Raw genomic sequence first — 230,686 nt, forward strand, 5'->3', positions numbered from 1 at the left:
TTTTAATAATTTTCCATAGCGGTCAAAAATAAAAAGAGTTGATTGGGGTAAACTATCCAGATTTTTAATTTGCCAAAAATCATTATAGCCATCATTGTTAGGTGTGAAATAACGTGGATAATCTATAACATATGCCACATACGGAATTGATAAGCCACATCCATTTTTATCTCTTACATAAACTAAATATTCACCGGGTGCAACTCCGTTAAACATTGGGCTATCTTGAAAATAAGATCCATCTATAGAAAATTCATAATCGCCAATTCCAGTATATTCAATTGATATTGAATTTTTATTACCTTCAAAATCATTCACTTTTACTTTGGTAATGGTTCCAATTCCAGAAACTTCAACACGGTATTTTTTTGTTTTTTTGCAACCATCAATACTCGTAACAGTTACAAAATAATCGCCTGGAGTAGTAACTGTTATAGTGTTTGAACTTGCTCCAGTACTCCATAGATAGCTTGAAAATCCTGAATTTACGGTTAAGTTAATCGAGCTTGCCTCGCACAAAACAAAAGTTTCATCTTGAAAATTGGGAGGGTCAAAGGTGTTCACTACAAGTGTAATTGGAGTAATTGCATAACAATCTGTACCATTTACGATTCGGGCATAAATGATTTGTTGGGTTGCCACACTGTTTTTGAAAATATTTGATAACTGATTTTGCTGGGCTATGGCATCTGTTGGGTTTAAATAATACTCTACGATTAAGCCAGCTGGTAAACCTGCAACTACTTGTGGCGTTACTTGAGTGTTTAAATCAAATTGTGACAAACCATCATTTGTACCATCAGTATCACAAGTTGAAATTGGATTTTGAACAGCAATAGCATTATTGGAGATAATTAGTTTTACTTCAGCATAATTGGCACAGTTAAATGAATTGCTCACTCTAGCAAATACTGACTGATTAACGAATTTGTTGCTATATTTTGTGGGATTTGTAATTGGGTTAGTTTTTGCCTCAGCATCAACCAAAGTTTCATAATAAACAACAGCACTTAAATTACTCGCATAGTTTTTTACAATGGCATCGACTTTAGTTAAGTTAAAAATAGATATTCCGTCGTTATCGATATCACATTGCGAAAGCGAGGTGTCATTCAAAATAATTTCTGGTGTATATTCGATTTTTATTTCTTCACTAGCGATACAGCTGGTTGTCAATTGCACTTCAACTTTATAAGTACCTGGACTTGTAGCTGTAAAAGTAGAAGAGTTATTCGTAAACGCTACATTATCCTTAAACCATTTGTAAGTATAGCCTAAGCTTGATGGTAGTTTTGTGTCAATAGTATAGCTTTCGCCAAAACAAATAGGATTGTTTGTTGTTAATAATCGATCTGAGCCCAAATCAATTTTTGGTAAAAAACTGCCTGCTTCAAGAAAAACTGCGGAGTCATAAGATTCATTTCTTTGATCAGCTATTACTAATTTTATGTGGTACGTTTTTCCTGGTTGAACATTTGTTTGAGCGGTTAAAACCTTAGTTTGCCCAGCATAATTTATAGGACTGCTAGCAGTGTTGTATCCGTTAAAGTAAGTTTCGTTTTCTGGTCCACAGCTTTTTATTGGTTCGAACGAATTAGGAATAGGATTAATTAATGGGTGAATATTTTTTGATGAAACCGGAGTTGAAGAGTTGGGGAGTACTGCTAAATTAATGTAGGAGGCTGTGTTTATTTCTTTGATTAAAAAGGCAAAACCATCAGAATAATTACAAGGATAGTCACCTTGGTATTCATTAGAAGCAAAGATGTAATTAAAACTTATGAAATCTGTCAAAGCAATAAAATCGAATTCTAAAATAGTTGCATTTACGGTATTTGTTATTCCTATTGCTTGCTCTAAATCAGAATCACCTAGCCAAGAAGAATTTCCTCCTCCTCGAGTTGAAACATAAGGTCCTTCAGAATTCTTGCTACTCCAAGTACTCAAAAGAACGCCTTGCGTAAAAGGAAAACTACTTGCTCCAGAATTAAAATAACCGTAGCTGTTTCTAGTTCCAGAAAAAGAATCTCCTTTTACTATGAAATTAGAGACATTGGCACAAGAACTGTTTACTAAAATATTTTCAACAAGTTGTTGCGCCGTATAAGAGTCATTTACTGAAATAGATTGTGCGGTTGCATCAAACACAACGCAATTAATAAAAATATAAAATAATATTACTTTCACACATTTCATCATGTGTAAAGATACTACAAATCTCTATTTTTTAATAATCGATAGGAAAGGAAAATAAATATCACGGTCCAGCATAAAACAATACCTACGGAAGAAAAATGAACACCATAATCTTTAATGTTATCTAACCCAATTTGAGTCCCCAGATTTTTCACGACAGATAATCTACTAAAAGGTTCTACGATTAAATTCGACATGGATTGTAACGGTAAAAACTGAGTAATAGATGCTGCGGTAGTACTGTTTGGGAATACTTTAAAAGTTAAAACCCCATTGATAACTCCTTCGATGATATTCCAAACTAAAAGAAATCCCAATGCAAAAGCAGAGCGTTTTACTAATATTCCTAAAAATAAACAGAAAGAGAAAAAACCTACCAGTTTTACAAAATAAGCCAAGAGATATTCTAAATCAGAGAACACGATACTAAATTCAGTATAGGAAGAATAGCTAAGTCCTAAAATGAGTGACATTATAAAAACAAAAATAGTTGAAACTGTAGCAAACAGAACGACTGTTAGAAATTTAGACTGAATAAATTCCTTTTTACTCATTCCATCAATTAAATTTTGTTTTAGTGTTCCGTAACTATACTCATTAGCCATCATGGAGACAATAACAATCGCTAAAAACAGTTTTAATATTGCTGCGATATAGGTGTTGAAATGCCATATAAAAGGGAAATTAAAAATTCCCATCTCAGCAAGATGAAATTTAAAAATGCCAAGATCAAATTTTATGGAGGCTATTAATGCTATAAAAGTTAAGAGAATAAAATAAGCCAATGTTAAAACACGACTGGCTTTGTTTTTCCAAATTTTTTGTAATTCTATCGAGAGTAATCTTTTCATGATTTAGTTTTTGAAAGTTGGGTTAGAATTAGTCAGTTCTAAAAATTGTTCTTCTAAGCTGTTTTTACGTTTTACCAAATGATTTAGTACGATGTTTTTTTCAAAAAGAAATCGATTCAATTCCTTTGCATCTAAATCATTTTTTAAATAAACTAAAACTTTCCCATCCTCATTTACTAAATTTTTAACTGCAGGATGAGTTTTAATCGCTAAGATTAAATTTTCAGTGTCATCAGCTTGCAATTCAAAAAATCCTTCATTAGCTGACATACCATCAACTAAACCAGTGTATAAAATCTCTCCTTTTCTTAAAACCAAAACATGAGTACATACTTTTTCTACTTCGTCTAATAAATGAGAAGCTAGTAAAATAGTAGTTCCTTTTGAGGCAATTTGTTTGATGATATCTCTAATTTGATGAATCCCTTGAGGATCTAAACCGTTTGTGGGTTCATCAAGAATTAAAATTTCGGGGTCATTCAGTAGGGCAGAAGCAATGGCTAATCGCTGTTTCATTCCTAAAGAAAAAGTACTGAATTTACTATTTTGTCGATCTACTAAACCTACTAGCTCAAGTTTTTCATTAACTTTTACATAGTTGATTCCTTTAATTTTACAAACCAGCTCTAAATTTTCCTTAGCAGTCATGTAAGGATAGAAATTAGGTCTTTCTATAATGGCACCTACTTTTTTTAGGGCTTCATGCGTTTCCATTGTACCGCCAAACCAGCTATATTCTCCAGAAGTTTTATTGACCACATTCAGAGCGATTCCTAAAGTTGTTGATTTACCGCTCCCGTTAGGACCAAGAATTCCGTATACATTGCCTTTATGTATGTCGAAAGAAACGTTTTTCAGAGCTTGAAGTGAGCCATAACGTTTGTTGAGATTTTTGATAGAAAGTATCGTTTCCAATGGGTTCATCTTTTACATTTTTATATAGGACGAACAAGAAAGGAATTTGTTACTATTTAATTGGAATTAGTTTATTTCTCCAATCAAGAGGCAGAGCGTATGTAATTTTTCGGCTGTTATGGGTTTCATAATATAATGTTTAACGACACTATATTTTTTTGCCATCTCAATATCTGCAGGGTCTATGGAAGAAGTCATTATGAATATAGAGATTTCTTTTTTTAGGCCTAATAAAATGAATTCATCTAAAAACTGCCATCCGTCCATGACGGGCATATTTAGGTCTAGCAAAATGGCATCGGGCAGAATCCCATCATCAAGAGTACTTGCTTTTAATTTCTCTATCGCATGTTGAGCGTTGTAAAAGGATTGGGTTTCCTCACAAAATTTATTTTTAGAAATGAGAATGCTCATTAGTTTCACCGTTAATTTATCGTCATCAATGATGTATGTCAATTTGTTTTTCATTTAAATAAATTTTAAAATTAGAACCCTCTCCAACAACACTCTCTACTTCAATTTTGCCATCCATGGCTTCGAGTTGGTTTTTGGTTATAAATAATCCAATTCCTTTTGCATCTTCGTTACCGTGAAAGGTTTTGTACATTCCAAAAAGTTTATGCCCGTTTTTTTTTAAATCTAAACCTAACCCATTGTCTCTAAAATTAATAACTGTATAGTCATCTATGATTTCGTAACTAATTTCTAAAGTAGCTTTTCGTTCGGGTGATTTATATTTAATGGCATTCGTGAATAAATTTAGCAAAATACTATCTAAGTAAGCGGGAATAGCAGTAACAAACAAATTATCGGGAATTGTGTCGGTGATTATTATTTTACTTTCTTTTATCGATAAACTTAAGGCAATTCTTGTTTTTTCAATTTCACTCTTTAAATGAATTTTAGTTTTTTCAATATTTGTTTTTTGTTGAATCGTAATAATTTCATTCAAATATTCAATTGATTCGGATAGTTTTTCAGTTCCTTCTTTGAATAAATCAAAATAGGAAAGCTTCTCATCAATATCATCTGCATTTTCAATCAAATCCACCACCATTGATAAATTACTGGAATGCGAACGTATATTGTGAGAAACAATGTGGGTAAAATTAAATAATTTATTGTTTTGGCTATTGGTTACATCCAATAAGCTTTTAAGTGCAAACTCTTTTTCAATTCTTTGGGTTACGTTTCGACCCACACCTACAAAATTAATTAAATTATTATTACTGTCAAATACAGTAGTTATATTGAGTTCAAACCAATATTTCTCTTTCTTTTTATTATAATTTAGTATCGTGATTTTGATACTTTCTTTATTTTTAATTGCTTTTCTCATTACTAATGAAGCGTTTGAATCAGTTTCAGGACCTTTGGATAAATAACCCGGTTTTTGTCCTATAATTTCCTCCATATTCAAACCGGTAAGATCTAAATAGGCTTGATTTGCCCAAACGGCCTCTCCTTTTTCATTTGCAATTACAATAGTGTCAGTAGTTTCAGAGGCAGCTAGTGATAATAAACTTAATTTAGCCTCAACATTTTTTCTTTCACTGATATCTCTAATAAAGCAAACCAAATAGGTAATGTTATCTACTTGAAATTTTTTCCCAGAAGCTATTTCAACAGGTATAGTTTCTCCATATTTTGTTTTTATGTGCGTTTCATTAACGGTATATTCATTTCGGTTAAGATTATATTTCAAGAATAACCTGAGTTCTTTTCTAAGTTCAACGGGGAATAATTTTGAATTGTGTAAACCAATCAATTCATAATTATCGTATCCTGTAAGTTCTGATGATCGAGGATTACAGTCACTGATTATGCCGTTTGAGGTGTCAATGATAAAAATTGCATCATTGGCACTAGAAAAAATCGAAGAAAATTTTTCTACATTTAATTGAAGTTCAATAATTAAATTTTGCTCTTTTGTAATATCCTGTAAAGTACCAATTAGTTTATAAGGCTTTTCGTTTTTGTAAACTATTTGCCCTATATTTTCTATATGTTTCAGATTACCCTTAGCGGTAATGATTTGAAATTTATCGTTAAATGGAATTCCATCACTAATGGTTTTTTCAGTTAAGCGTTTAATTCTCATTCTATTTTTGCCTTCAAGATAAAAAGAGAATCCTTTTTCTAAGCTTGGAATAAAATAATGTGGAACTTCATGTATATCTCTAGTAATGGCATTCCAATAAACTTGACTGGATTCTAAATTAATTTCCCAAATGCCAATCTTTGCTGATTTTGCAGTTTCTAAATAAAAGTCAAGCTTATCGTTCATAATAGGTTATGTATTTAATTGTCTTGGGGACAATCAAATATAAAGTTTAAATCTTGGTGCCAAACATTTTTAACATAAAAAACAACCTACTTATATTTTAGTTTCTATTGAATTGCATGTATTGTGTTCTTTTTTAGTATTTTATGTTTAATTTTAAAGAAATAAAAAAGTCGTTTTTTATCTAATAATTAAGTAGTTACAGTTTTCTCGAATTATACTCTTTTTGAATAAAAATAATTTGGACTTAAAATAGAAAGTTCAAAATTATATTTAAGGCACTTTATTTCTAATTACTCTGTAGTTTGAAAAACATTTATTTAAAAAGGAATACCCTTCAGCGGCTTAATTTATTGTAATTTTGCATTAAATTATTTTTCAAATGAGTAGTGAGCCAGTAATGCTTTTTAAAAAACCATCGTATCCAATAAACAAATCACTATTGGAATACTTGGAGCGTTTTGACCGTTTGTCAAAAGTTTCTATTTTTTACGATGATTTATTGCGTTTTTCAGGATCTGTGAACGTTTATGATAAAAATGACGAGGATACTTTATGGATTCGAGTGTATTATAATGAATTTGAAAGGCAAGAAATTGATTTGAATCTAAAAAAAATCTATTCGCTGTTGCATTCTGATGGTAATTTGGGGATTCTTAAATTTTTGAATGTGGATTCCATTGATTACTGCACTTTTGGAAACTCGAAACCTTTTCGAATAAAAGTCAGAAACATTCTGAATGATAATTACACTCATTTTTATATCAAGAAAGCAGATGCTTCTCGTGTTTACGGACTAGAATTAGAGCATATTTTATCTCCGGATAAGATAAATTTTTTAGTTTACAATGACACTTTGATAGAGGAACATATCATGGGAATTCCTGGGGATGTTTTCATAAAAACACTTTTGGCAGATTGTACTGAAACTGAAAAATCACAAATTGCTAAGGAGTTTGTAAAATTCAATGAGCGTTGTATGATACGATTGTTGGGAGATATGCGTTCCTATAATTATGTGATAGTTCCTACACATGATTTTGACCATGTTGTTTATAAAATACGCGCTATAGATTTTGACCAACAATGTTATGAAGGGAATTTTAAAGTCTACCGACCTCAATTTTTTAAAGAAAATTATCCAATGGTAAAATTGGTTAAGGATAAACTTCAAAACAGTTCAATCGAGCAATATAAAGATGAGGAAAGAGCGGTTCTTGCCAAAAGAATCCATTCTGCCGAGAATCGTATCAAAAGATTATTACAAATTATGGGCGATGATGTAATCGCTCCGGAGGAACATTTGAAGCAATTGCAATTAGAATTATACCGTTACACCAATGATTTGAATTTTAAAAAAGCAAAATCTATGGGTAATATTATGAGTGCTGCTTTTGAATTTATTACGAGAAACTTTAAAAACACAAATTTATTTAAAACGGAGTTTTAGTCTTTTATAAATTTATTATTTACATTAAATCAACTATGAGAAACTATATTTTCATCTTATCTGTTTTTACTTTTTTGTCATGTCAACAAGATTCAGGTGCTTTAAAAACGGTTTATTCGTTGCCTAAAAAGCTAAAAGAAGTTTCAGGAATCACCTATTCATCTACAAATAATTTGCTTTGGACACTGGAAGACAGCGGTAATGCAAATGAAATTTACGGACTGAACTTTGAAAATGGCAAAATCGAAAAAACGATTATCATTGAAAATACGGAGAATATCGATTGGGAAGATATTACAAAAGACAAAGAAGGAAATCTTTATATTGGAGATTTTGGCAACAATGATAATGAAAGAAAAGATTTAAGTATTTATAAAATCGATAAAAAATCCTTAGTTGCTGAAAGTGCAAATCCTGCTTATAAAGTTTCATTTGCGTATCCGGAACAAAAAGATTTTCCTCCAAAAAAAACAGAAATGTTCTATGATGTCGAAGGTTTTTTCGAATTCAAAAATAATTTCTATCTCTTCACTAAAAACCGAAGCAAAGGTTTTGACGGAACCGCTTTTTTATACAAAATCCCCAATACTGCAGGTTTTCATCAAGCTGTTTTAATAGGAGAATTTAAAACCTGTGACAATTATAATCATTGTGCAATTACGGCCGCAACAATAAGTCCAGATGAGTCCAAAGTAGCTGTTTTAACCCACGATAAGATTTTCTTATTCGAAAGCTTCGAAGGTGATAATTTCCTGAATGGAACAAAAACCACCCTAGAATTAGATCATTTTTCCCAAAAAGAAGCAGCTTCTTTTATTGATAATGACAGACTTTTTATTGCCGATGAAAGATCTAAAAGCATAGGAGGGAATGTTTATGATGTTAGTATCAAAAAACTAAAACCCAAACCCTAAACCAAAAGCAATTCGGGCTTCCTCATTGGCAGTTTTAAAATAGGTAATTCTGGCTGTAACTACATTTAGTCCGTTGAGCCATAATCCGCCTCCAAAAGATTGATGCCATTTATCTGAATTCTCGCCTTTTTGCCAAACTCTTCCATAATCAAAACCACCGAGAATTCCGTAAGTCATAGGCAAAACGCTCCTTCTGATTTTTCCTAAATTCCAACGTACATCACTACTTTGATAAAACGATTGATTGCCTAAAAAGCGTTCGTTTCTAAAACCTCTTAAATCATAATCACCTCCCAAAGTTGCTCCTTGGTAAAACTCAAAATTGTTATTCAACAGCATTTTTCCTTTTAAAATTGTAGCCAAAACTACTTTACCATTTGCATCAATTTTATGGTTAAAATTAAGCTTACTTTCTAATGAAGGAAAGTTTCTTTTAGCATCATTCAAATTCATTTTCCATGTTCCAGCTATAGAAAATCCCATTCCCATAGAAGGAAATGAAGGGATATCATAATTTTCAAAACTGTATTTAAGTGTTGCTCCAGCAAATTGCTGGCTGTCAAAAATAGCAGGATTTACAATTCCTAGAATGTTTATAAATCGATTATTGGTTTCCTCCACAGTGATTTGCTCAAATGAAGTTTGGAAATGGATTGTACTTCCATATTTCCCCACTTTTTTTATAGATGGCAGCACTTTCAACATTCGGATGCGCACACGATTGTAATCCATTCCGAAAATATCGTCATTATTTACGGTTTCATTTCCAGTGCCAAAATAATTGATTGTAAAATTTGGGCTTGTGAATTGGCTTTCTAAATCTAAATCCCATTTGCCAATGGACTTCGGAAAATGTGCATTGTAAACCAGTTCATATCCATTTGTCGCAAAAAAGTAATTTGCTTTCAAAATGTGTTTTTGCGTGTACGGATTTTGATTGAATTTATTGATAGTGTAGTTTGCAATAAAACCTATTTTGACACCATCATCAGGATTAAAACCAATATTTGGTAATCCTGAAAAGACATTGTATTTAGGTTTTTCATAATCATAATGACTTGCTTCATAATCATCAGACAAAAGAACTCTTGTTTTTGAATCTAAAGTGTAGGTATTCGTTTTTGATTTAAAATCATGAATTTTTACCTTTTTCCCGTTTTCTACAGTATATAAATCTTTGTCTTGTCCTCCAATTAATCGAATATTTATATCTGATTTTGCGTTTCCTTTGACTTCAAAAATATCGTCCTCATCCAATCCGTAAATCCAAATATTTTTTGTTTTTCCAGAGATAAAATCTTTTGCGTACAGTAATTCATCTCCTTCATTTTTGGAACGATATACTTCGACCTCAATCTTGTTTTTTGTTGCCTGACGAATTATAAATTTGTCTTTTTTGTCGGTACCAACAATCAGAACTGTTTTTTGTAATACGGTATAATAGTCTGAAGCGTAGCGCTGCAATTGCGTTTTTCGTATTTTTAATTTGCGTTTTATAGTTTCAATAGTTTCATCCTGAACTGCTGCAGGCAGATTATTAAAGGCACTGTCAATAGCACTATCCGAAAGGTTTTCTTGAATGAATTTGGCTTGTTTAAGCCACTCATTTTCATCAGCAGTTTTTAGAAAAGCAAGGTCCAAAGGATAAGGTTCACGATTCAGCCATTTTACATTTTTAATTTTCTCATTAAAGGTTTGCATGTGTCGCAATGAAGGCATATTCATCAAGATGGTAAGTAATGCGCCATCATATTTTGTAAATGCTTGATCACGATCTCTTGGGATGGGTTTGTAAATTACTTTTTTACCTACTTTATATTCTCCCCAGCGCCATTGATCTTCATGTCTGTCCCAATCTCCAATGAGCATATCAAATAAACGTGCTTTTATATATTCACTTTCATCAATAGTGTATTTTTCATCTTTATGCAGATTCTTCATTAGATCTTCCGTACTGATTATTACTGTAGGATTACCAAAGCTTTTTACGCCAATTTGGCTGTCAGTAGGGCGCTCTTCCACCATATACAATTCATCACCAAAATTAGCATTAAAATCTTTTAACGCTTTGTGTCTGGGAATATAATACAATACTGGATTTGAATGTGCGACACCAATTTTTTCGGCTAAGTTCCCAACAGCAAAAGGAGTGTAAGGATGTGAAGTGGTATAAAAATCAAGTAAAAAATTCTCAGCATATGTATCTTCAAATTCGTTTTCGATAAATTGGTCTTTAAACGCTACCGATTGCAGAAAACGAGGAGCACTTTTTTTCAAGGCGCGCATTACATATTCTTTTCCGTTTTTGTCAACAATTTGCAATGATTTTGATTGATGTCCGCCACCGGCACGTTTTGGTTTTAAACCGCCAAAAAGAGTATCAATAGTTGTCGTTTGTACTTCTATTGGTAAGCTGTAATACTTTCTATAATGCTTCCCAAAAAGGAATCTATAAAATGCATTTTTATCGGTTTGTTTTGCTGAATAGATAGTTGCAGTGGTCGTTTTAGCAAATGAAGTTTGAAAATTTTTGGTGCTGAAGTCGTCTTTTTCAGCTACTATAAATTGTTCGAAAATCAGTTTTTCTTTACTGTTTTCTTTTCCGTAGAAGGACACTTTTGCGGCTCCATTTTCATAAACTGTTAATGCGGCATACCCATTTCCACCATAAGAAAAATCATTTGAAAAAACGGCTTTTGCAGCCTCTGATTTTGATCCGGCACCACTTACAATTTGTTTGATGTTGTCTTTTTCAATGTATTGTAAATTATGGTCATGGCCAGAAACTACAATAACATTATCTTGGCTCTGTAATAGTGTTTTTATGCGTTTTATAAAAATAGTATACTGTTTGTTTTGAATGTCTTGCGGGCTAATTCCCGATGTTTTTCTGATGAGGTTAATAACGGAACCCAAGACAGGAAGTGGAATTTTTTGCTCTAATGGAAATAGTTGTTTTTCCAATGAAAACTGTCCGCCGTGTGTTCCATTGCTCATTAATGGATGATGCAATGCCAGAATTATTGTTTTCTCTTGATTTTTATTTAGAATGTCTTCTAATTCATTAAAAAAAGCTTCTCTTGATTTTATCGTGCAATCATCGTTTATAGTTGGGCTATTATCCCAGTCTTCCAGAAACCATTGACTGTCGATAGTAATCAAAGTTAGATTTTTATTGATTTCTAAGTCATCAATCCCACAGCCTTTTCGGGGTAAAAATGATTTTTTATCATTTAAATATTCGGTTACAAATTTTGACTGGCGTTCTAAACCTTTTATTCCGCTGTACCAATCGTGGTTTCCAGGAATAAAAATAGTTTGACCTTTGAAGTTTTTAGATAATTTTAGTTGATTTGTAAGCTTACTTTCGGCAATAATTCGCTCATTTGTGCGGTCAGTATTCGGCAATCCTTTTGGATAAATATTGTCGCCAAGAAATAAAAGCGTCGTATTCTTATTTGCTTTTTCTAATCGATCTTCCAGTAAACCAATTGTTTGTTGTGCTTTTTCTTCATTGGCGTTTCCTGCATCGCCTATTAAATAAAAAGTATGTGCAATTTTTGAGCTATCTATTCCGTTTTGTGATATCGGAGTTTTGATGTTTTTACCAAATTGTGCGTGATGTGTTGCACAAGATTGAAAAATGAATCCTGAAGCAAATAATATAAAAACTGCTTTATTTGAAGTTATAAAACGATTATCCGAAAACAATTTCATATTTTAGTAGTGTAAAAATTTCTTTATGAATCTTATAGAACAAGCCGAAAATTTTGTTAGTAAATTACTCAAAGATAAACTTTCTAATTCATATACCTACCATAATTTTAATCACACTTTTGACGTAGTTGCTGCCGTTAACACACTTGCCGAAAGCGAAAATATAAGTGCTTCTGATAAAGAAATTTTACTTATTTCCGGTTGGTTTCATGACACAGGATATATAAAAGGTTGCACAAATCATGAGGATTCAAGCATTGTGATAGCTTCTGATTTTTTAATGGAAAACGGGAAGTCTACGGATTATATTGAGAAAGTAGCAGAATTAATCAAAGCAACTAAAAAGGAATATGTTCCCCAAACACTTTCTGAAAAAATAATAAAAGATGCTGATTATTACCATATTTTGAATGATGATTATATTTTTAGCTGTGAAGGTTTAAGAAACGAATGGGAAAATATTGAAGGAAAATCTTTTACAGATAAAGATTGGGCTGTTGAGAATTTGAATTTCTTAGCTAATATTCATCGGTTTTACACGGATTATGCTTTAGAAAATTGGCAACCTTTAAAGGAGAAAAACATAAAACGTCTTCAGAAAAAACTAAAAAAAATGAACTTGAAAACGAACAACGAATTCGATAAAGAATATAAAAAAAGAGAAAAAGAAGATAAACCAGAGCGAGCAGTTGATACTTTATTTAGGGTAACATTAAATAATCATACCAGTTTAAGTGGTATTGCAGATAGTAAAGCCAATATTTTACTGTCCGTAAATGCAATTATTATTTCGATAGCGCTTTCTACGTTGATTCCAAAATTAGACAGCCCAAAAAATGTTCATCTCATGATTCCTACTTTTATTATGCTAATGTCCAGTGTAATTACTATTATTTTTGCGATACTTTCCACACGACCAAAAGTGACCAAAGGAGTTTTTACCCGAGAAGATATTGAAAATAAAAAAGTGAATTTACTCTTCTTCGGAAATTTCTACAAAATGCCTTTGGATGAATACCAATGGGCTATGAACGAAATGATGAAAGACAGGGAATACCTTTATAACTCTATGATTAAGGATTTATATTTTCTGGGATTGGTTCTTGAGAAAAAATACCGTTTATTAAGAGTTGCCTATAATTTTTTCATGATAGGAATTATAATCTCGGTAATTGCTTTTGTAATTGCTTTTAAAATGGTTGGTTCTTAATTCAATTCATCCAGTAAATCCTGGTAAGAAAAGTTTTTTGGAGTTTGTTCTTTAATATCATTAATCACTTTTACCCTGATTGCTCTTAGGCCTGAAACTCCTTGTAATTCTTCTACTTCAAATTGTTCGATGGTTGGTTCCAATACTTTTTTAAATTGTAGAAATTTGATGTAATTCAGATATTCTGTTTCCTCATTATTGTGGGAATAGACGATTGTGATTTTTTCTTTTTCGGTAATTCTATCTTTTGTTCCTTTGATATTGGCTTTGTCGATACGCTTTTTCACTACTTCATAACGTGCATTGTAGGTACCGTCAACATCAAAACGTTTTTCATCCATTCTAAATCGAATAGAAATGGCGGAACTAAACACTAAAATCAACGAAGTTACATCGAGTTCATAAGGCAAAGTAGATTTGAGCTGATGGTGTTCCAGTTCCATTTCGCACAACGTTTGCAATTGCCATAATCTTAAATTATGAAGATACATACTATCAAAATCTTTGTTTGGTGTAATTGACGCGCCTATATAAAGATTGTGTTCCACACCATCGGTTTTGAAACGTTCATAATAATGTGGAAAAATATTTTGTGCTTCAACTTGTTTTTTGTCAAGAATAGAAGCTAGTTTTTTATTAACAATAGACATGGCATTATCAAATTTCTTTCTCGAATGATAAAATAGTCCTGTTTTTTCGTCCAAACTTTCAAAGTAATTATGCTCCAGTGTTTCGCCTAGCTCGTTTGTTTTTGTATTCCTTAAAATAGGATGAATTTCTTTTTCTATATAAAGTTGAATCTGCTGTTCTGTATCCGCTTTCAAAGGCGATTTCAGTTGTTCGTAAAATGATTGCAATTCAAATTTCCGTTGTTCCAATAAAACCAGATTGGTATTTGATTTTTGATTTTCAAATATTTGAATAAGTGATTCAAGTTGATTTTTTAAATCTTCTTTTACGGTTTCATTTCTATGATTGGAAGAACCTTTAATATCTATTTGCCCATATAAAGGGTACACTTCCTTAAATACAATTTCCTTAAAAATATAGTCTTTATTTGGATTATTGGTCTGAAAATATTTAAGCGCTTCTCTTCTAAATTTCCAATAAACACTTGGGTGAATGGCAGTATATTCTCTCTGAATGATAGCTTCTACTTGGTATCGCATATCATTTTTATAGCGCTCTAATGTGTCTACCACATAAGGTAAAATCAAATCCAGATTGTTTACATTAATGCTGTTTAGTTCTCTAGGTTTCCCCGAAACTAATTCTATAATACCTAAAAGTTTATCGTTTTTTATTACCGGAGCAAGAATACAGCTTTTAATATTGAGTTTTAAAAAATGCTCTCCTAGCTTTTCATTCCCTTCAGTTTTGGCAAATTTTTCAACATTTGAAATTACAAAAGGCTTATTCTGTTCTAAAATATTTTCCAATGAGCAACCAAAAAGCGCATTTTTACAATCTACTTCTTGCATGTCATGTAGAATAAAACTGTCTATTTTGTTGTCTTCATAAGGAGGTTTTACAAATTTTTCGTCTTCTTCATTGTAAATGATAAAACCAACTTTTAAATCAGATATTTTAAAAATGGAACGGAAAATGGTTTCAAAATTACTATCGCTATCTGTATGTTCAGTCTTTGATTTCAAAAGGTTGCTTTTCAAGTTTGAAACGGCACTTTCAGTGGAGGCATCAAATAATGATACGATACCAAAGCCTTTTAAAATCCAGCTTTCAGAAGGAAATTTCTCTTTCCATAAATCGATATTATCATAATTATCCATCAATAAATCAATATCTTCAGCAGATAATTGTATCGATTTATCAGTAGGTACGATTTCCATAAAATCAGCATTATATAGAATTCTGTAATGCTTCATTACGCCATTTGCATCGGGAATATCGTAAAATAAAGGTCTGTTGAAATCAAAATGTTGATTATAAAAGGTATTCAAAATCAAAATGCAATTCATAATATAGAATTGATTTTGATCAAAATCCCTGATTGTCATGTCAAATGTTCTTCCTGCATTTTGAAGTATTTTTTTGAATCTTTCAGAGTAATTGAACGTAAAATTCTGAAAAGGAATAGTAACCGCTTTGATTTCGTTTTGAGTCAGCGCAGTAGGAAAAAGATCAGCTAGTAAATGTTGTATAAGAGTTTCGTTTTTTAGAATTACATTCAAATCCTCTATTCCTGTTCTAAACTCAGGAAAAGGTTCAGTTTCTTTCAATAAAGCTTTGGCATAATTTGAGCGATAATCGACATTAGTTACTGCGATTTTCTCTAAAGCTTCAATGAGTTTATGGAATGATATTAGAGTTTTGAACGGGCTTTCTTTAAACAAATGATAATCCATCTGATAGTTTATTTAGAATACAAAATTACTAATAAACGAAATTGGATAGCTATATTTCAGGTCTTTTTTTAAGAAATAGTTTGATTCAAATTTATAAAACCAATTTTTTTTTGATGTTTAATTGGAGTTTGTTTTTGAATCCTTCATGGGAATTATCTAATAAAAATGCTATTGTATCTTAGCAGTTTTTTTTGATTATTTTTCTGTCTCAATATCAGGATTGATTTTATTAATAGAAGGAATAGCATGTTTTACGTTTTTATAAGGTTAGGTATGAAAAATAACAATTTGTTATTCAGTAATCTAATGCGTTGTAATGAATCCAAAAATAATTTTATACGGAATGAATTCTTTTGTTGTAGAAACCAATGAGCGTTTCATTTATTTCTTTTAGTTCTGACGTAAGAAATGTTTTCCTGCCTTTTTAATCGTTAGTTAATTCAAGTTGACAAACTGTGCATTTAAACTCCTTGAAATGATTTGTTACATTTCAGGTTGTAATTATTTTATGACCAAATAGAGTGCACAGAATTTTTTTACTTAGAAATTTTTCTTTGATTTCGATTGTATTCATACTATTTGGTTATTTAGATTTGAAGATTAAAGGAAATTAAACTTAATTGATAATCGTTTAAATAACAAATAAAATCGACAAAATACATATTTAGTTAGTAAAAGAAATAAAATTCTGATAAAATTAATATATTTTCTATGAGTCTTTGGAATAAAGCGTTGTAAGGACAAAAAAAATCCTCAACTACTTAAGTAATTGAGGATTGAAAATTTAGAAGTATAAAAACTATAAACTAACTTTTCTCTTCTTTATTGAAATAAACTAAGTAGTAATACATTTGTTTCTCCTCGTCCCATCCTTTTTCTACAAACTTCTCAGCACTTTCTGGATTGATAAAATCCATTTTAATTTGAATGTGTGTATCCAAATTGATTACGTTTTTGATTGATTTTCTAGCATCAGAAACGGCTGCATTTGCAATAGGAAAAGATGTGACATCTTCAATACTGTATTTCTCTCCTTTATCAACTTTATAGTTTTTAAACTCAGGAATTAAGTCTGGATTGTCTAAAACTTCATTTAGAAAGTTAGTTTCTTCGAACTGATCGTTTTTGGCAAAATAGTTAACGGAACGGTTCATGAACATTACTTCTTCTTTCTTATCCTCAGCAGGAAAAACAACATCTTTAGCAAAGTTCTGACAGAATTTCAAATACTTTTTAGTGATAAAGTTCTCGTCCTCAAATGCATCCACAGATAAGAAATGTTCTAGCCAATATCTCGCATCATAACGGTTGCTGTCAACAGTCAGGATTTTGTATCCTTCTTCTTTTTTGTAATTAAAGATTAAACACCCTTTGTCCAGTTTATTCAGACTGACACCTTGTTGCAAAATCATTTCTAAGTGCGTTGCTTTTTCTTCAAACTGCAAAAAATCTGCTTGAATCTCACTCTTGAAAATCCCTATAGCATCCACCACATTATTGTCAATGCTCACGTTCGTTAAATACGTTACGTAAACTTCACCATTCTTGATGTGCGGATGATTGGATTGCTCAAATAAGTGTGAGGTAATTTTTTTTGAAACGTCATGAATTGAACTTGGATTGTCAAAAATTTCTGTTGCAAATTTGAACATATCATTGTAGTCCAAATCAATTTCATGAGCAAACTGAAAATAGTTTTCTTCTTTCTCTCTAAAAGGTTTAAAGAAAAACTCTTTCATCAAAGGAACAATCTCATCATTCAGATTAAAAGGTTGCTCCGATAAAAAAATCGCTTCGTTTCGACTTTTATTACCAACTCTGTGAATTGATAAGTTTTCGATGTGTGTATTATATAAGTTGATCATGTTTTTATTTTTTTAGATAAAAGAACCAAGATGAAAGACAGTAAAAAGGTCTTTTATCTTGGCTCTTGATTCTTAATTGTGTAATGTTTAATTCCAGTTCTCCTCAAATCCATAGTCTTCAAAACTATCATCGCCTTCAAACATATCCAAATCGTCTTCGTCTAATCCGTCTTCAAATTCGTCATTGTAGTCATCAGCATTATCTGATTCAAAGTTTTTTTCCATCGCTTCATCCGGCATTTCACCGTGTGAAAAAATGGTTTCCGGATATGTATTTCCAGCAAGTTGATCTTCAACAGCAGCCAGTTCTACAAGGAAAGTCCACATGTTGATAAAATCATAAACATAGAGGATTTTAGTATTTTCCTTATCTAAAATATCAGATAATTGGTAATCGCTCATGATTTTTTGCTCGCCTGGAACATCACCGGTATCAAAAAGTGAAATTTCCTCTTCTTGATTCCAAGTTTCATCACAAGTATAAAACGAAGCCACTTCCATTCCATCAAATCCAAAAGAATTGAAAATAGCATTGTGCAAATCTTCTAAAGTATCGTCTTCAAGTATTGCAATGTCTCTAAAAACATCTTCTTCCGCGTCTAGAATCACTCTAAATTTATAAACCATAATCTTTGTTTTTATTGAAAGCTCAAAGGTAAAATTTAATTTTTAGATTTAGATTTCAGATTTTGGATTTGTTGATAAGATTTTTGTGTATGCGTAAACAAGGAATACATCAATATCTAAATATTTTCGAAGAAAAGTAACAAAGCGAATCTTGTTTTAGAACTGAATATGTACCACCTAAGTTAGTGTTTTTGGTCGTTTGGTTTATTTTTAAAAATACTTGCGACTCTTTTTCGGAACTGATGGTATTTTTTATGAGTTGGATATTGTCGGTTTGATGTCATGTTATTTATAACTAATGCTACGGCCAGTAAAATAAACACACCTGTAAATACAGGAGAAAATACATACCAGTAGCCTAGATTTTTAATTTCGTTTGATCCAGTTACCGCTATCAGTGCGGTTGCGCCGCCGGGCGGGTGCAACGTTTTAGTCATTTGCATAAAAACAATTGAAAGGGAAACAGCAAGTGGAGCGGTTAACCAAACTATATCTGGAACGAATTTATATACTGTAACTCCTATAATTGCAGAAATTAAGTGACCTCCAATAAGATTTCTAGGCTGTGCCAATGGACTTTGGATAACACCGTAAACCAAGACGCTCGATGCTCCAAAGGACCCTATTAAATAAACCACATCAGATTCTGGCAGCGTTTGAGATTGTAAATAAGCGATTAATCCGATACCTATAAAAGAACCGAGAAAAGCCCAGAAATGTTCTTTTAAATCAACCAAAGTTTCTTTGTACAGAATGTACTTGGTTTTGCGGTAACTCCTTTTTGTTTTGGAAGATGGATACATTTTCAAAAATTGATAAACTATAAGAGTTGTTTTATCTTCGTCGAGGTATTTATTATTTTTCATAAAACTCTATCGGTAAATCATCTGGATCTGCAATAAAGAAAAAACGTTTTTTAGTGTGCTCATCAACACGAATTTCCTCTGAACTGATATTTTTGTTGACTAAAAAATCACGGGTTTCTTGAATGTCATCAACTTCAAAAGCTAAATGACGTAATCCTGCCGCCTCAGGTTTTGAAGGTCGTTGTGGAGGATTTGGAAATGAAAAAATCTCAACGATATAATTTCCGTTTAAGGCTAAATCCAGTTTATAGGATTGTCTTTCTTCCCGGTAAATTTCTTGAATTATTGTGAGTCCTAAAATGTTTGTGTAGAACGTTTTAGATTTTTGATAATCAGAACAAATAATGGCAATGTGGTGAATTTTATTAAGTTGTAGCATTTCTATTATAATGAATAAAGCCTAATCTGATGATTAGGCTTTGGGTTTTTACTTTTTTGCATCGGAACAAAGTCCCACAATTTCATGAAAAGTGTCGTGTAAGTCTGTAATTGATTTCACAATTGCTGCATCACCTCCGTTTGAAGTTACTAATTTATGAAGCGCTTTACTTTTTAGTTGCAGTCGTTCCGCCGAAGCTAATATTGCGTTTGTTCTAAATTCTGTTGGAATATCCGATTTTAAAACCAGCGCCGCTTTGTTCATCATTTCTTCTGAACGTGCTTTGATTGGTACAAGATTTCCTTCTTCAGCAGGATGAAATGTTTGTGACATTACTTCGTGAAATTCTTTTATGGCTGGCCATTTTTCGAAAGTGGATTGTGCCGAAACGGAGTTTGTAAGAACAATAAATGCCAAGACTAGAAATACTTTGAGATGTTTCATGATGATTTTATAAAGTTTAAATGTTTATAACAAAGATAAGAAATTTTAGTTTTTAGGTGTTGTAATTCGGCTTAGGATATTTATTTAACATTTAATTTCCGAATTACTTTTGCCGGATTTCCTACTGCCAAAGAATTGTCAGGAATGTCTTTTGTTACTACTGAACCTGCACCAATTACACAGCCATTTCCAATGGTTATACCCGGACAAATTACTGAATTTCCGCCAATCCAGCAATCATCACCAATGGTTATTGGCAATGCATTTTCCAAGGTTTTTCTCAGTTCAGCATCCAGCGGATGTGTGGCGGTGTACAATTGAACGCCCGGAGCAAAAAACACATTGGAACCGATAGTGACTTTGGCACAATCCAAAACGACACAATTTACATTGAAATAGACATTTTCTCCACAACTGATATTATATCCGTAATCGCAAAAAAATGGAGGTTCAATATAAAGATTTGCTCCTGCATTAGGAATGAGTTCTTTTAGAATTTCCCGTGCTTTTTTGGTTATTCTGTATTCGATAACGTTTAATCGGTGGAGTAAATTTTTAGATTTTCGCCTGTCTTTTACTAAAACAGGATCGCCTGCCAAATAATATTCTCCGGCAATCATTTTTTCTTTTTCGGTTATCATAGTTTATAAATTTGAGCAAAACATATAGTTGTTTTTGCTGTTATATTTTAGTTTTTGCTATTTTATCATGAATTTTCAGTGTTTCTTGCAAAGCGGCACTTCCATACCAAAGCGTTAATTCTGCTTCTAGAAGTTTCGATTGTACCGCAGGATCTGTCGCCACAAATGTTTTGGCTTCTTCAATACTGCTGGCATTAAAAATATAAATACCTCGATAATTTTTATCATTTTTCATGAAAGGACCTGCCACAACCAACTTTCCTTCTTTTGCTAATTGATTAATATTAGCCATGTGTCCTTCAAATAATTTTTTGGTTTCTTCTTTAGTTGCAGTTGTATTGCTTCCTGTTTTTAATAAACAAAAAACATATTGCTTCATTCCGTAATCATCTGCATTCAGCGATTTTGCCAGTTTTTCATCAAATGCTGATTCCGTTTCTTGAGAAAATAATATAGTGCTAAAAGAGAATAATAAAAGGAATACGATTGATTTTTTCATTTTTTCAGAATTTGATTGTACACAAATTTAAGGTTTTCATTAATAATATAGAAAATACGTGATTTTAAATTCGAAATGTATTAGATAAAACAACTCATCCTGTAATTTCCACAGTTCAGTAATAACTTTTTCTAGTTATGATTTTTGCGATAGATATTTGCTCCATCAAAATCAAACATCATGAAACCATCATTTACTCAGCAATCAAATCATTCGAAAAGAAGCCTTACATCAATTTTCACTTTTGCTATTTTATTTTTCAGTCTGACTATTTTTTCACAAAATACAATTTCGGGGAAAGTGGTGGATGAGAAAGGAAAACCGGTTTCTGGCGCTAATGTTTTTATCGAAGGCACTTATGATGGCGCATCGACTACTGAAATGGGTGATTTTAGTTTTACGACTACTGTAAAAGGAAATCAAACTTTGGTGGTGAGTTTCCTGATTTATGAAACTTCTAAAACAGTGATTGATGTGGCTAATTTCCAAAATAAAACCATCAAATTACGAGAAAGTGTGACATCGCTTGATGCAGTCGTTATTACGGCCGGAACATTAGAAGCCGGTGACAAAGCCAGAGTTTCTGTTTTGAAACCATTAGATATTGTAACTACAGCTGGTTCTGCGGGGAATATTATTGCGGCTTTGCAAACGTTGCCGGGAACACAAACGGTAGGTGAGGACGGAAGATTGTTTGTTCGTGGTGGCGAGGCCAATGAAACACAAACTTTTGTAGATGGAATTCGGGTGGCGCAACCGTATGGCGCAACCACAAATAATTTGCCAACACGAGGTAGGTTTTCTCCTTTTCTGTTCAGCGGAATTTCTTTTTCTACAGGTGGATATTCAGCTGAATACGGCGAAGCGTTATCCAGTGTTTTATTGTTGAATACACAAGATGATCCTGACCAAAACAAAACGGAAATCTCTTTGATGACTGTTGGTTTAGGAATTGGAAATACCCAAAAATGGAAAAAAAGTTCATTGAGCGTGAATGCGAATTACATCAATTTAGCGCCCTATCAAGCGGTCATTCCTCAAAACGTGGATTGGAATAGTCCTTTTCAATCATTGTCGGGAGAAACGGTGTATCGCTATAACTTCAATAATGGGATTTTGAAAGTATATGCTGCTTTTGATTCGTCTAAATTTGATATTAATCAGGAAAGCATCAATTCAGCGGAGAAAATCAGAGTTGATTTGAATAACAATAATTTCTATTTAAATTCTTCCTACAAAGGCGTTTTTGGGAATAACTGGCAAATTACTTCTGGATTAAGTTATGGTTACAGTAAAAACAAAATAAATTTAGATTCAGATAAAGTGGCGAATGATGAAAATGCTGCTCATTTGAAATTAAAATTAAGAAAAAGCTTTTCAGAAAGAGTGAAAATATCCTTTGGAGCGGATTATTTTGTGACCCAATTCAATGAAGATTTCAACGAAAATTCAGGTTCGGTTTTTACCAATGGGTATGATTCGAACATAGCAGCTATTTATACAGAAGCTGATATTTTCTTCTCTAAAAAATGGGCTGCAAAAGTAGGATTAAGGGCTTCAAATAATGATTTGCTGAATGAAACGGCTATTTCTCCCCGAATTTCATTTGCGTATAAAATGGCTAGAAATAGTCAGTTTTCATTTGCTTATGGCGATTTTACCCAAACTCCAAACTCGGAATACATCAAATATTCTAGCAACAATCAGTTTGAAAGCGAAAAGGCATCACATTACATTTTGAATTTTCAATACAATAAAAACGGAAAAACATTTCGTGCTGAAACCTATTACAAAGACTATCGCGATTTAGTAAAATTCGACACCCAAATGGCAGCTTATAATTCGGTTTATGATAATTCCGGTTCTGGTTATGCGAAAGGTTTGGATTTGTTTTGGAGAGACGGAAAATCAATCAAAAACTTAGAATATTGGGTTTCCTATTCGTACATCGACACAGAGCGAAATTATAAAAATTTTAGTTCGCAAGTGACGCCAAGTTTTGTTGCAGATCACAGCTTATCAATCGTTACTAAGTACTGGATAAATGATTGGAAATCACAGATAGGCTTCACGAATTCATACAGTTCTGGGCGTCCTTACAACAATCCAAATGAAACGAAATTCATGAATGGAAAAACAAAATCATACAACAGTTTGAGTTTCAATTGGGCGTATTTATTGAGTCAACAAAAGATTTTATATTTCTCAGTCTCCAATGTTTTAGGTTCTCAGAATGTATTTGGATACGAATACGCAAACAATCAAGACAACACAGGCTTTTACAACAGAAAAGAAATTGTTCCTACTGCAGATCGTTTTTTCTTTGTAGGATTCTTTTGGACGATTAGCAATGATAAAAAAGACAATCAGTTGAGAAATCTTTAAAAGAAGTCATAATGTCTTAAAGTCAAAGGTCTAAAGTCCTTGTAAACGAAAACTCTTTAAACTTTATGACTTTCGACTTTATAACTTTCGACTTAATAACAATTCATCCATCAAATTCTACAGTTCAGTATCAATAAATTTTAAACCAATAAAAACCGAGATACTTTTGAAGTATAAATTATTACAACGTTTCAATCATCAAAAAAATAACCATTTTAAAACAAGAAATCATGACAAAAATTATCACCACAATCGTATTATTTGTATGTAGTTTAGTATCGGCTCAAGGGCAATTCGAGCAAGGAATGGGAAAAGCGTTCCAATTATGGGGCGAAGGAAAAAATACCGAAGCTTCAGATTTATTCGAAAGAATTGCTGCTGCTGAAAAAACAAGTTGGTTGCCTAATTATTACGTTGCATTGGTAAATACGACGACTGCTTTTAGAACGAAAGATAAAGATCAAATGAATTTATTACTTTCGAAAGCACAAAAATCATTGGATATAGAAATGGATAAAAATCCAAATAATGCTGAATTATTGGTGATGCAAGCGATGATTCATACTGCTTGGATTGCTTTTGACCCAATGACAAACGGACAAAAATTATCTGGAACAGTGATGGAATTATACGGGAAAGCCCAGGCAATCGCTCCGGAAAATCCAAGAGTTGTTTTTGGTAAGGCCGAATTTGAAATTGGTGGAGTGCAATTTTGGGGAACTGACACAAAACCAATGTGCGCACAAATTGAAAAAGCTATTGGACTTTTTGCTACTTTTAAACCTGAAACACCTTTTTCTCCAAAGTGGGGATTGGACAGAGCTTTAGCAGCACAGAAAAATTGTAAATAGGGAATAGAAATAAGAGAAAGTGAATCAATCTTAAAATCTTTTTCTTAATTGTTGCACCGGAATAAATGTCAAAATAAAATGAGTAGAATATATAAAGAACTTCAAAGAGCGATAAAATTGACAATCCTAATTTTTGCAGTGATTCAATTAGTCAATGTGGTAATGGGAAGTGAGATTTATTTCGGTAAAAGGTTGCTAGTCAATTTTTTATTTACAATGATGTATACTTTTTCTTTATACGCTGCAAACATGTTTCTTTTTTGGAAATTAGACTCTTATTTTGAAGATAAATTTTCGGTAAAAAGACTATCACTGGGTTTTATAGGTTCATTTTTAGTTTCATTAGTAGTGATTTTTTTAATGCACGTATTTGAAGTAGTGGTGTATAATAAAAATTCTTTTGACTATTTCTTGGCTAATGAAAAACCTTCAAGCTATTTAGGGTCGATAATCATCACTTTTTTTGTCACATTATCCATTTACACCATTTCATTTTACAAAGCGTATAATGAAAACAAAGTCAAAGAACAGAAAATTATTGCAGGAACAGCTAACGCGAAATTCGAGAGTTTAAAAAATCAAATTGACCCTCATTTCCTTTTTAATAGTTTGAATGTCTTAAGCTCTTTGATTGAAGAAAATCCAGATAATGCACAACGGTTTACGATTTCATTATCAAAGATTTATCGCTATGTATTGGAACAAAAAGATAAAGAGCTTGTTTCGCTTGAAGAAGAATTGGTTTTCGCCAAAACCTATATGAACTTATTGAAAATGCGTTTCGAAAATAGCTTGTTTTATGAATTACCAACGACAGCTATAAATTCAGAAGCCAAAGTAGTGCCGCTCTCTTTACAGCTTTTATTAGAGAACACGGTAAAGCATAATGTGGTTAGTGAACAAAGGCCATTGCACATCAGAATTTATGTTGAGGGCGATTATCTGGCTGTTCAAAATGATTATCAAAAGAAAGAAGTATTACAGGAACGTCAAGGCGTTGGTTTACAGAATATCGTCAACAGATATGGAATTATAACCAACAGGAAAGTCCTGATTGCTCAAAATGAGAAAGCATTTACTGTCAAAATACCCATTTTAACTAAACAAATTACAGTTATGGAAACGACTACAGATTACAATGAAAACAACGCTTATTATAGAGCCAAAAAGAGAGTGGATGAGCTTAAAGGTTTTTACGGAAACTTGATTTCTTACTGTTGTGTTATTCCGTTTTTAATCTATATCAATTTAACTTTTTCACCACATTTTCAATGGTTTTGGTTTTCTGCAGCCGGATGGGGATTTGGATTGACGATGCATGCTTTAAAGGTTTTTGGTTACAGTTCTAATTGGGAACAAAGAAAAATTCAAGAAATTTTGCGCAAAGAAGAGCAGAAACAAACATGGAAATAAGAATCAGAGCTGTTATAAACGTAAAAAAAATTAAATAAGAAATTATGGAAAATACATATCAAAATGAAGAGCGCTATTTTAAAGCGAAAAAACAAGTGGAAGAAATTAAAGGATTCTATGGGAATTTAACAGCCTATATTGTCTTTAATATTGCTCTGTTGATTATAAATTTAGTGACATCTCCTGAGCATTTATGGTTTTTTTGGCCTATGTTAGGGTGGGGAATTGGAGTAATTTTTCATGGCATGAAAGTATTTAATTATATGCCATTTTTTGGTAAAGATTGGGAAGAACAAAAAATCAAAGAGTTTATGGATAAAGAAAATGAGAGAAAAGATACCTGGACGTAAAGTCACAATTCTTCCATTACAATTGAATTGCTTTTTTAAATAATAAATGACACTTAATATCATCAAAATGAAAAGAAATTTTAATTCTGGGTTTGAAGGATTTCAGCCAGAAGACAAATACGCTGCAGCCCAACGGGAAGTCAAGAGATTGAAAGGGTTTTATACGCATTTAATAGTATATATAGCCATAAATATAATGATTGTATTCCTCAATGTTAGAGATTTGGATCCAGGAGAAAGCTATTTCAAAATAGAGAATTTCTTTACTGCATTCTTTTGGGGAATAGGAATAGTGGTACACGGATTTTCTGTTTTCTTGCCCAATTGGATTTTTGGAAGAAACTGGGAAGAGAAAAAAATCAAGGAGTTGATGGAGAAAGAGAAAAGTGAAAAATGGGAGTGAAAATGAGTATTCAGAATTCATCCCTACGCTTCTGGAGCAGTTATCAGTTAAATAACCAGATAAATGATTTTACATAAATGACCACAATAATTATAGAAGACGAAAAACCAGCTGCAAGATTACTACAGCGAAAATTAGAAAAACTAAACATTCAAGTAGGAGTGATGTTGCATTCTGTAGAAGAAGCAATTGATTGGTTTTCTAAAAATGAACATCCGGAATTAATTTTTCTTGACATTCAGTTATCAGATGGTTTGTCCTTTGAGATTTTTGAAAAAGTTGAAATTAAGAGCGCCATAATTTTCACGACTGCTTATGATGAATATGCGCTTCGGGCTTTTAAATTGAATAGTATCGATTATCTTTTGAAACCTATTGACGAAGATGATTTAGAGGTTGCTGTTTCTAAATTTAAAGCGCGTTTACCAAAACAAGAAACGGTACAGTTAGATTTTGAGCAGATTAAAAAAATGCTTTCTAATCCATTTGAAAAAAATCATAAAAAACGATTTACGGTAAAAATAGGGCAACATTTAAAGGTGATTGCTACCGATGAAATCGAATGTTTTTTTAGTGAAAATAAAGGAACATATTTGCATACTTTTGACAATAGGAATTATTTAATGGAATGCACGCTGGAACTTTTGGAACAGGAATTAGATCCCGCAGATTTCTTTCGAATCAGCAGAAAATTCATAATTCCGCTGAAAGCAATTAAGGAAATAGTAGTCTATAGCAATTCCCGATTAAAGGTTATTTTGCCTTCTTATAAAGAAGACGAAGTGATTGTGAGCAGAGAAAAAGTTTCTGATTTTAAAAATTGGATTGGGTAGTTTTAGTATAAAAAAAAACTGTTTCAAATGCAGGTTCAAAAAATCCTAAAAGGAAATTTTGTACGCTAACAATTGAAACAGTTTTAAGTAAGTTTAGGATTTAGAAATTAATCAAATAATGATTTAATTTCTTTTTCTGTCTTGCCTAATTTTTGTTGTAATTTACCCCACATTTCATCTTCTTTTCCTTCCTCGTACAATAAATCATCATCCGTTAAATCGGCAAATTTCTGTTTAAGTTTTCCTTTCAACTCATTCCAGTTTCCTTCAATCTCTTTTGAATTTGGCATAATATCTAAGTTTTAAATTACTATTTGTTCTTTACAAATTTGGGAATTTTAAACTGTAAATATGTTATACAATTCTAGGAAACTATTGTATAATTCCAATGAATTGCACGTCTCTATTTTGATTTAAGTTGGTAAATGGAATTCAGATTAAAGTTAAATTAAAACTAAAGGTATTGGTTTTTAAAAAATTGATAATCTGTTTTTTGTGTTATGTATATAGATTATGTCTATGATGGTTTTAAACCTTGAAAAACACTTTTCGGATGCCAATTATCACAAAAATTAATACAGTGTAAATTATAAAAAATGGAATGATATATTCTATTAAATTCATAGGTAACATTACCGCAATTATCAATAGTTGAAAACCCAAACCGTAAATTGAAAGTACGGTCATAAACCAGTTTGGAAACGTTTTTACTTTGTATGCTTCTTTGTCAAGTATGTGAATTATTTTGTCAAAAGTACCATAGACAATCGTATATATCCGGAATAAAACATCCACTGATTTTTGGGTTTCTCCAGGTAAAGCTCTGGGTGATTTGTACTCAAAAATTTTACTTGTGGTATCTCCGCCAACTGATTTTGTACGCAAAATAACATAGTAATAATTGTATAATGTGCCTTGTAATTGAATGCCAATAAAGGCCAAAATAGTAAGCCAAAATGATGTTTTTGAGACATAACAAATGGTCATTAAAAATAGAAAATTCAAGATGATATCGAATACGCTGTCCAAGTATCTTCCGGTGTAGGAAGGGGTGTTTTTTAAGCGAGCCAGTTCGCCATCGGCAGCGTCGATTCCGGATTTTAGCAAGATGAAAAAACCAGCTAAAAAGTACGATCTATCAAGAATATAATAGATGGCTATCAGACCGGAAACACCAAAAAGTAGCGTGACATGTATGGGAGTAAAACGGGTATTTTTTAATTGATTGGCGAGAAATTTTCCGAAAGTTCTTCCATAATCTGATAAATCTAAAAATTTATCTTGAGCGGCAAGTTTAGACATTTACGTTAATAAGCAAAGAAATGTGACAATATAGTCAGGCAATATTGGTTTTGAATTATGATTTTATTTTGATAATCTGTGCAAAGAAAATGTCATTGCTGTCAGTAAAATGAAAGCCATTACTTGGTGTATTAATCCTAACCAAAGCGGAACACCATATAGTAAAGTAAAGACACCTAATGTAAATTGTAAAAATACAATAATCACCAAAGTCTTGATTCCTCTTTTCTGTAGCACGTTAAGCAAGTGTTTACGGCTTGTAAAATACAACGCCAAAATGATTCCTACTACAACATAAGCCATAGTACGATGAACAAACTGAACGCCACTTTTTCCTTCAATTAGATTTAAAAATAAGGTGCTTTTCTCTATAAAAACACTGTCGTGAATGAATTGTCCGTCACTCATCAAAGGCCAGTGATTGTGAATTAAACCTGCATTTAGTCCCGCAACAAAACCACCATAAATGATTTGGATAACTAAAAATACTAATGCAACACGTGCAAGATTTCGCAATGGAACTATTACTTTCGATCTGTTTGGGTAAATTAAATCCAAAGCAACCCAAAGTGTATAGGCAAATGTTATGAAAGCAAATGTGAGGTGTAAGGCCAATCTAAAATGACTTACATCTGGATTGTCAATTAATCCGCTACGTACCATAAACCAGCCCAAGAATCCTTGAAAACCGCCCATGAAAAGCAAAACAACACATTTTTTAATGGTAGCAGTCGAAAGACGTTTCTTGAACAAGAAATAAACAAATGGGACTATAAATGCCAGGCCAATTATTCTACCAATAAAACGGTGGAACCATTCCCAGAAATAGATTATTTTGTAATCGCTTAGCGTAAAATCATTGTGGATATTGATTTTTTGATATTCTGGAAATTTTTTATATTCTTCAAAAGCGTGTGACCATTTTTCTTCTGTTAAAGGCGGAAAAGTATCAGTTACTAAATGCCAGTCGGTCATTGATAAACCAGAATTTGTCAATCGGGTAATTCCTCCCACTATAACCATTATAAACAATAATAAGCATCCTGATAACAACCAAATGATAACGTAATTATTCTCTTTTTTCATTGTTTAAAATTAATTTTTACAAAGGTATTTGAAATGTAATTAAATGTTAATTCAACAAGCGTTAATCTTTAATCCGATTTTTGTGGCTCTTTTTAACATGTAATCATATGCTGCCTGATATTCATTAGGAATTTCTCCTTCTAAAATTGCTTCTTTTATCGCTTCTTTTAGCATTCCGATTTCTTTCGAAGGTTTTAGGTCAAAAATCTTCATGATTTCCTCTCCAGAAATTGGTGGTTGAAAATTACGTACTTGATCGCGCTCTTCTACTTCAACAATTTTCTTTCGAACAATTACAAAATTATTGTGGTATTTCTTGAATTTATTTGGATTTTTGGTAGTGATATCTGCTTCGCACAACGTCATTAAATTCTCAACATCTTCACCAGCGTCAAATACTAAACGGCGCACAGCAGAATCTGTAACTGTGTCTTGTGACAAAACAATCGGACGCGAACTCATCATGACCATTTTTTGCACAAATTTCATTTTGTGATTCAGCGGCATGTGCAAGCGTTCAAATATTTTTTTAGCCATTTTTCCTCCCAGGAATTCATGTCCGTGAAAAGTCCAGCCTTGTTTTTTATTAAAACGTTTTGTTGGAGCTTTTCCTATGTCATGCAACAATGCAGACCAGCGGAGCCAAACGTCATCAGTATTTGGGCAAATATTGTCAACAACCTCAAGCGTATGATAGAAATTGTTTTTATGCGTGTGACCTTCTATTTCTTCAACTTGATTCAAAGCCGTTAACTCGGGAAGAATAATATCTAAAAGTCCTGTTTTGAACAAATGTAAAAATCCTATTGAAGGTTGATCTGTCGAAAGTATTTTATTCAATTCATCCACAATGCGTTCTCCAGAAATGATTTTTATTCGCTCTGCATTCTTTGTGATGGATTGAAACGAATTTTCTTCTATATCAAAGCCCAATTGGTTCGCAAAACGAATGCCTCTCAACATACGCAACGGATCATCAGAAAAAGTAATATCTGGATCCAAGGGTGTTCTAATTATTTTGTTTTTTAAATCTTCGAGACCATTAAAAGGGTCTGATAATTCTCCAAAATTCTTTTCGTTTAAGGATAAAGCCAACGCATTTATAGTGAAGTCACGACGATTTTGATCGTCTTCAAGGGTTCCGTTTTCTACAACAGGATTCCGACTTTCAAAATGATAGGATTCTTTTCTGGCGCCTACAAACTCAATTTCGGTGTCCTCAAAGCGCAACATCGCTGTTCCGTAAGTTTTGAAAACCTGAACTTTTGGTTTATTAGGAAGTAATTGAGATACTTTTAAAGCCAATTCGATTCCGCTGCCAACGGCAACAATATCAATGTCTTTTTTAAAGTCTCTGTTTAAAAGTAAATCTCTAACAAAACCACCAATTACATAACTATCTACGTTAAGTTCTTGAGAAGCTTGAGAGATGACTTTGAAAATTTTATTATTTAAGGCTTCTTTATATGAAGTTTTAATGCTCATTTTAAAAATGTTTAAAGTCTAAAGTCTAAAGTTGCTAAACTGAAAACTGGAAACTGAATACTGCAAACTATTTTCGAATCACTTTCACCTGAGAATCATTCGTTAATTTTATTATTGTCGAAGGCTTTCCGCCAATTTTTTCACGATGCAAATTTACAACATAGTCTACACCTTTTATAATTTCTGGACTAATATCTTTGAAGGCAATAGGAGTGGGTTGGCCTGATATATTTGCAGATGTCGAAACCAATGGTTTCTTCATCTTTTCCATTAATTTAAAGCAAAAAGGTTCTTTCACAACGCGAATTCCCAGTGAGTTATCTGAAGAAATTATATTGGGAGCTACATTTCTGGGTTTGTCTAGTATTAGAGTAGTTGGTTTTTCGGATAAGTCAATGATTTGCCAAGCTACTTCGGGAATGTCTTTGAAAACATTGTACATCATTTTTTCGCCATTCATCAAAACAATCATGCTTTGTGTTTCGGCTCTTTGTTTGAGTTTGTATATTTTAGTAACAGCTTCAGGATTTGTGGCGTCGCAACCTATGCCCCAAACGGTGTCAGTAGGATATAGGATGATTCCGCCTTCTTTTATGACTTCGTAGGCTTTGTGAACTTCTTCGTTGATATTTTCCATATTTTTATTTTTTGCTTATGCAAAGATATTTATTTAAAGCTGAGTAAGAAGTATGTAAACATTAGACTTTGCAAACCGAAGATGATTCAAGTTGTCTCCCACAAATGAACAAAAGTTGACATCTTTTGTGTTACTAAATTATTTTCTTGTTGTGGAAAATTTGCAAGTGACTAATTTTATTTATCGAAAAACTGCATCCACCCAATTGCTCAAAGTATATTTTTTCAAGATTAATTCGGGGATTGCTTGATATTCATTATTGAAAAAATCTAAGGGAATTACAGGGCATTCTTCGTTAATAATTAAAATGTTATTTGGGTTGTAAAAATCATAGTTTTTTATATCACTATTTGTTGTGATTAACTTTTTTTCCAATCCTAAACTTTCAAACACTCTAAAAGTTAATCCTTTTTGTTCTTTTCGGCTGATATCAAGCAACAATTTAGCACTGTGAATATAATTATTTACATCAGCAATTTGGATGTGTTTAGAAATGAACTCGATGTTTGGGTCTATTGTTTTCATTTTCTTATCAAAGACCATGATTTTATAGATAATCCCTTTTGCTTTTAAATCTGCGGCTATTTTACTAATAACTGGAAATCGTTTGTCTTTAGAACTGATGTTAAAAACTTGGTATTCAAAAGGTTTGTTAGTTTCTGATTTTGTAGTGTATATCCAATTCGTAATAAATTTTAAATTGTATTTTTCACAATCTTCTTTTTCAAAAGAAAAAACTTCATCAAAATTAGGGATGACACGAACTATTTTAGGGCAACGATATATGTTGTCGTTAAAATAAGCTATGGATTTGTTTGTGAATTTTTTAAATTCAAGAACGCATTGTGGATCAATAAAATCTCCTTTAATGGTTAGTATGACATCTTGTTTTTCTTTATTTTTTTCAAGAATCTGGATGATTTGTTTACCAAAATGTATGTTTTTTAGGTTTTTTTTAAAAAATGCTTTTAAGAAAAAGTTGTATATTCTATAAAAAAAATTAGGGTACTTGTATTTCAAAGTACTAAAATTAATATTTGTAACAACATGCCCTTTTCTTTCTAGTTCATCAGCTATTTGTCTATTGAATCCCCAATCATCATGACTTATTAATGTTATTTTCATAGTAAAAAGCTAAAATTTAAACTTATTGCAAATATAGTTTATAGAATGATTATTAAATATTTATTTTTGTGGGAAATTAAATTATTATGATGGTATCAAAAGTTTCACAACCTTTTATTTCTTTTGAAGATAAGCTAAATAAAATAATCGTGAATTATGACTATGAAGGGTTAGTTTTAATAGACGGGGATAGAAACAAAATAAAACTATTTGAATTAGACAGCATTACCATTAATATAAAATCGTTCAAAATTCCAAATTTCATTAATAAAATTATTTACAGGTATTTTAGGGAATCTAAGGCAGCTCGTTCATTTTTAAATGCAAAAATCTTGATTCATAATTATATAGGTACTCCAGAACCTATTGCATATTTTGAAGAGGTTTCCTTTTTTGGGCTTAAAAGAAGTTATTACTTATGTAAACATCTTGATGCTGATTTTATGTTTAGAGATTTAGTTGAAAATGAAAATTTTCCTGATTGTGAAAATATTTTGCGACAGTTTATTAGATTTTCATTTAATATGCATGAAAAAGGAATTGAATTTTTAGATCATTCACCAGGCAATACTTTGGTAAAAAAAAGGGCGCATGGTAATTATGATTTTTTCTTAATTGATTTAAATCGAATGAATTTTCATGAAAAAATGGATTTTGATTCTCGAATGAAAAATTTGAGCAGGCTTGTTACAAAAAAAGAGATGATCTCTATTATGAGTGAGGAATATGCAGTTTTATATCATAAATCATATAGTGAGGTTTTTGAAAAGCTGTGGCATTACACTACTGATTTCCAAGAAAAATTTTGGCGAAAAAGAAAAATGAAAAAGAAGCTTATTTTTTGGAAATAAAATATTTTTTTTTCCAGAGATGTCTAAGTTCTTGATGTCTAATAAATACAGAGTAGGCTCTTAAATAACAAATGATTATTCCTTTTTTGCTATCAAGAAAACCTAAACGAATACAGTAATTATATAGAAAGTCGTAGGCAGGGTGCAGTATTTGATGTAAAGTTGAGCTTTTTTGCTTATTAATAAATTTCTCTTGAGCTTTAAGCTTACCGTAATGAACCATTTTTGCTTTATAAGATTCATAATTAGAATAGGAAAAATGTATTAGTTTATTTTTTAACGTTGCAATCTCTCCATCAGTAATTAATTTTTCATGTATTAATTTTTCATTTGAATATTTAGCAAATTTTTTATTAAATAATTTGAATATTTTGTCAGTTTGACATCCACTAAAATGTAAAACACTATTTTGAAACATAAATGTTCTGCGAAACATGAAAGCAATTTCATTTTCATTTTTTTTCAGAGTTTCTAATATTTCATGTGTTAGTTCGGGAGTTAGTCTTTCGTCAGCATCTAGAAAAAGAATCCAATCGTAAGTTGATTGTGATATTGCAAAGTTTCTTTGGGAACTAAAATTTTCAAATTTTTTCTGTAAAAAAATAACATTTTTAAAAGAATTTGCAATTTCCTTTGTTCTGTCTGTACTGAAAGAATCTACAACAATTATTTCATCTGCAAAACTTAAATCAGTTAAAAGCTGACGTATATGGTCCTCTTCATTTAATGTAATTATTAAGGCTGTTAGCTTTACATTGCAAATCATATAATTATGTTTTTTTATAAAATAAAATATTCAAAATGTTTACTATTTGACTTTAAAGGTAGATTTAAGTTTGTTTTAATTGTAGTAGATGATGTTTTATATTCTTTGCAAATTTATTGATTTTTTGATTACTATTTTTAAATTAGTTTTGTCTAATCTTATCGCATTGTCTATAATGTTATACATTTGCACCATATAATTTGTAGAGTTTTTTATTATGGCAATTAGTGGTTTGGTTATAACATTTAATGAAGAGAAAATGATTGGCGCGTGTATTGATGCGCTTTTAAAAGTTTGTGACGAGGTTATAATTGTAGATTCATATAGTACAGATGGAACGGTTGAAATAGCTAAAAATAGAGGTGCTGTAGTTATTCAACAAAAATTTTTAGGAGATGGTCCTCAACGTTCATTTGGTCTGCCATATTGCAAAAATGACTGGATATTGAATCTTGATGCTGATGAATTTTTAGATTACGATTCAGTTGGTTTCATTCAAGAAAAAAAGTATTTGAACACAGCGCATGATGCTTTTAGTTTTAGAGTTAAGAATTTTCTCCAAGATAAAATAATTGATTTTGCAGGATGGTATCCTGATCATAAAATACGTTTCTTTAATAAAGAATCAGCACATCCATCTAGTGATAAAGTGCATCAGAAAATTATTGCTACTAACCCTAAAAAATTAAAGACTCACATACTGCATTATGGTAGTCATTCTTTTTTTCAAATTATTGCAAAAAAAAATCAATATGCAGATTGGAATGCACAGCAATTATTTGATCAAGGTAAAAAAGTAAGTTGGATTAAACCAATATTAAATGGAGTAGTTTCGTTTATTAGATGTTATTTTTTCAAAAAAGGTATTTTTAATGGAATCGATGGGTTGACCATTTCTCTAACTCAGGGATATTTTTCCTATATTAAATATGCGAACCTTATACAATTACATAAAATTAGTAAGAAAAAATCATAATTTCAAAAGATTATTGTAAGAAGTAATCAACTGCTTTACTACAACTTCATCGTCAAATTTTTGAACAAATTCCCAGCCTTTTTGCGTGATTTCATCGCGCAAATCATCATTTTGAAGTAATTTCAGAATAGCGTTTTCCATTTCAGTAACACTTGTCGGATTCACGTAAATAGAATTTGGTCCTCCAGCTTCCGGGAAAACGCCATCACGAGTTGTTATTACAGGGGTTTTAGAATACAATGCTTCAATAATAGGAATTCCAAATCCTTCATATAAGGATGGATAAACAAATACTTTAGCTAATTTGTATACTATTGCCAATTCCTCAAGGCTTAATTCTTTTAAGAATAGGACTTTATCTTCTAAATGATGCTCTGAAATGTAGTTTTTAATTTCGTTTGTGTAAGCGGTTTCTTTGCCAACTATGACTAAATAAGTGTCTATGTTTTTTATTGCTTTTACGGCTAAAAGAATGTTTTTTCTAGTCTCAATTGTCCCTACGTTAAGTATGAATTTTTTGGGTAAATTAAATTTAGTAATAACTTCTTTATATTCCTTGTCTGAAAAGTCCTTTTTAAAAACAGCATGACAACCTTGGTAAATAACTTTTATTTTTGAAGCGTCAATTTTTAAAAACTCAACGATATCTTTTTTGGTCTGTTCACTAATTGCTATAACCAAATCTGCTTGTTGAGCGGATTTTTTGAATTTATAAAAATGAATTTTTCTGTCAAAGAAAGAATAAAGATGTGGGTATCTCACAAATATTAAATCGTGAATGGTAACCACACTTTTTATTTTATTTGCACGCAATCCGAGGGGTATTTCTCCTGATAAACCATGAAAAATATTGATTTGATCTTTTACTAAATCTTCTGTAACTCCTTTTTGTCTCCATAAATTATAAAATGTAATGAAAAAAAAAGATGATGGTTTTTTTTCAAAAACATTAGTATTATTGGCTTGAAATAGTTTTGTATCTGAAGGCTTAGGATTGTATAAGAAATAATTATTTTTATGAGAATATTGGCTGAGTAAGCGTATTAAATCCCGGCTATAATTGCCAAGTCCTGTTTTATTATGAAAAACTCTTTTTGCTTCAAAGCCAATATTCATTCTTTTTGTTTTTAGTATTTGTTACACAGCTACGTTATATTCGCGTAAAGCATCATTTAAAGATGTTTTCAAGTCAGTGGAGGCTTTTCTTTGTCCGATAATTAGTGCACAAGGTACTTGAAAATCTCCTGCAGGAAATGATTTTGTATAACTTCCCGGAATTACAACGGAACGAGCAGGAACAAAACCTTTCATTTCAACTGGAGTTTCACCTGTAACATCAATGATTTTTGTAGAGGCAGTCAGACACACATTGGCACCAAGAACGGCTTCTTTTCCAACATGAACGCCTTCAACTACAATACATCGCGAACCTATAAAGGCACCATCTTCAATGATTACCGGAGCCGCTTGCAAAGGTTCTAAAACTCCACCAATACCAACACCACCGCTTAAGTGTACGTTTTTACCAATTTGAGCACAGCTTCCTACGGTTGCCCATGTGTCTACCATAGTCCCTTCGTCAACATAAGCACCAATATTTACATAACTTGGCATTAAAATAACACCGCTTGAAATGTATGCTCCATAACGAGCCACGGCATTAGGAACGACACGGATTCCTTTTTCAGCATAACCTCTTTTCAATAACATTTTGTCATGGTATTCGAAAATCCCAGATTCCCATGTTTCCATTTTTTGAATAGGGAAGTACATAACGACCGCTTTCTTAACCCATTCGTTTACTTGCCAGGAATCTCCTTTTGGTTCTGCAACACGCAATTTTCCAGTGTCTAATAATTCGATAACGGATCTAATAGCGTCAGTAGTTGTAGTTTCTTGTAACAAAGCGCGGTTTTCCCAAGCTTGTTCTATAATCGGTTGTAATAGATTCATTTTTTGATAATTTTTGACAAAGATAGGATTTTTAGCCAAAAGCAAAAAAGCAAAATGATTCGAAAATGTTACAGATTTAACTTCTTGTTTAATTGTCTTTTTACAAGTGGTAAGATTTGATTTTTACTTTTCAAAAAGTATATCTTTGCATAACTTTAATAGAAAGTGTTTTCATGATAAAACAATGGAAAGGTTTTTTCATCGCAGTGGGTTAATTAATGGAATGAATTATTGATATCTAAACGGAGAACCATAAATTATAATAATGAATAAAGTAAAAAAAATTGCTGTCTATACTGCATTTTTTGGAGAAGGACACGGGCTGATAAATCAACCTAAATATGATAATGTTGATTATATTTGTTTTACGGATGCTGAAATAAAAAGTAAAACATGGAGGATTGAAAAAGTAGAGCCACCGTGTGCAAATGATAATACCAGAAATAATAGGTATTATAAAATTTTGCCACACTTACATTTAAAAAATTATGACTTAAGTATATACATGGATGCAAATTTCTTACTGTTGAAGGATCCTAATAGTTTTGTTTTCAGCGTATTAATGGATAAAAGTTTTGCCAGTTTTAATCATCAAGAAAATTTTAGAGATCCTATTAATTGTATTTATAAAGAATATGATCATATAATGGAATATGGCGCTAAAATTGGAAGTTATAAGGATGATCCTAAAGTAATGGAACAGCAAATGGATAGATTCAAGAATGAGGGGTATCCCGCAGATAATGGATTAATGACTGCAGGAGTGATGATAAGAAAACATAATGAACGAGATGTTATCGAAGTGATGGAATCATGGTGGGATATCGTAAAAAATGAAAGCAAACGCGATCAATTAAGTTTTAATTACGTAATCTGGAAAAAGAATTTCACTAATTATATTTATCTGAAAGGAGATATTAGAAAAGGAAATCCATGGTTTTATTTTGTAGGTAGCCATCGTAAAAATTATAAGACTAAAATGTTTAAATTAAAATTTAAGAGATTATTTTTAAAGTTTTAACAATTATGAAAAAGGAAGTGGTCAAAACAAGGCAGGTGATTTTGAATTATTAATCAAGTGTGAGGGGTAATATTTATCTTCTTTTTATATTTACAAAAAAAAAATGCCAAGAATTCTCTCTATAGATTACGGTCAAAAACGAACCGGTATAGCCGTTACTGATGAAATGCAAATCATAGCTTCAGGACTGACTACCATTCCATCTGCAACTGCAATTGATTTTTTGAAAGACTATTTTTCCAAAGAGAAGGTAGAAGCTGTTCTTATTGGTGAACCCAAACAAATGAATGGTGAACCTTCAGAAAGTGCTTCTATAATAAAAGGTTTTGTAACGCATTTCACGAATCATTTTCCGGATATTAAAGTCATTCGGGTAGATGAACGTTTTACTTCAAAAATGGCTTTTCAAACAATGATTGACAGCGGACTTAGCAAGAAACAGCGCCAAAATAAAGGACTTATCGATGAAATTTCTGCAACGATAATGCTTCAGGATTATTTGACTCGAAAGATGTTTTGAAAATCCAACTGCAATGCCTGTCAAGTGACTAAAATAGATTTGTAATTCTTTACTTTTTAACAATAATTTGTTATATTTTTTTTACATATATAAAGTATCTTTGCATTTTAAAATTTTGTTATGCCCGATACAACCATTCGTTCGCAAAGTGATGTAGTTCTTATAGGAGCTGGAATAATGAGCGCCACTCTTGGCTTAATCCTAAAAGAGTTACGACCAGATATAAAGATTGAAATTTACGAAAGATTAGATATGGCTGCTGCAGAAAGTTCTGATGCATGGAATAATGCCGGAACTGGACATTCTGCTTTTTGTGAGCTTAATTATACTCCAGAAAGTGAAGATGGAAGCATCAATCCAAAAAAAGCAATCAGTATTGCAGAATCTTTCGAGGTTTCTAGACAGTTTTGGGCCTATTTAGTGCAACAAAATAAAGTTTCATCACCTGAAAATTTCATTAAAAGTATTCCTCACCTGAGTTTTGTTTGGGGAGAAAAAAATGTAGAATACCTTAAAACAAGGTTTGAGGCTTTACATTCGAATCCTCTTTTTAAGCAAATGGTTTTCAGTACTGATTTTGCTCAATTAAAAGAATGGATGCCTCTGGTTATGGAAGGTAGAAATGAATCTGAGAAAGTTGCGGCAACGTCAATGGCTATTGGTACCGATGTGAATTTTGGAGAATTAACCCGAAATATTTTTAGTTATTTAACTAAATTGGAAGGAGTTACGATGTATTTCAATCATGAGGTCCAAAAATTAAGACAACGTGAAGATAAATCTTGGAGGATAAGAATTACTGATTTGGCTACTGGCCAAAAAAGAAAAGCATATACTAAATTCGTATTTATAGGTGCTGGTGGCGGCTCATTACCGTTACTAGAAAAAGCAAATGTTCCAGAAGGAAAAGGCTATGGCGGTTTCCCTGTGAGCGGACAGTGGTTAAAATGTACCAATCCTGAGGTAATTGCTAAACATCAGGCAAAAGTATATGGAAAAGCGAGTGTGGGTGCGCCCCCAATGTCAGTTCCACATATTGATTCCCGAATGATAAATGGAGAAAGACAACTGCTTTTTGGTCCTTTTGCAGGTTTTTCTACTCGATTTTTAAAAAATGGTTCCTATTCAGATTTGCCTTTATCTATAAAACCAGATAATATCATTCCTATGATTGCTGCCGGTATTAAAAATATACCACTTACAAAATATTTGATTGAGCAAGTGCGTCAGTCTCCTAAAGACCGAATCAATGCGTTGAGAGAATATGTTCCAGGTGCAAGATCTAAAGATTGGAAATTAGAGCGTGCTGGACAACGTGTGCAAGTGATAAAAAAAGATGAAAAAGAAGGTGGAATACTAGAGTTTGGTACTGAAGTCATCACAACTGCTGATGGAACTCTAGCTGTTTTACTTGGTGCTTCTCCTGGTGCTTCAACCGCAGTTTCTATTATGGTGGATTTAATTGGAAGATGTTTCAAAGATGAAATTGGAACTCCGGAATGGCAGGAAAAATTAAAAGTTATGATTCCTTCTTATGGTCAGACTTTAAATGATAATCCAGATTTATTAACCGAAATAAGAAAAGATACTGCTTCTGTTTTAAAACTGAATAATTAGAAAAGTTAGCAATAAAATACAAAGCGCTGGAATTAGAGAATATCTAATTCCAGCGCTTTTTTCTTTAAGATTCCATTAATTCTTTTGTAGTTTTTAAAATATTTTCAGAAAGATTAGTCAACCAGATTAATTGCTCTATAACTAATTGAGCCTCTTGCATTTTCAATTGAAATGCCTCTTCATCAATAGGGATTCCTTCTTTTAATTCCTTCGCTCGTATATTTTTTAATTCCGTAAATCGCATTGCTAAATCTTCTTTCGGGAGATTTTCTTTTAGAAATAAATCATTTTCTTTCAAAAGAACAATTGCATTATCCAGATTTCTAATCACAGTATCGACAACAACATTAAACGCTTCAGAAGCAGACGTAGTTTTGTGCGATTGGATGTACGTTCCCAACGAAGCTGATGACGATAGCAACGAATGATTAAGTACCGCTAATTTATAGACTTGTGGTAATTGCTTTTGTTTTGACTTTGGTTCTTGGACCATCCTTTGGAAAGAAGCCATCAAATTACCTATTTCGATAAAAGCATTTTTTCGAGCTAAACGATACGAAGTAGAAATAGTCCCTTTTTTATTATAAAAAATCGAAATTTCTTTTAAGTAATTCTGATTTGCAATAATCGATTTTTCTACGTGGGACGGAATATTTAAGAACTCCCACGAAGGCCATAAAAAGTGATTGGCAAGGAAAGCCAAAGTACAACCTACAATGGTGTCAAGTATTCTATATTGAACTACATCGCCAATATTAGGAGTTAATATCCCGTAAATAAAAACAACATACATAGTCACGAATATGGCGCTAACCTTATAATTTATTTGGGTAAATGAAAATCCTAAAAGCATGCTTAAAATAGAAAGTATACTAATTGTGATGTTGTCATGTACTAATGAAAGAATCCCAAAAGCGATTAATCCTCCTATGATAGTACCAAAAATTCGGTGAAAAGAACGCTGTTTTGTCAAACCATATCCAGGTCGCATAATAACTATAATAGTCAACAAAATCCAATAGACGTTGTGAAAAGGCAGTATGTTTCCGATGATAAAACCAATTAACAATGTTATGGTTAATCGTAGCGAATGTCTAAAAATAGTAGAAGAGAAACTGAGATTTTCAATTAAAGTGCTCAAAGGATAATACTGTGGCGTCAGGAATTTTTCTAAATCTTTGTCTTTTTCTTTAAAGTCCTGTGAATTGAAGGCTAGCGTAAAAGCACGCTCTACAATTTTTATTTTCTCTACTTGTTTTTCAGCATACTGCAGCATGGTGGTTAGCATAAAAACACCTTCGGAAGCAGCAATTTTTCCTAAATCATTTTCATAATCGGTAATGGCAAGTTGTAAAGCATTCAAATCACCTAGTAACGTATGTTTAGAAATATATTTAGTTCGGTTTTGTACGCTTTTGGATAATTTTTTTAAACTTGCGGCAAGATTGTATGCTAATTTTTGATATGTCAACAAAACCTTTGGATGGTCGTCAAATTTTTGATGCAATTTATCATGGTCGAATGAAGTAGCTAATGCAAGTTCCAAAATTTCCATCAATGAAATAAAAACGATTAACATTTTTCGGTTTTGATTAGAAGATCCAGAAGTCGTATGGTTGCTAATCAATACTTCTCTTATGTTTTGACGAATGGTGTTCAGTTCTACCTGAAGGTGTAGTTGCTTTTCGATAATTGCTTTTTTATCAGCATTAATCGTCCATAAATCGCCTCGAAGCTTTAAATATTTAGCCGTAAGCTTAATGCATTCTGCAATTTGTAATTCGACATAGCGATGAGGTCTTACATAATGAAAAACAAGCGAAATCATTAGGTAAAACAATCCTCCAGATAATATTAAAAGAGAATGTTGAACCATCGCCCAACCGGTATTGATGCTTGCAAATGCTAATGAAATTGAAATCAGAGCAGAGAAAGAAACCATAGTAGATCGTTGTCCATAGACAGAAAGCATAGACATCAGAAAAATTAATACCGCTAAAAAAGGATAGAAAATAAAAGAATAGGGATAGACAATATTTACTAACAAATTGACACCTGCAACAAGTAAAGCTGTAACCAGAATACCGTTTATTTTATGTTTTAGATTACTTGGAATGTCACTTGGATAAGTAAAAAAAGCACCTAAAGCAATGGTAAAACCTATTTCGAATTTGCCTAAAAAAGAAAGCACTACAACTGGAATAACTGCTGCTATAGTTACTTTTAGAGCATTAGTAAAATAAGTACTGTCAGTAAATTTTCGGATTTTGTAAATCATACACTTGGGTTACAAGCAAAGGTAAGAATTGAGTGACTCAATCAAAGCATAATTTGCCCTGTTTTTGCCTAAATGGTAAAAAAATACTAATTATCGATACAGGATTATTCATTGTCTATTTTTTTACTATTTTTGCGGACTGAATTAAAGGGAAACTTATTCTCATTTTTAGTATACAATGCTTAATACAAAAACAATGATTTTACCAATTATAGGTTACGGTGATCCAGTTTTAAGAAAAGTAGGCGAAGTTCTTTCACCAGAGCATCCTAATTTAAAAGAAACGATTGCTAATATGTACGAAACGATGTATAATGCCTATGGTGTAGGGCTTGCCGCACCTCAAGTAGGATTGGCACTTCGTTTATTTGTAATCGATACGACTCCTTTTAGTGACGATGAAGAATTAGATGATACAGAACAAAAGGAATTAAAAGGATTCAAAAGAACTTTTATCAATGCAAAAATGATAAAAGAAGAAGGTGATGAATGGAGTTTTAATGAAGGTTGCTTGAGTATTCCGGATGTTAGAGAAGATGTATATAGAAATCCAACTATAACAATTGAATATTGTGAAGAGGATTTTGTAATGAAAACGGAAGTTTTTGACGGATTGATTGCCAGAGTAATCCAGCATGAATATGATCATATTGAAGGAGTATTATTCACAGATAAAATTTCGACATTAAAAAAACGATTGATTCAAAAGAAACTTAAAAATATTTTGGAAGGAAAAACATTCCAAGACTACCGAATGAAATTTTTTGCTAAAAAAGGAAGATAAAACAGTTTTTATAGCTTTATCTTGGTATCATTTTTGGTTCTAAATGAAAAAATAAATAAGTCAAATTCTTAATAATAATTACACAAAACATGAATTTAGAAAAAATATTAGCCATTTCTGGGAAACCAGGTTTATATGTATTAAGAGTACAAACACGTACTGGGTTTGTTGCTGAATCATTATTAGATGGAAAAAAAATCACAGTAAACTTAAAAAGCAATGTGAGTTTATTGTCGGAAATTTCAATTTACACGTATGAAGGCGAAAAACCATTAGCTGAAATCATGCAGAAAATTGCTGATAAAGAAAATAAAGGTCAAGCGATTTCACATAAAGAAGATAATGCTACATTGACGGCTTATTTCAAAGAAATTTTACCTGATTATGATGAAGAAAGAGTCTATCCTTCTGATATCAAAAAAGTTTTAAACTGGTATAATATGCTTCAGGCAAAAGGATTGGTTACTGATGAAGCTCCATCAGCTGATGTGACAGAAGAGGTTGCAGCCGTTGCAGAAGAAACTCTTGTTGCAGAAGTTGAAGCTCCTGCTAAAAAAGCAAAAGCTAAAAAAGAGTAATTTTACACTACAATAATATTTAATCCTGTTCAGCTATTTTCTGAACAGGATTTTTTTATTTTTACCAAAAACATTTTCTGATGAATTCAAGACAAAACCAACTGCAAGCTTTCGAGAGATTATTAGATATTATGGATGATTTGCGCGAAAAATGCCCTTGGGACAAAAAGCAAACAATGCAAACCTTACGTCATTTGACTATTGAAGAAACCTATGAATTAGGTGATGCAATTCTGGATAATGATTTGAACGAAGTCAAAAAAGAATTGGGTGATTTGTTATTACATATTGTTTTTTATGCCAAAATAGGAAGCGAAACCAACGATTTTGACATGGCCGATGTATGTAATGAAATTTGTGAAAAGTTAATTCATCGTCATCCACATATCTACAGTAATGTCGTGGTTAAAGATGAAGAGGAAGTGAAACAAAATTGGGAAAAACTAAAATTGAAAGAAGGAAAAAAATCTGTTCTCGAAGGTGTTCCAAGAAGTTTACCCGCATTAGTCAAAGCGAGCCGAATTCAAGATAAAGTAAAAGGAGTGGGTTTTGATTGGGAAGAATCGCATCAGGTTTGGGATAAAGTTCAAGAGGAATTGGAAGAATTGCAAGTTGAGGTTGAAGCAGGTGACCAAGATAAAATTGAAGCCGAATTTGGAGATGTTTTATTTTCGATGATTAACTATGCCCGATTTTTGAATGTAAATCCCGAAGATGCTTTGGAACGAACCAATAAAAAATTCATCAAGCGATTTCAATATCTAGAAAGTAAAGCAGGAGAATTGGGAAAACCCTTAATGGATATGACTTTAGCTGAAATGGATGTTTTTTGGGAAGAAGCGAAGAAGTTATAGTATTCAGTATTCAGTGTTCAGTATTTAGTTATCAGTGCTCATATTTCAGTCCCGATATTTCGGGATTAGTGTTCAGTTTTTAAATAATTAATTTACCAATGTCAGAAAATAAAACCGAGTTAAAACGTTCTCTAGGATTAATAGATGCCACGAGTTTAGTTGCTGGTTCCATGATAGGATCCGGGATTTTCATAGTTACATCAGCTATGGCAAGAGATATTGGATCTGCTGCCTGGTTATTGGTAATTTGGTTGGTAACGGGATTGATCACTGTTGCTGCGGCATTGAGTTACGGAGAATTGGCAGGAATGATGCCCAATGCGGGCGGACAATTCGTTTACATTCAACGCGCTTACGGAAGATTAGTTTCTTTCTTGTATGGCTGGACCGTTTTTACAGTAATTCAAACGGGTGTTATCGCTGCTATTGCGGTTACTTTCGCTAATTATGCTGCTATCTTCTTTCCTATTTTAGATCAAACTCTTTTTACAGTTGGTACTGGTTTTGTTTTTTCGTACCAAAAAGTGTTGGCTATTTTTAGTATAATTCTGCTAACTTACATCAATACCAAAGGAGTTGAAAGCGGGAAAACGGTTCAATTGATTTTTACTTCGGCTAAATTGATTGCGCTTTTTGCATTGATTGTTTTAGGTTTGTATGTTGGTTTACAAACGGATGTTTTGTCGAATAATTTTGCAAATATGTGGGAAGCTAGTAAAACGGTTGTAAATCCTGACGGAACAATTACGGTTACAAAATTAGCAGGAATGGCAATTTTGGGCGCTGCAGGAGCAACAATTATCAACTCGTTATTTTCTAGTGATGCATGGAATAACGTGACTTTTATTGCGGGAGAAATTAAAGAACCGAAAAAGAATATTCCTCGAAGTTTGTTTCTTGGAACCCTGATTGTGACTGTTATTTATGTTTTGGCAAATTTAGCTTACTTGGCTTTGTTGCCAATGCAAGGAACTCCAAACGCTGCTGATATTTCCGGTAACGGAATCATGTTTGCTAGTAATGACAGGGTAGGCGCGGCGGCTGCAAGTATGATTATGGGAAATGTTGGTGTATTTGTGATGGCTGCGTTAATCATGGTTTCCACTTTTGGATGTAATAGTGGTTTGATTCTTTCGGGAGGAAGATTATTTTTTGCCATGGCAAAAGATGGATTGTTCTTCAAACAAGCAACAGAACTGAATAAAAATCAGGTTCCTGCAAAAGCACTTTGGGTACAATGTATTTGGGCGTGTGTGCTTTGTATTTCGGGAAAATTCGGGGATTTATTGACGTACGCAACTTTTGCATCGTTGTTATTTTATATCCTGACTATTTTGGGTGTTTTCATTCTTAGAAAAAAAGAACCCAATGCGGATAGGCCTTATAAAGCTTTTGGATATCCTATTGTACCAGCCATTTATATTACAGTGACATCGGCAATTTGCTTCACTTTATTGATTTATGATACGTTTAATACGGGATTAGGATTGTGTATTGTCGCCTTGGGTATTCCGGTGTATTATTTTGTGATGAATAAGAAAGAGCAAAATTAATGGAGCTATTCTGCTAATTTTTTTAGCGAATTGATATCTTTTAAAACAATTTTTTTGCCTGTTAATTCAATCAGACCTAATTTTTTAAAATCAGATAGCAAACGGATGCAACTTTCAGTGGCAGTGCCAATAATACTGGCTATTTCATCTCTTGAAAGTTGTACTTTTAAAGAGTTATCTTCGTTTTTTCCAAAAGTATCATTCAGATAAAGGAGCGTTTCGGCTAATCTTTCTTTGACTGTTTTTTGCGCCAAATTTACCATGTTATCATCGGCTTCTTTTAGATCACCGCAAATACTTTTCATCACATTCATTGAAAACTGGTTGTTCTTATCGAAATATCCCATCACTTCCGACTTTGGAATAAAACAAACCTGCATATCTTCAAGAGCTACCGCGCTCAAGTTTACCGGTTCATCACTAATCATCGAGCGTTGCCCTAGTAATTCTCCTTTAGTAACTAATTTTACAATGTGATCTTTACCATTTGCACTGAGTTTAGTCAGTTTACATACACCATCTTTGATACAATATATACCATTCACATTCTCACCTTCTTCAAAGATAACTTCTCCCTTTTTGATAATATGGGATGTTTTGCAGTCAGAAAGCTTGATTAATTCGTCTTTAGTTAAGGCTTTTAAAGAGCTAAATTCTCTGACGATACATTGTTCGCATTTGCTCATAATATATGTGATTTATATGTATTACAAAACTAACTCTTTAATATGACAAATATCATATTTTTAACTCATTCGATTAATGACCTTTGTTTCAGGTAAAATGAGCAAAGTTATGGACACACAAAACTGTTTCCATTGTGGGTTAGACATTATTAAAGAAGACGAAATTATTTTTGATGCTAAAAATTTCTGTTGTAACGGTTGTAAAACGGTCTACGAAATTTTCAGTATGAATGATTTGACGTGTTATTATGATTTTGAAAAATCCCCTGGAGCAACCCCGCAAGACATTAATGGTAAATATGATTTTTTAGACAATGAGAGTATTGTATCCAAATTATTGGAATTTCAAGAAAATTCAACCACAATTATTTCACTTAACATTCCACATATTCATTGTAGCTCGTGTATTTGGATTCTGGAAAATCTACAGCGTCTTCAAAAAGGAATAAGCACTTCGCAGGTTAATTTTCCTGAAAAAAGAGTCAGAATCACCTTTAATCCAGAAGTTGTTTCTATCAAAACGATTGTTTATTTATTGAGTTCCATTGGTTATGAACCCTACATTAGTTTAGAAAACTATGAAACGGGAAGTAATGATGTAGATAGAAGTTTGACTTATAAACTAGGCGTTGCTTTCTTCTGTTTTGGGAATATTATGTTGCTTTCCTTTCCGGAATATTTTGAAGTAAAAGAATTTTGGTTAGACCAATACCGTGGCTTTTTCCGATGGTTGATTTTCGCTTTAGCGTTACCGAGTTTCTTTTACTCGGCAAGTGGTTATTATGTATCTGCCTATAAAAGTATCAAAACTAAAATGCTTAATATCGATATTCCTATTGCTTTAGGAATTGTGGTGATGTTTGTGCGAAGTACGTTTGATATTGTTATGGATTACGGTTCCGGTTTTTTTGACAGCTTAACCGGATTAATATTCTTTATGCTTTTGGGAAAAATGTTCCAAATCAAAACCTATAGTTTTTTGAGCTTCGAAAGGGATTTTAAATCCTATTTTCCAATAGCGATTACCAAAATCAATTCGGATTTATCAGAGGAAAGTGTAGCTATTTACGAAGTAGAAAAAGGCGATCGATTACTCATCAGAAACCAAGAACTCATTCCCGTTGATGGGATTCTAATTTCGGAAAAGGCAGAAATCGATTATAGTTTTGTTACCGGAGAAGCAATTCCTATTGCGAAACAATCCGGAGACAAAGTTTTTGCAGGAGGAAAACAAATAGGAAAAGTAATTGAAATGGAAGTTTTGCATTCTGTTTCCCAAAGTTATCTGACGCAATTATGGAGTAATGATGTGTTCCAAAAAAATGTAGAGCAAAAACACAAAACGATTACCGATAGCATTAGCCGTTATTTTACACCTATTTTATTATTGATTGCTTTTGCAGGATTTGGCTATTGGATTTTTATTGATGCCAATACCGCTTTCAATGTGTTTACGGCAGTGCTTATTGTTGCTTGTCCTTGTGCTTTGGCATTGACGGCACCATTCACTTTTGGAAATGTATTACGAATATTAGGAAAACAGAAATTCTATCTCAAAAATGCTTTGGTTATCGAACAATTGGCGAAAGTAGATACCATAGTTTTTGATAAAACAGGAACGATTACCACTAATAAAAAATCGAATATTTCTTATGAAGGAACCGTTCTTTCCGATGAGAATTTATTGCTGGTAAAAAATGTGCTTCGCGCCTCGAATCATCCGTTAAGCCGCATGCTATATGATTATTTGCCTATTCCAATTTTGCAAAGTAAATCAGGAAATGATGCCAAAAAGTTAAAAGTGGATCATTTTGAAGAAATCACCGGAAAAGGAATTCAAGCACAAATTTTTGGTTACCAAATTCAAATAGGTTCTGCAGCTTTTGTAGATAAAATAGAAGAAAATAACATTCAGCAAACGTCGGTTCACATAAAGATAAATGATGTTTATTATGGAAAATTTATTTTCAATAATCAATATAGAGAAGGACTTGAAGAGCTTTTCAAGAATTTAAGCAGTAACTATCAAATCAAGGTTTTATCTGGTGATAATGAAGGCGAACGCGCTACTCTTGAACAACTTTTGCCGAAAGGCACGGAATTAATTTTCAATCAGAAACCGGAACAAAAATTAGAATTCATTAAAAATTTACAAAATAAAGGTAAAAATGTAATGATGGTAGGAGATGGATTGAATGATGCCGGAGCTTTGGCGCAAAGCAATGTAGGAATCTCCATTTCTGAGAATGTCAATGTTTTTTCACCGGCTTGTGATGCTATTTTGGATGCCAGCGAGTTTCAAAAATTGAATTATTTCTTAAAATTATCCAAGAATTCCATAACGACCATCAAAATGAGTTTTGCACTTTCTTTATTGTACAATGTAGTGGGATTATCGTTTGCTATAACAGGTAATTTATTGCCCTTGGTAGCAGCTATTATCATGCCGTTGAGTACAATAACCATTGTGAGTTTTGTAACGGTGATGAGCAGTTATTATGCAAATAAAAAATAGAATTGTATAAGTTTTTGAATTGCGCTTTCACATAAATTTAACATATATGAATAAGTATGACAAATGTCATATTTTACTCCAAAACGTCAAAGTAACTTTGTTAACACAAATTAAGGTATGAGTGTCATTTATTTATTAATCTCCATCAGTATAATTGTCGCCATTGGTTTTTTTATTGCTTTTATTCGAGCTGTAAAAACCGGTCAATACGACGACGATTATACGCCATCTGTTAGAATGCTTTTTGACGATGAGCTAATTCAGTCGAAAGCTAAAAAACCGAAAACCGAAAGTGCAACGACTTTATAACTTTCAACAAATCAATCAAATAATAAACAACTTTAATAATAATTATAAATATGGAAATGCAGCAGTTTTATTATGACAACAAAATTGTAAAAAAATTCATTTACGCAACCATTGTCTTTGGAGTGGTAGGAATGTTAGTGGGGCTTACATTGGCCTTTATGTTCCTTTTTCCAAATATTACTGATGGTATTTCGTGGTTGAGTTATGGTCGATTAAGACCTTTACATACTAATGCAGTTATTTTTGCCTTTGTAGGAAATGCAATGTTTGCGGGTATTTATTACTCGTTGCAGCGATTGTTAAAAGCTAGAATGTTCAGTGATTTTTTGAGTAATCTAAATTTCTGGGGTTGGCAATTAATCATTGTCGCAGCAGCCATATCATTACCGTTAGGCTATAGTTCTTCTAAAGAATATGCTGAATTGGAATGGCCAATAGATATAGCAATTGCATTGATTTGGGTTGTTTTTGGTATCAATATGATTGGAACAATCTTAAAACGTAGAGAGCGCCATTTGTATGTTGCAATCTGGTTTTACTTGGCAACATTCGTAACGGTTGCGGTTTTGCATATTTTCAATAGTTTGGCATTACCAGTTTCTGGAATGAAAAGTTATTCCGTTTACGCAGGGGTTCAAGATGCTTTGGTACAATGGTGGTACGGTCATAATGCGGTTGCATTTTTCTTGACTACACCTTTCTTAGGATTGATGTATTATTTTGTTCCAAAAGCGGCAAATCGTCCGGTATACTCTTATAGATTGTCAATTGTTCACTTTTGGTCGTTGATTTTTATTTACATCTGGGCAGGACCACACCATTTATTATATTCTGCTTTGCCTAACTGGGCGCAAAATTTAGGGGTTGCTTTCTCTATTATGTTGATTGCTCCATCTTGGGGTGGAATGATAAACGGATTATTAACCTTGAGAGGGGTTTGGGATAAAGTACGTGTAGAACCTGTTTTAAAATTCTTTGTAGTAGCAATTACTGGTTACGGAATGGCAACTTTTGAAGGTCCGATGTTATCCTTGAAAAACGTAAATGCTATCGCGCATTATACAGATTGGATTATTGCTCACGTTCACGTAGGTGCATTAGCTTGGAATGGATTTATGGCTTTTGGTATGATTTATTGGTTGGTTCCTAGAATGACTAAAAGCAATTTGTACTCTCTTAAATTAGCTAATTTTCACTTTTGGATTGGTACTTTAGGGATTATATTATACACGATTCCAATGTATGTTGCTGGTTTTTTACAAGCATCTATGTGGAAACAATTTAACCCTGACGGAACTTTAACATACGGTAATTTCCTTGAAACAGTAACTCAAATTATGCCAATGTATTGGATGAGAGCTATTGGTGGAACCCTTTATTTAATTGGAATGTTTACTTTGGTGTATAACATTATTCAAACGGTTCGATTGGGTTCTAAAATTGAAGATGAATTAGCGGAAGCTCCTGAATTATTGAAAATTAGTGCAGGAAGAGTAAAAGGAGAGAAATTCCACCCTTGGTTAGAAAGAAAACCTATCCAGTTAACTATTTTGGCAACGGTTGCCATTTTAATTGGTGGTGTTATTCAAATCGTACCTACGATTATGGTAAAATCCAATATTCCGACCATTGCCAGTGTAAAACCTTATTCTCCATTAGAATTAGAAGGACGTGATTTATACATCCGTGAAGGTTGTGTAGGGTGTCACTCGCAGTCAGTTCGTCCTTTCCGAAGTGAAGTGGAACGTTATGGACCACAATCTAAAGCAGGGGAATTTGTATACGATCATCCATTCCTTTGGGGATCAAAACGTACAGGTCCGGATTTATTAAGAGTGGGTGCAAAATACAATGATAATTGGCATTTTAACCACTTCTGGAATCCGCAAAGTATATCTGCCGGCTCTATTATGCCAGGCTACAAATGGCTTTTTGATAATAAACCGATGGATGTTTCTTTGACTCAAAAGAAAATGCAGGTTATGGTGACGCTGGGTGTTCCTTACACAGAAGCTCAAATTGCTAGTGGTTTAGATGATTTAAGAAAACAAGCTGTTGCAATTGAAGAAAGCTTGAAAAATGATCCTGACTTTGTGAAAAGTTATGACGAAAGCAAGAAAAAAGCCGAAGCCAGAGGAGAGAAATTTGTTCCAATGAACGAAAGGGAAATCGTAGCCTTGATTGCTTATATGCAAAGACTGGGAACGGATATTAAAGTAAAAGATGTCGCTAAAAAATAAAAGTTATGTTCGAACAAATAAAACACAATATGGAAACGATAGAAGGTGTGGCGATATATCCCATCTTATCATTATTAATTTTTTTCGTCTTTTTCGTGGGTCTAGGCCTATGGGTGTTTTCCTATAAGAAAGAAACGATAAATGAATTGAGTCAAATTCCATTGAGAGACAATTAAATAGTATAATTTTTTAAAATTTAGAAAATGAAAAAATTAATTCCAGTATACGTTAGAGTACCTGTTATTTTCTTTGCTGTAATGATGGCAATGGAATATTTCATAGACTCAGGAGATCGCCCTGCTTTTATAAAATTTCCAATGGTTTCTGTATTCTTATTCGTGTTTCTTTTCCTTTTAATAGCAATAGAAATCACGATGAAGGCAGTTGATAATATTACCTATCAATTATTGACCGAGGAACAAAAAATCCAATTAAATGAAGCAAATAATCTAAGTTTCAAGGATAGTGAATGGTACAAGAAATTGATGGCGAAATTGACTAAAACAGAGTCATTGGATAATGAAGATCAGTTGTTATTGGACCACGATTACGATGGTATTAAAGAATTAGACAACAATTTACCGCCTTGGTGGGTGTATTTATTCTATGCATGTATCGTTTTTGGGGTTGTTTACATGGTCCGATACGAAGTTTTAGGAGCTGATAATCAAGAAATGGAGCTTAAGAAAGAAGTGGCTCAAGCCAAAATTGATATTGCAGAATACATGAAAACTGCACCGGATATGATGGATGAAAAAACGGTGACCTTACTGACAGATCCTGCCGATTTAGCAGCTGGAAAAGAAATTTTCACAACCAATTGTGCGGCCTGTCACAGAGCCGATGCAGGAGGACAAATTGGTCCAAATCTAACGGATGATAAATGGATTTTAGGTGGCGGAATTAAAAATGTATTTCACACGCTGGTAAATGGAGGACGTGACGGAAAAGGAATGATTTCTTGGAAAGGCACATTGAAACCTAAAGAAATGCAGAAAGTTGCCAGCTATATTCTATCTCTAAAAGGAAGTAATCCGCCAGATGCAAAAGCTCCGGAAGGCGAAGTCTGGGTAGAAGAAAATGTTACTGTTGCAGTTAAATAACAATTAGAAACACACGTTTTTATTTAGCTTAAGAATTTTAATAATTATTTTGAACTTGTGTTTTAAATAAAAAAAAATGTCAAAATTACCAGACGAAGCTTTTAGAGATACTATCGGAACGATTGATGAAGAAGGAAACAGAAAATTTATTTTCCCTAAAAAGCCTTCAGGAAAGTTTTATGATTACAGGAAATGGGTTAGTTATTTTTTACTGATTGTACTTGTTGCGAATCCTTTTATAAAGATAAATGGGAACCAGTTCATGATGTTCAATATACTGGAGCGCCGATTTAATATTTTCGGTTTTCCTTTTTGGCCTCAGGATATTTATCTGTTTGTTCTTTTTATGATTATTGGCGTCGTTTTCGTCATCCTTTTTACGGTAATTTTTGGGCGGATATTTTGCGGATGGATTTGTCCGCAGACCATCTTTTTAGAAATGGTTTTCCGCAGAATCGAATACTGGATAGAAGGCGATCGTGGTGCTCAAATTCGTTTGGAAAAACAGGAATGGAATGCAGAGAAAATCAGAAAAAAAGCCTTCAAATGGACAATTTTCTTAATCATTTCTTTTTTTATAGCCAATGTCTTTCTGGCGTATCTCATCAGTAGTGACAAGTTATTTTTAATGATTGAGGAAGGGCCTGAAAACCATGTGAGCACTTTGATTTCATTATTGATTTTTACAGGAGTTTTCTATTTTATTTTCGCATGGTTTAGAGAACAGGTTTGTATTATAGCCTGTCCTTACGGAAGATTGCAAGGCGTTTTATTAGACGATAAATCTATAAATGTTGCGTACGATTTTGTTCGTGGCGAAAAAGAAGTAGGCCGTGCTAAATTCAATAAGCAAGAAGACAGGGCGACTACTGGAAAAGGCGATTGCATTGATTGTAAGCAATGTGTAAATGTTTGTCCAACTGGAATTGATATCCGTAATGGGACACAAATGGAATGTATCAACTGTACTGCTTGTATTGATGAATGTGATACGATTATGGATAGCGTTGGTTTGCCCAAAGGACTCATCAGATACGCTTCTGAAGATGAAATTGAGAAAAAAGTAACCTTCAAGTTCACGCCTAGAATGAAAGGGTATTCAGCAGTATTATTCATTCTAACAGGAATTTTGATTGGATTATTGTTTTTACGTTCTGATGTTGAAGCAAGTATTTTAAGATTGCCAGGACAATTGTTTCAGCACAAAGGCGATAATATTAGCAACATTTATACTTTTAAAATCATCAATAAAACAAATAATGACTTTGATGATATTCATTTTAAACTTGTTGGAATAAAAGGAAATTTGAAAGTGGTTGGAAAGCAAGAATTAAAAGTGCCTAGACAAGGGATGAATGGTGGAACCTTATTTGTTGAAATCAACCAAAATTTATTGGATAGCGATAAAACAAAATTGAAAATTGAGGTGTTTAATGGAAACAAAAAAATTGAAACGGCGACCACTAATTTTTTAAGTCCGCGTAGTTTTGATTAAATTGTATCCAATTTGAGGTTCAAAAAATTAAATATAATATCATGAAAATAAGCTGGGGAACAGGAATCGTAATCGCTTTTGGTTTGTTTATAACCTTCATTTTGTATTTTGTTTTTACGGTTCAATCCGATTCAAAATACGATAATGAGTTAGTTGTAGAAGAATATTATAAACATGATGCACATTTTGGAGATGAAATGGCTCGTGTACAAAATGCAGCTGATTTGGCTCAAAAGCCAATAATAAATAATGTGTCAAATGGAATTGAAATAATATTTCCAAAAGTATTTGTTCCAAAAAATATCAAAGGTAAAGTGTCCCTTTACAGACCGTCTAACAAAAAATTAGATTTTGAAATTCCAATTTCACTATCTGATGCTACTACTTTGCTCATACCTAAAAAAAGTTTGGCAGGCGGTCGATGGGACATTAATATGGAATGGCAATACGATGGAAAATCGTATTTGTCTAAAGAAACGATATATATCAATTAGTCTTACAGTAAAAATTTTTGAAGCCCATCTTTTGGCTTTAGGTTCTTTTAACTTTAACATTAGAATAAAAAAATGCTTTACACTGCCTTCATTTTCGGTTTAATAAGTAGTTTTCACTGCATTGGTATGTGTGGTCCTATTGCTATGATGTTGCCTGTAGACAGAACGAATCAGACTAAAAAAGCAACTCAAATCATCACCTATCATTTAGGAAGATTAACGGCATATGCGACAATAGGCTTTGTTTTTGGACTGCTTGGAAAAGGTTTTTTCATGGCCGGTTTACAACAGAATTTATCCATATTTATTGGTTTAGTCATGATTGTTGTAGTGGTAATTCCAGACAAACTTTTTGCGAAATACAATTTTTCAAAACCCGTTTTTAAATTAATCTCCAGAATTAAAACGGCTTTAGGAAGTCAGTTTAGAAACAAAAGTTATAAATCCCTTTTTACTATTGGTTTACTGAATGGCTTTTTGCCTTGCGGAATGGTTTATGTTGCCTTGTTTGGTGCTATTGCCATGCAAAGTGAAAGTTTGGGTGTTCTTTATATGATTCTATTCGGATTAGGAACAGTTCCTATGATGAGCAGCGTTGTGTACATTAATTCATATCTCACAATTCCTATTCGGAACCGAATCCAAAAAGCAATTCCTTATGTAGCGGTATGTATTGGTTGCTTATTTATATTAAGAGGATTGGGATTAGGAATTCCTTATATTTCACCATCTAATATGAGTCTGTTTATTCAAGCCAATCCAAACTGTCACTAGTTTTATAATAGTTTAGCATAGAAAAAGCACGCCATTCAGCGTGCTTTTTTATTTTTTTTATTTATAAAACATTAAATCGTCATTGAAAACAAAGCAGTTTCCGGCGCTTTTCTTTTCAAGCGTAAATCGAATGCCATACAAATATTACGAACATAAGGTTTTCCTTTTTCTGTAACGGTAATCCCATAGTCATTAATTATTAGTAATCCGTCAGTTTCCATTTCTTTCAATTGTATTAATACATCTGGAATTTCATTAAAATAATCCTCTTTATTTTTCCAGGAAGTTTCAAATTGACACATTAAATTCAGAATGTGTTTACGGATGATGAGGTCTTCATTAGTCAATAAATGCCCTCTAAAAACCGGTAATTTGTTCCATTCTAGTATTTGATAATAGTCCTCCAGATTTTTTACATTCTGGGCAAAACTATACCAACTGTCACTGATGGAAGAAACGCCCAATCCAATCATTAATTGTGTTTTGGACGAACTATAGCCCATGAAATTACGGTGCAATGTGCCGTTTTTAAAAGCTTCATATAAACTGTCAGTCTCCAACGCAAAATGATCCATTCCTATTTCATGATAGCCATTTTCATATAATAATTTTTTACCCGTTTCATAAAGCATTCTCTTTTTATCATCTTTTGGAATGTCTTCGTCGTTAAAACCGCGCTGTCCATTGCCTTTAATCCAAGGAACGTGAGCGTAACTATAAAATGCCAATCGGTCGGGTTGTAATGATTTTGTTTTCTCAATCGTATCAATTATATCCTCTATTTCCTGAAAAGGCAATCCAAAAATAATATCGTGACCTATGGAAGTATACCCAATTTCTCGAGCCCAAAACGTAACTTTTGCCACATTATGAAATGGCTGTAAACGATGAATTGCTTTTTGCACTTTCTCGGAATAATCCTGAACACCAAAACTCACTCTTCTAAAACCTAAATCATAAAGCTTTTGCAAATGTTCGTGTGAAGTGTTATTTGGATGACCTTCAAAACTAAACTCATAGTCTTTGGCTTTTTTGGCATGAACAAAGATACCATTTATTAAATCCTCTAAATTTTTAGTAGAAAAAAATGTGGGAGTTCCTCCGCCCAAATGAATCTCTTTTATAGTTGGCTTTTCTCCAAGAATCTTACAATATAAGGTCCATTCTTTCAAAACTGCTTCTATATACGGATTTTCAACGCCGTGATTTTTGGTGATACGCTTGTTACAGCCACAAAAAGTACATAAGCTTTCGCAAAAAGGCAAATGGATATACAAACTAATACCTTCGGAAGAATTACTCGCTTGAAAGGATTTTTTTAATGTTTTAGCCCAGATTTCATCCGTAAAATCCGTTTCATCCCAATACGGAACTGTAGGATAACTGGTGTATCTTGGTCCTGGAACATTGTATTTTTGTATCAAGGAATTTTTCATGGCAATATCATTTATCGTTGTTCAAAAGTAGAACGACTACTCAACTATTAAAATGATAATTATCATATTGAAGAAACCTTTTATAAAAAAAGAGGCTGTCCAATAAAGACAGCCTCGAGATTATTTTTGATGTAAATTTGAAATTTACTCTTGGTTTAGATTTCTCAGTTGTTTTAGTTTTTCTTTCCAAACATCAAGACTTTCTTTATGAATAGCGATGTTTTTACGAACTTCTAATACAATAGAATTTTCTTTTTTTGCATTTCTCGTATTGGTAAAGAATTGAATGTTGTTTTCTAATTGGAAAATTTCATTCTGAACTTCATCAATCTTACGCATTAGGAAAATCTTTTCGTTATCCAGTTTTCGAGTGTCGTTGCTTTCAGATAAATGATCCATTCTATTAGCAAAACGCATCATATCCGTATCTTTCTTACTCAAACTCAATTTTTCAAAAAGGGCGTCCAGGATTTTATTGAATTTCCCTTCAATATGTCTTCTTGGGAAAGGTACTTTTCCGAAGTTTTTCCAAGTTTCGATATGCAATTTGATAGCATCCAAATCTGTTTTGTGATCTCCGGTCAACTGAAATTCTCTCAACGTTTCCAAGTAGGCTTTTTTATTATCAAAAGCGGCTACTTCTTCACCGTTTTCCTCATTCTTTTGCTCTTTTACCTTATCAAAATAATGATTGCAGGCATCTTTAAACTCTTTCCAGATTTTATCCGAATATTTCCTTGGTACATGTCCTATCTGTTTCCACTCATCCTGAATTTGTTTCATGATAGGAGTAGTAGCAGCAAAATCAAGACTCTCTTGCAATTCTTTGGCTTTGGCAACAAGAGCCGTTTTCTTGCTTAAATTGTCGTTTTGATCTTTCTTTATGTCTTTATAAAATGAATTTTTGAAAGAGTTAAAGTTTCTGACAGCAGTTTTAAATCCAGCCCAAGTTTCTTCATTTACATCCGATGGAACTTTTCCTGCAGAGAAGAAAGCAGTACGCAAGGCTTCTACTTTTTCTATTTGGGCCAGCCATTGTGTATGTGCATTTACTTTTTCAGTTGCCAAAACTTCTATTTTGGCAATAATTTCTTTTTTCTTTTCTAAATTCTCAAGTTCCGTTCCTCTTTGATTTTCAAACAAAACCTCACGTTTGTCATGCATTTGTTTGGTCAAATCGCTAAATTTATTCCAAATTGTGTCACGATGTTCTCTGGAAACAGGACCTATGTCTTCTTTCCAGATTCGGTGTAAATCCTGTAGTTCTCTGAATGCTTTGTTGATATCGGCTTCATTCACCAATTCTTCTACACGCGCTACAATTTTTTGTTTTTGCTCTAAATTATGTTTGAAATCTAAATCTCGGGCTTCTCGGTCTAAATGCAGATAATCGTAGAAATTTTCCACATGAAAATGGAAGTTGTTCCAAACGTGGTTGTATTTATCCTTCGGAATCGGCCCGGCAGTTTTCCATCGTTCTCTTAAATCATTAAAATGCTTTAAAGTGTCTTTGATGTTTTCCTGAGGGTTAATCAACTCTTTCAATTCCTCAACAATAGCTAAACGGTTTTCTAAATTTGTTTTTAGATTCGTTTGTAAACTCTTGAAATGGGTATTTTTAGTATCTCTAAAAAGAGAATAATATTTATCAAAACTTGTTTTTAGTGGAGAATGATATTGAAATTCTTCATTTGGATCTTGATTTTCAGCTAGAAACTCTTCTTTTTTCTCTTCAAGAAGGTGATTGTATTTAGCCAAAAATGCTTTTTTGATTTCCTCAATATGTTCCTTAAAAGACATCACTTTCTCATTAGAGACTAAACTTTTAAGTTCGTCTACCAGTGCTTCAAGTGACAAGGTATCATAATCCTGCATTGGAATTTCATGACGCTCCTTCAGCGTTTCATCTTCACTTTCGGCAGCATTTGTTTCGGCAATAGCATCTAGAACAGTCTGGTTTTCAGTCTCTGTAATAGGATCGTTCGCAAGCAACTCTTCATCACTTAGAGATACAGCATTATCTTCTGCAGCAATAGTAGTAACAATGTTACTAGTTTCCGTTTCCAAAACTTCTGGTTCTAATTGCGTAGATTCAACAGAATTGTGTTCTAAATTTCCATCTGCGTCAAGCAGGTTATCATTCTTTTCTTCTAACATTTTTTCAATGTGTAAGGTTTCTATTTTTTTTATCGAACTCGAAAGATAGTAAAGGAGCACGAAATTTCAAAATAAATCCTTTATTTATAGTCGTTTTAGGTTAGCAAATAGTTCTTTTTGAAGCAATTTCCTGCTGATCACTGTATCTTTTTTGCCTTTGAAAAACGAGGCAGAAAAGGATGTCTCTCGATACTTCAGGGCCATCAGGGCTAGGTTTTTTGAATTTCAATGATAATTTTTTTCAAAAAAAAAGTCCCACCGAAGCAGGACTAAAGATTTTCATCTACGGCATATAGCCTTATTGTGATAAGATTAAAGATTAGAAATTTTAATCATTACAAACCTAAACAAAAAATAGTTAAGTTGCAATGAGGAAAACCGTAAAATGGATAACTATTTTCTCCGTAATTTTAAAAAATTCTTACAAAATACAGATTGACATGGCAAAAATATTAGGATTAGATTTAGGGACAAACTCGATTGGGTGGGCGATAGTTGATGATGTTGATAAAAAAATAATTGATTCTGGAGTGCGTATTTTTCCAGAAGGAGTTGTTGCAAAGACTATTGGAACTGGAGATAAAGAAGAAAGTAAAAATGCAAGTCGGCGAAATAGTCGTCAACAGCGACGTGGTTTTTATCGTAAAAGGTTAAGGAAAATAAAGTTATTGAGAACACTTATTAATCTCAATATGTGTCCTCTTAGAAATGAGGAACTTGATATTTGGAGCAAATGGGATAAACAAAAAAAGAAAGAAGGACGAATGGCTCCAGAAATACATTTGCTTGAAAATCATACTTATTGTTTGTGGTTGAAGCAAAATCCCTATTTGTTAAGAGATAAAGCACTAAACGAGAATTTAACTCTTCAAGAATTTGGTAGAGTGTTGTATCATTTAATTCAAAGAAGGGGTTTTTTGAGCAACCGTAAAGGGAAAGATGATGGGAAAATTTATAAAGGTAAAGATGGTGTAAAAGGTATAGAGGATACTCAAAAAGAATTGCAAAATTCAACGTTGGGAAAATATTTATTCGATATTTTGCCAAAAGAGGGAGAACCTTTTAAAATAATTCAAGATGAAAATGGTAATGAATTACGAGTTCGTTCAAGATATACTTTGCGTGATATGTATGTGGCTGAATTCGAAACAATTTGGAATAGGCAAGCTGCGAATTTAGGTCTTGAAACCATTGAATACACAAACGAGAAAAAAGTTTTGTTAAAAGGTGGTTTGAAAAACAAAAGAAATAATAGTAAAATTGAACATCTCAAAAAAACAAAAGGAGAAAGCAATATTGAAGTAGTTGAGTTGAATGATGAATTGTCAATAAATGATAAACAAAAATATTTGCTAAAAATTAAAACCAAACTTCCTTTAAAAGAATTTTTGGCGGGTAGAATAGATAATGATGAGGAAGGAGTCTTAAAATTTAAAAGTAATGAAAGTGTTTTGTTTTGGCAAAGACCTCTACGTTCTCAAAAAGGACTTTTAGCTAAATGCAGATTTGAACCCGATTTGAAAGATGAAAATGGGAAGTTTTTACAAAAGGGCAAAACGCCTTGTCATATATCACATCCTTTATATGAAGAGTATCGTGCTTTGCAATATATCAATAATATTGAATACGGTAAGAAACAGCGATTGGAAGAATCACAGCGTTTGCAAGTATTGGAACTAATTAACTCAAGAGACAAGAAATTTGATTTTATAGAGATAAAAAAGAAATTGAAATTAGAATATGAAACGTTTAATTATGAAGATGATGCTTTAGTTATAGGTAATTATACAACAAAAAATTTAAACGCTTTATTTACAAAATCGATACTTGAAAAAGAATATTTCCAATCTGTTAATGGCGAAAATGTAATAGAATACGGATATGAACGAATTTGGCATTTGTTTCATTATTGTGATGATAATGATATGTTGTTTAATAAACTCAACTATAATTATGGATTGTCTGATAATGAAAAAGAAAAGATATCTAAAGTAAATTTAAAAGAAGATTATTCAAGTGTCTCTCTGAAAGCCATAAAAAACATTTTACCCTATCTAAAAAAAGGATTGCGTTTAAGTGATGCTATTATATTAGCAGGTGTCAGAAATGCTTTTGGTAAGAAATGGGAATTATATAAAAATGACCACATCGACTTGGAAAAGGAATTACTAAAAATAAATCATGAAAAGTCAAACAAAGAAGGAGAAGCAATTGAAAAAATAAAAGCCTATTTGATTGAAAATAAATATGGATTTGTTGAAGATGATGTTCGATTTAAAAGACTATATCATCATAGTCAAGATGTAGTTCAAGTAAAACTAAAAGATAAAATTGATACTGTTCAAAATTTGAGAAATCCAATTGTGCAACAAGGAGTAAATGAAACTAAACGTCTTGTAAATGAATTGATTGCTCAACAAGGAAAGTTTGATCAAATTAGGGTTGAACTTGGGCGAGATTTAAAGAATAGCAAAACTAAACGGGAAGAGTTAGGTTATAAAATTAGAGAAAATGACAAGAAAAACGAAAAGGCAAAAGAATTATTGATTGAATTTGGTTTGAGACAAAGTAGAGAGAATATTCAAAAAGTGTTATTGTATCAAGAAATGCCAATTTCTATTTGTCCTTATACCAATAAAACGATAAATATTTCTGATTTACTCGGAAGGGGAAATAAATTTCAAATCGAACATATCATCCCAAAATCAATTTCATTAGATGATAGTTTTGCTAATAAAACATTGTGTGACTCAAAATTTAATGGCTTAAAAGGAAATAGATCGCCTCACGATTTTTATGAAATTAATAAAGACCCAAATCTTTGGGGAGGTGCAAAATCGTGGGAAGAAATTGAGCGACGTGCTTTTAAAGTTTTACCCTATCCTAAAGCAAAACGATTTGTGTCGAAAACAAAATTTGAAACCAATGATTTTATTCAACGACAATTAAATGACACTCGTTATATAAGTAAAAAAACGAGCGAAATTCTTTCGCAAGTTTGTTCAGATGTTCGTGTGATGCCAGGGAGTTTGACAGCTGAATTGAGGCGACTTTGGGGTTTGAATAATATTTTACATCCCATTATGACGGTGGATATTCCAAATTTGCATATTGAAGAAAATAAACACATACCGCACTATGTTGTATTAGATAATGATAAAAAACCTGTTTTATCACAACGAATTTATTATGACAGACCAACAACAAATAAAAATGAAACACTTTTGTCTGGAAGTATTGAAAAGGGAGTTTTTAAATCGAAAGAGCAGTATGTTAAATTTCAGGTAGATACACCAGATTTAGCAAATGGCGATTATTGGGCAAAATTAGTTTTGTCTAATCCACAAAACATTATACAAGTATTTAAAGACAAACCAAGTACTTTAGAAAATGAAATTGTTTTAAGAGGTAAGATTGAAAAGGAAAAATTCAAAAATGATGGATTGAATGCCATAAATGCTACTGGCAAGGAAAAAGGAACCTATTGGGCTACATTTTCAATAAATAATAAGGACTTTAAAAAACCAGTTAAAGAAGAGCAACCGAAGAAAAACGGAAAGCAAATACTTCTATTTGGAGAAGTAAAAGAAGGTCTTTTCTCCTCGTATATTTATGAATGCGAAGCAGAAATCGAAGACGGAAAGTATTGGCTCGTTTTAGATGTGGATTTTGAAAATGTAACTTTTGAAAGAGCATTAAACGAAAGACCTCTAGTTAAAGAAAATCAAATTTTGATTCAAGGCACTACAAATGATGAAAATATTTTTGTTTCGGATATGGACAATCAACATCATTTTGAAATGGAAGAAGGCAAAGGGAAATATTATGTGTTGTTTGATATCGTTTCTGAAGTAAATGAATTTTCGCCCGTAAAAACCACTAAACCAGTTCCCGAAGCAGGACAAACAATAGTTGAAGGAACAACTTGGGTTGATAAATATACTGGTGAAATAAAATTTGACCCAATCAAAAACCGAGAAGATCATCGCCATCACGCCATTGATGCTTTAGTTATTGCCTTAACAAAAGAATCCTTTTTTCAGCGGTTGAGCAAGCAAAATGCTTCAACTGAAAACAAGAAAAGAGGGAATGAACATGAAAAAGAACATTTAGATTTTCCAGAACCTTGGAATGGATTTCATACCGATGCTAAAAATATAATCAATAGTATTCTCATTTCGTTTAAGCAAAACAAAAGCATCCTAACAAAAATCACAAAGAAGATTACCAAAAACGGGCAAACTTTTAAAAGTGTAGGTATGGCTGTGAGAGGGCAATTGCACAAAGAAAATCTATATGGTTTTAGAACACCGCCAAGTGGGGATCCTGCATATCATATTAGAAAATCTGTTGAAAGTTTAAAAACGGATAAACAATTGGAAAAGATTGTTGATGTAAAAATTAAAGAGATAATAATTAAAGCTAGAAAAGCTGAAGTTAATTTGTGTAAAGAAATTGAAAAGTTAACAAAACTATTAAAATCTCCGAAAAACACCGAGATAGAGGAAGAGGAGATTAAAGAAAAAATTGAATCCTTGCGTACTAAAATTAAATCACTTTATACTTTGCCTAATAAAAACGGAGAACCAGTTCCTATTAAAAAAGTAAGGGTTGCAGAAGAAATGGGTAATGCACAGCAATTAAAATCAAAAATAAAACAATATGTAAACCCCAGAAACAATCATCACGCATTGGTTTTTGTTGATGAAAATGGTAGCTACAATTTTAACATTGAATCATTTTGGAATGTTACAAAAAGATGCAATAAAAGAGAAGATGTTTATCAAATTCCAAAAAAATATAATAGTGCAACATTGGTTGAAACTTTAGAACGAAATGATATGTTTTTAATGGGGCTTTCTGATAAGGTTTTTAGTGAAAATATATATAATGTTAAATTTTTAAGCCAGTACATATACAAAACTGAAGTTATTACAAGTACAAATAATGGCAAATCTCCTTTGTTTGAATTTAGGCATCATTTAGAGTCTTCACAGAACAGAGAATATTTTCCTCATTATGTTAGAATTACAAGTTTAGGTGAAGGGAAAAATGGATGGAGGACACAAAATCCTATAAAAGTAAAACTTTCAGCTACTGGTAAAATTGAAAAGTTGTAAATTTGGATGTTCTTTGACATTTCGTTCTAACTCTTAAACATCTCAAACCACAACTGAAAGGTATGGCATCCGCCCTGCAGGGATGCAGTAGCTTTCAGTTGTGGTTTGATTAAAGATTAGAAAACACGATATTTAATCGAAACAATAAAATGGGCGGGGTCCTGTTGTGGTTTGATTAAAGATTAGAAAACACGATATTATTGATGTGTGATAAAAAATACACACTTTTGTTGTGGTTTGATTAAAGATTAGAAAACACGATATTAAACATTCCTCTAGGTCGATATATTCTAGTGTTGTGGTTTGATTAAAGATTAGAAAACACGATATTACAATTGGGTCAAAACTAAAAGCTCTCATTGTTGTGGTTTGATTAAAGATTAGAAAACACGATATTCGTGTTTAAATTATAAGTCATGTTTACTCCGTTGTGGTTTGATTAAAGATTAGAAAACACGATATTCATCAGTTGAGGTTCCAGGATTGATTTCTAGTTGTGGTTTGATTAAAGATTAGAAAACACGATATTGGTACCGTAAAATTGGTTGCTGGTGTTCCTGTTGTGGTTTGATTAAAGATTAGAAAACACGATATTAAGAACATTTCAATTATTGATGATGTTACCGTTGTGGTTTGATTAAAGATTAGAAAACACGATATTTTGAGTATAGCAACATTGTTTTTGTTTTGCGTTGTGGTTTGATTAAAGATTAGAAAACACGATATTTATTTTACATTTTGGATAACTTGAACAACCGTTGTGGTTTGATTAAAGATTAGAAAACACGATATTGCATGATTAAAGACTGTAACCCGTATTGCGGTTGTGGTTTGATTAAAGATTAGAAAACACGATATTTAACCTACCGCAATTAAGGCGACTGCTATCGTTGTGGTTTGATTAAAGATTAGAAAACACGATATTGAATGCCGAAGCTCTTACTGCTTCTCAATTGTTGTGGTTTGATTAAAGATTAGAAAACACGATATTTTATTTTTTCAGTTCTTCCTGTACTGGAGAGTTGTGGTTTGATTAAAGATTAGAAAACACGATATTCTAATCTATCCGGTATTGTTGAAGCAATACGTTGTGGTTTGATTAAAGATTAGAAAACACGATATTTGGGTTTAATTTATTTCACATGGTACTACTGTTGTGGTTTGATTAAAGATTAGAAAACACGATATTTCATAGACTTACTTGTGTAACCATGTAATGGTTGTGGTTTGATTAAAGATTAGAAAACACGATATTGAAGGTAAGATTGTAATGTTCAAAGACCTCGTTGTGGTTTGATTAAAGATTAGAAAACACGATATTTATAATTAATATTTATGCGAATGCATATTTGTTGTGGTTTGATTAAAGATTAGAAAACACGATATTCATTCAAAGAAACCATCAAGGCTTACCTTGTTGTGGTTTGATTAAAGATTAGAAAACACGATATTTTTCATCTACGCATACATCGAGAGTGCTTAGTTGTGGTTTGATTAAAGATTAGAAAACACGATATTAGCAGTTGAGGGAATTATTAATAAAACATTGTTGTGGTTTGATTAAAGATTAGAAAACACGATATTTCAGATTTATCGAGATAAAAATTGCAGGTTGTTGTGGTTTGATTAAAGATTAGAAAACACGATATTATGCAGCTAACTAAAGAGGAACAAGAAAATGTTGTGGTTTGATTAAAGATTAGAAAACACGATATTCGTGGCAACTCAAAACATTTGAAGCAATGGGTTGTGGTTTGATTAAAGATTAGAAAACACGATATTAAAAAAGGGAAAGTTTTAAAACATACCAGCGTTGTGGTTTGATTAAAGATTAGAAAACACGATATTAGTTGGCTTGTTACCTTCTAATTATCAATAGAATAAGGAAGAATATCGTATAAAAAAATGCCTCTTTTTTGGATTGATACCCCAATATTGAGGCATTTTTTTATTTCTGGGCAGGGACAGTTCGAGATCTGTCCGTACATTATGCATATTATGATGTAATATCCACAGATTTTCAAAAAAAAGATATAAATTAATAAGATGTAATTTCCGTACACGGAAATTTATACTGTTTTTTAAATGATAATTTAATGAAAAATAGAAAGCGAAATAGAATGTTGGGATATGATTATTCGCAAAATAATTTATATTTCGTTACGATTTGTGTTCAAGATAGGAAATGTTATTTTGGGAATGTGAATACGGTAGGGACAGGTCGCGACCTGTCCGTACACGAGTCAATGAATAAATATATGGAATTGAATGAATGTGGTTCTATTGCACAAAAACAGTGGAATTGGTTGGGTAATCAATATGGGTATGTTGTTTTACATTCTTTTATAATAATGCCGAATCATGTCCATGCTATTTTGGAAATTGATAGCAATTTGATTTCTGATTGTGAAATTAAAATAAAATCATTATCTGAACTAATTGGTGCCTATAAAACCACCTCTTCAAAGCAAATTCATTTAGCCGGTTTCACTGGTTTTACTTGGCAACGTTCGTTCCATGATCACATTATTAGAAACGGTGGGTCTTATGAAAGAATTTCTAATTATATCGAAACAAATCCTGAGAAGTGGAACACAGATGTATTTTTTGAAAAATAAAAGTATTGTTTAAAATAACTCTAACTGTGTTGGTGCATCTATATTTTCTTGTTTGGACTTGCCTAAATAATTGATAATCATGCCAAATTGTTTATCTGTAATCCTTAAAACACTTACTTTTCCTAAGGCAGGAACAAGTCTGTTAATGCGTTTTTCATGAACATCAGCACTTTCGCCACTCGCACAATGCCTAATATAAACCGAATATTGCATCATACTGAAACCATCTTTCAATAAATTTCCTCGAAACTGAGAGGCATTTCTTCTGTCTTTTTTGGTTTCTGTAGGTAAATCGAAAAATACAAACAACCACATTATTCGGTATCCGTTAAGTTCCATAATTTTGGATATTTAATTTTTTTACGGTCTCCTGTAAAACATTGCTGGAGTGAACTTGCCGTTTTTTGTAACCCTACCATTAAGGGACTTTTCTCGTCCTTAAAATAAACAGTTTGGGTAAGCATTTGTAATAGTTCCGCTTTTATTGCCGTGTTGAGGTCTTGTTCTTGATATCGTTTCATAATATCAAAAACTTTTTCGTCAACAATGGGACGAAAAGGTTCCATAATATCGTCTGCAAGAGCAAAAGCATTGTATTTACTTTTATGATGAATTCCTAACGTATTCAATAATCCACTTCCTGATAGCGCACGGGCAGTAGCGGCTCTTAAAATAGCATAACCATAATTTAAAAAATTGTTGGGGTAATCGCCATAACGTTCTCTTTTGATGCCGTCTTTTTCATGATTGGGTAACGGGAAATTTTTCCAATATTGTTGTGCCGCAACGCCTTCCATATTTGTAGTATCACCGCTTAATACTTTACTGGCAAGAAATTCAAAGGTGTTCTTATTTTTGGTGATTTTTTCTAATAATTCTCCTTGATTTTTAATTTTTTCAATAATGGTTTGTTGCCATAATTGTTTTTTTAGTGGTATCGAAGCTTCTATTTGATTTTTAAATATTTCTTGTTGAATGTGGTGGCTGTTGAGGTTAAGAAACATTCCGTTGGGCAGATGATTGCTACCGCAAATAATAATAGCAGTATTGTTTTCTACAATCAAGTTGATGGCAGGAATACTGAGATAAATTTCAGCATGATCGAGAACTAGGAAACCAATGTCTTCTATTGGTATGGCATTTTCCCTAACTTCGGATTTGAGTACTAATTGTTGATTTTTCGTCGTGATTGAGGATTTGTTTTCGACGAGGATTGTTCTTTTTATCATAATTTAAAGTGTTAAATTAAATTCAAGAATTTGATTGTTAGTCAAATTAACACAATAAATAACCAACTGTTTTACGGGAAACCTCAATTTGTCTTTTAAATTACTGACATAAAAAAACGTCTTGTTTTAAAATAGCATGACCCAAAACGAGTAATGCTAATTTTAAAACAAGACGATTAAAATATTCTTAAATTATTTTTCTACTTACTTATTCCAAATCTTCCAAGCTTTCTCTGCTTGAAAAATAAGCATGTCTAAGCCGTTTTTGATTTGGGCGCCTTGTTGTTTGGCTTTTTTTAGGAATTGTGTTTCAGCAGGATTATAAATCAAATCATAAGCTATATGCTTCTCTGTGAAAAATTCATAAGGAATTAATGGAAATGCTTCCACATTAGGACTTGTTCCTACCGGAGTAGCATTTATGATTATTTGGTAATTATCAAATGTAGTTGCGTTGATTCGGTCGTAATCAATTCCATTTTCTTTGGCTTCTCTCGAAACAAAAGTATATGGAATATCAAGTTCATCCAAAGCAAAAGCGACTCCTTTAGAAGCACCTCCAGTGCCTAAAATCAAGGCTTTTTTATGGTGCGGTTGCAATAACGGTTCTAATGATTTTTTGAAACCATAATAATCCGTATTGTAACCTTTTAGTTTTCCTTTTTTAGTGATTTTAATGGTATTGACAGCACCAATTAATTCCGCTTTTTTAGATAATTTATCCAGAAATGGAATTATCGTTTCCTTGTACGGAATGGTAACATTCAATCCTTTTAAATCCGAAGTGTTTTTAATTACCTCAGGGAAGGCTGCTATTTCTGGAATATCAAAATTTTCATAAGTACAACCGGCAAAGTTTTCGCTATTGAATTTATCTGTAAAATATCCTTTAGAAAAGGAATAACTAATGTTGCGTCCTAATAATCCAAAGCGTTTTCTAACTGTATCAACCATTATTGTTTTTTATGTTTTGCAATATAATTCTGCACCATTTTTTTTGCCCAAACTACTGGAAATAAATCTTCTAAAAGGATGTAATTGTCAAAATTCAATCGCAAAGCATTGCTTAAATGGAATTTTGCTTTGGTATTGTCCGTTAGCATAAAATACAATCCTGCCAAACGATATTCAATTTCATTTTCTTCCGGAAAATACTCAGATGCTTGCAATAAGGTTTGAATAGCACTTTCAAATTCGCCTAAAAACTGCAAAATATCTACCCAAAATAACCAAGTGTCTAAACCATAATCACCAAATTCCACTGCTTTTCTATATCCAAATTCTGCTTCTTCAAAGAAGTTCATTTGTTTATTGATAGTCGCAAAGCGTTTCCAATACAAGCGGTTTTGGTTGTCAATAGCTAATGCTTTGTTGACATAAAACAACGCTTTTTGGTAATTTTTTTGACGTACGTAAAAGTCAGTAATGGCAATCCAACCTTTATCTAAAAGCGGATCTTCATGAACGGTTTGGTTGAAATATTTTAATGCCAACGCTTTTTTGCCCAGTTTTTCATAACATTTTCCCATTCTAAGTAAAGCGTACGAAGTCGCATCATCTAATTCGATTGTTCTGCTGTAGCTTTCTATGGCTTCATCGTATTTTTTTAATCGCTCAAAAGCTTTTGCTTTTTCCATGAAAGCACCAAGGAATTCATCATCGATTAAAGTAGCATAATCAAAGGCGCGAATCGCATTTTCATATTCTTTAACGCCATAATGCAAACGCCCTAATTGATGCCAGGCAATTTCACTGTATGGGTTTTTGTCAATGTATTTTTTTAAATAACTGATTGCTTCTTGGTTTTGATCTAAAAACTCAAAACAATACACTACGTTGTACAATGCTGACTGGTCTTCTAAATCTTCTTCTAAACACTTGATAAAGCTTTCTTTTGCCATTTCAAGATTGTCCATAAAAAGGTATTCCATGCCTATTAAATTATAAACATCAGCAAAATCATCGGTGTATTTTAAAGCTATTTTTAATAATTCAACTGCCTTTTCGTGTTGGTCTCTTTTAGAGCAGATATTGGCTTTTTGAATGTAAATTTCTTCATTGGTTGGTTCAATGGCATACAACTCATTCAATAGCTTTTCGGCTAATTCGAGTTTGTCATCATAGACCAGCATTTCCACTTGAACTAATTTTAGTCCGGTAGATTTTGGGTGTTGTTCCAATGCTAGTTTGAGTGCTTTTTTTGCCAAAGCGGCCTTACCCATATCGAGATAATGAAGAATAATTTCTTCAAATTCTTCGGAGTCGAAAAAGAGCACTTTGTTGGTTTTCAACATGGACTCAAATTTAGACAGGGATAAGTTATAGTCTTCTTCTTCGTTGCTTAATTGCATACTGTGTTTTTTTAATTTGGCCTAAATAAATTTAGGTAATCGTGCTTGTACTGTGAGGGAAAGTTAGAATTGTTGTGAACAATTTAATTAACAAAAAAACTTTGTTTTAAGCGGATGCTATAGCCCTGATTACTTCACTATACTTTTATTTTAATTGGAGCTCAGTGAACTTCGTTTGAAGTGGGAATCATACACTTTCGCGTGGATTACAACGTATAGCACGATACGAGCGGAGCGAACTGACAAAATAAATAGCTCCAAATTGAGATATTTTTAACTATTAATTCTTGTTCATTATTTCATCCATTACCTCAAGTATGATACTGCAACCTTCTCGTATTTCTTCTTCAGAAATGGTTAGAGGAGGTGTTATTCTAATGGCGCAACCTTCAAACAGTAACCAGAATAAAATGAGTCCTTTGTCTTGACATTTAAGAATCACTTCGTTAGTTATATCGGCACTTTTGGTCATTGCTGCTAGCATCAATCCTTTTCCTCTTATTTCTTGTATCAAAGGATGTACCAAAAGTGATCTGAATAGCTTTTCTTTCTCCATCGCTTCGGCCATGAGATTGGTCTCAGTTATTTCCTGCAAAGTCGCCAAGCAGGCTGACGCAATGACAGGGTGACCTCCAAAAGTGGTGATATGCCCCAGTTTTGGATTATCGCTCAACAAATCCATCATTGCTGATGAAGCTGTAAAAGCGCCTACTGGCATACCGCCGCCCATTCCTTTTCCCATGACTACGATATCAGGAACGACATCATAATTTTGGAATCCAAAAAGTTTTCCGGTTCTCCCAAAGCCCGGTTGGATTTCGTCAAGAATCATCATCGCACCAACTTCGGTACAGCGCTCGCGCACTTTTTTAAGGAAACCATTGTGCGGCTGAATAAATCCGGCGCCACCTTGAATGGTTTCCAGAATAATTCCAGCTGTTTTAGTCGTTATTTTTTGTAAATCTTCTTCGTTGTTGAAGGTGATGAAATCAACATCAGGAATCAACGGACGAAAGATTTGTTTGCGTTCTTCAAATCCCATGACGCTCATAGAACCCATAGTATTGCCATGATATGCATTATGACACGAAATCAACTGGCTTCTTCCGGTGGTTCGTCTGGCGAGTTTTAAAGCACCTTCAATAGCTTCTGTTCCTGAATTGACTAAATAGGTTTTGTCTAAAGGAGCAGGTAGGAGTGAGGCTAATAATTTGCAATATTGTACCGCAGGACTTTGTGAATATTCGCCATAAACCATGACGTGAGAATATTTGTCTAACTGATCTTTGATGGCTTGATTGACTCTTGGGTGTTGGTGTCCCAAAGCGCAAGCGGAAACTCCAGCCACAAAATCCAAGTATTTCTTAGCGTTAGTATCGTAAATGTAAGAACCTACAGCATGTGATACTTCCATACCCAATGGATACGGTGAGGTTTGCGCTTGGTATTTTAAGAAATCGGTATTCACGGTTATTTGTTTAATCGTTTATTTGTTAATTTGAGAGAACTGTCATTGGATACTAATTACTTTATCTTCCCTTTTTTCTTATCATAATTCAATGTTTCTTTTCGGATTTTCATAGGAATATCCTCTTTGGCTTCAGCCGCCTCAGCAGCTTTTGCTATTTTGTCGTTGTCTTCATTTTCTTCTGGAGGAAAAATATCTTCCTTGGATTTTATTCGTTCTTCACCCCGCCAGACTAGTCCTCGCAGTTTACGGGCATTTTCTGGCAATTCTTTTTCGGGATAGATTTCGCCATCTACCTGCTGAAAAAAGGTGATAGTTTCGATTTCATTTTTTTCTAAAATAAGATTGATTTTACTGCTCACATTCTTATTGATACCAATGAGTTCTTGCGCTTCGTTCCGCATGTAATAGATGACTTCGGCATTTTTTACAATATCGACATCATGAAGTTTACCTTCCTCAAATTTACCATAGAGATTTTGTCCCTTGACTTGATTATAGCCGGTTCCTATCGTGTCTTTGGAGACTATAAATGTATTATTGAGGACTTTGAGCGAATCTAGTTTTTTGGTGTTATTGTTTCCTATAAGATGCATTACATCGCCTGTGATTTGATTTTCTGCGTTCCAAAGTATCGGATTGCCAATCATTTTTGTCAAAGCAGTTTTGGAACTCGAATGAATCGAATCGCATTTGCCACTCATATCTGTTTTGAAAAATCGGACATTATTGAACGCTCTTATAATTCGGTTTCCTTCTTTTCCAGTAACCATTAATTTTTTTCCGTGGATGTAAACCGAGTCATTTTCGACAAAATTCACTGCAAGGGCTCTTTTGGTAACGTACATCGAATCCAGTTTTTTATACACTTCAGCATAATGTCCTTTTACAATTCCGCGATTGATGGAATCCGTTATTTTTACATTTCGTGTTGCCGATGCAAATTCCCGGTTTCGATCATAATACAAACTATCGCCTTTAATCACTCGATCATCGTATCTGATGTAGGATTTATTCAGGAAATGCGCCAGATTTTTTTTGGTGTCATAAAAACCTTTTTCGGTATAAATATAATTGGCTTTACTGGTAATTGTTGAAGGTCCAAAAAGATACGAATGCCCGGAATTACTGAAATAATCCAAGTGATTTGATTTAATTACATACGTTGGATTTGTGATGGTAACTGCAGTAAGGAACTGGAATTTTTTTTGTTTAACGTAATATCTTCCTGAATTACTTTTAAGCGTATTGTCTTTGTTCGTAATTGTCCCTGGAGTATCGTAAAATACTTCTTGAATGTTTCGGTCAAAATTAATTATTTCTGTGGTCAAAGTTGCATCTGGGGAACTCATTACGGCATCTCCGGAAGCATACGCTTTTTTTACATTTCCGTTGTATTCCGCATATTTACTGTTCAAAAATAAAGTATCACCTTGCACCATTTGTACATTTCCAAAAGCTTTTATGTAGTTTTCTTTTTGGAAATAATAGGCTTTGTTACATGTCATTACAACGCCATCATGATTGACACGTACGTTTCCCATAAGCAATAAAGCATCAGGAACTTCTACTTGATTTACATCGGCAAAATCAGAGTTTTCTACAATAATTTTTTTGGGGGCTTGCGCCAAAACCAAATTAGTGACAAACAGTAGTAAACAATAACGAAGGAAAAACAGTGATTTCTTCAATGGATTTAATTTTTGTCAAATTTATGAAAAAGGAAACAATCCTAATCCATATTAGGATTTATTTATAATTAGTCAATGGGGAGTCAAAGCTATGACTTTTCCTCATTAAAGTTATCAACAAATGCCGTAACTCCTTCGTTGTAGTGTTCTTTTTTAAAAACAGAATTATTTAATTTCAAACGATATAGACTTCTTTTATTTAAAAAATATTAAATTTAAAAATTGATATTCTTTTTGCTATTAAAAGAATTGAAATCAGTATAAATAATTTTTTATGATGAAAAAAATAACTATTGTTGCAGGGATAAGCGCGATGCTTTTTGCAACGGCTTGTAAAACGAAAGATTTAAAAATGAACGTAGAACAGAAACAGTTAGTCAATAATAAAAAAGAAGTTGTATATCAGGTTTTTACCCGATTGTTTGGAAATAAAAATACTACCAATAAACCATGGGGAACCATTGAGGAAAATGGAGTAGGGAAGTTCAATGATTTTACGGAAACAGCTTTGCTGGAAATTAAGGATTTGGGAGTTACTTATGTTTGGTACACCGGAGTTCCGCATCATGCTTTGATTCGGGATTATTCGGCTATTGGGATTTCTAATGATGATCCGGAAGTGGTAAAAGGACGAGCTGGCTCTCCTTATGCCGTAAAAGATTATTACAATGTAAATCCAGATTTGGCCGTAAATCCTGCGAATCGATTGCAGGAATTTGAAGCTTTAATTGCGCGAACACACAAAGCAGGATTAAAAGTGATTATCGATATTGTTCCCAATCACATTGCGCGCAAATATGAAGGAAAGAGCAATCCGGTAGGTGTTAGAGATTTTGGTGCTGATGATGATGCAACTGTTGAATACAAAAGAGATAATAACTTCTATTATATTCCAAATACACACTTTGAAATCCCGGATACGGACAAACCGTTAAATGGAGAAAAGAATCCATTAATTGATGGTAAATTCGCAGAAAGCCCTGCAAAATGGACTGGTAATGGTTCCCGTATGGCAAAACCAGATCGTAATGATTGGTACGAGACCGTAAAAGTAAATTATGGTATTCGTCCGGATGGCTCCAAGGATTTTCCGGAACTTCCAGCTGGTTTTGATACCAAATCGTATCAGGAACATTTCGATTTTTGGAAAGGAAAAGACGTTCCGGATTCTTGGGATAAATTCAAAGATATTGCCTTGTATTGGACGGCAAAAGGAGTGGATGGTTTTAGATTTGATATGGCCGAAATGGTTCCGTATGAATTTTGGAGCTACATGAATTCAGCCATTAAAGTAAATAATCCGGATGCTTTTTTATTAGCCGAAGTCTATAATCCTAAAGAATATAGAAATTATATTCACCTGGGTAAAATGGATTATTTGTATGATAAAGTAGAAACCTATGATAAATTGAAAGATGTCATTCAAGGAAGATCTTTGCCTGATGGACTATCAGATATACAAAACGGAATGGCAGATATTGAGCATCACATGTTGCATTTTCTGGACAATCACGACGAACAGCGTTTAGCAAGCCCGGAATTTGCAGGAACCCCACAAAAAGGAAAGCCTTTGATGGTGGTTTCGACTACCATAAGCACTTCTCCTACGATGGTTTATTTTGGTCAGGAAGTAGGCGAGGCTGGGAATGAAAATGCAGGATTTGGAACCCATTCCAGAACTTCAATTTTTGATTATATTGGAGTGCCAAATCACCAACGCTGGATGAACGGCGGAAAATTTGATGGTGGTCAGTTGACAAAGGATGAAAAGGTACTGCGTGATTTTTATAAAAAATTATTGAATTTCTCTTTGAATAGTTCGGCTTTAATGGGTAAATACCAAGAAATTCAAACACTTAATCGTCAAACAACTCAAGGTTACGATCCTGGAATTTATGCTTTCACACGCTGGTCTGCTACTGAAAAACTAATAGTTGTCACTAATTTTTCTTGGCTTACCACCAGTAATTTCGAATTAAAAATTCCTTCAGATATCATTCAAAAATGGAATTTGAAAGACGGAAATTATACAGTAACGGATCAATTATACCATAAAAATTCTATTCAGCTGCAGGTTTTGAATGGTGAAGGGAAAGCGCAAATTACCATCGCACCTTCAGAATCATTCATTTATCAATTGTAAAAAGAATTTTTTTGTACTAACAAAAGGATAAAAAAAATGCTGATATAAATTTATATCAGCATTTTTTTTATGATTAAAAGCGAAAGTTATTTTTTTGCAATAGCATCATAATTTTCTTCTACTTTGCTCCAATTGATGACATTAAAAAACGCATCGATATAATTTTTTCTTCGGTATTGGTAATCTAAATAATATGCATGTTCCCATACGTCTAAAGCTAGTATTGGTGTTCCGGGAATAAGTGCATTACGCATCAAAGGATTGTCTTGATTAGGAGTACTGGTTACTTGTAGTTTTCCAGTTCTGTCTACTATAAGCCACGCCCAACCGGAACCAAATTGTTTTGTTGCTTCGTTTTTGAATAGTGACGTAAAGTTATCAAAAGATCCAAAATCTTTGATAATAGCTTCTGCTAATGCATTTGTTGGTTCTCCTCCAGCTTTTGGAGCCATACATTTCCAGTATAAAGAATGATTGTAAAATCCACCAGCATTGTTACGAAGAGCAGCATCATTAGGATCTAATTTTGACAAGACTTCTTCGATTGTTAAATTTTCTAAAGGCGTTCCTAATACCGCTTTATTCAGATTGTTTGTGTAGGTCAGATAATGCTTGGAATAATGCATTTCTAAAGTCGTAGCTGATATACTTGGTGCCAACGCATTATAAGCGTAAGGTAATTTTTCTAATTGAAAAGACCCTTCTTCTGCTTTTACGTCATCGGGTGATCCCATTATGGCAACAGTTTGTTCCGTTGTAGGTAAAGGGACTTCCACAACCTCAGTTAATTTCTTATTGTTGCAAGAAAGTAAAGTCATAAATAAAAATAAACCAGAAATTAAAAAATTCAGCTTTTTCATATGAAGATAATATTTGTTTTTTAGCGGAATATGGTATCGCCATTCTTCATTCCTATTTGTGATTTGGAATCATGGCGATTTCATAATTTGTATTATTTTTTGATCAGTGTGCTAATTATTTCTATGTATTGTTCCTTGGCTTGTTCAGCTGTCAGATGGCTAATTTGCATCCAGGCATTAGTTTTAAAAGCATCTCTCAAATGGTATGATGAAGTTTGTTTTAAATCTAAAGTTCCAAAAGTTGCTTGTTTGTAAAAAGCATAAAGTCGCAATTGAACATCTTGCGGTAAAGATGTCTGCGTCATTTCAGAAGCTATTTCTACTGCCTCTAAAAATCGAGTATCTAAATCTTTTTCAATCATGCTTATTTTGTAGCAATAATAGTTTTTCCTCCGATTGCTTTTTGATTCAATACTACATTTACTTCTGTTCCTAGTGGTAAAAAGATATCGACTCTTGAACCAAATTTTATAAAACCAGCATCAGTTCCCTGAATTACTTGCATTCCTTCTTCGGCGTAATTTACGATTCTTCGAGCTAAAGCTCCAGCAATCTGACGGTATAAAATTTCACCAAAGGTTTTGTTTTCGATGACAACTGTAGTTCTTTCATTTTCTTCACTGGCTTTTGGATGCCAAGCCACCAAGAATTTCCCCGGATGATATTTACTGAATTTTACAATTCCACTTAATCCATAACGCGTAACATGTACGTTTATTGGAGACATGAAAATGGAGATTTGTAAACGTTTATCTTTGAAATACTCGCTTTCAAACACTTCTTCAATAACCACAACTTTTCCGTCTACAGGAGCAAGAATATGATTTTCATTGATTATCACTGTTCTTTTTGGATTTCTGAAAAATTGCAGGATTATAATCAAAAGTAATAAAGTAGCTATTTGTATAGCCATTTTGATCCAGTTGGTGTCAATGAAATTGTCAGACAATAAAAGGACAACAGCAGTGAAAATAGTACCTAATAAAATAGATTGGGTTCCTTCTTTATGAAACATAGTTTAAAATTTGATAAAATAAAAATATAATTGGTGCTACAAATATAACACTATCTAATCGATCTAGTATACCTCCATGGCCAGGCATTATGTTTCCGCTGTCTTTTACACCGGCAATACGCTTGAATTTAGATTCAATTAAGTCTCCTATTGTACCTGCTATTCCAACAATAACAGCTATTGAAGTCCAAATCAAAATGGATCTGTCGCTAAATTCAGGATTAGCCTTTATGTAGTATTTTGATATTAAATAACCCGCTAAAATGGCAAAAAGTATTCCGCCTAAGAACCCTTCAATTGTTTTTTTAGGAGATATTTTTTCAAACAATTTGGTTCGGCCTATAGATTTACCTACAATGTAGGCAAAGGTATCATTGGTCCAGATTAAGATAAATAATCCGATTATAATTTTTGGATTGTAATCATTTATTCCAAACGAAATTTTTGTGATAAATACAAAAGGAAGAATAATATATCCTAATAAATAAAGGTATTTTGATGAAGTGCTTATTTTTTGAATGTTGTCATAAAATAAAAAAAGGATACATTTTATGGATACGACTAATGCTACAACTAATAAAACGACATCTAATTGTTGGATATTTATTGCTATTTCTAAATCAGTATTGAATGTCTGATTGATAGTGTCTGTAGTAATTTTATTGTAATGGCTTACTAAAGTTACTACTGTATAAAGAGCTGTTGCAAAAAGAATTGGAAAGACTTTATTTATTTGAATTAAATTACAAAATTCATAAACTGCAATAATAAGGAATATACCAAAAAGGATAAAAAAGCTTTCAGTAGAATATAAAATAGAAGCAAGTAATAATATAATATAAATAGCTCCTGATATACCTCGTTTTAGAGTTTCATTCATCTTAAAGATCTTCTAAAAGCAATAAATATAGATTTTTTGCCGAACTTCCGTATTGTGTGAAATCTTCTTCTTTAGCTTTCTCGAAATATTTTATTGTAGTAATATTGGTAGGATAATCTCTTTCGTATTTCTTTTTTATAGCACTAAGTCCATCGCTTTTTGCAGCAAGAATTTGGCTTGTATTAGCTATAATGATAATATTGGTAGGTAATTCGTTAGGTTTGTTTTGTTTAATTTGTTTTGATGAGAAAAGGATAGAACCTTCCTCAGCAATTAAATTCTCACAACTTGCAAGAAGAAACTTGGGGCTTACAGGTTTGTTGTAAGTAAGTTTGTTGTCATCAAGCATTTCAAAAAGGTTTGGTTCATAGCATAGAACTTCGCTTTCAAACCAATCGTTTTCTTCTAGTATATTTTCAAAATGTTCTTTTACTTCATCAGCGTTTTCGCAATACAAAAACTTACCACCATTTTTTTTAAAATTGTAGATGAATTTTTCATCTATAGAGGTTGCATTATCAGTATGGGATTTACTAAATTCACTTTCTTTATCTTCCTCAGAAGCCGGATTGCTAGAACCAAAAAATTTTCTAAAAAGACTCATATTTTTGTAAAATACTATAATTTGTTATTTGAAAACGTCCAAAGATAAAAAAATCTTAATTCAAAAGTAGTTTTTGAATTAAGATTTTAAAAATAATTAAATAATTTGTGTGTTTTCTAAGATACGACTTCCTCAAGATTTTTATCAAATGTTCTTTTTCCGAAAATAGCTTCTAAGTCATCTTTAAAAATGACTTCTTTCTCGATTAAGATATTTGCCAGTTGATTTAGTTTGTCTTTGTTCTCTTCTAATATTTGAATCGCTCTTTGGTATTGACCTTCAATTAGTAATGAAATTTCTTCATCAATAACTCTGGCTGTTTCTTCTGAATACGGTTTAGAAAAGTTGTATTCGCTTTGTCCTGTTGAATCATAATAGGTTACATTACCAATTTTTTCATTCAAACCATAAACAGTTACCATAGCACGTGCTTGTTTAGTAACTTTTTCCAAATCGCTTAAAGCGCCAGTTGAAATTCTGTTAAATGTTACTTTTTCAGCAGCTCTTCCTCCCATAGTAGCACACATTTCGTCTAGCATTTGATCCGGACGAACAATTAAACGCTCTTCTGGCAAGTACCAAGCGGCTCCTAAACTTTGTCCTCTAGGAACAATGGTTACTTTAATTAATGGAGCAGCATGTTCCAGCATCCAACTAACTGTTGCGTGTCCTGCTTCATGAATTGCGATTGCTTTCTTCTCATCAGGAGTTACAATTTTATTTTTCTTTTCAAGACCACCTACAATTCTATCTACAGCGTCAAGGAAATCTTGTTTGTCAACTGCAGTCTTATTGTTTCTAGCGGCAATCAAAGCAGCTTCATTACACACATTTGCAATATCCGCACCAGAAAATCCTGGAGTTTGTTTGGCTAAAAAGTCAGTATCTAATCCTTCAATTTTTTTCAAAGGTGCAAGGTGAACTTTGAAAATTTCAGCTCTTTCGCGAATGTCTGGTAAGTCAACAAAAATTTGTCTGTCAAAACGACCTGCACGCATTAATGCTTTATCCAATACATCAGCTCTGTTTGTCGCAGCCAAAACGATTACGTTAGAATTTGTTCCAAAACCATCCATTTCTGTCAGTAATTGGTTCAATGTATTTTCACGTTCGTCATTTCCGCCTGACATATTGCTTTTTCCTCTTGCTCTACCTACTGCATCAATTTCATCAATGAATATGATCGCAGGAGATTTTTCTTTGGCTTGTTTGAATAAATCACGCACACGAGAAGCACCTACACCTACAAACATTTCAACAAAATCAGAACCTGATAAAGAGAAGAATGGTACTTGAGCTTCACCTGCTACAGCTTTTGCCAATAAGGTTTTTCCAGTTCCTGGAGGCCCTACCAGTAATGCTCCTTTTGGTATTTTTCCACCTAGATTAGTGTATTTTTCAGGATTTTTCAAGAATTCAACAATTTCTTGTATCTCTTCTTTTGCTCCTTCTAAACCAGCTACATCTTTAAAAGTAGTTTTGATGTCTGTTTTTTCGTCAAAAAGTTTAGCTTTAGATTTTCCAATGTTAAAAATCTGTCCGCCACCGCCACCAGCACCGCCACCAGACATTTTTCTCATGATAAATATCCAAACGGCAATAATTATTATTATAGGCAATAAACTGATTAAAATATCTGACCAATTATTTTTTGGCAAGAAGTTAAAATCTTTCAATTTACCTTCAGCAACTGCTTTTTCTAGTTTGTTTTGGAAAATTTGATCGTTACCAATGTCAAAAGTATAATGAGGGCCTTTGTTAGGTCTGTCAAATACGTCTTTAGAAACTTTTTTGTGCGCAGCATCTTTCAATGCTGTTGCATTAAGAAAAACTTCAGCTTCAGTTTTGTTGTAAACTATAACTTTCTCAATCTGGCCTTTTTCTAAATAATCGTTAAATTTAGAAGAAGTTAATTGACCTGGTTCGTTTAAACTAGAACCGCCAGTTATAAAACTTATAAACAAGAAAATTAATAATATTGCAGTGTAAATTAACCAAGGGCTTACTTTAAACTTATTCGAATTTGGATTATTATCTTTAGCCATTACTAGGAGTTATGTTTCTTTAGTATTTGTTTTCAATGGTGGTTATTTTTGCATCGCCCCATAAACTTTCGATGTTGTAGTATTCACGGATGTGTTTTTGAAATACATGAACCACAATATTTACATAATCCATTAGTACCCATTCAGCATTATCAGTTCCTTCAACATGCCATGGCTTGTCTTTCAATTCTTTGGATACTGTTTTTTGTATGGAGTTTACTATGGCGTTAACTTGTGTATTTGAATTACCGTTACAAATTACAAAATAGTCGCAAACCGCTGTATCTATTTCTCTTAAATCAAGGATGGTAATATCATTTCCTTTTACTTCTTCTATCCCCTTAATGATGTTCGCTAATAGAACGTCATTATTTATAGTCTTTTTCGCCATGAATTATTTTTATATATAAGTTTGTAAAGTTACCATTTTTTGTGATTATTTTTGAACCTTAACACAATATTAAATTCTGTTTCACAAAAAACTGTATATGAAACTAATCAAACTCGATGCCATAGATTCTACAAACGAATTCCTTAAAGGCTTATCGAATAAACAAGAGTTGGAAAACTTTACTGTTGTAACTGCTGAGAATCAAACAAAGGGGAAAGGTCAAATGGGTGCTGTTTGGGCCTCTGAGACGAGTAAAAACTTAATAATGAGTCTTTTGGTTAAGGATTTTTTAGAAGATATTTGTCAGATTTTCAACCTTAATATTGCAGTTTCACTTGCTGTAATTGAAGTTTTAGAATCATTTAAGATTCCTGATCTTAGTATAAAATGGCCTAACGACATAATGTCATACAACAAAAAAATAGGTGGCATTTTGATTGAAAACAGTATCAAAAGTGACGGAACCATCATTTCTATTGTCGGTTTAGGGCTAAATGTGAATCAAACCAATTTTGATAATTTACCAAAAGCCTCTTCTTTGGCGGTGATTTGTGATGCAAAATTTGATAAAGAGGAAGTGCTTTTTTCTATTTGTGATACAATTGAAAAAAATGTTAAGGTATTCAAACACAATGCTGCCGTTTTGTGGTCAGATTACAGCAATAAATTATATAAAAAAGGTTTGCCAATGCCTTTTTCAGACCAGAAGCAACAAAATTTTATGGGAATTATTCAAGGCGTTTCTTCAGTTGGAAAACTGCAGGTTCTTCTGGAAGATGACAGTATTGCTGAATTTGATATTAAAGAAATTCAAATGTTGTATTAACAGCCAATAGTTGCAATTCAATAAAAAACCCTTTCAGTTTGCACTAAAAGGGTTTTATTTATTTTAAACTATTTTTTATAATTTGGTCATATTTCCAGCTAGAGTCTCGATAAATTTCCCAATTGGACCTTTTATCATCATAGCCATCATAGGATTAAAATCACCTTCGAAATCAAGTTTTACATCACTGGAGTTTTCAGAAACTGAATCTATGTTCGCTATCAATGTAAAAGGAAGTTTATCACTTGCAGCTCCCAAAACAATTTTGCTTGGAGCTACTTTTTCTTTCATTTTTAGCTTAATTTCCGGCATTCCTTTCAATCCAAAAATAAAAGCATCGTCACCAATAACTTCAAATTTCGCGATGTTTTCGGGCATTAATTTTTCAAAATTTTTGACATCACTTAACAAGTCAAATAATTCTTGAGCTGATTTTGGGACGCTAACTTTTGGACTTTCTAAGTTCATATTTCCAGTATTTTATTAATTTCTTTAAACTTCAATGTTCCAAGTGGATGGACTCACATTCCATTCTCTTAAAGTTTGTTCTTCCTCGTCTGTAATATATCTTTTGGCAACGGCTAAATTCAATAAATTTTGATAATTACTTAGCGTGTATAAATCCAGATGCGCATTTTTGAAATTTTCATCAGCAACATCAAAACCGTAGGTAAAGATTGCTGCCATTCCTTTTACATTAGCTCCAGCTTCACGTAAAGCTTCAACAGCAAGCAAGCTGCTGTTTCCAGTACTAATCAAATCTTCTACAACAATTACATTTTGTCCTTTTTGTAAAAAACCTTCTACTTGGTTTAGTCTTCCGTGTTTTTTTGGTTCTGGACGAACATACACAAATGGTAATCCTAAACTTTCCGCTACCAGCATTCCAATTCCTATTGCTCCAGTAGCAACACCGGCAATAACATCTGGTTTACCAAATTGTTTCTCAATATTTTTAGAAAATTCATCCCGGACATAATTCCTTACGGCTGGAAATGAGAGGATTAATCTGTTATCACAATAAATAGGCGATTTCCATCCAGAAGCCCATGTAAAAGGATTTCTTGGATTCAATTTAATTGCATTTATTTGCAAAAGAAATTCGGCTGTTTTTTCGGCTGTATCTTTATTAAAAATCATAGTACAAATGTATAAAGTTTTTGTTAACGACAAACCACTTTTTTTGACAAATCACATCTCTAAGGAGACCGATTTTCAATTGTTCTTATTAGAAAGTATTGACATAGAGCAACTTATAGTAAAAATATTTCAAAATAAAATTCAAAAAGCGTACTTATATCATCCTGATGAAAGCGTTATTTTAAAGACTTTGAAAGCAAAAATACCTGTTGCCAAAGCTGGCGGCGGTTTAGTTTACAATAAAAAAGGCGAAGTTTTGTTCATTTTTAGAAATGGAAAATGGGATTTACCAAAAGGTGGAATCGAAAAAGGAGAAGAAATTGATGCCACAGCCATGCGTGAAGTTGAGGAAGAGACTGGTGTAAATGGCTTGACAATATCCCATAAACTTCAAAAAACCTATCATGTTTTTAGACGTAATGGAAAATATAAATTAAAAATTACACATTGGTTCGAAATGCAATCTGATTTCGAAGGAACGCCACAAGGGCAATTAGAAGAAGGAATCGAAAAAGTAGCTTGGATGAATCCAGAACAAATAAAAGAGGCGTTAAAAAACTCTTACGAGAATATAAAATTATTATTTGAAGAAGAAAAGCTCCTGAAATAGGAGCTTTTTTTTATTTTAAGATGCGATACACAGGATATTGTAAATGTGCCTTTTCATAATAAACCGAATGTTTGTAAATCCAGTCCAGTTGCGCTTCTGGATTATTGATGAAGTTTACGTCGCTTTGTTTTTTTAGATCGAATTCGGTTTTCAGTTTTGGATTTTCTTTCAAAATCAGTGTTGCTGAATCTTCAAAAACATAATCTGAATACCCTTCTTTTTGTTGCAACATCGTATCGAAAAAGTTCCAGTTGAAGAAAGAATCGATTGCTTCTGGTTCTAATGTTTCTAATAAGTATTTCATTCCTTTTTGCTGAGTAGGAATAACGTAATCTCCTTTGGCGAAAGCCACTTTCTCCATTTTAGAAGTTACCGAAGTGTTTCGGTGCAAATAATGGCCTTCGTAAGCTGAATTTGTCGTTTTAAAATCCGCAATTTTATAGCTTTCAACTTCAATTATCGTATCATTTTTTAATTGGCGATACGTGATGGTATTACTTTTTAATAAATCGATAACAGGCCAAAATCCCCTTGGAATGATATACGCTTCTGGAATGATTATTTCTTTTACAGATTTGAATTCCTTGCTGTACGGAATGTCCTTTGTAAATGGTTTTGTACGGTCATAAAACAAGCGATTTCCAGACGTTACGTCACTTTTCTTATAACTGGCTTCATAGCCTAAAAACGAAAAAGGAGTAGTTTTTGTACTGTCTATTTCCCATTTTAACGTGTACGATTTTTGGGGTTTATACTGCTCTTCATTTTTCAATCGCAGCTGTTTAATTTTTTTGTAATTAGCATCCGTAAAGTCAATTGCGGAACGCATGTATTCATAAGTTACTTTTACGCGATCGGCATATTTTTTAAGCATGTGCGTTTCCACGACAAACCCTATTGTGTTGAATAACGAAGTGTAACCTGTTGCAAATCTTGGGCTTTCAAAAAATTGACCAAAACCTTTATCCGGTGTGTCCTGAAAAGCATTCACATAAGGTGTAGTTTCGATGTTCTTTTTTTGTAAATCTTGGACTAAAGCAGGCATCATTTCAGTATTTAAAAAATCACCTAAAATAGTTCCCAATTTGTTATGTTGGGTCATAATGTAGGTAAGTTTGTATTGATAATCTGAGCCATTACTAACGTGGTTGTCGATGAAAACATCAGCATTTATTTTATGGAAAATGTCCACAAAACTTTTCGTGTTTCGGGTATCGGACTTGATGAAATCGCGATTCAAATCGTAATTTCTGGCATTACCACGAAAACCATAAATTTCCGGTCCGTCCTGATTGGCTCTTGAAGTAGAATTTCTGTTTAAAGCGCCTCCAATATTATACACTGGAATACAAACGATAACCGTGTTTTTTGGTGCTTTTATTTTGCCCAAAGCTAAATCTCTAAATAATTGCATTGAAGCGTCAATTCCGTCCGGTTCTCCTGCGTGAATACCATTATTGAGTAATATTACGGCTTTGTTTTTTTGGATGATTCCAAAGTCAAATTGCTTTTCAGGATTAAAAATGACCATATGCAACGGTTCACCGCTGTCTGTCAATCCCATTTTTTGCATTTCGATAGTAGGGAAATCATCTGCAAGAAGTTTGTAGTAAGCAATTGTTTCTTGGTAGGATGCCGATTGATTTCCATTGCCTTTTTCGAAAAAAGTATCGTATTTATTCGTTTTTTGTGCAAATGAACTGATGGAGAATAGTAAAAAAAGGAATGTGAAAAATCTCATATTTCGGTTTTTAAATGGAATATCAAATGTAGCTTTTTTTCGATACGTATAGAAAAGATAGCAAAAAAAGGAATCTCTCAATTTTAAAAAATGAAAATTTTTAATTCAAAATTCATAACTCAGAATTAAAAATTACCTTTGCAAAATGAATAAGAAACACCATTCCAACAATATACTTTTGAATTTAGGCATCGAAAGCCTGAACGAAATGCAGGAAGTAGCACAAGATACTATCCTGAACGACAATAATGTTTTATTGCTTTCTCCAACAGGTTCCGGAAAAACTTTGGCTTTTTTGTTGCCTATTTTAGAAATGTTACAACCCGAAATTCAATCGGTTCAATGTTTAATTCTGGTTCCATCACGTGAATTAGGATTACAGATTGAACAAGTTTGGAAAAAAATGGGAACCGATTATAAAGTAAATGTGTGCTACGGCGGACATTCCATTGATACTGAAATCAAGAATTTAAGCAATCCGCCAGCGGTTTTAGTAGGAACTCCGGGAAGAATTGCAGATCATATCGACAGAGGAACTTTTCGTGTGGATAAAATCCAAACGCTGATTTTGGATGAATTTGATAAATCCTTACAATTGGGTTTCCATGAGCAAATGTCATTTATCATTGGAAAATTAACGAAACTGAACAAACGTGTGTTGGTTTCAGCCACTTCCGATATTGAAATTCCAAGATACACCCGGGTAGTGAATCCAACGATTTTAGACTTTATTCCAGAAAACGTAGCAGAAACGAATCTTTCCATGAAAATGGTCGTTTCAAAAGAAAAAGACAAAATAGGAAGTTTGTTCAACTTGATTTGTTCATTGAAATCACAATCTGCTATTGTTTTTTGCAACCATCGTGATGCTGCGGAACGCATCAGTGATACGTTGAACGAAAAAGGAATTTATGCCACGTATTATCATGGTGGAATGGATCAGGACGAAAGAGAAAGGGCTTTAATCCAGTTTAGAAACGGAAGTGTGAATTATTTAATCACAACTGATTTAGCTGCTCGTGGTCTTGATATTCCCGAAATGAATCACGTAATCCATTACCATTTGCCTTCTAAAGAAGATGAATTCACGCATAGAAACGGACGTACAGCACGTATGTTAGCTTCTGGTACGGCGTATATTGTTGCTCATGAAAGTGAGAAAAAAATGGATTACATTGATTACGGCATGGAAGTTTTGAAAATCGAAAACTCTACTTCATTACCAAAACCACCTGAATTTCAAACCATTTATATTAGTGGCGGAAAGAAAAATAAATTGAATAAAATTGATATTGTAGGTTTCTTTTCTCAAAAGGGAAAACTGGAAAAAGGCGATTTAGGATTAATTGAAGTGAAAGATTTTATCTCTTTTGCTGCCGTAAAATTCAACAAAGTAAAAGACTTGCTTCACGCCATTAAAGACGAAAAAATGAAAGGCAAGAAATTTAAAATTGAAGTCGCTCGAAAAGTGATTAAGAAAGAGGAAGAGTAGTAGGTGGTGAGAAGTGATAAAAATACTGATTTCTTTTCTAATGTTTATAAAAAAAAATCGTTAGTAGTAAAGTTTTACTGCTAACGATTTTTTATATTAAAAATGATTCTTTTGGAAGTCAGTGTACATCTGAGTTATTCACAATTCACGATTCACCACTCACTTTTCCCTAAAAAAAGAATTATATTTTCTTAACGTATTGTGTAATAATTACAATAGTTTGACCGTCAACTTTTCCTTCAATATATTCGGCGTTTTCGTGATCTAGTCTGATGTTACGCACTGCAGTTCCTTGTTTGGCCACCATGCTTGAACCTTTTACTTTTAAATCTTTGATTAAAACGACTGAATCTCCAATTTCAAGAATTACTCCGTTGCTGTCACGGTGAATTACTTTTGTTTCGTCTTCTTCTCCTTCGCCAGTTGCTTGTGCCCAAGCTAAAGTATCTTCGTCTAAATACATTTGGTCTAATAATTCTTGAGGCCATCCAGCAGCACGCATACGGCTTAACATTCTCCATGCGACAACTTGTACCGCTGTGTGTTCGCTCCACATGCTGTCATTCAAACATCTCCAATGATTTAAATCTACGTTATCCGGATTTTCGATTTGGTCAATACAAGTACTGCAAGCCATTATACTTTCGTCAAGTCCACCTTTTTTTGTAGGCAAAACTTGGTATACTTTTAGGTTTTCGGTTGCGCCACAAAGTTCACATTTTGATCCGCTACGTTTGCTTAATTCTCTTTCTATACTCATGTTTAATGGCTTTTATTTTAGGCGAAAGTACGGTTTATTGCCTCGTTTCGCAATTAATATTGGTACTGTTTATTTAGCAAGTCGAGCATAGTCGAGACCTAATCTTTTAGTCTTGACTGCGCCCGACTTGACAAAATCTCTTTAAAATTATTTCACCCGAACGGCATCGGGAACCAGCATTTCATATTGTCCGCCATTGCGGATTACATCTCTCACAATACTGGAACTGATATACGAAGTTCTTGCGGCTGTCAATAAAAAGACGGTTTCTATTTTTGATAAACGGCGATTGGTGTGGGCAATTGCTTTTTCGAATTCGAAATCGGCTGGATTGCGTAAACCACGAAGGATAAAATCAGCTTTTATTTTATGGCACAAATCAATTGTCAAACCTTCATAGGTAATCACCGAAACTTTAGGCTCATTCTTGAAGGTTTCTTCAATGAAACGTTTTCTTTCTTCAAGTGAAAACATGTATTTTTTTTCGGCATTAATACCAATGGCGATTACGATTTCATCAAATAACGAAATACTTCTTTTGATGATATCTTCATGTCCTAGGGTGATGGGATCGAATGATCCCGGGAATATGGCTTTTCTCATTTTGTAAGATATAATTAAATCGAACTTATATTTTTGGGGTTCAATTAGGTTTTTCGAAGTGTTTTTATCGCTTGGACCCATTCGGATTTTTTACACACGCGACACTCTGCATTTCCTGATTTGTGGGTTTCCGTGTTGCCGCAAAAGGTACAGGAATAAATCCCTTCTGTTGGGATAGTTTTGTTTTTTAGTTTAAATAAAAAAGGCAGAATAGGCAATCCTGGTTTAACTTCATGGTCTTCATAATAGAAAACACTGATTTCGCCACTGGTCTCCATAAATGCATTTTTGACTTGTCCTAAATGTTCTACTGATTTCAATCTAAGTTCCGAAAAGAATTCATCTTGTGCCAGACTTTCTTTTTTAAAGGTAGCGATAGAAAATTTCCCTTCGCTGATGATGCATTCGGTTTTTCCTTCTATAAACTCTTCAAAGCGCTTACTTTTTCCGGTGAGCCAAGTTACTAATCGGTACAAAAGTATAATAACTAGAAAAACGGTTATTGGTGGAATGATACCAACTTCTTCATAAAACATGGGATCACCGGCTGCTGATCCTAGAGCAATAATAATGACTGTTTCAAATACGGATAATTGCTTCACACCACGTTTACCAGCCACTTTTAATGTCAACAGTAGAACTGTAAACATTATTGTGGAACGGAAAATGACTTCTAAAAGAAAGGATTCTGGTAGATCATTGTATAATAATCGGTTCCATTCAAAGATTTCAGTCATAATGGTAAGTTAGTTATTTAAAGCCAATTCTATCGCATTTGTAAACAAATCCTCCAGTGAAATTCCGGCGGCTTTGGCTTGTTGCGGAATCAAACTTTCCGTGGTTAATCCCGGAATAGTATTCATTTCTAACATGTGTGGTTCTCCGTTTACCAATATAAATTCGCTTCGGGAGAAACCTTTCATTTTGAGGACTTCGTAAGCGCGTTTGGCTATATCACTTACTTTTTGGGTCATTTCATCTGAGATTCTTGCCGGTGTAATTTCTTGTGATTTACCCAAATATTTGGCTTCATAATCGAAGAAATCATTATCAGAAACGATTTCAGTAATTGGCAAAACGATTACTTTTCCTTTATAATTAATCACTCCCACAGAAACTTCGGTACCGTCAAGAAAACTTTCGATGATAATTTCGTTGTCTTCTTTGTAAGCGACTTCTATGGCGATAGGCAATTCATCGATGGTTTTTACTTTGGAAATTCCAAAACTGGAACCCGCTTTATTTGGTTTTACAAAACAAGGCAAACCAACTTTAGCGACAATTTCGTCCGTATTTATGACGTCGCCTTTGTTTAAGTAATAAGATGTCGCAGTTTTTATTCCGTATGGTTTTAAAACGGATAATAAATCGCGTTTGTTGAACGTTAATGCAGCTTGATAATAATCGCACGAAGTTTGTGGAATATGCAATAATTCGAAATACGCCTGCATCAATCCATCTTCTCCCGGAGTTCCGTGAATGGCATTGAAAACACAATCAAAAGTAATTTTATTACCATCAACAGTTACTGAAAAATCATTTTTATCGATAGGAAATTCAGCGTCATTAGCATCAACATAGACCCATTTTTCTTTGAAAATATGGATTCGGAATCCGTTGTATTTCGTTTTGTCCAGAAATTGATATACGACGTTTCCGCTGATAAGTGAGATTTTATATTCGCTGGAATATCCGCCCATGATGATGGCAATGTTTTTCATTTTGTATCGTTTTGTTCTTAGTTGTTCGAATAAATAATAAGGTGTTTATGGCACTAGATTCTAGCCCCGATAGTAGTGTAAATCCTTTTTATCAGCCTTTTCGGCGGATAAAAAGATTGTAACGTATAGCGGGAAATAGCTCCAAAAGGCATTAAACAAAATTATCATTTTTTTTGAAACGAAATAGCTTTATCTTTGCCACATATAAAAATAAATTTATGAGTTTACGTAAGTATCTTACCAGCCGTGTCTTTTTTGGGCAAGTATTAATTGCTCTTGCCATTATTGCCGCTTTGGGCTATTTGTTTATGCATTGGTTGACTTTTACAACAGATCATGGTCATGAAATTGCAGTTCCCAATTTGAGTAAATTAACTGAAGAGCAAGTGGAGGAAAAGCTGGATGAGTTGGATTTAGATTATGTGCTTTTGGATAGTGTAGATTATAGAAGTGATTTTCCGCAATTCAGTGTGGTAGAGCAAGATCCATCGCCAGGTACAAAGGTAAAAGTAGGACGAAAAATATACATAAAAATAAATACTTCGGGATTTTCATCTGTTCGAATTCCTGATTTAGTGAATAAAACATATCGTGAAGCGGTGCCTACTTTGAAAGCATTAGGGCTTGAGGAAGGAACGGTTACATATGTTCCAAATCTTGGAAAAGATATGGTTTTGGAAATGCGTTTCAAAGGAAGAAACCTAAAAGCAGGAGACCGCGTTTTGAAATCATCCAAAATTGATTTGGTTTTAGGAGACGGAAAAATGAGTTATGAAGAAGAAGAAAGTGCTGCGGATACTCTGGCTGCACCAATAGAAGAAGAAACACCAGTTGATGAACAATAATATAGATACAATAGATTTAGAAGACGAGTTATTTGAACATTTCAGGTTTGAAGTTCCCAAAGGCCAAGCGTCTTTGCGAATTGATAAATACTTGATGAGCCTTATTCAAAATGCGACTCGCAACAAAATACAGACTGCAGCTACCGAAGGAAATATTTTTGTAAACGACGCAACAGTAAAGTCGAATTACAAGGTGAAAGCCAATGATGTGGTTCGAGTGATGTTATCGCATCCTCCTTTTGAAAATAGGGTAGATCCCGAAGATATTCCGTTAGATATTGTCTATGAAGATGCTACACTTTTATTGATTAATAAGCCGCCAGGATTGGTAGTGCATCCCGGTCACGGGAATTATACGGGAACATTAGTGAATGCGTTGGCTTTTCATTTTGAGAATTTACCCATGAACAGCAGTGAACGTCCCGGATTAGTACATAGAATCGATAAAGACACTTCGGGTTTATTGGTAATTGCTAAAACGGAAGCGGCTATGACGCATCTTGCCAAGCAATTTGAAGCCAAAACTTCTGAAAGAGAGTATGTGGCTTTGGTTTGGGGAAATGTCGTGGCTGATAAAGGAACGATTGAGGGAAACTTAGCAAGACACTTGAAAGATCGCATGCAAATGGCGGTTTTTGCTGATCCGGAAATTGGGAAACCTGCCGTGACGCATTATAAAGTTTTAGAGCGTTTTGGTTATGTAACATTAATTTCGTGCCAACTGGAAACCGGAAGAACACACCAGATTCGTGCACACTTGAAACACATAGGACATCCTTTATTTAATGACGAGCGTTATGGTGGTCATTTGATTCTAAAAGGAACTACGTTTACCAAATACAAGCAGTTTATTGACAATTGTTTCAAAGCTTTGCCAAGACAAGCTTTACATGCTAAAACTTTAGGCTTTGTGCATCCTACAACCAAAGAAATGATGCGTTTTGATACGGAACTCCCGCAGGATTTTCAGGATTGTATCGAGAAATGGAGAGGCTATTCAAAATCCCATGGTACAGACGAAGCAGAAGAATAAAATATGAAAAGCCCCGGATTGGGGCTTTTTTGTGGAAAGTAATTTGTGTTATTTGTATTAAAAGACACGCAAATATTGTTATACTATAGGTTTATTGTTATGTTTATTGTTTGGCTAGTAGCATTTGGGCTTTTTTATTCGCTTTCACTTGAAATGATATAATTTAGCTAGATTTAGGGAGCTTTGTGGGATTCCATATTCTTCTTGTTTAAATATGAAATGCAGAATATAGGTATACCCATTGTACAAACTTAAAATATGCTAATTTGATTTTTTAGTATGAAATTTAAAAATATAAATATCATGAAATTGACATTATTCATTGGCGTATCGCTACTTGTTTTAAGTATTAGTACGTATGGCTCATCACAAACAGGTGGGTTTTCATCGCAAATAAATGAAATTACTGTCACTAAAACATTTTTAAATCCGACGAATGATGATGATTCCTTGGGAGATAGAATTGTAAGCTACGGAATGAAATTTTTAGGAACACCCTATGTTTCAGCCGGCAACAGTAAGAATGGCTTTGACTGTTCCGGATTTGTATACTTTGTGTACAATCATTTCAAAATTCAGGTTCCCCGAAGCTCTTCACAGTTTAAAAATTTTGGTAAAGAAATCCCGATTGGCGATGTGAAAAAAGGTGATATTCTGTTGTTTTTGAGTCCTACCAGAAATGTTATTGGCCATTTGGGCATTGTAATAAATCCAAAAGTAATGGACAGTGATTTTATCCACTCCACATCAGGTAGTGAAATGCAAGTGGTGATTACGAGTTTGAAAAAGCCTGGTTACACCCGTAGATTCGTAAAAGCAATACGCGTTTTGTAAATAAATTTTGTTTGAGCTTCAGAACTTGTTTTGTTTAGGGCAAATGTTTTTTTTAAACTAAAGATGTTAGTTTCGCTAATAATTTACCCTCACAAAACTGCTATTTTTTAAAACTAATTTCATCCAATCCAATCGTGTATTCTGCACGTTGATTGTCATTAACATCCCATATTTCCATTTTTATTTGTGGGATTTTCTTTTTCCAGTCTATGGTTAATAAACCAAAATGGTTTTCCATGATAGGACCTTCAATTCTGTTTTTGTTGGGTGTTGCAAAATGCCAAGTAGAGGAGAGTCCACTTGAGGTAAAGTCATAAATAGGATACAACCCGGGTTCCGCAAGTTTAGAGATTTCCCCATAATGCACGTCGCCTGTTAAAAATAAAACGCCGTTTGCTTTCGTTTTCTTGATAAGGTTTAGGAATTTTTTTTGCTCCAACGGAAAATTAGCCCAGCCTTCGTAACCGTTGTATTCAATTCCAAACTGCGATCCGGAACCAATAAGTCTGACATCAGCGGGTTTTTGCAATTCTGCTTCCAGCCATTTCCATTGAGCAGCTCCCAGATAGGTCGAGTCGGGGTTTTGTATTGGCGCATAATCCAAAGAATAGAAATACCGCTTATCATCCTTTGCTTCGCCGTTATATTTTTTGTGATTGTCTCTGAAAGTTCGGTTGTCTAGCAAGATAATTTGTACTTTTTTACCTTTGTTTTCATACATATAGGACGTGTATATTCCTTCATGTTTTCGTCTTTCGGAAGCTACAGGTTCATCAAAAAACTTCAAGAATAGTTCTTTTGATTCCTCCTTTTTTGGATAATGCCGACCCGCATCATTTTGTCCGTAATCGTGATCGTCCCAAATAGCAATGATGGGCACATTTTTTTTCAAATTTTGAAAAGTAGGTTTAGCCGCTAATCGGTCGTATTTAGATTGCAGTGTATTCATATTTTCGGTGTCTCCATAAATGTTGTCACCAAGAAATATAAATAAATCCGGTTGGTGTTTTACCACAACATCAAAAATAGGTAATGGGTTACTTTGATTCGAACATGATCCGAAAGCAATTTTTGAGATGTTATTTTGAGAAAAACTATTCCAAGAGACTAGTAGAACAGTAACGAAAAAGAAGGTTTTTTTAAGAATATTATTTTGAATCATAAATTGATTTTTAGTATTTTAAAGTCTCTCTGTAAATGGTAAGTAGTTCCCAAAAGAATTTCCGATTTCTATTTAATTTAAATACCGATTTCAATGAATCGTATTAATTGCAAAAAAACTATTCCCAAAAGTAATAAAAAAAAAATTCTAACTAAAATTAAGCTAGAAATAGAATAGCATTAAAACATCTTAAAAAAATTTTAACGGTTGTTAATTAAAAGTTAAACCAATGAATACTATTCAATTTACTGGCACTAAAATTTATTTTTGATATTGATTAACCACTAAATAACCAATAAATGAAGAAACTTTTCATTTTAACCGCAATCGCTGCAGTGATGCTTGTGCCCACCAACCAATTTGCACAGTCCAAAAAGAGAAAAGATAAAAATGCCGCTGTTGTTCCTCCTCCCGAAAAGAAACCAGAAACCACTATCAAGGAATACAGCAAGATAATTACTAAAGACGCCATTTCTGACCAAGGATTGTTTATGGTACATAAAGTAGATAAAAAATATTTCTTCGAAATCCCTAATAAATACTTGGATAAAGACATGCTTTTGGTGAGTCGGTTATCTAAACTGCCGTCTAATTTAGGTGGTGGATATGTAAACGCAGGTTCCGAAACCAATGAGCAATTGATTGTTTGGCAGCGTTTTCAGGATAAAATCCTTATCAAATTAAAATCATTTAGTGCTGTTGCTAATGACAGTTTACCTATCAGCATTTCGGTAAAATCCAATAATTATGAGCCTACTTTATTTGCTTTCGATATTGTCGCATTCAGCAAAGATTCAGCAAATACAGTCATTGATGTGACTAAATTTTATGGCACCGATGTGAGAGCTATCAGTGGTTTATCGGCAGAAATGAGAGAAACCTACAAAGTCAAAGGGATGGATGATTCCCGCAGTTTTATCAATACGATGAAAAGTTTTCCGATGAACATTGAAGTGATTCAGGATTTTACATATAATGCTTCTAAACCACCTGTTCAGGAAGATTCGGAAACGATCAGTATTCAAATGAATCAGTCGATGATTTTATTGCCTGAAAAACCAATGCAACCCCGATTAGCAGATCCGCGCGTGGGATGGTTTACAATGGATCAAATTGATTATGGAAGCAATGAATTAAAATCCGACAGCAAAACCTTTATCCGCCGTTGGAGATTAGAGCCTAAAGATCCTATCGCTTACGCAAAAGGCGAACTGGTAGAACCGATAAAACCTATTATCTATTATTTAGATCCTGCTACGCCTGAAAAATTGCGCAAGTACATCAAGCAAGGAATTGAAGATTGGCAAAAGCCTTTTGAAACAGCTGGTTTTAAAAATGCCATTATTGCTAAAGATGCACCAACAAAGGAACAAGATCCTGATTTTAGCCCGGAAGACATCCGTTATTCCGTAATTCGTTATGTGGCAAGCACGACACGTAATGCGGTTGGACCAAGCGTTTCTGATCCCAGAACTGGAGAAATTATCGAGAGTGATGTAATTTGGTACCATAACCATTTGCGTTCGTACAGAAATAGATATTTGTTAGAAACGGGAGCAGCAAATCCTACAGCAAGAACATTAAACACGAGTGATGAAGAAATGGGTGAAATGATGCGTATGGTTATTGCTCATGAAGTGGGTCATGCCCTTGGTTTTCCTCATAACATGGGTGCGAGTTGCGCGTATGACACTGAAAATTACAGAGATGGTGAATTTACACAGAAAAACGGAATAGCAGCGAGTTTGATGGATTATGCCCGTTTTAATTACATCGCACAACCTGGTGATAAAAACGTTCGTTTCATTCGCCAAATAGGACCTTACGATCATTATGCCACTAATTGGGGATACAGAGTTATCCCAAATGCGACTTCACCAGAGGTAGAAGTCCCAACATTAGACAAATGGATTATGGAAAAAGCCGAAAATCCTATTTATAAATTTGGGAAACAGAGCAGTAGTTTTGACCCGTCTTCACAAACAGAGGATATTGGAAATAATTCAATGAAAGCGGGTACTTACGGACTTAAAAACTTACAATATGTAGCGGCACATTTACCAGAATGGACGAGTGATGTGACTAATAATTACGAAGATTTAGATGAGTTGTACAAAGAGATGATGGACGTTTGGAGCAGGTATGTAGGGCATGTGGTGACTAATGTAGGAGGCGTTTATGAAGCTACAAAAAAACCCAACCAAAAAGGAAGTATTTACAATATTGTACCCAAAGCAAAGCAACAAGAAGCAATGCAATGGTTACAAGCCAATGCTTTTGCTTCTCCAACTTGGTTGGTGAATGTGAGCACGTTGAAAAACATTGATTACTCAGGATACACAGAACGTTTTAGAAATTTACAAGCCAGACATTTGAATAGTGTAATGAGTTTTGAGCGTATTGGCCGATTAATGGATGCGGAAATAATGGGTACTTCTAATTATAAAGCATTGGATTTACTGGGTGATATGCGCAGAGGAATTTGGAAAGAAGCCAGTTTAGGTTCGAATGTGACTATTTACAGAAGAAATTTACAACGCGCCTATATCGAAAGAATGGGTTATCTGATGAAAGAAGAAATTAAATCAGGTCGTCCTTCGGACTATTATAATGTAGCACAATCTGATATGAGAGGATTGGTCAGAGGCGAATTGACTGCTTTAAAATCTACTTTAACAGTTGCTAAAGCCAAAGCTGTAAATGCAGAAACGAAATACCATTATGAAGATGCGATTAAAAGAATTGAGTTAATTTTAAATCCAAAATAATCAGAATGTAATTTCTGTTTCATCAAAAAAATCCGCTTTCGAGCGGATTTTTTGGTTCCATAAAGTTGATTTTATAATAGCTGTGCGATTTATTTCATTGGAAAATTAGCTTCGAAAGTCTTAAATCTGGAGTCTAAATCTTTAAGTAATTGCTTTTTTACAAAAGCTTCTTTTATAAAACTGTAATTGATGCTATTATATACAAATTGCTTGATATCGGTATATGAAACGTCCTTGTATCTTTTGGCTAACAAAACATACTGTTCAGTCATATTGGTTCGTAAAATCCCTGCATCATCGGTACTGATTACAATTGGTACGCCAAATTCTTTATACAATTTTAAGGGATGACGGCTTTCTTTTACTTTCAAAATGAATTCGTTACTCACTAAGTTAATTTCGATAGGAATGGTTTTTTTAGCCATGTAGCGCAACAAATTATACGAATCTTTCTCGTATGCCATATCAACTCCATGACCGATACGATTGGCTCCAGCTGTATAAACGGCTGCTCCAATGTGCCATGTCAATTCTTCAGGTTGAACTAAACCTAGCGTCAGCTCACCGGCATGCATCGTGTATTTTACATTTGGATAACGGGAATGACAGTATTTAAACATTATCATGTGCAACCAATAATCTTTCATCGAAGTTTCGCCATCTTCCGGAGAAACAATGTTAACACCCGCCATCAGCGGACTTCCATCTGCCGAAATGAATGCGATTACCAGATTTTTGAATAAATCTACAGGTTCCATGAAACGCAAGACAAAATTTTGATAACGCATCGTAAATTGTTTATCATCAATTTTAAGGTCGTTGTGAAGCTTTGCTACAAAATCAGTATTGAATGTTTTAGCATACGATTCAGCATCTTTTTTTAGTAATGAATTGTATAGCGAATCAAGCGATTTAGTAATGGCTTTTTCGTCTTTTGCCAAAGCTAATTTTCGTAATCTGGAATTGAATTGCGTTAAATCATCCGTGTTCATTGCAGTTGGAATCGTAGAAAGTTGGGTTTCTATATAACTGACATTTTCTGAAATAGCTCTATTTTTTAGTTCTAATAATCCTTGTCCAAAATTCCCTTTGATGGCCGGTTCAAACTTCATAAAAGATTCAAAAAACAATTTATCTGATGGGTAATCCACATAATTATAGTCTTTTACAGACCATTTTTGCATGATTTTTTGCTTGTAAACGTCTAATGTTCCGTTGCTTTTTAATGTTGAAAATTGCTGCCAGTTTCCTGTTGATGGTCTTTCCTTTAAAACATCCATTGTTTCGATATTGAGATAAAAATTATCAGCAATAGCATGTTGTAATAATGGCTCGGCATAAATAGAACCAGAATAATGGTGGTGTAAATCGCCTCCTTTTGGCATTTGGGAAAAGAAAGCGGTTAGTTCCGCTTCATTGTCTCTAATCTTTTCAAAATAAGTATTGGTTGATTGTGAATAACCAACATTTAATACGATGGAAAGAAAAAAGGTGAGAAATAATTTCATAGAATATTTTTTATTGAAGGGATTGTTCTTGATAACCAAATTGGGTTTTTATTTTATTTTCTTAATTTTCAAAAAATTAAAATTGTGCAAAGATGAATATTTTTGATGGAATTTAAAAATTTAGTGCAAAAACTCTTATTTTTTTAAACATAAGCATTAATTTTTGCCAAATTAAGTAGTGATTAAAAAAAAAATATTGCTCCGGCCCGTACTAAAAAATAAGTATTCCATTTTTCGAATATTTTATGTACTTAAAATCTGAACCAAAATTATAATACAAGTTTTATTGGCGTTTAAAGAATCCTACGGATTATATTTTTTCATCGCTTCCGCTGCTAATCGCCCTGTTTTTAAAGCGGCATTGATCGAACCATTCAGAAGATGGTCTCCACAAATAAATAGCGTGTCAGAGATTTTTATCTCCCCAGGCTTAATTTCATTCTGCACACTTTTCTGATTTGGCAAAGCATATGCAATACGATACGCCTTCAGCATTTTCCATGAATTTACTTTTTCGCCATACCATTGTTTCAATTCATGTTTCATGTTTGCAGCTAAAGTAGCATCATCAAGAGTTGGGATTCCATTATAGGAAATGGAAATAAGTACTTTTCCTTTTGGAGCATAAGCTTTAGAAACATTAGACATCACAGTCAAATTATTCACCCATTTCTTTGTGGTTGAAGCATTCAAAATGACAACTGCTTTTTTAGTAGGCGCTTCATTTGCTTCAAAATAGATATTAGTGACCTGATGCGAAGTCATTTTTTGTTTCGGGAAGAATTTCTGGGTAAGGTTATTTGCGGTCGTAGCCAAAAGGATTTGGTTGGCTTCTAAAATGGTTCCATTTTCAGTAATTACTTTATTTCCGTCAATAGAAGCCACTTTTGTATTGCATTGAATACTGCCTTCGGGAAGCATGGCGACTAACTGTTTTGGTATTTCTTCCATACCAAATTCAGGAACAGCTACATCACCATCCGAAAACATTTTCATTACAAAGTCGAACATTCTGTTGGAAGTACTTAACTCATTTTCCAGAAAGATTCCAGAAAGGAAAGGCGCATAAAAACGTTGAATCATTTTTGTACTAAAACCATAATCAGCCAGTTGTTTTAGAGTAGTTTGTTCCGGTTGTTCGAAAATTTCGTCAATCGTTAATTTTTGAAGTTTATTTTTTAACCAAAGAGTATTGATTTTATCTTTTAAAGTACCAACGGGAGCAAAAAGCGTTGCCAATGCTGCAGAAGGTCTTCTGAATGGATCTGCAATTTCAAAACTGCCGCCGTCATAAAGTACGGTCGCTCCTGGCAACATTTTTTTCAATTTTAAATCGCTATAATTGAGTAACGCTTTAGTTTCAGGATAAGCCGTCAGCAGTACTTGGAAGCCTCTGTCTAAAAGAAAACCTTCGTGTAAATCAGTTTTTATTCTTCCACCCGCACGATCACTGGCTTCTAAAAGGAGTACACTTCGTCCTTGACGTTGTAAATGAACTGCTGCAGATAATCCCGCTAGTCCAGCTCCAACAATAATTATATCCTGTTTCATAGTTTTTGATACTGTTTGGTACAAAAATAAGCCAAATAGGTTTTTTAAGTTGCTTAAAAAAGTAACAATTTAAAATTATAAATTATTTTTTAGCATCAAGAAATTAAGTTTTATTGCTCACTGAATCTTAATCACGGAATGTTTAATTTTTTGATATTAAATAATACTATTTGAATTATGGCTATACAAAAGTTTGTGGTTCTTGTTCTGAGTAATTCAAATCCGTATGGAAGGTTTCTTTTAATTTCCAAAGAGCCAAAATTGAAATTATCGATAAGAGTGTTCCAACAATCATGGCAGATTTCAAGATGTCCCCATCAAAAACAGAGTCTCTGAAAAAGCCATAAATGATAATAATCAGTGGAAGTGAACCCCGAACAAAATTTGGAACCGTCGTGGTCACGGTTGCGCGAATATTGGTTCCAAATTGTTCTGCTGCTATAGTGACAAACAGTACCCAATATCCAACAGAAAATCCCATGATAAAACAAAGGAGATAAAAAGTGGATGCTGTAATTCCAAATGCATTTAGGAACATAAAAACCATAATCAGATTAAAAGCTAGAAACAAGTACATCACTTTTTTTCGACTTTTCAACCATTGACTTAACAATCCGCTGGCAATATCTCCAAAAACCAATCCACCGTAACACCAGGCAATTGCTTTTCCTGCTGCAATCGTTTCAAAACCCTGAACACCTAATGCTTTAGCAAATTCCGGTGAAAAAGTGATTAATACGCCTACCAAAAACCACAACGGAATTCCGATAAGAATGCATTGTACATATTTTGAAAAGCGTTTTTTATTGGTAAATAAAGAAAGGAAATCACCTTTCTTTTCGTCACTTTCTTGTACTTTTTTGAACATTCCCGATTCAGAAATACTGATTCGTAAAAACAATAATAGAAGTCCTAGAACGCCTCCTGCATAATAACACAAACGCCAATCTTGGAAAATCTGGTAGACTAAATAAGCAACCACCGCTCCAGAAACGCCTACAGATGCTACAATCATCGTTCCGTAGCCTCGTTTTTCTTTGGGTAAACTTTCGGTTACCAAAGTGATTCCAGCGCCTAATTCTCCAGCGAGACCAATTCCTGCTATTAATCTCCAAAACGCATATCCATCAACGGTGGTTACCATTCCGTTAGCAATATTGGCCACCGAATAAATCAAAATAGAACCAAATAAAACAGAAATTCGTCCTTTTTTATCACCTAATATTCCCCAAAGAATACCGCCAAAAAGCATCCCGAACATTTGCATACTAATTAAAAATTCTCCTTGATTCCTGATAGCATCACCAGTTATTCCTAAATCTTTTAGACTATCGGTACGAACGATTCCAAAAAGCAACAAATCATAAATATCAACAAAATAACCCAATGCGGCCACAATTACGGCAGCATTTAGGATTCGGACTGGCTTTTCTGTTTCAGAGGATAACGTTTTGGTCATGTATTATTGTATTAAAAGTTGCATCAATAAATCGGTTTGCTCATCATTTCCCATGATAAAAACGTGTTTGTCAAAGACAACAAATCCATTTTTGGTATAAAATCGAATTGCTCTATGATTTTCTTCCCAAACTCCCAGCCACACAGAATCAACACCAGTACTTTTCGCAATTTTTTTTACTTCGTCTAGTAAAAGCTGTCCAATATTTTTTCCGTGAAAATTTTGCAAAACATAAATCCGTTGTACTTCTAAAGCATTTTCATTGAAAGATTCGGTTTGCGCGTCACCAAAGTTTATTTTTAGATACCCCACTACATCATCATTTGAGTACGCGATATAAAACTGTGAGTTTAGATTGTTTAATTCAGCCGTTAACCGTTCCGTATTTAAGCTGTCTTTTATATAATTGTCAATATTTTCGGGTGTATTTACAGCTGCAAAAGTCTCTGTAAAAGTTTGAATACTTATCTTTTGAATTGTTTCTAAATCTGATAGTGTAGCTTTTCTAATTTCAATAAGGTTCATAGTTAAAGAAAGATTATTTGTTTTATTTGTAACTCAAAAATAATTAAATTAATAAACAATTTTCATTATCTATGGCACTATTAAACAAATCAATTTAAAGATTCTTGATTTCTTGATTTCAATTAGTACTTTTGGAACAATTAATAAAAGAGCTCGAAAGAGTATTGTGTATGAAAATTGTAATATCGCCAGCCAAGTCTTTAAATTTTGAAAAAGAATTACCAACTAAACTTCACACCGAACCCTTATTTTTAAAAGAATCGCGACAAGTTCACAAAGTTTTAAAAGATAAAAAGCCTGCTGATTTATCCGATTTAATGAGCATTTCGGATAAACTGGCCGATTTAAATTGGAAACGAAATCAAGATTGGAAAACACCTTTTACAACTTCAAATGCACGTCCAGCAATGTATACTTTTGACGGAGATGTATACAATGGATTAGACGCGTATTCGATTTCTGAAAAAAAAATTGAAACTTTACAGGATCGTTTAAGAATCCTTTCCGGTTTGTACGGATTGTTGAAACCGTTAGATTTGATTCAGGCATACCGATTGGAAATGGGAACAAAATTACCCATTGGCGAAAGCAAAAACTTGTATGAATTTTGGAAGCCAATAATTACAAAGGCTTTAAATAAAGAACTTGAAAATGGAGAGTTGTTTGTTAATTTAGCGAGTACGGAATATTTTTCGGCAATTGATGTCAAGGCGTTGAAAGTTCCAGTCATTACTCCAGAATTTAAAGACTACAAAAATGGAAAATTAAAAATAATCAGTTTTTTTGCCAAAAAGGCAAGAGGAATGATGGTGCGATATATTATTGATACCGATGCTAAAACGATAGAAGATTTAAAAGGTTTTAATTACGATGGCTATCAATTTGATGCTAATTTATCGGAAGGAAATAACTTGGTTTTTACCAGATAATAGCTTTTAAACAAATAAAAAAAAACGCCGTTTTCATTATGATAACGGCGTTTTTTTATGTTTTAATTTTTTGAATTAATGCATAGCATCGGCAGGATTGATTTTGTTTTTTCCTTTTTTTATCAAAAGTATAAAAGGAATACAAAATAAAAATAATGCTCCTAAGTACAAAAAGATGTCCATGTATGAGAGTACGGAACTTTGTACCATTACCTTATATTCGATTGCTTTATAGGCTTTTGCCAAAGCTTCATTTTCAGAATAGCCTTTGGACATGAATCCCATTTTCAGTTGTTGCACTGTTTTTTGTACTTCAAATGAAGTCACATTAAGATGCGAAATAAGATTTACACGGTGTTCCTGATTGAATCTGGCGATAAAAGTGGTGATAATGGCAATACCAAAAGAACCTCCTAATTGTCTCATCATTCCCGTAAAAGCGGCTCCTTCACCAATACTTTTCCCTTTTAAGGTAGAGAGAGAAAGTGTAGAAATAGGAACAAATAACAATCCGAGTCCAATTCCTCTTAATATCAACGGCCAATATAAATGCTCTTCACCAGAATCAGGTGTAATTACCTGTTGCATCCAATACGTAAAGAAGAAAAACAACAAAAATCCTGCAGCCACCATATAGGCTTGCGGTACGCCACGCTGAATCATTTTACCAATGAAGGGCATCATAATTCCGGTAGTAATGGAACTTGGAATCAACAATAAACCCGCATCCAAAGCACTCCAACCTAACACGGATTGTGTGTAAATAGGAATGATAAAGGTAGAACCATACAATCCGAAACCAAGTATAAAACACATGATAGTCCCTACTCTTAAGTTGGTATCTTTAAGAACTCTTAAGTTTACAATAGGATGTTTATAGGTGAGTTCTCTCCAAATAAAGAGCAATAAACCAAAAACTGAAATGACAGATAACAACACTATCGTACTATTATTGAACCAATCGTCTTGTTGTCCGTGTTCCAAAACATATTGTAACGAACCAATAAAAGCCGTTAAGAGAAATATTCCCCACCAATCGACCTGACTGGCTTTTAGTTTGTCGCCATATTTAGGGCTTTTTACAAAAGAGAGCGTAAGTAAAGTAGCGATAATTCCAATAGGAATGTTGATATAAAAGATATACGGCCATGAAAAATGATCTACAATATAACCTCCCAAAGGCGGACCAAGTGTTGGCCCTACAATAACTCCCATTCCATAAATAGCTTGTGCCATTCCTCTTTTGGCAACAGGATAACTTTCGGTAATAATGGTTTGTGCAGTAACTAATAAAGCGCCACCGCCTAATCCTTGTATGAATCTAAAAGCAACTAATTCCCAAATATTATTGGCATTGCCACACAAAAAGGAAGCGACCGTAAAAATAATAATAGAAACCGCAAAATAATTCCGACGTCCAAATTGTTGTGACAACCAACTGGTCATAGGAATCACAATCACATTTGCAATAGCATAAGCCGTTATCACCCAAGCCACATCAGTAAGGGATGCACCTAGGCTGCCTCGCATATTGTTTAATGCTACATTTACAATTGTAGTATCTACAATTTCAAGCATAGCACAAAGAACGGCTGTAATGGTAATTATGACTCTTCTAAAGCCATATTCTACTAAATCATCTTCTCCTGTTTGTACCATTTTATACTAAAGTGTAAACTATCATTTTCTTAAAAGTATTGCCGTTTTTGCCATTTTGGAAATTACCAAAAGGATGAATTTATTTTAAATGTACATCTACATCCACATTCATACCCGGACGAAGTAATTTTATTTTTTCAGGATCATTTGATGTGTTCAAACTTATTTTAACGGGTAATCTTTGGATTGTTTTCACAAAGTTTCCTGTAGCATTATCAGGTGGAAGCAATGAAAAACGAGAGCCAGTAGCCGGTGAAAATGAAGTGATTGAACCTTGAAAATCATATCCAGGATACGCATCCACTTTTACAGTTACTTTTTGACCAATTACCATTTTGTTCAATTGCGTTTCTTTGAAATTAGCAATTACCCAAGCTTCTTTGTTATTGATAATATAAAATAACGATTGTCCCGGTTGTACTAATTGTCCCGGCTGAATATCAATTTTTGACACCTGACCATCAATAGCAGCTGTGATAGCAGTGTAGGTTAAATTCAATTTTGCCGCATCAAGTAATGCTTTGGCTCTTTTGATATTGGCAGCAGCCACTTCAGTTTGTTTGCCTGAAACCTTTGATTTAGCTACAATAACCGATTTTTGAAAAGCAGTAGCTCTTTGTTGTTGTTGTAAAACGCGTACTTGGCTTTCTGCTTCCAGTTTTGCAGCCAGAGCTTGCTCGTATTGTTGTTTTGTAATCGAATGACTTTTGTACAAATTGTTATATCTGTTGTAATCACTCGTAATACGATCCAATCTAATTTTTGCCGATTCGATATTTCCACCCGCAGATTGCACGTTAGCATCAGAAACTGAAATGTTAGCCAAAGCACTTCCAATATCAGCTTTAGAAACTTCAAAACTACCTTCAGCGCCAACCATAGCAGCATTTGCCTCTTCAATTTTTAGTTGGTAATCTCTTTTGTCAATAGTAAAAAGGGTATCTCCTTTCTTTACAAAATCATTGTCTTTGATGTATACTTTATCCACATATCCGGAAACTCTTGGAATAATAGGATTCATATTTTTTTCAATTTGTGCATCGTCTGTTTCTTCGTGAGCTAAGGAATGCATGTATTTATAAGTTCCGTAAGTTCCACCTAAAACTACCAAAGCCACTAGGATAATAATAAATTTTGTATTTGTTTTTTTCTTTTCCATGGTAGGTATGATTAGTTTTTTGAAATAGTAAAGGTTTGAGATAATTGACCAGTTACCGATAGTAACTCGTAGTATTTTTGAATGGTATTTGCTTGTGCCAATGCTTTATTGATTTTTGAACTTAGTTGCTCTACATCAGCTTCCAATAAATCATTCGTATCCGAAAGTCCATTGTCATATTTATCTTTTATGATTCGATAATTTTCCGAAGATTGTTCTACTGCCTGTCCGTAAACAACATTTTGTTTTAAAGCCAAATCGTAATCTTCAATTGCTTTTTGTACTTGAACTTTAATATAATCCGTTAATATAGCTTCAGAGTTTTGTACTTCAAGAAATTTATTTTCAGCCAGTTTTACCAATGTTCCATTTTTAAGAATGGCGCTTAAGTCATAGGAAATACCCACACCAATATTCATCGCATTTTGAACTGTGATTACATTACTCAAATCTAATGCGGTGTAGCCGCCAATAATGGCAATTGCAGGGTAATAAGACCCTTTGGCGATTTTGATATTGGCTTCACTTGCTTTTCCCTGAAATCTAATGGCTTCTAAATCTTTACGATTTTCTAAAGCCGGCAATTCATTTGTTGGGATATTTGTCATTTGAAAATCAGCAAAATCACTTTCACGAATCTCCAGTTTGGTATCTGGATTTAATTTTAAAAGTGTAACCAAATAAAAATTAATAATTTTTAAATTATTATTTGTTTCGTCTAATGACAATTGGATTTTCGAGGCTTGTAATTGTGATTTTAAAAGGTCGTTTTTAGGAATAATTCCATTTTTTTCTAACTCAATAAAATCATTTACACGTTGTTGTGCACTTTTTTGATTTTCTTTCAGCAGTTCAATTGTTTTCTGTGCTTTGTATAAACCCGCATAATAATCAATTACCCGCAGCGCTATTTCTTCTTTTGTTTGTGATGCAGTTGCCATTTCAGCTTCATAAAGATTCTCATAAGCTTTGATGCTATTTTGGATTTTAAAACCTGAGAATACAGGAACACTGGCGTTTAACTGTCCAATCATTAGTTGATTAACAATAGGAAGCGGTTCTTGTGAACTGGAATTATTTTGATTGATTTTAAAATCTATCGATGCATTTGCCAATCGTTGGTATTGACCTGAAAGTTTCAAATCTGGATATTGATTGTTTTTTGTGGATTGCAGCTCGTACTTTTTAGTTTTCACTTTAGTATTAGCCAGCGTAACTTCATTGCTTTTGGTCCAAGCCAAATTAATGGCTTCGTTCAATGTTAAACTTGTTTTTTCTTGTGCTGCTGCAGATGAAATTCCAATAAAGAAAATCCCAAAGAGCATTAATTGACTAACTTTCATATATCAGAAGTGCTTTTATAGTTTGTTGAATGTGCTTTGTCAAATTGGTTTTGATGTAATTATTGTATAAATCTTCGGTTTTTAAGTTCAATAAATTTTCGAAGAAAGGTTTATTCATGTGAAAATGAAAGAAAGTCCCCAGAATTGTAGGTGTGATAAGCGGAATAATAACATCTTTTCTGAAAATACCTTTTTTCTGACCTTCCTCGATAATAGTTTCAAGGGATTTTAAATTTCCTTTTTTTAATTCAGAAAAAGCTTGGAGATTTTGTTCTGTCTTTTTAGAGGTGAATTCGAAATGTAAAATCCTATAAATACCTCTATTACTATTGATTCTATTGATGTAGAGTTCGATCAGCTTATTGATTTTGTCAATAGGTTCAAGGTCTTCCAGTAGTAAATTTTCCAATTGATTTTTAAGATCCGAAGTTCTGTATACAATAAGCGATTCCAGTAGTCGTTCTTTTGAACCAAAATAATACGAAACCATGGCAATATTTATTTTTGCCACTTTTGCTATGTTTCTAATGGAAGTACCATCAAATCCTTTCTCTGCAAAAAGTGTTTCTGCAACTTCGAGAATTTGAATTTGTTTATCGTTAAAATTACTTTTCAATGGAATTGAATTTTCGTTAAACAAAACTAAACAAGTGTTTAATTTAAACAAGTGTTTAATTTTTTTTTAACATAATTTTAATAAAAATTTAGACACTCAGGGATTTTTATTCTTTCGTTTTAAGAAAGTTATGCATTTTTGATAAACTGGTTCAGAGGGTAATTTTAATTAATATAATTTCCTTTTTACTATCCTCAGCTTAATTATAAAAAAGTCCCAAAATAGAACTCTATTTATCGAATTGATTTTCCTTTCCTTAACAAACTTTTAATATTAAACATATCATAATTTATGAACGTTCATTCTTTTTTATAGTATCTTTGCCTTTTAAAGGTGATTTTAGTGCAAATGTATTTTTGAGCATTTTTTGAAAGAGTACTTTTTTATTAGAAAAATAAAAACAATAACAAACATGGCGCAACTTCAAAAAAGTATAGATAAACGGGCTGCTCTCTTGAAAGCTACTTTGACTTTAGTTAATAATGGAGGGATTCAAGGAGCTTCAATGGCGAAAATTGCTAAAATTGCAGCTGTTTCTCCCGCCACGATTTATCTGTTTTTTCAAAGTAAACAAGATTTAGTTAGTCAATTGTACTTAACGGTAAAATCATCTTTTGCTGAAGCGGCCTTTTCAGATTATAATCTTCAGGAATCTGTGGAGGTTAGGTTTAAAAAAATTTGGTTCAACATGGCACAGTATAAATTGACTCACCAAGAAGAAGCTTCTTTTTTATCGCAATGTGATAATACGCCTATGATTGATGAAATAACAAGACTAGAAGGATTACAATTCCTGACGCCACTTTTTGATTTATGGATGAAAGGGAAAGAAGACGGTATTCTGAAGGATATTTCACCTTATCTTATGTATGCTTTTTCGATATATCCAATGGCTTTTTTGATGAATATGAAAAATAGGGGATTGTGTCCTTTAGATGAAAAAACATTGGAAGAAAGTTTTCAAGCGGCATGGGACAGTATAAAAGTGTAAACTTTTTGCAACATTATAAACGAACAATAATTAATACAATACAAATGGAATTATTAGACAAATTGAATTGGCGTTATGCTGCAAAAGCGATGAACGGAGAAAAAGTAGCTCAAGACAAAATTGATAACATTCTCGAAGCAGCAATTCTTGCACCTACATCAAGTGGTTTGCAACCTTTTGAAATATTGGTGGTAACCAATCAAGAAATTAAGGAAAAAATCAGAGCAATCGGTTGGAATCAATCCGTGATTACAGATTGTTCCCATTTATTAGTATTTGCTGCTTGGGATACGTATACTGCGGAGCGAATCAATAAAGTATTTGACCATACTAATGAAGTGAGAGGTTTTAAAAATGAAGGTTTTGAAAATTACCGTCAGATGTTGTTAAATGCCTATCCGCAAAAAGATGCCGAAGTTAACTTTCAGCACGCAGCAAGACAGGCTTATATTGCCTTTGCAATGGCTATCTCAGCAGCCGCTTTCGAAGGCGTAGACAGCACACCAATTGAAGGTTTTGAGCCAGATGCATTAGACGAAATTTTAGGCCTAAGAGCAAAAGGTCTTAGAAGTTGTGTAATTCTTCCATTAGGCTATAGAGATACTGCAAATGACTGGTTAGCAAACTTAGAAAAAGTCAGAAAAAACAAAGAGGATGTGGTTACTCTTATTGACTAATACTCAATTTTGAAGAAATATTTTTTTAAAACAGCCTTTGCTTATTGTAAAGGCTGTTTTTTTTATTTGAGGAATTAATTCTTTTAAATGAAATAAAAATCAATACCAACTTCCATCAAAAATTGTGAATATCTATTTTAGTAATGCTGTTGTTTTTTTTCTTTTAAATCTATCTTTGACATCCTTAAAAAAAAAGAAATGAGCACAACTTGGTACGAATGCAAAGTAAAATATAGAAAAACAGACGAAACTGGCGGACAGAAGATTACAACGGAACCGTACCTGGTAGACGCGTTGTCTTACACGGAAGCTGAAAGCAGAATCAATGAAGAGATGTCGGCGTATATCAGTGAAGAATTCAAAATCACGAATATTAAAGTCGCTAATTATGCTGAGATTCATCCCTTCGAAAATGCGGATCGCTGGTTCAGATCTAAAGTATCATTATTGGCCTATGACGAAGAAAGCGGTAAAGAACGCAAAACTAATATGTATTTATTAGTGCAAGCCAATGATGTAAAAGAAGCTTATGATAACACCATTAGCGTGATGAAAGGTACGATGGGCGACTACACCGTTCCCGCAATTTCAGAATCACCTATCATGGATGTTTTTCCATATTTCAGTGGGGAAGAAGGTGAACTGGAACAATTAGAAAGATTCAATGCGCTCAAAGCATCAAAACCGGAAGTAGCTGCGGAAATCGTGGACCACATGGAATTTGAAACGGCCCCTGAAGAAGAAGCTGTAGTTTAAGATTGTTTTAAAAAAAACTCACCGCAAATTTGCAAAGTATCGAAACAGTTGTCAGCTGTTTTTATTTGCAAATTTGCGGTTTTTTAATTTCAATCAGTCTTGTTTGTGTAATACTTTCTCGTATGCTTTTCTTGGGCTTCCTCTAAAAAAAACTTCCCCACAATAGGTATAACCTAAGTTTTCAAAAATTTTCATCATAGCGGGATTGTCAAAATTAGTGTCTGCTTTTACACTGTAAATATTGTTGCTTAACGCAAAATCTTCTATGTTTTTCAGCATCAATTTCGCCAGTCCTTTGCCCAAATATTTCTCAGAAATGGCTACACGGTGCATGACAACAAAATCATCATTCGTCAGCCACTTTCCTTCAATATTCTCATAAGCAGGTTCGTCATTGATTAGTACCGCACTGTAACCGATTATGGTTTCTCCGTCTGCCAAAACAAATCCTTCTCCTTTTTCAATATCTTTTTGTATTACTTCTGGATTTGGATAACCATCTTGCCATTGGCTACTGCCATCTTCTTTTCTGCGTTGTATAGCTTGTTGTAAAATTTTCCATATCTGAGCTATTTCAGATAGTTCCGCTTTTCTAAAGTGATAATTCATTATACTTTTCCGTTATAATTTGGGTCAAAATCTACCATCCATTCGATACCGAATTTATCTCTAAACATCCCAAAATAGGAACCCCAAGGGCTGTCGTCAATTGGCACTTCAATATTTCCGCCTGATGAAAGTCCGCTAAAAAACTTGTCGGCTTCTTCACGACTTTCTGCGCTAATGGATATTTTAGATCTGTTTTCATTTTCATTTACCGGACCCATACTTTCAGGAACGTCATTGCCCATTAAAATATTTTGGCCAATAGGCAAAGCAATGTGCATTATTTTATTAGCTTCATTTTCTGATACCTGAAATTCAGTACTTGCCAAGTCTTTGAAACGCATAATTTTTGTGAACTCTCCGCCAAATACAGATTTGTAAAAATTGAATGCTTCTTCGGCATTTCCGTTGAAGTTAATGTGTGGATTGATAAGTGCCATAATTTTAATCTTTTAAGTTGTTAAATTGTTTACTTTCTTAAAATTTTATCTAGAGTCTTTCCTTTTGCTAATTCATCTACTAATTTGTCTAAATATCTGACCTGTTGTGTTAGTGGATTTGCAATTTCTTCAACCCTATAACCACAGATTACACCAGTTATAAGTTGAGCGTTAGGGTTTATTGTAGCATTTTTAAAGAATTTTTCAAAAGTTACTTTTTCATCAATCTGTTTTTGAAGACTTTTATCATCATAACCAGTAAGCCATTTAATTACTTGATGTAATTCTTCTTTCGTTTTGCCTTTCTTCTCCACTTTTGCGAGATAAAGCGGATAAACCGAAGTAAATATCATTTTAGCAATACGCTCATCGTGATTAATTGTGTTTTTCATTTCCAGTTTGTTGTTACTTGTAGCGTTGTACTATGTTGAATTTAATAGCGCGAGCGTCCCGCTTGTGATTATTACAAATTTACAGTTATTTTTGTTAATGTTCACGAGCGGGACAATCGCGCTAGCAGCTGATAATTCATTATTGTAATTTAAGTTTTTAGTAAATGAGTATGTTTTAAAAGTACAAAACAAACTTTGAATTATGAACATTGCTCATTATAGGATATATTTATTTTTAGAAGAATAACTTGCGGAGAATAAGGAATATTTTTTTTGCTGCGATTGCTATCTCGAGCTCCAGAAGGGGGAAATCGCACTAACTGTTTGGGATTAAATTTTTTTCTCTTTTTCCAATACTTTAATTTCAGTTATTTCCTTTTTAATGCTTTGTCGAATAAGCGCATATATACTCATGTAACTGTTGGCTATCCATACTAAAGAGAAGCCTGCTATGATATATCCTCTCCAGTCAGTCAGCAAAAGTTTATAGTCAGTTAAAATAAGAAATAGGATTGTTATGTAATGACTAAAACAGTATTCGCAAGTAAAAAGGAAAAAAAACTTTCTTTTTAATAAAGTGCCGTCATGAAGACTTCTATTAACACAGTATTCCCTTGGCTCTTGAAACAATTCTTCATGGGTTACTGTCCATGAAACACAAGCAACCGGTATAGCCAGTATAAAGAGCCAAATAATCTGAGTAAATAGAGTCATAGGTTTTTGTCTAATAGAATTAAATAAAACAGATTATTAAAAATACGGATTAAAGTTTAATATACAACGCTTTGACGGAACAAGCAATAGCTTTTAAAACAGTACTTTAAATATAATGCTAAATAGTATGATACTGACGTTTTGAATATTTGCCAAATGGATTTACATTACCTATTTTTTGTCCGAAAATTAAATCTCGTCAATTATCCGTTGGCGACATTTGCGCAGTATTCACGAGAAATTTATTTTTTAGAAGAACACTTTGCGGAGCTGGTTTATTTTTTTAATTCAATTTTTCCATCAAATTCTCTCAATTCAGTGTAAAATTTTATTCCTAAAATTCTCCAATTAACTGTTCCTATTACATTATATTGGTAAGTATTATTCTCCAATTTAGAAACGTTTATGTTAGTTGTTTTCCAATCAGTTCCACTAACAAAACCATTTCTATAAACATTAGCATTTAAAATTTTTTTTTCATTTGTATTTTCGCCAAATGAAATTGAAAGACCAATATCCGTCATTAAATTATTTTCGAGTTTCTTTTCTCTTAAATAGGTGTCTCCATTAAATTTAGTGCGCTCTATTTTATCAGTTTCTTCTTGTAAATTAAAAGGTTTGTTTTTAGTGTTATCTTCACTTGGTTTTCCAATAAATGACAAAAGACCAAAAACAATAATAAGGTTGGTATTATTCCTAAATTCTCACGAATTATCTTTGTTGCTTTGAAACAGATAATTATAAAATAAACTAAAATTGCTATATTTAAAATTCCCCAAAATAATTCTAACATAGTTTATGTTTTTAGTTAATTTTCTTTTGTATTTCGTTTTCGAAAGTTTTGTGCGGACTAGCGTGTAGCCCGCTTTTATGAGTCCTATTACCGAAAAACTAGGTAGATAGGTCTGATAAAAATTATTGCGAAAGAAAAATGTGAATTTTGCACATTTTTCGCCATTTCTTGAAACGGCTGTTAGCAGAAGATTTTATATTTGTTCTAAAATTTTTTTTATATAATATTCACCTTTATAAAGAAAATATTTGCCATTTGGATAAATAATCAAATAACTCCCACACGGGTAATGTAATGGAAAAAAATTATTTTCAATTATTCTTTCGTTATCATAATACCATTTAATTTTCTTATCGTAAAATTCAGTTCCTTTTTTTGATTTATATATAAAATATTGGGTAATGTTTTTTTTCATTTCTATTTTTGCTTTAAAATCAATATATAAATCATTAACATAAGATTTGTCAGCAGTTGAATTACAATTATCTTTTCCTGGATGATAATTTATAATTATAGTTTTTGTTGAATCAGTTTTTTTATCACTAATACTATTTAGATAAGAAATTATTTCTTTATGTAATTCATTTTTAAGATTACCTTGTATTTTTCTCCTTTCTATAACATTTATTTTTGCAGTATCTTCAACAAAAGTTAGTTTAAGAAACTCAAAATTTTCATTTTTAAAATGATTATATTCCTTTTCTGTAATTATATTCTTTTTCTCGTCAAAAAAGCATTGCTTTTTCTGTGAAAAAGAAATATTCGAGAATAATAATAGTAATATTTTAATAATTAATATTTTTTTCATTTTGGTTTTTTTAATTTTCTGCTAACGTTTCGTAGCTACAAGAATTGGCAAAATTCGTAACCGAATATTTTCGGTTACTACTAAATTTCTTGCGAAAAATAAACGTAAATTTACTACAAAATTCGCAATCTTGCCAAACGCCTGTTGTATGCAGTTATTATTATTTAATTCTTTCAGCAATAAATTCTTCAGCAATTATGTAGCTTTGGTTTAAGAAAAAGTCATTTGGACTAACATCTTCATTGCCAAATATTAAAACTTTTGCTTTTGGTTTGTCAGCATAACCTTTGTCATCTCCAATAATTTCATTTTTTACAATAAAACTTAATTTATGTTTTTCGCAAACTTGTTTTATTGATTTTTCTAAAGATTTTGGAATACTAATTATTCTGTGCGAATACAATCTGAATTGTTCTTCACTATTCCAAAAATATTCATTTACCGTAATCCAGTTTCCAGTTTTTTTTTCTAAGACATTACTAATTTCGCCAATAAATTCATTCAGGTTTTCAGGTTTTCCTTTGATTTCGCATTCAAGTTCACTTTCGTGGAATTTTAATAACAAAGGATGATTTTCAAGAATTTTTAACTTTACGTAAGGCAACATAAGTTCGTGAAAAAAGCCATTAAAACTTTCTGTATTTCGGCAAGTTAATTTCCATTCTTCGTACTCAATTGGAACGTCGTAACTAATTTGATTAATTGACAAAATCATTTCTAAAGTATTATTAGAAGGATTATAACTGTACGATTCAAGTTTTAAATCAGAATCTTGATAAAATTCTGTTGTGTTAGTTCTGTCAATTAGCTTTTGAATCATTTTCGTTTAGTTTTCGTTTAGTTTTCGGTATCTCGCGGTATAATTGCATACAACGTCCCGCGGCTTTGCTCGGGTGGGACTAGGTTAAGATTTTACTTTCGGATTATCATTTTTAATTCAAGTACAAAACAAACTTCAAATTACGCCGAAAACCAAATCCGGCAAAACCGCTGTTATCTGTAATGTTTTTTAGTAGTATTCAATTTGTCTACTCCATTTAAAGAGGTCTTTTCCATCAACTTTTTTTATGATTTCAATCCAATTGTTGTATGAATCAAATTTATATTTAAATGACACTTTATACTTTTTACCTTCTTCAATGTATTCTAATTGTGAAATATAGCCATCGTTATATTTATATTTCTCAATTATCATTGCTTTTTGTTTATCGATGTCACAACAGTATCGTTCTGAAATACGATTAAGTTTGTCATAATTATAATGGTCATATCTTTCCATTCCAATTCCAAATCTTCTTTTAATAAAAACTAAATTATCATTTTTATATTCATTTTCGATCCGATTTGTTAATTGGGGAGTTATGTGGTTTTCCGAATCTTCATATAAATCAAAAGTTTCATTTTTTATCAATCTATTTTTATCGTCATAAAAATTTAAAATATCTTTATAAACAGTTAAAATTGAATCATGAACTCCATAAGACCAACTTCTTTCACCTTCTTGTTTCCAGGAGTTTGGATTTTTATAAATTCTGTAGATTAATTTTCCTTTTTGGTTATAAATATAATTATATTCGTCAACAGTGCCATTTTCGTCAAATTCTTTTAATGAAGTTAATCTTTCTTTGTTATATTTTTTATAGGTATGTCGGAAATAATCATTTTTGGAATTTTGTTCAATTATGTTTAAATCTCCATAGTCCGAGTAGTAATAAGTTGTAGTGTAATTTGAGTATTTAGTTGAATCAATCTCTTTAATTTTCTTATTATCTGTGTTATACGTTTTTGTATATGAATTTAAAAAATCATTTTTTTTACCATACCATACTTCATTAATTAAATTTCCTTTTTTATCGAATTTTCTTTCATAATTTATGTAATAACATAGATTTGAAGTATACCACGTATTTTTAAATCTTGCAATAGTCGATTCAGGACCCATAAATCCAGAATGCCCGTAATCATCATAAGAAACAAGTTGTGGGTTTTCCGTTTCTGTCAAGAAAATAACTTTTTCTTTAATAGTTTTAACATTTCCAAAGATTGTATCTTTTGGTAAATAGTTTTGAGATTTACAATCAATGTAAAACAAAAACGTAAAAGTTATAAAAAGTAAATATTTTGTCATTTACACTTGGTTTTGAGCATTACAGATAACTTGTATATATGTATGACAAAATCATACAAAGCCATCCAATTGTGGGTAGATATGTATGACAAACGTCATCTATTTTTTGCTTTTGCTAATATAGGAATAAAAACTTACAAATAATTTTAGTGTTTTATAAAATAGTGTATAAAAAAACGGCGCTTAAATGAACTTTAAACGCCGTTTATTAAATATATTAAGTAGTTATTTATCGAATTGCTTTTACGAACTCTTCAATTTTTCCTGTTCCGTTTTCGGTTAAATGTTGAATGAAAGCACTACCAATAATCGCTCCTTTGGCAAATTGTGTGGCTTGGTTGAAGGTTTCTTTGTTGTTGATTCCAAAACCAATTACTTGAGGGTTTTTTAGATTCATGTCGGCAATGCGTTTGAAATAATCTTCTTGAGCGCTTCCAAAACCAGTTTGGGAACCAGTTACACTCGCTGAACTTACCATATAGATAAACCCATCAGATACGCTGTCAATAAAATGGATTCGTTCTACTGAAGTTTGTGGCGTAATCAAAAATATATTCTTCAAGCCGTATTTCTCGAAAGTGGCTTTGTATTCATCGGCATAGACATCAACCGGAAGATCAGGAATGATTAATCCATCGACGCCAATCTCTGCACATTTCTGACAGAAATTCTCAATTCCATATTGCAACATTGGGTTGAAATAACCCATAATTACTAAAGGAATAGCAACCGTTTTACGAATGTCTTTTAGTTGGTCAAACAAAACTTGTGTTGTCATTCCGTTATGCAATGCTTCGGTAGAACTCGCTTGAATCGTTGGTCCATCGGCCAATGGATCACTGAACGGCAATCCGATTTCAATCATGTCCACACCATTTTTTTCTAAATCCTGAATGATTTGTACGGTATCGTTGAGGTTAGGATATCCCGCCGAAAAATAAATGGAAAGTATCTTTTTAGTCTCTTGTAATTTTTGATTTATTCTGTTCATTTTAATATAATTTTATTTATTCCTGCTAGGTTTCCATAACCTTGTGGGTATTAATTTTGTATTCAAAATTGGGTTTTAGAAATCGAGTAGGTTGTTTTAATCGGAACTATTTTTTCTGGATTATTAACTTTCAATATAAATCCAGGCTGTTAGTCCAGATTGCAATGTTATTTGAATTCTTTTATAAGCATTAGATTCGAATTGATCTGCTTTTATGAGATCTTCGTTGGTTACAGTAAAAGCGATACCATTTATTGCATCTGAAGGATTTTCACTTGGAATGGCTACAAAATAATCTTCCATTCCAAATTCTTCTTCTATTTGAAAATCTTTTAGTTTGTATCCTAAAAGCTTGTCCTCAGTTCCGCTTAATAGTTTATTAAAAACCTGCATCTGAATTTCTTTTGACTGCAATGTACCGTAAGAGAATAGCTGTTCCATAAATAGTGTTTTTCTAGTTATTTGTCTGCGTTAGGGATGGAAGCGGCATCCTTTTTTATGGCTTTTTCTGCCATGAAAAAGATATAGCGGACAGCCCGACCCTTTGGGAACGCCCAAATTATGATTTTGTTATAATTTAAAATAATCGATATACGTATTCAAATCTTTATCGCCGCGACCAGAAAGATTGATGACTACCACATCTTCCGGTTTGAATTTCATTTCGTCCAGAACGGCAAAGGCATGCGCACTTTCAATGGCGGGAATTAGTCCTTCCATTTGTGATAGTTTGATTCCCCATTGCATCGCTTGATCATCGGTAATTGAGATGAATTGCGCTCTTCCGGTGGCATATAAATTGGCATGCATAGGACCAACTCCCGGATAATCCAGTCCTGCTGAAATAGAATACGGTTCGGTGATTTGGCCATCCGTTGTTTGCATCAAAAGAGTTTTACTTCCGTGAATAACGCCCACTTTTCCTAAGGCAGAAGTTGCGGCACTTTCGCCGGAGTCAACTCCTAATCCCGCTGCTTCAACGGCAATAATATTCACATCCTCATCGTCCAGAAAATGATAATAGGTCCCGGCAGCATTGCTTCCGCCACCTACGCAGGCAATCACATAATCAGGGTTTTCACGACCTTCTTTTTCCAATAATTGTTCTTTGATTTCCTTTGAAATAACACTTTGGAAACGCGCTACCATATCCGGATAAGGATGTGGTCCCACGACAGATCCAATGATATAATAGGTGTCAACGGGATTGTTAATCCAATCGCGAATGGCTTCATTAGTAGCATCTTTTAAGGTTTTTGAACCTGACATTGCCGGACGAACTTCGGCACCCAACATTTTCATACGAGCCACATTTGGCGCCTGACGTTTGATGTCGATTTCACCCATGTACACAATGCACTCCAGTCCCATTAAGGCACAAACTGTAGCTGTTGCAACGCCATGTTGACCAGCTCCAGTCTCAGCAATGATTCGTTTTTTGCCCAAGCGTTTGGCTAACAAAATTTGCCCAATTGTGTTGTTTACTTTGTGGGCACCAGTGTGACATAAATCTTCTCTTTTTAGGTAGATTTTAGTGTTATATTGCTCAGATAATCGCTTGGCAAAATAAAGCGGCGTAGGACGACCTACATATTCTTTTAGCAAAGCGTCAAATTCAGCTTGAAATTCTGGTTCAGCCGTAATTTTTAAATAATTTTGGCGTAATTCTTCCACATTTGGATATAACATTTCAGGAATGAAGGCGCCTCCAAATTCTCCGTAATAGCCTTTTTCGTTGACGTTGTAACTCATTTTTTTTAAGTTTATAAGTTTAAAGTTATCAAGTTATTCTTGAAACTATCTAATTTTTCTATGTTTTTTAATCCCGGTTCTATTTCAAATTTACTGTTTACATCAATGGCGTAAAGCGGTAAATTGGTTTTTGCTATTTCTTTCACGGCATCCATTTCCTTAATTCCAATTCCGCCACTCAGAAAAAACGGTTTGCTCGAAGGATACTTTTCTAAAACTTTCCAGTCAAATGTGGTTCCGTTTCCGCCGGGTAGTTTTCCTTTGGTATCAAAAAGGAAATAGTCACAAACCGCTTCAAACGGCTTTAATACTTCAAATTCAAAAGAATCATCTACCGAGAATACTTTTATGATTTCAATCGAACTATCCATTTTATACTTTAATTCTTGACAAAACTCAATGGATTCGTGACCGTGCAATTGAACGGCTTGTAAATCGTATTTCAGGGCTTTCGCCAAAATAATTTCGATGGTTTCGTTTACAAAAACGCCTACTTTCTTGATTGATTTTGGTAATTGTGGAATCACACCATCAAAATAGCGAGACGATTTCTCCCAGAAAATAAATCCCATATAATCGGGTAGGAGCGCGCCCACTTCGAGAATATTATCGGGATATTTCATGCCACAGATTTTGAGTTTCATCGTTATAATTTTGATATAAATTCCATTGCTGCTTTACCGGCATTATCCGTTTTCATAAAGTTTTCTCCAATTAAAAATCCTTTATAACCAAAAGGTTTTAATTCGTTAATAGCTTCTATGGATGAAATTCCGCTTTCAGAAACTTTTACAAAATCATCTGGGATTTGCGCTGCCAATTGCTTGCTGAAATCTAAACTTACTTCAAATGTTTTTAGGTTTCGGTTGTTTACCCCAATCATGTCTAATGTAGGCATAATCGATTTTTCCAACTCTTCCAGATTGTGAACTTCCAGTAAAACTTCGAGTCCTAAACTTTTTGCAAATTCAGATAAGGATTTGATTTCCTCTCTTGTTAAAACCGCAGCGATAAGCAAAATTAAATCGGCTCCGTGGGCTTTTGCTTCTAATATTTGGTATTCATCAACAATAAATTCTTTTCTCAATAATGGGATGTTTACAGTGGCTCTTGCCAAAAGCAAGTCGTCTAATGAACCACCAAAATATTTTCCATCTGTCAAAACCGAAATTCCGCAAGCACCAGCATTTTCATATCCTTTAGTAACTTCTTCCACCGTAAAGCTGTAATTGATTTCGGCTTTGGAAGGCGAACGGCGTTTGTGCTCCGCAATGATTCCTGATGTGCTGTTTCTTAAATTATCACTCAAAGAAATAGTCTTTTTTTCAAAGAAAACAGAAGCTTCCAATTGTGAAACCGGAATAATCAATTTCTTGAGAATGACTTCTCTTTTTTTGTCAACTATGATTTTATCTAAAATGTTCATTTGTTTTAATTTAAAGATTGAAAAATTTAAAGATTGAAAAATTCCAATCTGAATAAAAATTAGTCTTTGATTTTAGTGCTTAAATATTTAATAAAATTGGATAAGTTTTGAGATATTTCAATACTTATTTTATAGCTTTTTTCAATTTCTGCTTGAGAACAAAAGCCTAGTTCCCTTGATAAGATTAGCATACTTCTAACCTCAGCACAACTTCCTTTTGAGATTTTCAAATATCTGATAAGTTGTTTGTTATTATTATATTCAGAACCTTCTGCTATATTATTTGTAATTGAAATGACAGCTCTTTTTATCTGATCTTTGAAACCAAATTCTTTTTCAAAGGTTTTATTGTTTAATAATTCAAAAACTAATTTAGCTAATACAATCCCTTTATTATAAACATCAAACTCTTCAAACGATTTTGTCATAATTTTTAAATCTTTAAATACTTAAATCTTTCAATTTGTTCAAAGCTACAAGTCCTTTACCGGATAATAAACTTTCTTTCGCTATTTGAAATCCTTCTAAAGGAGAACATTTTGTAACGGTTGCAATTGCCATTGCCGCATTGGCACAAACCACATTATTCTGGGCCTCGTTTCCTTTTCCCGAAATAATATCGGTAAACATTTGTGCCGATTCTTCGATGGTTGTTCCTCCTTCGATTTCGCTTTGTAGCAAAAGACGAACACCAAAATCTTCTGGATTTAACATTCCTTCCATGGAACTGGTAATTGTTTTTGTAGGACCTGTCAACGAAACTTCGTCATAACCGTCAAGCGAATGCAGGATAGTGAAATTAGTATTCGTGTTTTGATACAAATACGCATACATTCTGGCCAGTTCTAAGTTGAAAACACCAACCAACTGATTTTTTGGAAACGATGGATTTACCATTGGTCCCAACATATTGAAGAAGGTTTTTACGCCCAATTCTTTTCGAATAGGTCCCACATTTTTCATGGCAGGGTGAAATAACGGCGCGTGTAAAACACAAATTCCTGCTTTGTCGATACATTTCTCTAAGAAATCAGTATCATTACTGAACTTGATTCCTAGTTTTTCCATTACATTACTGGAACCTGAAATTGACGAAACCCCGTAATTTCCGTGTTTGGCTACTTTTATTCCCGCACCGGCAGCTACAAATGAAGCCAGTGTTGAAATATTGAAAGTATCTTTTCCATCACCACCGGTTCCGCACAAATCAATAGTATTGTAAGCGGATAAATCCACGCGAATGCACAATTCTAATAATGCTTCACGGAAACCGGCAAGCTCATCTATGCTTATGCTGCGCATCATATAAACGGTTAGAAAAGAAGCAATCTGGCTCGTGTTATAACTCCCGTTTGATATATTAACCAATACATCTTTTGCTTCTGCCGCCGAAAGCATTTCGTGATTGATTAATCTGTTTAATATATTTTTCATTTTTATATATGTCTTAAAGTTGAAAGTCTTAAAGTCTTAAAGTCTTTCGACATTATGACATTTGACTTTATGACTAGTTTTTCACCCAATTCTCTAATATCTTTTTCCCATTTGGAGTTAAAACACTTTCGGGATGAAATTGTACACCGCGCACATCATACGTTTTGTGGCGCAAGGACATTACTTGGCCATTTTCGTCGAATGAAGTTGCTTCCAGAACGTCTGGTAAATTAGAATCAACTACCCAAGAATGGTAACGTCCTACTTCAAATTCGTTTCCTAATCCTTCAAATAAAAGTTCATCATCAACAACGGTTTTCACATTGGTAGCCACACCATGATACACTTTGTCTAAGTTAGAAAGCGTTCCTCCGTATACTTCTCCAATAGCTTGTTGACCTAAGCATACGCCAAAGATACTTTTTGTAGGTCCGTATTTCCGAATTACATCTTTCAATAATCCTGCTTCGTCCGGTATTCCAGGTCCAGGAGAAAGAAGAATTTTATCGAAAACTGCAATTTCATCAATATCAAATTCATCGTTTCTGTAAACGGTTACTTCACAATCTAAATCTTCGAGATAGTGCACTAAATTATAAGTGAAACTATCGTAATTGTCTATGACTAGTATTTTTTTCATTTTTATTATTGAAAAATTAAAAGTTTTAAAGATTGAAAAATTCTAGTGTTTCAGCAATCTTTAAATTCTTAAATTATTGAATCTTTAAATTATTTTATATTGTCTCCGCTAAATCCAACGCTGCATTCAACGCTCTCAACTTGTTGTATACTTCCTGCATTTCGCTCTCTTCATCAGAACTGGCTACAATTCCGGCTCCGGCTTGAGAATGCAATTGGTGATTTTTACTTAGAAATGTCCGAATCATAATCGCATGATTAAAATTACCTTCAAAATCCATGAAACCAATCGCTCCTCCATAGAAATTTCGGTTTGTCTTTTCATATTCTTCAATCAGTTGCATCGCTCTGTGTTTTGGTGCGCCGCTCAATGTGCCTGCTGGAAAAGTATCGGCAACCACTTGCATCGTTGTAGCATTTTCATGCAAATGTCCCGTTACTTTTGAAACCAGGTGAATTACGTGCGAGAAAAACTGTACTTCTCTGTATTTCTCCACATTTACATCATGACCGTTTCTGCTTAAATCATTTCTGGCTAAATCCACTAACATCACATGCTCACTGTTTTCTTTTTTATCTATGGATAATTCTTTGGCAAGAATCGCATCTTTTTCGTCATCTCCTGTACGTTTAAAAGTTCCTGCGATAGGATGAATTTCGGCTTTACGGTTTTTGACAATAATCTGTGCTTCGGGTGAAGAACCAAATATTTTGAAATCGCCATAGTCAAAAAAGAATAAATAGGGTGAAGGATTAATGCTTCTCAATGCTCTGTAAACATTGAATTCATCACCTTTGAAACCTTGGGTAAACCTGCGGGATAAAACCAATTGGAACACATCACCACGGAAACAATGTTTTTTGGCCAAAGCCACATTATGTTTGAATTCCTCATCTGTAAGATTTGAAAAACCTTCACCTTCTTTCGAAAATTTATAAGAGGCAATATTTCTGGATTGTAATAATTGTTCGATTTCCGAAATATTATTTCTACCGTCTAAACTGTGACAGAAAATATAGGCTTCATTTTTGAAATGATTGATAGCAATGATGTTTTGGTATACGGCATAATACACATCAGGAATGGTATTGCTGTTTTCTTTTTTGGCAATAGTTACTTTTTCAAAATAACGAACCGCATCGTACGAAATATATCCAAAAAGGCCATTATTGATGAATTTAAAATCGTTTTTCTCTGATTTAAACTGACCTGAAAATTCTTGAATCACTTCTGGAATATTGGTAGTGTCGTCAATTGCAACTTTCTCAGAACTTCCATCAGGAAAAGTCTTGTGAATAATTTCGTTTTCTATTTTGATAGAAGCAATAGGATTACAACAGATGTAGGAGAAACTGTTGTCATTCCCATGATAATCGCTACTTTCCAGCAGCAGACTATTGGGAAATTTATCCCGAATTTTGAAATACACACTCACAGGAGTAATGGTATCTGCAAGGATTTGCTTATAATTTGTCTTTAAGTTAAATGATTTCAATTGCTATGTTTTTAATGTTGTGTTTTAGTGGTAAAATTGGCACAAAAAAAAGGCCTGTCGTGATGACAAGCCTTTTATATTTATAGTTTTAATAATACTATAGGAGCTTAGTTCACGACGACTGACGTAAATTGTTCCACCACCAAGTATTGTTTAAAATTGTTTTCATGTTTTATTTTGTTGGAACAAATATAGAAATGAAATTTGATTATTCAAACATATAATGCGTTAAAAAACAGTAAAAATGAAGAATTTTTGTTAAATAAAATTTTCATCGTAAAACCACAAAAAGAAAAAGCCCCAACAATTTCTTGTTGAGGCTAATCTTTGGTATGTGGTGAAATTAGAATTTCACTGCTACTGCTAAATTGAAATTGTCATTGATAGCTTTGTCTCCTAAGCTGTCAAAGAAACTTCCAGAACCATATTTAATATCGTATTTTGTTCTGTCAATAACTACATTCGTAGTAGCTGTATTTGCTGTTGTAGCAAGATCAAAAGTTACAGGTTTAGTGATTCCTTTAATAGTTAAATCTCCTGTTACAGTATATAAATTTGGAGATTTAGTAACTACTTTTTTGAAAACTAAAGTTGCTGTTGCGAATTTATCAGTTCCAAAAAAGTCATCCGCTTTCAAATGACCTTCTAGTTTTTCTTTACCTTGACCTGCTTTTAAATCAGTAACAACGATTGAATTCATGTCTACATTGAATGTACCTCCAACTAATTTTTTCCCTTTGAAAACTAAAGCACCATCTTTAAGGTTGATAGTTCCTTCGTGTTGTCCAGTTACTTTTTTCCCTGTCCAAGTGATTGAACTTGCAGCAGTGTTGATTTTTTTAGTCTGTGCTGTTACTGATAATGTAGATAAAACTACTACTAATGCTAATGCGATTGATTTGAAATTTTTCATGTGTTTAAATTTGAATTGAATTAATATTTGATTTTGAATTAGTAATTTATAATGTAATGAATAAGTCTTCGTTTGATTTTCTAACTTTTTTATAATGTTGCGTTGCATCCTCATCATGTCTGTAACCAAGAGTTGCAATTAAAGTTGCATTTAACCCTAATTTGTCAAGTCCTAATATTTCATTAACTTGAGCAGGAACAAAACCTTCCATTGGAGTAGCATCAATTTTAAGTTCTGCTGCTACGTTTAATAAGTTTCCTAATGCTAAATACGTTTGTTTTGCTGTCCAAATATTTTTTTCTTCAGGAGTTAAAGAAGTAATTTTAGATTTCATGAAGTCACCATACCCTGCTAAAGCTTCAATTGGCATATTTCTGGTTTGGCTTATGTTTTTAATATATTCATCTATTGCTAAATCATCAACTTTTGTTTCATTTGCAAAGATAATTAGATGAGAAGCTTCAACAATTTGTGATTGTCCCCATGCTGCAGGTTGAATATTTGCTCTTAATTCTGGATTTTCAACAATGATAACTTTGTACGGTTGTAGACCATAAGATGAAGAACTTAAGCGTATCGCTTCTTTCAGCGTACTTAAATCTTCGTTTGTTATTTTTTTTGTTGCATCAAATTTTTTTGTTGCGTATCTCCAATTTTGATTTTCTAAAAAAGTACTCATAATGTATTGACTATTTATTGGTTTCTATATTTCTCTAATAATTGATTTAACTGGTCTATTTCTTCAGCATTTAAGTTTTTTGAAAAAAACTGTTCGTGAGCAATCACTTTTGGATCTAATGCTGCTAAAACATCTAGACCTTTTTGTGTAATTAAGACTTCTATTTTTCGTCTGTTTTCAGGGCAAACTTTTCGAGTTACAAAATCTTTTAGCAATAATTTATCTACTAATCGAGTGGTATTACTCGTCCTGGCTAGCATTCGTTCTTGAATCACGCACATGTTTGCCGGGTTTCCTTTTTGTCCTCTTAATATTCGAAGCACATTGTATTGTTCTCCGGAAATTTCGTGAGGTTTTAATAATTCATTAAAATTTTCTGTAATCACGTTTTGCGTATATAAAACATTTAGAATAATTTTTTTCGAATTATCCATTGGTACAGTTGATTTTAAAATGTCTTCAATTTTCATATTTGTATATATGTAATTTGTTGGTACAAATGTAACACATTTTATTGTTGTATATACAAATGTGAATTAATTTTTTGTTAAAAAAAAATCACTAGATGGTTAAGAGCTGTTTTCTAGATTGTTTTGCGTTCAAAAAAAATCAGTATTCTCTATTTTGAATAAATAGTTACCAAAAATTAAGCCGAAATACATTTATTTTGTTCTTTTTTAGGAATGATATATATATATATATATATATATATATATATATTCATTTTTTAAGGAATGATTTTTTGAAATAATTAAATATTTTAAACAGTTCTGTGAAAAAATAAAATACGGGGAAGTGATTCGTGTTAAAACAATAGTATTGAATGTCTTGGAGTATTTTTTTAATGGCAAAGCTTTTTTTTATTTATAATTATAAATTTATTATATTTAAAACATATTTGAATATCGCCAGTATGAATAAAGACAATATATCTTACGACGCTCTACTTCTTAAAGTAAAAGAGCTAGAAATAGAAATAACTCGGTTAGATAAAAAAAGAAATACTTTAACCAATTTTGAATTCTATGTTAAAGAATCTCAAGATTTGCTATGTATCTCTGGCACTGATGGCTATTTCAAAGAAATAAATCCAGCATTTATAAAAAAATTAGGATACACTGAAAAGGAATTGCTTAGTAATTTGGTGACCTCATTTCTTCATCCTGAAGATGTAAATAAAACTATTGTCGAAATCGAAAGGTTGTCAAAAAGGATTACTTCGGTAAATTTTGAAAATAGATTTTTAAAAAAAACTGGCGAAATTGTTGTAATACAGTGGACAACTAGTGTAGATTTAACGGGACAATTTATTTATGCAATCGGAAGAGATATCACTGAAATAAGGGAAACTCAGGAACATTTATTAGCTAACGAAAAATTATTAAACGACGCTCAAAAAATTGCTAAGATTGGAAGCTGGGAATTTAATTTACTAACAAAAAAATTGATTTGGTCTAAGGAATTGTATTCGATTTATGAAATCGATATGAAACCGGACCAGAATTTATTCCAGGAGTTTTTAAATCTCTTTTCAAAAGAAGATGTAGCATTTTTTCTAAATAAAATAGATCAATCCATTGACGATAAAAAACAATTTGAAGTTGAACAAAGTGTCATTTTATCAGATAATAGTAAAAAATGGATACATGCAATTGTAATTCCAGTACTTGATAATTCTGGAAATGTTTATGCATTAAGAGGAAATACGCAAGATATCACTATAAAAAAGCATAAAGAGGAATCTATAAAAGATCAAGAAGCTGCTGTAATAGAGTATAAGTTAAAATCAATTGAAGAAGAAAGCAATGCTAAATTTAAGTACTACATAGAAAATGCCCCTGATGGTGTTTTTGTTTTAAATGAACTAGGAAACTATTTAGAGGTCAATGAAGCTGCTACCGTGTTGTCAGGTTATTCAAGAGAGGAACTTTTGACTATGAAGTTTGGAGATTTGTCTATAACACCTAATTATGAGGCCTATTTTCAGGATTACAAGAACCTAGTCCATGATGGAGTAGGTAAAAAGGAATTGAGAGCTAGGCATAAATTAGGGCATGTAAGATGGTGGTCTGTAGAGGCTATTAAAGTGTCTGAAAATCGTTTTTTAGGATTCGTGAAAGATATTACTGAAAAGAAAGATGCGGAAGAATTAGTAATAAAAAATGAAAAAAGGTTTAGAGCCTTATTAGAAAATAATCAGGATGTTGTCTCATTAGTGGACGAAAAGCTAAATGTTCTTTTTAGAAGCGAATCAGCAAAGAGAATTACGGGTTGGTCTCATGATGAGTTTGAAATATTATCAGCTATAGAATTTGTTCATCCAGACCATATTGAAAATGTACATAGATTTATGGAGCAAGCTATTGCTACTCCAGGTGTTCCTTTTCCTATTTCGCTTCAGGTAAAGCATAAAAAGGGACATTATATTTGGATGGAAGGTTTTGTTAATAATTTGTTGCATGATCCTGAAGTAGGAGGCATTGTGACAAATATGCGAGATGTTACTGAGACTAAAAAGGCACAAGAACAACTTAAATCCGAAAGAGATAAGTTTTCTAAAATCGCTCAAACCTCGCCTGGATTAATCTATTCCATGCGTCAAAACAAAGATGGCAGCTTATGTTATCCATATGCCAGTCATGCTGTTGAGGAAATCTATGGTTTTACTTTTGAAGAGATTGAGAATGATGCAGATAAAATTTTTAATCTCATTCATCCCGAAGATGTAGATTTTGTTATGAAAAGTATTATTACAACTAAATCAAAATTAATTCCTCTCAAAGGCGAATACCGTTATTTTCATCCAAAAAAAGGAATGGTTTGGCATGAAGTAAATTCTTTACCGGTAATTGAGCCAGAAGGAACAGTGATTTGCCATGGAATTATTACGGATGTTACTGAAAGAATTTTGGCAAAACAGAAAATCCTTAAAGCCAACCGACTTTATTTATTTATCAGTCAGATAAACCAGATGATCGTCCATACTAATGATCAAGAAACTTTATTTAGAGAAGCTTGTACTATTGCAGTTGATTTAGGAAAGTTTGGAATGGCATGGATAGGATTAATTGACGAAAGCACTCATAAAGTATTTCCTGCAATGATTGCAGGGAATGATAATGGTTATTTTTCTAAAATTAAAACGATTTCAATAGAGGACAAACCCGAAGGAAGAGGCCCAGTAGGTGCAGCAATTAGAGAAGTCAGATCAGTCATTTGTAATGATATTGAAAATGATCCTATAATGTTACCTTGGCGAAAAGAAGCTATGGAACGGGGATATCTTTCTGTAATGGCAGTTCCAATAAAAAAAATCGGAAAGGTAATAGGTGCTTTTTCTTTTTATGCAAATGAGAAAAACTTTTTTGACGAAGAGGAAATTGCCTTATTAGAAGAAGCTACCGGCGATGTAGTTTTTGCATTAGAAATTTTTGAAAAAGAAGCTTTACGCAAAAAAGCGGAAGAAGCTATATTTGAAAGTGAGCAAAGATACCATACGCTTACAGAAGTTTCTCCCGTAGGAATTTTTCGCACGGATGCAGCGGGTTATACTACTTATGTTAATCCATACTGGAGTCAAATTTCTGGATTATCTTTTGAAGAATCCATAGGAAATGGTTGGTTTAAAGCAGTTCATGAAGATGATAAAAAAACCTTGTTTGAAGCATGGGAGAACTCAACAAATAATCAAGAAAAGTCATTGTCAGAATACCGTTTTGTTCGACCTGACGGTTCTATAGCCTGGGTGATGGGTAAGGCTATTCCTGAAAGAAATGTTAGAAATGAGATTGTGGGATATATCGGTACAATAACGGATATCACTGAACGTAAAATTGCAGAAGATATAATTTTAAAAGAAAAACAGCTTTCAGAAACAGTAATTAATAATCTTCCGGGTGTTTTCTATCTTTATGACGAATTTGGAAAGTTTGTAAAATGGAACAAAAATTTTGAAGATGTAACAGGATATGATGAAGGAGAGATAGCCCAAATGATTCCACTTGATTTCTTTGATAAAGAGGAAAAAGAAAAAGTTAGAATAAGAATAGAGACTGTATTAGAAAATAATTTAAAACGTGTTAAAAATAAATTGCCGGGACTTGAAATTGAATTTTATACAAAAGCAAAAAAAATAATTCCTTATTATATTAATTCACTTGCCATCGAATATGAAGGGAAAAAATGTATACTAGGAATGGGCTTAGATTTAACTGATATCAAAAAAGCAGAAGAAAAAATCAGGATTGCTAATGAACGATTTGAACGAATTTCTGTGGCTACAAATGATGCCATATCAGAAGTTGATTTGTTGACCGGTCAAAGCTGGAATAATAAAGCATTTTTTGAGCTTTTTAATTTCGGTAATGATGGTGACTCAAGTACTATTGATGATAAAATAGTATGGCGGTCTAAACTTCACCCAGATGATAAGGAAAGAGTTATTAATAAGCTTGAAGAAACCTATGCTGGTACTACTAATGTATGGTCAGATGAATTCCGTTTTCAAAAAGCGGATGGTAGTTATGGATACTTTTACGACCGTGCTGTTATTTTAAGAGATGCATCTGGTAAGGCAATACGATTCATAAGTTCTATGTTAGATATTACCGAATTAATCAATGTAAAAGAGCAATTAATAGTTAGCGAGAAAAAATATAAAAGCCTTATAGAACAAGCCTCAGATGCTATTTTTATTAATGATATTTCAGGAAATTTACTTGAGGTAAACGAAAGTGCCTGCGTAATGCTTGGATATACCAATGAGGAATTGTGTGCCAAAAATGTTACAGATTTATACACTGAGGCAGAACTTAAAAGAAAGCCTATCATGTATAAAGAATTGATTAATGGTGAGCAAACGTCGCTTGAACGCAAGATGCTTCACAAGAATCGCTCTCTTATTTCGGTAGAAATTACGGCTAAAATGATTGGTGACGGCCGAATTGTTGCTATCGTTAGGGATGTCAGTGAGCGTAAAAAAATAGATGATGAGTTTAAGAAAATGCATAAAAAACTAGAAGCTATACTTGGCGCCATTCCAGATTTGTTGTTTGAGGTAGATTTGAAAGGTGAAATTTATAATTATCATTCTCGTCCAAATGATTTATTGGCAATGCCAGCCAATTTATTCTTAGGGAAAAATTTTACCGAAATATTACCTCTAGATTCTGCAAATTTGTGTCTATCAGCAATACGTGAGGCTTCAGAGAAAGGTTTTTCAACAGGAAGACAGTATTCATTACAATTAGAAACTGGTTTACATTGGTATGAACTTTCTGTAGCACCTATGCAGGAAAGCATGGATCATGATATCCATTTTATATGTCTTTCTCGTGATATTACTAATTCGAAACAGTCAGATTATGCGCTTTTCAAAAGCGAGGAAAGGTACCGTGGTTTATTAAATAATCTAGATGCCGGTATAGTGGTTCATGCATTGGATACTTCAGTTATTGTGAATAATCTAAAGGCTTCAGAATTATTAGGCTTAACCGATGATCAAATGAAGGGTATTACAGCTTTTGATTCGACTTGGAATTTTTTAAATGAAGACAACTCTGTTATGCTGTTTGAAAATTATCCTGTAAACCAAATTATAGCTAAAAAGCAAGCAATCAAAAATTTTAAAGCAGGCATTAATCGTCCTGCTAATAATGACATTGTATGGCTTTTAATCAATGGCTTTCCTGATATTGATGCTAACGGTAATATAAATGAAATTGTTATCAGTTTTATTGACATCACTGAGCAAAATACGATGGAAATGGAGCTGGTAAAAGCGAAAGAATTAGCTGAAGCCGCAAATAAAGCAAAGACTGATTTCCTAGCTAATATGAGTCATGAAATACGAACTCCATTAAATGGTATTATTGGTTTTACTCACTTATTAATGAAGTCAGATTTGAAAAAAAATCAGGCAGAATATATGACTACGGTCAATGAATCAGCAACATCATTGATGGAAATTGTTAATGATGTTTTGGATTTTTCTAAAATTGAATCTGGGAAACTAGAGTTAGATATTGAAGAAGTAAATCTGTTTAAATTGACAACTCAGGTTATCGATTTATTTAAATTTCAAGCAAACCACAAAAAGATAGATTTAAAACTTGATATTGGTAAAAGTGTTCCTCAATACATTCTTGCTGATTCAGTACGATTGAAACAGATATTGGTAAATCTATTAAGCAATGCCATAAAATTCACCAGTTTTGGAGAGATAAGATTGGATATTAATGAGATAGAGGTTTCAAATAAAAAATGGTCAACTATAAAGTTTTCTGTAAAAGATACCGGATTAGGAATAAAAACAGACAATAACGAGAAAATATTCAATTCGTTCGTTCAGGAAGATAATTCTACCAATAGAAAATTTGGCGGTACCGGATTGGGGTTGGCAATTTCAAATCAGTTATTGGCTTTGATGGATAGTAAGGTACAATTAATCAGTAAGTTTGGGGATGGAAGTGATTTCTTCTTTGTTATTAAATTCAAAAAGGCAAATCATAAAAAAAATGCAGATGCATTATTCGCTAAAACGATTCAAGCGGATGCCAATGCATCAGGAAATACTTTGAGTGGTCATAAAGTATTAATAGTTGAGGACAATAAGATTAATATGCTTTTAGCTAAAACATTGGTCAAAAGAATCATCTCTAATTGTATTGTTTTTGAAGCTAAGGATGGCAATGAGGCTGTTGAGCTTTATAAAAAAGAGCAACCAGATGTAATTTTAATGGATATTCAAATGCCAAATAAAAATGGATATGAAGCAACAGACGAAATTAGACAGTTAAAAGATTCTGAAAGTATTCCTATAATTGCAATCACTGCGGGGATAATGGTTGGAGATAAAGAAAAATGTCTTGAAGCCGGAATGAATGATTACTTGCCTAAACCCATTATTCAATTGGATTTAGAAAAAGTATTATACAAATGGTTAAGTAAGAATTGATTCTGTTTTTTTATAAATATAAAAGGTGTTCAATTGATGTTCACCTTTTTTTATGAAATTTAATTTTTTAAAATTAAGATGTAGTAGCCTCGTTTGTCACTTTTTTATGGAATGTTTATCTATTTAGCTTTGTGTTTGTTTGTGAGATATATATATATTTATTACATTTAACATAGTTTACGATTAATTTTAGTTAATTATTTTAATTAACACTAATATAGTGTCGTAAATAGAAAAAATATGTAATTAAGTTTAACGTTATTTTTTTAATTTATTTGAAAAAATAATAAACAATTGTTAAAATTAAATGATTTCTAACTTATCTATTACAAGTTTTTGAATCATTTTTACTTTCGTTAAAGGGTGAAAATTTAAAAAAAAAAACACTAAACCTGTAGTTCAATAGTACTGAAAGTTAAAAAAAAATAATTACTGAAACAGCAAGACTCAACTTATAATAAAGATGGAAATTCTAATTTAGAGATGATAAAAAACAATCAAATTAGCCAAGGGGAAGGCGGAATTCTTGATTTGAAAATAAATTCATGGGAGAATGTTGGTTTTTCAATCCGTGGTATTGGAGCATCAACAGACAACCTTGAGTCATTTGAGCGGATAGTAAAAAGTATTGAAGTCATTCACTTTGGAATGAAATTTAATAAAGATAGATATGCCTTTTACCTGTCAAAAACACTATTTTGACAAAATTTAAGAGCTTACACCGCAATGCAAATATAGCAGTTATGGCTATTATTGTTTCTTCTTTCAAAGATCTCCTAGCTAAACATTGTGTATTGCTCCACTATTTTGTTGAGATTAATTTGGTTTCTGAAACTCAAAATATAAGTAAAAAAAACCTAATTAAAACAGCATTGTTCTCATCTAGCTATCATGAAATATATCAACTAAAAAAAATGAATTACAACGATTGTCAATTTAGTATTAGTCATAATTACAGAAATAGTTAGTTTTTTATAAATATTTACCATTAGATAAATACAAAGTATATGTATTTAATTTTCAATTGTCAGGTAATAAATAAAAGTAGTCTTTATAAAGATAATGCTTATGGAAAATATTGAAAGTAAAAGGGGCGAATTTCAACAACAAAATCATTCAAAAGCTGGTTCTAAACAATCAGAAGAAGAAACATTAAAACTAATCCATGAATTAGAAGTTCATCAGGTTGAATTAGAACTGCAAAAAGTTAAACTTATTTTAGCCAAAGAACAAGCTGAAACAGCAATGCAAAAATACACTGAACTCTATGATTTAGCCCCTACAGGTTATTTTACAATTACAAATTCAGGTAAAATAACACAACTCAACCTTGCAGGTTCCCAACTTTTACGAAAAGAAAAATCAAAATTATTAAACAGTCAATTTGGTTTTTTTATATCGGATGATAAGAAGCTAATTTTCAATGAATTCTTGGATACTGTTTTTAATACTAATTTAAAAGGATCTTGTGAAGTTAAATTGCTTTTAGAGAACAATCTTTCCATAAATGTTTTCCTCACAGCAGTTCGTTCTGAAAATCAAAATGAAGCGCTACTCTCCACGGTAGATATTACACAACTTAAAGTAACCAAATCTGCTCTTAGAAAAAGCGAAGAGCGATATAAAGAATTAGTAAACAATCTTGATGTTGGGATTATCTTGCATGATAAGGATACTTCTATACTTTTTTCTAATCCAAAGGCTTCGAAATTGATTGGTTTGAGTAATGATCAGATGAAGGGGAAACAAATATTTAATTCAGCGTGGGAATACATAAAAGAAGATAATAAACCTTTAGTTTTTGAGAATTATCCGGTAATCGAAATTCTAAAAACTAAAAAAATCATAAAAAATTTAATAATTGGAGTCAAAAAAAAAGAGAATACATCTTTTAAATGGCTTATGATAAATGGTTTTCCTGTACTTAATAATTCAGGAGAAATAGCTGAAGTAGTAATCAGTTTTATTGAAATTACAGCATTAAAAAAGTTAGAAATTGAATTGATTAAAGCTAGAAATCAAGCCGAAGCGGCTAATAAAGCAAAATCCAGTTTTTTGACGAATATGAGTCATGAAATTCGTACTCCTTTGAACGGAATAGTAGGTTTTACGGATTTGTTAATGAAAACAAATCTAGATGAAAATCAGACAGAGTATATGAATACCGTTCATGAATCAGCTACAATATTAATTGAGATTATTAATAATATTTTGGATTTTTCAAAAATTGAATCGGGTAAATTTGAATTGAACATCGAAGAAGTTAATCTTTTTGAGCTGGTTCATCATGTAATCGATATTTTTAAATATCATGCAGACTTAAATAAAATTGCGCTAATCCTTACTATTGGCGCAACTGTTCCTAATTATGTATTAGTAGATTCCATACGATTGAAACAAATTTTAGTGAATTTGATAGGAAACGCATTGAAATTTACTAAGGAAGGTTTTGTTGAATTAAATATTTGCAACACGGTTATTTCTGAAAATGAAAACCAATGTCATTTAAAATTTTCGGTTAAAGATACAGGCATTGGAATAAAGGAAGAAAATCAAGAAAAAATATTCCATTCTTTCATGCAGGAAGATAGCTCAACCACACGAAAATTTGGAGGAACTGGTTTGGGACTGACTATTACAAACCAACTTTTGGCATTGATGAACAGTAAGTTAGAGCTGAATAGTCATTATGGGGAAGGAAGCGAATTTTCCTTTACCGTTGAATTAGAAAAAACAAATCATGGTTATGATTCAAAAGGCTTGAATAATAATGTTGAGGTAGCTGAAGAAATTCCTATTGTTAAAAATGTAACAAACAAGAAAATATTAGTAGTCGAGGACAATAAAATCAATATGCTATTAGTAAAAACACTACTTAAATCAATACTTCCGGGTTGTTCAATAGTAGAAGCTTCGGATGGTAAAAAGGCAATTAAATTGTATAAAAAAGAAAAACTGGATTTAATTTTAATGGACATACAAATGCCTCATAAAAATGGATATGAAACTACTGCCGAAATTAAACAGTTGAAAAATTATAATAATATTCCTATAATTGCCCTAACTGCCGGAATAATGTTAGGTGAAAAGGAAAAGTGTCTAGAATCCGGAATGGATGATTATGTTTCGAAACCCATTATACGGTCGAATTTAGAAAAGGTGCTTTTTAAATGGTTGTAAAATTAAAGTCTTTTATCCAAACCATCGTTTAGGTTTGTACTCCTGTTTTTTTAAACCAAATTTTTTGATTGCATGTTTTTTAATATGTTCAACCAATTCCTCTACTGAATCCGTTACAAATAACAGGCTCATATCTTCGTGACTGATGCTCTCATTTTGAGACATAACTTGAATATGATGGTACAACTCTTTATGATATTTAGTGCCAAAAATTACAATCGGGAAATTGTTGATTATTTTATTTTGAATCAGAGTCAGCGCTTCAAATAATTCGTCGAGCGTGCCTATTCCTCCTGGCATTACAATGAAAGCATAGGAATATTTTATTAAAATAACTTTCCGCACAAAAAAGTACGGAATGTAAATCCATTTGTGCAAATAAGGATTAGGTTTTTGTTCAATAGGAAGAACAATATTGGATCCCACGGAATAACCTCCTGCTTCATACGCACCTTTATTTGCTGCCTCCATAATCCCGGGACCGCCACCAGTCATTACTGTAAACCCTAATTTGGCAATTTCGGCACCAATTTTTTCAGCACTTTTGTAATGTTCTGTTTCCGGACCAAATCTGGCTGAACCAAAAACGGTAACGCAAGGACCAATAAAATGCATTTTTTGAAATGCTCTAATGAAGTTGTATTGAACTTTGAAAGTGAAAAACAAGTTTTTTAATCGTGTCAAAGGCCCTCTTACAAATAAAGATTCGGATTTTGAAAGTCTATATTGGCGTGGTTTTTCCATTGTGATACTAAGTTAGGAAAAATAATAGTTAAATTCTGAAAGTTCAAAAACAAAACTCAAATGCCACTTTATTGAAAAAATACAGGTACACAAAAATTCAACAGATACAACAAAAAACAACCTCCATGATGCAAATGCTTTGGGCTATTTATTGCTTTTTTTCCAAAATAATTTTAATAATTTCTTCTTTGGATAGCACACCGGATTGTCTCCATAATTGTTTTCCGTTTTGAAACAAAATCATGGTAGGAACACCACGAACCTGATACTGACTTGAAATTTGCTGGTTTTTATCCACATCAATTTTAATGATGGAAACGTTATCACCTAAGCTGTCTTTTACTTCTCTCAAAATAGGACTTAGCATTTTGCAAGGTCCGCACCATGTGGCAAAAAAGTCTACTAAGACTGGTTTGTCTGAATTGATAATTGTATCGAAATTATTCATCTTTATTGTATTTATTGTTAGGAATAGTACAACCATTAGAACCACAGCCTAAATTAAAAATGACCTGAATGAAGAAAAATAGTCCAAAACCAATGAACATCCACTCTTTTAAAATGTAGGCTTGAGCAAATAAAAATAAGGCAAACACCAGACGAACCCAGCGCATAACATGCCAATTTGTAAATAATAATGCTTTCATTTTTTTCGAAAAAAGGAATTTAGTTTTACTTGTTTATTTTTTTGATTTTATATTTCTCATCATAAGAAATCACTTGTTGTAACGCTTCGATTGCAATTTTATTTGCACTGACTATTAGTACCTCAGCAAAATTACTACTCATACTTACATTTAATATACCGTCAATTGCAGTCAATTTTTTTGTGATGGTTTCCATACAGTCATTGCACGTAATGCCTTCAAATTCATATAAATTCACAATAACCTGATTATTCTTTTTTAGTTCGATAAACAACTCTGAATTCGCTCTAGGTGCAATTGAATTTTTAGATACATCCATTTTCAAAAAGTCAAAAGCATCTTTGAAAAGCATTTCATATTCTTCTTTGCCTCCGCCAAAAGGGGGACCGGATTCAAATGTTCTATTGAACAGTAATCCTGCTAGAATTCCATAATCAGCCAAAAGTAGATGCATTTTCCACACATATTTTTGACGCATAAAAGGAGGCAAAGCACAGAAAAAAGTTTGCTCAATAATTAAATCATATTTTCCTTGATGTTCAAAGAAATCACCCAATATGATTTGAATATTAGAATTTTTTTTGAATTTTTCTTTTAAAACAGCAACTGGTGTTGGCGCTATATCAATTACGGTAATGTTCGTAAATCCTTGCTCCAAAAGATATTCGGCTTCATAGCTGTTGCCGCAACCAGGAATCAAAATACTGCAATTTTTATCATCAACCGTATCCACGTATATTTGTATGGGCGGCGATACTTTGCCTAAATCCCAACCGGTGGTTTTGGCTTCGTATTGCGATTCCCAATAAGATGCGTCAAGTGGTTTATCACAGGAAACGACACAACATTTTATATCTTCCATAATTTGATTTTTTTGAAATAGCCATTACTATTGTTATTGCCATTGTCATTGAAATTGTTTTTATTTCAAAACTTTACTTTGGCACACAAAATCTGTTTTTGGCACATCCGTTTTTGCAATAGCATTAAAACCGCCTTCAATTTCAGTAAAATTTCTAAAACCACGAGCTTCCAGTATCGAAGCCGCAATCATGCTGCGGTATCCTCCTGCGCAATGCAGGTAAAAATGTTCTTTTGGATTTATATCCTTTATCCATTCATTGATAACCGCTAAAGGCTTGCTGTAGGCTTCTTCAACATGTTCAGCACAATACTCACTTTCTTTTCGGATGTCGATTATTTTGCTTTCACCAATTTTCACCGCTGCAGCAAATTGTTCAGCTGTGATTCTATTTACGGTATCAATTTCTTTTCCGGCTTTTGCCCAAGCATCAAAACCTCCATCAAGATGACCAATTAAGTTATCAAAACCAACACGACTTAAACGCGTAACGGTTTCTTCCTCTTGTCCCAGTTCACAAACAATTAGAATGGGTTGTTTTACATCGGCAATTAAAGCACCTACCCAAGGAGCAAAATCGCCATCAATCCCTATGTTTATTGATTGAGGAATAAATCCTTTGGCAAATTCACCATTTTTTCGGGTGTCTAATATTAAGGCTCCGGTTTCTTCGGCAGCCACTTCAAATTCTACTACTGATAAAGCCCGCATTCCTAAGTGCAATACGTTTTCAAAACTGTCATATCCTTTTTTATTCATCGCCACATTCATTCCAAAATAGGCTGGAGGAGGCAATAAACCTTCGGTTACTTCTTGAATAAATTCGGCTTCAGTCATATTGGCACGCAACGCATAATTCGTAGCTTTTTGATCGCCAATAGTAGATACAGTTTCCTTGCTCATGTTTTTTCCGCAGGCACTTCCTGCACCATGAGCCGGATAAACAATCACATCATCTGCCAAAGTCATCACTTTATCTCTTAAAGAATGAAATAAAAGCCCCGCTAATTGCTCTTGTGTCATGTGCGCCGCTTTTTGTGCTAAATCCGGTCTTCCCACATCTCCAATAAACAAAGTATCTCCTGAGAAAATGGCTTGGTCTTTTCCGTTTTCGTCAATCAATAAAAAAGTAGAACTTTCCATAGTATGTCCCGGAGTATGCAATACTTTTATTTTGATGTTTCCAATGGTGAATTCCTGTCCGTCTTTAGCAGAAATACAATCAAATTCACAAGTCGCATTTGGACCATAAACAATTGGAGCGCCCGTTTCTCTGCTCAAATCAACGTGACCAGAAACAAAATCAGCATGAAAATGAGTTTCAAAAATGTATTTTAGTTTTACATCATCTCTGTCTAATCTGTCCAGATAGGGTTGAGTTTCACGTAATGGGTCAATAATTGCCGCTTCTCCATTTGAGGTTATATAGTAAGCACCTTGGGCTAAACATCCCGTATATATTTGTTCTATTTGCATGACTGCTTTTTTTAATTATGTTATACAAATGTACTTTTGTTTTTTAGGATAAACAGTGACAATTGTTACATTCCATTTTTTAATTGAAGAAAAATTCTTTGATAATAATATAAATTCCCATTACTAATACAAACCAACCAAAGATTGGTTTTAGTTTAGTTCCATCTATTTTTTTTGACAGTTTGATGCCAATAATCATTCCTATAAATGCCATACTTGAAATCATCAGTAAAAACGAATAATCTATAGGTGTACCAATATATAAATCACCTCCAAAACCGATACTAGAGTTTATAAAGATAATCAATAATGAGGTGCCAACGGCTTGTTTCATTGGCAAATTAGCAAAAAATAATAATGCAGGAATGATTAAAAATCCACCTCCAGCCCCTAAAAATCCAGTTACAATTCCAATCAAAAATCCAATTAGTCCCAGTTGTGTATAATTTGTTTTTGGTGGATTCGGTACTGTTTTTGTTTTGCGAATCATAGCTATTGCCGCAGCTATCATGAGTACTGAAAAAACAATCATTATCAGAAAACTTTTTGATACTTGGTAAGAAGCAATAGAGAAAATAGTTTCCGCAATTTTTGGGAAAATGACTTCTCGAATGATCAGTATCGAAAAAACCGAAGGAATGGCAAAGTATAATGCCGATTTAATTTTAAGATTTCCCATTTTATAGTGACTGATACAGCCAAATAAAGCCGTAATTCCCACTATAAATAGAGAATAACTAGTTGCAGTTTCAGGATCTATTTTAAAAAGATAAACCAGAATAGGAACAGTAAGTATAGATCCTCCACCTCCAATTAATCCTAATGAAAGTCCTATTATAATTGAAGCAAAATAGCCTAAATATTCCATCTTAAATTTTTTTGAAGTACCATTTTATCCATTCTATTTACAAAAAATGGACTTCATTGAGCTACTTTTATTTTAAAAGTTCAATGTTATTGCGATGTAAGGAAACTATTCCGCGTTGTTCCATTTTTTTCAATAAACGGGAAATTACTTCTCTTGAGGTATTTAACTCAGATGCAATTTCTTGATGGGACAATTTCAATTCTTTACAGCCACAAGCATCAGCATGACGTTTTAAATAAAATTCCAAGCGCTCGTCCATTGCTCTGAATGCAATACTGTCAATAACTTCCAATACTTCTTCAAAACGACTGCGATAAGAACTAATCACAAATTCATACCAGCTGCGGTGCTGCATCATCCACTTGTCCATTAAAGGAAGCGGAACCATTATTAATTCAACATCTTCCACAACTTTAGCCATTATCTGGCTTTTTTCGTTTTTTGTAGCACAAATCATAGAAATAGCACAGGCTTGTCCGGGTTGCAAATAATACATGAAAAATTCACCACCATTTTCATCTTCGCGGTAAATTTTTATTTTTCCGCTAATTACTAAAACCGTGTTTTTGATATACTGTCCTGTTCGTATAATTACATCACCTGACTGATAGGAATGAATAGTTGCACTAGCTTCTATTTCTTTCACTAATTCATTAGAAAATGAAGGAAAAATTTTCTTTATTGGGTCAAGCATTTTTAGTCTTTTTTCTATCGTTAGTATTGTAAATGTAGTTTAAAAAACTCAAAATAGAATGGGATTTTTTGGACTTAATAAAAATACAAGTCCTTGGTTAGGTATGAATTATTTACTCGTTTCCTATGGATTTAATAGGCTATTTTTCGTAAAAATATATGTCTATTTTATAGTTTATTGATAGTTAATGTTTTGCGAAAACGTTTTCTAAAGATTATTATCTAATTAACAATTGTTGCTATTAGTGTTCGGTAAAAACGTTGTATTTTTACAAAAAACACTATTATGAATTTAACACAAGAAGATTGGGTTTCTCAGTTTGAAGCTGATGAAAACGCACTGATTTTAGACGTGAGAACCGAAGCCGAATTTAACGAAGGAATTATAGCCAATGCCATTAATATCGATATTCATTTGGGACAAGGTTTTATCTCTGAAATTGAAGCGTTAGACAAAACAAAAAACTATTATGTTTACTGCCGCTCTGGCATGCGAAGTGCAAAAGCCTGTGAAATAATGAATGAGCTGGGTTTTGAAAATGCATATAACTTAGTTGGAGGCATTATAGAATGGGATGGAGAAGTAGTTGCTCCATAAAACGTAAAGAGGCAAATGCCTCTTTATTTATTTAAAACTTAAATTAAAACATAAAATACTTTAGTATGAATGTAATACCAGAAGAATTTCAAATTAGCACTTTATTAAATCAAGATACGTATTTAGTTGATGGAGAATTAAAAAAATGGACTGGCCAGACCACTCCGGTTTTTTCAACAATTTCATCTACTGAAGAATATGGTCCAACTATTTTAGGTTCAATCCCGTTTATGGGAGAAACTGAAGCACTTGAAGCAGTAAATGCAGCCAGCGCAGCGTATAATAACGGTCAGGGATTATGGCCTACCATGAAAGTGACGGATCGTATAAAATGCATGGAAAATTTTGTTACTCAAATGAAAACAACCCGTAAAGAAGTTGTTAAATTATTGATGTGGGAAATTGGAAAATCATTGGGTGATTCTGAAAAAGAATTTGACAGAACCGTAGAATATATCTACGATACAATCGACAGTTTAAAAGAATTAAATAGTCGTAGCGCTCATTTTTCTAAAGTGCAAGGAATAAATGCCATGGTTCGTAGAGGACCGCTTGGTGTTGTTCTATGTCTTGGACCTTATAATTACCCGTTAAATGAGACTTTCTCGTTGCTTATTCCTGCTTTAATTATGGGGAATCCCGTAATTTTTAAACCAGCAAAACACGGTGTTTTATTGATTTCACCTTTATTGGAAGCTTTCAGAAGCAGTTTTCCAAAAGGAGCCATCAATATTGTGTATGGTCGTGGACGTGAAGTGGCGTCGCCAATAATGAAATCCGGAAAAGTAGATATTTTGGCTTTGATAGGAAACAGTAAATCAGCGATTGCATTACAAGACCAACATCCTAATAAAAACAGATTGCGTTTGATATTAGGTTTGGAGGCTAAAAATCCTGCGATAATCCTTCCAGATGCTGATTTAGACTTGGCCATCCAAGAATGTATTGCAGGCTCTTTATCATTTAATGGACAGCGTTGTACTGCTTTGAAAGTCTTGTATGTGCATGAGTCTATTGCAGATGAGTTTAACAAACGTTTTGCTGCCAAAGTTGATGCGTTGGTTTTTGGTAATCCATGGGATGCATCGGTGTTTTTGACGCCATTACCAGAAAAAGAAAAACCAGCTTATATTCAAGAATTGATTGATGATGCTACCAGTAAAGGCGCTGCAATAATCAATGAAAAAGGAGGGAAACATTCTTCTAATTATATATTTCCAGCAGTTTTATTTCCTATAAATAAAGAAATGCGTGTGTATCACGAAGAGCAATTTGGTCCTGTTGTACCTATTATTTCTTTTAAAGACATTCAAGAGCCATTGAATGATATGGCTGAATCGAATTACGGGCAACAAGTGAGTTTGTTTGGAAAAGACATTAAAACGATTGCACCGCTCATTGATGCTTTAGTAAATTTAGTGTGCAGAGTAAACTTGAATAGTTCTTGCCAAAGAGGACCTGATGTTTTCCCTTTTACAGGAAGAAAAGATTCAGCTGTAGGAACATTGAGTATTCACGATGCTTTGCGTTCATTCTCGATTAGAACTTTTGTAGCATCTAAAGACAATGAATATAACAATGCTATTTTGCAGGAATTATTGAGCAGTAAAGAATCTAATTTCATTAATACTGATTATATTTTATAATCTACTTTAATTAAAAAATTTAGCCGTCCGTTTTTGCGAGACGGCTTTTTTATGTAATTGAAGTTTGGCGATGAGATTTTTATGCTCACAAAATTATGTAATGGGTCAAGTCTTTTTTTATAATTATAAAATTTTCATTGCTTTACGGGAAACCGTAAAGCAATGAAAATGAAATCATTTAGATTTGCTGATATAGATTAATTTATGGTTAGTTATCTATACATTAGCAGAAGTCATTTAATGGCACGAAGCCTTCCAAAAGGAAGGATTAGTGCCACTTTATGGCTGCCAGTTGAGTGATTAGGAAAAATGATAAATAGGCCTTAATCGAAACTTATAAAGTTTGATTAATCTGCAAATCAAACTATAAAATAAAAAAGGTGATCCGTTACCAGATCACCTTTTTAAACAAATTATAAATTCTAAAATTAAACTAAGTCGAAACGATCTAAGTTCATTACTTTAGTCCATGCAGCAACAAAATCAGTTACAAATTTTTCATGTGCGTCATGGTATCCGTAAACTTCTGCAAGTGCTCTTAATTCTGAGTTAGAACCAAAGATTAAATCAACTCTTGTTCCAATCCATTTTAATCCACCAGCCATTCTATCACTTCCTACAAAAGCATCATCAGATTCTGAAACGGCTTTCCAAGTAGTTCTTAAATCTAATAAGTTTACAAAGAAATCATTAGTAAGTGTTTCAGGTCTGCTTGTAAAAACTCCATTTTGAGACTTATCAAAATTAGTGTTCAATACACGCATTCCACCTACTAATACCGTCATTTCTGGAGCTGTTAAAGTCAATAACTGCGCTTTGTCAATTAACATTTCTTCTGCAGAAACGGTATATTTTGTTTTTACATAATTTCTAAATCCATCTGCTTGTGGTTCTAAAACGGCAAACGATTCAACATCTGTTTGCTCTTGAGAAGCATCAGTACGTCCTGGTGCAAAAGGAACTTGTACAGATATACCAGCATTAGCTGCTGCTTTTTCAACTGCTGCGTTTCCTGCTACTACAATTAAATCGGCAATAGATACTTGCTTGTTGGTATTGTTAGAGTTGAAATCATTTTTAATGTTCTCAAGTGTTTTTAAAACACGATCTAATTGAGAAGGATTATTTACTTTCCAATTTCTTTGTGGCTCTAGTCTAATGCGTGCACCATTTGCTCCACCACGCTTATCTGATCCTCTAAAAGTAGATGCTGATGCCCATGCGGTACTTACTAACTCTGAAACACTTAATCCAGATGATAAAACAGATGCTTTAAGTGCTTCAACATCTTGCTCGTTGATTAATTCATGTGTAACATTAGGAACTGGATCTTGCCAGATTAATTCTTCGGCTGGAATTTCATTTCCTAAATAACGTACTTTTGGTCCCATATCTCTGTGAGTCAATTTAAACCATGCTCTAGCAAAAGCATCGTTAAACACATCAGGATTTTCAAAAAAGTGTCTTGAAATTTTCTCATATACTGGGTCAACTCGTAATGATAAGTCAGTGGTCAGCATAAAAGGTTGGTGGCTTTTTGAAGGGTCGTGAGCATCAGGAACTGTACCTGCACCAGCATCACCTTTTGGTTTCCATTGATGTGCTCCGGCCGGGCTTTTTGTTAATTCCCACTCAAAACCAAACAGATTTTCAAAATAATTATTACTCCAGTTTACAGGTGTAGTAGTCCACGCTCCTTCAAGTCCACTTGTAATAGTATCAGCACCGTTTCCAGTACCATATGTATTTTTCCATCCTAAACTTTGCTCTTCAAGAGATGCTCCTGCTGGCTCAGCACCTACATAAACATTAGGATCTGCAGCACCATGAGTTTTTCCTAAGGTGTGCCCTCCAGCTATCAAGGCTACAGTTTCCTCATCATTCATTGCCATACGTGCAAACGTCTCTCTAATGTCGCGTGCTGCTAATAGCGGATCAGGATTTCCGTCTGGTCCTTCTGGGTTTACATATATAAGTCCCATTTGTACTGCTGCAAGCGGATTTTCAAGCTCACGATCTCCAGAGTAACGGCTGTGCGGCTCTGTACTTAATGACAACCATTCATTTTCTGGTCCCCAGTAAATATCTTCTTGTGGTTCCCAAACATCTACGCGACCTCCAGCAAAACCAAAAGTTTTAAAACCTGCTGATTCTAATGCACAATTCCCCACTAAAACCATTAAATCTGCCCATGAAACTTTGTTGCCGTATTTTTGTTTTATTGGCCACAATAGTAAACGAGCTTTGTCTAAGTTGGCATTATCTGGCCAGCTGTTTAGTGGTGCAAATCGTTGTGTACCAAAACCAGCACCACCACGACCATCAGCAATACGGTATGTTCCTGCACTGTGCCAAGCTAGTCTAATAAAGAAAGGTCCGTAGCTACCATAATCAGCTGGCCACCAATCTTGAGATGTTGTAATTACTTCTTTGATATCATTTTTTAAAGCCTCTAGATCAACTTTTTTAAATTCTTCGGCATAATTAAAGTTGGCACCCATTGGGTTGTTCTCTAATGAGTTTTGACGCAGAACGTTTAAACTAAGTTGGTGAGGCCACCAGTTGCGGTTACTTGGACCGGTACCCGTACTTTGTTTTGGAGCAGTTGCACCAGAAAATGGGCATTTGCTTTCTCCGTTGACATTGTACGATGTTGGGTTTGTGTTATTTTCCATAGTATGATTGATTTTTTATTTACTTAAAGCGAATTTACCAAAAAGTATCCTTACCTAATTTTATTTTCAATAGATAAAAACTATAGCTATTGATGGTGTTTGTGATTGATAAATTTACTAAAAATGTTTACTTAAACGAGCATCAGTTCATCAGGATATTATTAAGCCAGTATTAAATTCATAAATTAGTGAGAATCGTTGTCCTAAACTTTTATTGTTTTTGGTATGGATGTATTAAAGGTTATAAAAATCTGTGAATTGGTTTACTGTACAATTTAGTCGTCTTGTATTTGAAAGTTTAATGATGACTAAAAATAAATGGTAATTTATTCCCAAACTCGAACAATGTGTAGGAAAGTTAGCAGTAACTTTAACAAAAAATAAAAAATATGAGTTCATTTGAAGATAAAAATAATAGTAGCCAAAATCAGGTAAGCTCTGATTTTGAAGCTTGGGTTGGAATTTTATACTCTTGTATATCTGCAGATAACCAAATTACGGATTCGGAAAAAGCATCATTATCAAGATTGTTGCATTCTAAACAAAAATTTATTGGAATTGATATTGCGCCTCTTTATGCAAAATCATTCAATTTAAGAACGGAATTGGGGCAATTGAAATACATTTCAGCCTGTTGTGAACTAGTTGAAGATGAGGATAAAGAAACTTTATTTGCTCTTGCATTAGAAGTATTGCTTGCTGACGGAACATTGGAAAAAGAAGAAAAAAATGTGATCGAAATTTTATCAAATCGGTTAAAAATTGATGCAGAAATGACCAGTAAAATAATTGAAGTGATTTTCTTGAAAAATAAAGGAAATATCAAAGGGATATGAACCGGCTTTTCTCATATAGTCAATACTTAAAGCAGATTAAATCTATTTTATAACTTCTTTATCTTAAAAATATTACGTAATTTAGAGTATTCAAAATAGTAAACCACAAAACAATAATGACAATTTTATCACTATTGTCTTTAAAAATTATTTATTATCAAAAAGAAAATCAAAATAGCTAAGGAAAATATTCACCAAAGACTGCATCGGGAGCCTTTCATCACACATCCTAGATTGAAGTTTATTCCTAATATCGTGCTCAACCTGATTAGCTTTGCCATTTCACTTGCTGTGGTAGGAACTTTGTTGTATTTACTGCTGAATTATTTGATAATGAAGTTTTATCACTTGGATTAAAAGGGTTTTAAAAATTAAAATTGACAATAAAATTGATAGTACTCATGTTTGTCTTATTAAAAACATCATTTTTATTACCGTAAGTTTCACCCACATTAAATTTGTGAACATACAATAGTTGTGTATCAAAACCCTTTAAGAATCCTTGAAATTCATATCGAATGTCAGCATTAGTCTGCACATAAGAAGGCAAACCGTATTTATTTAATGCAACGTTTTTCACATCTGGTAAATTAATATAACCAACTGCAAGTTGCGATTTGAATGTTTTTTTAGGATTTGTGTATTGTATTTTGGTCATCACGGCATTTACATCTCCAAAGCCTTCATTGCGTTCCCTTGGCATAAATGTATAAAAAGGATCTCGTCCCCATTCTCGTGGCATTAAATACCTTCCTTTGGCTGTAATTCGGTTGTAGTTTACAGTTAACTCCACCGTTTTATTTTTCCAACCGAGCCTTCCGCCAAAGGTTTGTGAGTTGTCATTTTTTTGAAAATAAGTTTTGCTTTGATTTTGATTTCCACCAAAATTTAGCGCGTTTTGGTATATCGTCTGAAACCCAAAAAGCAGTTTTGAGTTTGTATTTAAAGAGTAGGTATAGTCCATTTGGAACAATGCCGAATTGAATATGTTTTCCGCGTACTGATTCCATAAAAGTGTTTTTAGATGCTGTATGGATTCGTTTTGCACACCAAATATATAAATTCCGTTACTGTCCAGATTCCCAGCATAATCAGATTTTGTTCCATCAGGATTCGCTCCGGCTGGGTAGATTCCTATTGATTCTCCCACTTCAAAATATTTTAACGTGCTTCGTGGTGAGATTCCGTAGAGATAGCCCAGATTAATTTTAGTTTTTTTGATTTCATTAAAATCTACCCAAATTCCGTTTACTTCGGTAGGACGCATTCTGCCGTCTTGTAGGTTTACAAAGGAAGTATTCAGGAGCTGTTTTCCGATGGTTATACTCGAATTTTTATAATTGTATTTCAAGTACAATTCTTCTAACCGACTTAAATTGTCTTTGTTTGATGGGTTTTGAATGTCAAAAAGTGCCACTTCATATCGATTTGGTGCATTGGTGATGGAATCTTTTTCAATAAAATCAGAGGAACCAATATTAAAAATATAGTAGCCGCTTACGCCAAATTGAAAATTATAAAATTTTGCAGTTTCAAATTTCACGCCTCCGCCAAGGGCATTCGCATAATAATCAGACAATCCCTTTTCATTATTTGTGTTCATAAAAAAATAGCGAAAATGTCCACTGAAATTTCCCTTTTTGAAAGCATTTAAGATCGACGTGGAATCAATTTTTTCGTTGCTTTTTTCTTTCCAAACTGTTGGCTTTTCTGAAACTTCCTGGTGTTGCGCTTTTGTATTTATAGAAAAAAGGAGGGAGGTAAGTATATAAATTATTGCGAAAAATTTTTTCATTTTTGAAGGTTTAGATTTGGTACAAAAATAATCCCATCAATATAAATGGGAAGTAACTTTTATCACATTGACCCAAAATAACTAAGCCGAATGTTTTATATATTCGGCTTTATAACGTTAGACTTAACGACTTAAATTTTATCTGAAAGTATAATCAACACCTGTAACCTGGGATAACAGTGTTTCTGCAGCATCCAGAATTATAGCATTTTTTTCGGGCGTTGGCGTTACGGGAGAATTCTGTTTTAAATATTCTCTCATTACCGTATGTAAGGTTGAAGTTGTATTTTTGGCATCCATAACGCCTTTCATTCTGCAAAGCATATCTACAGGATCGCCATCACGTTCACATGCCATGATAGTATATATTTTTTCAGGATCGATTGGAATATTTTTTATGGTAATACTTTGCACTCTTTTGTCCATTTCTGCAAAAGCGTTAAATTCTACTTCCATTCCTTTGAATTTCACGACCCAACCGCCAAAACGTTTTGAAGCATCTTGCGCAAAGACATTATTTAATTCTTTTTCGAGCCAGTTTTTCAATTGTTTTCCAGTTACTTTAGCGGTTCTTACAGTGCTGTCCACGGGAAGCATATCAAAGATAAATCCGTTTGTAATTGGAATATTTCCAGTTTCGTCCGGAGTAGTTTTTGGTGGACAAAAACGGAATCCATTAGAAAGATTAATATCTATTTCAGGAAATTTCCAGTTTAGTGCATTCAGAATCATCGTGTCAATAGGATTTTCCACCACAAAATAGCGGTACAAAGGAATCGTGCTGTAACCAATAACCTGATTGATTTTTTCGTGATAAACGGCCTCCTTTTCTTTTAATAATTTCTCGATTGTAGCATCTGGTGTTATTTTTGGAGAATCAACTTCTATTAATTCATAATTGTCTTCAATGACTTTACCGTTCAAAATTGTCAAATCTAATTTTCCAATAAAAGAACCAAATGCTCCCGGTTCTACCACTTTCGAATATTTACAAACAATAGGTTTTCGGACTCTTTCGTGCGTATCACCACCTAAAATATAGTTTACACCTTCACATTCTGGTCGGTTTGCCAATGCTATTTGCTGGGATAAACCTAGATGTGCAATTATAATTACATAACTGCATTGTTCCTGATTTCTTAGCACATCCACATAATGAGCTAGATTTTCTTCGGGATTGGTATATAAGATTCCTTTGCTGTAATTTGGACTTTGTCGCAATGGTACCAAAGGATCTGTGTATCCTAAAAAACCAATTTTTGCTCCAGCAATTTTCCAAATCGTATACGGCTGAAAAATAAGTTCTCCTCGTTTTCCTTCCCCTAAATCATGGTACATATTAGTGCAAATTTTTGGGGCATCGAGAGAACCCATTAAGGTTTGCATTTTTCTTTTTCCGTAAATTACTTCCCAATTTCCCGGAAGATACAAGTCGTAATGCAACGCATTTAAAATGGGAACAAAAGCTTCACCGGTTGTTTCCACGCTTAATTCGCTGCCTTGAAACATATCGCCGGTGTCTATAAGATAGGAATTTGGGTTTTTCTTTTTAAGTTGTTTCAGTAAAGTTGCCATATAAGCATATCCGCCCGTTTTTCTAAAAACTACTTTGTCATTTTCCCAAAATAACTCATCATGCGGATGAATTTGGCAATGTACATCGGTAGTTTGAAGGATAGAAATTGCTTGAGGTTTGCTTCGGTCAATTGCTGTATCCAAGTTTATTTCTTCCGTCTGAGTTGTATTTGCAATAGCGGAAATAGGCGAAATAATGGCAGCACCCAGACCTAAAGTCCCAACTGATTTAAGGAAATTTCTTCGGTTATTGCTCATGGTTATTAGGTTTTCAGGTTAATAGCAAATTTTACAGGAAAAACTATAGTTAAATCTATGGTGTCGCTAGATGCAAAATATAGTTACATTCTTATTTTAGAATCCGCCTTTGATGTACGTCCAGCCTTGTTCTTGTTTTTCAACTATTTCGGCTATTCCTACCGGTACATATTCTACTCCCGGAATCATTTGATCTTTGCTTACTTTTTGACTTTTCATCGTGTTCTCACATACTAAAAAACGAACACCTTTAGCCTTAAGTGCCTTGATTGCTCCTATTTGCTTTGATTTCTCAGACATTACAAATGGTAAACCCATGCTGTGAATCACAACTTCGTATTTGGCATTTGGCCAATGCGTTGTCATATTTTTTAGCTGGTTTACAATTGCTTTCTGTTGTAAAGTATCAGTGGCATTGGTAAACTGAAAAACAATTTTGTGGTTGTTCGGTTTTTTTTGTGCGAATGCAGCAATTGAAATCATACTAAATACAAGAATAAATAAAAGCGTTCCGTTTTTCATAATTGAGTTTTAAGATTGTTTTTTTTCGTTTTTCGTTTTTTCTTCTTTTATAGGTTTGAAAGGTCCGAATTTATGTTGAGCTTCCGTAAACGAATCTGAAAAAGGACCAAAAGGATGATCCACTGGTTTTTTTGAAATATTAGGCCAGTCTTGACTTAAATCTTTCGATGGTCTGTCCAGACTTTCCACATAAGCTGCAATATCCCAGGACTCTTCATCAGATAATTGAGGGTTTTCATAGGTTGCTCCTAGAGGCATATTGTATTTTATGTAGCCCGCAAAACGACTGATTCTAAAAAGCCCCGCCCCGTTATTGTATGAATTTTTGCCCCAAAGTGGCGGATACGTATATTCTTTTTTATCTACTGCTAAAATTCCCTCACCATTCACTTGATGACAACTCGCACATTTGGCATTATAGAGTGCTTTCCCTTTAAGAGGATTTGCTGCACGATCTAAATATTCGAGATCATAGATTCCGGAGGCATTTGCTTCTTTGCCATTGGGAACATTACTGCCAATATATTCTATATACGCAATCATAGCTTTCATCTCTTTCTCGTCTCGTTTCAGAGGCTGGCCATTTAAGCTTCGTTCCATACAATCATTGACTCTTTTATAAAGGTCTTCCACTTGTCCGCTTCGTGCTCTCATTTTTGGATACATCGAATATACGGAACCATAATTGTTTCCCCAAGGTTTTGTTCCGGCATCTAAGTGGCAATTGTTGCAATTCATGCCATTAGTGATTTGTTTCAAACTACCATTTGGGCCCAAATATTTAGCCGTATGTGCAATTAAATCTTTGCCATATTCCACTTCCTGCTTTAATGTTGCATCGGTAATAAGTTTGATATCAGTTGGTTTCCAGAAATTTGCCATTTCATTTTGTAAAATCACTTTTTTCTCTGCTTCAACATACAGGGAATCGAGATCCGATCCACTATTTTGAAACCAAGCGGTGATTGATGAATTGAAAAACACAAGCAAGAACAACCCCATGACTAAGAAAATCATAGTCATAAAGAGATAAATCAGACTTTTTACAAGCGATTTAAATTGGACGATATTTTGTTTTTCTGGAATCATAAATTTATTAATGAGGCAGTTTATCTCTAAAATAGCCATAAACCCAAGTTCCTACTATTGCAAAAAATAGGGTTACAATCATCACGGTTGCACCCGTTCCAATTTGTGCAAACAACGGTCCAGGACAAGCTCCTGTTACTGCCCAGCCTAATCCAAAGATGAGTCCACCATAAATCTGACCTTTGTTGAAGGTTTTGTCATGGAACTCAATTTTTTCTCCATAAATGGTTTTAATATTGAATTTTTTTATCAGAAAAACGGATATTATTCCCACTACAACGGCACTTCCTATAACGCCATACATGTGAAAAGATTGGAAACGGAACATTTCTTGAATGCGATACCAACTGATAATTTCTGCTTTGATGAAAACAATACCGAATAAAATACCAATGGCTAAGTATTTTAAATTATGGTACCACCTGTGTTCCAATTGACTCTCGTTGATACAAACCGTGTCTAAGGAACGCGTTTCGAAATCTGTATTTTGATCTTTTATATTCATAATTAGTAATTTAAAGTGAAAGAATAAATGGTAAAATAATGTTTGCCATAATCAATCCGCCTATGAAGAAACAACATGTTGCAATCAATGATGGTATTTGTAAATTAGACAAACCAGAAATAGCGTGACCACTGGTGCAACCTCCCGCATAACGAGAACCAAAACCAATGAAAAAGCCACCAATGACCATCATAAAAAATCCTTTGAGTGTAAACAAACTTTCCCACGAGAATAATTGTTCTGGTAACATTCCGTAAATTTCAGTAATACCGTAGCCTGCCAATTCGGTTTGTAGATTTCCATCAATGATAATTGGATTAGGATTTGATAAGAAACTAAAGGCAATTACACCACCTAATAAAATACCGAAAACGAAAAACATATTCCAGATTTCTTTTTTCCAATCATATTTGAAAAACTTTATGTTTGCCGGTAAGCACATGGCACAAGTGTGACGTAATGAGGCGCTAATACCAAATGATTTGTTGCCAATAATTAACAAAGCCGGAACTGTAAGTCCAACTAATGGGCCGGCAATATACCAAGGCCAAGGTTCTCTGATTAATTCTAAAATTCCCATATTTATATTTTTGTTACTACAAAGGTTATATTTATAAATGAGTAGTTATGTTACTTTTGTCACACAAGAAAAAAAAGTTAAAAATGACATTGATTTTATTTTTTTAATAACTCATCTAACTTTTCTCGGAACGAATCACTATTCCAATTAGCTGTTCCAATTTTAGCTACAATTACATTTCCTGATTGATTAATAAGATAGGTTGCCGGAATTGTTGAAGATTCCATTTCTACTGGAGGATTGCTTAGTGATTGATAAACGGGAAGAGTCAAATTTTCTTTGACCATAAAAGCATTTGCTTTGTCAAAAGAATCTGTTGTCACAAACAAAAAGACCATTTTGTCCTGATAATCAGTATATAATTTTTGAATGCTTGGCATTTCGGCAATACAAGGCGGACACCATGTGGCCCAGAAATTAATGAATATTATTTTTCCTTTGTATGCTTCTAATGACACAGTTTTTCCGGTGGCATCTTTTAATTGCCATTGATAACTGGAAAGGATTTTTTGTTCTGTTACTGCAATAGTTTTAGGTGAAAAAGCAATTAATCGGTTCAGTTGTACTTTTACAAAAGTGCCCAAAGGACTAAACAAAAGAAGTGCTATTAATACGATAAAAACAATATTTTGAATAGTCGATTTTTTTGATTTTTTTGGTTCCATTTTTTTAATTGTTGTTCTCTAAAAAGAGATGATTTTAGATTAAAATTTGCGGCTTGCTTTTTATAAAGAGTCTTTCGGCATTCGGATTTTAATAATCAGTGACGATACAATGGTGATGACACCAATCAATATAATAGCGTAATTCACTCCAAATAAATCAGCAGTTATTCCTGAAATAATGGCACCTATCGCATAACCTAAATCCCTCCAAAGTCTAAATGTACCAATACTTTCAGCTCTTTGAGTTGGATTTGTGGCTTGGGCAATGGCTGATAAAAAAGTAGGATAAACCAAAGCCGTTCCCAAACCTAAAAAGGCTGAAACGGTAGCCAATTGATAGAATTGTTCTGCAAATGGAATAAAAAGTATCGCAATTCCTTGTAGTAACATTCCCCAAAAAAGCATCTTTTTTTTCGAATATATGTCTGACATTTTTCCGGTTATCAATTGTCCAAAACCCCAAACGGTGGGGTAAATGGCAGTTATAACACCAATGTTTTGTGAATTGTAGTGCAACGAAAGTAAGACAATAGGCAAAAGCCCCCAAATCATACCGTCATTCAAATTATTGACTAATCCAGCTTGGGTTACTGCACTTAACGTTTTGTTTTTGAAAGTAGTTTCCAGAAAAATATTATCTAATTTTTCAGTTGTATTGGTCATGTTTTCTTGCTGTACAAATACTCTTGTATCTTTCACAAAAAACAAAGTCAATAAAAAACCAATTATCGAAATTCCAATTCCCAGATAAAAAGGGTAGGGCGTAATGCCATATTTTTCAGCAATAAAACCCGATAGAAAAGCAACTAGCCCAACGGCAAAATAACCGGCAAATTCGTTAAGTCCCATCGCTAGCCCGCGATCTTTTTCTCCTACCAAATCAATTTTCATCACCACAGTACTGCTCCAAGTGAGTCCTTGACTAATGCCCAAAAGGATATTTGCAAAAATCACCCAATTCCAAGATTCTGCATAAATTAAAATAAAGGGAATAGGTATGGCCAGAATCCAACCAAATAAAAGCAGATTTTTTCGACCAAAGCGATTCGCCAACTTGCCCGTAAAATAATTGGTAATGGCTTTAGTGATACCAAATGCGGTGATAAATGAAAGAATAGCCGTTTTTGAAGCTATACCAAACTCAATCTCAGCAAATTTTGGAATAATGGTTCTTTCCATTCCTATCATTCCACCAACAAAAGCATTTACGATTACCAAAATGGTAAATTGTTTCCAATTTTCCTTTAATCCAATTTTCTTAGTATTCATATTCTATTGTTGAATGGTTCATTTTTTAGTCCAAAAAAAATCAATATTTTTCAATTTATTCTTGATGGAGCATAGGGGAGAAGGTATTATAAAGAGTTGTAAAGGAATCATTCATAATATTCTAATTGGTAATCGCCAATGTGTTTTTTGTTTTCGGAAATGGATTTTTTATGCTTGAAATAGTTTAGAGTTCCAAGTAAAAATATCACGAAAGAAATGACAAAAAGGGCAATTTCAATCAGGAAACTATTTTCCACTTTTAATAAATTTCGCAAACTCAATCCTGCAATTAAAAAGTACATTGCCGTTCTCAGGAAGGCAAGAAAAGTAGATTGATTCGCTAGCACTGTTCGTTGTAACGCTAATCTTTCTCTTAAAATCAAGTCTTTGTTTATTGCTTTTGTGTCTTTCATATCCGTTTTTTTGAATTAAATTCAAAAGGTAGTTCAATAGTTTTTGTTAAATTCAAAGGAATAAATTCATTAGTATCTCTTAAAAGATAATCAAATTTACTTCTTTATTTGAATCAATTTGGAAAATAAAATTTTCTAATAATTGTATCAAATTTCGATTTATAAAAAAATAAACGTGCCGTTTAAAACAAGTACTTTTTTGTTTTAAACGGCACGCTACTTTAATAGTATTTAAAATTTATTTATTGCTTCGTTCACATCCATCCAAGTACCGCCATTAGTGACATTTTTAAAACCGTTTTGTTCCAAACTCATTTTGGCTTGACCGCTGCGATTCCCACTTCGGCAGAAAACAATAATATGCTCTTTTCCTTTAAATTGATCCAATTGATTGGGTACTTGATCCAAAGGAATATTTGTTGATCCTTTTACGTGACCTTCTGCAAATTCTGCAGGTGTGCGAACATCAACAAGGTACGCACCTTCTTTTAGTAATTTTTCCATTTGTGTGGTGTCTTTTTTTGAAAACATATTTTTAAAAATTCCGAACATGATTATTTGTTTTATTATTTTAATACTTTGCTTTGACAAACGAAATCAGTTTTAGGGACAGTAGTTTTAGCTATCGCTCCAAAACCACCTTCGATTTCTGTAAAGTTTCTATATCCTCGTGCTTGCAAAATTGATGCGGCCATCATGCTGCGGTATCCTCCGGCACAATGCATGTAAAAATGTTCTTCAGGATTGATGTCTTTTACCCAATCATTGATGTACGCTAATGGTCGGCTATAGGCTTCATCAACATGTTCTGCCTCATACTCACTTTCTTTACGAACATCGATTATTTTGCTTTCACCAATTTTGACTTCTTTTCCAAATTGTTCCGCCGTGATGCGATTTACAGTGTCGATCTCAAAACCGGCTTTTTTCCAAGCTTCAAAGCCACCTTCTAAATGTCCTATTAAATTATCAAATCCAACTCGGGTTAAGCGCGTTACAGTTTCTTCTTCGAATCCTGGTGCAGTGACTAAAATGATTGGTTGTTTAACATCGGCAATCAAAGCACCTACCCAAGGGGCAAAATCGCCATTGATACCAATGTTTATAGACTGAGGCACATATCCTTTTGCAAAATCACCATTGTCTCTCGTATCCAAGATTAAAGCACCGGTTTCTTCTGTAACAGTTTCAAATTCAGAAGCATTAATTGCTCTCATTCCGTTATTGAAGACATTTTCAAAGCTTTCAATCCCTTTTTTATTCATGGCAACGTTCATCCCAAAATAGGCTGGTGGAGGTAACAAACCTTCCGTAACTTCTTGCACAAATTCGGCTTCAGTCATATTAGCGCGCAAAGCATAATTTGTTGCTTTTTGTTCGCCAATAGTTGAAACAGTTTCTTTACTCATGTTTTTTCCACAAGCAGAACCCGCACCGTGAGCCGGATATACGATTACGTCATCAGCCAGTGTCATTACTTTGTCTCTTAACGAATGGAATAATAGACCTGCCAACTGGTCCTGTGTCATGTGTGCTGCTTTTTGAGCTAAATCTGGACGGCCAACATCACCAATAAATAAAGTATCTCCAGAGAAAATGGCATGCTCTTTTCCGTTTTCATCTATTAATAAGTATGTGGTACTTTCCATAGTGTGACCAGGCGTGTGCAACACTTTTATTTTGATGTTACCAATTGCAAATTCTTGGTTGTCTTTGGCAGAAATAAATTCAAATTCAGGATTGGCATTGGGACCATAAACAATTGCCGCGCCTGTTTTTTTACTTAAATCTAAATGTCCGGAAACAAAATCAGCATGGAAATGGGTTTCGAAAATGTATTTCAATTTCACACCGTCTTTTTCTAACCTTTCCATATACGGTTCAGTTTCACGTAGCGGATCAATTATGGCAGCTTCACCATTTGAAGTAATGTAATAAGCACCTTGTGCTAAACATCCTGTATATATTTGTTCTATTTTCATATTCTTAAATTTTCTTTATTAAATTATAATACAAAGATATAGCATGAATTTAAAGAAGATAGTGACAAATGTTACACAACAAAAAAAGTTGCTGCTATTGTGAAATTTTAAAATATTAATCGTGTGTTTTCGGTGGGTTGCACTACATAACTACTTTTAAAAAATAAAAAAACACCAGCTATTCAACTGGTGTTTCTATTATTAATTAACCAAACTAAAAAATTAATCAATAACTATTGTATGCGTTACAAACTCAGTAGCCGTTTTTTTAAATTTTAAATTGTAGGTTCCTACAGCAGTAGATTTGAATTTGTAAACAACAGTTTTACTTGTTGGCGTCGTTCCGCAATCAGCTCCTTCATACTTAGATTCAACTTCAATCGTTTTTGTGTTTGCAGCTGCAGTTTCGATAAACTTGTTATAAGATCCACAATTGTTGTCCACTGAAAAAGTCACAGTTAATGGAACTTCTACATTTATGTCTCCTGTTACGGCGCCTTCAACTTTTGTTACTAATGAAGTTTTAGTAACTAAATTTGGTGTGTTGTCATCATCGCTACATGATGTGAAAGCTGTTGAAACTAATAATACAATGACTGCTGCTTGTAATCTGAAATTTTTCATAATTATTAAATTTATTTGTTACTCTAAGGATGTTAAAGAGAATGAAAGGTTGCTTTTTGCATTCTGTTAAAAAATGCTTTGGCAATTATTAAACGGTTTATAATCCTTTGAATGAGTCAACTAAAAAAAACATTTTTTTTAATTATTTATTTACGAAATAGGTTTATTACTATGTTTTTCTTCAGATATGGAGCATGTTATTTTTTGTAAAGCACAATTATAACTAAAAAATCCATCCCGATTTTAGTATTAAAAGGAGATGGATATTGGTTCTAAAATGACTCTTACAATTCAACTTATTTTTGACTTTTAGTACTACAGGTTTTATTTTAGAAAAAGCTCTTTGGTTATAATGTAGATTCCCATCACTAAAACAAACCAACCAAAGGCAGGTTTGAGTTTGTTGCCATCAATTTTTTTAGATAATGCTGTTCCAATGAAAATTCCAACAATTGCAAATGCTGAAATGGTAAGAAGAAATTGCCAATTGATTACATTTTCTCCACTTTCTCCAAAGAAACCAATCAACGATTTAGCAGCAATAATGACTAATGAAGTCCCAACAGCTTCTTTCATAGGAAGTTTACTCAATACAACTAATGCCGGAATAATTAAGAAACCGCCACCGGCTCCCACTAATCCTGTGATAACGCCAACAATTGCTCCTTCGATAAGTATGAGTGGGTAATTGAATTTTTGCACTTCAGACTTTTCGGCGATTATTTTTTTATCTTTTTTGATCATGCTGTATGATGCGGCAATCATAATTACGGCAAAAAGTAGCATCATCAACAGGTTTTTTGTAACTATAAATTCTCCTATAGAAAACACTTCTTTTGGAATTGCAGGAACAATCAAAGCTCTTGTGGTAAAAACAGCAATAATTGACGGAATGCCAAAAACAATAGCCGTTTTGATATTTATCAACCCTTTTTTGAAATAGCCCACAGTACCCACAGCACTTGTTAGCCCTACAATAAATAAAGAGTAAGCAGTTGCTATAACGGGTTCGATAGCAAATAAATAGACTAAAACGGGTACGGTAAGAATACTGCCGCCACCGCCAATCAATCCTAGAGCAACGCCAATGAGTATTGATGTAAAATAACCGATATATTCCATAAGTTGTAAAATTTTATACTGCAAAGATTGTCAGTTAAAATTCCACGTACAGTAACATTTATCACATTGGTAATTTTTTTTCAAAAAATAAATTTATCAGGAATGTTTATCAACCAAAAATACTTATAACAGATGTATTTTTTTTTGTTTCATTTTACAAAAAATATAAAACTTAAGTTCTGAATAATTAGACACAAACGGTTAACAGTTTATCTTTTTGAGGTAATTGTTGATCCAGCAGAAGCTATTACCACAAAAATTACCGCTAAAATTTCATTAAAAGTAAGGTATTCTTGTAAAAATATAAAAGCACAAATTGATGCGGCAGCAGGTTCTAAACTCATTAAAATACTGAAGGTGCGAGCAGGAAGTTGTCCCAGTGCTTTCATTTCTAATGTAAAAGGAATTGCACTGGATAATAAAGCGAGAGCTACTCCTAATCCTAAAAGTTGAGGAGTAAGGTTGCTTAACCCATTTCCTAGAATTCCAAAAGGAACAATTAATATAGAAGCAAATAACATTCCTATAGTAACAGCATCTCCACCTTTCATTATTTTTGAAATTTTCCCTCCTAATATTATATAAGCCGCCCAAAGTGCACCAGCCAAAAGAGCAAAGACTACCCCTAGAATATCTAATCCATTATTTGACCATGGAGCAATCAAAACGATTCCAGCTGCAGCAAGAAGTACCCAAAAAAAATCTATTGTGCGTTTTGAACCCAAAACAGCGACTAATAATGGACCTATGAATTCCAGCGTGACTGCAAGTCCAATGGGAATTCTTTCAATTGAAAGATAAAAAATCAAGTTCATTGCACCCAAAGACAAACCGTAGGGGATTACTAATTTCCATTGATCAACAGTTATTTTTTTTAGGTTTGGCCTGTAAACTGCCAATAGGATCAATGCTGAAATACCAATTCTTAAAGAAGCTGTTCCGGCAGCGCCAATAGCAGGGAAAAGACCTTTCGCTATTGCTGCCCCAGATTGCACGCTTATGATTGCCAAAAGTACAGCAGGTAAGGGAGGAATATTGATCTGTTTAAGTTTCATGAAGGGTTGAATATAGGCGGGTAAAACTACAAAATTTATAATTTAAAGTTGGTAATGTTGTAAACAATCATAGAACAATAAAAATCAAGAGCAATGACTTTTGAAGACTAATATGCTAATTTTAATAAATTATATGACACTCCGTTACTAATACCAATGTATTTTATTTTGTCATTTCGACGAAGGAGAAATCTCATTAGTTGCTCTCGTTATGTGATTTCTTCTTCGTCGAAATGACAATACAGCTAAATTTTACTCATAGAGTCTAGCTTGGTACAAATAGCGGACAGTCATATAATATAGTACTAAAATCAAACAATTAATAACTTTAAAAAACATTGGTTTTATAAACAAGAAAGAGAACGATGATATAAATAAATACCATCGTTCTCTTTACAATTCTATTATAGCGTATGGCTAAAAGTAGTGTGTATTTTAGCTTTTTAGCGAAGCCATATCAATTACAAAACGATAGCGAACATCGCTTTTCAACATTCTTTCATAGGCTTCGTTGATATCCTGGATTTTGATTACTTCAATTTCAGAGACAATATTATGTTTCCCACAGAAATCAAGCATTTCCTGAGTTTCTGCGATTCCGCCAATTAAGGAACCAGCTACTGATTTTCTTCCCATAATCATTGGAACAGTATTCAAAATAGGTTCCAAGCCACCTAAATAACCTACTAAAACCAAAGTTCCATTAGTGTTTAAAGTTCCTACATACGGATTGACATCATGAACATAAGGAACGGTATCTATGATTAAATCAAATTTTCCGTTTACAGCATTCATGTGATTTTCATCAGTTGAAATAACAACAGCATCTGCACCCAATTCGAAAGCGTCTTTTTCTTTATCTGGTGTTCTGGAGAAAAGAGTAACTTCGGCGCCTAAACCTTTGGCTAGTTTTATAGCCATATGTCCCAATCCGCCTAAACCTACAACCGCAACTTTGCTTCCTTTTCCAACTTTCCAGTGGCGAAGTGGTGACCAAGTTGTTATTCCCGCACATAATAAAGGAGCTGTAGCGGCCAAGTCAAGATTAGCGGGTACTTTTAAAACGAAGTCTTCGTCTACTACAATATTTTCAGAATAACCTCCAAAAGTCATTCCGCCCAAATGCTTATCTTCTCCATTATAAGTCCCAATCCACCCGTTAGAGCAATATTGTTCCAGATCTTGTTTGCAATTATCACAGGTCTTGCAGGAATCTACTAAACAACCTACCGCAGCAAAATCACCTACTTTTAGTTTAGTAACTTCATTTCCTACTTTGGTCACTTTCCCAACAATTTCATGACCCGGAACCGCAGGATAAGTGGTAAATCCCCAATCATTTCTTGCAGTGTGTAAATCAGAGTGACAAACACCACAATACAAAATTTCGATTTCAATGTCTTTTGCAGTAGCATTTCTACGTTGGATATCCATTTGTTTTAAAGGAGCATCGGCAGCTACTGTACCGTAAGCTTTTACATTTGTCGTTGTGTTCATTTTTAAAGAGTTTTATTAAAAAATAGTATTTATAGTTTTTGTTTTACCGTATCATTTATAATTAAATAAATTTAGTAAATAGTTTGATTATTAGCGTAATAAAAAAAAATATTGTTTACTGAATATCAAATATTTCTAAATTTGACAGGGCTTATTTTAAGTGTATTTCGTTTATAAAGTCAGTGATTTTTTTATGTTATTCATTTTATAAAATAACTATGTTTTAAAGGATTACACCCTATTATGTTAAAGGAGCTGTTCGTAAAACAAAAAAGAGAGAAATTACTATAACGTCTCTCTTTTAGTTGTTGTGATTAAGGCAGTTGATAAAATAATGTAAACTTATTTTTAGAAAGTAATCATTTATAATTCGCTGAATTAATTTATTCTAATACTAATTCACTCAATGCTTCTTTGCTAAAGCCTTTTAGTTGATCGTTGTTACCTGCTTTTATTTTGCTAACCCAATTCGGGTCTGATAAAAGAGGTCTTCCTACAGCTACAAGGTCAAAATCACCTCTGTCTAAACGCCTTGTTAATTCATCCAAAGAGGTAGGTTGTGAACTTTCGCCTGTAAAAGCTCCGAAGAAATCTCCAGAAAGCCCAACAGAACCTACTGTAATAGTCGGTTTTCCTGTGATTTTTTTAGCCCAACCTGCAAAATTAAGATCATTTTCTTCAAATTCTGGTTCCCAAAAACGGCGTTGTGAACAATGTAAAATATCGACACCAGCATCAATCAAAGGACTAAGCCAAGCTTCCATTTCTTGAGGTGTTTTTGCCAGTTTGAAGTTATAATCCGATGGCTTGAACTGAGAGAGTCTCATGATTACAGCAAAATCTTCACCTACTTGTTTTCTGATTTCTCTAATCACTTCTACGGCAAAACGTGTACGTTCTGCTAAGGTTTTACCACCATAATTATCAGTACGCTGATTTGTGGCATCCCAGAAAAATTGATCAATCAAATAATCGTGAGCACCATGAATTTCGATACAGTCAAAACCTAATCTCTTGGCATCAGCGGCAGCTTTTCCAAAAGCTATAATAGTATTTTCGATATCATTTGTTGTCATCGTGGTACCATTGCTAAAACTTGGTCTGTTTAGTCCTGATGGTCCTTCAAAAGGTACTGGTGGAACCCAACCGGAATGGTGATTGTCCATGATTCCCATGTGCCATAATTGTGGTCCCATCTGTCCGCCTGCGGAATGTACGCCGTCAATCACTTGTTTCCATCCTGCCAGAGATTGGTCACCATAAAAGTGGGGTACATTGGCATCATTAGATGAAGAAGGTCTATTAATTACAGTTCCTTCAGATAATAGTAAACCTACTTCGCCTTCAGCTCTTTTTTGATAATAAGCCGCTACAGCATCTGTTGGTACTCCATTTGGAGAAAATGAGCGCGTCATAGGCGCCATTACAATTCTATTTTTAAGGTTTAGCGTCTTCAATTGGAAGGGCGTAAACAAACTATTAGTATTCATATTGTTTTTTATAGATTCGATTCAATTATTTTGCTTAGTGCTGTAAATGCTTTTTCGTTGCGTTTGTAATAGGTCCATTGTCCAACACGTGTAGATTCTATAAATCCAGCGCGTTGTAGAATTGATAAATATTCTGATACTGTTGATTGGGTGAGTCCTGCTTTGGCCTGAATTTGTCCTACGCAAACACCGTTTTCAAAACCGGCAGCTAGTTGTTGAGGAAAGTTTATTTCAGGTTCTTTTAACCATTCGAGCATCTGTAATCTCGACTTGTTTGATAATGCCTTAAATATTTCTATATGATCCATGGTGTAAATATATCGACTTTTCCCGATATACCAATTTAAAGCAAATCATTTAGGATATATTTAAGAGATGGAGATGTTGAGTATTTTGGTTCCCTTATTGTTTTACAGGATGAATTTGTCTGATACTATGAAAGAGAAGTACCTCAAGGTATTGGATAATAGGATAAAGAGATTCTAAATATTTACTTGTTTTTTGTGGCTTTCCGTAAATTTATAAATTATTTAGTCTTTACATTTGTTAATAATCAGGAGTATCTACGTATAAATAATCGTGTTAAAATCATTTATATTTGGTAGGTTTGATAAATAAAGCGAATCAAGAATTGAAATCCTTTTTTTGTGCCTAAACACACATTTTGAACTCTTGATAAGGATAATTAATAAATTGCAATCATACTATGGCTTTAAGCTGGAATGAAATAAAAGATCGTGCAGTACGATTTTCTAAAGAATGGGAAAATACTACCAATGAGGAAGCAGATGCTAAATCATTTTTAGATGCCTTTTTTGACGTCTTTGGTATCACCCGAAAAAAAATTGGAACCTTTGAACATAGAGTAAAAAAACTTTCTGATGCAGATGGTTACATTGACTTACTCTGGAAAGGAACGATACTTGTTGAAATGAAAAGCCGGGGCAAAAACCTGAATAAAGCTTTTCAGCAAGCCATTGATTATACCCATGGATTAAAACAAAACGAATTACCAAAATACGTTTTAGTATGTGACTTCTATTATTTTAGATTGTACGATACAGAGGAACAAACTACAGTAGAATTTACTTTAAATGACTTAGTCCAAAATGTTCAAAGTTTTGGCTATTTGTTGGGGTATCAAAAGAAAACATACAAAGAACAAGACCCTGCCAATATAAAAGCGGCAGAATTGATGGGAAAACTGCATGACCGCTTGGAAGAAATTGGTTATGAAGGACACCCGCTTGAGGTTTATTTGGTTCGAATATTATTCTGCTTGTTTGCAGAGGATACTACCATTTTTGATAAGCAACAATTTCAAGATTTCATAGAAAATAGAACTGCCGATGATGGTAGCGATTTAGCAGGAAAAATTCAAGAACTGTTTCAAGTGTTGAATACACCCAAAGAAAAACGCTTTAAAAATCTGGACGAACAATTAAATGATTTCCCGTATGTAAATGGGAAGCTGTTTGAAGAAGTATTGCCTTCTGCTAGCTTTGACACTAAAATGCGATTGGCTCTTTTGGATTGTTGTTATATCGATTGGAGTAAAATTTCGCCAGCCATTTTTGGTTCGATGTTTCAAAGTGTGATGAATCCTAAAGAACGTAGAAACCTTGGAGCGCATTACACTAGTGAAAGCAACATCTTGAAACTCATTAAACCCTTGTTTTTAGATGAACTTTGGACAGAATTTGAAAGTATCAAAGGAAACAAAAACAAATTACCCGAATTTCATAAAAAAATCAGCCAATTAAAATTTTTAGATCCCGCCTGTGGTTGTGGTAACTTCCTTGTGATTACCTACCGTGAATTGCGGTTATTAGAACTGGAAGTATTGCGGGCAACTTATAAATCTGGACAAGGAGTTTTGGATATTCGGGAGATTATGTGGCTCGATGTAGATATGATGTGCGGCATTGAATACGAAGAATTCCCCGCCCGTATTGCCGAAGTAGCCATGTGGTTGATGGATCACCAAATGAATATGATGATTAGCAATGAATTTGGACAATACTTTGCCCGTTTGCCATTGAAAAAATCAGCAAGAATTGTTCATGGAAATGCGCTTGAAGTTAATTGGGAAGAAGTTATTTCAAAAAAAGACCTTTCTTATATAATTGGAAATCCACCTTTTATTGGTTCACGAATAATGAATAAACAACAAAAAGAAGATTTGACTAGAGTATTTAATAATTCAAAAAATGTTGGTGAATTAGATTATGTGACAGGTTGGTATTTAAATGCTGCAAAGTATATTCAAAACACAAAAATTAAAGTTGCTTTTGTTTCCACAAATTCAATTGTGCAAGGTTTACAGACTGCTATTCTTTGGGGGCAAATGATTAATAAATATGATATAAAAATACATTTTGCACATAAAACATTTAAATGGAGTAATGAAGCAAAGGGTAACGCTGCGGTTTATTGTGTAATTGTTGGTTTTGCTAATTTCGAATCAAATAACAAAAGTATTTTTGAATACGAAGATATTAAGGGCGAAGCACATGAAATAAAAGCAAAAAATATCAATCCTTATTTAGTTGACGGAAAAAATATCTTTGTTGAAAAAAAATCATATCCCATATGTAATGTACCTAAAATGAATTTTGGTAATATGCCTGCTGATGGTGGAGAGTTATTATTTACTACTGAAGAGAAAAATATATTTATTGAAAGAGAACCACAATCTAGAAAATATTTTAGAAAAATATTAGGTTCACAAGAGTTAATAAATAATATAGAACGATGGTGTTTATGGTTGGAAGATATTGAACCGAATGAATTAAAAAAATTAAAATTAGTTTTAGACAGAGTTCAAAACGTAAAAAAAATTAGAGAAAATTCTTCAAGACCGCAATTGGCAAGTATACCTCACTTATTTGCACAAATAACACAGCCAAAAGGATTAGATTTTATAATAATCCCAAGTGTTTCATCGGAAAGAAGAAAATATATTCCTATTGGATTTGAAAATTCAAATGTAGTAGCTAGTAATTTATGCTTAATAATTCCAAACGGTAATTTATTCCATTTTGGAGTTTTAATGTCACAAATGCATATGGCGTGGGTAAAAACCACTTGTGGAAGATTAAAAAGTGATTTTAGATATTCAAAAGATATCGTTTACAACAACTATCCTTGGCCAGAAAACCCAACTGAAAAGCAAATAAAAACTATTGAAGAAAAAGCGCAAAACGTTTTAGATGTTCGAGCATTATTCCCTGCGAGTTCTTTAGCAGATTTATACGACCCGTTGACCATGCCACCAGCATTGGTAAAAGCGCATAATGAATTAGACAAAGCTGTAGATGCCGCTTACAGTAAACAAACCTTTAGCAGTGAAGCCAAACGGATGGAGTTTTTGTTTGAGTTGTATGAGAAATATACGGCTGGGTTGTTTGTAAAAGAAAAGAAAGCGACGAAAATTAAAAATTAAAACAAATAAAAAACCCTGTAAATTAATTGTTTACAGGGTTTTTTGTGGAGTCGCCGGGAATCGAACCCGGGTCCAAACAAGCAACTAAAAAGCTTTCTACGCGCTTATTTCCTGATTGGGTTTTCGATAGTGTGCTAGGCCAGAAACAGCCACACAATACTTATCTTCTTAATTTCGAAATCCACCCGAAGCTTATGGAAATCTAGGTTTAAATTTACGATTCACCTTTATCAACCGCTATAAACCAAAGCTTTCGAGGTAAATCCTGCTTCCCTATCTGATAGGGACGAGGCTAATCTTACTATGATTCAGATTATGCAGCAAGAGCGTAGTTTCCTTCGCCGTGTATGTGTTTTGAAACCTTTTATTAACGAGAATTGTCCCAGTTCTCGACGTGCTTACTTCTCAATTCGACTTGCTGTCAAAACCAGTCGACCCCTTTTTTATTTCAAAATCCAAAATTTGAATTTTGAGTTTGCAAATGTACACTTTTAAACTTGAATTACGACTGCTAAACTTCTAACTCTATTTCAAAAATCATTCCTAAATACTATTCATCACTTATTTTGAACGGATAGTCTCCAAATAAAACTGCTAACTTCCTTACATCGTACGTTTTTCGGGTAAACTTATTGGATAACGCAATAATGGTAACACTTTCTTTTCTTAAGGTAATGTATGATGAGGTATTGCCGTGCCACCAACCATTATGAAAATAAAAGTTTTGACCCGTCTCCCAGTTAATCATTCTGATACCCAGGCCATAGTTTTTTGTCCCTTTACGTTCATTGCTGTAGCCTTTATATACAAGGTTTAGCAACTTTGGTGTTAGGAAGGTGGAACTATTTCTTGCTCTGTCAAATTTTAATAAATCTCGAGGCGTAGAGTAGATGTTTTTATCTCCATAAATCGCATCTAAATAATCCTTTCCAATTTCGACCTTATTGCCTTTATAGGAAGTAACAGCAGTATCTTTATCTCTGTCATAATCAAAAACATAGGTGTTTTTCATGCCTAATGGTTCAAAAATGATTTGTTTCATTGCATCTTTGTAAGGGAGTTTTGTAATCTTTTCAATAATTAATGCTAACATGGCATAATTAGTATTACAATAACTAAAACGAGTGTCGGTTTTGAATTCTAAACCAATATCCTTTGTGGCCATGATAGTCAGGATGTCTTGATTGGTCAATATGTTGTGTCTATCCCAGATGGTTTTGTCACGATCCGTAAAATAGGCATAATTACGCATACCACTTCTGTGATTCAACAATGTTTGTATCGTAACATCAGGATACGGAAACTCTTTCAAGATGGTATTTACCTTTTGATCTAAGTCAAGCCTTTTTGCATTTACGAGTTTCAAAATAGCGGTTGCTGTAATAACCTTGCTTACTGAAGCAATATGTAAAGGCGTATTTTTCGTAATTAATGTTTTGTCTCTAAAATTAGAGTAGCCTTCGTATTTTTCATAAATAATTTGACCATTTTTAGCAACTAGAAAACTTCCGTTTGCACTATTGTTTGGCCAGTTTTTTTTATAAAAAGAGTCAATGGATATCTTTTTTGAATTAATGTATTCGGCAGTTAGTTTTGTCTCCGTTTCACTTAACGGCTTCATCTTAGGTAATATACTCTTTGGGAGCTGAGCATCATTTAATTCTATTTTCTTTTTCTCTTTATTGCAAGAACTTAAAACCAAAAAGAGGAGGAATATATATAGTATATTTGTTTTTTTTATAAAATTCATTTCAGTAGGGCTAGAAGGGCAAATATATAGAAACAATGTGCTTTGATGAGGTTTTTTCTGAAACCTTAACACTATTTTATCAGTACAAGAGAACACTATTTTTGTATTATTTTGGGGTTCAGCTAATAATAGTTTCTTGTTGGTTTTTTTATAAAAAAAAATAAATTGAATTTAGTTTAAATTGTTATATTTGTAACAAATAAACCAAATAAAGTTATAATAAAACAAACCAAAAGCATTGAAAAATATGAAATTCGGAATTTTAAAAGAAAGAAAAAACCCGCCTGACAGAAGAGTTATTTTCTCACCAGATGAATTGGCCAGATTGAAACAGCTGTATAAAGGTGCTTCTGTAAATGTAGAAAGTTCCGATATTAGGGTTTTTACAGATGAACAATATAAAAACTTAGGCATTGAAGTGACTAATGATATCAGTGATTGTGATGTTTTATTTGGAGTTAAAGAAGTTCCGGTAGAAAATTTAATTCCAAATAAAGCCTATTTCTTTTTTTCGCATACCATAAAAAAACAGCCATACAATAGAAAATTATTGCAAGCCGTTTTAGAAAAAAACATTGATTTATATGATCATGAAACCATTGTAGATTCTCATAATCGTAGGTTAATTGGTTTTGGACGTTATGCGGGAATTGTGGGTGCTTATAATAGCATTCGCGCTTTTGGAATAAAATTCGAATTATTTAAATTACCAAAAGCAGAAACACTATCCGGTAAAGAAGCCTTAATCACGCATTTAAAACGATTGGTTTTACCTCCATTAAAATTTGTAATTACTGGAACAGGAAAAGTGGGTAACGGCGCAAAAGAGATTTTGGATGCCATAAAAATAAAAGAAGTTTCAGTTGAGAATTATTTGACAAAGAACTACACACAACCCGTTTACACTCAGATTGATGTTTTAGAATACAACAAACGTATAGACGGACAAGTATTAGATTTTACAGATTTTTATGACAACCCACTGGAATACGTTTCTGATTTTGAGCGATTTACTAAAGTTTCGGATGTTTACATTACAGGACATTTTTATGCCAATGAAGCTCCAGTAATTTTGACCCGTGAAATGCTTCAATCCAAAGATTGTAAAATTAAGATTGTTGCTGATGTTTCCTGTGATGTCAATGGTCCAATAGCCTGCACGCTTAGATCATCAACAATTGCAGAACCTTTATACGGGTATTTGCCAAGTGAAGATAAGGAGGTTGATGTTTTTCATCCTGCGGCAATTGTAGTGATGGCAGTTGATAATTTACCTTGTGAGTTGCCAAAAGACGCTAGTGAAGGATTTGGAGAAATGTTCATGGAGCATGTAATTCCTGCATTTTTCAACGGCGATAAAGATGGAATCTTACAAAGAGCCAAAATAACTGAAAATGGAAAACTGACTCCAAGATTTAGTTATTTACAAGATTACGTTGATGGGAAATAAATCCTTTTCTTTATAAATAGTAAACCTGCAATATAATGTTGCAGGTTTTTTTTTGGAAATTTATTGGCTAACAATTAGCTTCATTTTTAAATATTATAAATCAATTAACACCTCAGAATTTAAGGACTTTATGTAATTGCCTAATTTTGTTCAAAATTTAGAAATTTATAATGACTAAAGATATTCCAATTTCCCTTCTTGAATTAGCAATAATTACCGAAAATAGCAATGCAAGCGAAACATTACAAAAAACAAAAGCGTTAGCGCAACTGGCAGACAGTTTAGGGTACAGCCGTTTTTGGTTGGCCGAACATCATAATATGGCACACGTTGCGAGTTCTGCCACGGTAGTTCTGATAGGTTATATTGCCAGTCAAACGCAAAATATCCGTGTGGGTTCAGGTGGTATCATGTTGCCGAATCATGCTCCGTTAATTATTGCGGAACAATTTGGTACGCTCGAAATACTATATCCCAATAGAATTGATTTAGGATTAGGAAGAGCACCAGGAACAGATGGGTTAACCGCACAAGCGATTCGGAAAGATTTTTTTGAACAATCACAACGATTCCCTCAAAATGTTGCCGCGCTACAGGAATTTTTCTCGGAGGATAATGCTACTGCAAAAGTGCGTGCTTTTCCTGCCGAAGGAACAAATGTTCCCATTTGGATTTTAGGTTCTAGTATGGATAGTGCTGCTTTAGCTGCTGCCAATGGATTGCCGTATGCCTTTGCAGGACATTTTGCACCAAAACAAATGTATCAGGCATTTCAGTTTTACCGAGATAATTTTGAACCATCGGAGTATTTAGACCAACCCAAAACGATGGCATGTGTAAATGCAATAGCCGCGGATACGGATGAAGAGGCCGAAAAATTATCCACCAGCTTGACTCAAATGTTCTTGAATTTGATTCGGAATGATAGAAAACCATTACAACCGCCAGTTGATTCCCTTGATGGGATTATGCGTGAAGAAGAACATTTTCATGTAAACCAAATGACTGCTTGTTCTTTTGTGGGAAGCAAAGAAAAATTAGTTGTAGAATTAAAACAATTTATCGAGTATACACAAATTGATGAATTGATGATTACGAGTCCAATTTTTAATCATGACGATAAATTGAAGAGTATTCGAATCATGAAAGAAGTAATGGATACAATTAGTAAGCAATAGCATTTGATAGCTTTTTAAAAACAAAAAAATCCCTGCAATGTAAATTGCAGGGATTTTTATAGAACTCATAATTAACAATTCATCATTGATAATTAATTATTTAAGGCTTCCCACCATATCTTCGGGTTTAACCCAAGCATCAAAATCTTCTGGAGTTACGTATCCTAAACGTACTGCTTCTTCTTTTAATGTTGTTCCGTTTTTATGTGCAGTTTGAGCAATTTCGGCTGACTTGTAATATCCTATTTTAGTATTCAAAGCTGTAACTAACATCAATGAATTGTCAACCAATTCTTTGATGCGTTTGTAGTTAGGTTCAATACCTTGTGCGCAATGCTCGTCAAAAGACATACAAGCGTCACCTAATAATCGTGCTGATTGCAAGAAATTTGCAGCCATCAATGGTTTGAAAACGTTCAATTCATAATGACCTTGCATTCCTCCAACAGCTATTGCAACATCATTCCCCATAACTTGTACGCAAACCATAGTCAATGCTTCACATTGTGTTGGGTTTACTTTTCCGGGCATGATAGAAGAACCTGGCTCGTTTTCCGGAATAAGGATTTCTCCAATTCCTGAACGTGGTCCAGAAGCTAACATACGTACATCATTGGCAATTTTATTCAATGAAACTGCTAGTTGTTTTAAGGCTCCGTGTGTTTCTACGATGGCATCGTGTGCTGCTAACGCTTCAAATTTATTTTCGGCAGTTACAAATGGATGTCCGGTAAATTCAGCAATATATTCCGCTACTTTTACATCATATCCTTCTGGGGTGTTTAATCCTGTTCCTACTGCAGTTCCTCCTAAAGCCACTTCAGATAAGTGTGCCAATGTATTTTTGACCGCTTTCAAACCGTAGTTTAATTGCGCTACATATCCTGAAATTTCCTGTCCTAATGTAAGTGGCGTAGCATCCATTAAATGTGTACGACCTATTTTTACCACATTATTGAATTCAGCTGCTTTTGCATGAAGTGTATCTCTTAGTTTTTCAACTCCGGGAATGGTAACTTCAACAACTGCTTTATAGGCTGCAATGTGCATTCCGGTAGGAAATGTGTCATTTGATGATTGTGATTTATTCACATCGTCATTGGCTTTAATGAATTGTTCGCCTTCGCCAATGTTGAATCCTTTAAGAACTTGAGCACGATTTGCAACAACTTCATTTACGTTCATGTTACTTTGTGTACCTGAACCCGTTTGCCAAATCACTAATGGGAATTCGTTATCTAATTTTCCAGCTAGAATTTCGTCACAAACAGCACCAATAGCATCTCGTTTTTCGACTGGTAAAACACCTAAATCACAATTAGCATAAGCCGCTGCTTTTTTAAGATAAGCAAAACCTTCAATAATTTCTTTTGGCATAGAAGCCGATGGACCTATTTTGAAGTTGTTTCTTGAACGTTCTGTTTGTGCACCCCAATATTTATCAGCTGGAACTTGCACTTCACCCATGGTATCTTTTTCTATTCTGAATTTCATTTTTTGTTATTTAAAAATAATTATGTCGTTTAATACGTTTTAGCCCCGATGATCCCGAAGCTTCGGGAGAAATCCTTTTCTTTTTTCTGTCAAAAAGAAAAGATTAGAGTGTACAGCGGGAAACAGCTCCAAATTCTGAGCTTAAAAATACTGATAATTCCTTTTTTATAAAAATTGATTGGTAGTTTTTATGTTTTTTTATTGGTACGAAAAGGAATTAAACTTACATTTGTGGCTACATTCAAAAATTCTGGAAAACATGTTTGAATTTTCACAGTACTTAGGCTTTTTACTTTTCTTAACCATTCTTACTATAGGGTTTTGGTTGATGTTTTTTCTTGTAGGTTTCGTTCAATATTGGATTGGTGGAGCTTTATGGGAAAGATATAAAGAAAGAAAAGCGAAGAAAGAACAATCAGTTTAATCTGTTTGTTAAATAAAAAAAGGACTCATTTTCATGGGCCCTTTTTTTTATGCTTTATACGATCTGCTATTTTACTTTTTGACTAAAAAGAAAAAGGACCCGTTTTCACGAGTCCTTATTTTTTTATCCTTGATAATCTCCTTCATTTTCACCTTGATTTCGCTTAGGTTGTTGTTCTCTTTCGTTTTTCTGTTTGTTAAAACGATATGTGAACGATAAGCTGAACTGTCTTTCTCTCCATTGCATTTCGCTGTATGAGCTTACTATTCCAGGAAGATTACTTTCCATGATTCTTTTTCTGGAATTTAATATATCACTTACGTTGAATGAAAGCGTTCCTTTGTCTTTTAATACGTCTTTACTGAATGCTATGTTTGCTGCAAAAATCCCTAAGCTTCTTCCTTGTGCATTATTTTGCGGACCATTATACGTTGCATTTGTCTGCCAGTCAATTTTGTATGGCAATGTGATTTTAGATGTTAGTCTTGTGGACCATGAAGTTGCTATGTTATCAAAATTTTGTACAATTTCATTATTGTTAAAATCTGTATAGGTAAAATCTCCTTGTGTTTCGTTTCTGAAAAAATTGAAATTACTGTTTAATTTCCACCATTTGTATGGAGAATAGTTTAATGTAAATTCAAATCCTGTTCTATATTCAGTTGCCAAGTTGATTGGAGAACTGATTAAGATAGGTGTTCCGTTAATAAAATCACCTGATTCTCTTCTTGCAAATTGAAAAACATCAGTAGTTTTATTTACATACAGGGAAGTATTGAAGGTTAATTTGTCCCATCTTTTGATGTAACCAAAATCAATAGCATCTGAAAATGCTGGATCTAAATCTGGATTTCCAACAAAAATATTGATGTTACTGGATAAGTTACTGAACGGATTCAACATTCTTCCTCTTGGTCTTTGAATTCTTCGGCTGTAGCTTAAAGAAGCGCTGCTTTTATCTGATATTTCATAAGTGAAAAAAGCACTTGGGAAAAAGTTATTGTATTTTTTAGTGTTGAAATCATTGGTTGCTAATTGATTGATTTCAATATTAGAATCCTCAAAACGCAAACCAAATAAAGCTGAAAATTTATTGATTTTTACTCCGTATTGGGTGTAAAGCGCATTTACTTTCTCCTTGTATTCTAATGTATTGGTAAAATTTTTATTGATTACTCCGTCATTTTCAACTCTGTAATCTGTAAGTAATTCTGAGAAATCACCACGATATCCTGCTTCAAACTGGCTTCCTTTTCCAAAAGGCAATACATAATCCATTTGAAGTAAATTTCTGCTTTGAGTTTGATTGTTGATGGTATTGTCAAATTTCACCACACTTGTATTTGTGGCTGTATCTGTAATTAACGCATCGTTGATGTCATCATTAGTTGAGAAGGAACCGTCAAATGTTAATTTATGACCGTCTTTTTTAAATTTCTTAGTGAAGTTTGTTGCAAATTCTACGTTTTCACTGTCGCTATTTTCTAAATTGATACGATTACGGGTGTAGTCATAATTAAATCCTGAATCATAATTATTTTGGAAAACGTTATCAACGTTGTTACCATTACTTTTTCGATAGTTGAAGGTATTGGTCCAGGAAATGCTTTCGCTTAGATACCATTCCATTCCAAAGTTTCCATTATACCCTTTATTATCTCTTTCGTTATCTCTAGTTTCATTTACATAATTTCGAGTTGAATTATCAGCGTTTAAATATCTTGAATCTGTAAATGCATTTCCAGGATTGCTACGATCATTGTATCCTTGAGTAGTAAAAAGATTAAAGTCCTTAGATTTATAGTTTAAAGTACCGCTTAAACCGTACGTTTCAGGATATCCTGTTGAAGCTATAAAAGTTCCATTTAAACCTTGATTTTTTCCTTTTTTCAAGATAATATTTAATAAACCACCACCACCTTCGGCATCATATCGTGCAGATGGATTGGTAATAACTTCTACTTTGTCAATTGCATCGGCTGGAATTAATCGCAAGGCTTCAGCAATATTTATAGCATTTGAAGGCTTGCCATCAATAAGAACTCTAACATTTTCATTTCCTCGTAGGCTTACATTTCCTTCGACATCCACAGCAACAGAAGGGATGTTGTCTAAAACATCACTTACAGTTCCTCCCTTTACCATTAGGTCACTACCCACATTGTAAACTTTTTTATCTAATTTGATTTCAACAGTTGTTTTCTCAGAACGAATAACTACTTCATTCAATTGATTCGCATCCTCATCTAAACTAATTAGACCTAAACTAGTACTTTTTTGAAGGTTCTTTTGTTTAATTTCGCTTACTTTAAAAGATATAAACTCAATTTTTATATCATAAACACCCGGTTTAATCTCAATATCAAATTCCCCATTTGGATTTGTAATTCCACCAGCAACTGGTTTTGGATTGTTTGGAATTAAAAAAGTAATTGTTGCGTATTCAAGTGGTTGTTTGCTTATTTTCTCAATTACCTTACCTGTTATTTTAATTTTTGGAATTGCAGGACCTTGTGGAGCTTGTGCAAAACTGAACAGGGTCGTAAAAAAGAGAACAAGAATTAAAACGGATTTCATTTTTTTCATTTTTAAAAAACTTTGGTTACAAACTTTAGATTGTAAAAGTAGGATTTGGTTTAATACTACAAATCACAAAAAAATGTTAATTACAGCAACCCAGTTTTTTATAAAATAAATGATTCCACTTTTTCTAAATCACGCCCTATTATTGCTGATTTTCCATTGATTACAATAGGTCTTTCAATTAGAATTGGATTAGAAATCATGGCTAGAATAATCTGTTCATCAGTCAATTTTTGGTTTTTAAAATTTTCTATCCAAATTTTTTCTTTTTGACGAACTAATTCAATTGGTTTCATGTTTAATTTTTCGATAATAGTAGACAGTTCTTCAAATGAAGGAGGGGTAGTCAGATAATTGATGACTTCAAACTCTTTTTTTGAGTTTTCCACAAATGCGAGACAATTCCTGGATTTTCCACAGCGTGAATTATGGTATATTTGTATCATATGTATTAATATTGGATTATTGTAAATGGGTATTTTAAGAATTAGTATTGATGTAACAAAAGTACTATTTGATCAACTAATTAAGTATAAAAATAAAACGAAAATAGATGTTTATAGAACAAGGAATAAAATCAGATAATAAGTTTTGGAAATATATTTTAGGTTCGTTCATAATAATTTGTGCTTCATTTGTGGGGCAGTTGCCGCTTTTGATAGGCGTTTTATACGAAACAATGTATAATGGAAAGCCTTATCCAACAAGTAATGAAGCGGTAATGCGTTTTTTTGACCCTAATCTGACTTTGTTTTTAATACTGATTTCATTCGTTTTTATTATGCTTGGTATTATGTTAGTTGTCCGTAATTTACACGGTCAAACGATGCTTTCAGTAACCACAGCAAGAGAAAAAATAGATTGGAAAAGAGTTGGATTTTCTTTTATGATTTGGTTCGTTTTTACAATTGTATCTACTTTACTATTCTATTTTTCTAATCCAAACGATTTTGTAATCAATTTTAAACCAGTACCATTTGCAATATTAGTGGCAATAGGAGTGCTTCTAATTCCTATTCAAACCAGTTCCGAAGAATATATTTTTAGAGGATATTTAATGCAGGGATTCGCTAATCTTGCCCAGAATAAATGGTTTCCGTTATTGATGACTTCGGTTATCTTTGGAGGAATGCATATTTTTAATCCTGAAGTAGCTAAAATAGGTTATATAGTACTTGTTTATTACATAGGAACTGGGCTTTTACTGGGAATTATTACGTTAATGGATGAAGGAATGGAGCTGGCTTTAGGATTCCATGCTGCCAATAATTTAGTTGGTGCATTACTCGTTACATCAGATTGGTCTGCATTTCAAACCAATTCTATTTTTAAAGATATTTCGGATCCCTCAGCCGGATTAGATGTTATACTTCCAGTTGTTCTTATTTACCCAATACTTTTATTTATCTTTAGTGAAAAATACAATTGGACCAATTGGAAAGAAAAATTAACTGGAAATATTTAAACAATAAAACTGTTCAATAAATTAAAATAAACCTATCATGATCGATACAATAACATATCATAATGTCCACAATCTATTTAAACTAAATGGGTTTCATCTGAATCGAAATGATTTATGCAGAGTTGCGTACAGTTTTATAAAAGAGGGAGAAGAATTCGAAAAATCAGTGGGAGACTTTATACTCGATTGGTTTGATAACAAATTGTATATTGAAATGAATACTTCCGGTACTACAGGAACCCCTAAATTGATTCGTGTCGATAAACTAGCTATGGTCAATTCGGCCATTGCTACTGGGGATTTTTTCGATTTAAAACCCGGAGATAAAGCACTACATTGTTTACCTACTAAATATATCGCTGGAAAAATGATGTTTGTAAGGGGTTTTATTCTGGGTCTTGATGTTGATTTTGTTGCTCCAAGTTCTCATCCTATGAAGCAAAATGATACCAAATATGATTTTGTAGCGATGGTTCCTTTACAAGCTCAAAACTCTTTATCTCAATTGAAGAATGTAAAAAAGATGATTGTTGGAGGTGCAAAAATGAGCAATATTCTTGAAAAAGGACTCTCTAAATTGAAAACAGAAGTGTATGAAACCTATGGTATGACTGAGACCATTACTCATATCGCCGCTAAGAAAATAGGAGAGGAGGCTTTTTCAATTTTACCAAATATTAAAATTAGACAAGATGACAGAAATTGTCTGGTGATTGACGCTTTTAAAATTTCAAATGATTCGATTGTTACAAATGATTTAGTGGAACTTTTAGGTGAAAATCAATTTGTTTTTTTAGGACGTATTGATAACGTAATAAATAGCGGTGGAATCAAATTGATTCCTGAAAAAATAGAAGATAAGTTATCCGATAAAATTAACTCAAGATTTTTTGTAGCTGGAAAACCAGATGTTGTTTTGGGTGAAAAATTAGTTATTGTTATTGAAGGGGAACAACAAATATTGGATGACACTATTTTTGATGGTTTAGATAAATATGAAAAACCGAAAGAAGTATTTTATGTTTCTAAATTTAGTGAAACCGAAAGTGGAAAGATTAAACGCAACGAAATTGTAGAAAGTATTTAAATTGTTTTTAATAAAAAAGCATCCGCCAAAATGGATGCTTTTTTATTAAATTATTGTTGCATTTTAAAATAATAATCAGCTGAATTTTTTCCACTTCCGTAGAATAAGAAAAATATACAAGCTCCTAATATCAGCAATGCCAAAAGTAAATTTTGGGATTGCATTTCTCCCATAAAATTTACTACAATAGCACCAATCAATATAGGGAGTTGTTCTATTATTGCCCATCTTGTCAGTAAACCAAAAGCAATCATTATACCACCCACCAAGAGTAGAGGAGTTAAATTTTAAAAGGATTTAGTAATTTTTAATAATTAAAGTCATCTTTTTTAATTTAGGAATCGATAATTTATTCTTAAACCAAGACTGTTTTCAGCATGGCCAAGAGCTAAAAATTGAGTAAAATTAAGAGATAAATTAACTTCATTTTTATTGGAACTTGTGACAAATGATTTTCCAAAATAAATACCTGAACATAATTCAAATTGTTGGTCACTGTCATATTCAGAAACAAAACCTAGTCCAATTTTTCCATCTTCATCCGAAAGTGCGTAACCTAAACCAGTTTCGACTCCCCAAAAAGTAATTTGAATTTAAATTAAACTGAACATTTGGTTTAAGACTGAATAAACTAAAATTACTGTTTAAAGCCCTTTCTGCCATTGTGCTTTGAGGGGTAATAAGTGTTTGGGTATCGTTTTTTATGAACCTATAATCATAATCGAATCGAAATCCGTGTTCTAATTTTTTAGAAATTATTTTTCCAGCTCTTATATTTATATCTACTGCAAGTTTATGACTTCGATACCTTTATATGTGTAAAGGCAGCGATACGTTTGTACCCGTTTCTAAATAAAAAGGTCTCTTATCCTTCGACAAAATAGTATTTTCCGTTTTAGTTTGTGCATCTATAAACTGCCACACTAGCAATAATAGTGTTGTTAGTAAAACCAAAATCTTTTTCATTTTCTTTTAATTTTAGATAATTAAAAGGAATTAGGGTAAGACTTTTTAGGGTGCTAAAAATGCTTTTAGGAACTATTAATATAGTTCCTAAAAGCATTATGAACATACGAAATATAGGGTTAAGTGTTTATAAATGAGCAGTTAGACTTGAATTACGCCCAAGTTAAATTTTTTCTCAATAGGTGAGTGGTTTGCCGCTTCAATACCCATAGAAATCCAGGTTCTGGTGTCTAAAGGGTCAATTATCGCATCTGTCCATAATCGTGAAGCTGCATAATAAGGCGAAACTTGTTCGTCATACCTGGCTTTGATTTTATCAAAAAGAGCTTTCTCTTTGGCTTCATCAACTATTTCTCCTTTTGCTTTAAGCGAAGAAGCTTCAATTTGTGCCAATACTTTTGCGGCTTGTGTTCCGCCCATAACAGCTAATTCAGCACTTGGCCAAGCAAAAATTAATCTAGGATCATACGCTTTTCCACACATGGCATAATTTCCTGCTCCATAGGAATTTCCTACGATGACTGTGAATTTTGGCACAACTGAATTGGATACTGCATTTACCATTTTGGCGCCATCTTTTATAATTCCGCCATGTTCAGATTTGGACCCAACCATAAAACCGGTAACATCTTGTACAAAAACTAAAGGAATTTTCTTTTGGTTGCAATTAGCTATAAAACGCGTGGCTTTGTCCGCGCTATCTGAATAAATTACGCCTCCAAATTGCATTTCGCCATTTTTGGTTTTTACCACTTTTCGTTGGTTGGCAACAATTCCCACTGCCCAACCATCAATTCTTGCATAACCAGTAATAATAGTTTGTCCGTAACCATCTTTATATGCTTCAAATTCAGAATTATCAACCAGACGATTAATGATTTCCATCATGTCGTACTGTTCATTTCGGGCTTTTGGCAAAACGCCATAGATTTCTTTTTCGTCCAATGCTGGTTTTTCTGCTTTAATTCGGCTATAACCAGCTTTGTCAAAATCACCTATTTTGTCGACTATATTTTTTATTTTGTCTAATGCATCTTTGTCATCTTTTGCCTTGTAATCCGTAACTCCCGAAATTTCACAATGTGTTGTAGCTCCGCCTAACGTTTCATTATCGATGCTTTCGCCAATGGCTGCTTTGACTAAATAACTTCCTGCTAAGAAAATACTACCTGTTTTATCTACAATCATGGCTTCATCGCTCATGATTGGTAAATAGGCACCACCGGCAACGCAACTTCCCATTACGGCAGCAATTTGAGTGATTCCCATGCTGCTCATTTGGGCATTATTTCTAAAAATTCGACCAAAATGTTCTTTATCAGGGAAAATCTCATCTTGTAAAGGCAAATAAACTCCGGCACTATCCACTAAATAGATTATTGGCAATCTGTTTTCCATTGCAATTTCTTGTGCACGTAAGTTTTTCTTTGCGGTGATAGGAAACCAAGCACCCGCTTTTACGGTAGCATCATTGGCCACAACAATACATTGTTTTCCTCTGATATATCCTATTTTCACAACAACCCCACCAGATGGACAACCACCATGTTCTGCATACATTCCTTCACCAACAAATGCGCCAATTTCGATAGATTTTGCTTTTGGATCCAATAAATAATCAATACGTTCACGTGCCGTCATTTTGCCTTCGCCATGTAATTTCTGAATGCGTTTTTCACCACCTCCTAATTTGACTACGCTTAATTTTTGTCGCAATGCAGAAAGTAAAAGTTTATTGTGGTCTTCGTTTTTGTTGAAGTTCAAATCCATGATGAAATAGTGTTAAAAAATTTTGTGCTAAAATACAAAATCCAACTAAATAAATTTTATTATTTTAATTGGTTTTTGATGAAAATCGAATCTATGTTTACTATTAAAACAAAAAAACAGAAGTTTATCTCTGTTTTTTTATGAATTTAATAAAAAAGTAAGTGTTTATTTTTTAGACTCATTTACAAGTCTTTTTAAAATTGCCCATTGTTTTAATGCGTCTCGAGCTTCTACTGCAGGATATCCTAACATAGTTTTTCCTGCCGGAATATCTCCCGTAACGCCAGAGCCAGCACCTACAATAGCACCATCACCTATAGTGGTATGGTCTTTTATAGAGGCACTTCCGCCAATAATTACGCCGTTCCCTAAAGTTACGGATCCTGCAAGTCCACTGTTTCCAGCCATAATACAGAACTTACCTAATTTACTGTTATGACCTATTTGAACTAAATTATCAATTTTACAACCATCACCTAAAACAGTAGAACTAAATTTCCCTCTATCAACACAGGAGTTAGCGCCAATTTCGACACTGTTACCAATAATTACATTTCCAATTTGCGGAATTTTGACTAAACCTCTTTGTGGGTCAGGACGGAAACCAAAACCATCGGCACCTATTGTCGCATTAGGATGCAAAATACAATCATTCCCAATGTGACAGCGCTCTCTAACAACAGTTCCAGACCAAATCACGGTGTTTTTTCCTATTGTGCATTCGTCAAGTATAGTCACATTTGGATAAATGGTCGTATTATCACCAATTATAACTTTAGGTCCTATGTAACAACCAGCACCAATTCGTACACCATTACAAATAGTTGCCGTGGTGTCAATCACAGCGGTTGGATGAATGTCAATATTGAATAGTGGGGCAGGAGGAGCAAAAAGTTCCAATACTTGAGACATTGCCAAATCAGCATTTTTTACTTTTATAAAAGCCCTGTCTTCTCCTGGTTCGATAGCAATATCTTCATTAACAACTGCAACACAAGCCTTAGATGTAGCCCAAAATTTTTCATATTTTTTGTTTCCAATAAATGAAATTTCAGATTCATTAGCGGCTTCAAGTTGTTCAGGTGCAGTAATACTTTGAAAAGTATTCCCGACTATTTCTCCTTTTAGAATCTCATTTATTTCTTGAATTGTGTAGGATTTCATTAAGTATATATTGGATTTGGTTGTTTAATAATTATCAAATAAAAGAATTTAGTGTTAAAATTCCTAATCTTAATAATTTCTTTAACAAGATAAAAAAGTGTTAGTTATATAACTAATAAAAATAAATTTACAACAAAAGGGAGTATTAAAAAATTAATTTTGCTAGTTAATGTACGCTTGTATTTGATGAAATCATTCCAACTAAAATTTTCAATTCTTATAATCTTCTTTTCTTTTTGTTCAGTAAATGCTCAAATTCAGGCTTTGTTTAACAGTAAAACACAACTTCGGGATTTGACTGAACGTTGGGAATTAGATACCACTTCGGTTAGAGGGACATTTTTGCTGACTCCCTATAAACCCATGTATGTTTTACCGGTTAGATGGACAAATAATCCAAATGAACAACCTATTTCAGGAAATGTAGATCCTGATTATGTTGCTCCGCCTGGAGTTAATTACAATAATATTGAGACTAAATTTCAGTTGAGTTTCAAGGCCAAAGTCTTGCAGGGGATTTTTTGGGGACATGGTGATTTATGGGTTGCTTATACACAAATATCACATTGGCAAATCTATAATAATGATCTTTCAAGACCCTTTAGAGAAGTTAATTACGAGCCGGAACTAATTTTAAATGTTCCTGTTAAATTTAATTTTTTGGGTTTTAAAGCCCGAATGATTGGAGTGGCTTTCAATCACCAATCAAATGGGAAGAGCGAGCCCTTTTCCAGAAGTTGGAACAGAGTTATTCTTCATGCAGGATTGGAACGCAAAAATTGGACAATTTATGTGAGGCCTTGGTTTCGTCTTCCAGCAGAGAAAGATGATAATCCGGATATTTCAGAATATGTAGGGCGAGGAGATGTGAATGTGATTTATACCAAAAATGGTAATATATTTTCTTTTATTGGTAGCCATAATCTAAATTTTAATTCAAAAACAAGAGGTAATTCATCCTTTTCCTGGTCGTATCCCATAAAAGATAATCTTAAGGGATATTTGTTGATTTCTCATGGATATGGTGAAACGCTAATTGATTATAATAATTTACAAACAACAATTGGAGTAGGAGTATCTTTGATAGAATGGCTTTAAATTTTAAAGGAGCAATTCTTAAAATATCGTAAAAAATTTACAGAACGGTAATTGGTACACCAAGTTTTACAAGTGTTTCTTTGCCATCTATTTTACCAGGAGCCCGTCTCGAGGTAGTACGTTGTTCGTAATGTTCCTTCTGGACTCTCTTCATAAATAGTATAATAAATCGCATTATCTGCAGATTGTAATTCTTTAATGTACTCAGTAAAATATACTTTTTCTTAGCAAAAAATTATACCGAAAAAAATAAGACAAATAATGATAGAGAATTTTTCATCTTTATATAATTTTTTGGGTAAAAGCAACAAAAAAAATCCTACAATATAGCTTTAGCCTACTGTAGGATTAAATTTAATAGTAGAATATTGTTACTCTTCTTTTTGCCCCATCATCATTAGATAAGCTTTCAGAAATTCGTCAATTTCGCCATTCATAACGCCATCCACATTACTGGTTTCATAACCGGTTCGAACGTCTTTAACTAATTTATAGGGCTGCATCACATAATTCCTGATTTGTGAACCCCATTCTATTTTCATTTTTCCCGCTTCGATATCAGCGCGTTGTGCCTGTTTCTTTTTTAACTCAATTTCGTATAATTGAGATCGTAACATTTGCATGGCACGCTGTCTGTTATCTTGTTGCGAACGTGTTTCAGAACATTGTATTTGAATTCCGGTTGGTTTATGAAACAATTGTACTTTAGTTTCTACTTTATTTACATTTTGTCCTCCCGCACCGCTAGATCGCGAAGTAGTAATCTCGATATCAGCAGGATTTATATCAATTTCGATACTGTCGTCTACAAGCGGATACACATAAACGGATGCAAACGAAGTATGACGCTTAGCATTACTGTCAAAAGGAGATATTCTAACTAATCGATGTACACCGTTTTCACCTTTCAAGTAACCAAAAGAATAATCGCCTTCAAATTCGAGTGTTACGGTTTTTATACCCGCAGCTTCTCCTTTCTGGAAATTCAGTTCTTTGATTTTGTAGCCGTATTTTTCGCCCCACATCATGTACATGCGCATGAGCATTTCGGCCCAATCACAACTTTCGGTTCCACCGGCACCAGCGGTTATTTGTACCACAGCACTCAAAGTATCACCTTCGTCAGAAAGCATATTTTTGAATTCAATCGCTTCAATATGATTGGCTGTAATCGAATATTGTTCGTCTAATTCTTCGGCAGTAAGTTCACCTTCTCTGTAAAAATCATAGGCGAGTTGCAATTCGTCCGTCATTTCGACCGCTTTATTGTAATCTTCAATCCATTTTTTCTTGTTTCTAAGATTTTTTACAATGAGTTCCGCTTCTTTTGCATTGTTCCAAAAGTCGGGAGCAAAAGTTTTCTCTTCTTCATTAGAAATTTCAATTAGCTTGGCATCAACGTCAAAGATACCTCCTCAACGCACCAAGGCGCTCTACAATACCTTTAATTTGTTCGGTAGTTGTCATAAAATTATATTAATTTGATAGGTCTGTTTTCAATATTTACAAAAAATTCCATTGTGTAATATATTTAGTTCAGTTTTAACTGAACTAGTTTGAATTAACAAACGGTATTATGTAAATTTGTGGCACAAAAATAGAAAAATTTTACGAAGAGACAATTTAAGAATTGTCCTTACTGATAATAAAAAAAATATGGAAATAAATTTAATTAGCGATACGATTACAAAGCCTTCACGCGAAATGTTGGTACACATGTTGAATGCTGTGGTAGGGGACGATGTTTATAAGCAAGATCCGACAGTTATTGAACTTGAAGCTAAAGTTGCCGAGATGTTCGGAATGGAAGCGGGACTTTTTTTTCCATCAGGAACTATGGCAAATCAAACGGCGATAAAATTACATACACAGCCTGGAGAACAATTGATTGCCGACAAATATGCGCATGTTTATCATTACGAAGGTGGTGGAGTTTCCTTTAATAGTGGTGTTTCGTGTTGTTTATTAGATGGAAATCGCGGAATGATAACTGCGGAACAAGTGGCAGGAGCTATCAATGATCCGGAATTTTACCACAGTCCATTAACGAGTTTAGTTTGTGTTGAAAATACAACAAATAAAGGTGGTGGTGCTTGTTATGAACTGGAAGATTTGCAAAAAATAAAGATGGTTTGTGATGCTAACAATTTGAAATTTCACATGGATGGTGCTAGAATCTGGAATGCTTTGGTTGCTAAAAATCAAGATCCAAAAGCATTTGGGAGATTATTCGATACTATTTCAGTTTGTTTGTCAAAAGGGTTGGGAGCGCCTATTGGTTCGGTATTATTAGCCGACAAAGCGACGATTCATAGAGCATTACGTATCCGAAAAATATTAGGTGGCGGAATGCGTCAGGTAGGTTATTTAGCGGCTGCCGGAATTTATGCTTTGGATAATAATATAGAACGTCTCGCTGAAGATCATCGAAGAGCTAAAGAAATAGGAGAAGTTTTGAAAAATGTAAGTTGGGTTGCATCAGTGGAACCTGTTGAGACTAATATTTTGATATTTACATTGGTTCCAAATTGTATTGAAAAGAATTTAATTGAATTGTTGAAACAAAAAAATATTTTAATCAGTTCCATGGGCCATGGAAAACTACGAATCGTTACGCATCTTGATTATAAAGAAGTAATGCACACGTATGTTTTGGAAACATTGCAAAAGTTAGTATAGTTCTTCTTGGAGAATTTGTTTAAAGTTTAAGGTTTAAAGTTTTTATCGTGATCAAAAAACGTTAAACCTTAAACTTTAAACTTTTTTATTTAAACAAATTATCCATTCCTGGAATCATTGGTATATCCATTTTTGCAACAGCATCAAGTTCAGCTTCATTTACTTTAGTAGCTTTTTCGATAGCTTTGTTTAGTACCAAAATCATATAATCTTCTAATTGTTCTTTGTCTTCCAGCAAGGAATCGTCAATAGTGATTGATTTAATTGAGCGATTAGCAGTAAGTGTCACTTTCAATAAACCATCTGTACTTTGCTCATCTATAAGGACTGTATCTAAACGTTTTTTTGTATCTTCTATCTTTTGTTGGGTTTCTTTAAGTTTACCCATCATTCCCATTAAATCCATGTTTTAATTTTTTTAAATTAATTGAATTACAAAATTAGTATATTGCATAGTCATATTCAACAAAATATTCATGAAAAATAGACTCATCATAACTTCTCTTTGTGTTATTTTTGTAACTTCATTTACTAATACAAAAGCACAACAAATGTTAAAAAAAAGTCCAATTCCAGTAGCTAAAATAATTCCAAAATCATTAGAAAAACATAATGAAACAAGAATTGATAATTACTTCTGGTTAAATGACAGAGAAAACCCCGAAGTTATTGATTATCTGAATAAAGAAAACACGTATTATGATGCAATGACTGCACATACTAAAGATTTTCAAAAAGAATTGTTTGAGGAAATGAAAGGAAGAATTAAGGAAGATGATCAATCAGTTCCTTATTTATATAATGGCTATTATTACATCACCCGTTTTGAAAAAGGGCAGGATTATCCCATTTATTCGAGAAAAAAAGGAAGTCTTTCTGCCAATGAAGAAATTTTATTCAACTGCAATGATTTGGCCAAAGGACATTCGTATTTTCAATTAGGAGGTTTGAGTGTGAGTCCGGATAATAAATTTGCAAGTTTTGGAATAGACATTGTTGGGAGAAGAATTTACACGATACAAATAAAAAATCTTGAAACTGGAGAAATCTTTTCTGATAAGATTGAAAACGCTACTGGAAACTCCGTTTGGGCAAACGATAATAAAACCATTTTTTATACCAGACAAGACAAAGTTACCTTGCGATCTGATAAGGTTTTCAAGCATAAATTAGCCACAGATGCTAAGGATGATGTTTTGGTTTTTAATGAAAAAGACGATACTTTCAACGTTTCGGTGAGTAAAGAAAAATCAAAAAAATACATTGTAATAGGATCTGGAAGTACATTAACTACTGAATATAGAATTTTAAATTCAGATAATCCAGATGGAGAATTTGTTGTTTTTCAACCAAGAGTTCGTGGTTTAGAATACAGTATTTCTCATTTTGGAGATTCTTTTTATATTCTTACCAATAAAGATAAGGCGACCAATTTCAAGTTGATGAAAACGCCTGAGAGCGCTACTGCAAAAGAAAATTGGAAAGATGTAATTGCTCACAGAAAAGAGGTTTTGCTGGAAGATATCGAGATTTTTAGCAACTATTTGGTTGTTGAAGAGCGTTCGAATGGATTGAATCATATTCGAATAATGTCTTGGAGTGGAGAAGGAGAGTATTACTTGCCTTTTGGAAGTGAAACGTACAATGCTTACACGACCACAAATGTTGATTTTGACACTGATATCTTGCGTTACAGCTATCAATCATTAGCAACGCCCTCTTCGGTTATTGATTTTAATATGAAAACCAAAGAGAAAGAAATCAAGAAAGAGCAAGATGTTCTTGGAGGCAAATTTGATAAAAATAATTATATAGAAGAACGCGTTTGGGCCACGGCTACTGATGGAACTAAAGTGCCTATTTCTTTGGTGTACAAAAAAGGATTAAAGAAAGAAGGTAATAACCCTTTATTGCTTTATGCGTATGGTTCTTATGGCGTTACGATGGATACTTACTTTTCATCGACACGTTTGTCTATCTTAGATAGAGGTTTTGTATTCGCTATTGCACACATTCGTGGTGGTGAAGATTTAGGAAGAGAATGGTATGAAGATGGAAAATTATTGAAAAAGAAAAACACATTCACTGATTTTATTGATTGCTCTAAATTTTTGATTCAGGAAAAATATACGTCACCTGAACATTTATATGCCGAAGGTGGTTCAGCAGGAGGATTATTAATGGGAGCAGTAGTAAATATGGCACCGGAATTATACAACGGAGTGATTGCTCAAGTTCCTTTTGTAGATGTAATTACCACTATGCTTGATGATACTATTCCGCTTACAACAGGAGAATATGACGAATGGGGTAATCCAAACGTGAAAAAATATTATGATTACATGCTTTCTTATTCGCCTTATGACAATGTAAAGGCTCAAAAATACCCTAATATGTTTGTTTCTACAGGACTACATGACTCTCAAGTGCAATATTGGGAGCCTGCAAAGTGGGTTGCAAAGCTACGAACTCAAAAAACAAATGACACTGTTTTATATCTTAATACGAATATGGATGCCGGTCACGGAGGTGCTTCAGGGCGTTTTGAAGCCTTAAAGGAGTTAGCAAAAGAATATAGTTTCCTATTAGATTTAGAAGAAATTAAAAACTAATTAGATTTTTTTGTTAAATTTGTAACATTCGTGTTTAGTGTAAGATTGCCACGACTAACTATTTTTTTATGAAAAAAGAAATAACTGCTTATAATAATGTCTTAGAATTAATAGGTAATACTCCACTTATTAAGCTAAATAAAGTTACTGAAAATTTAGAAGGAAATTTTTACGCTAAAGTAGAAGCTTTTAATCCGGGACATTCTTCAAAAGATAGAATAGCATTATACATAATTGAAGAAGCTGAAAGGAGAGGTATTTTATCTCCTGGTGATACCATAATTGAAACAACTTCCGGTAATACGGGTTTTAGTTTAGCAATGGTAAGTATCATAAAAGGCTACAACTGTATTCTTGCTGTTAGTTCTAAATCATCTAAAGATAAAATAGATATGCTTCGCAGCTTAGGTGCTAAAGTATATGTTTGTCCAGCACATGTTTCTGCTGATGATGAACGTTCTTATTATAATGTCGCTAAACGTTTGCATGAAGAAACGAAAGGTTCGATTTATATTAATCAGTATTTTAATGATTTGAATGTTGATGCGCATTATAAGTCTACCGGTCCAGAGATTTGGAAACAAACTAACGGAGCAATTACACACTTAATAGCTTGTAGTGGAACAGGCGGAACTATTTCAGGTACTGCAAAATATTTAAAAGAACAAAATCCTACTATTAGAATTCTTGGAGTGGATGCTTTTGGTTCTGTATTGAAAAAATATCATGAAACTAGAGAATTTGATAATGACGAAATTTATCCATACAGAATAGAAGGTCTGGGAAAAAATTTAATTCCATCTGCAACTGATTTTGATATAATTGATAAGTTCATGAAAGTAACAGATGAGGAAAGCGCTCATGCTGCACGAGAAATCACCAGAAAAGAAGGTTTATTTGTTGGATATACTTCAGGAGCAGTGATGCAAGCAATTAGACAATATGCGGAAGAAGGTGAATTTGACACTAATAGTAATGTAATAGCAATTTTCCCGGATCACGGTTCTCGTTATATGAGCAAAGTATTTAGCGATGATTGGATGAACGAACAAGGTTTCTTTGACAGCATCAACGAAGAAGAAGTTCAGAAAATAGAATTTATAAAATAAATTTAAAATTATATATTTTTAGTCCCATTTGCCTCCGCAAATGGGACTTTTTTATTGAATATTAAATTTGAATACTTTTTATTTAATCCAATAATTCAGAATTATTAAGTATCAATTCAATTTTTTTAATAGTGATTGTGATTTGACTCATTTGTAATTCTATATTTCTAAAAAAGAGACTAATATCTCTATTTACCCAACTTTCAGAAATAACTCTTGCGCCTAAACTAATTCTTAAAATAGCACTTTCAATTTCTGTAGTATATTTTACATTAACTGCTTGACCAATATGACATTTTTGGGCAGCAAGTCGTATGATTTCTAAAGAAGAACCTTCAAACTGGTCAGATAAATCAGAATTTAATAACGTATATAATTTTTTTACTTTATCAACAGATAAGACCTCATTGTTTTTAAAAATAAAGAAAGGAAAAATGGTACGAATATTTCTTATTCCAAATTCTTTACTGCTGTACGTCTTGGTTTTTGTTTCATCACCATAAATTGGCTGTAAAAAAGTGGCCTCTTTTATGGAGTCGTCCACAAAATTGCAAAACATCTCAATACCCATATTTCGATATAAAATAGGTGTTTTGTAATACCTGTCCATTTCAACCACCGCAGCATTCCAGCGCATATAGGAACCATAGTTATAGCCTTCAGATAATTGATTGGAACAAAACCAGGAAGTCGGCCAGTCAGAACGATTATAATACTGGTTTAATCCTTTAGGTAATGTATTTTTTACAGATTGAATTAATTTATTGACATTTTTAGGTAAAATTAATGCACCGCAATATGGAGGACCAGTAAAGAATTTACTCCCCGTTATGGTGACAATATACCCTTTATTTAAATAATTTTGTATGTCTTTTGGATCTAATCTTAGCTGTGATCCATCTACAATTATTTGAATTGATAAATCTTCCAGTGTATTTAGTTTTTTAATAAATTCGTCGCTAGGAGATTGATACCCTAATTTTGATTGGTCCATAGTATGTAATACTATATGCCTGCCTTCATTTCTGGTCTTAACAACGGCATCAAATACTTCCTGATCTAATTGATTAGAAGATTTTAATGCACCATTTTGATCTCTAAAAGGGATTTGTATTAAATCAACATCTCTAAATCCTTCAATTTTACTGTCTTTTTTAATTGGGTAATTTAATGCTGTAGTGTTTTCAAAATGACACCCTTTTAAGGCCGCAGCTACACCGCTACCAGTTTCATCAGAGGCCACCAAAATATGTGTAATTTCTTTGTCAGAAATAATTTGTGTTATGGCTGCTATTTGAAGAGAAGAATCAGTACCTGATGGTGAAAAAATTATTTCACATTCCTCATTTAATTTAAAGATATGTCTAAGATTATTTTTTAGCAATTCTGAAAACTCGATTGTAGTATTTTGAAAACCTTTTTTCAGGCTATTTCTAATCAATATACTTCTCACTTTATCTGTTTTATCAAAAGCAAAATTAGAAACGCTTGACGCCGTCGACGAAGCAAAGGTAAATGCATCAGGTCTTGGGAATGGACGGCATCCGTACTTGTTTAGCAAATGAATTTCGTCGATATTCAATCGAAGATCACCTCCAGACATCAACATGTATTCTGTCGGTTTTGCAAGATTTTCGATAATAGGTTTCCAAGATTCTTTGCGTTCAGTATCAGAGTTTTTTAAACCATGAAAAGATTGAAGCTCGTCATTTATTAATGAAGATTCAGTATTTAAAGAGGTATCATTTTTAATTAAGTTAATTAGAATATAATCAAGATTTTCTAATTTTTCCTTATCATCTTTCGGTAGTAAATTATAAAAAATTCGAATCACTTCAAGAGCTGCAATATCGCATAAAACAACATCTTTTTTCTCGGCGTTCAAAGCTTTGTACCAAAGCTGCCATTCGATTCCATATCTTAAATAGACTAATGCTAAAATGGGTTTGTCTAAAAATGAGGAACCTATTATAATTGATTTGTTGGGTACAATTTTGAAAACAGTAGGCTCACTGGTTGAAGTGATAATATTGATGTTATTTATCTTTGGTACGGTATTGAATCTTTTTAAGATGCGTACTAAATAGTTCACATTTTCTTTTTCAAATAAACTGGTTCTTTTATATTGATTTTCAATTAGAATGTTGTTTGTCATAAGTGTTGTAATTTAAAACGTTCCTTAGAACGATATTCTGTATTTGGAAATTTAGATTGCTAACTAAACTCATTCAATCAGAGACTATATTTTTGTAGAAGATCATAACAAAAAATAATTGTGCTCCTAACGGTTTGATGTTTCGCTTGTTTTTGAGGCGTAGCATTTCGCAAAAGTCAGCAAATATAAGAAACTTGGTAGCAGTATAAAAGATATTAAATAATACTCGTTTGCTAAATCTTCTATTTTTAGATAAAGTCAGTAATTTAAACGGTATTTTTAAAATAATTAGAAGGCAAATGTCTTTTAAAAAATTATTTGTATACTATTGATTTATTGCTTGAAAACTTCAGAAAAAGATAAAAGTCTTAGGAAAACCTATTATTACAAGAAACTATTTGGTTTGTTTTATAAATATGTTTTCAGCCGATTTTAAAAAACAGCTCAAAGAATACTTTAAACGATAAATCACAGAGGCATTATTCTTAGTTCATAAATTGTGCAACAAAAAAACTCTAGCCAAAGCTAGAGTTTAAAGTATAATTGTATCAAAGTCTATTCTTCTTCCATAGTGTGATATACGTTCATCACGTCATCATCTTCTTCAATTTTTTCGATAAGTTTCTCTACATCCGCTACTTGAGCTTCTGTAAGTTTCTTAGTAATTTGTGGAATTCTTTCAAATCCAGAAGAAAGAATTTCTAACCCTCTGTTTTCTAATTCTTTTTGAATGGTTCCAAAACTTCCAAAAGGAGCATAAATCAATATACCGTCTTCGTCTTCAAAAACTTCTTCAGCACCAAAATCGATTAATTCTAATTCTAATTCTTCAGGATCGATACCGTTTGCTGGAATTCTAAAATTACAGGTATGGTCAAACATAAATTCAACCGAGCCTTGGGTTCCCATAGTTCCATTACATTTGTTAAAATAACTTCTAACATTTGCCACAGTTCTGTTGTTATTATCAGTAGCAGTTTCAACTAATATTGCAATTCCATGAGGTGCATATCCTTCAAATAAAACTTCCTTATAGTTTGCTGTGTCTTTATCGGTAGCTTTTTTTATGGCACGTTCTACATTTTCCTTTGGCATGTTCACTGCCTTCGAATTTTGAATAACAGCTCTTAATCTAGAATTGGCTTCAGGATTTGGACCGCCTTCTTTTACGGCCATTACAATATCTTTACCAATTCTGGTAAATGCTTTGGCCATTGCCGACCAACGTTTCATTTTTCTACCTTTTCTAAACTCAAACGCTCTTCCCATTTCTATTTTTTATTTTGAACTGCAAAAATACAGTTATTAGTTATTTTTTCAAAAATTTTTATTAGTCAATTGGCACATGCTTTGAAATAAAATTATCGCCTGTTACATTCCAAAAATTGATAGCATTGGCTCGCTCTGAATTGAACTTGTTATTGATAGCATTATAACTTCCTACTTCTTTATTCAACTCGTTTACCAATTTATTGAAATTATCCACTTCTTCCTTTGATCTGGAAGTTGCTGATTTGTTATCCATTGTTTTTTTACTCTCTTGAAATTTTTGATTGAGCATCATAAAGGCAACTACTTTAGGACTAAATTCCAGTGCTTCTTTTTTACTGAATTCTAATACCTTTTTGGTTGCATTCACTAGTATTAAATCATTATTGAAAGCTTTAAATGTTTTTAATTTATCTAAACCTTCGTTCGAATATTGCTCTAATGCATTACTGTTTTGTTGAATGGCATTCAAATTGTTTTGAGCAATGGCATTCATCAAAAGCGATTCTGTGAAATTTACTTTGAAAAATATCAAAAATAATTGGGTGTGGTTTTCAAAAACTTCGTTGGATATTTTCATTTTTTTGCCCAATTCACTTTTCTCTTCTCCAATTTGGATACCATATTTATTAGCAAATATTTTTTGGTTGGCATTCAATTTATTCACTTCCTCATTGATTTTAGTATTGACTAAATCTCTTGCCAAAATAAAAGCTTCCATAAAATCATACGATTGTTCCGCCACTTCCTGCATGTTTATGATTTTTTCATATTCCTGATTGATTTGTTTTTCAGAAATTGATAAATAAGCTAGTAGTTGGTCTTTATATTCAACATCACCTTTATAACCATCCTTTAAAGCTTCAATTTTTTTAGTGGCATTTTGGATACTTTTTACCAATGTTTTACGTGTTACATCAATTCTTCGGGCATTTTTACTATGCGCAACTGCCGAAGTGTATTTCCAAGTTGTTCGAGAAATAGCATCAGTTTCTTTGCCAATATAATTTAAATAGTCAACAGGAGTTTTGAATTCTTGAGCATTAGAAAAGGTAATCGTAATTAAAAATAGGAGCGAAGTAATGGTTAATTTCATTTTTTTGGTTGGTTATTTGTTCAAATTCTTATAATCGTTTATTATGGCAATTGCTTCTTCTAAATAAGGATTGTTTTTTACCTCTTTAATTTTATAGCGATTAATATCCTGTTGGAAAACATCAAATTTTAATCGTTCCAAATCATAGGAATTATTCGAAATTATATTTTTACTTTCACTTTCCACAATTTTTTTGACTTTTTTCCAAAGTGAATCAATTTCATGAATATCGTTGAATACATCTTTAAAAACTAATCGTGTCGGTTTTTTGGGATTGTTATAAAGTACATTAATCTGCTCATTAGCCAAACTAATGTCATTGAAGATAGAGGTGTTTTTTACTCTTGATTTACTTAATTCGATTATTGTGGGAAAATAATTTTTTGTGAACGGATTGAATCTTGCTTTTGTAGTAATTACATCATATTTCAAAGCTGTTTTAAAACTGATTTCCCGCGGAATTATACTGTCAAATAAAACGGGTAGAGCAATATCTGGAACAATTCCTTTTATTTGATGGCTGTCACCTGTAATTCTGTAGAATTTTTCAATAGTAAGTTTTACAAATCCCTGTTGGTTATTTTCGTCCAATGGTAAAATGGTCTGCATAGAAGCTTTACCTAATGATGTACTGCCAATAATGATTGCTCGATTATAATCTTGCATTGACGCTGCAAAAAATTCGCTAGCCGATGCTGAATTTCCACTTATTAACAGCACGATTGGACCATTATAAACACTACCACGATTGCCGTCTTTTAAAATGGTTTGTTGGTTTTTATTATTAACTAAAACAGATACAGGACCAATATCTAGAAACATTCCAGCTAATTTAGTGGCTTCTTCCATCGATCCGCCACCATTGTTTTGAAGATCGATTACTAAACCTTCAACATTGTCTTTTTGAAGTTTCACGATTTCTTTGGCAACATCATCAGCGCAGCCTTGAATAGAATATCCGTCAAAATTAGAATAAAAACTAGGAATGTTGATGTAACCAATTTTTGTTTCCGCTTCGGCAATATAACTGAAAACCGCATTTTCAGTGGCTTTCATTACTTGCTTTCTGAGGAGTACAGATTGTATGGTTCCATTTTTTTTCTGAATGGTCAATTCTATTTCTACATTCGAATCAGAAAGAATCAATTCTCCAATTTTTTCTATTGAGGCACAGGAAACAGAATATTCATCTCCTTTAGTATTGGATACTTTTAGGATTACATCGTCTTTATCAAACTTATCTGTTTTGGCAGCTGGACCACCCGGGACAATTTCTTCGATAATAATTTCCTCTTTTTCATTAAATCCAATATTCAATCCCAACGAAAGATTGCTGGTTGATAAACCCGACATGAAACTGGATTTGGCATCCATTGAAAAATAATTGGAATGAGGATCAAAATAAGTGCAAAAAATATTTAAAAAATTATTTTGAAGGTCATTTTCTAATCTGTTAGTGTCTGCAAGAATACTATTTACCTTGCATAAGTTGGTGTCAAATATTTTTGTTTTAGCGGTTTTCTCCAGCTTTGAAAAATTCTGCGTAAGCGAATCTAAATTGGAACTCAATTTCGAAATATCTTCTAGAATATCGTATTTAATTCTCTTTCTCCAGACTCTTTCGATATCGGTTAAAACCAAATCAAAAGGGAAGTTTTTCTTCGAAAATTTCACAGAGTCATTTGAGTTATAGTCAAAATTTTCCTTTTGTATTTTCTCTAAAATTTTCTTTTTTCGAATCAAAGCTAATTTATAAACGGCAACAAAATCACCCATAAACGAACAATTGTTCTGTAAAATATAATTGTCCAGTTGGAGTCTATGCTCACATAGTTTTTGATATTCAATCTTGGTAAATAAGTTTCGGTTAGCATCCAAAACATCCAAAAAGTTATCAAAAACAAAAACCGATAAACTGTCGTCTACCGGTTTTGGTTGGTAATGTTCACGTTGTATTAACGTATTTATTTTAGAAAGTGTTTCACAAGTTTTTGCCTCATTTTGACCTAAAAGTGAAAATGTTGTGAGTAACAATACAAGTGAAAGTTTCTTCATTTATTTTTATTTCTTGTAAAAAGGTAATTTTACCACTTTGGCAGGAACATCATTTTTACGGATTCGGATAAAAATATCACTCTCCAAAGCACTGTTTTCAACAGTTACATAACCCATACCAATTCCTTTATTCATCGATGGCGACATAGTTCCCGAAGTTACAATCCCGATTACATTTCCATCTGCATTCACAATCTCGTAATCGTGTCTTGGTACCGCACGTTCCTGCATTTCAAAAGCAACTAATTTTTTAGTAACTCCTGCTTCTTTTTGTTTTTTCAGGTTTTCTGAATTGGTAAATTCTTTAGTGAACTTCGTAATCCATCCCAAACCAGCTTCTAGTGGCGATGTCATGTCGTTGATGTCATTTCCGTACAAACAGAAACCCATTTCTAGTCGCAATGTATCACGAGCCGCAAGACCAATTGGTTTAATACCAAAAGCCTCACCCGCTTCAAAAACTTTATTCCAAATTTGTTCTACTTCTGAATTTTTACAATAAATCTCAAAACCTCCAGAACCTGTATATCCTGTAGCCGAAATAATTACGTTTTCGATACCGGCAAAATCACCCACTTCAAAATGGTAATATGGAATCGCAGATAAATCTTTGGAAGTCAACGATTGCATTGCTTCAACCGCTTTTGGTCCTTGAATTGCCAATAATGAATAATCATCTGATAAGTTTTTCATCTCTACACCCAAATCATTTTGAGCCGAAATCCAATCCCAATCCTTGTCAATATTCGATGCATTTACAACTAATAAATACTGCTCGTCTTTCATTTTATAAACCAGCAAATCGTCTACAATTCCACCATCAGTATTTGGCAAGCAAGAATATTGCGCTCTTCCAATAGTCAAAGTAGAAGCATCATTTGAAGTCACTTTTTGAATCAAAGCTAATGCATTTGGACCCGTAAGCAAGAATTCACCCATGTGAGAAACGTCAAAAACACCCACGGCATTGCGCACCGTTTCATGTTCTGCATTTACTCCTTCATATAAAATTGGCATATTGTATCCGGCAAACGGAAGCATTTTTGCTCCCAAACTCTCGTGTATGTGCGTAAGCGCAGTATTTTTCATTGTGTTTTTATATAAAATTTGAAGTCGCTAATTTATTGATTTTATTTCGGGTGACAAAGGCAGAGCGAAGCAAAGTTTAAAGTTTCAAACGTTTTCGGAAGAACACGTACTGTAGGATTTATAATAAGTATTTTTAGGAACTATTTCCTGCTATCCGCTGTATTCCCGCTTAACAAAAACTACGGCTAAAAAACCTTGTTTTTATATAGCGGGAGAAGCCGCTTTAAACGAAGTTCACTGAACTCCTATAAAAATAAAAGTATTGTGAAGTAATCAGGGCTAGGGAATTTAGGATCAATTAACGAATTTGTTTCCTATAAAATTCGTAATTTTAAACAAACAAATTTCAATGAAGAATCCTATTTACATCGACCAAAAAGAAATCCTGAAACGCTACAAACAACCTGACAAAAATACCCACAAAGGAATTCAGGGTCACGCTTTAATCATTGGCGGAAGTTATGGCAAAATAGGAGCAGTGAGTTTATCTTCCAAAGCTTGTTTGAAAACCGGTTGCGGATTAGTCACCGTTTTTATTCCTAAATGTGGGTACACTATTCTTCAAACCGCCATTCCTGAAGTCATGGTTTTGACGGATATTCAGGATAACATAATTTCTGATATTACTTTCGAAATTGAACCGAAAGCTATCGGAATTGGTCCAGGTTTAGGTCAGGCCGTAGAAACCCAAAATGCGCTGTATCAATTTTTAAAAACGAATAAAACGCCTTTAGTAATCGATGCTGACGCATTGAATATTTTATCCAAAAATAAAGAATGGTTTTCTTTAGTACCGCCCAAAACAATCTTAACGCCACATCCTAAAGAACTGGAACGATTAATAGGAAAATGGGATTCCGAAGAAGAGAAAAGGAGTAAAGCAATCTCCTTCTCTAAACAATACCAACTTATAATAGTTATGAAAGGTGCACCCACCCAAATCATTGATGGTGAAACTGTCTATGAAAATACTACTGGAAATGCCGCTCTCGCAACTGCGGGAACTGGCGATGTTTTGACGGGAATGATTACCAGTTTATTAGCACAATCCTATGAACCTGTTAGTGCCGCAATTCTTGGTGTGTATCTCCACGGATTAACCGCTGATATTGCGTTGCCAGAAACTGGCTATCAATCGTTTATTGCTTCAGATGTAATTGCGAATATTGGGAAAGCCTTTTTGAGCTTAGAAAGTTGAGATATTCTCTAAATTAACTACTTTTAAGAACTCAACAATTAGAAAATGGTCATCAACATGAACAAATTAAAATTATTGTTTTTTGTATTTATCCTTATTTCATGTTCTCGAAACGAAAAAATTATTGAAGGAGATTTGGCTTTTAAGTCGATTGATCTTTTTAACTATTATAATCTTGATCAGAAGAGTATTGATGAGTGGGAAAAAGTACTTAATGGTACGCGTCAAATTAAAAACCCTAGTGCGGATGATGTGTTTATTTTGAATTATTTTGATGCATTAAAAAAACACAAAGTAATAAAGTCTCCTTCTATTAAACTCAAAACAAAAGATTCAATTATAAGAGTCTATTTAAGCGAGAATGATTATCAAAAAGTAAAGAATTATAATTCAAATGATTTGATTTCAAATAATAGAAAAGTAAGTCTTAAAATGAACATTGAAACCAGAGGAAAAGAAATTTATTATTGTAAAGAGTTAATTTCTATAAAAGAAGTTCATGGTGAAACTTACACCAGTAAGTAGCAATATTATTTACTGTTTTAGTAATTACTAATACAAAATCAAACTACTTATTTGTAAGTTTGTATCCAAGCAAAATTGCTTTATCCAATTCGATTATGGAAAAAATACCTCATCTTAGAACCGTAAATGTTACGCGATACATCACTCCGTTGCGGGAAGGCGGTTCTTTGCCTGCGCTCGCTGAAGCCGATGATGATTTTAAATATGTACTGAAATTCAAAGGTGCCGGACATGGCGTGAAAGCTTTGATTGCCGAATTAATTGGCGGAGAAATAGCTCGTATTTTAAACCTAAAAATGCCCGAACTCGTTTTTGCAAATCTCGATGAAGCATTTGGCCGTTCAGAAGGCGATGAAGAAATTCAAGACTTGCTTCAAGGCAGTCAGGGACTCAATTTGGCGTTGCATTATTTATCTGGAGCTATAAATTTTGATCCAGTTGTCACTTTAGTAGAACCAAAACTTGCCTCGCAAATTGTTTGGTTAGATGCTTTTATCACTAATGTCGACAGAACGTTTAGGAACACCAATATGTTAATATGGCATAAAGAATTATGGCTGATCGATCATGGTGCAAGTCTTTATTTTCATCATTCGTGGACCAATTGGGAAAAGCATGCGCAAAGTCCTTTTGCACTGATAAAAGACCATGTATTATTGCCTCAAGCTTCCTTATTGCCAGAAACGGATGAAATATTCAAAAAAATATTGACGAAAGCGGTATTACAGAGTATAGTGAATCTGATTCCGGAAGTATGGCTCCATTGGGAAGATACCGATGAAACTCCCGAAGACATTCGGGAAGTCTATTTTCAGTTTTTATCGATACGTTTAAACCATTCCGAAATTTTTATAAACGAAGCACAAAATGCAAGAGAAGCACTTATATGAGTATGCCGTAATCCGCGTTGTGCCTAGGGTAGAACGCGAAGAATTCCTCAATGTGGGTATTATTTTGTTTTGTAAAAAAGCGAAGTTTATAAAAGTACTCTGCTCGATGAACGAAGCCAAATTGCAACTATTCTCAGCCGATTTAGATCTGGAACAATTGCATCTAAATTTACAGGCATTCGAGAAAGTGGCGCATGGCGAAAAATCAGGTGGACCAATAGGACAATTTGATATTCCATCGCGTTTCCGTTGGTTGACTGCACTTCGCAGCTCTGCCATTCAAACCTCAAGACCACATCCGGGTTTGTGTGATGATTTGGAACAAACAGCACATCGTTTGTTCGAAGAAATGGTGTTATAAAAAAAATTTAAAACTATTGGAAAGTCATTTCACAATCAAAATACTTTTTTGGAATCCACACTATAATCCATAAAATTTAAGGAATGCTGTTCAAGTGACGAGCAAGATGCATCCCCATACTAAAGCAAGCCTGAAGAAGGTAACCGCCAGTGGGCGCATCCCAGTCTAACATTTCACCGATACAATAATTACGATTTTTGTTTTTCAATTGGAAATTTTCATCCACAGCATTCAGTTGAATACCGCCTGTTGTAGATATCGCATCGTTCAATAGGGCAGAACCTGTGATTTCGACAGGTAGTTTTTTTATGTTTTGAGTCAATAACTGCGGGTTTAAATATGTTTCTTTCGAAAGGTATTTTTTCAAAAGGCCAATCTGTGCAGGACTCAATTTAACTTCTTTTTGTAATGTTTCGCTTGTCTTTTTAAAAGTTGATTTTCTAATTTTGTCAAGCAAATCTTCATAGCGCAAGGTTGGTTTTAGATCTAAGAAAATTGTAGCTTTTTTTTGGCTCTCCATTTCCTCCCTAATTTGTGGACTAAGCGCATAAATAGCATTTCCTTCTAAACCAAAATGTGTGATAACCGCTTCGCCTTTTTGCCTTTTATTCAAACAGCTAATCGCAATATTTTTAAGCGGACTGCCTTCATGTTCTAGGATAAAATCTTCCGGCCAATTCACTTGATATGCACAATTAGAAGATTGAAAAGGAACGATAGGAATACTTTCCTTTTCGAATAAATCAAGCCAACTACCATCAGAACCGGTAACTTTCCAGCTGCCTCCGCCCATAGCAAAAATTGTATAGTCTGATTTTATTACTGTATCCGAATTAAAAACAATGTCATCGTTACTCGTCCAACCAGTCCAATTATGTTGGTATTTAATAGCGACACCTTGCTTATCCAGAACATCCAGAATTGCGTTGAGAACTGTTATGGGTTTAATGCCACTTTCAGGATATACCCGTTTGCTACTACCTATGTAGGTTGGGATGCCAATAGTATCAATCCACTTTCTAAAGTCTTCGTTATCAAAATCAAGCAATGCTTTTTCCAGAAAATGAGGCGGTGTATAACGTGCAATCAATTCAGAAATAGGTTCCGAATGGGTGAGATTGAATCCTCCTTTTCCGGCCACCAGAAATTTCCTTCCCAGTGTCTTATTTTTCTCGTAAACAGTAACCTTGAATTTCTCACAATCTAATAACGCAGCAAGTATAAGTGCTGCGGGTCCTCCTCCAATAATTGAAACTGATTTTTTCACGCCACAAAAATAGGTTTTGTTTTACCCATATTCCCTGATATTGGATTTTATATTAGGGTTTGGGCGTAACCCCAAAGCAGAAAATTCCATTTTCCATTACCGTATCTGCAGCTTTGGGGTCGGGCTTTTGGCTGTATCTTTATTTTTTTAAAGAAAAAAAATAAAGGATGCCGCCGCAATCCCTTACGCTAACTACCCGAGGACTAAACGAAATCTTGCTTATCGTTAGATTTTATTTTCTTGAAATAACGTTTCTAATTGCTCAAGACAAACGGTAATGCCTTGTTCAAAGCCCATTTCAATCATAGTTTCAATCTCTTTTTCATTAGAATAAAACATTTTGAATTCAACCAATGTACCAGACTCTGTTTTAGCAAAAGCAATAGTTCCTATAGAAACCGGTACCGAAGTATTTACGATTCCCTCTTCATCACAAAAACTATCTTTAATTTCAAAACTTAAATATGGTGTTATGGCAGTATAGTCCATTCGTCCCCAATGTTTTTCATTTTCGGGACCCACCATTGCGTACAACCAATAGCCGCCAACGGAAAAATCCATAGTTTTGGTTTCGGCTTTCCAAGGTTGTGGTGCCCACCATTGTTCTAACAATTCACTTTCCGTAAACGCAAGCCAAACTTTTTCAGGTGGCGCAGAAAATGTTCGCGATACCAGAATTGATTTTTCTTCTAAATCTTTTACAACAACTGTTTTATTATTGGTTCCCATTTTATTTTGATTTAAGATTGATTATTACTAATTAGAAACCCTTTTTTCCAAAACGATAAATTCCAAAGGCACTTCCGTAATTGGAATATGAACATCGCTTGCTGGAAACGGTTCTCTTGCTCCGGTATCTTCATAACCGTTGCGTTTGTACCAAGCAATCAGTTCATCCCGAACGGAAATTACTGTCATTATAATTTTTGGCAATCCTAATTCGAAGGCATGAATTTCTGCTTGTTGTAATAACTTTTTACCAACGCCACTATTTTGTAATTCAGGTGAAACGGTCAGCATGCCTAAGTACAATTCCTGTTTTTTTTCAATCAACAATACACAACCTATAATCTGATTTTCCTGCGTAAATTTTAGAATGGTATTTTTTGTATTCTGAATCGTTTCTGTGAGTTCTTGTTCTGTGGTTCGTAGTCCTTCTAATATGTTGGCTTCAGTGGTCCATCCTTTTTTAGACGATTCGCCCCGATACGCTGAATTGATTAATGTATTTAAAAGGGAAACGTCTTCTATTGTTGCTTTTGTAATCATGTATAATACTTCTATTCTTGGGTTATTGCTTTGTGTTTTTCAAAGGTAGAAAAAAGGGAGTAATCACTTCATTTTTTTGATGAAATAATTATTCTTTAAATGTATAAAATAATTTATTATAGTATTGATAATCAGTATATTTAATCATTAAACAATAATTTTTTTTATCTTTGAACAAAGAAATTTTATAGTAATTTAAAAGATATGATTATGAAAAATTTAAATATTTTTTTGGTAATAATGATGACTTGTGTACTCAACATAGCGCCTGTATTGGGACAATCGACCGCTAAAAAAAATAAAATTATTGCTGATAGTAAAATAGCAAAGGCCGAGTTCATTAAAAGTGATCCGTTGATGAAGGCGCTTTTTGATAAAGCTTACGGTTATGTTATTTTTCCAAATGTAGGTAAAGGAGGTCTTGGCGTTGGCGGTGCAGCAGGAAACGGGGTTGTATATGAGCAGAACAAACGAATAGGAATGGCAAAATTGACGCAATTGAGCATAGGATTTCAAGCTGGCGGACAAGCGTATCGGGAGGTGATATTTTTTGAATCAAAAAATGAAATGAACCGGTTTAAAGAGAGCCGATTCGAGTTTTCCGCACAAGCTTCTGCTGTAGCTGTAACAGAAGGCGCCTCAGCAAATGTAAAATATACCAATGGCGTGATGGTGTTTACCATGCAAAAGGGCGGACTCATGTACGAGGCATCTATTGGTGGACAGCAATTCAAGTTTAATAAATTGTGATACAACCAAAACGGCTGAAAAAATTTCCAGCCGTTTTGGTTTTTAGTAGTATTTTGAAATACTATAATTATTTCTTTTTTGTCTCTATTAAAATGTATTTTCTGAATACATATTTCCAAGGCATGAAGAGTATTGGTATGATAATTCCGGAGAACATATATGCCATTCCTTCGGCTGGTGAACCTTTGAGCGTGCCGGCTGACCATAAAGGATAAGCGACAACAATAAGCCAAAGTCCTTTGTAAAAAATCATAAAAAGCATAATGGGTAACATTCGTAACGTATGGAATACACCCAAAAGAGCCAGTGTGGAGTAAGCCGCCCAAGTGCACCAAGCTACAGCTCTTGTTGGATCCCATTCCCCTTCATGATTAAGAATAACGGTCCAGGAATCTGTGGCAACAAAAATAAACATTAACGCGAAGAACAGCCGCATCACATAAATATTGATTCTGCGAACTCCTTCGTAGTTTTCGTAGTCAGGAAGAAAAATATTTTTGATACTGAACTTCGATTGCTTCAGCTGTTGTGACGCTTGCTCTGTTGTGTTCATAGTTTTTCTGTTTGGTTTTTATTGTAGAGCCAAGGTATAAAAAAAGCTACATCCTTTAAGGCAGTTGCTTATTTTGTTTTTTAGGTTGTTCGGTAATTTCATTAGCTAACGCCAAGATAGGGAATGCGAAAAAGCTATTTGTAGTTTTTATGTTTAAAGAGTACATCAGTCCAACCCGCTTTATTATTTTTATATTTAATCGGATATATGGCAACTAACTCAAATCCATGATTAACAGCAAAATCATATAATGTTGAAAAAGAAGGAAGTCCTTTATACATATCAATAAAGGTAACTTCAAAATAGAGTAAGCCAATTCTATTCTCTAGTATTGAGTTTACAGCTCCCTTAAACACCTCATGTTCATATCCTTGAGTATCTATTTTTAAAATATCAATTATTTCAATATTTTGGTCTTGACAAAATTGGTCAATCGTGGTTACCGCCACCTCTGTCTTATTCTTAATTTCGCCCCAGCCTGCTTGCCCTAGTTCAAGAAAGGAACTCATATCAGACCCTGTATTTTCATTTAACAGTAATGTACTTACTGAAGAACCAATCCCTGTATTCCAAATTTGTACATTTTCCATTTTGCTACTGTTCTTTTTTAATATTTCAAAAGTAGAAGGACTAGGTTCAAAAGAGTTTATAGTACAATTTTTAAAAACTTCTCTAAAATTGGTTATTGTTTGACCTGTGTTAGCTCCTATATCAAAAATCATAGGTTTTTCACAATTAATTATTTGAAAAATATCATGATAGGAATCAATTCCCCTTGTGTCAGCGGTGTATTTTGCTATATCAATGCCAAAATTCCTAACAAATTCTCTGATTTTTCTTTTTAATTTCATGTTTAATTATTGGTAGTTTCAAAAATTAATTGAGTTATTATTATATTAATTTATTACAGTTTGCATTTTGTTTGCTATTCTTACAATCGCAACAGTTTTTGATTGTAAAGAGAATGAATAGAAACTTAGCAGCTTATTCTTTGTGGATAAAATGGTATTAGCATTTGGGAAATTACATTTTTCAAATTTTATTAGATTTATAGGCAGATAACTGTGCTCGGCGTACAAGTTAATATTTTTAAAAGAATCAAGTTCTCTTACTCTAAAAAGATAAGTAGAAATTTACTAGTTTTAAATAACCTTAATTGATTTAGAATAATTTTGAATTCATTGAAAATGATTTTTTTGTATATTTTTAAATGTAATCATCGATAAATATATCTTTTTTTAAAATTAGCTAATCAACTTTTTTAGTTTTTCTATAGCCTCATTTGTTTCATTTAAGGTAGGATAATTTGAATAATTTTCTTCTATCTTGTATTTATCAGTGTGTCCCCTTATCTTGTAAAATCTTCAAAAACTGTCACATAAATCATTTATACTAGCGATTAAATAACTCCAATCCATCGAATATTGGTTGGCTTTGCGCTATAATTTTTTTATGCTCAACAAATTTAATAATTTACTTAAAAAAAGCTAATCTGTTAAAAAAAAGCAACTAAAAATCACTTCTCAGTCGGTTTGTATTTGAAAAAATATTTAATTTTTATCCAAAAAAACTTTTAATTCCTTATAAATCTTAATGTACACACTTCCTTTTCTTTTGGCAAAATAGTACTCATTAAATGCTGTTTGGCATTATTAGTTTTTAAAAATAGTTCAAAAAAAATCTAAAAAATAATGGTGTTCTGTGGTGCTCTCTTGGTTGTTTTTAGTATTTTGGCAGTAGAATCATTTATAATTAACTGATTAGTATGAAATATAGAGTCGCTACTCCGTCATTAAATCTAAGAGATTTTCCGGCAACGCAGGATAATTCCAAAATTTTAATACAAATACCTTTTAGACATACCGTTAAATTAATTGAAAAAACAGCATCAGATTGGTGGAAAGTAAAACTTTTAAACACTGAAAAAGAGGGGTTTGTGTTTTCAAAAGATATCGAGCTTGTTGATGAAACGAATCAAAAAAGTATGGATATTGAAGTGCCTAATTTTGAGCCTGGTTCAAAAGCAAGTCTAGACAGTAAAGAGGAAACGTACAAACCTATTGGCGATCCTTCAATTCCGTTTAGAGATTTAACGAGTCTCGGGTCTAAACTTACATCAATTAGCAATATCATCAAGGCGCTGGATGTTTCAAAAAGTTTCCGTTATCAGAAAGACGCCTCGGATACTTATTGTAATATTTATACTTTTGATTATTGTTTTTTTGCAGGGTCTATATCCCCAGATTGAGATGGACTGATTCAGCAATCGAGCAACTGGAGAAAGGGAACGAAGTAGCAGTAGTTTTTGACGAAACGGTAAGGCCTTTTTATTCCAATTATATCTATGATTGGTTTTTGCTATCGGGGAGTGAGTTTGGTTGGGAAAGAATCGATGATGTTGATGAACTTCAGAAGAAAGTAAATGCTACTGGAGGAGTAGGAATCATCTGTGCCAAAAGATTCATCTTGAATAAATCAGGGCATATAGTAGTGGTGGTTCCAGAAACGGATACTGATAAAGCCTTTAGAAAAGACGGTAAAGTTATTTATCCTTTGCAGTCCCAGGCAGGTGCTGAAAATTATAATTATTTCTCAGAAATTAGAGAAGATTGGTGGGATAATAAAGATCTGGAAAAAGGATATACCTCCGCTATCTTTTATTATCACGATTAGTTAAAAAAACTTCTTGTGAGTAATTACACTTCTTGTAGGTTTATAGTCAACAAGAAGTGTTTTTATTTACGGGTTATTTTAAAAAGATGCTATTGCATTTGCAGTGCAGGCTTGTTTTTTAATTAGTAAAGAACTACAAAAGCCTTTTTCGTAATAACGAGCATGTAAGCTGCTGTATATTTGATCATAGATTAATAAAGGATCATTCGACTCTATGGTGATAGATAATATGTTTTCTAAAAGGCTGATGAATTTTGATGGTACATGGGTTTCTTTGCCGTGGATAATAGATTCGTAGACAAAGTTATTCCATTCTAAATCGCAAATTGGATTTTCGATTTCGTTTAATAAGGCATGATCCATAATAAAAACAAGAAAATTCAAAACCTCCTGTAGGTGTTTTTCGTCGAAATAATCAAATATTCGAAACTCAATGCCATGATTTTTGTGCTTGTGAAAATTAATGTCAAGACCAATTTTATCAATTTTTTCATAATCCGATATTTCAGAATAACGGTTCACCCACCATAACGGGTTATCATGCATTGGATGCTCGTCAAAATTCATTTGGACAATTTTCCCGGTTTTCATCACATTAGTATCATAAGTGCCCACCCCAATATATCTTGACATGGCACATCTTTGTGATGCTTTTGTTAAATTGACGCTGCTGTCATTGTGCGATAAGTAATCAGAAGAACCGAATTTTGTCATAAATAATGGACTCAGCCATTGGAATAATCGAATTGCTCTCTGGTGTTTTTTTATAAAACCTGTTTTGTCCTTAATTTCACCTTCATTATTTAACTCAGTAGGAATAGTTAAATTGAAGTGATAGGTCATATTATTAAAAACAGAATAATTAGTGTTGTTTGAAATAAATATGGCAAAAGGATGGTTTTTAGAACATATTTTTATAGTGCCAAATTCCGTAAAGATTTTATCTTTATCAAAGGCGCTTTGTAAGTTGTTTATGAAACCTTGTTTTATTGTTGCTAGCTCAGCAATGGCCGAGTCAATATCTGTTTTGTAAAATTTTTGCGTAACAAATTCAACTGTGTCACCGTCAAAAATAAATTCTTTTTGAAGCTCGTCTATAAAATATGGATTGTTTTTTTGTAATATTTCAAAAATACTTTCCCCTAAATATTCAGGATTTGGTTCGTTAGCTATGGGGTCAAAAGTCTTATGCTGGTTGTTAATGTCCGTTTTTGTAAACGAATGGGAGTTCATCAGTACAGGTAAATAATATTCTTTATCGGATAATATTTTCAGTAATGAATTCTGGTAAACGTTTTCTTTGTAATTCTTAAAATGATTCACACTATACTTTTCATGAAGCCCTTTAGTCAGCAAAAAATCTTTGTCTACCACGCGATGGTTTTCAAACTCTAAATAACATTCATTTTCGATTCCTACGCCCCAATACAAATCATTTGACTTATATTGAGTCCTGTAATCTTTGTGCTTATCCAATAATTCAATTTCAAAACTAACAGCATTCATGCTATGATCCGTCATAAACTTTTTTCTCCTTCTTTTAATAAATTATGTTGATATGGGAAGCTACTTTATCAGGTAGTTTTTTAAAGTATTTTTTAATCTGTTGATTTTAGTTAAGATTCAAACAGCGTCTTAAATACTTAGTTGTTTTTTAATGGGGTTCAGGTTTGTTTTTCACTCGCAAAAAACCTGAATAGAGACAACTCAATTTTTTTGCAAAACTAAGTATAATTTAAATCATATTCAAGCTATATTTTCAGATCTGGAATTTTATTTTTTTGTGGCGTAATTTATTGTTATGCTTCGCTGTAAATTACTCATAATTATATATTTAAAATAGAAGTCCAAAATGTATAGAATTATTTTGTTGTTCCTAAATACAAGTTTAAGAGTACTTTTAAATCAAATTTATTTAGGTACAAAAAAAACGACTAAAATTAGATTTTTAGTCGTTTTTTATTTGTTTAGACCGACATTTTTATCCCAAAAAAGCTTTCAATTCCTCGTACGTTTTAATTTTTACGCTCGCTTTATCCTTTCCTAAAACACTTTCAATTTGTGTAGGAATCGGCAGTTTTACCTTTAATGTTGGTTCCACCGTATCTAAAAACTTAATAGGATGTGCAGTTTCTAAGAAAATACCAAGTGCATTCGGGTGGTTTTGTAATTCTTTTTTCAATCCGAGATATCCAACAGCTCCGTGCGGTTCTGCAATGTAACCGTCAGTATTGTAAATGGTTTTCATAGCTTCAATCGTTTCAGCATCAGAGAACGTAAACGAAGAAAAATCTTTTTTGAACTGCTCCAAATCATTGTGGTACATTTCCTGAATTCGGATAAAATTACTTGGATTCCCAACATCCATCGCATTCGAAATCGTAGCTATAGAAGGTTTAGGCTCGTAAACTCCGTTTTCTAAAAATCTCGGAACCGTATCATTCACATTCGTGGATGCTACAAAATGTTCGATTGGCAATCCCATTTTTTTGGCAATGATACCCGCGCAAATATTTCCAAAATTTCCACTTGGGCAAGAGAAAACTAATGGTTTGTTTTGTTTCTTTAATGCTTTGTACGCAAAGAAAAAATAAAACATTTGTGGCAACCAGCGCGCAATATTTATCGAATTTGCCGAAGTCAGATTTTTATGTTTTAAACTTTCGTCAAGAAAAGCTTTCTTTACCATATCCTGACAATCGTCAAAAACACCATCTACTTCAAGCGCTTTAATATTCTGACCCAAAGTAGTCAATTGTCGTTCTTGAATATGGCTCACTTTACCGGATGGATATAGGATGATAACTTCCACACCTTTTACGCCAAGAAAACCACTGGCTACTGCTCCGCCCGTATCTCCGGAAGTCGCTACTAAAACCGTGTTTTTACTATCTGCGTTATCTTTATTAAAATACCCCAAACAACGAGACATGAATCGCGCTCCTACGTCTTTGAAAGCCATCGTTGGGCCATGAAATAATTCAAGGGAATAAATATCTTTTTCTACTTCGACCACAGGGAAATCAAAACATAAGGTTTCGGCAATGATTTGTTTTAAAGTAGCTGCTGGGATTTCGTCACCTACAAATTGTTGGATCGCTTCAAAAGCAATTTCTTCATTGCTTAAATTTTCGATGTTGTCAAAAAAAGACTTTGGAAGCGGAGTAATTGTTTCAGGGAAATACAAGCCTTTATCAGTTGCTAATCCTTGTATTACGGCTTCTTTGAAAGAAACTTTGGGTGCGTTATGGTTTAAACTGTAATATTTCATTTTTATTTGCTTTACGCAGTATGCTTTATGCAGTAAGCTTTTTGCCTAATGCCTAATGCTTAATGCTTATAAAATTATTTTCATTCCTTCATCATTCACTTTAGAAACGTGAATTTCATACATTAAATTCATTTCGTCGTACACAGCGCTCATTGCTTTGGCGATTTTATTAGCGGTTGCTTCCCCTTTGCTTAAAGCAAAAATGGAAGGACCTGAACCTGATATTCCGGAACCTAAAGCTCCGTTTTCGTACGCAGTTTGTTTGATTAAATCAAATCCTGGAATCAAAACACTTCGTAACGGTTCTACGATTTCATCATGCAACGAGCGACCAATTAAGTCATAATCTTTAGTGTACAAACCTGCAACTAATCCGCCTACATTTCCCCATTGTGTGATAGCACTTTTTAAGGAAACAGTTTGTTTCAATACCGAACGCGCATCCGATGTTTTCAACTCAATTTGCGGATGAACCACGGTTGCGTACAATTCGGATGGGCTTTCTATTTTGATAATATCCAAAGGATTTGAACTTCTTACTAATGTAAAACCACCCAAAAGGGCAGGAGCAACGTTATCGGCATGGGCATTCCCACTCGCTAATTTTTCGCCTTGCATAGCGAATAAAACCAATTCTTTGCGTGTAAATGGACGTCCCAGTAATTCATTGATTCCAAAAACGGCACCAGCTGAACTTGCGGCACTGCTTCCAATTCCGCTTCCGGCTTTGATGTGTTTGTAGATTTCGATTTCGAATCCGAATTCGGTTTCAACAGCTTCCAGCATCGCTAAAGCAGATACTCCAGCCACATTTTTTTCGGTTTCCAAAGGCAAATCGGCGCCCACAATTTTAGTGATGCGAATCCCTTTTATATCTGATTTTCGAATAATCATTTCGTCCCCCGCAGTTTCTAAACACAGTCCAAGGACATCAAATCCGCAGGAAAGATTGGCGATTGTAGCGGGGCAAAATATTTTTATTTCATTCATAATTTTAGTCTTAAAGTCTAATGTCATAAAGTGGTAAAGTCTTAGGAATGTTCATGAAATCAAGTTGGTAACTTTGAGACTTTATGACATTTGACTTTACGACTCATTTATACGTTTCCAATTCTAATTACATCAGCAAATATTCCTGAAGCAGTAACTGCAGCTCCGGCACCAGCTCCTTTTATCAATAAAGGTTGGTCAACATAACGGTCCGTAAAAAACAATACGATGTTGTCTTTTCCTTCCAAATTGTAAAACGGATGATCTTTAGGAATGAATCTTAAACCAACATTTGCTTTTCCGTTTTCAAATTGCGCTACGTATTTCAAACGAGAATCTTTGCTCAACGCTTCTTTATAAATAGTTTCAAAATGAGCTGCATGTTCTATTAAAGATTTGAAAAAGGCTTCATTATTAGTCGTGTCTAAACATTCAGCAGGCATGAATGATTCGTTGACAATCTCGTCAATTTCCATTTTGTAACCGCTTTCTCGTATCAGGATTAATATCTTTCTGGCAACGTCAATTCCGCTCAAATCAATTTTTGGGTCTGGTTCTGTAAATCCTTGTACACCAGCTTCTTTAACGACATCATGAAAAGTGTTGTTTTCATTAAAATTATTAAAGATAAAGTTCAGACTTCCAGATAAAACGGCTTGAATTTTATTGACTTTGTCACCTGAAGCAATCAGGTTTTTTACGGTATCAATGATTGGTAATCCAGCTCCAACATTTGTTTCAAAAAGAAAAGGAGCATTGAACTGTCGGGATAATTTTTTTAGTTTTTTATAATTGTCGTACTCTGATGCGCAGGCAATTTTATTGCAAGTCACTACTGCAATATTGCGTTTTAAATACTGCTCGTAAGTTTTAGACACACTTTCATTTGCAGTAATGTCAACAAAAATACTGTTGCGTAAATTGAGCTCTTTTACATTGTAAAGAAATTGTTCTTTGTTTGCCGCTTCGCCATTTTCTAAAACAGATTGCCAGTTTTTTAAGGAAATTCCGTCCTCGTCAAAATGCATTTTTCTGGAATTAGATAAAGCAATGACTCTCACATTTATTTTTAGATTATCTTTTAGGAATTTGTTTTGTTGGTAAATTTGCTCAATGAATTTCTCTCCGACATTTCCAACACCCATTACAAATAGGTTCAACTGTTTGGTGTTTTCTTCAAAAAAGTTTTCATGCAGCGAATTCAGTGCTTTTTTGACATCTCTTTCGTTTATTACTGCTGAAATATTTCTTTCGGAAGCACCTTGAGCAATCGCTCTGATGTTTACGTTATTTTTACCCAAAGTGCTAAACATTCGACCACTTAAACCTTGGTGGTTTTTCATGTTTTCGCCAACCAAAGCAATAATGCACAGGTTTTTTTCAACAATACAAGGATCGATTTTATTTTGTAAAATTTCTACTTCAAAAGCATTGTTGATGGCATCTTCAGCCACATCAGCATCAGAATTTAGAATTCCGATACAGATTGAATGTTCCGATGAAGCTTGAGTAATAAAAATCACATTGATGTTTTCGTGTGATAATACTTCAAAGAGCCTTTTGGATGAACCGGTAACACCAATCATTCCCGGGCCTTCAAGTGTAATCAAAGTAATATTGTCAATATGGCTAATTCCTTTTACGGGATTAGTGTGATCCATTTCCTGATTTGAAATATAAGTTCCTTCGGCTTCCGTTTCGAAAGTGTTTTTGATAAGAATTGGAATGTTCTTTCTCAACACAGGCTGAATAGTTGGCGGATATAAAACTTTGGCGCCAAAATGAGACAATTCCATCGCCTCCTGATAGGAAATGAATGCAATAGGTTGTGCTTGTTTTACAATTTTTGGATTGGCAGTATACATTCCGTTGACGTCAGTCCAAATTTCCAAGTCAGTTGCGTTCAATGCTCCGGCAAGAATAGCAGCAGTATAATCAGAACCGCCGCGACCTAAAGTAGTATTGATTCCGTCGATTGATGCGGCAATAAATCCGGGCATTACAACCACTTGATTTTCATTCGAAGCAAAAAATTCAGCAATTAATTGATTTGAAACTTCAAAGTTTACTGTGGCTTTTCCAAAATGATTGTCAGTTTTGATTAATTCACGGCTGTCTTTATAACTGCTGTTTTTTAGATTTTGTTTTAATGCTTCTGCAATAATATAAGAAGACAATAATTCACCAAAACTCAATATAGTATCCGAAGTTCTAGGCGATAATTCTCCTAAAAGATAGCATCCATCCAACAAAGTTTCAAGATGATTGATGATTCTTTTTATATGACTTAATAAGCCACTTTGTTCGCTTACAGGAATAAGTTCTTTTAATGCATCTAAATGTTTTTTCTCTAAATCGGAAAGAATTTCTTTAAAGCTTTCGTCACCGGCAGCTGCTTTTTGAGAAGCAAGTTGGAGCAAATCTGTAATTTTACTAAAAGCAGAAACCACAACAATTAATTTTTCCTCTTTTGCTTTATTGATAATGATATCTAAAACTAGTTTTATATTTTGTGCATTGGCAACCGAAGTTCCACCAAATTTTAATACTTTCATTTTTGTTTGTTTTATGTAAAAAATGCAAATGTTTATTATATACCCAAGTACTTTCTTTCTTCAGAAAAAAAATATAATAATAGGATTATATGTTAAATGTATACCCCTAAGGGGTAGTAGTTGTTGTAGTAAATGTAACAGAAGAAACAACCCAAATTTGAGTTGAAATCGAAGAGTGATATTTTGTTCTGTTGTTTATCATTAGATTTTTTCAAAAGTACAGTTTTTTATAAAAACGAAAGCCTTTAATTTCGTTTTTGCGAATATTTTAATTTTTCAATACCATTCAGAAGAATATTGAATATTGTTTAGTTTTCAAGGTCTATGTTAAAGCTATTCGTATTTTTATGAAAAAATTAAACGGTTTGTGATTCGTTTTATAACTATATAGAAATAATTAATTCCATTAATAAAGCCGTTTTGAGGAGTTTTAGTAACTATTTCTGAAGTATATTGTTGCAATTCGTACTATTCATAGCTCTTTATCTCATGGATTTTAAGTTAATTAGTTTGTGACTTTTTAAGCATAAAACTTAATGTTAGTTTGTCTTTAGGTCTGAATTTTAAATTATAGTCAATAAATGTTGTTTATTAATATAGATTTATTGAATTTTACCCTTTAAATAGAAAACAAAAATGGACAATACACATTACATAAGCACACAATTACTCAGTTTTGAAACATTAGAAGAGATTATTTCTCATGGTAAATTATTGGCACTTTCTGAAGAGGCCAAAGTTAATATTCAAAAATGCAGGGATTATTTAGATAAAAAAATGGCTTCTCATTCAGAGCCTATTTATGGAATAAATACGGGATTTGGCTCGCTTTGTAATGTGAAAATATCTAACGAGAACTTATCAAAGTTGCAAGAAAATTTAGTAAAATCGCATTCTTGTGGAACAGGAGAGGAAGTGCCAACTGAAATTGTAAAATTGATGTTGTTGCTTAAAATTCAGTCCTTGAGTTATGGACATTCCGGAATTCAATTGCAAACGGTGGAGCGATTGATTGCGTTTTATAATAATGATATTCTTCCTGTAATTTATACGCAAGGATCTCTTGGAGCTTCGGGAGATTTAGCTCCTTTGGCGCATTTATCGTTGCCTTTATTAGGTGAAGGCGATGTATATTTTGAAGGCAAGAAAGTACATTCTGCTGAAGTTTTGAAGCATTTCGACTGGAAACCAATTGTGTTGCAGTCTAAAGAAGGATTGGCTTTATTGAACGGAACCCAATTTATGAGTGCTTACGGGGCGCATATTTTAATGAAAGTCAGCAAATTTTCTTATTTGGCAGATTTGATTGGAAGTATTTCATTAGAAGCTTTTGATGGAAGAATTGAACCTTTTCATGAATTAATTCATTTTATCAGGCCTCATAAAGGACAAATTGTAACGGCAAATCGTATAAAAGGATTTTTGGAAGGAAGCGAAATCATCGAGCAAGTAAAAACACATGTTCAAGATCCTTATTCCTTTAGATGTATGCCGCAAGTTCATGGTGCATCAAAAGATGCGTTTGATTATGTAAAGAAAGTTTTCAAAACAGAAATCAATTCGGTGACGGATAATCCTAATATATTCATTGAAAGTGACCAAATCATTTCTGGAGGTAATTTTCATGGGCAACCATTAGCTTTAGCTTTAGATTTTATGGCAATTGCGTTATCGGAATTAGGAAGTATTTCCGAGCGTAGAACCTATCAGTTGATTTCTGGTTTGCGTAATCTTCCTGCATTTTTAGTTGATAATCCAGGATTAAATTCCGGTTTAATGATTCCTCAATATACTGCTGCCAGTATTGCCAGTCAAAATAAACAATTGGCAACTCCTGCCAGTATTGATAGTATTGTTTCGAGTAACGGACAAGAAGATCATGTAAGCATGGGAGCAAATGCAGCTACAAAAGCCTTACGTGTTTTAGATAATTTGGAAAGGATTCTAGCGATTGAGCTGATGAATGCTTCTCAAGCTATTGAATACAGACGACCGTTGCAGTCAAGCGATTTTATTGAGATGTTTTTAAGTGCGTATCGAGAGGAAGTTCCATTGATAAAAGAAGACCGAATTTTGCATTATGATATTGAGAATACCGTTTCTTTTTTGAATACTTTTCAAATAGAAAATGATTTGTTAATATTAACTTAACATTAAGGTTAAATAATGCAGTAATTTTGCCGAACTAAATTTTAATAAAATGAACATAAATAATTTTTTCCAATTTTTGGTTCCTAAAGACAAAAAGTTCTTTCCTCTTTTTGAGGAAGCTTCTAGTAATTTAATTGAAATTGCTACAAACTTGCACGAAGCTGTAAATCTTCCTTTGAAGGAACGTGAGGTTCTTTTTCAAAAAATAGATGCTTTAGAGCAAAAAGGAGAAGATATTACTCGTCAAACAAATTTAGAGTTAAGTAGAAACTTCATTACTCCATTTGATAGAGAAGATATACACTCATTAATTACTTCTATTGATAATGTTGCGGATAACCTTCACGGTGCAGCAAGTAGAATGAAGTTGTATCAGGTGGATAAAATCACAAAATCGATCAGAAAATTGACTGAAATCAATCTTGAAGCTTGTCAAAACATTGATATTGCTGTAAGAGAATTAAGAGATTTAAAAAAAATAAAGAATATCACTGATGCTTGCGTTAGAATTAACAAGTTAGAAAATAAATCAGATAATGTTTATGATAAAGCAGTTCTTGATTTATTTGAAAACGAAACGGATGCAAAAAACATTATCAAGTACAAAGAAGTATTGTCAGTTTTAGAAACTGCTGCTGATAAATGTAAAAGTGTTGCTAGTGTTTTAGAATCAATTTCTGTAAAACATTCTTAATTCAATCGGTTTTATTCTGAAGTTATAATTATGGAATTTACTCTACTTATAGTTATTATAGTCCTGGCTTTAATTTTTGATTACATTAATGGTTTTCATGATGCAGCCAATGCTATAGCAACCGTTGTTGCCACAAAAGTATTAACTCCTTTTCAGGCGGTAGTTTGGGCGGCTTTTTTTAACTTTTTGGCGTATTGGGTTTTTGGTTTTGGTGTAGCAGATACTGTTGCAAAAACTGCCAATACTTTAGAAATTGATTTAGTTGTAATCCTTGCAGGGGTAATAGCTGCAATTATTTGGAATTTGTTCACATGGTGGCAAGGGATTCCATCCAGTTCTTCACATACTCTTATTGGAGGATTCGCTGGAGCAGCCATTGCACACGCTATCGCTGTCCATGGTTTTTTTGGGTATGCAGTAATTGAAGGAACAGAAGTTCATACCGCATATTGGTATGATACTGTAAACTGGTACACCGCAGGAAAAAATGGTGGATTCCCTTCTGGGGTCTTAATCATTATTGCCTTTATTGTTTTGGCTCCTTTAATTGGTGCTTTGATGTCGTATTTAATCTCTATTTGGCTTCTTAATGCTTCGAAAAGAAGTATCTATCCTAAAATTTTTACAGTTGTTTTAATGCTGTTAACTATTTGGTTTGTGGAAAGTCAAATGATATACTTTGATGAAATCAAGAAACCACGTTTCGACTCCCATCTTTGGAGTGTTGTTTTTGAATCACACAATATAAAGTGGTTTTTAGTTGCATTTATTATAATGTCAATAAGTTCTTTTTGTTTGATTTTTAGTAGTTTAAATCTTCATCAGTCAACATATTGGTTAAAGAAAATGCAATTATTGTCATCAGCTGCTTTTAGTTTAGGGCATGGTGGAAATGACTCCCAAAAAGTAATGGGTATTATAGCTGCGGCTGTTACTGTATATATTCAAACAAGTGGTATAGCACAGGAAAGTTTACCAGATTGGTTAGATGTAGTTCTTCCAGATGAAAATGGAGCTTTCAAAATGCCAGATTGGATTCCGCTAGCATGTTATTCTGCAATTGCTGCAGGTACTTTGAGTGGTGGTTGGAAAATTGTAAAAACAATGGGCTCTAAAATTACAAAAGTAACTTCTTTCGAAGGTGTTGCCGCAGAAACTGCAGGAGCATTAACCTTATATTTTACGGAGCATTTTAAAGTTCCTGTAAGTACAACGCATACTATTACTGGATCTATCATTGGTGTTGGACTTACTAAAAGAGTTTCAGCTGTACGATGGGGAATGACCGTAAGCTTGTTGTGGGCTTGGGTTCTAACTATTCCAATTTCAGCAATATTAGCAGCAATAATTTATTATATTTTCAGTATTTTTATTTAATACTAAAATAATATTCATAAAAAAACCATTCTTAGAATGGTTTTTTTATGCTCTAAAATTTCTATTTATTTAAAACAATAGATCTTGTATTTCTTTCGTTTTATCAAATACACTTTTCGCGAAAGGACATAATGGTATAATTTTAAGATTATTTTCCCGTGCATATTGTACGGCTTCCATCACCATTTTTTTACCTACACTTTGTCCTGCAAAATCAGGATTTACTTCGGTGTGGTCAATAATAAATTTATCAGTTCCTGCCCAAGTATAGGTCATTTTTCCTGCTTCGATGTCGTTATCAACGGCTCTAAAGTAGCCATTTTTAGTTTCGTTTATTTGTTCAATTGTCATGTTTTTCTAATTTGATGCTGTTGCAATTTCGATTGGGTTGGTTAAAATTTTGTGGATCGGGCATTTATCGGCAATGTTTACTAATCGGGCTTTTTGATCAGCGTCTAAAGCTCCAAATAATTGAATGTTGCGCATTATTTTGAATTTATTTTCTAATGAATCAGTTTCAAAAGTGACTTCAACTTTTACATCGGTTAAATTCCAGCCTTTTCGGTTAGCATACATGCGTAAAGTAATGCAGGTGCAGGCTGCCAAAGAGGACGCAAGTAATTCTTTTGGCGTAAAGCCTAAATCTTTTCCTCTGCTACTTTCAGGTTCATCAGAGATGATCAAATTTGTTTCGGATTGTATTTCTGTTTTATAAAGTTCAGTGCTAATACTTGCTGTTATTTTACCCATATTATTGTCTTTTATTTTGATCAGGAAGTGGAACAAATTCAGTTTCTCCGGGTACTTTATCAAACGTTTGTGCCAACCATTTTTCTTTTGCATTTTCAATCAGCTCTTTGGTTGAAGCCACAAAATTCCAATAGATAATTCGTTCTTCCAGAAAAGGTTCTCCTCCAAAAATATAAATAGTAGTGTTTTCTGCCATATCAAAGGTGCACAGTTTACTGTCTTTGGCAATCAAAATTTGCTTTGGACCAAAAACATTTCCCTCACTTTCAATACTGCCTTCTAGAATGTATAAAGCACTTTCGCCAAATAGATGCTCGCCTATAGTGATTGTTTGATGCGTAGTGCTTTTTAGTTCTAAAAGATACAGCGGACTGTAAACTGGAACGGGTGATTTCTTGCCAAGTACTTCGCCTGCTATAAGTTTATAGGCAATATCATCCGTTTTCCATTCTGGTATTTGATTTTCAGGAACGTGGAAAAAAGAAGGCTCCATTTCTTCTAATTCTTTCGGTAATGCCACCCAAATTTGAAGTCCGTGCAGCATTTTATTGGAACTACGCAAATACTCAGGCGTTCGTTCCGAGTGAACGATTCCTTTACCTGATGTCATCCAATTGATTTGCCCGGGTTTGATTTCCATTTCAGTTCCCAAACTGTCTTTATGTTTAATACTTCCTTCAAACAAATAGGTTAAAGTGGAAAGCCCAATATGTGGATGTGGCGGAACATCTAAATTTTCGTAGTCGCTCATGCAAGTTGGTCCCATATGATCAATGAATGCAAATGGTCCAACCATTCTTTTTTCTCGAAAGGGAAGCAATCGCCCAACCATAAAGTTGCCAATATTGCTCGGGCGTTCTTCTATTATCAGTTTGATGTTTGACATTTTTATGTGTTTTAAAATATAAAAATAAGGATTATTCTTCTAAATAACCGAATTTCCCCATATTCACATCATTGAATGCTTGCATGATTTCGGCTTGACTATTCATTACAAACGGACCGTGTGCTACAATAGGTTCATTGATAGGTTCTCCGCTTAAAATTAAAACGATTGCATTTTCAGTAGCTTCAATGGTAAATTCTTCACCATCATTTTCGAATAATGCAAAATGGTCAGCAGGAATATTTTCGCTATCATTTACTTTTATACTTCCTTCAATTACAAGTAAAGCAGTGTTGTAATTTGCTGGAAAATGAAAAGATGCTTTTGCTCCATTATTTAATTTAGCATTCTGTAAATGTACGGGTGTAAAAGTAGAAGCAGAACCTTTCAAATTTTCATATTCCCCAGCTATAACTTCAATCACGCCACCTTTTCCAGGAATCTCAAATTTATTTATTTGGTCGTTAGTAATTCCCTGGTATTTTGGTGTTGACATTTTGTCTTTCGCCGGAAGGTTGACCCAAAGCTGTACCATTTGAAAATCACCACCATTTTTACTAAATTCTTCTTCGTGGTATTCTTTGTGTAAAATTCCCGAAGCAGCAGTCATCCATTGTACATCTCCTTCGCCAATAATACCACTGTTTCCAGAACTGTCATGATGCGCTACTTTTCCCTTGTAAGCAATCGTAACGGTTTCAAAACCTCTGTGTGGATGAACGCTTACACCTCTGGGTTGGTCCGTTGGTGGAAAATAAAATTTAGAATTGTAATCCATCATGATGAATGGACTCATTCTTTTCATGTCTAAATGATACCCACTTGGGATAAAATTGTGTACTCTAAATCCATCACCTACCATGTGTGGTGGAGGTGGAGCCAATACTAATTCGATATTTTTTGTTTTCATTGCGTAGTCAAGTTTTAATTATAGTACAAATTTACTATGGATTAAAACCAGATGCATTGATGTAGAATAAGAAATGAATTTGAAAAGAATTAATAGAGCTTAAAATTTCTTTTGGCTAATTCCTTGCGAACTCTGCTCAAGGTTTCGGGTGTAATACCCAGATAGGAAGCAATCATCCATTGTGGAATACGCAAAGTAAGACTCGGATAAATCCTTATGAAATCTAAATACCGTTGTTCAGCTGTTGCTCCCAGTAAGAGGTTCACTCGTTTTTGAAGCTGTCGAATGTGATTGTGTAGCGCAATATTGTCCTGCTCTCGAAAAAGAACACTGATTTCAGCCGCGGCATTTATGAAGTTTTTGTCGATGAACACAATTTCAGTATCTTCAATGGCATCAATAAACAATTCAGAAGGCTCATTGAAATAAGAACTACTTCTATCTGAAATAATCCAGTTCTCAGCCGCAAATTGAATGATGTGTTCTTTTCCGGTTTCGTCTATGGTGTAGGAACGCAATAATCCTTTGGATACGAAAAAAGAATGATGACAAATATCGCCCTGATGGAGTAGGACAGTTCCTTTTTCTATTTTTTTTGATTGCAACGTATCTGTAATCAAATGAAACTGTTCGTCCGTTAGATTCGTTTTGGATTGAAAGTATGTTTTGAAAGAATCGAGCATAATTATTTTGACAAAATTCGTTTGTTTTAAACCGATTAAGCTATTTTTTGAGTTCTTTAAATCTAATTTATTCCACCTAAATTTTTATGAATGCGTCTGCGTTTGTAATGGGTTTGTTTCAAATTGGCGTCTCCAGATATAATGCTAATATTTCCGTCTATTTCTAACATTGCCAATTTTACATCTTTAAAGTATTCAATACCATGTTCGCGCATGGCTTCTTTTAATTCATCAGAAGTGATGTTTAATTTGCTAAGAGTTTTAAAATCCAAACTGCCGTTGTGTATAAGAATTTCTGGTTTTTCTTGCATGAAATCACTGAATCTTGGGTATTTAAACATCAATTTTTTTAAAATAAAATTGATAGTAAAAAGTACAGTTGCCGCGGCTAAACCTCCCAATAAACTTGTATCGTTTCCTACCATTGCATTTTGAACGGAGTTGCTTATCAGCAATATCAATATCACGTCGGCAGTATTCAGTTGAGACAATTCTTTCTTGCCAAAAAGGCGCAAGGCGATAACCATGAAAAAATAAACGGCTGTGCTTCGAAGAATAATATCAAGATATTCGTTCATTTTTTAGATTTTAAAGCATAAAGTTCAATGTTTCTTGACGGGCTAAAGTCTGTAATTGGTAGCTATTTTAGTTTAAAATTCTTCTCAATCGCTTTTATCATTTCACCGGCTATATCTTTATTGGTCGCACCTTCAATTCCTTCCAATCCGGGAGATGAATTTACTTCTAATAATAATGGCCCTTTTGAAGAACGAATAATGTCAACGCCTGCGACTTTTAAGTCCATTGCTTTCGTAGCTTTTATGGCAATACGTTTTTCTTCTGGGGTTACTTTTATAACTGATGCTGTTCCTCCAAGATGGATGTTGGCTCTAAATTCGCCCGGCATTGCTTCGCGCTGAATGGCGGCGACTACTTTTCCATCAATTACAAAACAACGAATGTCTTTTCCATTGGCTTCTTTAATGAATTCTTGAACTAATATATTGGCATTTAGGCTTTTGAAAGCATTAATTACGCTTTCTGCAGCTTTTTTTGTTTCAGCTAATACAACTCCTTTTCCTTGTGTTCCTTCGAGTAATTTTACGATTAAAGGAGAACCTCCAACCATTTTTATCAAGTCATCAGTATCCAATGGAGAATTTGCAAAACCAGTAGTAGGAATTTCTACACCGTGATTCAGTAGTAATTGCAAAGAATATAATTTATCGCGTGATTGCGTAATGGCGTTTGATGAATTCAAGCAAAATACCTTTAAGGCTTCAAATTGTCGTGTCAAAGCGCATCCGTAAAAAGTGATACTAGGTCTTATTCTAGGTATAATGGCGTCAAATTGATTTAATATTTTACCGCCACGATAATGAATTTCAGGTGTTTTTGCATCCAGTTTCATATAGCATTCCTTGATGTTCAGAAAGTGCATTTCGTGACCACGCATTTCGCCTGCCTCCATAATACGCTTGTTGCTGTATAATTCAGGATTACTTGCTAAAAGTCCAATTCGTAAACCAGAACTTGCTTTCTCGGAATTTTTATATAATTCTTTTAAAATGTCAGTTGTAGGCTGTCCCAAAAGATATTTTTGTTCCGGATCAACAAGAACTCTTCCACTCATGGCTTCACGTCCTAAAAGCATTCTGAAACCCATCGAATCTCGATTGGTCAGAGTCATTTCTATTGGCCACTGAGAGCTTCCAATTTGTAGATTTGTTTGAATGACATAGCGTTGTTCTCTAAAACCACTCGAACTTTTAACGATGCGTTTGTCAATTAATGGTGCTTCACAATGAATTACCGTTTTTTGATTATTTTGTATTGGGTTGATGTCAAATTTTACCCAGTTGCTTTCATTTTTTATAAATGGAGCAATGTTTATAGCATGTAAAGCGGATGTTTTTGCACCGGAATCTACTCGTGCTTTAATTGTAGGAATTCCTAATTCTGGAAAAGAACACCATTCTTCACTACCTAAAATAACTTTGTTATCTGACATAAATTAATTTTGTTTAACCTTTTTTATAAAGACCAAATGTAAATATTTGTTTTCAAAAAAAGTATGTTTACTGTAAAGAATAAACCCGTTATGTTATAAAAACGTAACGGGTTTATTTTACTATAATTGTTTTAATGAATTTAAGGATTTGTAGGTTCTCCAGCTTTATGAATTTGCACTGTTAACTCTTGTGAGCCATCTTCAATATCCATAAAAATCTCATCTCCTGAAGTAATTTTCGAAGTGATAATTTCTTCTGCAAGCGCATCTTCAACATACTTTTGAATCGCTCTTTTTAATGGTCTTGCGCCAAATTGTTTATCAAAACCTTTCTCTGCAATAAATGCTTTTGCTTTGTCAGAAAGATTCAATTGGTATCCTAATTCAGCAACACGGGCGAATAATTTTTTCAATTCGATTTCGATAATCAAATCGATGTCATGTTTTTCTAAAGCATTGAAAACAATTACATCGTCTATTCGGTTTAGGAATTCAGGAGCAAAAGTTTTTTTCAATGCATTTTCGATGATGCTTTTTGAATTATCGTCAGCCTGAGCTACTTTAGCGGCAGTTCCAAAACCAACGCCTTGTCCAAAATCTTTTAATTGTCTGGCTCCAACATTTGAAGTCATAATGATTATAGTGTTTTTGAAATCAATTTTTCGACCTAAACTATCTGTTAAATATCCGTCATCCAAAACTTGTAATAACATATTGAAAACATCAGGATGCGCTTTTTCTATCTCATCCAATAATACTACACAATATGGTTTTCTTCTTACTTTCTCTGTCAATTGACCACCTTCTTCATATCCTACATATCCCGGAGGTGCTCCAACTAAACGAGAGATTGCAAATTTTTCCATGTATTCACTCATGTCAATACGAATCAATGCATCTTCAGAATCGAATAATTCTTTAGCTAATACTTTGGCTAATTGGGTTTTACCAACACCTGTTTGACCTAAGAAAATGAAAGAACCAATTGGTCGATTCGGATCTTTTAATCCGGCACGATTTCTTTGAATAGAACGAGCAATTTTCATTACTGCTTCTCTTTGACCAATAACCTTGCCCTCAATTAGTTCTGGAAGCTTAGCTAGTTTGTTACTTTCAGTTTGTGCAATACGGTTAACTGGTATTCCACTCATCATAGAAACCACGTCAGCTACATTGTCTTCGGTAACTTCAATACGGTTATTTTTAGCGTCTTCTTCCCATTGTTCTTGAGCAATAGCTAAGTCTTTTTCAATACGTTTTTCATCATCACGAAGTTTAGCAGCCTCTTCGTATTTCTGTTTTTTTACCACAACATTCTTCAATTCACGTACGTCCTCTAATTGACGTTCGAGATCTAAAATTTGTTTTGGAACTTCAATATTGGTAATGTGAACTCTAGAACCTGCTTCATCTAATGCATCAATAGCTTTGTCCGGTAAGAAACGTTCAGACATATATCTATCCGTTAATTTTACACACGCTTCAATAGCTTCTTGTGTATAGGTAACATTATGATGGTCTTCATATTTGTTTTTGATGTTATTCAAAATAGTAATTGTTTCAGAAACTGATGTTGGTTCCACAATTATCTTTTGAAAACGTCTTTCTAATGCGCCGTCTTTTTCTATATATTGTCTGTATTCGTCTAATGTTGTTGCACCAATACATTGAATCTCTCCACGAGCTAATGCTGGTTTAAACATGTTAGAAGCGTCTAGTGAGCCAGTTGCTCCACCAGCACCCACAATAGTGTGAATTTCATCTATAAAAAGAATGATATCATCATTTTTTTCCAATTCATTCATTACCGCTTTCATGCGTTCTTCAAACTGCCCACGGTATTTTGTACCTGCAACAAGACTCGCTAAATCCAAGGTAACGACACGTTTATTGAATAAAGTACGCGATACTTTTTTCTGAATAATTCGCAACGCTAAACCTTCGGCAATAGCTGATTTTCCTACTCCAGGTTCCCCTATAAGTAATGGGTTGTTCTTTTTACGGCGGCTCAAAATTTGTGAAACACGTTCGATTTCTTTCTCTCGTCCTACAACAGGGTCTAGTTTTCCTTCTTCGGCCATTTCTGTTAAATCTCTTCCAAAATTATCTAAAACTGGTGTTTTAGATTTTTTATTTGATTTATTGGCTGGATTGTTGAAAGTTCCTTCTTTTAGACTGTCATCTTGTCCTGAATCGTCATTATATGATTCGTTTCGTGGTAAATTTTCTATAAAATCTTCTTCGTTTGGAGTCATGTTTAAATATTGTTCTTTAGCTATATCGTAATCAATTTTTAATTTATTCAATAGCTTGGTTGTTGGATCGTTTTCATTTCTTAAAATACACAACAATAAATGTGCTGTGCTGATAGACGAACTTTGAAAAACTTTTGCTTCAAGAAAAGTAGTTTTCAATGCTCGTTCTGCTTGGCGTGTCAAGTGTAGGTTTTTCTTCTCAACATTTACTTCTAGGCTTGGACTTGCAGGGCTTAAGATCTCTACTTTTCTGCGTAAATGGTCTAAATCAACAGATAGGTTATTCAATATTTGAATTGCTTTCCCGTTACCGTCTCTTAAGATACCCAGCATTAAGTGCTCAGTTCCTATAAAGTCATGACCTAGGCGCAAAGCTTCTTCTTTGCTGTAAGTAATAACGTCTTTTACTCTTGGTGAAAAATTATCATCCATAATATATATTTGATATCGTAAATTTAGTGAATTAGTAATTGAAAAACAAAAACCATTCCTATAAGAAGTGGTGTCAGCTAATAGACAAAAATAAAAATAATATTAGAGTTAAAATTCGCTTAATTTATTAACTAAAATGACTTTAAAATTTGTTAATAAATCATTGAAATAACTAGTGCGAAATAGGGTTAAAAATTTCAAAAAGGCGTATATTGGCACGTTTTGAAACTAATATAATTTTTTAATATAACAACTTATGTCTGAAGGAGAAAAGTTAATTCCTATTAACATTGAAGATGAAATGAAAACGGCTTACATCGATTATTCGATGTCAGTAATTGTATCAAGAGCGCTTCCAGATGTTAGAGATGGCTTGAAACCAGTACATCGAAGAGTACTATTTGGAATGCATGATTTAGGGGTTAACTCCAGATCAGCCCACAAAAAGTCCGCAAGAATTGTTGGGGAAGTTCTTGGTAAATATCACCCTCACGGTGACACCTCTGTTTATGATGCCATGGTTCGTATGGCGCAGGAATGGAGTATGCGTTATTTATTGATTGATGGCCAGGGTAATTTTGGTTCTGTAGATGGCGATAGTCCAGCAGCAATGCGTTATACAGAGGCTAGAATGCGTAAGATTTCAGAAGAAATTTTGGCAGATATAGATAAAGAAACAGTTGATTTTAAATTAAATTTTGATGATACACTAGAAGAGCCAACAGTTATGCCAACTCGTGTTCCTACCTTATTAATAAATGGGGCAACAGGAATCGCAGTAGGTATGGCTACTAATATGCCGCCTCACAACTTAACTGAGGTAATCAACGGTACATTGGCTTTCATGGACAATAATGATATTGAAGTTGACGAGTTGATGACGCATATCAAAGCCCCAGATTTCCCTACTGGTGGTATAATATATGGATATGAAGGAGTCCGTGAAGCATTCAAAACTGGTAGAGGACGTATTGTAATGCGTGCTAAAGTAGGTTTTGAAGAAGTGGACGGAAGAGAATGTATCATCGTTACCGAAATTCCGTATCAAGTCAACAAAGCGGATATGATCAAGCGTACAGCTGATTTGGTTAATGACAAAAAAATTGATGGAATTGCAAATATCCGTGATGAGTCGGATAGAAACGGGATGCGTATCGTTTATATTTTAAAACGTGATGCGACACCAAACGTAGTTTTAAATACACTTTATAAGTATACTCAATTACAATCTTCGTTTAGTGTAAATAATATTGCGATTGTAAAAGGGCGCCCGCAAATGTTGAATCTGAAAGATTTGATTCATTATTTTATCGAGCACCGTCATGATGTTGTAATCCGTAGAACTCAATTTGAGTTGAAAAAAGCGGAAGCAAGAGCGCATATATTAGAAGGTTTGATTATTGCTTCGGATAATATTGATGAAGTTATTGCTTTAATCAAAGCTTCAAAAAGTACGGAAGAAGCTAGAGAAAAATTAATCGAAAGGTTTAATTTATCAGATATTCAATCGCGTGCCATTGTTGAAATGCGTTTGCGTCAATTAACAGGCCTTGAACAAGATAAGTTAAGAACAGAGTACGAAGAAATCATGAAGTTAATAGAGCATTTGAAAGCTTTATTAGCGGATGTAAACTTGAGAATTGCCTTGATTAAAGAAGAGCTAACTGAAATTCGTGATAAATATGGAGATGAGCGTCGTTCTGTAATTGAATATTCTGGAGGAGATGTAAGTATTGAAGATTTAATCGCCGATGAAAATGTGGTAATTACTATTTCTCATGCAGGTTATATTAAACGTACTAATCTTACGGAATACAAAACTCAGAATAGAGGTGGAGTTGGACAAAAAAGTGCTGGAACAAGAGATCAAGATTTCTTAGAGCACATGTTTGTAGCAACGAATCATCAATACATGATGTTCTTTACTCAAAAAGGAAAATGTTTCTGGATGCGTGTTTATGAAATACCGGAGGGAAGTAAAACGGCTAAAGGAAGAGCGATTCAAAACTTGGTAAATATAGAAAGTGACGATAAAGTAAAAGCGTTTATCTGTACTCAGGATTTAAAAGATAAAGAGTACATCAATAGCCATAACCTTATTATGGTAACTAAAAAAGGTCAGGTTAAGAAAACCTCTTTAGAGAAGTATTCTAAACCTAGAGTTAATGGTGTTGCTGCAATTACTATTAAAGAAGGCGATGAATTATTGGAAGCGAAATTAACAAATGGAGAAAGTCAAATTATTTTGGCGGTAAAATCCGGTAAATTAGTTCGTTTTGAAGAAACTAAAACCCGTCCGATGGGAAGAACTGCTTCTGGTGTACGTGGAATTACTCTTAAAGATGATACTGACGAAGTAATTGGCATGGTTACTGTTGATAAGGAAAATATTAATGATTCACAAATTTTAGTAGTAACTGAAAATGGATATGGTAAACGTACCAAATTAGTCGATGAAGATGGTGAAGATGTTTATAGAATTACTAATCGTGGAGGAAAGGGTGTGAAAACACTTAATATAACAGAAAAAACAGGAAAGCTTATTTCGATAAATGCAGTTACTGACGCCGATGATTTGATGATTATTAATAAATCTGGATTAACAATCAGAATGGCTATTGAAGATTTGCGTGTAATGGGACGTGCTACTCAAGGGGTTAAATTGATAAATCTAAAAGGTAAAGATTCAATTGCAGCAGTTACCAAAGTAATGAAAGACGATGTAGCAGAAGTAGTTGTGGATGAAGAAGGGAATGTTATCGAAACGGAAGCTATTGAAAGAGTCAAACCAGTCTTAGAAGTTCTTGAAGACGAAGGTACTGAAGAGGATGATGACGAAGATGATTCTGAAGAAGAGGAAGCTGATGATGAGACTGATGAAGGCGATGATGAAGATGACGAAGCGTAAATTAAAATTAGAAAACCAAGAATAATTATTAAACAAAAATAGAATATTATGAAAAGTAAATATGTATTACTAGCATCAGCATTATTGATATCAGTAGCTACTTTTGCTCAAAAAGATCAAATTAAAGCCGCTGAAAAAGCATTGAAAGCTGGTAAGTCTCAAGAAGCAGTAGCCATTTTGATGGAAGCTGAGTCTTTAATCGCGAATGCTCCAGATGCTGAGAAAGCACAATTTTTCTTTGTAAAAGGAAACTCTTTATTGGATTTAGCAAACAAGAGTGTTGATACTAATACAAATCTTTCGCTTGCTGCAAAAGCGTATCAAGATTTGATTGCTGCTGAGAAAACTTCTGGAAAAGTAAAATTTTCAACTCAAGCTGCAGCTTCAATTACAGATATTAAATTCAAATTAATTAATAGTGCAATTGCTGATTCAAAAGTGGATAAGCATGCTGATAGTGCTAAAAAATTATACGACGCTTATTTGTTAGATAAAAAAGACACTATCAATTTATACTACGCAGCTTCTACTTATGTAAATGCTAAAGATTATGATGCTGCGCTTAAGTTGTATGATGATTTGAAAAACTTAAACTATTCAGGAAAAGGAACTAGCTATTTTGCAGTTAATAAATTAACTAAGGAAGAAGATTTTTTTACTACACTTCAAGAAAGAGACAGAATGGTAAAATTAGGTACGCATGAAAAGCCTAGAACTGAAGTGATTCCTTCTAAAAGAGGTGAAATTTATAAGAATATGGCCTTGATTTTAGTTGAAAAAGGTAAAACTGAAGAAGCAAAAAAAGCAATTTCTGAAGCGAGAAAAGCAAATCCTGAAGATACTTCTTTGACTTTGACTGAAGCTAATCTTTATTTGGAAACAAAAGATTTTGACATGTATAAAAAATTAATAGCTGAAGTATTGGAAAAAAATCCAAATGACGCTGATTTGATTTTTAACTTGGGTGTATTAAGTGCAAATGCTAAGAATGTTGCAGATGCTGAAAAATATTACAAAAGAGTTATAGAAATTAACCCAAAATATATTAATGGGTATATTAATTTAGCTGCCTTGAAATTAGAAAATGAGAAAGCGATCATTGATGAAATGAACAAGCTGGGAACATCTACTAAGGATATGAAGCGTTATGATGAATTGAAAAAGAAAAGAGAAGAGCTTTTTAAAGCAACAATTCCTTATCTTGAAAAAGCTGTTGAATTAGACTCAAAAAATGTAGATGTTTCTAAGACTCTTTTAGGAGTTTACAGCGCATTAGAAATGACTGCTGAATACAAAGCTTTGAAAGCAAAAATGTAAGCGAATTACTCAAATAAAAAAAAACCTGTCTAAATTTTTAGACAGGTTTTTTTTATACTATTT

At 33.3% G+C, this 230,686-nt stretch carries 200 protein-coding genes, 1 other RNA gene and 1 CRISPR repeat array (2 of these 202 only partly in view); of the genes, 68 read left to right on the forward strand and 133 right to left on the reverse strand.

Annotation, left to right across the window (positions count from 1 at the left end; all coding sequences use genetic code 11):
• The 5 genes from ACXX80_RS10865 to ACXX80_RS10885 all read right to left on the reverse strand — a co-directional run.
• Positions 1 to 2,196 carry the 5' portion of a choice-of-anchor L domain-containing protein gene (locus ACXX80_RS10865; protein ID WP_458554096.1) on the reverse strand. 132 nt of this gene lie to the left of the window's left edge, so the window shows 2,196 of its 2,328 coding nt (coding positions 1-2,196); its start codon is at positions 2,194 to 2,196; the stop codon falls past the left edge of the window.
• A 14-nt stretch (positions 2,197 to 2,210) separates the two neighbouring features.
• Positions 2,211 to 3,047 carry an ABC transporter permease gene (locus ACXX80_RS10870; RefSeq protein WP_417952290.1) on the reverse strand — a complete coding sequence of 279 codons (837 nt, stop codon included), beginning with the start codon at positions 3,045 to 3,047 and terminating at the stop codon, positions 2,211 to 2,213.
• A 3-nt stretch (positions 3,048 to 3,050) separates the two neighbouring features.
• Positions 3,051 to 3,962: an ABC transporter ATP-binding protein gene (locus tag ACXX80_RS10875; protein WP_458554097.1), complete on the reverse strand. Its 912-nt coding sequence runs from the start codon at positions 3,960 to 3,962 to the stop codon at positions 3,051 to 3,053.
• A gap of 66 nt (positions 3,963 to 4,028) precedes the next feature.
• The gene (locus ACXX80_RS10880) at positions 4,029 to 4,430 is read right to left on the reverse strand and encodes a response regulator (RefSeq protein WP_458553194.1); all 402 of its coding nucleotides are present in this window, start codon (positions 4,428 to 4,430) and stop codon (positions 4,029 to 4,031) included.
• Entirely contained in the window at positions 4,402 to 6,249 is a 1,848-nt protein-coding gene (locus ACXX80_RS10885) for a PAS domain-containing sensor histidine kinase (RefSeq protein ID WP_458553195.1), read from the reverse strand. The genes ACXX80_RS10880 and ACXX80_RS10885 overlap by 29 nt, the downstream gene beginning before the upstream one ends.
• 379 nt (positions 6,250 to 6,628) lie before the next feature.
• Here ACXX80_RS10885 and ACXX80_RS10890 point away from each other — a divergent pair, with 379 nt between their 5' ends.
• Positions 6,629 to 7,696, forward strand: a complete 1,068-nt coding sequence (locus ACXX80_RS10890) for a hypothetical protein (RefSeq protein ID WP_417952287.1) — start codon at positions 6,629 to 6,631, stop codon at positions 7,694 to 7,696.
• Between the two features lie 35 nt (positions 7,697 to 7,731).
• Positions 7,732 to 8,610, forward strand: coding sequence for a hypothetical protein (locus ACXX80_RS10895; protein ID WP_458553196.1), 879 nt, complete (start codon positions 7,732 to 7,734; stop codon positions 8,608 to 8,610).
• Here ACXX80_RS10895 and ACXX80_RS10900 read toward each other — a convergent pair.
• Positions 8,593 to 12,327, reverse strand: a complete 3,735-nt coding sequence (locus ACXX80_RS10900) for a metallophosphoesterase (RefSeq protein WP_458553197.1) — start codon at positions 12,325 to 12,327, stop codon at positions 8,593 to 8,595. The genes ACXX80_RS10895 and ACXX80_RS10900 overlap by 18 nt on opposite strands.
• Positions 12,328 to 12,352: 25 nt before the next feature.
• Between ACXX80_RS10900 and ACXX80_RS10905 the strand changes: the two genes are divergently transcribed.
• Positions 12,353 to 13,537, forward strand: a complete 1,185-nt coding sequence (locus tag ACXX80_RS10905) for a Pycsar system effector family protein (RefSeq protein WP_458553198.1) — start codon at positions 12,353 to 12,355, stop codon at positions 13,535 to 13,537.
• Here ACXX80_RS10905 and ACXX80_RS10910 read toward each other — a convergent pair.
• The 8 genes from ACXX80_RS10910 to ACXX80_RS10945 all read right to left on the reverse strand — a co-directional run bounded on the left by ACXX80_RS10910 (position 13,534) and on the right by ACXX80_RS10945 (position 21,224).
• Positions 13,534 to 15,903 carry a GAF domain-containing protein gene (locus tag ACXX80_RS10910; protein WP_458553199.1) on the reverse strand — a complete coding sequence of 790 codons (2,370 nt, stop codon included), beginning with the start codon at positions 15,901 to 15,903 and terminating at the stop codon, positions 13,534 to 13,536. The genes ACXX80_RS10905 and ACXX80_RS10910 overlap by 4 nt on opposite strands.
• Before the next feature lie 806 nt (positions 15,904 to 16,709).
• Positions 16,710 to 17,768, reverse strand: a complete 1,059-nt coding sequence (locus ACXX80_RS10915) for a nucleoid-associated protein (RefSeq protein WP_458553200.1) — start codon at positions 17,766 to 17,768, stop codon at positions 16,710 to 16,712.
• Between the two features lie 87 nt (positions 17,769 to 17,855).
• Entirely contained in the window at positions 17,856 to 18,395 is a 540-nt protein-coding gene (locus tag ACXX80_RS10920) for an IS1096 element passenger TnpR family protein (RefSeq protein WP_282715782.1), read from the reverse strand.
• A 182-nt stretch (positions 18,396 to 18,577) separates the two neighbouring features.
• Positions 18,578 to 19,198, reverse strand: a complete 621-nt coding sequence (locus ACXX80_RS10925) for an HPP family protein (RefSeq protein WP_458554098.1) — start codon at positions 19,196 to 19,198, stop codon at positions 18,578 to 18,580.
• A gap of 52 nt (positions 19,199 to 19,250) precedes the next feature.
• The gene (gene gloA2 / locus ACXX80_RS10930; protein ID WP_458553201.1) at positions 19,251 to 19,640 is read right to left on the reverse strand and encodes an SMU1112c/YaeR family gloxylase I-like metalloprotein; all 390 of its coding nucleotides are present in this window, start codon (positions 19,638 to 19,640) and stop codon (positions 19,251 to 19,253) included.
• A 48-nt stretch (positions 19,641 to 19,688) separates the two neighbouring features.
• Complete coding sequence (locus ACXX80_RS10935; RefSeq protein WP_458553202.1) at positions 19,689 to 20,084, reverse strand: hypothetical protein; 396 nt, start codon at positions 20,082 to 20,084, stop codon at positions 19,689 to 19,691.
• A gap of 80 nt (positions 20,085 to 20,164) precedes the next feature.
• Complete coding sequence (locus ACXX80_RS10940; protein ID WP_458553203.1) at positions 20,165 to 20,725, reverse strand: sugar O-acetyltransferase; 561 nt, start codon at positions 20,723 to 20,725, stop codon at positions 20,165 to 20,167.
• A gap of 40 nt (positions 20,726 to 20,765) precedes the next feature.
• Positions 20,766 to 21,224, reverse strand: a complete 459-nt coding sequence (locus tag ACXX80_RS10945) for a YciI family protein (RefSeq protein WP_458553204.1) — start codon at positions 21,222 to 21,224, stop codon at positions 20,766 to 20,768.
• Positions 21,225 to 21,404: 180 nt separating this feature from the next.
• On the opposite strand from ACXX80_RS10945, the gene ACXX80_RS10950 reads away from it, so the two are divergent.
• The 6 genes from ACXX80_RS10950 to ACXX80_RS10975 all read left to right on the forward strand — a co-directional run bounded on the left by ACXX80_RS10950 (position 21,405) and on the right by ACXX80_RS10975 (position 27,459).
• A complete protein-coding gene (locus tag ACXX80_RS10950; protein WP_458553205.1) occupies positions 21,405 to 23,609 on the forward strand; it encodes a TonB-dependent receptor in 2,205 nt (734 codons plus the stop codon).
• 230 nt (positions 23,610 to 23,839) lie between these two features.
• Positions 23,840 to 24,460 (forward strand): hypothetical protein, encoded by a 621-nt coding sequence (locus tag ACXX80_RS10955; protein ID WP_458553206.1) that lies wholly within the window; start codon positions 23,840 to 23,842, stop codon positions 24,458 to 24,460.
• A 78-nt stretch (positions 24,461 to 24,538) separates the two neighbouring features.
• Positions 24,539 to 25,873, forward strand: coding sequence for a histidine kinase (locus ACXX80_RS10960; RefSeq protein ID WP_458553207.1), 1,335 nt, complete (start codon positions 24,539 to 24,541; stop codon positions 25,871 to 25,873).
• Positions 25,874 to 25,917: 44 nt separating this feature from the next.
• The gene (locus ACXX80_RS10965; protein ID WP_126460425.1) at positions 25,918 to 26,223 is read left to right on the forward strand and encodes a 2TM domain-containing protein; all 306 of its coding nucleotides are present in this window, start codon (positions 25,918 to 25,920) and stop codon (positions 26,221 to 26,223) included.
• Positions 26,224 to 26,290: 67 nt separating this feature from the next.
• A complete protein-coding gene (locus ACXX80_RS10970) occupies positions 26,291 to 26,626 on the forward strand; it encodes a 2TM domain-containing protein (protein WP_315211068.1) in 336 nt (111 codons plus the stop codon).
• A gap of 77 nt (positions 26,627 to 26,703) precedes the next feature.
• On the forward strand, positions 26,704 to 27,459 hold the full coding sequence (locus ACXX80_RS10975) for a LytR/AlgR family response regulator transcription factor (RefSeq protein WP_458553208.1): 756 nt from the start codon (positions 26,704 to 26,706) through the stop codon (positions 27,457 to 27,459).
• Between the two features lie 107 nt (positions 27,460 to 27,566).
• Here the strand turns inward: ACXX80_RS10975 and ACXX80_RS10980 are convergent, their stop codons facing one another.
• The 6 genes from ACXX80_RS10980 to ACXX80_RS11005 all read right to left on the reverse strand — a co-directional run bounded on the left by ACXX80_RS10980 (position 27,567) and on the right by ACXX80_RS11005 (position 33,094).
• Positions 27,567 to 27,749 (reverse strand): CsbD family protein, encoded by a 183-nt coding sequence (locus ACXX80_RS10980; RefSeq protein WP_091258074.1) that lies wholly within the window; start codon positions 27,747 to 27,749, stop codon positions 27,567 to 27,569.
• Between the two features lie 238 nt (positions 27,750 to 27,987).
• The gene (locus ACXX80_RS10985) at positions 27,988 to 28,761 is read right to left on the reverse strand and encodes a CDP-alcohol phosphatidyltransferase family protein (protein ID WP_458553209.1); all 774 of its coding nucleotides are present in this window, start codon (positions 28,759 to 28,761) and stop codon (positions 27,988 to 27,990) included.
• Positions 28,762 to 28,824: 63 nt separating this feature from the next.
• On the reverse strand, positions 28,825 to 29,847 hold the full coding sequence (locus tag ACXX80_RS10990) for a COX15/CtaA family protein (protein ID WP_458553210.1): 1,023 nt from the start codon (positions 29,845 to 29,847) through the stop codon (positions 28,825 to 28,827).
• Positions 29,848 to 29,898: 51 nt separating this feature from the next.
• Positions 29,899 to 31,332, reverse strand: a complete 1,434-nt coding sequence (locus ACXX80_RS10995) for a CCA tRNA nucleotidyltransferase (RefSeq protein WP_458553211.1) — start codon at positions 31,330 to 31,332, stop codon at positions 29,899 to 29,901.
• A gap of 67 nt (positions 31,333 to 31,399) precedes the next feature.
• Positions 31,400 to 31,969: an L-threonylcarbamoyladenylate synthase gene (locus ACXX80_RS11000; RefSeq protein ID WP_458553212.1), complete on the reverse strand. Its 570-nt coding sequence runs from the start codon at positions 31,967 to 31,969 to the stop codon at positions 31,400 to 31,402.
• A gap of 180 nt (positions 31,970 to 32,149) precedes the next feature.
• On the reverse strand, positions 32,150 to 33,094 hold the full coding sequence (locus ACXX80_RS11005) for a WaaS/CpsH family glycosyltransferase (RefSeq protein ID WP_458553213.1): 945 nt from the start codon (positions 33,092 to 33,094) through the stop codon (positions 32,150 to 32,152).
• 86 nt (positions 33,095 to 33,180) lie between these two features.
• Here ACXX80_RS11005 and ACXX80_RS11010 point away from each other — a divergent pair, with 86 nt between their 5' ends.
• Positions 33,181 to 33,945, forward strand: a complete 765-nt coding sequence (locus ACXX80_RS11010) for a protein kinase family protein (RefSeq protein ID WP_458553214.1) — start codon at positions 33,181 to 33,183, stop codon at positions 33,943 to 33,945.
• On the opposite strand, the gene ACXX80_RS11015 is transcribed toward ACXX80_RS11010, so the two are convergent.
• Positions 33,929 to 34,711: a glycosyltransferase family 2 protein gene (locus ACXX80_RS11015; RefSeq protein WP_458553215.1), complete on the reverse strand. Its 783-nt coding sequence runs from the start codon at positions 34,709 to 34,711 to the stop codon at positions 33,929 to 33,931. The two genes, ACXX80_RS11010 and ACXX80_RS11015, sit on opposite strands and share 17 nt — an antisense overlap.
• Before the next feature lie 217 nt (positions 34,712 to 34,928).
• Between ACXX80_RS11015 and ACXX80_RS11020 the strand changes: the two genes are divergently transcribed.
• Positions 34,929 to 35,687 carry a glycosyltransferase family 2 protein gene (locus ACXX80_RS11020; protein WP_458553216.1) on the forward strand — a complete coding sequence of 253 codons (759 nt, stop codon included), beginning with the start codon at positions 34,929 to 34,931 and terminating at the stop codon, positions 35,685 to 35,687.
• Here the strand turns inward: ACXX80_RS11020 and ACXX80_RS11025 are convergent.
• Positions 35,682 to 36,803, reverse strand: a complete 1,122-nt coding sequence (locus tag ACXX80_RS11025) for a glycosyltransferase family 4 protein (RefSeq protein ID WP_458553217.1) — start codon at positions 36,801 to 36,803, stop codon at positions 35,682 to 35,684. The genes ACXX80_RS11020 and ACXX80_RS11025 overlap by 6 nt on opposite strands.
• 21 nt (positions 36,804 to 36,824) lie before the next feature.
• Positions 36,825 to 37,640, reverse strand: a complete 816-nt coding sequence (locus tag ACXX80_RS11030; protein ID WP_458553218.1) for a 2,3,4,5-tetrahydropyridine-2,6-dicarboxylate N-succinyltransferase — start codon at positions 37,638 to 37,640, stop codon at positions 36,825 to 36,827.
• A 265-nt stretch (positions 37,641 to 37,905) separates the two neighbouring features.
• Between ACXX80_RS11030 and ACXX80_RS11035 the strand changes: the two genes are divergently transcribed.
• The 3 genes from ACXX80_RS11035 (at position 37,906) to ACXX80_RS11045 (ending at position 40,798) form a co-directional block, all read left to right on the forward strand.
• Positions 37,906 to 38,661: a glycosyltransferase domain-containing protein gene (locus ACXX80_RS11035; RefSeq protein WP_458553219.1), complete on the forward strand. Its 756-nt coding sequence runs from the start codon at positions 37,906 to 37,908 to the stop codon at positions 38,659 to 38,661.
• Positions 38,662 to 38,764: 103 nt separating this feature from the next.
• Positions 38,765 to 39,181 carry a Holliday junction resolvase RuvX gene (ruvX, locus tag ACXX80_RS11040; protein WP_458553220.1) on the forward strand — a complete coding sequence of 139 codons (417 nt, stop codon included), beginning with the start codon at positions 38,765 to 38,767 and terminating at the stop codon, positions 39,179 to 39,181.
• A 120-nt stretch (positions 39,182 to 39,301) separates the two neighbouring features.
• Entirely contained in the window at positions 39,302 to 40,798 is a 1,497-nt protein-coding gene (locus ACXX80_RS11045) for a malate:quinone oxidoreductase (RefSeq protein WP_458553221.1), read from the forward strand.
• A 64-nt stretch (positions 40,799 to 40,862) separates the two neighbouring features.
• Here ACXX80_RS11045 and ACXX80_RS11050 read toward each other — a convergent pair whose 3' ends face one another.
• Positions 40,863 to 43,076 carry an FUSC family protein gene (locus ACXX80_RS11050; RefSeq protein WP_458553222.1) on the reverse strand — a complete coding sequence of 738 codons (2,214 nt, stop codon included), beginning with the start codon at positions 43,074 to 43,076 and terminating at the stop codon, positions 40,863 to 40,865.
• Positions 43,077 to 43,272: 196 nt separating this feature from the next.
• On the opposite strand from ACXX80_RS11050, the gene def reads away from it, so the two are divergent.
• The 4 genes from def to ACXX80_RS11070 all read left to right on the forward strand — a co-directional run bounded on the left by def (position 43,273) and on the right by ACXX80_RS11070 (position 46,845).
• Complete coding sequence (gene def / locus ACXX80_RS11055; protein ID WP_458553223.1) at positions 43,273 to 43,860, forward strand: peptide deformylase; 588 nt, start codon at positions 43,273 to 43,275, stop codon at positions 43,858 to 43,860.
• Between the two features lie 89 nt (positions 43,861 to 43,949).
• The gene (locus tag ACXX80_RS11060) at positions 43,950 to 44,438 is read left to right on the forward strand and encodes a DUF5606 family protein (protein ID WP_458553224.1); all 489 of its coding nucleotides are present in this window, start codon (positions 43,950 to 43,952) and stop codon (positions 44,436 to 44,438) included.
• An 80-nt stretch (positions 44,439 to 44,518) separates the two neighbouring features.
• Positions 44,519 to 45,292 (forward strand): nucleoside triphosphate pyrophosphohydrolase, encoded by a 774-nt coding sequence (gene mazG, locus ACXX80_RS11065; RefSeq protein ID WP_458553225.1) that lies wholly within the window; start codon positions 44,519 to 44,521, stop codon positions 45,290 to 45,292.
• A 98-nt stretch (positions 45,293 to 45,390) separates the two neighbouring features.
• On the forward strand, positions 45,391 to 46,845 hold the full coding sequence (locus ACXX80_RS11070) for an APC family permease (RefSeq protein WP_458553226.1): 1,455 nt from the start codon (positions 45,391 to 45,393) through the stop codon (positions 46,843 to 46,845).
• Between the two features lie 5 nt (positions 46,846 to 46,850).
• On the opposite strand, the gene ACXX80_RS11075 is transcribed toward ACXX80_RS11070, so the two are convergent.
• Positions 46,851 to 47,531: a Crp/Fnr family transcriptional regulator gene (locus ACXX80_RS11075; protein WP_458553227.1), complete on the reverse strand. Its 681-nt coding sequence runs from the start codon at positions 47,529 to 47,531 to the stop codon at positions 46,851 to 46,853.
• 109 nt (positions 47,532 to 47,640) lie between these two features.
• Between ACXX80_RS11075 and ACXX80_RS11080 the strand changes: the two genes are divergently transcribed.
• The 8 genes from ACXX80_RS11080 (at position 47,641) to ACXX80_RS11115 (ending at position 56,461) form a co-directional block, all read left to right on the forward strand.
• Complete coding sequence (locus ACXX80_RS11080; RefSeq protein WP_458553228.1) at positions 47,641 to 50,046, forward strand: heavy metal translocating P-type ATPase; 2,406 nt, start codon at positions 47,641 to 47,643, stop codon at positions 50,044 to 50,046.
• 117 nt (positions 50,047 to 50,163) lie between these two features.
• The gene (gene ccoS, locus ACXX80_RS11085) at positions 50,164 to 50,355 is read left to right on the forward strand and encodes a cbb3-type cytochrome oxidase assembly protein CcoS (protein ID WP_417990986.1); all 192 of its coding nucleotides are present in this window, start codon (positions 50,164 to 50,166) and stop codon (positions 50,353 to 50,355) included.
• A gap of 50 nt (positions 50,356 to 50,405) precedes the next feature.
• Positions 50,406 to 52,595 (forward strand): cytochrome-c oxidase, cbb3-type subunit I, encoded by a 2,190-nt coding sequence (ccoN, locus tag ACXX80_RS11090; RefSeq protein ID WP_458553229.1) that lies wholly within the window; start codon positions 50,406 to 50,408, stop codon positions 52,593 to 52,595.
• A 5-nt stretch (positions 52,596 to 52,600) separates the two neighbouring features.
• Positions 52,601 to 52,771 (forward strand): cbb3-type cytochrome oxidase subunit 3, encoded by a 171-nt coding sequence (locus ACXX80_RS11095; RefSeq protein WP_131916349.1) that lies wholly within the window; start codon positions 52,601 to 52,603, stop codon positions 52,769 to 52,771.
• A 27-nt stretch (positions 52,772 to 52,798) separates the two neighbouring features.
• Positions 52,799 to 53,698, forward strand: coding sequence for a cbb3-type cytochrome c oxidase N-terminal domain-containing protein (locus ACXX80_RS11100; RefSeq protein WP_315211112.1), 900 nt, complete (start codon positions 52,799 to 52,801; stop codon positions 53,696 to 53,698).
• Between the two features lie 76 nt (positions 53,699 to 53,774).
• Complete coding sequence (gene ccoG / locus ACXX80_RS11105; RefSeq protein ID WP_458553230.1) at positions 53,775 to 55,193, forward strand: cytochrome c oxidase accessory protein CcoG; 1,419 nt, start codon at positions 53,775 to 53,777, stop codon at positions 55,191 to 55,193.
• Between the two features lie 41 nt (positions 55,194 to 55,234).
• Positions 55,235 to 55,687, forward strand: a complete 453-nt coding sequence (locus tag ACXX80_RS11110; RefSeq protein ID WP_417990990.1) for a FixH family protein — start codon at positions 55,235 to 55,237, stop codon at positions 55,685 to 55,687.
• A 72-nt stretch (positions 55,688 to 55,759) separates the two neighbouring features.
• Positions 55,760 to 56,461 carry a sulfite exporter TauE/SafE family protein gene (locus ACXX80_RS11115; RefSeq protein ID WP_458553231.1) on the forward strand — a complete coding sequence of 234 codons (702 nt, stop codon included), beginning with the start codon at positions 55,760 to 55,762 and terminating at the stop codon, positions 56,459 to 56,461.
• 71 nt (positions 56,462 to 56,532) lie between these two features.
• Here ACXX80_RS11115 and hemN read toward each other — a convergent pair whose 3' ends face one another.
• Together hemN and ACXX80_RS11125 are read right to left on the reverse strand one after the other, a co-directional pair.
• Complete coding sequence (hemN, locus tag ACXX80_RS11120) at positions 56,533 to 57,897, reverse strand: oxygen-independent coproporphyrinogen III oxidase (RefSeq protein WP_458553232.1); 1,365 nt, start codon at positions 57,895 to 57,897, stop codon at positions 56,533 to 56,535.
• 144 nt (positions 57,898 to 58,041) lie between these two features.
• Positions 58,042 to 60,054, reverse strand: coding sequence for a DUF349 domain-containing protein (locus ACXX80_RS11125; RefSeq protein WP_458553233.1), 2,013 nt, complete (start codon positions 60,052 to 60,054; stop codon positions 58,042 to 58,044).
• A 440-nt stretch (positions 60,055 to 60,494) separates the two neighbouring features.
• On the opposite strand from ACXX80_RS11125, the gene cas9 reads away from it, so the two are divergent.
• Both cas9 and ACXX80_RS11135 read left to right on the forward strand, forming a co-directional pair.
• Positions 60,495 to 65,174 carry a type II CRISPR RNA-guided endonuclease Cas9 gene (gene cas9, locus ACXX80_RS11130; RefSeq protein WP_458553234.1) on the forward strand — a complete coding sequence of 1,560 codons (4,680 nt, stop codon included), beginning with the start codon at positions 60,495 to 60,497 and terminating at the stop codon, positions 65,172 to 65,174.
• 97 nt (positions 65,175 to 65,271) lie between these two features.
• A CRISPR array of direct repeats spans positions 65,272 to 67,022; the repeat unit is 36 nt; unit sequence GTTGTGGTTTGATTAAAGATTAGAAAACACGATATT.
• 248 nt (positions 67,023 to 67,270) lie between these two features.
• The gene (locus ACXX80_RS11135; RefSeq protein ID WP_458553235.1) at positions 67,271 to 67,792 is read left to right on the forward strand and encodes a transposase; all 522 of its coding nucleotides are present in this window, start codon (positions 67,271 to 67,273) and stop codon (positions 67,790 to 67,792) included.
• Between the two features lie 9 nt (positions 67,793 to 67,801).
• Here the strand turns inward: ACXX80_RS11135 and cas2 are convergent, their stop codons facing one another.
• The 6 genes from cas2 to ACXX80_RS11165 form a co-directional block, all read right to left on the reverse strand.
• Positions 67,802 to 68,131: a CRISPR-associated endonuclease Cas2 gene (cas2, locus tag ACXX80_RS11140; protein ID WP_458553236.1), complete on the reverse strand. Its 330-nt coding sequence runs from the start codon at positions 68,129 to 68,131 to the stop codon at positions 67,802 to 67,804.
• Positions 68,107 to 69,021, reverse strand: a complete 915-nt coding sequence (gene cas1, locus ACXX80_RS11145) for a type II CRISPR-associated endonuclease Cas1 (protein ID WP_458553237.1) — start codon at positions 69,019 to 69,021, stop codon at positions 68,107 to 68,109. The genes cas2 and cas1 overlap by 25 nt, the downstream gene beginning before the upstream one ends.
• Positions 69,022 to 69,225: 204 nt before the next feature.
• Entirely contained in the window at positions 69,226 to 69,975 is a 750-nt protein-coding gene (locus tag ACXX80_RS11150) for a shikimate dehydrogenase family protein (protein WP_458553238.1), read from the reverse strand.
• Complete coding sequence (locus ACXX80_RS11155) at positions 69,975 to 71,372, reverse strand: tetratricopeptide repeat protein (RefSeq protein WP_458553239.1); 1,398 nt, start codon at positions 71,370 to 71,372, stop codon at positions 69,975 to 69,977. Before ACXX80_RS11155 ends, ACXX80_RS11150 begins: the two co-directional genes overlap by 1 nt.
• Positions 71,373 to 71,652: 280 nt before the next feature.
• Positions 71,653 to 72,840 carry an aspartate aminotransferase family protein gene (locus ACXX80_RS11160; RefSeq protein ID WP_458553240.1) on the reverse strand — a complete coding sequence of 396 codons (1,188 nt, stop codon included), beginning with the start codon at positions 72,838 to 72,840 and terminating at the stop codon, positions 71,653 to 71,655.
• Positions 72,841 to 72,896: 56 nt separating this feature from the next.
• A complete protein-coding gene (locus tag ACXX80_RS11165) occupies positions 72,897 to 74,531 on the reverse strand; it encodes an OstA-like protein (protein WP_458553241.1) in 1,635 nt (544 codons plus the stop codon).
• Between the two features lie 274 nt (positions 74,532 to 74,805).
• On the opposite strand from ACXX80_RS11165, the gene ACXX80_RS11170 reads away from it, so the two are divergent.
• The gene (locus tag ACXX80_RS11170) at positions 74,806 to 76,674 is read left to right on the forward strand and encodes an alpha-amylase family glycosyl hydrolase (RefSeq protein WP_458553242.1); all 1,869 of its coding nucleotides are present in this window, start codon (positions 74,806 to 74,808) and stop codon (positions 76,672 to 76,674) included.
• 86 nt (positions 76,675 to 76,760) lie between these two features.
• Here ACXX80_RS11170 and ACXX80_RS11175 read toward each other — a convergent pair whose 3' ends face one another.
• From ACXX80_RS11175 to rsfS, 7 genes are all read right to left on the reverse strand, one after another.
• Positions 76,761 to 77,534 carry a superoxide dismutase gene (locus tag ACXX80_RS11175; protein WP_458553243.1) on the reverse strand — a complete coding sequence of 258 codons (774 nt, stop codon included), beginning with the start codon at positions 77,532 to 77,534 and terminating at the stop codon, positions 76,761 to 76,763.
• Between the two features lie 92 nt (positions 77,535 to 77,626).
• Complete coding sequence (locus ACXX80_RS11180; RefSeq protein WP_458553244.1) at positions 77,627 to 77,896, reverse strand: acyl-CoA-binding protein; 270 nt, start codon at positions 77,894 to 77,896, stop codon at positions 77,627 to 77,629.
• A gap of 2 nt (positions 77,897 to 77,898) precedes the next feature.
• Entirely contained in the window at positions 77,899 to 78,549 is a 651-nt protein-coding gene (locus ACXX80_RS11185; RefSeq protein WP_417952245.1) for a phosphatidylserine decarboxylase family protein, read from the reverse strand.
• Positions 78,539 to 79,429 carry a phosphatidate cytidylyltransferase gene (locus tag ACXX80_RS11190; protein ID WP_458553245.1) on the reverse strand — a complete coding sequence of 297 codons (891 nt, stop codon included), beginning with the start codon at positions 79,427 to 79,429 and terminating at the stop codon, positions 78,539 to 78,541. Before ACXX80_RS11190 ends, ACXX80_RS11185 begins: the two co-directional genes overlap by 11 nt.
• Position 79,430: 1 nt before the next feature.
• The gene (locus ACXX80_RS11195; protein ID WP_458553246.1) at positions 79,431 to 80,033 is read right to left on the reverse strand and encodes an LUD domain-containing protein; all 603 of its coding nucleotides are present in this window, start codon (positions 80,031 to 80,033) and stop codon (positions 79,431 to 79,433) included.
• A gap of 116 nt (positions 80,034 to 80,149) precedes the next feature.
• Positions 80,150 to 82,078 carry an ATP-dependent zinc metalloprotease FtsH gene (ftsH, locus tag ACXX80_RS11200; protein ID WP_315211141.1) on the reverse strand — a complete coding sequence of 643 codons (1,929 nt, stop codon included), beginning with the start codon at positions 82,076 to 82,078 and terminating at the stop codon, positions 80,150 to 80,152.
• 19 nt (positions 82,079 to 82,097) lie between these two features.
• Positions 82,098 to 82,469 (reverse strand): ribosome silencing factor, encoded by a 372-nt coding sequence (gene rsfS / locus ACXX80_RS11205; protein WP_126455820.1) that lies wholly within the window; start codon positions 82,467 to 82,469, stop codon positions 82,098 to 82,100.
• Positions 82,470 to 82,566: 97 nt separating this feature from the next.
• On the opposite strand from rsfS, the gene ACXX80_RS11210 reads away from it, so the two are divergent.
• A complete protein-coding gene (locus tag ACXX80_RS11210) occupies positions 82,567 to 83,295 on the forward strand; it encodes a biotin--[acetyl-CoA-carboxylase] ligase (protein WP_458553247.1) in 729 nt (242 codons plus the stop codon).
• A 75-nt stretch (positions 83,296 to 83,370) separates the two neighbouring features.
• Here the strand turns inward: ACXX80_RS11210 and ACXX80_RS11215 are convergent, their stop codons facing one another.
• Complete coding sequence (locus ACXX80_RS11215) at positions 83,371 to 83,763, reverse strand: SRPBCC family protein (RefSeq protein ID WP_458553248.1); 393 nt, start codon at positions 83,761 to 83,763, stop codon at positions 83,371 to 83,373.
• Between the two features lie 24 nt (positions 83,764 to 83,787).
• Complete coding sequence (gene pyrE, locus ACXX80_RS11220; protein ID WP_417952239.1) at positions 83,788 to 84,435, reverse strand: orotate phosphoribosyltransferase; 648 nt, start codon at positions 84,433 to 84,435, stop codon at positions 83,788 to 83,790.
• Between the two features lie 7 nt (positions 84,436 to 84,442).
• On the opposite strand from pyrE, the gene ACXX80_RS11225 reads away from it, so the two are divergent.
• Complete coding sequence (locus ACXX80_RS11225; RefSeq protein WP_099715843.1) at positions 84,443 to 85,045, forward strand: NUDIX hydrolase; 603 nt, start codon at positions 84,443 to 84,445, stop codon at positions 85,043 to 85,045.
• A 10-nt stretch (positions 85,046 to 85,055) separates the two neighbouring features.
• Here the strand turns inward: ACXX80_RS11225 and ACXX80_RS11230 are convergent, their stop codons facing one another.
• Positions 85,056 to 86,786 carry a M14 family metallopeptidase gene (locus ACXX80_RS11230; protein ID WP_458553249.1) on the reverse strand — a complete coding sequence of 577 codons (1,731 nt, stop codon included), beginning with the start codon at positions 86,784 to 86,786 and terminating at the stop codon, positions 85,056 to 85,058.
• Positions 86,787 to 86,931: 145 nt separating this feature from the next.
• Here ACXX80_RS11230 and ACXX80_RS11235 point away from each other — a divergent pair, with 145 nt between their 5' ends.
• Entirely contained in the window at positions 86,932 to 88,278 is a 1,347-nt protein-coding gene (locus tag ACXX80_RS11235) for a DEAD/DEAH box helicase (protein ID WP_458553250.1), read from the forward strand.
• Between the two features lie 181 nt (positions 88,279 to 88,459).
• On the opposite strand, the gene ACXX80_RS11240 is transcribed toward ACXX80_RS11235, so the two are convergent.
• The 4 genes from ACXX80_RS11240 to ACXX80_RS11255 all read right to left on the reverse strand — a co-directional run bounded on the left by ACXX80_RS11240 (position 88,460) and on the right by ACXX80_RS11255 (position 91,362).
• Complete coding sequence (locus tag ACXX80_RS11240) at positions 88,460 to 89,038, reverse strand: PhnA domain-containing protein (RefSeq protein WP_458553251.1); 579 nt, start codon at positions 89,036 to 89,038, stop codon at positions 88,460 to 88,462.
• 147 nt (positions 89,039 to 89,185) lie between these two features.
• Entirely contained in the window at positions 89,186 to 89,641 is a 456-nt protein-coding gene (gene coaD / locus ACXX80_RS11245; RefSeq protein ID WP_131996698.1) for a pantetheine-phosphate adenylyltransferase, read from the reverse strand.
• A gap of 44 nt (positions 89,642 to 89,685) precedes the next feature.
• Complete coding sequence (locus ACXX80_RS11250) at positions 89,686 to 90,378, reverse strand: DUF421 domain-containing protein (RefSeq protein WP_458553252.1); 693 nt, start codon at positions 90,376 to 90,378, stop codon at positions 89,686 to 89,688.
• 9 nt (positions 90,379 to 90,387) lie between these two features.
• The gene (locus ACXX80_RS11255) at positions 90,388 to 91,362 is read right to left on the reverse strand and encodes a D-alanine--D-alanine ligase (protein ID WP_417980534.1); all 975 of its coding nucleotides are present in this window, start codon (positions 91,360 to 91,362) and stop codon (positions 90,388 to 90,390) included.
• 218 nt (positions 91,363 to 91,580) lie between these two features.
• On the opposite strand from ACXX80_RS11255, the gene ACXX80_RS11260 reads away from it, so the two are divergent.
• The 3 genes from ACXX80_RS11260 (at position 91,581) to ACXX80_RS11270 (ending at position 94,074) form a co-directional block, all read left to right on the forward strand.
• Positions 91,581 to 92,207 carry a PASTA domain-containing protein gene (locus tag ACXX80_RS11260; protein ID WP_417980533.1) on the forward strand — a complete coding sequence of 209 codons (627 nt, stop codon included), beginning with the start codon at positions 91,581 to 91,583 and terminating at the stop codon, positions 92,205 to 92,207.
• Positions 92,197 to 93,240 carry an RluA family pseudouridine synthase gene (locus ACXX80_RS11265; RefSeq protein ID WP_458553253.1) on the forward strand — a complete coding sequence of 348 codons (1,044 nt, stop codon included), beginning with the start codon at positions 92,197 to 92,199 and terminating at the stop codon, positions 93,238 to 93,240. Before ACXX80_RS11260 ends, ACXX80_RS11265 begins: the two co-directional genes overlap by 11 nt.
• 303 nt (positions 93,241 to 93,543) lie before the next feature.
• Positions 93,544 to 94,074 (forward strand): C40 family peptidase, encoded by a 531-nt coding sequence (locus ACXX80_RS11270; RefSeq protein WP_458553254.1) that lies wholly within the window; start codon positions 93,544 to 93,546, stop codon positions 94,072 to 94,074.
• Positions 94,075 to 94,174: 100 nt separating this feature from the next.
• Here the strand turns inward: ACXX80_RS11270 and ACXX80_RS11275 are convergent, their stop codons facing one another.
• Positions 94,175 to 95,236, reverse strand: coding sequence for an alkaline phosphatase D family protein (locus ACXX80_RS11275; RefSeq protein ID WP_458553255.1), 1,062 nt, complete (start codon positions 95,234 to 95,236; stop codon positions 94,175 to 94,177).
• 299 nt (positions 95,237 to 95,535) lie between these two features.
• Here ACXX80_RS11275 and ACXX80_RS11280 point away from each other — a divergent pair, with 299 nt between their 5' ends.
• Positions 95,536 to 98,004, forward strand: a complete 2,469-nt coding sequence (locus tag ACXX80_RS11280; protein WP_458553256.1) for a zinc-dependent metalloprotease — start codon at positions 95,536 to 95,538, stop codon at positions 98,002 to 98,004.
• An 89-nt stretch (positions 98,005 to 98,093) separates the two neighbouring features.
• Here ACXX80_RS11280 and ACXX80_RS11285 read toward each other — a convergent pair whose 3' ends face one another.
• From ACXX80_RS11285 to ACXX80_RS11300, 4 genes are all read right to left on the reverse strand, one after another.
• Positions 98,094 to 99,512 carry an adenosine deaminase gene (locus tag ACXX80_RS11285; protein ID WP_458553257.1) on the reverse strand — a complete coding sequence of 473 codons (1,419 nt, stop codon included), beginning with the start codon at positions 99,510 to 99,512 and terminating at the stop codon, positions 98,094 to 98,096.
• Between the two features lie 303 nt (positions 99,513 to 99,815).
• A complete protein-coding gene (locus tag ACXX80_RS11290) occupies positions 99,816 to 101,063 on the reverse strand; it encodes an NAD(P)/FAD-dependent oxidoreductase (protein ID WP_458553258.1) in 1,248 nt (415 codons plus the stop codon).
• A 181-nt stretch (positions 101,064 to 101,244) separates the two neighbouring features.
• Entirely contained in the window at positions 101,245 to 102,522 is a 1,278-nt protein-coding gene (locus ACXX80_RS11295) for an MFS transporter (RefSeq protein ID WP_417952227.1), read from the reverse strand.
• Between the two features lie 3 nt (positions 102,523 to 102,525).
• A complete protein-coding gene (locus ACXX80_RS11300) occupies positions 102,526 to 103,047 on the reverse strand; it encodes a GNAT family N-acetyltransferase (protein ID WP_458553259.1) in 522 nt (173 codons plus the stop codon).
• A gap of 170 nt (positions 103,048 to 103,217) precedes the next feature.
• Here ACXX80_RS11300 and yaaA point away from each other — a divergent pair, with 170 nt between their 5' ends.
• Positions 103,218 to 103,976 (forward strand): peroxide stress protein YaaA, encoded by a 759-nt coding sequence (gene yaaA / locus ACXX80_RS11305; RefSeq protein ID WP_458553260.1) that lies wholly within the window; start codon positions 103,218 to 103,220, stop codon positions 103,974 to 103,976.
• Between the two features lie 75 nt (positions 103,977 to 104,051).
• On the opposite strand, the gene ACXX80_RS11310 is transcribed toward yaaA, so the two are convergent.
• From ACXX80_RS11310 to ACXX80_RS11325, 4 genes are all read right to left on the reverse strand, one after another.
• Complete coding sequence (locus ACXX80_RS11310) at positions 104,052 to 105,635, reverse strand: DHA2 family efflux MFS transporter permease subunit (RefSeq protein ID WP_417952224.1); 1,584 nt, start codon at positions 105,633 to 105,635, stop codon at positions 104,052 to 104,054.
• A 79-nt stretch (positions 105,636 to 105,714) separates the two neighbouring features.
• A complete protein-coding gene (locus tag ACXX80_RS11315) occupies positions 105,715 to 106,794 on the reverse strand; it encodes an HlyD family secretion protein (protein ID WP_458553261.1) in 1,080 nt (359 codons plus the stop codon).
• 11 nt (positions 106,795 to 106,805) lie between these two features.
• On the reverse strand, positions 106,806 to 108,137 hold the full coding sequence (locus tag ACXX80_RS11320; protein WP_458553262.1) for a TolC family protein: 1,332 nt from the start codon (positions 108,135 to 108,137) through the stop codon (positions 106,806 to 106,808).
• The gene (locus ACXX80_RS11325) at positions 108,127 to 108,753 is read right to left on the reverse strand and encodes a TetR/AcrR family transcriptional regulator (protein WP_458553263.1); all 627 of its coding nucleotides are present in this window, start codon (positions 108,751 to 108,753) and stop codon (positions 108,127 to 108,129) included. Before ACXX80_RS11325 ends, ACXX80_RS11320 begins: the two co-directional genes overlap by 11 nt.
• A gap of 412 nt (positions 108,754 to 109,165) precedes the next feature.
• Here ACXX80_RS11325 and ACXX80_RS11330 point away from each other — a divergent pair, with 412 nt between their 5' ends.
• The 3 genes from ACXX80_RS11330 to ACXX80_RS11340 all read left to right on the forward strand — a co-directional run bounded on the left by ACXX80_RS11330 (position 109,166) and on the right by ACXX80_RS11340 (position 111,177).
• Positions 109,166 to 109,744 carry a TetR/AcrR family transcriptional regulator gene (locus ACXX80_RS11330; RefSeq protein WP_458553264.1) on the forward strand — a complete coding sequence of 193 codons (579 nt, stop codon included), beginning with the start codon at positions 109,166 to 109,168 and terminating at the stop codon, positions 109,742 to 109,744.
• A gap of 44 nt (positions 109,745 to 109,788) precedes the next feature.
• A complete protein-coding gene (locus ACXX80_RS11335) occupies positions 109,789 to 110,421 on the forward strand; it encodes a nitroreductase family protein (protein ID WP_458553265.1) in 633 nt (210 codons plus the stop codon).
• Between the two features lie 198 nt (positions 110,422 to 110,619).
• Positions 110,620 to 111,177: a DUF4494 domain-containing protein gene (locus ACXX80_RS11340; RefSeq protein WP_417991027.1), complete on the forward strand. Its 558-nt coding sequence runs from the start codon at positions 110,620 to 110,622 to the stop codon at positions 111,175 to 111,177.
• A 93-nt stretch (positions 111,178 to 111,270) separates the two neighbouring features.
• Here the strand turns inward: ACXX80_RS11340 and ACXX80_RS11345 are convergent, their stop codons facing one another.
• The 19 genes from ACXX80_RS11345 to ACXX80_RS11435 all read right to left on the reverse strand — a co-directional run bounded on the left by ACXX80_RS11345 (position 111,271) and on the right by ACXX80_RS11435 (position 126,858).
• Positions 111,271 to 111,786: a GNAT family N-acetyltransferase gene (locus tag ACXX80_RS11345; protein ID WP_458553266.1), complete on the reverse strand. Its 516-nt coding sequence runs from the start codon at positions 111,784 to 111,786 to the stop codon at positions 111,271 to 111,273.
• Positions 111,786 to 112,223: a VOC family protein gene (locus ACXX80_RS11350; protein ID WP_458553267.1), complete on the reverse strand. Its 438-nt coding sequence runs from the start codon at positions 112,221 to 112,223 to the stop codon at positions 111,786 to 111,788. Before ACXX80_RS11350 ends, ACXX80_RS11345 begins: the two co-directional genes overlap by 1 nt.
• Positions 112,224 to 112,252: 29 nt before the next feature.
• Positions 112,253 to 112,615, reverse strand: a complete 363-nt coding sequence (locus ACXX80_RS11355) for a DUF2200 domain-containing protein (protein ID WP_458553268.1) — start codon at positions 112,613 to 112,615, stop codon at positions 112,253 to 112,255.
• Between the two features lie 989 nt (positions 112,616 to 113,604).
• Complete coding sequence (locus ACXX80_RS11360) at positions 113,605 to 113,991, reverse strand: hypothetical protein (protein ID WP_458553269.1); 387 nt, start codon at positions 113,989 to 113,991, stop codon at positions 113,605 to 113,607.
• 324 nt (positions 113,992 to 114,315) lie between these two features.
• Positions 114,316 to 114,930, reverse strand: a complete 615-nt coding sequence (locus ACXX80_RS11365) for a hypothetical protein (RefSeq protein ID WP_458553270.1) — start codon at positions 114,928 to 114,930, stop codon at positions 114,316 to 114,318.
• 160 nt (positions 114,931 to 115,090) lie between these two features.
• Positions 115,091 to 115,750 carry a hypothetical protein gene (locus tag ACXX80_RS11370; protein ID WP_458553271.1) on the reverse strand — a complete coding sequence of 220 codons (660 nt, stop codon included), beginning with the start codon at positions 115,748 to 115,750 and terminating at the stop codon, positions 115,091 to 115,093.
• A gap of 189 nt (positions 115,751 to 115,939) precedes the next feature.
• A complete protein-coding gene (locus ACXX80_RS11375; RefSeq protein ID WP_458553272.1) occupies positions 115,940 to 117,058 on the reverse strand; it encodes a hypothetical protein in 1,119 nt (372 codons plus the stop codon).
• 229 nt (positions 117,059 to 117,287) lie between these two features.
• Complete coding sequence (trpA, locus tag ACXX80_RS11380; protein WP_458553273.1) at positions 117,288 to 118,049, reverse strand: tryptophan synthase subunit alpha; 762 nt, start codon at positions 118,047 to 118,049, stop codon at positions 117,288 to 117,290.
• 123 nt (positions 118,050 to 118,172) lie between these two features.
• The gene (locus tag ACXX80_RS11385) at positions 118,173 to 118,490 is read right to left on the reverse strand and encodes a gamma-glutamylcyclotransferase family protein (RefSeq protein WP_282712061.1); all 318 of its coding nucleotides are present in this window, start codon (positions 118,488 to 118,490) and stop codon (positions 118,173 to 118,175) included.
• Positions 118,491 to 118,619: 129 nt separating this feature from the next.
• Positions 118,620 to 119,801: a tryptophan synthase subunit beta gene (gene trpB / locus ACXX80_RS11390; protein WP_315208376.1), complete on the reverse strand. Its 1,182-nt coding sequence runs from the start codon at positions 119,799 to 119,801 to the stop codon at positions 118,620 to 118,622.
• An 11-nt stretch (positions 119,802 to 119,812) separates the two neighbouring features.
• Complete coding sequence (locus ACXX80_RS11395; RefSeq protein ID WP_458553274.1) at positions 119,813 to 120,445, reverse strand: phosphoribosylanthranilate isomerase; 633 nt, start codon at positions 120,443 to 120,445, stop codon at positions 119,813 to 119,815.
• Positions 120,446 to 120,447: 2 nt separating this feature from the next.
• Entirely contained in the window at positions 120,448 to 121,227 is a 780-nt protein-coding gene (gene trpC, locus ACXX80_RS11400) for an indole-3-glycerol phosphate synthase TrpC (RefSeq protein ID WP_458553275.1), read from the reverse strand.
• A 59-nt stretch (positions 121,228 to 121,286) separates the two neighbouring features.
• A complete protein-coding gene (locus tag ACXX80_RS11405) occupies positions 121,287 to 121,655 on the reverse strand; it encodes a four helix bundle protein (RefSeq protein WP_458553276.1) in 369 nt (122 codons plus the stop codon).
• A gap of 13 nt (positions 121,656 to 121,668) precedes the next feature.
• Entirely contained in the window at positions 121,669 to 122,661 is a 993-nt protein-coding gene (trpD, locus tag ACXX80_RS11410; RefSeq protein WP_458553277.1) for an anthranilate phosphoribosyltransferase, read from the reverse strand.
• A 73-nt stretch (positions 122,662 to 122,734) separates the two neighbouring features.
• Positions 122,735 to 123,301, reverse strand: a complete 567-nt coding sequence (locus ACXX80_RS11415) for an anthranilate synthase component II (RefSeq protein ID WP_458553278.1) — start codon at positions 123,299 to 123,301, stop codon at positions 122,735 to 122,737.
• Positions 123,302 to 123,395: 94 nt separating this feature from the next.
• Entirely contained in the window at positions 123,396 to 124,796 is a 1,401-nt protein-coding gene (locus tag ACXX80_RS11420; protein ID WP_458553279.1) for an anthranilate synthase component I family protein, read from the reverse strand.
• Between the two features lie 343 nt (positions 124,797 to 125,139).
• Entirely contained in the window at positions 125,140 to 125,709 is a 570-nt protein-coding gene (locus ACXX80_RS11425) for a YceI family protein (RefSeq protein WP_458553280.1), read from the reverse strand.
• Between the two features lie 46 nt (positions 125,710 to 125,755).
• Positions 125,756 to 126,388 (reverse strand): NAD(P)H-dependent oxidoreductase, encoded by a 633-nt coding sequence (locus ACXX80_RS11430; RefSeq protein ID WP_458553281.1) that lies wholly within the window; start codon positions 126,386 to 126,388, stop codon positions 125,756 to 125,758.
• A gap of 14 nt (positions 126,389 to 126,402) precedes the next feature.
• Positions 126,403 to 126,858 carry a MarR family winged helix-turn-helix transcriptional regulator gene (locus tag ACXX80_RS11435; RefSeq protein ID WP_458553282.1) on the reverse strand — a complete coding sequence of 152 codons (456 nt, stop codon included), beginning with the start codon at positions 126,856 to 126,858 and terminating at the stop codon, positions 126,403 to 126,405.
• A 443-nt stretch (positions 126,859 to 127,301) separates the two neighbouring features.
• Between ACXX80_RS11435 and ACXX80_RS11440 the strand changes: the two genes are divergently transcribed.
• From ACXX80_RS11440 to ACXX80_RS11450, 3 genes are all read left to right on the forward strand, one after another.
• Positions 127,302 to 133,343 carry a PAS domain S-box protein gene (locus ACXX80_RS11440; protein ID WP_458553283.1) on the forward strand — a complete coding sequence of 2,014 codons (6,042 nt, stop codon included), beginning with the start codon at positions 127,302 to 127,304 and terminating at the stop codon, positions 133,341 to 133,343.
• 483 nt (positions 133,344 to 133,826) lie between these two features.
• Positions 133,827 to 134,045 (forward strand): hypothetical protein, encoded by a 219-nt coding sequence (locus tag ACXX80_RS11445; protein ID WP_458553284.1) that lies wholly within the window; start codon positions 133,827 to 133,829, stop codon positions 134,043 to 134,045.
• 366 nt (positions 134,046 to 134,411) lie between these two features.
• Positions 134,412 to 136,523, forward strand: coding sequence for a PAS domain-containing hybrid sensor histidine kinase/response regulator (locus ACXX80_RS11450; protein WP_458553285.1), 2,112 nt, complete (start codon positions 134,412 to 134,414; stop codon positions 136,521 to 136,523).
• 12 nt (positions 136,524 to 136,535) lie between these two features.
• On the opposite strand, the gene ACXX80_RS11455 is transcribed toward ACXX80_RS11450, so the two are convergent.
• The 7 genes from ACXX80_RS11455 to ACXX80_RS11485 form a co-directional block, all read right to left on the reverse strand.
• Positions 136,536 to 137,267: an LOG family protein gene (locus ACXX80_RS11455; protein ID WP_458553286.1), complete on the reverse strand. Its 732-nt coding sequence runs from the start codon at positions 137,265 to 137,267 to the stop codon at positions 136,536 to 136,538.
• Between the two features lie 148 nt (positions 137,268 to 137,415).
• Positions 137,416 to 137,715, reverse strand: coding sequence for a thioredoxin (gene trxA / locus ACXX80_RS11460; protein WP_315208339.1), 300 nt, complete (start codon positions 137,713 to 137,715; stop codon positions 137,416 to 137,418).
• The gene (locus ACXX80_RS11465; protein ID WP_458553287.1) at positions 137,708 to 137,914 is read right to left on the reverse strand and encodes a hypothetical protein; all 207 of its coding nucleotides are present in this window, start codon (positions 137,912 to 137,914) and stop codon (positions 137,708 to 137,710) included. The genes trxA and ACXX80_RS11465 overlap by 8 nt, the downstream gene beginning before the upstream one ends.
• 25 nt (positions 137,915 to 137,939) lie before the next feature.
• On the reverse strand, positions 137,940 to 138,776 hold the full coding sequence (locus tag ACXX80_RS11470) for a methyltransferase domain-containing protein (RefSeq protein WP_458553288.1): 837 nt from the start codon (positions 138,774 to 138,776) through the stop codon (positions 137,940 to 137,942).
• A 60-nt stretch (positions 138,777 to 138,836) separates the two neighbouring features.
• Positions 138,837 to 140,252 (reverse strand): MBL fold metallo-hydrolase, encoded by a 1,416-nt coding sequence (locus ACXX80_RS11475; RefSeq protein WP_458553289.1) that lies wholly within the window; start codon positions 140,250 to 140,252, stop codon positions 138,837 to 138,839.
• Positions 140,253 to 140,331: 79 nt separating this feature from the next.
• Complete coding sequence (locus ACXX80_RS11480; RefSeq protein WP_458553290.1) at positions 140,332 to 141,120, reverse strand: sulfite exporter TauE/SafE family protein; 789 nt, start codon at positions 141,118 to 141,120, stop codon at positions 140,332 to 140,334.
• A gap of 67 nt (positions 141,121 to 141,187) precedes the next feature.
• Positions 141,188 to 141,814: a Crp/Fnr family transcriptional regulator gene (locus tag ACXX80_RS11485; RefSeq protein ID WP_417952192.1), complete on the reverse strand. Its 627-nt coding sequence runs from the start codon at positions 141,812 to 141,814 to the stop codon at positions 141,188 to 141,190.
• Between the two features lie 285 nt (positions 141,815 to 142,099).
• Between ACXX80_RS11485 and ACXX80_RS11490 the strand changes: the two genes are divergently transcribed.
• Both ACXX80_RS11490 and ACXX80_RS11495 read left to right on the forward strand, forming a co-directional pair.
• On the forward strand, positions 142,100 to 142,411 hold the full coding sequence (locus ACXX80_RS11490) for a rhodanese-like domain-containing protein (RefSeq protein WP_458553291.1): 312 nt from the start codon (positions 142,100 to 142,102) through the stop codon (positions 142,409 to 142,411).
• Positions 142,412 to 142,476: 65 nt separating this feature from the next.
• Complete coding sequence (locus ACXX80_RS11495) at positions 142,477 to 144,057, forward strand: NADP-dependent glyceraldehyde-3-phosphate dehydrogenase (RefSeq protein WP_458553292.1); 1,581 nt, start codon at positions 142,477 to 142,479, stop codon at positions 144,055 to 144,057.
• 428 nt (positions 144,058 to 144,485) lie between these two features.
• On the opposite strand, the gene katG is transcribed toward ACXX80_RS11495, so the two are convergent.
• Complete coding sequence (gene katG / locus ACXX80_RS11500; RefSeq protein ID WP_458553293.1) at positions 144,486 to 146,732, reverse strand: catalase/peroxidase HPI; 2,247 nt, start codon at positions 146,730 to 146,732, stop codon at positions 144,486 to 144,488.
• A gap of 389 nt (positions 146,733 to 147,121) precedes the next feature.
• Here katG and ACXX80_RS11505 point away from each other — a divergent pair, with 389 nt between their 5' ends.
• Complete coding sequence (locus ACXX80_RS11505) at positions 147,122 to 147,568, forward strand: tellurite resistance TerB family protein (RefSeq protein WP_458553294.1); 447 nt, start codon at positions 147,122 to 147,124, stop codon at positions 147,566 to 147,568.
• Between the two features lie 364 nt (positions 147,569 to 147,932).
• On the opposite strand, the gene ACXX80_RS11510 is transcribed toward ACXX80_RS11505, so the two are convergent.
• The 17 genes from ACXX80_RS11510 to ACXX80_RS11590 all read right to left on the reverse strand — a co-directional run bounded on the left by ACXX80_RS11510 (position 147,933) and on the right by ACXX80_RS11590 (position 164,317).
• Positions 147,933 to 149,363 (reverse strand): OprD family outer membrane porin, encoded by a 1,431-nt coding sequence (locus ACXX80_RS11510; protein ID WP_458553295.1) that lies wholly within the window; start codon positions 149,361 to 149,363, stop codon positions 147,933 to 147,935.
• Between the two features lie 138 nt (positions 149,364 to 149,501).
• Positions 149,502 to 151,196, reverse strand: a complete 1,695-nt coding sequence (locus ACXX80_RS11515) for a bifunctional metallophosphatase/5'-nucleotidase (protein ID WP_458553296.1) — start codon at positions 151,194 to 151,196, stop codon at positions 149,502 to 149,504.
• A gap of 96 nt (positions 151,197 to 151,292) precedes the next feature.
• On the reverse strand, positions 151,293 to 151,718 hold the full coding sequence (locus ACXX80_RS11520) for a DsrE family protein (RefSeq protein ID WP_458553297.1): 426 nt from the start codon (positions 151,716 to 151,718) through the stop codon (positions 151,293 to 151,295).
• 9 nt (positions 151,719 to 151,727) lie between these two features.
• Positions 151,728 to 152,741, reverse strand: coding sequence for a c-type cytochrome (locus ACXX80_RS11525; protein WP_458553298.1), 1,014 nt, complete (start codon positions 152,739 to 152,741; stop codon positions 151,728 to 151,730).
• Positions 152,742 to 152,814: 73 nt separating this feature from the next.
• Positions 152,815 to 153,312 carry a DUF6691 family protein gene (locus ACXX80_RS11530; protein ID WP_458553299.1) on the reverse strand — a complete coding sequence of 166 codons (498 nt, stop codon included), beginning with the start codon at positions 153,310 to 153,312 and terminating at the stop codon, positions 152,815 to 152,817.
• 10 nt (positions 153,313 to 153,322) lie between these two features.
• Positions 153,323 to 153,892: a YeeE/YedE family protein gene (locus ACXX80_RS11535; protein WP_458553300.1), complete on the reverse strand. Its 570-nt coding sequence runs from the start codon at positions 153,890 to 153,892 to the stop codon at positions 153,323 to 153,325.
• 95 nt (positions 153,893 to 153,987) lie between these two features.
• Positions 153,988 to 154,557, reverse strand: a complete 570-nt coding sequence (locus tag ACXX80_RS11540; RefSeq protein ID WP_458553301.1) for a TlpA family protein disulfide reductase — start codon at positions 154,555 to 154,557, stop codon at positions 153,988 to 153,990.
• Between the two features lie 60 nt (positions 154,558 to 154,617).
• The gene (locus ACXX80_RS11545) at positions 154,618 to 155,826 is read right to left on the reverse strand and encodes an MFS transporter (RefSeq protein WP_458553302.1); all 1,209 of its coding nucleotides are present in this window, start codon (positions 155,824 to 155,826) and stop codon (positions 154,618 to 154,620) included.
• Positions 155,827 to 155,933: 107 nt separating this feature from the next.
• Positions 155,934 to 156,239, reverse strand: coding sequence for a DUF202 domain-containing protein (locus ACXX80_RS11550; protein WP_315208301.1), 306 nt, complete (start codon positions 156,237 to 156,239; stop codon positions 155,934 to 155,936).
• Between the two features lie 231 nt (positions 156,240 to 156,470).
• Positions 156,471 to 156,791, reverse strand: coding sequence for a rhodanese-like domain-containing protein (locus ACXX80_RS11555; RefSeq protein WP_458553303.1), 321 nt, complete (start codon positions 156,789 to 156,791; stop codon positions 156,471 to 156,473).
• 14 nt (positions 156,792 to 156,805) lie between these two features.
• Positions 156,806 to 158,221 carry an MBL fold metallo-hydrolase gene (locus ACXX80_RS11560; protein WP_458553304.1) on the reverse strand — a complete coding sequence of 472 codons (1,416 nt, stop codon included), beginning with the start codon at positions 158,219 to 158,221 and terminating at the stop codon, positions 156,806 to 156,808.
• Between the two features lie 222 nt (positions 158,222 to 158,443).
• On the reverse strand, positions 158,444 to 158,845 hold the full coding sequence (locus ACXX80_RS11565) for a hypothetical protein (protein WP_458553305.1): 402 nt from the start codon (positions 158,843 to 158,845) through the stop codon (positions 158,444 to 158,446).
• 324 nt (positions 158,846 to 159,169) lie between these two features.
• Positions 159,170 to 159,967: a sulfite exporter TauE/SafE family protein gene (locus ACXX80_RS11570; protein WP_458553306.1), complete on the reverse strand. Its 798-nt coding sequence runs from the start codon at positions 159,965 to 159,967 to the stop codon at positions 159,170 to 159,172.
• Between the two features lie 209 nt (positions 159,968 to 160,176).
• Complete coding sequence (locus ACXX80_RS11575) at positions 160,177 to 161,022, reverse strand: EamA family transporter (protein ID WP_458553307.1); 846 nt, start codon at positions 161,020 to 161,022, stop codon at positions 160,177 to 160,179.
• A 435-nt stretch (positions 161,023 to 161,457) separates the two neighbouring features.
• Positions 161,458 to 162,519 (reverse strand): NAD(P)-dependent alcohol dehydrogenase, encoded by a 1,062-nt coding sequence (locus tag ACXX80_RS11580; RefSeq protein WP_458553308.1) that lies wholly within the window; start codon positions 162,517 to 162,519, stop codon positions 161,458 to 161,460.
• Between the two features lie 383 nt (positions 162,520 to 162,902).
• Positions 162,903 to 164,009 carry an NADH:flavin oxidoreductase gene (locus ACXX80_RS11585; protein ID WP_458553309.1) on the reverse strand — a complete coding sequence of 369 codons (1,107 nt, stop codon included), beginning with the start codon at positions 164,007 to 164,009 and terminating at the stop codon, positions 162,903 to 162,905.
• A gap of 8 nt (positions 164,010 to 164,017) precedes the next feature.
• Positions 164,018 to 164,317 (reverse strand): ArsR/SmtB family transcription factor, encoded by a 300-nt coding sequence (locus ACXX80_RS11590; RefSeq protein ID WP_315208284.1) that lies wholly within the window; start codon positions 164,315 to 164,317, stop codon positions 164,018 to 164,020.
• A gap of 398 nt (positions 164,318 to 164,715) precedes the next feature.
• Here ACXX80_RS11590 and ACXX80_RS11595 point away from each other — a divergent pair, with 398 nt between their 5' ends.
• On the forward strand, positions 164,716 to 167,454 hold the full coding sequence (locus ACXX80_RS11595; protein ID WP_458553310.1) for a DNA methyltransferase: 2,739 nt from the start codon (positions 164,716 to 164,718) through the stop codon (positions 167,452 to 167,454).
• Positions 167,455 to 167,496: 42 nt separating this feature from the next.
• Here ACXX80_RS11595 and ssrA read toward each other — a convergent pair.
• Together ssrA and ACXX80_RS11605 are read right to left on the reverse strand one after the other, a co-directional pair.
• Positions 167,497 to 167,893: a transfer-messenger RNA gene (ssrA, locus tag ACXX80_RS11600) on the reverse strand.
• Between the two features lie 111 nt (positions 167,894 to 168,004).
• Positions 168,005 to 169,204 (reverse strand): serine hydrolase domain-containing protein, encoded by a 1,200-nt coding sequence (locus ACXX80_RS11605; RefSeq protein WP_458553311.1) that lies wholly within the window; start codon positions 169,202 to 169,204, stop codon positions 168,005 to 168,007.
• A 247-nt stretch (positions 169,205 to 169,451) separates the two neighbouring features.
• Here ACXX80_RS11605 and ACXX80_RS11610 point away from each other — a divergent pair, with 247 nt between their 5' ends.
• Entirely contained in the window at positions 169,452 to 170,654 is a 1,203-nt protein-coding gene (locus ACXX80_RS11610) for an NAD(P)-dependent oxidoreductase (RefSeq protein ID WP_458553313.1), read from the forward strand.
• Between the two features lie 170 nt (positions 170,655 to 170,824).
• On the forward strand, positions 170,825 to 171,832 hold the full coding sequence (locus ACXX80_RS11615) for an LLM class flavin-dependent oxidoreductase (RefSeq protein ID WP_458553315.1): 1,008 nt from the start codon (positions 170,825 to 170,827) through the stop codon (positions 171,830 to 171,832).
• A gap of 96 nt (positions 171,833 to 171,928) precedes the next feature.
• On the opposite strand, the gene fumC is transcribed toward ACXX80_RS11615, so the two are convergent.
• Positions 171,929 to 173,326, reverse strand: a complete 1,398-nt coding sequence (gene fumC, locus ACXX80_RS11620) for a class II fumarate hydratase (RefSeq protein ID WP_458553317.1) — start codon at positions 173,324 to 173,326, stop codon at positions 171,929 to 171,931.
• A 259-nt stretch (positions 173,327 to 173,585) separates the two neighbouring features.
• On the opposite strand from fumC, the gene ACXX80_RS11625 reads away from it, so the two are divergent.
• Positions 173,586 to 173,750, forward strand: a complete 165-nt coding sequence (locus ACXX80_RS11625; protein WP_099716357.1) for a hypothetical protein — start codon at positions 173,586 to 173,588, stop codon at positions 173,748 to 173,750.
• Positions 173,751 to 173,873: 123 nt separating this feature from the next.
• On the opposite strand, the gene ACXX80_RS11630 is transcribed toward ACXX80_RS11625, so the two are convergent.
• Together ACXX80_RS11630 and ACXX80_RS11635 are read right to left on the reverse strand one after the other, a co-directional pair.
• Positions 173,874 to 176,327 carry a TonB-dependent receptor gene (locus ACXX80_RS11630; RefSeq protein ID WP_458553319.1) on the reverse strand — a complete coding sequence of 818 codons (2,454 nt, stop codon included), beginning with the start codon at positions 176,325 to 176,327 and terminating at the stop codon, positions 173,874 to 173,876.
• A gap of 107 nt (positions 176,328 to 176,434) precedes the next feature.
• Complete coding sequence (locus ACXX80_RS11635; protein WP_458553321.1) at positions 176,435 to 176,779, reverse strand: arsenate reductase family protein; 345 nt, start codon at positions 176,777 to 176,779, stop codon at positions 176,435 to 176,437.
• 107 nt (positions 176,780 to 176,886) lie between these two features.
• Between ACXX80_RS11635 and ACXX80_RS11640 the strand changes: the two genes are divergently transcribed.
• Entirely contained in the window at positions 176,887 to 177,798 is a 912-nt protein-coding gene (locus tag ACXX80_RS11640) for a CPBP family intramembrane glutamic endopeptidase (protein ID WP_458553322.1), read from the forward strand.
• Between the two features lie 37 nt (positions 177,799 to 177,835).
• Positions 177,836 to 178,885, forward strand: coding sequence for an AMP-binding protein (locus tag ACXX80_RS11645; RefSeq protein WP_458553324.1), 1,050 nt, complete (start codon positions 177,836 to 177,838; stop codon positions 178,883 to 178,885).
• 50 nt (positions 178,886 to 178,935) lie between these two features.
• On the opposite strand, the gene ACXX80_RS11650 is transcribed toward ACXX80_RS11645, so the two are convergent.
• The 3 genes from ACXX80_RS11650 to lpxD all read right to left on the reverse strand — a co-directional run bounded on the left by ACXX80_RS11650 (position 178,936) and on the right by lpxD (position 182,785).
• A complete protein-coding gene (locus ACXX80_RS11650) occupies positions 178,936 to 179,154 on the reverse strand; it encodes a DoxX family protein (RefSeq protein WP_458553326.1) in 219 nt (72 codons plus the stop codon).
• Between the two features lie 838 nt (positions 179,155 to 179,992).
• Entirely contained in the window at positions 179,993 to 181,621 is a 1,629-nt protein-coding gene (locus ACXX80_RS11655; protein WP_315208265.1) for an acyl-CoA carboxylase subunit beta, read from the reverse strand.
• A gap of 165 nt (positions 181,622 to 181,786) precedes the next feature.
• Positions 181,787 to 182,785, reverse strand: coding sequence for a UDP-3-O-(3-hydroxymyristoyl)glucosamine N-acyltransferase (gene lpxD, locus ACXX80_RS11660; protein WP_458553328.1), 999 nt, complete (start codon positions 182,783 to 182,785; stop codon positions 181,787 to 181,789).
• A 159-nt stretch (positions 182,786 to 182,944) separates the two neighbouring features.
• Between lpxD and ACXX80_RS11665 the strand changes: the two genes are divergently transcribed.
• Complete coding sequence (locus tag ACXX80_RS11665; protein WP_458553329.1) at positions 182,945 to 183,883, forward strand: phospholipase A; 939 nt, start codon at positions 182,945 to 182,947, stop codon at positions 183,881 to 183,883.
• 371 nt (positions 183,884 to 184,254) lie between these two features.
• Here the strand turns inward: ACXX80_RS11665 and prfB are convergent.
• Positions 184,255 to 185,350, reverse strand: a protein-coding gene (gene prfB, locus ACXX80_RS11670; protein ID WP_315208257.1) for a peptide chain release factor 2 whose coding sequence is annotated in 2 segments (ribosomal slippage) — positions 184,255 to 185,286 and positions 185,288 to 185,350 — 1,095 coding nt in all. Because the reading frame shifts where the segments join, the coding sequence is not laid out codon by codon here.
• A gap of 189 nt (positions 185,351 to 185,539) precedes the next feature.
• Here prfB and ACXX80_RS11675 point away from each other — a divergent pair.
• On the forward strand, positions 185,540 to 186,562 hold the full coding sequence (locus ACXX80_RS11675) for a threonine aldolase family protein (protein ID WP_315208255.1): 1,023 nt from the start codon (positions 185,540 to 185,542) through the stop codon (positions 186,560 to 186,562).
• Between the two features lie 85 nt (positions 186,563 to 186,647).
• On the opposite strand, the gene ACXX80_RS11680 is transcribed toward ACXX80_RS11675, so the two are convergent.
• Entirely contained in the window at positions 186,648 to 186,968 is a 321-nt protein-coding gene (locus tag ACXX80_RS11680) for a YbaB/EbfC family nucleoid-associated protein (protein WP_458553330.1), read from the reverse strand.
• A gap of 145 nt (positions 186,969 to 187,113) precedes the next feature.
• On the opposite strand from ACXX80_RS11680, the gene ACXX80_RS11685 reads away from it, so the two are divergent.
• Positions 187,114 to 189,174 carry a S9 family peptidase gene (locus ACXX80_RS11685; RefSeq protein WP_458554099.1) on the forward strand — a complete coding sequence of 687 codons (2,061 nt, stop codon included), beginning with the start codon at positions 187,114 to 187,116 and terminating at the stop codon, positions 189,172 to 189,174.
• 68 nt (positions 189,175 to 189,242) lie between these two features.
• Positions 189,243 to 190,283: a cysteate synthase gene (gene capA, locus ACXX80_RS11690; RefSeq protein ID WP_458553332.1), complete on the forward strand. Its 1,041-nt coding sequence runs from the start codon at positions 189,243 to 189,245 to the stop codon at positions 190,281 to 190,283.
• Between the two features lie 82 nt (positions 190,284 to 190,365).
• On the opposite strand, the gene ACXX80_RS11695 is transcribed toward capA, so the two are convergent.
• From ACXX80_RS11695 to gcvT, 5 genes are all read right to left on the reverse strand, one after another.
• On the reverse strand, positions 190,366 to 192,438 hold the full coding sequence (locus tag ACXX80_RS11695; protein ID WP_458553333.1) for a hypothetical protein: 2,073 nt from the start codon (positions 192,436 to 192,438) through the stop codon (positions 190,366 to 190,368).
• A gap of 555 nt (positions 192,439 to 192,993) precedes the next feature.
• A complete protein-coding gene (locus tag ACXX80_RS11700; protein ID WP_458553334.1) occupies positions 192,994 to 193,707 on the reverse strand; it encodes a YebC/PmpR family DNA-binding transcriptional regulator in 714 nt (237 codons plus the stop codon).
• A gap of 61 nt (positions 193,708 to 193,768) precedes the next feature.
• On the reverse strand, positions 193,769 to 194,803 hold the full coding sequence (locus ACXX80_RS11705; protein ID WP_458553336.1) for an LIC11966 family surface protein: 1,035 nt from the start codon (positions 194,801 to 194,803) through the stop codon (positions 193,769 to 193,771).
• Positions 194,804 to 194,815: 12 nt separating this feature from the next.
• A complete protein-coding gene (locus ACXX80_RS11710; RefSeq protein WP_458553338.1) occupies positions 194,816 to 196,858 on the reverse strand; it encodes a S41 family peptidase in 2,043 nt (680 codons plus the stop codon).
• Positions 196,859 to 196,864: 6 nt separating this feature from the next.
• Entirely contained in the window at positions 196,865 to 197,947 is a 1,083-nt protein-coding gene (gcvT, locus tag ACXX80_RS11715) for a glycine cleavage system aminomethyltransferase GcvT (protein ID WP_458553340.1), read from the reverse strand.
• Positions 197,948 to 198,296: 349 nt separating this feature from the next.
• Between gcvT and ACXX80_RS11720 the strand changes: the two genes are divergently transcribed.
• The 4 genes from ACXX80_RS11720 (at position 198,297) to ACXX80_RS11735 (ending at position 200,921) form a co-directional block, all read left to right on the forward strand.
• Positions 198,297 to 199,145, forward strand: a complete 849-nt coding sequence (locus ACXX80_RS11720) for an NAD(P)H-hydrate dehydratase (protein ID WP_458553341.1) — start codon at positions 198,297 to 198,299, stop codon at positions 199,143 to 199,145.
• Between the two features lie 57 nt (positions 199,146 to 199,202).
• On the forward strand, positions 199,203 to 199,670 hold the full coding sequence (locus ACXX80_RS11725; RefSeq protein WP_458553342.1) for a hypothetical protein: 468 nt from the start codon (positions 199,203 to 199,205) through the stop codon (positions 199,668 to 199,670).
• A gap of 95 nt (positions 199,671 to 199,765) precedes the next feature.
• A complete protein-coding gene (locus ACXX80_RS11730; RefSeq protein ID WP_458553344.1) occupies positions 199,766 to 200,560 on the forward strand; it encodes a HipA family kinase in 795 nt (264 codons plus the stop codon).
• Positions 200,538 to 200,921 (forward strand): DUF3037 domain-containing protein, encoded by a 384-nt coding sequence (locus ACXX80_RS11735; RefSeq protein ID WP_458553345.1) that lies wholly within the window; start codon positions 200,538 to 200,540, stop codon positions 200,919 to 200,921. Before ACXX80_RS11730 ends, ACXX80_RS11735 begins: the two co-directional genes overlap by 23 nt.
• Before the next feature lie 76 nt (positions 200,922 to 200,997).
• Here the strand turns inward: ACXX80_RS11735 and ACXX80_RS11740 are convergent, their stop codons facing one another.
• The 3 genes from ACXX80_RS11740 to ACXX80_RS11750 form a co-directional block, all read right to left on the reverse strand.
• Positions 200,998 to 202,188, reverse strand: a complete 1,191-nt coding sequence (locus tag ACXX80_RS11740) for a BaiN/RdsA family NAD(P)/FAD-dependent oxidoreductase (protein ID WP_458553347.1) — start codon at positions 202,186 to 202,188, stop codon at positions 200,998 to 201,000.
• Between the two features lie 225 nt (positions 202,189 to 202,413).
• Positions 202,414 to 202,917 carry an SRPBCC family protein gene (locus ACXX80_RS11745; RefSeq protein WP_458553349.1) on the reverse strand — a complete coding sequence of 168 codons (504 nt, stop codon included), beginning with the start codon at positions 202,915 to 202,917 and terminating at the stop codon, positions 202,414 to 202,416.
• Positions 202,918 to 202,944: 27 nt separating this feature from the next.
• Positions 202,945 to 203,457 (reverse strand): GNAT family N-acetyltransferase, encoded by a 513-nt coding sequence (locus ACXX80_RS11750; protein ID WP_458553350.1) that lies wholly within the window; start codon positions 203,455 to 203,457, stop codon positions 202,945 to 202,947.
• A 210-nt stretch (positions 203,458 to 203,667) separates the two neighbouring features.
• Between ACXX80_RS11750 and ACXX80_RS11755 the strand changes: the two genes are divergently transcribed.
• Positions 203,668 to 204,207 carry a lipid-binding SYLF domain-containing protein gene (locus ACXX80_RS11755; RefSeq protein ID WP_417980409.1) on the forward strand — a complete coding sequence of 180 codons (540 nt, stop codon included), beginning with the start codon at positions 203,668 to 203,670 and terminating at the stop codon, positions 204,205 to 204,207.
• Between the two features lie 67 nt (positions 204,208 to 204,274).
• Here the strand turns inward: ACXX80_RS11755 and ACXX80_RS11760 are convergent, their stop codons facing one another.
• The gene (locus tag ACXX80_RS11760; RefSeq protein ID WP_458553352.1) at positions 204,275 to 204,760 is read right to left on the reverse strand and encodes a hypothetical protein; all 486 of its coding nucleotides are present in this window, start codon (positions 204,758 to 204,760) and stop codon (positions 204,275 to 204,277) included.
• A gap of 134 nt (positions 204,761 to 204,894) precedes the next feature.
• Positions 204,895 to 205,611 carry an FkbM family methyltransferase gene (locus tag ACXX80_RS11765; RefSeq protein WP_417991081.1) on the reverse strand — a complete coding sequence of 239 codons (717 nt, stop codon included), beginning with the start codon at positions 205,609 to 205,611 and terminating at the stop codon, positions 204,895 to 204,897.
• A gap of 914 nt (positions 205,612 to 206,525) precedes the next feature.
• Between ACXX80_RS11765 and ACXX80_RS11770 the strand changes: the two genes are divergently transcribed.
• Positions 206,526 to 207,008, forward strand: coding sequence for an SH3 domain-containing protein (locus ACXX80_RS11770; protein ID WP_458553353.1), 483 nt, complete (start codon positions 206,526 to 206,528; stop codon positions 207,006 to 207,008).
• Entirely contained in the window at positions 207,005 to 207,433 is a 429-nt protein-coding gene (locus ACXX80_RS11775) for a hypothetical protein (protein WP_458553355.1), read from the forward strand. Before ACXX80_RS11770 ends, ACXX80_RS11775 begins: the two co-directional genes overlap by 4 nt.
• 78 nt (positions 207,434 to 207,511) lie before the next feature.
• Here ACXX80_RS11775 and ACXX80_RS11780 read toward each other — a convergent pair whose 3' ends face one another.
• The 4 genes from ACXX80_RS11780 to thrA all read right to left on the reverse strand — a co-directional run bounded on the left by ACXX80_RS11780 (position 207,512) and on the right by thrA (position 214,249).
• Positions 207,512 to 208,954 (reverse strand): hypothetical protein, encoded by a 1,443-nt coding sequence (locus ACXX80_RS11780; RefSeq protein WP_458553356.1) that lies wholly within the window; start codon positions 208,952 to 208,954, stop codon positions 207,512 to 207,514.
• A 460-nt stretch (positions 208,955 to 209,414) separates the two neighbouring features.
• A complete protein-coding gene (gene thrC / locus ACXX80_RS11785; protein ID WP_458553358.1) occupies positions 209,415 to 210,704 on the reverse strand; it encodes a threonine synthase in 1,290 nt (429 codons plus the stop codon).
• Between the two features lie 66 nt (positions 210,705 to 210,770).
• Positions 210,771 to 211,694: a homoserine kinase gene (locus tag ACXX80_RS11790; RefSeq protein ID WP_458553360.1), complete on the reverse strand. Its 924-nt coding sequence runs from the start codon at positions 211,692 to 211,694 to the stop codon at positions 210,771 to 210,773.
• Positions 211,695 to 211,801: 107 nt separating this feature from the next.
• Positions 211,802 to 214,249, reverse strand: a complete 2,448-nt coding sequence (gene thrA, locus ACXX80_RS11795; RefSeq protein ID WP_458553362.1) for a bifunctional aspartate kinase/homoserine dehydrogenase I — start codon at positions 214,247 to 214,249, stop codon at positions 211,802 to 211,804.
• A 636-nt stretch (positions 214,250 to 214,885) separates the two neighbouring features.
• Here thrA and hutH point away from each other — a divergent pair.
• The 3 genes from hutH to ACXX80_RS11810 are packed head-to-tail and all read left to right on the forward strand — an operon-like array spanning position 214,886 to position 218,471.
• A complete protein-coding gene (hutH, locus tag ACXX80_RS11800; RefSeq protein WP_458553363.1) occupies positions 214,886 to 216,400 on the forward strand; it encodes a histidine ammonia-lyase in 1,515 nt (504 codons plus the stop codon).
• Between the two features lie 49 nt (positions 216,401 to 216,449).
• The gene (locus ACXX80_RS11805) at positions 216,450 to 217,094 is read left to right on the forward strand and encodes a DUF47 domain-containing protein (protein WP_458553364.1); all 645 of its coding nucleotides are present in this window, start codon (positions 216,450 to 216,452) and stop codon (positions 217,092 to 217,094) included.
• Between the two features lie 30 nt (positions 217,095 to 217,124).
• The gene (locus ACXX80_RS11810) at positions 217,125 to 218,471 is read left to right on the forward strand and encodes an inorganic phosphate transporter (RefSeq protein WP_458553366.1); all 1,347 of its coding nucleotides are present in this window, start codon (positions 217,125 to 217,127) and stop codon (positions 218,469 to 218,471) included.
• Between the two features lie 69 nt (positions 218,472 to 218,540).
• Here the strand turns inward: ACXX80_RS11810 and ACXX80_RS11815 are convergent, their stop codons facing one another.
• The 8 genes from ACXX80_RS11815 to ACXX80_RS11850 all read right to left on the reverse strand — a co-directional run bounded on the left by ACXX80_RS11815 (position 218,541) and on the right by ACXX80_RS11850 (position 226,398).
• Positions 218,541 to 218,822, reverse strand: coding sequence for a GNAT family N-acetyltransferase (locus ACXX80_RS11815; protein WP_458553367.1), 282 nt, complete (start codon positions 218,820 to 218,822; stop codon positions 218,541 to 218,543).
• A gap of 6 nt (positions 218,823 to 218,828) precedes the next feature.
• On the reverse strand, positions 218,829 to 219,221 hold the full coding sequence (locus ACXX80_RS11820; RefSeq protein ID WP_458553369.1) for an OsmC family protein: 393 nt from the start codon (positions 219,219 to 219,221) through the stop codon (positions 218,829 to 218,831).
• A 1-nt stretch (position 219,222) separates the two neighbouring features.
• Entirely contained in the window at positions 219,223 to 220,107 is an 885-nt protein-coding gene (locus ACXX80_RS11825) for a pirin family protein (protein WP_458553371.1), read from the reverse strand.
• Positions 220,108 to 220,138: 31 nt separating this feature from the next.
• A complete protein-coding gene (locus ACXX80_RS11830) occupies positions 220,139 to 221,017 on the reverse strand; it encodes a pirin family protein (protein ID WP_458553373.1) in 879 nt (292 codons plus the stop codon).
• 89 nt (positions 221,018 to 221,106) lie between these two features.
• Positions 221,107 to 221,703: a Crp/Fnr family transcriptional regulator gene (locus tag ACXX80_RS11835; protein ID WP_502306419.1), complete on the reverse strand. Its 597-nt coding sequence runs from the start codon at positions 221,701 to 221,703 to the stop codon at positions 221,107 to 221,109.
• Between the two features lie 59 nt (positions 221,704 to 221,762).
• Positions 221,763 to 222,278: a DUF421 domain-containing protein gene (locus tag ACXX80_RS11840; RefSeq protein ID WP_458553375.1), complete on the reverse strand. Its 516-nt coding sequence runs from the start codon at positions 222,276 to 222,278 to the stop codon at positions 221,763 to 221,765.
• A gap of 62 nt (positions 222,279 to 222,340) precedes the next feature.
• Positions 222,341 to 223,711 (reverse strand): 30S ribosomal protein S6--L-glutamate ligase, encoded by a 1,371-nt coding sequence (rimK, locus tag ACXX80_RS11845; RefSeq protein WP_458553376.1) that lies wholly within the window; start codon positions 223,709 to 223,711, stop codon positions 222,341 to 222,343.
• 140 nt (positions 223,712 to 223,851) lie between these two features.
• On the reverse strand, positions 223,852 to 226,398 hold the full coding sequence (locus ACXX80_RS11850; RefSeq protein WP_315208196.1) for an ATP-dependent Clp protease ATP-binding subunit: 2,547 nt from the start codon (positions 226,396 to 226,398) through the stop codon (positions 223,852 to 223,854).
• A gap of 256 nt (positions 226,399 to 226,654) precedes the next feature.
• Between ACXX80_RS11850 and gyrA the strand changes: the two genes are divergently transcribed.
• Positions 226,655 to 229,306 carry a DNA gyrase subunit A gene (gene gyrA, locus ACXX80_RS11855; protein ID WP_458553378.1) on the forward strand — a complete coding sequence of 884 codons (2,652 nt, stop codon included), beginning with the start codon at positions 226,655 to 226,657 and terminating at the stop codon, positions 229,304 to 229,306.
• Between the two features lie 48 nt (positions 229,307 to 229,354).
• A complete protein-coding gene (locus ACXX80_RS11860; RefSeq protein WP_458553380.1) occupies positions 229,355 to 230,623 on the forward strand; it encodes a tetratricopeptide repeat protein in 1,269 nt (422 codons plus the stop codon).
• Positions 230,624 to 230,675: 52 nt separating this feature from the next.
• On the opposite strand, the gene ACXX80_RS11865 is transcribed toward ACXX80_RS11860, so the two are convergent.
• A protein-coding gene (locus ACXX80_RS11865) for a C40 family peptidase (RefSeq protein WP_458553382.1) crosses the window boundary here: on the reverse strand, positions 230,676 to 230,686 show its final stretch. The gene runs 751 nt beyond the window's last position; 11 of the gene's 762 nt are visible here — the last part of the coding sequence; its start codon lies beyond the right edge, outside the window; its stop codon occupies positions 230,676 to 230,678.

The organism is Flavobacterium sp. GNP002, assembly GCF_054343795.1.

What these genes read in the sequence shown, in the direction of transcription:
- coaD (WP_131996698.1), bottom strand. Translation starts at nt 89,641, where the DNA reads ATGAGAAAAGCCATATTCCCGGGATCATTCGATCCCATCACCCTAGGA.
- ACXX80_RS11080 (WP_458553228.1), top strand. Translation starts at nt 47,641, where the DNA reads ATGGACACACAAAACTGTTTCCATTGTGGGTTAGACATTATTAAAGAA.
- ACXX80_RS11505 (WP_458553294.1), top strand. Translation starts at nt 147,122, where the DNA reads ATGAGTTCATTTGAAGATAAAAATAATAGTAGCCAAAATCAGGTAAGC.
- katG (WP_458553293.1), bottom strand. Translation starts at nt 146,732, where the DNA reads ATGGAAAATAACACAAACCCAACATCGTACAATGTCAACGGAGAAAGC.
- ACXX80_RS11685 (WP_458554099.1), top strand. Translation starts at nt 187,114, where the DNA reads ATGTTAAAAAAAAGTCCAATTCCAGTAGCTAAAATAATTCCAAAATCA.
- ACXX80_RS11180 (WP_458553244.1), bottom strand. Translation starts at nt 77,896, where the DNA reads ATGATTGAAAAAGATTTAGATACTCGATTTTTAGAGGCAGTAGAAATA.
- ACXX80_RS11590 (WP_315208284.1), bottom strand. Translation starts at nt 164,317, where the DNA reads ATGGATCATATAGAAATATTTAAGGCATTATCAAACAAGTCGAGATTA.
- ACXX80_RS11265 (WP_458553253.1), top strand. Translation starts at nt 92,197, where the DNA reads ATGAACAATAATATAGATACAATAGATTTAGAAGACGAGTTATTTGAA.
- ACXX80_RS11075 (WP_458553227.1), bottom strand. Translation starts at nt 47,531, where the DNA reads ATGAGCAAATGCGAACAATGTATCGTCAGAGAATTTAGCTCTTTAAAA.
- ACXX80_RS11425 (WP_458553280.1), bottom strand. Translation starts at nt 125,709, where the DNA reads ATGAAAAATTTCAAATCAATCGCATTAGCATTAGTAGTAGTTTTATCT.
- ACXX80_RS11510 (WP_458553295.1), bottom strand. Translation starts at nt 149,363, where the DNA reads ATGAAAAAATTTTTCGCAATAATTTATATACTTACCTCCCTCCTTTTT.
- trpC (WP_458553275.1), bottom strand. Translation starts at nt 121,227, where the DNA reads ATGAACATTTTAGATAAAATCATAGTTGACAAAAAAAGAGAAGTCATT.
- gcvT (WP_458553340.1), bottom strand. Translation starts at nt 197,947, where the DNA reads ATGAAAAATACTGCGCTTACGCACATACACGAGAGTTTGGGAGCAAAA.
- ACXX80_RS10925 (WP_458554098.1), bottom strand. Translation starts at nt 19,198, where the DNA reads ATGTATCCATCTTCCAAAACAAAAAGGAGTTACCGCAAAACCAAGTAC.
- thrC (WP_458553358.1), bottom strand. Translation starts at nt 210,704, where the DNA reads ATGAAATATTACAGTTTAAACCATAACGCACCCAAAGTTTCTTTCAAA.
- ACXX80_RS11760 (WP_458553352.1), bottom strand. Translation starts at nt 204,760, where the DNA reads ATGAACACAACAGAGCAAGCGTCACAACAGCTGAAGCAATCGAAGTTC.
- ACXX80_RS11560 (WP_458553304.1), bottom strand. Translation starts at nt 158,221, where the DNA reads ATGAAAATAGAACAAATATATACAGGATGTTTAGCACAAGGTGCTTAT.
- ACXX80_RS11370 (WP_458553271.1), bottom strand. Translation starts at nt 115,750, where the DNA reads ATGATTCAAAAGCTAATTGACAGAACTAACACAACAGAATTTTATCAA.
- ACXX80_RS11255 (WP_417980534.1), bottom strand. Translation starts at nt 91,362, where the DNA reads ATGAAAAACATTGCCATCATCATGGGCGGATATTCCAGCGAATATAAA.
- ACXX80_RS11415 (WP_458553278.1), bottom strand. Translation starts at nt 123,301, where the DNA reads ATGAAAAAAATACTAGTCATAGACAATTACGATAGTTTCACTTATAAT.
- ACXX80_RS11615 (WP_458553315.1), top strand. Translation starts at nt 170,825, where the DNA reads ATGACTAAAGATATTCCAATTTCCCTTCTTGAATTAGCAATAATTACC.
- ACXX80_RS11565 (WP_458553305.1), bottom strand. Translation starts at nt 158,845, where the DNA reads ATGAAAAATTTCAGATTACAAGCAGCAGTCATTGTATTATTAGTTTCA.
- ACXX80_RS10980 (WP_091258074.1), bottom strand. Translation starts at nt 27,749, where the DNA reads ATGCCAAATTCAAAAGAGATTGAAGGAAACTGGAATGAGTTGAAAGGA.
- ACXX80_RS11720 (WP_458553341.1), top strand. Translation starts at nt 198,297, where the DNA reads ATGAAGAATCCTATTTACATCGACCAAAAAGAAATCCTGAAACGCTAC.
- lpxD (WP_458553328.1), bottom strand. Translation starts at nt 182,785, where the DNA reads ATGAAATCCTACACAATTCAAGAAATAAATGAGATTCTAAAAGGAGAA.
- ACXX80_RS11455 (WP_458553286.1), bottom strand. Translation starts at nt 137,267, where the DNA reads ATGGAAAAACCACGCCAATATAGACTTTCAAAATCCGAATCTTTATTT.
- ccoN (WP_458553229.1), top strand. Translation starts at nt 50,406, where the DNA reads ATGGAAATGCAGCAGTTTTATTATGACAACAAAATTGTAAAAAAATTC.
- ACXX80_RS11155 (WP_458553239.1), bottom strand. Translation starts at nt 71,372, where the DNA reads ATGCAATTAAGCAACGAAGAAGAAGACTATAACTTATCCCTGTCTAAA.
- ACXX80_RS11860 (WP_458553380.1), top strand. Translation starts at nt 229,355, where the DNA reads ATGAAAAGTAAATATGTATTACTAGCATCAGCATTATTGATATCAGTA.
- ACXX80_RS11385 (WP_282712061.1), bottom strand. Translation starts at nt 118,490, where the DNA reads ATGGAACAGCTATTCTCTTACGGTACATTGCAGTCAAAAGAAATTCAG.
- ACXX80_RS11295 (WP_417952227.1), bottom strand. Translation starts at nt 102,522, where the DNA reads ATGACCAAAACGTTATCCTCTGAAACAGAAAAGCCAGTCCGAATCCTA.
- ACXX80_RS11735 (WP_458553345.1), top strand. Translation starts at nt 200,538, where the DNA reads ATGCAAGAGAAGCACTTATATGAGTATGCCGTAATCCGCGTTGTGCCT.
- ACXX80_RS11790 (WP_458553360.1), bottom strand. Translation starts at nt 211,694, where the DNA reads ATGAATGAAATAAAAATATTTTGCCCCGCTACAATCGCCAATCTTTCC.
- fumC (WP_458553317.1), bottom strand. Translation starts at nt 173,326, where the DNA reads ATGAAATTCAGAATAGAAAAAGATACCATGGGTGAAGTGCAAGTTCCA.
- ftsH (WP_315211141.1), bottom strand. Translation starts at nt 82,078, where the DNA reads ATGGCTAAAGATAATAATCCAAATTCGAATAAGTTTAAAGTAAGCCCT.
- cas9 (WP_458553234.1), top strand. Translation starts at nt 60,495, where the DNA reads ATGGCAAAAATATTAGGATTAGATTTAGGGACAAACTCGATTGGGTGG.
- ACXX80_RS11135 (WP_458553235.1), top strand. Translation starts at nt 67,271, where the DNA reads ATGAAAAATAGAAAGCGAAATAGAATGTTGGGATATGATTATTCGCAA.
- ACXX80_RS10955 (WP_458553206.1), top strand. Translation starts at nt 23,840, where the DNA reads ATGACAAAAATTATCACCACAATCGTATTATTTGTATGTAGTTTAGTA.
- ACXX80_RS11535 (WP_458553300.1), bottom strand. Translation starts at nt 153,892, where the DNA reads ATGGGAATTTTAGAATTAATCAGAGAACCTTGGCCTTGGTATATTGCC.
- ACXX80_RS11290 (WP_458553258.1), bottom strand. Translation starts at nt 101,063, where the DNA reads ATGAAACAGGATATAATTATTGTTGGAGCTGGACTAGCGGGATTATCT.
- rsfS (WP_126455820.1), bottom strand. Translation starts at nt 82,469, where the DNA reads ATGGCGAAAAAGACTATAAATAATGACGTTCTATTAGCGAACATCATT.
- ACXX80_RS11300 (WP_458553259.1), bottom strand. Translation starts at nt 103,047, where the DNA reads ATGAACCTTATTGAAATTAGAAAAGCTACACTATCAGATTTAGAAACA.
- ACXX80_RS11575 (WP_458553307.1), bottom strand. Translation starts at nt 161,022, where the DNA reads ATGAAACTTAAACAGATCAATATTCCTCCCTTACCTGCTGTACTTTTG.
- ACXX80_RS11365 (WP_458553270.1), bottom strand. Translation starts at nt 114,930, where the DNA reads ATGAAAAAAATATTAATTATTAAAATATTACTATTATTATTCTCGAAT.
- ACXX80_RS11640 (WP_458553322.1), top strand. Translation starts at nt 176,887, where the DNA reads ATGTTTATAGAACAAGGAATAAAATCAGATAATAAGTTTTGGAAATAT.
- thrA (WP_458553362.1), bottom strand. Translation starts at nt 214,249, where the DNA reads ATGAAAGTATTAAAATTTGGTGGAACTTCGGTTGCCAATGCACAAAAT.
- ccoG (WP_458553230.1), top strand. Translation starts at nt 53,775, where the DNA reads ATGTCAAAATTACCAGACGAAGCTTTTAGAGATACTATCGGAACGATT.
- ACXX80_RS11545 (WP_458553302.1), bottom strand. Translation starts at nt 155,826, where the DNA reads ATGAATACTAAGAAAATTGGATTAAAGGAAAATTGGAAACAATTTACC.
- ACXX80_RS11655 (WP_315208265.1), bottom strand. Translation starts at nt 181,621, where the DNA reads ATGGATTTGAACTTCAACAAAAACGAAGACCACAATAAACTTTTACTT.
- rimK (WP_458553376.1), bottom strand. Translation starts at nt 223,711, where the DNA reads ATGTCAGATAACAAAGTTATTTTAGGTAGTGAAGAATGGTGTTCTTTT.
- ACXX80_RS10900 (WP_458553197.1), bottom strand. Translation starts at nt 12,327, where the DNA reads ATGAAATTGTTTTCGGATAATCGTTTTATAACTTCAAATAAAGCAGTT.
- trpD (WP_458553277.1), bottom strand. Translation starts at nt 122,661, where the DNA reads ATGAAAAATATATTAAACAGATTAATCAATCACGAAATGCTTTCGGCG.
- trpA (WP_458553273.1), bottom strand. Translation starts at nt 118,049, where the DNA reads ATGAACAGAATAAATCAAAAATTACAAGAGACTAAAAAGATACTTTCC.
- ACXX80_RS11435 (WP_458553282.1), bottom strand. Translation starts at nt 126,858, where the DNA reads ATGAAAATTGAAGACATTTTAAAATCAACTGTACCAATGGATAATTCG.
- ACXX80_RS11095 (WP_131916349.1), top strand. Translation starts at nt 52,601, where the DNA reads ATGTTCGAACAAATAAAACACAATATGGAAACGATAGAAGGTGTGGCG.
- hutH (WP_458553363.1), top strand. Translation starts at nt 214,886, where the DNA reads ATGGACAATACACATTACATAAGCACACAATTACTCAGTTTTGAAACA.
- trxA (WP_315208339.1), bottom strand. Translation starts at nt 137,715, where the DNA reads ATGAATAATTTCGATACAATTATCAATTCAGACAAACCAGTCTTAGTA.
- ACXX80_RS10920 (WP_282715782.1), bottom strand. Translation starts at nt 18,395, where the DNA reads ATGGTTTATAAATTTAGAGTGATTCTAGACGCGGAAGAAGATGTTTTT.
- ACXX80_RS11050 (WP_458553222.1), bottom strand. Translation starts at nt 43,076, where the DNA reads ATGATTTACAAAATCCGAAAATTTACTGACAGTACTTATTTTACTAAT.
- ACXX80_RS11555 (WP_458553303.1), bottom strand. Translation starts at nt 156,791, where the DNA reads ATGTTCGGAATTTTTAAAAATATGTTTTCAAAAAAAGACACCACACAA.
- ACXX80_RS10970 (WP_315211068.1), top strand. Translation starts at nt 26,291, where the DNA reads ATGAAAAGAAATTTTAATTCTGGGTTTGAAGGATTTCAGCCAGAAGAC.
- ACXX80_RS11225 (WP_099715843.1), top strand. Translation starts at nt 84,443, where the DNA reads ATGTATAAAGTTTTTGTTAACGACAAACCACTTTTTTTGACAAATCAC.
- ACXX80_RS11765 (WP_417991081.1), bottom strand. Translation starts at nt 205,611, where the DNA reads ATGAAATTAAAAAGAAAAATCAGAGAATTTGTTAGGAATTTTGGCATT.
- ACXX80_RS11440 (WP_458553283.1), top strand. Translation starts at nt 127,302, where the DNA reads ATGAATAAAGACAATATATCTTACGACGCTCTACTTCTTAAAGTAAAA.
- ACXX80_RS11480 (WP_458553290.1), bottom strand. Translation starts at nt 141,120, where the DNA reads ATGGAATATTTAGGCTATTTTGCTTCAATTATAATAGGACTTTCATTA.
- ACXX80_RS11070 (WP_458553226.1), top strand. Translation starts at nt 45,391, where the DNA reads ATGTCAGAAAATAAAACCGAGTTAAAACGTTCTCTAGGATTAATAGAT.
- ACXX80_RS11695 (WP_458553333.1), bottom strand. Translation starts at nt 192,438, where the DNA reads ATGACAAACAACATTCTAATTGAAAATCAATATAAAAGAACCAGTTTA.
- ACXX80_RS11475 (WP_458553289.1), bottom strand. Translation starts at nt 140,252, where the DNA reads ATGCAAATAGAACAAATATATACGGGATGTTTAGCCCAAGGTGCTTAC.
- ACXX80_RS10975 (WP_458553208.1), top strand. Translation starts at nt 26,704, where the DNA reads ATGACCACAATAATTATAGAAGACGAAAAACCAGCTGCAAGATTACTA.
- ACXX80_RS11280 (WP_458553256.1), top strand. Translation starts at nt 95,536, where the DNA reads ATGAAGAAACTTTTCATTTTAACCGCAATCGCTGCAGTGATGCTTGTG.
- yaaA (WP_458553260.1), top strand. Translation starts at nt 103,218, where the DNA reads ATGAAAATTGTAATATCGCCAGCCAAGTCTTTAAATTTTGAAAAAGAA.
- ACXX80_RS10990 (WP_458553210.1), bottom strand. Translation starts at nt 29,847, where the DNA reads ATGAAAAAAGAGAATAATTACGTTATCATTTGGTTGTTATCAGGATGC.
- ACXX80_RS11100 (WP_315211112.1), top strand. Translation starts at nt 52,799, where the DNA reads ATGAAAAAATTAATTCCAGTATACGTTAGAGTACCTGTTATTTTCTTT.
- ACXX80_RS11190 (WP_458553245.1), bottom strand. Translation starts at nt 79,429, where the DNA reads ATGAATGAAACTCTAAAACGAGGTATATCAGGAGCTATTTATATTATA.
- ACXX80_RS10940 (WP_458553203.1), bottom strand. Translation starts at nt 20,725, where the DNA reads ATGATAACCGAAAAAGAAAAAATGATTGCCGGAGAATATTATTTGGCA.
- ACXX80_RS11235 (WP_458553250.1), top strand. Translation starts at nt 86,932, where the DNA reads ATGAATAAGAAACACCATTCCAACAATATACTTTTGAATTTAGGCATC.
- ACXX80_RS11840 (WP_458553375.1), bottom strand. Translation starts at nt 222,278, where the DNA reads ATGAACGAATATCTTGATATTATTCTTCGAAGCACAGCCGTTTATTTT.
- ACXX80_RS11770 (WP_458553353.1), top strand. Translation starts at nt 206,526, where the DNA reads ATGAAATATAGAGTCGCTACTCCGTCATTAAATCTAAGAGATTTTCCG.
- ACXX80_RS11485 (WP_417952192.1), bottom strand. Translation starts at nt 141,814, where the DNA reads ATGCTTGACCCAATAAAGAAAATTTTTCCTTCATTTTCTAATGAATTA.
- ACXX80_RS11330 (WP_458553264.1), top strand. Translation starts at nt 109,166, where the DNA reads ATGGCGCAACTTCAAAAAAGTATAGATAAACGGGCTGCTCTCTTGAAA.
- ACXX80_RS10965 (WP_126460425.1), top strand. Translation starts at nt 25,918, where the DNA reads ATGGAAAATACATATCAAAATGAAGAGCGCTATTTTAAAGCGAAAAAA.
- ACXX80_RS11815 (WP_458553367.1), bottom strand. Translation starts at nt 218,822, where the DNA reads ATGACAATTGAACAAATAAACGAAACTAAAAATGGCTACTTTAGAGCC.
- ACXX80_RS11030 (WP_458553218.1), bottom strand. Translation starts at nt 37,640, where the DNA reads ATGAATCTATTACAACCGATTATAGAACAAGCTTGGGAAAACCGCGCT.
- ACXX80_RS11550 (WP_315208301.1), bottom strand. Translation starts at nt 156,239, where the DNA reads ATGAAAGACACAAAAGCAATAAACAAAGACTTGATTTTAAGAGAAAGA.
- ACXX80_RS11405 (WP_458553276.1), bottom strand. Translation starts at nt 121,655, where the DNA reads ATGACAAAATCGTTTGAAGAGTTTGATGTTTATAATAAAGGGATTGTA.
- ACXX80_RS11805 (WP_458553364.1), top strand. Translation starts at nt 216,450, where the DNA reads ATGAACATAAATAATTTTTTCCAATTTTTGGTTCCTAAAGACAAAAAG.
- ACXX80_RS11450 (WP_458553285.1), top strand. Translation starts at nt 134,412, where the DNA reads ATGGAAAATATTGAAAGTAAAAGGGGCGAATTTCAACAACAAAATCAT.
- ACXX80_RS11230 (WP_458553249.1), bottom strand. Translation starts at nt 86,786, where the DNA reads ATGAGATTTTTCACATTCCTTTTTTTACTATTCTCCATCAGTTCATTT.
- ACXX80_RS11275 (WP_458553255.1), bottom strand. Translation starts at nt 95,236, where the DNA reads ATGATTCAAAATAATATTCTTAAAAAAACCTTCTTTTTCGTTACTGTT.
- ACXX80_RS11240 (WP_458553251.1), bottom strand. Translation starts at nt 89,038, where the DNA reads ATGAGTATAGAAAGAGAATTAAGCAAACGTAGCGGATCAAAATGTGAA.
- ACXX80_RS11015 (WP_458553215.1), bottom strand. Translation starts at nt 34,711, where the DNA reads ATGATTTGCAATGTAAAGCTAACAGCCTTAATAATTACATTAAATGAA.
- ACXX80_RS11570 (WP_458553306.1), bottom strand. Translation starts at nt 159,967, where the DNA reads ATGGAATATATCGGTTATTTTACATCAATACTCATTGGCGTTGCTCTA.
- ACXX80_RS11175 (WP_458553243.1), bottom strand. Translation starts at nt 77,534, where the DNA reads ATGAAAAAGCTGAATTTTTTAATTTCTGGTTTATTTTTATTTATGACT.
- ACXX80_RS11810 (WP_458553366.1), top strand. Translation starts at nt 217,125, where the DNA reads ATGGAATTTACTCTACTTATAGTTATTATAGTCCTGGCTTTAATTTTT.
- ACXX80_RS11710 (WP_458553338.1), bottom strand. Translation starts at nt 196,858, where the DNA reads ATGAAGAAACTTTCACTTGTATTGTTACTCACAACATTTTCACTTTTA.
- ccoS (WP_417990986.1), top strand. Translation starts at nt 50,164, where the DNA reads ATGAGTGTCATTTATTTATTAATCTCCATCAGTATAATTGTCGCCATT.
- ACXX80_RS11005 (WP_458553213.1), bottom strand. Translation starts at nt 33,094, where the DNA reads ATGAAAATAACATTAATAAGTCATGATGATTGGGGATTCAATAGACAA.
- ACXX80_RS10870 (WP_417952290.1), bottom strand. Translation starts at nt 3,047, where the DNA reads ATGAAAAGATTACTCTCGATAGAATTACAAAAAATTTGGAAAAACAAA.
- ACXX80_RS11350 (WP_458553267.1), bottom strand. Translation starts at nt 112,223, where the DNA reads ATGGCACTTATCAATCCACACATTAACTTCAACGGAAATGCCGAAGAA.
- ACXX80_RS11495 (WP_458553292.1), top strand. Translation starts at nt 142,477, where the DNA reads ATGAATGTAATACCAGAAGAATTTCAAATTAGCACTTTATTAAATCAA.
- ACXX80_RS10895 (WP_458553196.1), top strand. Translation starts at nt 7,732, where the DNA reads ATGAGAAACTATATTTTCATCTTATCTGTTTTTACTTTTTTGTCATGT.
- ACXX80_RS11260 (WP_417980533.1), top strand. Translation starts at nt 91,581, where the DNA reads ATGAGTTTACGTAAGTATCTTACCAGCCGTGTCTTTTTTGGGCAAGTA.
- ACXX80_RS11625 (WP_099716357.1), top strand. Translation starts at nt 173,586, where the DNA reads ATGTTTGAATTTTCACAGTACTTAGGCTTTTTACTTTTCTTAACCATT.
- ACXX80_RS11540 (WP_458553301.1), bottom strand. Translation starts at nt 154,557, where the DNA reads ATGGAACCAAAAAAATCAAAAAAATCGACTATTCAAAATATTGTTTTT.
- ACXX80_RS11825 (WP_458553371.1), bottom strand. Translation starts at nt 220,107, where the DNA reads ATGTCAAACATCAAACTGATAATAGAAGAACGCCCGAGCAATATTGGC.
- ACXX80_RS11045 (WP_458553221.1), top strand. Translation starts at nt 39,302, where the DNA reads ATGCCCGATACAACCATTCGTTCGCAAAGTGATGTAGTTCTTATAGGA.
- ACXX80_RS11635 (WP_458553321.1), bottom strand. Translation starts at nt 176,779, where the DNA reads ATGATACAAATATACCATAATTCACGCTGTGGAAAATCCAGGAATTGT.
- ACXX80_RS11705 (WP_458553336.1), bottom strand. Translation starts at nt 194,803, where the DNA reads ATGAAATTAACCATTACTTCGCTCCTATTTTTAATTACGATTACCTTT.
- ACXX80_RS11310 (WP_417952224.1), bottom strand. Translation starts at nt 105,635, where the DNA reads ATGGTACAAACAGGAGAAGATGATTTAGTAGAATATGGCTTTAGAAGA.
- ACXX80_RS11430 (WP_458553281.1), bottom strand. Translation starts at nt 126,388, where the DNA reads ATGAGTACTTTTTTAGAAAATCAAAATTGGAGATACGCAACAAAAAAA.
- ACXX80_RS10935 (WP_458553202.1), bottom strand. Translation starts at nt 20,084, where the DNA reads ATGAAACATCTCAAAGTATTTCTAGTCTTGGCATTTATTGTTCTTACA.
- ACXX80_RS11755 (WP_417980409.1), top strand. Translation starts at nt 203,668, where the DNA reads ATGAAAAATTTAAATATTTTTTTGGTAATAATGATGACTTGTGTACTC.
- ACXX80_RS11020 (WP_458553216.1), top strand. Translation starts at nt 34,929, where the DNA reads ATGGCAATTAGTGGTTTGGTTATAACATTTAATGAAGAGAAAATGATT.
- cas1 (WP_458553237.1), bottom strand. Translation starts at nt 69,021, where the DNA reads ATGATAAAAAGAACAATCCTCGTCGAAAACAAATCCTCAATCACGACG.
- ACXX80_RS11470 (WP_458553288.1), bottom strand. Translation starts at nt 138,776, where the DNA reads ATGGAAGATATAAAATGTTGTGTCGTTTCCTGTGATAAACCACTTGAC.
- ACXX80_RS10885 (WP_458553195.1), bottom strand. Translation starts at nt 6,249, where the DNA reads ATGAACGATAAGCTTGACTTTTATTTAGAAACTGCAAAATCAGCAAAG.
- ACXX80_RS11630 (WP_458553319.1), bottom strand. Translation starts at nt 176,327, where the DNA reads ATGAAATCCGTTTTAATTCTTGTTCTCTTTTTTACGACCCTGTTCAGT.
- ACXX80_RS11730 (WP_458553344.1), top strand. Translation starts at nt 199,766, where the DNA reads ATGGAAAAAATACCTCATCTTAGAACCGTAAATGTTACGCGATACATC.
- ACXX80_RS10880 (WP_458553194.1), bottom strand. Translation starts at nt 4,430, where the DNA reads ATGAAAAACAAATTGACATACATCATTGATGACGATAAATTAACGGTG.
- ACXX80_RS11530 (WP_458553299.1), bottom strand. Translation starts at nt 153,312, where the DNA reads ATGAATATAAAAGATCAAAATACAGATTTCGAAACGCGTTCCTTAGAC.
- ACXX80_RS11285 (WP_458553257.1), bottom strand. Translation starts at nt 99,512, where the DNA reads ATGAAATTATTTCTCACCTTTTTTCTTTCCATCGTATTAAATGTTGGT.
- ACXX80_RS11115 (WP_458553231.1), top strand. Translation starts at nt 55,760, where the DNA reads ATGCTTTACACTGCCTTCATTTTCGGTTTAATAAGTAGTTTTCACTGC.
- ACXX80_RS11820 (WP_458553369.1), bottom strand. Translation starts at nt 219,221, where the DNA reads ATGGGTAAAATAACAGCAAGTATTAGCACTGAACTTTATAAAACAGAA.
- ACXX80_RS11000 (WP_458553212.1), bottom strand. Translation starts at nt 31,969, where the DNA reads ATGGAAAATATCAACGAAGAAGTTCACAAAGCCTACGAAGTCATAAAA.
- hemN (WP_458553232.1), bottom strand. Translation starts at nt 57,897, where the DNA reads ATGAAAAATTCCTTGATACAAAAATACAATGTTCCAGGACCAAGATAC.
- ACXX80_RS11185 (WP_417952245.1), bottom strand. Translation starts at nt 78,549, where the DNA reads ATGTTTCATAAAGAAGGAACCCAATCTATTTTATTAGGTACTATTTTC.
- ACXX80_RS11110 (WP_417990990.1), top strand. Translation starts at nt 55,235, where the DNA reads ATGAAAATAAGCTGGGGAACAGGAATCGTAATCGCTTTTGGTTTGTTT.
- def (WP_458553223.1), top strand. Translation starts at nt 43,273, where the DNA reads ATGATTTTACCAATTATAGGTTACGGTGATCCAGTTTTAAGAAAAGTA.
- ACXX80_RS11745 (WP_458553349.1), bottom strand. Translation starts at nt 202,917, where the DNA reads ATGGGAACCAATAATAAAACAGTTGTTGTAAAAGATTTAGAAGAAAAA.
- ACXX80_RS11595 (WP_458553310.1), top strand. Translation starts at nt 164,716, where the DNA reads ATGGCTTTAAGCTGGAATGAAATAAAAGATCGTGCAGTACGATTTTCT.
- ACXX80_RS11780 (WP_458553356.1), bottom strand. Translation starts at nt 208,954, where the DNA reads ATGACGGATCATAGCATGAATGCTGTTAGTTTTGAAATTGAATTATTG.
- ACXX80_RS11010 (WP_458553214.1), top strand. Translation starts at nt 33,181, where the DNA reads ATGATGGTATCAAAAGTTTCACAACCTTTTATTTCTTTTGAAGATAAG.
- ACXX80_RS11355 (WP_458553268.1), bottom strand. Translation starts at nt 112,615, where the DNA reads ATGAAAAACACAATTAATCACGATGAGCGTATTGCTAAAATGATATTT.
- ACXX80_RS11605 (WP_458553311.1), bottom strand. Translation starts at nt 169,204, where the DNA reads ATGAATTTTATAAAAAAAACAAATATACTATATATATTCCTCCTCTTT.
- ACXX80_RS11680 (WP_458553330.1), bottom strand. Translation starts at nt 186,968, where the DNA reads ATGGATTTAATGGGAATGATGGGTAAACTTAAAGAAACCCAACAAAAG.
- ACXX80_RS11675 (WP_315208255.1), top strand. Translation starts at nt 185,540, where the DNA reads ATGGAAATAAATTTAATTAGCGATACGATTACAAAGCCTTCACGCGAA.
- ACXX80_RS11215 (WP_458553248.1), bottom strand. Translation starts at nt 83,763, where the DNA reads ATGAACTTAGAAAGTCCAAAAGTTAGCGTCCCAAAATCAGCTCAAGAA.
- pyrE (WP_417952239.1), bottom strand. Translation starts at nt 84,435, where the DNA reads ATGATTTTTAATAAAGATACAGCCGAAAAAACAGCCGAATTTCTTTTG.
- ruvX (WP_458553220.1), top strand. Translation starts at nt 38,765, where the DNA reads ATGCCAAGAATTCTCTCTATAGATTACGGTCAAAAACGAACCGGTATA.
- ACXX80_RS10915 (WP_458553200.1), bottom strand. Translation starts at nt 17,768, where the DNA reads ATGATCAACTTATATAATACACACATCGAAAACTTATCAATTCACAGA.
- gyrA (WP_458553378.1), top strand. Translation starts at nt 226,655, where the DNA reads ATGTCTGAAGGAGAAAAGTTAATTCCTATTAACATTGAAGATGAAATG.
- ACXX80_RS11520 (WP_458553297.1), bottom strand. Translation starts at nt 151,718, where the DNA reads ATGAAAAACGGAACGCTTTTATTTATTCTTGTATTTAGTATGATTTCA.
- ACXX80_RS11270 (WP_458553254.1), top strand. Translation starts at nt 93,544, where the DNA reads ATGAAATTGACATTATTCATTGGCGTATCGCTACTTGTTTTAAGTATT.
- ACXX80_RS11345 (WP_458553266.1), bottom strand. Translation starts at nt 111,786, where the DNA reads ATGAATTATCACTTTAGAAAAGCGGAACTATCTGAAATAGCTCAGATA.
- ACXX80_RS11375 (WP_458553272.1), bottom strand. Translation starts at nt 117,058, where the DNA reads ATGACAAAATATTTACTTTTTATAACTTTTACGTTTTTGTTTTACATT.
- gloA2 (WP_458553201.1), bottom strand. Translation starts at nt 19,640, where the DNA reads ATGCTACAACTTAATAAAATTCACCACATTGCCATTATTTGTTCTGAT.
- ACXX80_RS10985 (WP_458553209.1), bottom strand. Translation starts at nt 28,761, where the DNA reads ATGTCTAAACTTGCCGCTCAAGATAAATTTTTAGATTTATCAGATTAT.
- ACXX80_RS11490 (WP_458553291.1), top strand. Translation starts at nt 142,100, where the DNA reads ATGAATTTAACACAAGAAGATTGGGTTTCTCAGTTTGAAGCTGATGAA.
- ACXX80_RS11645 (WP_458553324.1), top strand. Translation starts at nt 177,836, where the DNA reads ATGATCGATACAATAACATATCATAATGTCCACAATCTATTTAAACTA.
- ACXX80_RS10995 (WP_458553211.1), bottom strand. Translation starts at nt 31,332, where the DNA reads ATGAGCATTAAAACTTCATATAAAGAAGCCTTAAATAATAAAATTTTC.
- ACXX80_RS11395 (WP_458553274.1), bottom strand. Translation starts at nt 120,445, where the DNA reads ATGAAACTCAAAATCTGTGGCATGAAATATCCCGATAATATTCTCGAA.
- ACXX80_RS11250 (WP_458553252.1), bottom strand. Translation starts at nt 90,378, where the DNA reads ATGACTGAAATCTTTGAATGGAACCGATTATTATACAATGATCTACCA.
- ACXX80_RS11700 (WP_458553334.1), bottom strand. Translation starts at nt 193,707, where the DNA reads ATGGGAAGAGCGTTTGAGTTTAGAAAAGGTAGAAAAATGAAACGTTGG.
- ACXX80_RS11465 (WP_458553287.1), bottom strand. Translation starts at nt 137,914, where the DNA reads ATGAAAGCATTATTATTTACAAATTGGCATGTTATGCGCTGGGTTCGT.
- ACXX80_RS11025 (WP_458553217.1), bottom strand. Translation starts at nt 36,803, where the DNA reads ATGAATATTGGCTTTGAAGCAAAAAGAGTTTTTCATAATAAAACAGGA.
- ACXX80_RS11585 (WP_458553309.1), bottom strand. Translation starts at nt 164,009, where the DNA reads ATGAATACTAATAGTTTGTTTACGCCCTTCCAATTGAAGACGCTAAAC.
- ACXX80_RS11125 (WP_458553233.1), bottom strand. Translation starts at nt 60,054, where the DNA reads ATGTTAGAAGAAAAGAATGATAACCTGCTTGACGCAGATGGAAATTTA.
- ACXX80_RS11850 (WP_315208196.1), bottom strand. Translation starts at nt 226,398, where the DNA reads ATGGATGATAATTTTTCACCAAGAGTAAAAGACGTTATTACTTACAGC.
- ACXX80_RS11320 (WP_458553262.1), bottom strand. Translation starts at nt 108,137, where the DNA reads ATGAAAGTTAGTCAATTAATGCTCTTTGGGATTTTCTTTATTGGAATT.
- ACXX80_RS11035 (WP_458553219.1), top strand. Translation starts at nt 37,906, where the DNA reads ATGAATAAAGTAAAAAAAATTGCTGTCTATACTGCATTTTTTGGAGAA.
- ACXX80_RS10910 (WP_458553199.1), bottom strand. Translation starts at nt 15,903, where the DNA reads ATGGATTATCATTTGTTTAAAGAAAGCCCGTTCAAAACTCTAATATCA.
- ACXX80_RS11060 (WP_458553224.1), top strand. Translation starts at nt 43,950, where the DNA reads ATGAATTTAGAAAAAATATTAGCCATTTCTGGGAAACCAGGTTTATAT.
- trpB (WP_315208376.1), bottom strand. Translation starts at nt 119,801, where the DNA reads ATGAGTTACAACGTCAACGAAAAAGGCTATTACGGAGAATTTGGAGGC.
- ACXX80_RS11610 (WP_458553313.1), top strand. Translation starts at nt 169,452, where the DNA reads ATGAAATTCGGAATTTTAAAAGAAAGAAAAAACCCGCCTGACAGAAGA.
- ACXX80_RS10905 (WP_458553198.1), top strand. Translation starts at nt 12,353, where the DNA reads ATGAATCTTATAGAACAAGCCGAAAATTTTGTTAGTAAATTACTCAAA.
- ACXX80_RS11580 (WP_458553308.1), bottom strand. Translation starts at nt 162,519, where the DNA reads ATGAACACAACGACAAATGTAAAAGCTTACGGTACAGTAGCTGCCGAT.
- ACXX80_RS10960 (WP_458553207.1), top strand. Translation starts at nt 24,539, where the DNA reads ATGAGTAGAATATATAAAGAACTTCAAAGAGCGATAAAATTGACAATC.
- ACXX80_RS11515 (WP_458553296.1), bottom strand. Translation starts at nt 151,196, where the DNA reads ATGAGCAATAACCGAAGAAATTTCCTTAAATCAGTTGGGACTTTAGGT.
- ACXX80_RS10890 (WP_417952287.1), top strand. Translation starts at nt 6,629, where the DNA reads ATGAGTAGTGAGCCAGTAATGCTTTTTAAAAAACCATCGTATCCAATA.
- ACXX80_RS11340 (WP_417991027.1), top strand. Translation starts at nt 110,620, where the DNA reads ATGAGCACAACTTGGTACGAATGCAAAGTAAAATATAGAAAAACAGAC.
- ACXX80_RS11830 (WP_458553373.1), bottom strand. Translation starts at nt 221,017, where the DNA reads ATGAAAACAAAAAATATCGAATTAGTATTGGCTCCACCTCCACCACAC.
- ACXX80_RS11750 (WP_458553350.1), bottom strand. Translation starts at nt 203,457, where the DNA reads ATGATTACAAAAGCAACAATAGAAGACGTTTCCCTTTTAAATACATTA.
- ACXX80_RS11170 (WP_458553242.1), top strand. Translation starts at nt 74,806, where the DNA reads ATGATGAAAAAAATAACTATTGTTGCAGGGATAAGCGCGATGCTTTTT.
- capA (WP_458553332.1), top strand. Translation starts at nt 189,243, where the DNA reads ATGAAAAAAGAAATAACTGCTTATAATAATGTCTTAGAATTAATAGGT.
- ACXX80_RS11445 (WP_458553284.1), top strand. Translation starts at nt 133,827, where the DNA reads ATGATAAAAAACAATCAAATTAGCCAAGGGGAAGGCGGAATTCTTGAT.
- mazG (WP_458553225.1), top strand. Translation starts at nt 44,519, where the DNA reads ATGAATTCAAGACAAAACCAACTGCAAGCTTTCGAGAGATTATTAGAT.
- cas2 (WP_458553236.1), bottom strand. Translation starts at nt 68,131, where the DNA reads ATGGAACTTAACGGATACCGAATAATGTGGTTGTTTGTATTTTTCGAT.
- ACXX80_RS11725 (WP_458553342.1), top strand. Translation starts at nt 199,203, where the DNA reads ATGAACAAATTAAAATTATTGTTTTTTGTATTTATCCTTATTTCATGT.
- ACXX80_RS11210 (WP_458553247.1), top strand. Translation starts at nt 82,567, where the DNA reads ATGAAACTAATCAAACTCGATGCCATAGATTCTACAAACGAATTCCTT.
- ACXX80_RS10950 (WP_458553205.1), top strand. Translation starts at nt 21,405, where the DNA reads ATGAAACCATCATTTACTCAGCAATCAAATCATTCGAAAAGAAGCCTT.
- ACXX80_RS11315 (WP_458553261.1), bottom strand. Translation starts at nt 106,794, where the DNA reads ATGGAAAAGAAAAAAACAAATACAAAATTTATTATTATCCTAGTGGCT.
- ACXX80_RS11525 (WP_458553298.1), bottom strand. Translation starts at nt 152,741, where the DNA reads ATGACTATGATTTTCTTAGTCATGGGGTTGTTCTTGCTTGTGTTTTTC.
- ACXX80_RS11195 (WP_458553246.1), bottom strand. Translation starts at nt 80,033, where the DNA reads ATGAGTCTTTTTAGAAAATTTTTTGGTTCTAGCAATCCGGCTTCTGAG.
- ACXX80_RS10945 (WP_458553204.1), bottom strand. Translation starts at nt 21,224, where the DNA reads ATGAAAAAATCAATCGTATTCCTTTTATTATTCTCTTTTAGCACTATA.
- ACXX80_RS11150 (WP_458553238.1), bottom strand. Translation starts at nt 69,975, where the DNA reads ATGGTTGATACAGTTAGAAAACGCTTTGGATTATTAGGACGCAACATT.
- ACXX80_RS11335 (WP_458553265.1), top strand. Translation starts at nt 109,789, where the DNA reads ATGGAATTATTAGACAAATTGAATTGGCGTTATGCTGCAAAAGCGATG.